This is a genomic window from Staphylococcus felis, from assembly GCF_003012915.1.
Classification (GTDB): Bacteria; Bacillota; Bacilli; order Staphylococcales; family Staphylococcaceae; genus Staphylococcus; species Staphylococcus felis.
The window spans coordinates 1672472-1903157 of sequence record NZ_CP027770.1; the positions used below are offsets into that span (position 1 = coordinate 1672472).

The 230686-nt window shown below is 34.2% G+C and carries 208 protein-coding genes, 1 other RNA gene and 1 riboswitch (2 of these 210 cut by a window edge); of the genes, 146 read left to right on the forward strand and 63 right to left on the reverse strand.

The window, feature by feature from the left end:
- The 12 genes from coaBC to C7J90_RS07880 all read left to right on the forward strand — a co-directional run.
- Positions 1–49: the end of a bifunctional phosphopantothenoylcysteine decarboxylase/phosphopantothenate--cysteine ligase CoaBC gene (gene coaBC, locus C7J90_RS07825; protein ID WP_174688360.1), read on the forward strand. Its footprint begins 1160 nt before the window's first position; 49 of the gene's 1209 nt are visible here — the last part of the coding sequence; the start codon falls outside the window, past its left edge; it ends in the stop codon at positions 47–49.
- Positions 46–2454 (forward strand): primosomal protein N', encoded by a 2409-nt coding sequence (gene priA / locus C7J90_RS07830; RefSeq protein ID WP_103208780.1) that lies wholly within the window; start codon positions 46–48, stop codon positions 2452–2454. Before coaBC ends, priA begins: the two co-directional genes overlap by 4 nt.
- A gap of 664 nt (positions 2455–3118) precedes the next feature.
- The gene (def, locus tag C7J90_RS07835) at positions 3119–3607 is read left to right on the forward strand and encodes a peptide deformylase (RefSeq protein WP_103208800.1); all 489 of its coding nucleotides are present in this window, start codon (positions 3119–3121) and stop codon (positions 3605–3607) included.
- Complete coding sequence (fmt, locus tag C7J90_RS07840) at positions 3600–4532, forward strand: methionyl-tRNA formyltransferase (RefSeq protein WP_103208782.1); 933 nt, start codon at positions 3600–3602, stop codon at positions 4530–4532. Before def ends, fmt begins: the two co-directional genes overlap by 8 nt.
- Positions 4533–5843, forward strand: coding sequence for a 16S rRNA (cytosine(967)-C(5))-methyltransferase RsmB (gene rsmB, locus C7J90_RS07845; RefSeq protein WP_103208784.1), 1311 nt, complete (start codon positions 4533–4535; stop codon positions 5841–5843).
- Positions 5840–6934: a dual-specificity RNA methyltransferase RlmN gene (rlmN, locus tag C7J90_RS07850; protein WP_103208786.1), complete on the forward strand. Its 1095-nt coding sequence runs from the start codon at positions 5840–5842 to the stop codon at positions 6932–6934. The genes rsmB and rlmN overlap by 4 nt, the downstream gene beginning before the upstream one ends.
- 6 nt (positions 6935–6940) lie before the next feature.
- Complete coding sequence (locus C7J90_RS07855; protein ID WP_103208789.1) at positions 6941–7684, forward strand: Stp1/IreP family PP2C-type Ser/Thr phosphatase; 744 nt, start codon at positions 6941–6943, stop codon at positions 7682–7684.
- The gene (gene pknB / locus C7J90_RS07860; RefSeq protein WP_103208791.1) at positions 7681–9723 is read left to right on the forward strand and encodes a Stk1 family PASTA domain-containing Ser/Thr kinase; all 2043 of its coding nucleotides are present in this window, start codon (positions 7681–7683) and stop codon (positions 9721–9723) included. Before C7J90_RS07855 ends, pknB begins: the two co-directional genes overlap by 4 nt.
- A 204-nt stretch (positions 9724–9927) precedes the next feature.
- A complete protein-coding gene (locus C7J90_RS07865; RefSeq protein ID WP_103208793.1) occupies positions 9928–11193 on the forward strand; it encodes a cytochrome P450 in 1266 nt (421 codons plus the stop codon).
- A 479-nt stretch (positions 11194–11672) separates the two neighbouring features.
- Complete coding sequence (gene rsgA, locus C7J90_RS07870) at positions 11673–12548, forward strand: ribosome small subunit-dependent GTPase A (protein ID WP_103208794.1); 876 nt, start codon at positions 11673–11675, stop codon at positions 12546–12548.
- Entirely contained in the window at positions 12549–13199 is a 651-nt protein-coding gene (gene rpe / locus C7J90_RS07875) for a ribulose-phosphate 3-epimerase (RefSeq protein WP_103208796.1), read from the forward strand.
- Between the two features lie 3 nt (positions 13200–13202).
- Positions 13203–13838, forward strand: coding sequence for a thiamine diphosphokinase (locus C7J90_RS07880; protein WP_103208798.1), 636 nt, complete (start codon positions 13203–13205; stop codon positions 13836–13838).
- A 152-nt stretch (positions 13839–13990) separates the two neighbouring features.
- On the opposite strand, the gene C7J90_RS07885 is transcribed toward C7J90_RS07880, so the two are convergent.
- The 3 genes from C7J90_RS07885 to rpmB all read right to left on the reverse strand — a co-directional run bounded on the left by C7J90_RS07885 (position 13991) and on the right by rpmB (position 16171).
- Complete coding sequence (locus tag C7J90_RS07885) at positions 13991–14836, reverse strand: IS3 family transposase (RefSeq protein WP_116093958.1); 846 nt, start codon at positions 14834–14836, stop codon at positions 13991–13993.
- 23 nt (positions 14837–14859) lie between these two features.
- Positions 14860–15402, reverse strand: coding sequence for a helix-turn-helix domain-containing protein (locus C7J90_RS07890; RefSeq protein WP_232618805.1), 543 nt, complete (start codon positions 15400–15402; stop codon positions 14860–14862).
- 580 nt (positions 15403–15982) lie between these two features.
- Positions 15983–16171, reverse strand: a complete 189-nt coding sequence (gene rpmB / locus C7J90_RS07895) for a 50S ribosomal protein L28 (RefSeq protein ID WP_086429264.1) — start codon at positions 16169–16171, stop codon at positions 15983–15985.
- Positions 16172–16518: 347 nt separating this feature from the next.
- Between rpmB and C7J90_RS07900 the strand changes: the two genes are divergently transcribed.
- The 19 genes from C7J90_RS07900 (at position 16519) to rplS (ending at position 36275) form a co-directional block, all read left to right on the forward strand.
- Positions 16519–16893, forward strand: a complete 375-nt coding sequence (locus C7J90_RS07900; RefSeq protein ID WP_103210420.1) for an Asp23/Gls24 family envelope stress response protein — start codon at positions 16519–16521, stop codon at positions 16891–16893.
- Between the two features lie 12 nt (positions 16894–16905).
- Positions 16906–18570, forward strand: a complete 1665-nt coding sequence (fakA, locus tag C7J90_RS07905; protein WP_103210422.1) for a fatty acid kinase catalytic subunit FakA — start codon at positions 16906–16908, stop codon at positions 18568–18570.
- A 224-nt stretch (positions 18571–18794) separates the two neighbouring features.
- On the forward strand, positions 18795–19460 hold the full coding sequence (sdaAB, locus tag C7J90_RS07910) for an L-serine ammonia-lyase, iron-sulfur-dependent subunit beta (RefSeq protein ID WP_103210423.1): 666 nt from the start codon (positions 18795–18797) through the stop codon (positions 19458–19460).
- Positions 19461–19473: 13 nt separating this feature from the next.
- Entirely contained in the window at positions 19474–20343 is an 870-nt protein-coding gene (gene sdaAA, locus C7J90_RS07915; RefSeq protein WP_103210425.1) for an L-serine ammonia-lyase, iron-sulfur-dependent, subunit alpha, read from the forward strand.
- 2 nt (positions 20344–20345) lie between these two features.
- Positions 20346–22391, forward strand: a complete 2046-nt coding sequence (gene recG, locus C7J90_RS07920; protein WP_103210427.1) for an ATP-dependent DNA helicase RecG — start codon at positions 20346–20348, stop codon at positions 22389–22391.
- 479 nt (positions 22392–22870) lie between these two features.
- Positions 22871–23431 carry a transcription factor FapR gene (fapR, locus tag C7J90_RS07925; protein WP_167388995.1) on the forward strand — a complete coding sequence of 187 codons (561 nt, stop codon included), beginning with the start codon at positions 22871–22873 and terminating at the stop codon, positions 23429–23431.
- 1 nt (position 23432) lies between these two features.
- Positions 23433–24419, forward strand: coding sequence for a phosphate acyltransferase PlsX (gene plsX / locus C7J90_RS07930; protein WP_103210430.1), 987 nt, complete (start codon positions 23433–23435; stop codon positions 24417–24419).
- Positions 24412–25338 (forward strand): ACP S-malonyltransferase, encoded by a 927-nt coding sequence (fabD, locus tag C7J90_RS07935; RefSeq protein ID WP_103210432.1) that lies wholly within the window; start codon positions 24412–24414, stop codon positions 25336–25338. The genes plsX and fabD overlap by 8 nt, the downstream gene beginning before the upstream one ends.
- On the forward strand, positions 25331–26068 hold the full coding sequence (fabG, locus tag C7J90_RS07940) for a 3-oxoacyl-[acyl-carrier-protein] reductase (protein WP_103210434.1): 738 nt from the start codon (positions 25331–25333) through the stop codon (positions 26066–26068). The genes fabD and fabG overlap by 8 nt, the downstream gene beginning before the upstream one ends.
- A gap of 265 nt (positions 26069–26333) precedes the next feature.
- On the forward strand, positions 26334–26567 hold the full coding sequence (locus C7J90_RS07945) for an acyl carrier protein (protein ID WP_019165520.1): 234 nt from the start codon (positions 26334–26336) through the stop codon (positions 26565–26567).
- A 248-nt stretch (positions 26568–26815) separates the two neighbouring features.
- Positions 26816–27547 carry a ribonuclease III gene (gene rnc / locus C7J90_RS07950; RefSeq protein ID WP_103210436.1) on the forward strand — a complete coding sequence of 244 codons (732 nt, stop codon included), beginning with the start codon at positions 26816–26818 and terminating at the stop codon, positions 27545–27547.
- A gap of 4 nt (positions 27548–27551) precedes the next feature.
- Complete coding sequence (gene smc / locus C7J90_RS07955) at positions 27552–31115, forward strand: chromosome segregation protein SMC (RefSeq protein ID WP_103210437.1); 3564 nt, start codon at positions 27552–27554, stop codon at positions 31113–31115.
- A 3-nt stretch (positions 31116–31118) separates the two neighbouring features.
- The gene (ftsY, locus tag C7J90_RS07960; RefSeq protein WP_103210439.1) at positions 31119–32327 is read left to right on the forward strand and encodes a signal recognition particle-docking protein FtsY; all 1209 of its coding nucleotides are present in this window, start codon (positions 31119–31121) and stop codon (positions 32325–32327) included.
- Complete coding sequence (locus C7J90_RS07965) at positions 32320–32652, forward strand: putative DNA-binding protein (RefSeq protein ID WP_103210441.1); 333 nt, start codon at positions 32320–32322, stop codon at positions 32650–32652. The genes ftsY and C7J90_RS07965 overlap by 8 nt, the downstream gene beginning before the upstream one ends.
- A 13-nt stretch (positions 32653–32665) precedes the next feature.
- Positions 32666–34030, forward strand: coding sequence for a signal recognition particle protein (gene ffh / locus C7J90_RS07970; protein ID WP_103210442.1), 1365 nt, complete (start codon positions 32666–32668; stop codon positions 34028–34030).
- A gap of 131 nt (positions 34031–34161) precedes the next feature.
- Positions 34162–34437, forward strand: coding sequence for a 30S ribosomal protein S16 (rpsP, locus tag C7J90_RS07975; protein ID WP_103210444.1), 276 nt, complete (start codon positions 34162–34164; stop codon positions 34435–34437).
- A 147-nt stretch (positions 34438–34584) separates the two neighbouring features.
- Positions 34585–35088, forward strand: a complete 504-nt coding sequence (gene rimM, locus C7J90_RS07980; RefSeq protein ID WP_103210446.1) for a ribosome maturation factor RimM — start codon at positions 34585–34587, stop codon at positions 35086–35088.
- Positions 35085–35804 (forward strand): tRNA (guanosine(37)-N1)-methyltransferase TrmD, encoded by a 720-nt coding sequence (gene trmD / locus C7J90_RS07985; RefSeq protein ID WP_103210448.1) that lies wholly within the window; start codon positions 35085–35087, stop codon positions 35802–35804. The genes rimM and trmD overlap by 4 nt, the downstream gene beginning before the upstream one ends.
- Before the next feature lie 120 nt (positions 35805–35924).
- The gene (gene rplS, locus C7J90_RS07990) at positions 35925–36275 is read left to right on the forward strand and encodes a 50S ribosomal protein L19 (protein ID WP_044360991.1); all 351 of its coding nucleotides are present in this window, start codon (positions 35925–35927) and stop codon (positions 36273–36275) included.
- Between the two features lie 452 nt (positions 36276–36727).
- On the opposite strand, the gene C7J90_RS07995 is transcribed toward rplS, so the two are convergent.
- Genes C7J90_RS07995 through C7J90_RS08005 form a run of 3 tightly spaced genes read right to left on the reverse strand, consistent with a single transcriptional unit; the run spans position 36728 to position 42343 of the window.
- Positions 36728–39316 (reverse strand): YfhO family protein, encoded by a 2589-nt coding sequence (locus C7J90_RS07995; protein WP_232618842.1) that lies wholly within the window; start codon positions 39314–39316, stop codon positions 36728–36730.
- Positions 39317–39337: 21 nt separating this feature from the next.
- A complete protein-coding gene (locus C7J90_RS08000; RefSeq protein ID WP_103209435.1) occupies positions 39338–41926 on the reverse strand; it encodes a YfhO family protein in 2589 nt (862 codons plus the stop codon).
- A gap of 33 nt (positions 41927–41959) precedes the next feature.
- On the reverse strand, positions 41960–42343 hold the full coding sequence (locus tag C7J90_RS08005; RefSeq protein ID WP_103209433.1) for a GtrA family protein: 384 nt from the start codon (positions 42341–42343) through the stop codon (positions 41960–41962).
- Between the two features lie 172 nt (positions 42344–42515).
- Here C7J90_RS08005 and ylqF point away from each other — a divergent pair, with 172 nt between their 5' ends.
- The 3 genes from ylqF (at position 42516) to C7J90_RS08020 (ending at position 44551) form a co-directional block, all read left to right on the forward strand.
- Positions 42516–43391 (forward strand): ribosome biogenesis GTPase YlqF, encoded by an 876-nt coding sequence (ylqF, locus tag C7J90_RS08010; protein WP_103209431.1) that lies wholly within the window; start codon positions 42516–42518, stop codon positions 43389–43391.
- Complete coding sequence (locus C7J90_RS08015) at positions 43384–44166, forward strand: ribonuclease HII (RefSeq protein WP_103209429.1); 783 nt, start codon at positions 43384–43386, stop codon at positions 44164–44166. The genes ylqF and C7J90_RS08015 overlap by 8 nt, the downstream gene beginning before the upstream one ends.
- A 115-nt stretch (positions 44167–44281) precedes the next feature.
- Positions 44282–44551, forward strand: coding sequence for a hypothetical protein (locus C7J90_RS08020; RefSeq protein WP_103209428.1), 270 nt, complete (start codon positions 44282–44284; stop codon positions 44549–44551).
- A gap of 125 nt (positions 44552–44676) precedes the next feature.
- Here C7J90_RS08020 and C7J90_RS08025 read toward each other — a convergent pair whose 3' ends face one another.
- Positions 44677–45006, reverse strand: a complete 330-nt coding sequence (locus C7J90_RS08025) for a nucleoside triphosphate pyrophosphohydrolase family protein (protein ID WP_103209426.1) — start codon at positions 45004–45006, stop codon at positions 44677–44679.
- Positions 45007–45189: 183 nt separating this feature from the next.
- On the opposite strand from C7J90_RS08025, the gene sucC reads away from it, so the two are divergent.
- The 41 genes from sucC (at position 45190) to rny (ending at position 94418) form a co-directional block, all read left to right on the forward strand.
- Complete coding sequence (gene sucC, locus C7J90_RS08030; RefSeq protein ID WP_103209425.1) at positions 45190–46356, forward strand: ADP-forming succinate--CoA ligase subunit beta; 1167 nt, start codon at positions 45190–45192, stop codon at positions 46354–46356.
- 21 nt (positions 46357–46377) lie between these two features.
- A complete protein-coding gene (gene sucD, locus C7J90_RS08035; RefSeq protein WP_103209423.1) occupies positions 46378–47283 on the forward strand; it encodes a succinate--CoA ligase subunit alpha in 906 nt (301 codons plus the stop codon).
- A gap of 187 nt (positions 47284–47470) precedes the next feature.
- Positions 47471–48337, forward strand: a complete 867-nt coding sequence (gene dprA, locus C7J90_RS08040) for a DNA-processing protein DprA (protein ID WP_103209421.1) — start codon at positions 47471–47473, stop codon at positions 48335–48337.
- 104 nt (positions 48338–48441) lie between these two features.
- A complete protein-coding gene (topA, locus tag C7J90_RS08045) occupies positions 48442–50511 on the forward strand; it encodes a type I DNA topoisomerase (protein ID WP_103209420.1) in 2070 nt (689 codons plus the stop codon).
- 19 nt (positions 50512–50530) lie between these two features.
- Positions 50531–51838: an FADH(2)-oxidizing methylenetetrahydrofolate--tRNA-(uracil(54)-C(5))-methyltransferase TrmFO gene (gene trmFO / locus C7J90_RS08050; protein ID WP_103209418.1), complete on the forward strand. Its 1308-nt coding sequence runs from the start codon at positions 50531–50533 to the stop codon at positions 51836–51838.
- Between the two features lie 118 nt (positions 51839–51956).
- Positions 51957–52847, forward strand: a complete 891-nt coding sequence (locus tag C7J90_RS08055) for a tyrosine recombinase XerC (RefSeq protein ID WP_167388996.1) — start codon at positions 51957–51959, stop codon at positions 52845–52847.
- Between the two features lie 4 nt (positions 52848–52851).
- Complete coding sequence (gene hslV, locus C7J90_RS08060; RefSeq protein ID WP_103209415.1) at positions 52852–53394, forward strand: ATP-dependent protease subunit HslV; 543 nt, start codon at positions 52852–52854, stop codon at positions 53392–53394.
- Between the two features lie 12 nt (positions 53395–53406).
- Positions 53407–54819 (forward strand): ATP-dependent protease ATPase subunit HslU, encoded by a 1413-nt coding sequence (gene hslU, locus C7J90_RS08065; protein WP_232331973.1) that lies wholly within the window; start codon positions 53407–53409, stop codon positions 54817–54819.
- Between the two features lie 18 nt (positions 54820–54837).
- Complete coding sequence (codY, locus tag C7J90_RS08070) at positions 54838–55614, forward strand: GTP-sensing pleiotropic transcriptional regulator CodY (protein ID WP_103209414.1); 777 nt, start codon at positions 54838–54840, stop codon at positions 55612–55614.
- A 155-nt stretch (positions 55615–55769) separates the two neighbouring features.
- The gene (gene rpsB, locus C7J90_RS08075; RefSeq protein ID WP_103209412.1) at positions 55770–56549 is read left to right on the forward strand and encodes a 30S ribosomal protein S2; all 780 of its coding nucleotides are present in this window, start codon (positions 55770–55772) and stop codon (positions 56547–56549) included.
- A gap of 99 nt (positions 56550–56648) precedes the next feature.
- Positions 56649–57527, forward strand: coding sequence for a translation elongation factor Ts (gene tsf, locus C7J90_RS08080; RefSeq protein ID WP_103209411.1), 879 nt, complete (start codon positions 56649–56651; stop codon positions 57525–57527).
- A 152-nt stretch (positions 57528–57679) separates the two neighbouring features.
- Positions 57680–58402, forward strand: a complete 723-nt coding sequence (gene pyrH, locus C7J90_RS08085) for a UMP kinase (RefSeq protein ID WP_103209409.1) — start codon at positions 57680–57682, stop codon at positions 58400–58402.
- A gap of 17 nt (positions 58403–58419) precedes the next feature.
- Entirely contained in the window at positions 58420–58974 is a 555-nt protein-coding gene (gene frr, locus C7J90_RS08090; RefSeq protein WP_103209407.1) for a ribosome recycling factor, read from the forward strand.
- A 146-nt stretch (positions 58975–59120) separates the two neighbouring features.
- Complete coding sequence (locus C7J90_RS08095) at positions 59121–59882, forward strand: undecaprenyl pyrophosphate synthase (protein ID WP_103209406.1); 762 nt, start codon at positions 59121–59123, stop codon at positions 59880–59882.
- 13 nt (positions 59883–59895) lie between these two features.
- Positions 59896–60678 (forward strand): phosphatidate cytidylyltransferase, encoded by a 783-nt coding sequence (locus C7J90_RS08100; RefSeq protein ID WP_103209404.1) that lies wholly within the window; start codon positions 59896–59898, stop codon positions 60676–60678.
- A gap of 15 nt (positions 60679–60693) precedes the next feature.
- Positions 60694–61833, forward strand: coding sequence for a 1-deoxy-D-xylulose-5-phosphate reductoisomerase (dxr, locus tag C7J90_RS08105; protein WP_103209402.1), 1140 nt, complete (start codon positions 60694–60696; stop codon positions 61831–61833).
- On the forward strand, positions 61834–63114 hold the full coding sequence (gene rseP / locus C7J90_RS08110) for an RIP metalloprotease RseP (protein WP_103209400.1): 1281 nt from the start codon (positions 61834–61836) through the stop codon (positions 63112–63114).
- 19 nt (positions 63115–63133) lie between these two features.
- The gene (locus C7J90_RS08115) at positions 63134–64831 is read left to right on the forward strand and encodes a proline--tRNA ligase (protein WP_103209398.1); all 1698 of its coding nucleotides are present in this window, start codon (positions 63134–63136) and stop codon (positions 64829–64831) included.
- A 205-nt stretch (positions 64832–65036) separates the two neighbouring features.
- Positions 65037–69350, forward strand: coding sequence for a PolC-type DNA polymerase III (locus C7J90_RS08120; RefSeq protein WP_103209396.1), 4314 nt, complete (start codon positions 65037–65039; stop codon positions 69348–69350).
- 166 nt (positions 69351–69516) lie between these two features.
- On the forward strand, positions 69517–69984 hold the full coding sequence (gene rimP, locus C7J90_RS08125; RefSeq protein ID WP_103209438.1) for a ribosome maturation factor RimP: 468 nt from the start codon (positions 69517–69519) through the stop codon (positions 69982–69984).
- 22 nt (positions 69985–70006) lie between these two features.
- Positions 70007–71164 carry a transcription termination factor NusA gene (gene nusA / locus C7J90_RS08130; RefSeq protein ID WP_103209394.1) on the forward strand — a complete coding sequence of 386 codons (1158 nt, stop codon included), beginning with the start codon at positions 70007–70009 and terminating at the stop codon, positions 71162–71164.
- A gap of 11 nt (positions 71165–71175) precedes the next feature.
- A complete protein-coding gene (gene rnpM, locus C7J90_RS08135; protein ID WP_103209392.1) occupies positions 71176–71463 on the forward strand; it encodes an RNase P modulator RnpM in 288 nt (95 codons plus the stop codon).
- Positions 71460–71765, forward strand: coding sequence for a ribosomal L7Ae/L30e/S12e/Gadd45 family protein (locus tag C7J90_RS08140; RefSeq protein ID WP_103209390.1), 306 nt, complete (start codon positions 71460–71462; stop codon positions 71763–71765). The genes rnpM and C7J90_RS08140 overlap by 4 nt, the downstream gene beginning before the upstream one ends.
- A 16-nt stretch (positions 71766–71781) precedes the next feature.
- Positions 71782–73866 carry a translation initiation factor IF-2 gene (infB, locus tag C7J90_RS08145; protein ID WP_103209389.1) on the forward strand — a complete coding sequence of 695 codons (2085 nt, stop codon included), beginning with the start codon at positions 71782–71784 and terminating at the stop codon, positions 73864–73866.
- 331 nt (positions 73867–74197) lie between these two features.
- Positions 74198–74542, forward strand: coding sequence for a 30S ribosome-binding factor RbfA (rbfA, locus tag C7J90_RS08150; RefSeq protein WP_103209387.1), 345 nt, complete (start codon positions 74198–74200; stop codon positions 74540–74542).
- Positions 74543–74625: 83 nt separating this feature from the next.
- Positions 74626–75543, forward strand: coding sequence for a tRNA pseudouridine(55) synthase TruB (gene truB / locus C7J90_RS08155; protein ID WP_103209386.1), 918 nt, complete (start codon positions 74626–74628; stop codon positions 75541–75543).
- Between the two features lie 16 nt (positions 75544–75559).
- Entirely contained in the window at positions 75560–76531 is a 972-nt protein-coding gene (gene ribF, locus C7J90_RS08160; protein WP_103209384.1) for a riboflavin biosynthesis protein RibF, read from the forward strand.
- Positions 76532–76633: 102 nt separating this feature from the next.
- On the forward strand, positions 76634–76903 hold the full coding sequence (gene rpsO / locus C7J90_RS08165) for a 30S ribosomal protein S15 (RefSeq protein ID WP_014614062.1): 270 nt from the start codon (positions 76634–76636) through the stop codon (positions 76901–76903).
- Between the two features lie 144 nt (positions 76904–77047).
- Complete coding sequence (pnp, locus tag C7J90_RS08170) at positions 77048–79141, forward strand: polyribonucleotide nucleotidyltransferase (protein WP_103209383.1); 2094 nt, start codon at positions 77048–77050, stop codon at positions 79139–79141.
- Between the two features lie 585 nt (positions 79142–79726).
- Complete coding sequence (gene rnjB, locus C7J90_RS08175; RefSeq protein ID WP_103209381.1) at positions 79727–81400, forward strand: ribonuclease J2; 1674 nt, start codon at positions 79727–79729, stop codon at positions 81398–81400.
- A gap of 225 nt (positions 81401–81625) precedes the next feature.
- The gene (locus C7J90_RS08180) at positions 81626–84007 is read left to right on the forward strand and encodes a DNA translocase FtsK (protein WP_103209379.1); all 2382 of its coding nucleotides are present in this window, start codon (positions 81626–81628) and stop codon (positions 84005–84007) included.
- A 3-nt stretch (positions 84008–84010) separates the two neighbouring features.
- Positions 84011–84727: a GntR family transcriptional regulator gene (locus tag C7J90_RS08185; protein WP_103209377.1), complete on the forward strand. Its 717-nt coding sequence runs from the start codon at positions 84011–84013 to the stop codon at positions 84725–84727.
- A gap of 25 nt (positions 84728–84752) precedes the next feature.
- Positions 84753–86018 (forward strand): EF-P 5-aminopentanol modification-associated protein YfmF, encoded by a 1266-nt coding sequence (gene yfmF, locus C7J90_RS08190; protein ID WP_232331974.1) that lies wholly within the window; start codon positions 84753–84755, stop codon positions 86016–86018.
- Positions 86011–87294 (forward strand): EF-P 5-aminopentanol modification-associated protein YfmH, encoded by a 1284-nt coding sequence (gene yfmH / locus C7J90_RS08195; RefSeq protein WP_103209375.1) that lies wholly within the window; start codon positions 86011–86013, stop codon positions 87292–87294. The genes yfmF and yfmH overlap by 8 nt, the downstream gene beginning before the upstream one ends.
- Positions 87294–88001, forward strand: a complete 708-nt coding sequence (gene ymfI, locus C7J90_RS08200; RefSeq protein WP_103209373.1) for an elongation factor P 5-aminopentanone reductase — start codon at positions 87294–87296, stop codon at positions 87999–88001. The genes yfmH and ymfI overlap by 1 nt, the downstream gene beginning before the upstream one ends.
- A 52-nt stretch (positions 88002–88053) precedes the next feature.
- Complete coding sequence (locus C7J90_RS08205; RefSeq protein ID WP_103209371.1) at positions 88054–88887, forward strand: DUF3388 domain-containing protein; 834 nt, start codon at positions 88054–88056, stop codon at positions 88885–88887.
- Between the two features lie 15 nt (positions 88888–88902).
- The gene (locus C7J90_RS08210) at positions 88903–89295 is read left to right on the forward strand and encodes a helix-turn-helix domain-containing protein (RefSeq protein ID WP_103209369.1); all 393 of its coding nucleotides are present in this window, start codon (positions 88903–88905) and stop codon (positions 89293–89295) included.
- 39 nt (positions 89296–89334) lie between these two features.
- Positions 89335–89922, forward strand: coding sequence for a CDP-diacylglycerol--glycerol-3-phosphate 3-phosphatidyltransferase (gene pgsA, locus C7J90_RS08215; protein ID WP_103209367.1), 588 nt, complete (start codon positions 89335–89337; stop codon positions 89920–89922).
- A 195-nt stretch (positions 89923–90117) separates the two neighbouring features.
- Positions 90118–91263 (forward strand): CinA family nicotinamide mononucleotide deamidase-related protein, encoded by a 1146-nt coding sequence (locus C7J90_RS08220; protein WP_103209365.1) that lies wholly within the window; start codon positions 90118–90120, stop codon positions 91261–91263.
- 161 nt (positions 91264–91424) lie between these two features.
- Entirely contained in the window at positions 91425–92471 is a 1047-nt protein-coding gene (recA, locus tag C7J90_RS08225) for a recombinase RecA (RefSeq protein ID WP_103209364.1), read from the forward strand.
- Positions 92472–92858: 387 nt separating this feature from the next.
- Positions 92859–94418: a ribonuclease Y gene (gene rny, locus C7J90_RS08230; RefSeq protein WP_103209362.1), complete on the forward strand. Its 1560-nt coding sequence runs from the start codon at positions 92859–92861 to the stop codon at positions 94416–94418.
- A gap of 846 nt (positions 94419–95264) precedes the next feature.
- On the opposite strand, the gene C7J90_RS08235 is transcribed toward rny, so the two are convergent.
- Complete coding sequence (locus C7J90_RS08235) at positions 95265–95489, reverse strand: hypothetical protein (RefSeq protein WP_103209574.1); 225 nt, start codon at positions 95487–95489, stop codon at positions 95265–95267.
- A gap of 239 nt (positions 95490–95728) precedes the next feature.
- Here C7J90_RS08235 and C7J90_RS08240 point away from each other — a divergent pair, with 239 nt between their 5' ends.
- The 19 genes from C7J90_RS08240 (at position 95729) to hfq (ending at position 118411) form a co-directional block, all read left to right on the forward strand.
- Entirely contained in the window at positions 95729–96109 is a 381-nt protein-coding gene (locus C7J90_RS08240; RefSeq protein WP_103209572.1) for an ArsR/SmtB family transcription factor, read from the forward strand.
- Complete coding sequence (locus C7J90_RS08245; protein WP_103209571.1) at positions 96096–98240, forward strand: heavy metal translocating P-type ATPase; 2145 nt, start codon at positions 96096–96098, stop codon at positions 98238–98240. The genes C7J90_RS08240 and C7J90_RS08245 overlap by 14 nt, the downstream gene beginning before the upstream one ends.
- 180 nt (positions 98241–98420) lie before the next feature.
- Positions 98421–99239 (forward strand): TIGR00282 family metallophosphoesterase, encoded by an 819-nt coding sequence (locus C7J90_RS08250; RefSeq protein WP_103209569.1) that lies wholly within the window; start codon positions 98421–98423, stop codon positions 99237–99239.
- 277 nt (positions 99240–99516) lie between these two features.
- The gene (locus C7J90_RS08255) at positions 99517–101277 is read left to right on the forward strand and encodes a 2-oxoacid:acceptor oxidoreductase subunit alpha (RefSeq protein ID WP_103209567.1); all 1761 of its coding nucleotides are present in this window, start codon (positions 99517–99519) and stop codon (positions 101275–101277) included.
- On the forward strand, positions 101278–102144 hold the full coding sequence (locus C7J90_RS08260; protein WP_103209566.1) for a 2-oxoacid:ferredoxin oxidoreductase subunit beta: 867 nt from the start codon (positions 101278–101280) through the stop codon (positions 102142–102144). It begins immediately after the preceding gene.
- A gap of 80 nt (positions 102145–102224) precedes the next feature.
- Positions 102225–102515: a thiamine-binding protein gene (locus C7J90_RS08265; RefSeq protein WP_103209564.1), complete on the forward strand. Its 291-nt coding sequence runs from the start codon at positions 102225–102227 to the stop codon at positions 102513–102515.
- A 114-nt stretch (positions 102516–102629) separates the two neighbouring features.
- Complete coding sequence (gene miaB / locus C7J90_RS08270) at positions 102630–104180, forward strand: tRNA (N6-isopentenyl adenosine(37)-C2)-methylthiotransferase MiaB (RefSeq protein ID WP_103209279.1); 1551 nt, start codon at positions 102630–102632, stop codon at positions 104178–104180.
- Positions 104181–104549 (forward strand): YlbF/YmcA family competence regulator, encoded by a 369-nt coding sequence (locus C7J90_RS08275; RefSeq protein ID WP_103209277.1) that lies wholly within the window; start codon positions 104181–104183, stop codon positions 104547–104549. It abuts the gene before it with no gap.
- A gap of 5 nt (positions 104550–104554) precedes the next feature.
- Positions 104555–105055, forward strand: a complete 501-nt coding sequence (gene thiW, locus C7J90_RS08280) for an energy coupling factor transporter S component ThiW (RefSeq protein ID WP_103209275.1) — start codon at positions 104555–104557, stop codon at positions 105053–105055.
- A 206-nt stretch (positions 105056–105261) separates the two neighbouring features.
- Positions 105262–107832, forward strand: a complete 2571-nt coding sequence (gene mutS / locus C7J90_RS08285) for a DNA mismatch repair protein MutS (RefSeq protein WP_425319624.1) — start codon at positions 105262–105264, stop codon at positions 107830–107832.
- Between the two features lie 12 nt (positions 107833–107844).
- Positions 107845–109767, forward strand: coding sequence for a DNA mismatch repair endonuclease MutL (mutL, locus tag C7J90_RS08290; RefSeq protein WP_103209271.1), 1923 nt, complete (start codon positions 107845–107847; stop codon positions 109765–109767).
- 32 nt (positions 109768–109799) lie between these two features.
- A complete protein-coding gene (locus C7J90_RS08295) occupies positions 109800–110333 on the forward strand; it encodes a glycerol-3-phosphate responsive antiterminator (protein ID WP_103209269.1) in 534 nt (177 codons plus the stop codon).
- Between the two features lie 22 nt (positions 110334–110355).
- Positions 110356–111381, forward strand: a complete 1026-nt coding sequence (locus tag C7J90_RS08300) for a S66 family peptidase (protein ID WP_103209268.1) — start codon at positions 110356–110358, stop codon at positions 111379–111381.
- 247 nt (positions 111382–111628) lie between these two features.
- Positions 111629–112447: an MIP/aquaporin family protein gene (locus tag C7J90_RS08305; RefSeq protein WP_103209266.1), complete on the forward strand. Its 819-nt coding sequence runs from the start codon at positions 111629–111631 to the stop codon at positions 112445–112447.
- Positions 112448–112546: 99 nt separating this feature from the next.
- Positions 112547–114049 (forward strand): glycerol kinase GlpK, encoded by a 1503-nt coding sequence (gene glpK / locus C7J90_RS08310; protein WP_103209264.1) that lies wholly within the window; start codon positions 112547–112549, stop codon positions 114047–114049.
- 126 nt (positions 114050–114175) lie between these two features.
- Positions 114176–115846, forward strand: a complete 1671-nt coding sequence (locus C7J90_RS08315; protein ID WP_103209262.1) for a glycerol-3-phosphate dehydrogenase/oxidase — start codon at positions 114176–114178, stop codon at positions 115844–115846.
- Positions 115847–116309: 463 nt separating this feature from the next.
- Complete coding sequence (locus C7J90_RS08320; RefSeq protein WP_103209261.1) at positions 116310–117245, forward strand: alpha/beta fold hydrolase; 936 nt, start codon at positions 116310–116312, stop codon at positions 117243–117245.
- Positions 117246–117249: 4 nt separating this feature from the next.
- On the forward strand, positions 117250–118197 hold the full coding sequence (gene miaA, locus C7J90_RS08325) for a tRNA (adenosine(37)-N6)-dimethylallyltransferase MiaA (protein ID WP_103209259.1): 948 nt from the start codon (positions 117250–117252) through the stop codon (positions 118195–118197).
- A gap of 1 nt (position 118198) precedes the next feature.
- Positions 118199–118411 (forward strand): RNA chaperone Hfq, encoded by a 213-nt coding sequence (hfq, locus tag C7J90_RS08330; RefSeq protein ID WP_103209257.1) that lies wholly within the window; start codon positions 118199–118201, stop codon positions 118409–118411.
- A gap of 146 nt (positions 118412–118557) precedes the next feature.
- Here hfq and C7J90_RS08335 read toward each other — a convergent pair whose 3' ends face one another.
- On the reverse strand, positions 118558–119031 hold the full coding sequence (locus C7J90_RS08335) for a glutathione peroxidase (protein ID WP_103209255.1): 474 nt from the start codon (positions 119029–119031) through the stop codon (positions 118558–118560).
- 109 nt (positions 119032–119140) lie between these two features.
- Here C7J90_RS08335 and hflX point away from each other — a divergent pair, with 109 nt between their 5' ends.
- From hflX to glnA, 4 genes are all read left to right on the forward strand, one after another.
- Entirely contained in the window at positions 119141–120367 is a 1227-nt protein-coding gene (gene hflX / locus C7J90_RS08340; RefSeq protein ID WP_103209253.1) for a GTPase HflX, read from the forward strand.
- Between the two features lie 18 nt (positions 120368–120385).
- Positions 120386–121630 carry a methionine gamma-lyase family protein gene (locus C7J90_RS08345; RefSeq protein WP_103209251.1) on the forward strand — a complete coding sequence of 415 codons (1245 nt, stop codon included), beginning with the start codon at positions 120386–120388 and terminating at the stop codon, positions 121628–121630.
- Positions 121631–121758: 128 nt separating this feature from the next.
- Positions 121759–122127 (forward strand): MerR family transcriptional regulator, encoded by a 369-nt coding sequence (locus C7J90_RS08350; RefSeq protein ID WP_103209249.1) that lies wholly within the window; start codon positions 121759–121761, stop codon positions 122125–122127.
- A gap of 23 nt (positions 122128–122150) precedes the next feature.
- A complete protein-coding gene (gene glnA, locus C7J90_RS08355) occupies positions 122151–123491 on the forward strand; it encodes a type I glutamate--ammonia ligase (protein WP_103209247.1) in 1341 nt (446 codons plus the stop codon).
- 98 nt (positions 123492–123589) lie between these two features.
- Here glnA and C7J90_RS12245 read toward each other — a convergent pair whose 3' ends face one another.
- On the reverse strand, positions 123590–123814 hold the full coding sequence (locus C7J90_RS12245; RefSeq protein ID WP_103209245.1) for a tyrosine-type recombinase/integrase: 225 nt from the start codon (positions 123812–123814) through the stop codon (positions 123590–123592).
- Positions 123798–124595: a site-specific integrase gene (locus C7J90_RS11985; RefSeq protein WP_103209243.1), complete on the reverse strand. Its 798-nt coding sequence runs from the start codon at positions 124593–124595 to the stop codon at positions 123798–123800. The genes C7J90_RS12245 and C7J90_RS11985 overlap by 17 nt, the downstream gene beginning before the upstream one ends.
- 164 nt (positions 124596–124759) lie before the next feature.
- Between C7J90_RS11985 and C7J90_RS08370 the strand changes: the two genes are divergently transcribed.
- Positions 124760–125356, forward strand: coding sequence for a hypothetical protein (locus C7J90_RS08370; RefSeq protein ID WP_106465132.1), 597 nt, complete (start codon positions 124760–124762; stop codon positions 125354–125356).
- Here C7J90_RS08370 and C7J90_RS08375 read toward each other — a convergent pair whose 3' ends face one another.
- The 3 genes from C7J90_RS08375 to C7J90_RS08385 all read right to left on the reverse strand — a co-directional run bounded on the left by C7J90_RS08375 (position 125357) and on the right by C7J90_RS08385 (position 126512).
- A complete protein-coding gene (locus C7J90_RS08375) occupies positions 125357–125554 on the reverse strand; it encodes a hypothetical protein (RefSeq protein WP_103210386.1) in 198 nt (65 codons plus the stop codon).
- Positions 125555–125607: 53 nt separating this feature from the next.
- Entirely contained in the window at positions 125608–126105 is a 498-nt protein-coding gene (locus tag C7J90_RS08380; RefSeq protein ID WP_103210388.1) for a hypothetical protein, read from the reverse strand.
- Positions 126106–126299: 194 nt separating this feature from the next.
- Positions 126300–126512, reverse strand: coding sequence for a hypothetical protein (locus C7J90_RS08385; RefSeq protein ID WP_103210390.1), 213 nt, complete (start codon positions 126510–126512; stop codon positions 126300–126302).
- Between the two features lie 145 nt (positions 126513–126657).
- Between C7J90_RS08385 and nucI the strand changes: the two genes are divergently transcribed.
- A complete protein-coding gene (gene nucI, locus C7J90_RS08390) occupies positions 126658–127164 on the forward strand; it encodes a thermonuclease NucI (protein ID WP_103210391.1) in 507 nt (168 codons plus the stop codon).
- Positions 127165–127262: 98 nt separating this feature from the next.
- On the opposite strand, the gene C7J90_RS08395 is transcribed toward nucI, so the two are convergent.
- Both C7J90_RS08395 and C7J90_RS08400 read right to left on the reverse strand, forming a co-directional pair.
- Positions 127263–128120, reverse strand: coding sequence for a hypothetical protein (locus C7J90_RS08395; protein WP_106465133.1), 858 nt, complete (start codon positions 128118–128120; stop codon positions 127263–127265).
- 343 nt (positions 128121–128463) lie between these two features.
- The gene (locus C7J90_RS08400; protein ID WP_106465134.1) at positions 128464–128832 is read right to left on the reverse strand and encodes a transcriptional regulator, SarA/Rot family; all 369 of its coding nucleotides are present in this window, start codon (positions 128830–128832) and stop codon (positions 128464–128466) included.
- A 452-nt stretch (positions 128833–129284) separates the two neighbouring features.
- On the opposite strand from C7J90_RS08400, the gene C7J90_RS08405 reads away from it, so the two are divergent.
- The gene (locus C7J90_RS08405; RefSeq protein ID WP_174688361.1) at positions 129285–129863 is read left to right on the forward strand and encodes a hypothetical protein; all 579 of its coding nucleotides are present in this window, start codon (positions 129285–129287) and stop codon (positions 129861–129863) included.
- Between the two features lie 89 nt (positions 129864–129952).
- Here the strand turns inward: C7J90_RS08405 and C7J90_RS08410 are convergent, their stop codons facing one another.
- A complete protein-coding gene (locus tag C7J90_RS08410) occupies positions 129953–131305 on the reverse strand; it encodes an aspartate kinase (protein ID WP_103210005.1) in 1353 nt (450 codons plus the stop codon).
- Positions 131306–131498: 193 nt separating this feature from the next.
- On the opposite strand from C7J90_RS08410, the gene C7J90_RS08415 reads away from it, so the two are divergent.
- The 4 genes from C7J90_RS08415 to C7J90_RS08430 all read left to right on the forward strand — a co-directional run bounded on the left by C7J90_RS08415 (position 131499) and on the right by C7J90_RS08430 (position 135833).
- Positions 131499–132788, forward strand: coding sequence for a homoserine dehydrogenase (locus C7J90_RS08415; protein WP_103210007.1), 1290 nt, complete (start codon positions 131499–131501; stop codon positions 132786–132788).
- Positions 132789–132793: 5 nt separating this feature from the next.
- The gene (gene thrC, locus C7J90_RS08420; protein ID WP_103210009.1) at positions 132794–133858 is read left to right on the forward strand and encodes a threonine synthase; all 1065 of its coding nucleotides are present in this window, start codon (positions 132794–132796) and stop codon (positions 133856–133858) included.
- Positions 133855–134775, forward strand: a complete 921-nt coding sequence (thrB, locus tag C7J90_RS08425) for a homoserine kinase (protein ID WP_103209734.1) — start codon at positions 133855–133857, stop codon at positions 134773–134775. Before thrC ends, thrB begins: the two co-directional genes overlap by 4 nt.
- Positions 134776–135029: 254 nt before the next feature.
- Positions 135030–135833 (forward strand): HAD family hydrolase, encoded by an 804-nt coding sequence (locus C7J90_RS08430; RefSeq protein WP_103209732.1) that lies wholly within the window; start codon positions 135030–135032, stop codon positions 135831–135833.
- A 230-nt stretch (positions 135834–136063) separates the two neighbouring features.
- On the opposite strand, the gene C7J90_RS08435 is transcribed toward C7J90_RS08430, so the two are convergent.
- Entirely contained in the window at positions 136064–136378 is a 315-nt protein-coding gene (locus C7J90_RS08435) for a hypothetical protein (protein ID WP_103209731.1), read from the reverse strand.
- Between the two features lie 339 nt (positions 136379–136717).
- Positions 136718–138169 (reverse strand): amino acid permease, encoded by a 1452-nt coding sequence (locus tag C7J90_RS08440; RefSeq protein ID WP_103209729.1) that lies wholly within the window; start codon positions 138167–138169, stop codon positions 136718–136720.
- A 199-nt stretch (positions 138170–138368) separates the two neighbouring features.
- Here C7J90_RS08440 and C7J90_RS08445 point away from each other — a divergent pair, with 199 nt between their 5' ends.
- A complete protein-coding gene (locus C7J90_RS08445) occupies positions 138369–139868 on the forward strand; it encodes a catalase (protein ID WP_103209727.1) in 1500 nt (499 codons plus the stop codon).
- Between the two features lie 161 nt (positions 139869–140029).
- On the opposite strand, the gene rpmG is transcribed toward C7J90_RS08445, so the two are convergent.
- Positions 140030–140179, reverse strand: coding sequence for a 50S ribosomal protein L33 (rpmG, locus tag C7J90_RS08450; protein WP_014613994.1), 150 nt, complete (start codon positions 140177–140179; stop codon positions 140030–140032).
- Positions 140180–140344: 165 nt separating this feature from the next.
- Between rpmG and rpsN the strand changes: the two genes are divergently transcribed.
- The 3 genes from rpsN to C7J90_RS08465 all read left to right on the forward strand — a co-directional run bounded on the left by rpsN (position 140345) and on the right by C7J90_RS08465 (position 142701).
- Positions 140345–140614: a 30S ribosomal protein S14 gene (gene rpsN, locus C7J90_RS08455; protein ID WP_103209726.1), complete on the forward strand. Its 270-nt coding sequence runs from the start codon at positions 140345–140347 to the stop codon at positions 140612–140614.
- Between the two features lie 86 nt (positions 140615–140700).
- Positions 140701–141678: a GMP reductase gene (gene guaC, locus C7J90_RS08460; RefSeq protein ID WP_103209724.1), complete on the forward strand. Its 978-nt coding sequence runs from the start codon at positions 140701–140703 to the stop codon at positions 141676–141678.
- A gap of 51 nt (positions 141679–141729) precedes the next feature.
- Entirely contained in the window at positions 141730–142701 is a 972-nt protein-coding gene (locus tag C7J90_RS08465) for a CAP domain-containing protein (protein ID WP_332838351.1), read from the forward strand.
- An 87-nt stretch (positions 142702–142788) separates the two neighbouring features.
- Here the strand turns inward: C7J90_RS08465 and lexA are convergent, their stop codons facing one another.
- Entirely contained in the window at positions 142789–143412 is a 624-nt protein-coding gene (lexA, locus tag C7J90_RS08470) for a transcriptional repressor LexA (RefSeq protein WP_103209722.1), read from the reverse strand.
- Between the two features lie 141 nt (positions 143413–143553).
- Between lexA and sosA the strand changes: the two genes are divergently transcribed.
- From sosA to sbcC, 8 genes are all read left to right on the forward strand, one after another.
- Entirely contained in the window at positions 143554–143781 is a 228-nt protein-coding gene (gene sosA / locus C7J90_RS08475) for a DNA damage-induced cell division inhibitor SosA (RefSeq protein ID WP_103209720.1), read from the forward strand.
- A gap of 100 nt (positions 143782–143881) precedes the next feature.
- On the forward strand, positions 143882–144118 hold the full coding sequence (locus tag C7J90_RS08480; RefSeq protein ID WP_103209717.1) for a DUF896 domain-containing protein: 237 nt from the start codon (positions 143882–143884) through the stop codon (positions 144116–144118).
- A gap of 97 nt (positions 144119–144215) precedes the next feature.
- Positions 144216–146201, forward strand: a complete 1986-nt coding sequence (tkt, locus tag C7J90_RS08485; protein ID WP_103209716.1) for a transketolase — start codon at positions 144216–144218, stop codon at positions 146199–146201.
- A gap of 125 nt (positions 146202–146326) precedes the next feature.
- Positions 146327–146566, forward strand: a complete 240-nt coding sequence (locus C7J90_RS08490) for a YneF family protein (protein ID WP_103209714.1) — start codon at positions 146327–146329, stop codon at positions 146564–146566.
- A gap of 244 nt (positions 146567–146810) precedes the next feature.
- Positions 146811–147275, forward strand: a complete 465-nt coding sequence (locus C7J90_RS08495) for a CcdC family protein (protein WP_103209712.1) — start codon at positions 146811–146813, stop codon at positions 147273–147275.
- A 230-nt stretch (positions 147276–147505) separates the two neighbouring features.
- Positions 147506–147964 carry an IS200/IS605 family transposase gene (gene tnpA, locus C7J90_RS08500; RefSeq protein WP_106465116.1) on the forward strand — a complete coding sequence of 153 codons (459 nt, stop codon included), beginning with the start codon at positions 147506–147508 and terminating at the stop codon, positions 147962–147964.
- Between the two features lie 225 nt (positions 147965–148189).
- Entirely contained in the window at positions 148190–149305 is a 1116-nt protein-coding gene (sbcD, locus tag C7J90_RS08505; protein WP_103210788.1) for an exonuclease subunit SbcD, read from the forward strand.
- Positions 149306–152338, forward strand: coding sequence for an exonuclease subunit SbcC (gene sbcC, locus C7J90_RS08510; protein WP_103210786.1), 3033 nt, complete (start codon positions 149306–149308; stop codon positions 152336–152338).
- A 327-nt stretch (positions 152339–152665) separates the two neighbouring features.
- Here the strand turns inward: sbcC and C7J90_RS08515 are convergent, their stop codons facing one another.
- The 3 genes from C7J90_RS08515 to mscL all read right to left on the reverse strand — a co-directional run bounded on the left by C7J90_RS08515 (position 152666) and on the right by mscL (position 154861).
- Entirely contained in the window at positions 152666–153511 is an 846-nt protein-coding gene (locus C7J90_RS08515; protein ID WP_244905075.1) for an IS3 family transposase, read from the reverse strand.
- 23 nt (positions 153512–153534) lie between these two features.
- The gene (locus tag C7J90_RS08520; protein WP_232618807.1) at positions 153535–154077 is read right to left on the reverse strand and encodes a transposase; all 543 of its coding nucleotides are present in this window, start codon (positions 154075–154077) and stop codon (positions 153535–153537) included.
- 421 nt (positions 154078–154498) lie between these two features.
- Positions 154499–154861, reverse strand: a complete 363-nt coding sequence (gene mscL, locus C7J90_RS08525) for a large conductance mechanosensitive channel protein MscL (protein ID WP_103209887.1) — start codon at positions 154859–154861, stop codon at positions 154499–154501.
- A 313-nt stretch (positions 154862–155174) separates the two neighbouring features.
- Between mscL and C7J90_RS08530 the strand changes: the two genes are divergently transcribed.
- The 3 genes from C7J90_RS08530 (at position 155175) to menI (ending at position 160552) form a co-directional block, all read left to right on the forward strand.
- Positions 155175–156809, forward strand: coding sequence for a BCCT family transporter (locus C7J90_RS08530; protein WP_103209942.1), 1635 nt, complete (start codon positions 155175–155177; stop codon positions 156807–156809).
- Between the two features lie 454 nt (positions 156810–157263).
- Positions 157264–159963, forward strand: a complete 2700-nt coding sequence (gene acnA / locus C7J90_RS08535; protein ID WP_103209885.1) for an aconitate hydratase AcnA — start codon at positions 157264–157266, stop codon at positions 159961–159963.
- A gap of 139 nt (positions 159964–160102) precedes the next feature.
- Complete coding sequence (gene menI, locus C7J90_RS08540; RefSeq protein WP_103209884.1) at positions 160103–160552, forward strand: 1,4-dihydroxy-2-naphthoyl-CoA hydrolase MenI; 450 nt, start codon at positions 160103–160105, stop codon at positions 160550–160552.
- Positions 160553–160759: 207 nt separating this feature from the next.
- Here the strand turns inward: menI and C7J90_RS08545 are convergent, their stop codons facing one another.
- Entirely contained in the window at positions 160760–161068 is a 309-nt protein-coding gene (locus C7J90_RS08545; RefSeq protein ID WP_103209882.1) for a HesB/YadR/YfhF family protein, read from the reverse strand.
- A 74-nt stretch (positions 161069–161142) separates the two neighbouring features.
- Positions 161143–161724, reverse strand: coding sequence for a glycerol-3-phosphate 1-O-acyltransferase PlsY (gene plsY, locus C7J90_RS08550; RefSeq protein WP_103209881.1), 582 nt, complete (start codon positions 161722–161724; stop codon positions 161143–161145).
- A 277-nt stretch (positions 161725–162001) separates the two neighbouring features.
- Between plsY and parE the strand changes: the two genes are divergently transcribed.
- The 5 genes from parE to C7J90_RS08575 all read left to right on the forward strand — a co-directional run bounded on the left by parE (position 162002) and on the right by C7J90_RS08575 (position 170488).
- Entirely contained in the window at positions 162002–164002 is a 2001-nt protein-coding gene (parE, locus tag C7J90_RS08555; RefSeq protein ID WP_103209879.1) for a DNA topoisomerase IV subunit B, read from the forward strand.
- Positions 163999–166410 (forward strand): DNA topoisomerase IV subunit A, encoded by a 2412-nt coding sequence (parC, locus tag C7J90_RS08560; protein ID WP_103209878.1) that lies wholly within the window; start codon positions 163999–164001, stop codon positions 166408–166410. The genes parE and parC overlap by 4 nt, the downstream gene beginning before the upstream one ends.
- Before the next feature lie 323 nt (positions 166411–166733).
- Positions 166734–168203 carry a glutamine transporter AlsT gene (gene alsT, locus C7J90_RS08565; protein ID WP_103209876.1) on the forward strand — a complete coding sequence of 490 codons (1470 nt, stop codon included), beginning with the start codon at positions 166734–166736 and terminating at the stop codon, positions 168201–168203.
- 152 nt (positions 168204–168355) lie between these two features.
- Entirely contained in the window at positions 168356–169204 is an 849-nt protein-coding gene (gene glcT / locus C7J90_RS08570; protein WP_103209875.1) for a glucose PTS transporter transcription antiterminator GlcT, read from the forward strand.
- A gap of 75 nt (positions 169205–169279) precedes the next feature.
- Positions 169280–170488, forward strand: coding sequence for an AI-2E family transporter (locus tag C7J90_RS08575; RefSeq protein WP_103209873.1), 1209 nt, complete (start codon positions 169280–169282; stop codon positions 170486–170488).
- Between the two features lie 80 nt (positions 170489–170568).
- Here the strand turns inward: C7J90_RS08575 and msrA (C7J90_RS08580) are convergent, their stop codons facing one another.
- Positions 170569–171093 carry a peptide-methionine (S)-S-oxide reductase MsrA gene (gene msrA, locus C7J90_RS08580; protein WP_103209871.1) on the reverse strand — a complete coding sequence of 175 codons (525 nt, stop codon included), beginning with the start codon at positions 171091–171093 and terminating at the stop codon, positions 170569–170571.
- Positions 171094–171230: 137 nt separating this feature from the next.
- Between msrA (C7J90_RS08580) and C7J90_RS08585 the strand changes: the two genes are divergently transcribed.
- From C7J90_RS08585 to C7J90_RS08595, 3 genes are all read left to right on the forward strand, one after another.
- The gene (locus tag C7J90_RS08585) at positions 171231–172217 is read left to right on the forward strand and encodes an LCP family protein (RefSeq protein WP_103209870.1); all 987 of its coding nucleotides are present in this window, start codon (positions 171231–171233) and stop codon (positions 172215–172217) included.
- Between the two features lie 142 nt (positions 172218–172359).
- Positions 172360–172767 carry a sporulation protein gene (locus C7J90_RS08590; protein WP_103209868.1) on the forward strand — a complete coding sequence of 136 codons (408 nt, stop codon included), beginning with the start codon at positions 172360–172362 and terminating at the stop codon, positions 172765–172767.
- A 148-nt stretch (positions 172768–172915) separates the two neighbouring features.
- A complete protein-coding gene (locus C7J90_RS08595; protein WP_103209866.1) occupies positions 172916–174178 on the forward strand; it encodes a Y-family DNA polymerase in 1263 nt (420 codons plus the stop codon).
- A gap of 77 nt (positions 174179–174255) precedes the next feature.
- On the opposite strand, the gene C7J90_RS08600 is transcribed toward C7J90_RS08595, so the two are convergent.
- Complete coding sequence (locus tag C7J90_RS08600) at positions 174256–175347, reverse strand: prephenate dehydrogenase (RefSeq protein WP_103209865.1); 1092 nt, start codon at positions 175345–175347, stop codon at positions 174256–174258.
- A gap of 366 nt (positions 175348–175713) precedes the next feature.
- Between C7J90_RS08600 and C7J90_RS08605 the strand changes: the two genes are divergently transcribed.
- Together C7J90_RS08605 and C7J90_RS08610 are read left to right on the forward strand one after the other, a co-directional pair.
- Positions 175714–176979 (forward strand): aminoacyltransferase, encoded by a 1266-nt coding sequence (locus tag C7J90_RS08605; RefSeq protein ID WP_103209863.1) that lies wholly within the window; start codon positions 175714–175716, stop codon positions 176977–176979.
- An 18-nt stretch (positions 176980–176997) separates the two neighbouring features.
- On the forward strand, positions 176998–178260 hold the full coding sequence (locus C7J90_RS08610; protein WP_103209862.1) for an aminoacyltransferase: 1263 nt from the start codon (positions 176998–177000) through the stop codon (positions 178258–178260).
- Positions 178261–178704: 444 nt separating this feature from the next.
- Here the strand turns inward: C7J90_RS08610 and C7J90_RS08615 are convergent, their stop codons facing one another.
- Entirely contained in the window at positions 178705–179028 is a 324-nt protein-coding gene (locus C7J90_RS08615) for a hypothetical protein (protein ID WP_103209107.1), read from the reverse strand.
- Between the two features lie 136 nt (positions 179029–179164).
- Between C7J90_RS08615 and pepF the strand changes: the two genes are divergently transcribed.
- Positions 179165–180979, forward strand: a complete 1815-nt coding sequence (gene pepF / locus C7J90_RS08620; RefSeq protein WP_103209105.1) for an oligoendopeptidase F — start codon at positions 179165–179167, stop codon at positions 180977–180979.
- Between the two features lie 109 nt (positions 180980–181088).
- On the opposite strand, the gene C7J90_RS08625 is transcribed toward pepF, so the two are convergent.
- Positions 181089–181988, reverse strand: coding sequence for a CvfB family protein (locus C7J90_RS08625; protein WP_103209104.1), 900 nt, complete (start codon positions 181986–181988; stop codon positions 181089–181091).
- Positions 181989–182160: 172 nt separating this feature from the next.
- On the opposite strand from C7J90_RS08625, the gene C7J90_RS08630 reads away from it, so the two are divergent.
- From C7J90_RS08630 to lysA, 8 genes are all read left to right on the forward strand, one after another.
- Positions 182161–183774 (forward strand): ABC-F family ATP-binding cassette domain-containing protein, encoded by a 1614-nt coding sequence (locus C7J90_RS08630; RefSeq protein ID WP_103209102.1) that lies wholly within the window; start codon positions 182161–182163, stop codon positions 183772–183774.
- 230 nt (positions 183775–184004) lie between these two features.
- Positions 184005–184179: riboswitch (Lysine riboswitch) on the forward strand.
- Between the two features lie 180 nt (positions 184180–184359).
- Positions 184360–185346, forward strand: coding sequence for an aspartate-semialdehyde dehydrogenase (locus C7J90_RS08635; RefSeq protein ID WP_103209100.1), 987 nt, complete (start codon positions 184360–184362; stop codon positions 185344–185346).
- A 3-nt stretch (positions 185347–185349) separates the two neighbouring features.
- Positions 185350–186228 (forward strand): 4-hydroxy-tetrahydrodipicolinate synthase, encoded by an 879-nt coding sequence (dapA, locus tag C7J90_RS08640; protein ID WP_103209099.1) that lies wholly within the window; start codon positions 185350–185352, stop codon positions 186226–186228.
- Entirely contained in the window at positions 186225–186947 is a 723-nt protein-coding gene (dapB, locus tag C7J90_RS08645) for a 4-hydroxy-tetrahydrodipicolinate reductase (protein ID WP_103209097.1), read from the forward strand. Before dapA ends, dapB begins: the two co-directional genes overlap by 4 nt.
- Positions 186948–186963: 16 nt before the next feature.
- Positions 186964–187689 (forward strand): 2,3,4,5-tetrahydropyridine-2,6-dicarboxylate N-acetyltransferase, encoded by a 726-nt coding sequence (gene dapD / locus C7J90_RS08650; RefSeq protein ID WP_103209096.1) that lies wholly within the window; start codon positions 186964–186966, stop codon positions 187687–187689.
- A 92-nt stretch (positions 187690–187781) separates the two neighbouring features.
- Positions 187782–188930, forward strand: a complete 1149-nt coding sequence (locus C7J90_RS08655; RefSeq protein ID WP_103209094.1) for a M20 metallopeptidase family protein — start codon at positions 187782–187784, stop codon at positions 188928–188930.
- A gap of 1 nt (position 188931) precedes the next feature.
- Positions 188932–190005, forward strand: coding sequence for an alanine racemase (locus C7J90_RS08660; protein ID WP_103209093.1), 1074 nt, complete (start codon positions 188932–188934; stop codon positions 190003–190005).
- Positions 190002–191267, forward strand: a complete 1266-nt coding sequence (gene lysA / locus C7J90_RS08665; RefSeq protein ID WP_103209091.1) for a diaminopimelate decarboxylase — start codon at positions 190002–190004, stop codon at positions 191265–191267. Before C7J90_RS08660 ends, lysA begins: the two co-directional genes overlap by 4 nt.
- A 457-nt stretch (positions 191268–191724) precedes the next feature.
- Here lysA and cspA read toward each other — a convergent pair whose 3' ends face one another.
- Positions 191725–191925: a cold shock protein CspA gene (gene cspA, locus C7J90_RS08670; protein WP_103209089.1), complete on the reverse strand. Its 201-nt coding sequence runs from the start codon at positions 191923–191925 to the stop codon at positions 191725–191727.
- Between the two features lie 177 nt (positions 191926–192102).
- Positions 192103–192411 (reverse strand): DUF1033 family protein, encoded by a 309-nt coding sequence (locus C7J90_RS08675; RefSeq protein WP_103209088.1) that lies wholly within the window; start codon positions 192409–192411, stop codon positions 192103–192105.
- 152 nt (positions 192412–192563) lie between these two features.
- On the opposite strand from C7J90_RS08675, the gene C7J90_RS08680 reads away from it, so the two are divergent.
- From C7J90_RS08680 to C7J90_RS08690, 3 genes are read left to right on the forward strand one after another with little or no spacing between them, the layout of a single operon-like run.
- A complete protein-coding gene (locus C7J90_RS08680) occupies positions 192564–192836 on the forward strand; it encodes an acylphosphatase (RefSeq protein ID WP_103209086.1) in 273 nt (90 codons plus the stop codon).
- A 12-nt stretch (positions 192837–192848) separates the two neighbouring features.
- Positions 192849–193487, forward strand: coding sequence for a 5-bromo-4-chloroindolyl phosphate hydrolysis family protein (locus C7J90_RS08685; protein ID WP_103209085.1), 639 nt, complete (start codon positions 192849–192851; stop codon positions 193485–193487).
- The gene (locus tag C7J90_RS08690; protein WP_103209083.1) at positions 193484–194662 is read left to right on the forward strand and encodes a toxic anion resistance protein; all 1179 of its coding nucleotides are present in this window, start codon (positions 193484–193486) and stop codon (positions 194660–194662) included. Before C7J90_RS08685 ends, C7J90_RS08690 begins: the two co-directional genes overlap by 4 nt.
- 96 nt (positions 194663–194758) lie before the next feature.
- Here the strand turns inward: C7J90_RS08690 and brnQ3 are convergent, their stop codons facing one another.
- The 23 genes from brnQ3 to C7J90_RS08805 form a co-directional block, all read right to left on the reverse strand.
- On the reverse strand, positions 194759–196105 hold the full coding sequence (brnQ3, locus tag C7J90_RS08695) for a branched-chain amino acid-like transporter carrier protein BrnQ3 (protein ID WP_103209082.1): 1347 nt from the start codon (positions 196103–196105) through the stop codon (positions 194759–194761).
- A gap of 119 nt (positions 196106–196224) precedes the next feature.
- Positions 196225–198120: a vWA domain-containing protein gene (locus C7J90_RS08700; RefSeq protein ID WP_103209080.1), complete on the reverse strand. Its 1896-nt coding sequence runs from the start codon at positions 198118–198120 to the stop codon at positions 196225–196227.
- A 13-nt stretch (positions 198121–198133) separates the two neighbouring features.
- Positions 198134–198931, reverse strand: a complete 798-nt coding sequence (locus C7J90_RS08705) for an ATP-binding protein (RefSeq protein ID WP_103209078.1) — start codon at positions 198929–198931, stop codon at positions 198134–198136.
- Between the two features lie 88 nt (positions 198932–199019).
- On the reverse strand, positions 199020–199223 hold the full coding sequence (locus C7J90_RS08710) for a DUF6501 family protein (protein ID WP_103209076.1): 204 nt from the start codon (positions 199221–199223) through the stop codon (positions 199020–199022).
- Position 199224: 1 nt separating this feature from the next.
- The gene (locus C7J90_RS08715) at positions 199225–200046 is read right to left on the reverse strand and encodes a VOC family protein (protein ID WP_103209075.1); all 822 of its coding nucleotides are present in this window, start codon (positions 200044–200046) and stop codon (positions 199225–199227) included.
- A 674-nt stretch (positions 200047–200720) separates the two neighbouring features.
- On the reverse strand, positions 200721–201920 hold the full coding sequence (locus tag C7J90_RS08720; RefSeq protein WP_280522916.1) for an IS110 family RNA-guided transposase: 1200 nt from the start codon (positions 201918–201920) through the stop codon (positions 200721–200723).
- A 299-nt stretch (positions 201921–202219) separates the two neighbouring features.
- Entirely contained in the window at positions 202220–203473 is a 1254-nt protein-coding gene (gene sucB / locus C7J90_RS08725) for a dihydrolipoyllysine-residue succinyltransferase (protein WP_103208997.1), read from the reverse strand.
- Between the two features lie 14 nt (positions 203474–203487).
- Entirely contained in the window at positions 203488–206277 is a 2790-nt protein-coding gene (locus C7J90_RS08730) for a 2-oxoglutarate dehydrogenase E1 component (protein WP_103208995.1), read from the reverse strand.
- Between the two features lie 96 nt (positions 206278–206373).
- On the reverse strand, positions 206374–207738 hold the full coding sequence (locus tag C7J90_RS08735) for a HAMP domain-containing sensor histidine kinase (RefSeq protein WP_103208993.1): 1365 nt from the start codon (positions 207736–207738) through the stop codon (positions 206374–206376).
- Complete coding sequence (locus C7J90_RS08740; protein WP_103208991.1) at positions 207735–208409, reverse strand: response regulator transcription factor; 675 nt, start codon at positions 208407–208409, stop codon at positions 207735–207737. Before C7J90_RS08740 ends, C7J90_RS08735 begins: the two co-directional genes overlap by 4 nt.
- A 432-nt stretch (positions 208410–208841) precedes the next feature.
- Positions 208842–209456, reverse strand: coding sequence for a phosphatase PAP2 family protein (locus tag C7J90_RS08745; RefSeq protein ID WP_103208989.1), 615 nt, complete (start codon positions 209454–209456; stop codon positions 208842–208844).
- A 15-nt stretch (positions 209457–209471) separates the two neighbouring features.
- Entirely contained in the window at positions 209472–210542 is a 1071-nt protein-coding gene (locus C7J90_RS08750) for an undecaprenyldiphospho-muramoylpentapeptide beta-N-acetylglucosaminyltransferase (RefSeq protein ID WP_103208987.1), read from the reverse strand.
- A 199-nt stretch (positions 210543–210741) separates the two neighbouring features.
- Positions 210742–212232: a S41 family peptidase gene (locus C7J90_RS08755; protein ID WP_167389013.1), complete on the reverse strand. Its 1491-nt coding sequence runs from the start codon at positions 212230–212232 to the stop codon at positions 210742–210744.
- A 182-nt stretch (positions 212233–212414) separates the two neighbouring features.
- A complete protein-coding gene (locus C7J90_RS08760; protein WP_103208983.1) occupies positions 212415–212636 on the reverse strand; it encodes a YozE family protein in 222 nt (73 codons plus the stop codon).
- Positions 212636–213136, reverse strand: a complete 501-nt coding sequence (locus C7J90_RS08765) for a PTS sugar transporter subunit IIA (protein ID WP_103208982.1) — start codon at positions 213134–213136, stop codon at positions 212636–212638. The genes C7J90_RS08760 and C7J90_RS08765 overlap by 1 nt, the downstream gene beginning before the upstream one ends.
- A 19-nt stretch (positions 213137–213155) precedes the next feature.
- On the reverse strand, positions 213156–213581 hold the full coding sequence (gene msrB, locus C7J90_RS08770) for a peptide-methionine (R)-S-oxide reductase MsrB (protein WP_103208980.1): 426 nt from the start codon (positions 213579–213581) through the stop codon (positions 213156–213158).
- A complete protein-coding gene (msrA, locus tag C7J90_RS08775) occupies positions 213578–214102 on the reverse strand; it encodes a peptide-methionine (S)-S-oxide reductase MsrA (RefSeq protein WP_103208979.1) in 525 nt (174 codons plus the stop codon). Before msrA (C7J90_RS08775) ends, msrB begins: the two co-directional genes overlap by 4 nt.
- Positions 214103–214120: 18 nt before the next feature.
- A complete protein-coding gene (locus C7J90_RS08780; RefSeq protein WP_103208977.1) occupies positions 214121–214972 on the reverse strand; it encodes a DegV family protein in 852 nt (283 codons plus the stop codon).
- 20 nt (positions 214973–214992) lie between these two features.
- Complete coding sequence (locus tag C7J90_RS08785) at positions 214993–215469, reverse strand: dihydrofolate reductase (RefSeq protein ID WP_103208975.1); 477 nt, start codon at positions 215467–215469, stop codon at positions 214993–214995.
- 15 nt (positions 215470–215484) lie between these two features.
- Positions 215485–216438, reverse strand: coding sequence for a thymidylate synthase (locus tag C7J90_RS08790; protein ID WP_103208973.1), 954 nt, complete (start codon positions 216436–216438; stop codon positions 215485–215487).
- A gap of 165 nt (positions 216439–216603) precedes the next feature.
- A complete protein-coding gene (gene brxA, locus C7J90_RS08795) occupies positions 216604–217038 on the reverse strand; it encodes a bacilliredoxin BrxA (RefSeq protein WP_103208971.1) in 435 nt (144 codons plus the stop codon).
- Between the two features lie 31 nt (positions 217039–217069).
- Positions 217070–218182: a virulence factor gene (locus C7J90_RS08800; RefSeq protein ID WP_103208970.1), complete on the reverse strand. Its 1113-nt coding sequence runs from the start codon at positions 218180–218182 to the stop codon at positions 217070–217072.
- A gap of 22 nt (positions 218183–218204) precedes the next feature.
- Positions 218205–218399, reverse strand: a complete 195-nt coding sequence (locus tag C7J90_RS08805; RefSeq protein WP_103208968.1) for a zinc-finger domain-containing protein — start codon at positions 218397–218399, stop codon at positions 218205–218207.
- Positions 218400–218599: 200 nt separating this feature from the next.
- On the opposite strand from C7J90_RS08805, the gene C7J90_RS08810 reads away from it, so the two are divergent.
- Both C7J90_RS08810 and C7J90_RS08815 read left to right on the forward strand, forming a co-directional pair.
- Positions 218600–219301, forward strand: a complete 702-nt coding sequence (locus tag C7J90_RS08810) for a queuosine precursor transporter (RefSeq protein WP_103208966.1) — start codon at positions 218600–218602, stop codon at positions 219299–219301.
- A gap of 38 nt (positions 219302–219339) precedes the next feature.
- A complete protein-coding gene (locus C7J90_RS08815) occupies positions 219340–219738 on the forward strand; it encodes a ribonuclease HI family protein (RefSeq protein WP_103208965.1) in 399 nt (132 codons plus the stop codon).
- Positions 219739–219923: 185 nt separating this feature from the next.
- Here the strand turns inward: C7J90_RS08815 and C7J90_RS08820 are convergent, their stop codons facing one another.
- The 8 genes from C7J90_RS08820 to C7J90_RS08855 form a co-directional block, all read right to left on the reverse strand.
- Positions 219924–220808: a 5'-3' exonuclease gene (locus tag C7J90_RS08820; protein ID WP_106465136.1), complete on the reverse strand. Its 885-nt coding sequence runs from the start codon at positions 220806–220808 to the stop codon at positions 219924–219926.
- Entirely contained in the window at positions 220798–224271 is a 3474-nt protein-coding gene (locus tag C7J90_RS08825; protein WP_103208963.1) for a dynamin family protein, read from the reverse strand. The genes C7J90_RS08820 and C7J90_RS08825 overlap by 11 nt, the downstream gene beginning before the upstream one ends.
- Positions 224272–224485: 214 nt before the next feature.
- Entirely contained in the window at positions 224486–225388 is a 903-nt protein-coding gene (rarD, locus tag C7J90_RS08830) for an EamA family transporter RarD (protein ID WP_103208961.1), read from the reverse strand.
- 60 nt (positions 225389–225448) lie between these two features.
- On the reverse strand, positions 225449–226570 hold the full coding sequence (locus C7J90_RS08835; RefSeq protein ID WP_103208960.1) for a THUMP domain-containing class I SAM-dependent RNA methyltransferase: 1122 nt from the start codon (positions 226568–226570) through the stop codon (positions 225449–225451).
- Positions 226571–226657: 87 nt separating this feature from the next.
- An RNA gene (gene rnpB, locus C7J90_RS08840) (RNase P RNA component class B) lies at positions 226658–227037 on the reverse strand.
- A 41-nt stretch (positions 227038–227078) separates the two neighbouring features.
- Positions 227079–227417 carry a cell division regulator GpsB gene (gene gpsB, locus C7J90_RS08845; RefSeq protein WP_103208958.1) on the reverse strand — a complete coding sequence of 113 codons (339 nt, stop codon included), beginning with the start codon at positions 227415–227417 and terminating at the stop codon, positions 227079–227081.
- Between the two features lie 19 nt (positions 227418–227436).
- Positions 227437–227994: an SLOG family protein gene (locus C7J90_RS08850; protein WP_103208957.1), complete on the reverse strand. Its 558-nt coding sequence runs from the start codon at positions 227992–227994 to the stop codon at positions 227437–227439.
- Positions 227995–228006: 12 nt separating this feature from the next.
- On the reverse strand, positions 228007–228330 hold the full coding sequence (locus C7J90_RS08855) for a DUF1798 family protein (protein WP_103208955.1): 324 nt from the start codon (positions 228328–228330) through the stop codon (positions 228007–228009).
- 261 nt (positions 228331–228591) lie between these two features.
- Here C7J90_RS08855 and recU point away from each other — a divergent pair, with 261 nt between their 5' ends.
- Both recU and C7J90_RS08865 read left to right on the forward strand, forming a co-directional pair.
- Positions 228592–229218, forward strand: coding sequence for a Holliday junction resolvase RecU (recU, locus tag C7J90_RS08860; RefSeq protein ID WP_106465151.1), 627 nt, complete (start codon positions 228592–228594; stop codon positions 229216–229218).
- Positions 229215–230686, forward strand: partial view of a transglycosylase domain-containing protein gene (locus tag C7J90_RS08865; RefSeq protein ID WP_103208953.1) — the 5' portion only. 736 nt of this gene lie beyond the right edge of the window; the window shows 1472 of its 2208 coding nt (coding positions 1–1472); its start codon is at positions 229215–229217; its stop codon lies off the right edge, out of view. Before recU ends, C7J90_RS08865 begins: the two co-directional genes overlap by 4 nt.

Sequence of the window (230686 nt, forward strand, 5' to 3'; positions counted from 1 at the left end):
ACTTGCTTACGAAATATTATCAGCATTAGAAGGAAGTTGGCAAGAATGATTGCACAAGTTATTGTAGATGTGGATTCCAAAAGTGTCGACAAAACTTTCGATTATTTGATACCTGATCAGCTTGAATCAATTATCCAGCCCGGTGTGCGTGTCGTTGTCCCTTTTGGACCTCGTCAAATTCAAGGATATGTAATGTCATGTATTCAAGATGAAGCAGCGGAAGTGGATCGAACACGACTAAAACCAATTTTGGAAGTGAAAGATATTCAACCCGAGCTGACAAAGGAATTGGTAGATTTAAGTGAATGGTACAGTCAAAACTTTGTATCTAAGCGTATATCAATTCTTGAAGTGATGTTACCAAGTGCAATTAAAGCAAAATATCAAAAAGCATTTAAAATAATGGATTCATTACAGATACCCGATGAAGTCCTTCGATTATTTAACCGGGACGGCTATTATTTTTATAAAAAAGCGCAAGAAGACCAACAAATTGAAACGATGATGCACTATTTAAATAAAGGTGCTATTCGAGAAGAGACGCTTTTATCTCAAAATACAAAAAAGAAAACACAAAAGGCAGTAAGAATTGCTCCAGATATCAATCATGATGAATTATTAATGCAATTGGAAAGTAAACCTAAGCAGTATGAGCTTGTTTGTTTTTTGCTAGATGAACAACACCGTGATGTATTTTTAAAAGAACTAATCGATATGTCTTTTTCACCTTCTTCAATTAAAACGCTTGAAAAGTATCAAATCATTGAAAAATACGACGCAATCATTGAACGTGATCCATATGAAGGACGTGTCTTTGAGCAAGAATTGAAACGTCCTCTAACAAGTGAACAACGACAAGCGTATAATGCGATACTGCAATCTGTAAAAAATGAAAATAATGAGACATTTTTAATGCATGGTGTGACTGGTTCTGGGAAGACAGAAGTGTATCTGCATATCATTGAGGACGTATTAAATAAAGGACAAAATGCAATGATGCTCGTACCTGAAATTGCCCTAACACCTCAAATGGTATTGAGATTTAAAGCGCGATTTGGCGATGAGGTGGCAGTACTGCATTCCGCGTTGTCTAAAGGAGAACGTTATGATGAGTGGCAAAAGATTCGAGATGGACGAGCACGTGTGAGTGTAGGTGCACGTTCAAGTATTTTTGCACCGTTTAAAAATCTGGGGATTATTATTATCGATGAAGAACATGAGGCAACGTATAAGCAAGAAGATTACCCGCGATATCATGTTAAGGATATTGCGGAGTGGCGCTGTCAATATCATCAATGTCCACTTATTTTAGGGAGTGCAACACCGAGTTTGGAAAGTTATGCGCGTGCTGAAAAAGGGCTCTATACATTACTATCGATGCCTACACGAGTTAATCAAAGGCCTTTGCCTCAAATCGACGTGTGTGATATGCGAGAAGAGTTAGCAAATGGTAATCGGTCCATGTTTTCTGAAAAACTTTCAGAAGCGATTGAAACGCGTCTCCAAAAAAAGGAACAAATCGTACTATTTCTGAATCGACGTGGCTATGCGTCTTTTATGTTATGTAGGGACTGTGGACACGTACCACAGTGTCCGAATTGTGATATTTCGCTAACTTATCATAAGTCAAGTGACCAATTAAAATGTCATTATTGTGGTTATCAAGAACAAGCACCGATGCGTTGTCCGAATTGTGAAAGTGAACATATTCGTCAAATGGGAACAGGAACACAACGCGTAGAAGAACTATTACAACAACGCTTTCCTGAAGCGCGTATTATCCGGATGGATGTCGATACGACAAGCAAAAAAGGCAGTCACGAAAAATTGTTAAATCAATTTGGAAATGGTGAAGGTGACATTTTATTAGGAACGCAAATGATTGCGAAGGGATTGGATTTTCCAAATATTACTCTTGTTGGTGTCCTTAATGCAGATACTATGCTGAACTTACCTGATTTTCGTTCGAGTGAGAGAACTTTCCAAATACTGACGCAAGTTGCGGGACGTGCAGGGCGTCACGACAAATCAGGGGAAGTCATTATTCAAACGTATAATCCTACGCATTATGCAATAGAGTATGTCAAACAAGCGAATTATATCGATTTTTATCGAAAAGAAATGGCATATCGACAACTGGCAAAATATCCGCCGTATTACTTTTTAATTAGCTTTACAGTTGCGCATCAAAATATGAAAGATGTACTGCAAGCTTCGACGCATATTCATCAGCTATTAATACAACAGTTAAGTGACAAAGCATTAATTCTAGGACCATCACCTGCACCACTCTCTAGAATTAATAATGAGTATCGGTTCCAAGTACTTGTAAAGTTCAAAAGTGAACCAACGCTCATTCAAATTTTAAGGTATCTCGATGATTACTATCATGAACTGTATCATAAAAAGAAATTATCATTAAAGATTGACATCAATCCCTATATGATGATGTAAATAGTTAGATAAAGCGTTGATTATCAGTTTTCACATGTTTTGAGACAATTGATAGAATATCGTTAAGGGCAGAAAAAGGGCAGATGGCTCAATAAGATAGATTTTCCAATTTATCAGTGAGCTGTTTGTCTTTTTTTGATTAAAGGGAAGTACTCAGCTCAATATAACAGTTTTAATTGGCTCTCAGTCAAATTGTACTGGTCGTATTAAATTAAGGCGTTATGCAATAATGGATTGCTTAACTCCTTTTTCGTTGTGTGATCATAAAGTCTTGAACATTAATGCCTCTTTTAATACAACATAAATCAGTAAAATTGAGTTGGTAAAACATGCTTTATAACTTAGGGGTGTGAATAAATATAGCACATTTGATTGATTCCTAAGCCGAGACTTCTGAGGCGCCTAGAAAAGCGAGGCTTTATGGAACAATCAAATAAATGAAATTATTTATACACCAGTCCGATTTACTATAGAACCTTTTAATTTTACTAATATCATTACAACAAAGAGGATTATTGAGCTCCTCTGACATTTTTATCATCAAAAGTAAACTATGAAAGAGGCAAATATGAAGGTCATTTGTTACGATATGAGAAAGGACATCGCATTTTATAAAAATTTAAGTTATAATATAACGATGAATTTTGATGAGGAGCGTTCCGAAATGGCAATTCAAAAAATATTAACACACTACCATCCCACACTACGCCAAAGTGCAAAAGAAGTTAAAGTATTTGATGAACATATTGAAAAAGTGATACAAGATTTAGAAGATACAATGTTTGACGCAGAAGGACAAGCGTTAGCTGCACCACAAATTGGCATATCTGAACAGATTGCTATTGTTGATATGGAGCAAGACGGACTACTTCAACTCATCAATCCATCTGTTGTAAGTGAATCTGAGAAGAAAACGACTGAGTTAGAAGGTTGTTTGAGTGTACCTGGACGATTTGGAGAAGTGACGCGAAGTCAAATGATCAAAGTAAAGAGTTTTGATCTTAAAGGCAATGAAGTTGAGCTCACAGCGTATGATGATATTGCGCGTATGATTTTACATGTGATAGACAATCTTAATGGGATTCTTTTTATTGATGTGATGGATCGTGAAATTTCAGATGCAGAATTGGAGGCGTATTTAGAAGATGAGTAAAATAATTTTTATGGGAACACCTGATTTCTCAACACCAATTTTAGAAATGTTAATTCAAACAGAAGAAGTTGTAGCAGTTGTGACACAACCGGATAGACCTGTTGGGCGAAAACGTAAAATGACACCACCACCTGTTAAGCGTGTCGCTGAAAAACACGGTATCCCTATTTATCAACCAGAAAAACTAGCTGGGTCAGATGAATTAAATGATTTACTAAAAATAGAAAGCGATTTAATTGTGACGGCTGCTTTCGGTCAATTGTTGCCAGAAGTTTTACTTAATGCTCCAAAGCGAGGGGCAATTAATGTTCATGCTTCATTATTGCCGAAATATCGTGGAGGTGCTCCAATTCATCAGGCTATTATTGAGGGCGAAAAAGAAACAGGTGTCACAATTATGTACATGGTTAAAAAGTTGGATGCGGGTGACATCATTTCACAACGTGCTATCCCTATTGAAAGAGAAGATAATGTTGGTACCGTTCACGATAAATTAAGTCAATTAGGGACAGACTTGTTGCAAGAAACATTACCAGCAGTTTTAGCAGGAACAAACGAACGTATACCACAAGATGAGGATAAAGCAACATTCGCTTCTAATATTCAAAGAGAAGATGAACGAATTGATTGGTCTAAAGATGCTGAGACCATTTTCAATCATATTAGAGGCTTATCACCTTGGCCTGTTGCATATACAACATTGGATGAGAAAACAATGAAAGTATACGCCGCACAAATCGTAACTCGCCAAAATGGGCCTGCCGGTCAAATTATTGACGTAACGAAGAACCTTATCATTGTAGGAACAGGTTCAAATGACGCAATTGGATTATCGGAAATTCAACTTTCCGGAAAAAAACGTATGCCAGTAAGCCATTTTTTAAGTGGTGTTCAAGAGTCGCTTGTCGGAAAGGATTTAAAATAGATGGTCAACGTTCGTGAACTTAGCTTCAATACATTAGAAGATATATGGAAAAATGAGGCTTTTAGTAATTTAAAAATCAATGAAGTTTTATCTTTGCATCACTTGTCAAATGTCGATAAAGGGCTCTATACTGAACTCGTATACGGTACAATCAAACGTAAGTTGACACTCGACTTTTATTTAAAACCATTTGTTCAGACAAGGTTAAAAGGATGGGTAAGGCGTTTATTATGGATGAGTATTTATCAGTATGTTTATCTCGATAAAATTCCAACACATGCCATCATACATGAAGCTGTTGAAATAGCTAAAAAAAGAGGCGGAGTACAAGTAGGTAATACAGTAAACGCAATCTTAAGGCAAATGACATCTAAAGCTTTACCCGATATAAGTTCTATTCGAGATACTCATCAGAGATTATCAATTCAATATAGCTTACCGGTATGGATTGTTAAACATTGGCAAACCCATTTTGGTCAAGAGACAACTCAAAAAATAGCGAAACATATGTTAGAACCTGTGATGCAAACAGTACGTGTCAATCAAACGCGTATGACAGTTGAAGAGGCTGTTCGACAACTTCAATTGGAAAAGTTTGATGTTAAGCGTGATGAGGATATCGACGTATGCCTTCACGTGTCAGGCCAGCCGATTATACAATCTCAGTTGTTTCAAGACGGTTTGATCAGCATTCAAGATAAAAGTTCTATGTTTGTTGCTGAATTAATGAACTTACAATTAGGAGATACTGTACTAGATAGTTGTAGTGCACCAGGTGGTAAAGCATGTCACATGGCAGAAATCTTAAATGGTCAAGGACAAGTTCTAGCACAAGACATTCATGATCATAAGATTAAGCTCATTCAACATAATATTGATAAACTACAGTTAAAAAGGATTACAGCAAGGCAACATGATGCAACTCAACCGATAGAAGGCACTTTTGATAAGATACTTGTTGATGCACCTTGTAGTGGCTTAGGTGTACTTAGACATAAACCTGAAATTAAATATACAATGACACCTCAAAAAGTCGATCAATTAGTACAAATACAATTAGAAATTTTGGAAAATGTCTCTAAAAATTTAAAGGCAAATGGGACATTAGTTTATTCAACATGTACAATAGAGCAAATGGAAAATGAAAACGTTATTTATACGTTTTTGAAGCAGCATCCTGAATTTGAATTTGCACCATTTATCGATCCTAAGACAAAAGAGTATGTCAAAACGTTACAAATTTTACCGCAAGACTTTAATTCGGATGGATTTTTTATAACTAGAATAAGACGGAAAGGATTAATTTTATGATTACTGCGGAGAAGAAAAAGAAAAATAAATTTTTACCCGACTTTGAGAAGCAATCTATTTATTCTCTGAGATTTGATGAGATGCAAGATTGGTTGAAATCACAGGGGCAACAAAGTTTTCGAGCGAAGCAAATTTTTGAATGGTTATATGATAAACGTGTTGACCAATTTGATGAGATGACAAATATTTCAAAAGATTTGTGTCAATTATTGAAAGAACATTTTACGATGACAACTTTAAAAACAGTTGTACGCCAAGAGAGTCGCGATGGTACAATTAAGTTTTTATTTGAGCTTCAAGATGGGTATACGATTGAAACGGTATTGATGAGACATGATTACGGTAATTCGGTTTGTGTGACGACACAAGTTGGGTGCCGAATTGGTTGTACGTTTTGTGCCTCAACTTTAGGAGGATTAAAGCGTAATCTTGAATCCGGCGAAATTGTCTCTCAAGTGTTAACTGTACAAAAAGCGCTAGATGAAACAGATGAGCGTGTATCATCTATCGTTATTATGGGGATTGGTGAACCGTTTGAGAATTATGATGAAATGATGGACTTCTTAAAAATTGTGAATCATGATAACAGTTTGAATATAGGTGCCCGTCACATCACTGTTTCAACATCGGGAATTATTCCGCGTATCTATGATTTTGCCGATGAATCTTTACAAATTAATTTTGCTGTCAGTTTACACGCAGCTAACAATGAGATTCGCTCCAAATTGATGCCTATAAACCGTGCATATGATGTTGATAAATTAATTGAAGCAATCGAATATTATCAAAAACAAACAAATAGACGTGTGACGTTTGAATATGGATTATTTGGTGGTGTAAATGATCAACTTGAGCATGCACGTGAGTTAGCGGGATTAATCAAGCATTTAAATTGCCATGTTAACTTAATTCCTGTTAATCACGTACCAGAAAGAAATTATGTCAAAACACCTAAAGATGATATATTTAAGTTTGAAAAAGAGTTAAAACGTTTAGGAATTAATGCTACAATCAGAAGAGAACAAGGTTCAGATATTGATGCTGCATGTGGGCAATTAAGAGCAAAGGAACGACAAGCAGAAACGAGGTAGATCACGATGCTAAAGGCAGAGTTATACACGGATATTGGACATTATCGTGAACAAAATGAAGATGCTGGTGGTATTTTTTACAATCAAACAGATCAACAGTTATTAGTCATTTGCGATGGGATGGGTGGCCACCAAGCAGGAGAGGTGGCAGCCCGCTTTGTGGTTGATGCGATTAAAGAGCGCTTTGAGGCAGAAAATTTAATTGAAGAACATCAAGCTGAGTCATGGTTGAAACGTCTTTTACAATCAATTAACCGTGAGTTATACCTATTAGCTGAAACCAATCAATCCTATCAGGGTATGGGAACAACTTGTGTATGTGCACTTATCTATGATCATCATATGGTAATCGCCAATATTGGTGATTCACGAGCATACCTTATTAATGAAAGACGCTGTGATCAAATAACAATTGATCATACTTTTGTCAATCAATTGGTGATGCTAGGACAAATAACAAAAGAAGAAGCTTACCATCATCCAAGAAGACATATTATTACTAAAGTGATGGGGACAGATAAATTAGTGACCCCTGATATATTCACTAAGCGCACGCACTTTTATCAATACTTACTCTTGAACTCAGATGGACTAACAGATTACGTTAAACCTGAACAAATTCATGATATTCTCATGCACGCCAAAGATTTGAAAAGTGCTGGAGATGCATTGCTCAATGTTGCTCAAAAAGAAGAGGCAAAAGACAATGTTTCATTTATTCTCGCTGAAATCGCAGGTGATCCAGTATGATAGGAAGAATGATTAGTGAAAGATACGAACTGAAACAGTTACTCGGTGGCGGTGGTATGTCTAATGTTTATATGGCATGGGATATTATTTTGAATCGTAAAGTTGCACTGAAAATGATTCACATCCCACCTAATGAAAAACATGAGACGATTAAGCGATTTGAAAGAGAAGTACAGAGTACAACGCTATTAACACATGAAAATATCGTTAATGTGCTAGATGTGGGCGAAGAAGAGGATTGCTTCTTTTTGGTCATGGAATACATAGAAGGTCCAACACTCTCAGATTACATTAAAACGCATGGTCCGCTTCCACCTCAAAAAGCCGTTCAATTTTTTGAACAAATTTTAAAAGGAATTCAACATGCTCATGAAAAAGGGATTGTTCATAGAGATATCAAACCTCAAAATATGATCATTAATCGTGATCAAGTAATTAAAATTGTGGATTTTGGAATTGCTAAAGCGTTAAGTGAAACAGCTATGACACAAACCAATCACGTTGTTGGTACAGTTCAATATTTGTCACCTGAACAAGCGAAAGGTGAAAAAACAGGAGAGCGTTCTGATATTTACTCTCTTGGTATAGTGCTCTATGAAATGTTAATAGGCTCACCACCATTTACTGGTGAAACGCCGGTAAGTATCGCGATTAAACAAATACAAGAAACAGTTCCTAACGTCACGGAAAAGCGAAAAGATGTTCCTCAATCTCTAAGTAATGTCATCTTAAAAGCGACTGAAAAAGATCAGTCTCACCGTTATCGTTCTGTTTCTGAAATGGCACATGATACCTCAACAGCGCTTAATCAAAATCGTGCCAATGAGACAAGGTACTATACCGATGAAAATGCGACCAAAACATTAGCAATTGATAAACAATCAATTGCTAATGCTAAGGCACAACACAAAAAGAATACAAACAAGACTGCACAAATTCCAATTATTCCCACAAAAGAGCGTCAAAATAAGGATATGCATTATCAATCTACACCGACTAAACCTAAACGCTCCTTACGTAAAAAGATATGGTTTTCAATTATCTTTTTACTCTTATTTATAGGTTTATTTGTTTTTATGTTGGCAGCGATGACTGGGAATAAATACAGTCAAGTTCCAAATGTTATTGGACAAAATGAAGAGGACGCCAAAAGTCAAATTGAAAAGCAGCACTTAAAAGTGGGGCAAGTGACAAGTAGTTATAGCGATGACTATGATAAAGGTCGTGTAATCAAATCATCTCCAACGTCAGAAAGTAAAGTGCGACAGAACAGTTCAGTTGATTTAGTCGTTTCGAAAGGTCCACATATTGAAAAAATGCCGAATGTGATTGGATTACCTAAATTAGAAGCTGAAGCGAAATTAAAAGCGTTAGGCATTGAAAAGATTAATTATAATACAGCATATACAGAGAGCAATATCGCAAAAGGGAATATCGAAGCACAAAGTGTCAACCCGAATGAAAATGTTCACGTCACAAAAGATGAAGTTACATTAACAGAGTCTTTAGGGAAACAACAAGTGTATATTGGCGATTATACTAATCAATCATTTGAATCGGTCAAAAACGAGCTTGAAAATGAAGGTATGAGTGTCGTCGTAGAAAAAACGAGAAGTGACAATGATATTCCAAAAGATTACATTATTAATCACACACCTAAGAATAAAGAAGTTGATAAAGGTGAAGAAGTACGCTTTATCGTCTCGACTGGTTCTGACAAAGAAGATCAAAAAGATAAGGAGACACAAGATAAAGCTAACGATAATGAAAGTGACGATGCTTCAGAAGCACCAGATAAGCAGTATCAACATACGATTTCGATTCCGTATTCTGGCAAAGACGAAAAACCTCAAAAGGTAGAGATCTTTATAAAAGATAAAGATAACAACTATTCAAGCCCTTCAGAGACATTTTCAATTACGAAAAATACACAACATGCTGTTAATCTAGTTGTAGAAGATGGAGAGGAAGCATCTTATACAGTCAAAGTTGATGGTAAGACAGTGGCAGACAATACAATTCAATATGATGATTTTTAAATTATTTTAAGCAAGGTGTAAAATCAGTGCCTTCGTTTTACGAAACGTATACAGGCATTTTGGATTTTCACCTTGTTTTTTGATGTAGGTTATATATAGGTATGAGCTATGTAATAAGGTTTGTTTTGAAAGGGATGGGGTGAATAGGTTATAGTTAAATAAAGGATTGAAACATTAATATGAATGAATTTGGGGGCTTACGAAATGAACAAAATACCAAAAGATAAAGGGCTAGACAATACTTTGAAAATAGTAAAAGAGGCATACACATATGTTCCTCGTCGTCTTGAAGCATTTGATACAAATATATTTGAAACAAGAGCATTAGGTATGAAAAAAGTCCTTGTAGTGAGTGGTAAAAAAGCAGCTGAGTTGTTTTATGATAATGAAAAGATATCTCGTAAAGGTGCATTACCTAAGCGTATTGTGAATACTTTGTTTGGTCAGGGCGCCATTCATACTACAGAGGGGAAACAACATGTTGATCGTAAAGCACTATTTATGTCGTTGATGACTACTAAAAATTTAAAATATCTCAGAGAACTAACACGTAATTATTGGTTCGCACATACACAACGTATGGAAGATATGGATGAAGTTAATGTCTATGAAGAAGCAACTTTATTATTAACAAAAATTGGATTTCGCTGGGCAGGATTAAAGCAAACGCACGAAGAAGCAGTACAGAATGCTAAAGATATGGATTTGCTCATTGATTCGTTTAGTGCATTAGGACAATCTCCCGCTGGTTATAAAAAAGCTAAAAAAGCGCGTGAACGTGTCGAAAAATTTTTAGAGCATCAAATTAAAGCGGTACGAGAAGGTGAGCAATATGCAGCACCTAACACAGCGCTTTATGAGTTTGCGCATTGGAAAGATCTAAATGATAAGCCAATGGACTTACATTTATGTGCAGTTGATTTAATGAATGTGGTGCGTCCTTTAGTAGCGGTCAATCGTTTTGTAAGTTATGCTGTCAAAGCCTTAATAGAGTTTGATCAAGAACGTTTAAAGTTACAAGTGACAAAGGATCAAAATTATGCATATAAGTTTGCACAAGAAGTACGTCGAATCTTTCCTTTTGTTCCATTCTTGCCAGGTCGCTTGAAGCAAAATATTGAATTTGACGGTTATTCATTAAAGAAGAACACTTTGATTATTTTAGATGTATTTGGCACAACGCATGATCCGAAATTGTTCGAAAATCCATATCAGTTTAACCCGAACCGTTTTGAAGATTGGGATGGTAGCCCGTTTGATTTGATTCCTCAAGGTGGAGGAGATTTCTATACGAACCACCGATGTGCAGGTGAATGGATGACAGTTATTGTGATGGAAGAAACGATTAATTATTTTGCAAATAAAATAGATTTTAGCGTGCCTACCCAAGATTTATCTGTTAAATTAGATCAATTTCCAGGTAAGGTGACAAGTGGCACAGTCATTCGTAATGTTAGACCTAGACGATAATATATTGATGTTGTACTGGATACCTCAACTTTCGCGACTTAAAAAGGGGTCATCGAAGTTCAATTCTGACTGCTCAACAGAATCCTTGCAGTTTTGTAAAATTTAAGAAGTGATTTTACGTGTGGGTTGCGTTCTGTGCGAAGTCTAAACACAATTTCAATACGCGTATGCATCTCTTTTATAGTAAGTAAGGCCTTTATTTGAGAATGTAAGGCATGTAGAACAATCTTTAAACGCATATACGACCTCACTTAAAGATGTTTTAAATGCAGTGCTGTTGTCTTCATTCCAAGATGAGTAAAGGAAAACTTACTTTAATAGAGGTGCAATTTTTTGTGGAATTATTATTTAATAGGAATGTGGTATTGATGAGATAGGTACAAAGCGTCTATTTGAATGGATTGTTTAATATATATGTTTTATGCATATCATTTTGTTATAATAGGTACGTATCATGACAATAAAAAAGAGGTGTGAGTTTGAAAACAGGTCAAATTATTAGATCTTTAAGTGGCGTATATCGCATTGATGTAGATGGAACAATGTACGACGCTAAACCTAGAGGACTATTTAGAAAAAAGCAAATAACCCCAATCGTCGGTGATATTGTCGATATAGATGTTGAAACATATACATCAGGCTACATTCAACACATACACGAGCGACGTAATGAACTAAAAAGACCGCCAGTCAGTAATATTGATTTATTAGTCATTGTGATGAGCGCGGTAGAACCTGATTTTTCGACGCAGTTATTGGATCGATTTTTAGTGATTGCACATTCTTATGGGTTAACGCCACGTATCGTGATTACCAAGAAAGATTTAATATCTGAATCGAAACATCAAGATATTCAAAATCTATTATCTGTTTATGAACTCATAGGTTATCAAACCCAATTTATTGGGATTGGTGATGATATATCAGAAATCGTCCAGGAATGGGAGCCTGGACTTGCCGTTTTGAGTGGTCAATCAGGTGTTGGGAAGTCCACATTAATTAATCATTATCGTCCAGACCTTCATTTAGAAACAAATGCAATATCGCAATCATTGAATCGAGGGAAACATACGACAAGACATGTTGAATTATTTCAAAGAGAGCACGGCTTTATAGCTGACACGCCAGGATTTAGTGCGTTAGATTTTTCGCATATCGAAAAAGAAGATTTGCGAGATTATTTTTTAGAGATGAGTCAAACTGGCCAAGATTGTAAGTTTAGGAATTGTTATCATATGAATGAGCCTAAATGTGCTGTAAAACAAAAAGTACAAGACAACCAAATTGCTGAATTCCGTTATGAACATTATGTTCAATTATACAATGAAATTTCAAATCGAAAGGTACGATACTAAATGACAGAAGTATATCCCTCATTATTATCAGCAGATTTTTTGAATCTCAACAAAGAATTGGCGCAACTTGAAGCATCGGGTGTAGATGGTTTGCACTTTGATGTTATGGATGGGCAATTTGTACCCAATATTTCAATTGGCTTTCCAATCCTTGAAGCGATTCGACCTCACACGACATTACCGATAGATGTTCATTTAATGATTTCATCTCCAGAGGATTATATCGATATGTTTTGTAAAAAAGGAGCAAACAAGCTCTCTGTTCACATAGAAGCGACACCGCACATTCACCGTGCAATTCAAAAAATAAAAGCGCATGACGTTGAAGCGGGTGTAGTTATTAATCCAGGTACGCCAGTTGATGCTATTGATTCTATTCTACATGATGTTGACTATGTTTTAGTGATGTCTGTTAATCCTGGCTTTGGTGGACAAGTGTTTATCAAGCATACTTTAGAAAAAATTAAACAACTTTCAATCCTTAGACAAAAACATCAGCTTTCATTTAAAATTGAAGTTGATGGTGGTATCAATGCCGATACATCAACTCAAGTGATAGAGGCTGGCGCAGATTGGTTAGTTGCTGGATCATATTTCTTTAGTCAAACGAATTATCAAGAGGCTGTGAATATATTAAAGAGTGGGGAGTAATTCATGAAAAAAAGTATTCATTTGTTATGTAGCCGACGTCAATTACCGAAAAGCATTCTTTCAAGAAAAGTAAATGAAAACTGGGCAGGTGTCGATAGCGGAACAATTGCATTACTTGAAGCGAATATTCAACCCAAATTTGCAGTTGGCGATTTTGACTCCATTTCAGCTCAAGAGCGAGCATGGATTAATGAACGTATAAATATTAATCCGGAACCTGCTGAAAAAGCGGATACGGACCTTGCAATCGCAGTTAATAAAGCAGTTAATATGGGATACCAGACGATAAAAATTTATGGTGCTACTGGTGCGAGATTAGATCATTTCATGGGAGCAATGCAACTTCTTAAGTATCCTCATTATCAATCATTAAAGATTCAGATTATTGATGATAAGAATGTCATTGAATTGTTAACACCAGGTGTATATAAAAAAAGACACAAAAAGATGTATGATTACATCTCTTTTATCCCAACTTCTGATGAGGTGATTTTGTCGTTAAGTGGTTTTAAGTATGATTTGCATCATGAAGTGTTGTGCGAAGGTTCAACGTTAACCATTTCAAACGAATTTGAAAGTCATTATGGGGTCATTGAGGTGCATAAGGGACTAGTTTATCAGATTCGTAGTCGAGATTAAATGTTGACTTAAAGCATGTAGAGAGAAAAATAAACGAAATGATTGATTCGTATTATTTTATAGATTATAGCTTGAAGAGGCTAGGACATCAATCCCAAAATAAATAGCGCTAAGATGATTTTTGTACTGAACCCCAAAAGTTGTACTTTGGTTTAGTATACAATTTCAAAGGTTTGTTTCCTATATTGTGTAGGAGACAAGCCTTTTAATTTTGCTTTAATTCTTGTATTGTTATAAAAATTGATATATTTATGAATTGATTGTTCTAATTCTTGGAATGTTTCAAATGATTGTCCATAATACATTTCTTGCTTTAATAACCCAAAGAAGTTTTCCATTGAGGCATTATCTAAGCAATTGCCTTTTCTAGACATACTTTGAAATACATCATGTTCTTTTAATGACTCAATATAGTTTCTATTTTGATAATGCCATCCTTGATCTGAATGAATTGTCATTCGATAAAAAAGTTGCGGTCTCATTGCTAGTAATTCAGTTAAAGGTTCAATAACAATATCTATAGTAGGACGCTTTGATATACGATAACTTAAGATTTCCAAGTTATATAAGTCCATAAAAGGTGATAAATAGGCCTTTGTTCCATCGCGTAATTTAAATTCTGTAATGTCTGTAACCACTTTTTGATAAGGTCGATCTGTATTAAAACGACGTTTTAATATATTTTTAGCTACTTTACCTATAGTTCCTCTATAAGAATTGTATTTTCTTGTTTTATGCTTAAATTTCGTACATGTTAAATGGTGTTCTTTCATAATTCGTCTTACTTTCTTATGATTGACTGTCATTCCTTTATTAGCCAATGCTTGAGTAACTCGACGATAACCATAAGTATAATCACTTTCTTTACAAATTTGCTTAATAGATTCAACTATATCTATATCTTTTTTAGGTTTTTTGAAACGTTCAAGCCAGTAGTAGTACACGGATTTAGCTATTTCTGTAACTTCAAACAGAAGGCTTAACCCAAATTGATACATTTCATGTAATTCTTTAATGACCTTTACTTTTTCGGATGTTTGCTTCCGTAATGTTGGGTCAAGCGTTGTAACTTTTTTTGATAAGCGATACCTGCTTTCAACATTTCATTTTCATTTCTAAGTCTTTCTAATTCTTCGCGTTCATCTTCTTTTAATGGTAAATGATTATCTGGTTTAACTTTTGTCTGCTTTCTTTTCATTTTAGAAGGACGTCCTCTCTGTTTATTGTCTAAACCGAGAATACCTTCTTCATTAAATTTACGCTGCCAAACGGCTAACATAGCTGGATTAGAAATTTTAAAGTGATTGGCTGTTTCTCGATAAGACAATTTATTTTCTTGTCTAAATCTTAAAACAGATACTTTAAAATCTCTAGTATATTCTTTATTCTGCAATTTTTTATCTAATCCTTTTGGTCCAAATTCCAAATACTGGTTAACCCATCTTTGAAGTATAGAATAATGAGATATACTATATTTTTTAGCTAATTTCTCATATCCTAAACTACTATTTAAATATTCCTGAACTATTTTTAACTTGATTTCAAATTTATAATGTTTACCCATAAAAATGCGTCTTAGCGCTTCTTTTTATGATGTGACTTCGCTTTCAGGAGGAACAACCTCAGGAGTCTCGTCATCAATACTTTGTACGTGATGAAAATCTGTCGTTCTGAGGAATCGTCCATACATATATTTACTGAGTTATTTTACCTCTCAGTCAAATTGGACTGGTTTCATTAAATTAAGGCGTTATGCAATAATGGATTGCTTAACGCCTTTTTCGTTGTGTCATCATAAAGTCTTGAACATTAATGCCTCTTTTAATACGACATAAATCAGTAAAATTGAGTTGGTAAAACATATTTTATAACTTAGGGGTGTGAATAAATATAGTAAATTTGATTGATTCCTAAGCCGAGACTTCTGAGGCGCCTAGAAAAGCGAGGCTTTATGGAACAATCAAATAAATGAAATTATTTATACACCAGTCCGATTTACTATAGAACCGTTATTTTGTCTTAGATGCTTCAAAGTTACATTTAAAATCAAAAAAAGACAAACCTTCTTATTTCAATAAGATTGGTTTGTCTAAAAGTTAAACGAAATCTTCCACATAAAGATTCCGTTTATATCGATAACTGAATTATACACGAGTAACTTTACCTGATTTTAAAGCACGTGCTGAAACCCAAACTTTTTTAGGTTTACCATCAACAAGAATTCTAACTTTTTGTAAGTTAGCATTCCAACGACGCTTAGTCGAGTTTAAAGCGTGTGAACGTCTGTTACCTGTTGAAGCTTTACGTCCTGTTACGAAACATTCTTTACCCATCATCGTACCTCCTTTAAGAAATACAAATACACTTTGCTACTACATACTAACGTAATATACCATAAAGGAGACAGTTGTGCAATGGAAATTTACTGTGATTTTTAGAAATGTCTTTGTGATGACAGTATTTTCTGTTATAATTTACAATTGTGATTATATACTTTAATTGTAGCTATTCTATTCACATCTTAAAAGTGATACGTTGAACAAACATAATATGAGTTTCATTTTGGCACACAGTATTATAAAATATTGTAATATAGTGAAATATGAACAGACTTTAATGAATTTACCAAATAAATACTAACGAAACACGTAGAGACTCATATAGTGAGGAGGCAATTGTGATGACATTGGAAATTACAAATGATTATGGCAGTATTGATATATCAAATGAAGTGATTGCATCTGTAGTTGGAGGAAAGGCTGTTGAATGTTATGGCATCGTGGGTATGGCGTCACGACAACAAGTAAGAGATGGTATTGCAGAAATATTAGGACATGAAAACTATGCTAAAGGCATTGTAGTACGGGAGAACGATGGTATATTAGACGTTGATATGTATATCATTGTTAGTTATGGTGTTAAAATTTCTGAAGTTGCTCAAAATGTTCAGTCTACTGTGAAATATACATTAGAGCACACACTTAAACTTACTGTAAATTCTGTGAATATATTCGTACAAGGTGTACGTTTCAATCATGACAAGAAGGATAAATAGGAGGACGTTTGCATGATTACGAAAATCAACGGTAATTTGTTTGCCGAAATGATTATACAAGGGGCTCAAAATTTATCAAATAATGCAGATATGGTTGATGCATTAAATGTATATCCAGTACCAGATGGCGATACTGGAACAAATATGAACCTTTCAATGACATCAGGAAGAGACGAAGTACAAAACAATCCTTCTAGTCATATTGGTCAATTAGGTAAAGTCTTTTCAAAAGGACTACTTATGGGAGCTCGTGGGAATTCAGGTGTTATTTTATCTCAAATTTTTAGAGGCTTTTCAAAAGCATTAGAAGAATACAGTGAAATAGATGCAAAACAATTTGCACAAAGCTTTGATGCGGGAGTTCAAACGGCATATAAAGCTGTGATGAAGCCTGTTGAAGGGACTATTTTAACAGTAGCTAAAGATGCAGGTAAAGTAGCTGTCGAAAAAGCAGAAGAAACGAATGATTGTTTAGAAATTATGGAAGCAGTTTATGAAGCGGCTCAAAAATCTCTCGATAACACGCCTAATTTATTACCTGTTTTAAAGGAAGTAGGCGTTGTAGATAGTGGGGGTAAAGGTCTGACACTTGTGTATGAAGGTTTCCTTAAAGCGATGAAAGGTGAAACGATAGCAGCGCAAACACCTAAAGTAGACACAGAAACATTATTTAATGATGAACATGACTTTCACGGTGTTATTAATACTGAGGACATCGTATACGGCTATTGTACTGAGATGATGGTACGTTTCCAATCTGATAAAAAACCATTCAACGAAGCGGATTTTAGAGAGGCGATGAGTCAGTTTGGCGATTCTTTATTAGTCATCAGTGATGATGAAATCGTAAAAGTTCATGTGCACACTGAAACACCTGGTAAAGTATTCACATTTGGACAAGAATTCGGGGAACTGATTAAAGTTAAAGCAGAAAATATGCGTGAACAACATCGTGAAGTGTTACGAAAAGAACGTTCTCACCAATCTAAAGGAGAACCTAAAACACAATCAAAGAATGATGTTGAAACAGCTATTATCACCATTTCAATGGGTGAGGGTATATCTGAACTTTTCAAATCAATGGGTGCGACTCATGTCATTAATGGGGGGCAAACCATGAACCCATCAACTGAGGATATTGTCAATGTAATCAATGAGAGTGGTTGCAAACGTGCAATTATTTTACCAAATAATAAGAACATTCAAATGGCGAGTCAACAAGCAACTGAAATAGTAGATATTGAAGCAGTTGTCGTGCCTACGAAGACTGTACCACAAGGTATTGCTGCGATGTTCCATTATGATCAACAAGCGAGTCTTGAAACAAATCATGAAGTGATGACATCTGCACTAGCAGACGTTCAATCAGGTTCAATGACTTATGCAGTTCGAGATACTAAAATAGACGGCATTAATATCGAAAAAGATGCTTTTATGGGACTTGTTGAAGACAAAATAGTAGTAAGCGATCGTGACCCAAATATCGTTCTTCAAAAGACATTAGATACGATGTTAAAGAGTGACAGTGAAATTTTAACAGTGATTGTTGGAGAAGAAGCTGAGCAATCTCAAATTGATTGGATAGAGTCATATGTTGATGAGCATTATGATGAAGTCGAGGTTGAGATTCAAAATGGACATCAACCCATTTATCCATTTTTATTTGCTGTTGAATAGTTGATAACAAAGATGCACAGATGTGTTCTAGTATCATTTAAGGTTTGAATGAAGCTGAGATGATACGAGCATTAAATCTGTGCTTTTTTAATGTAAAAAAGGGTATACCTTAAATAATAAAAATTGATAAATGATAAATTGCAATCATTTTTCATAATATTTATTAAAATTTTATCAATTGCTATAATAGATTTGATGATGTGTTATAAACAAGGGGGAGCAAAATGAAATATAAAAGTGTTTTTGATATTATTGGACCAACGATGGTTGGACCTTCATCGTCACACACGGCAGGAGCTGTGAGGATTGGTCTAGTCGCTAAAGATTTATTTGGCGAAAAGCCAGAGCGTGTAGATATTTATTTATATGGTTCGTTTATGGAAACATATAAAGGCCACGGTACGGATGTTGCACTCGTAGGGGGACTTTTAGGATATGATACGGATGATGACCGAATCGAAAACAGTTTAGAAACAGCGAAAAGTGAAAATATTCGTGTCAACTTTATTGAAATGACTGAAGAACGTGCGCACCCTAATACTGCCATCATTGACATGACTCGTGGCGAAAAGAATATTTCAGTCGAAGGGGTATCAATTGGTGGTGGCAAAATCGAAATTGTCGCTATTAATGGATTTGCTCTTGCGATAAGTGGCAACTATCCGACACTACTCGTTTTCCACCAGGATACGTTTGGGACCATTGGAAAAGTCGCAAATATTATAGGTGATCATGGTATTAATGTTGGTAGTATGCAGGTTTCCCGCAAAGAAAAAGGAGACCAAGCATTGATGACATGTGAGCTCGATGATGATATTTCATCACAAACTCTCGATGAAATTCGGCAAGTGCCTGGTGTTGTAACGGTTTCTTTAATGGGAGATGCATAATGGAGGGGAAGATATGTTTAAAAGTGTAAAGGAATTAATAGCTAAGTGTGAGTCAGAAGATAAAGCGATACATGAAGTCATGTTAGAACAAGAAATGGCTGTAACAGGCTTGTCTAAAGAAAAAGTATACGAATATATGAATCGAAATTTTGAAACAATGGAAAACGCAGTTCATGACGGCATTCAAGGTGTCACTTCAAAAACAGGTTTGACAGGGGGAGATGCCGTATTACTTCAAAAATATATTGAAAGTGGACGAGCCCTTTCTGGATATACGTTACTGGATGCAGTTAGTAAAGCGGTTGCTACAAATGAAGTCAATGCCGCAATGGGAAAAATATGTGCGACACCTACTGCTGGTTCAGCAGGTGTTGTACCTGGTGTTTTATTTTCGCTTAAAAATCAATTACAATTAACACGACAAGATATGTTGAATTTCTTACTTACGGCGGGTGCTTTCGGTTTTGTTGTTGCGAATAATGCATCAATTTCAGGTGCTGCAGGTGGCTGTCAAGCAGAAGTAGGTTCAGCAGCTGCGATGGCTGCGGCAGCTATTGTTGAAGCGGCAGGAGGTACACCTAGGCAATCATCGGAAGCATTTGCTATTTGTATGAAAAACATGTTGGGGTTAGTATGTGACCCGGTTGCCGGTTTAGTAGAGGTTCCTTGTGTCAAAAGGAACGCAGCAGGTGCTTCTAATGCTATCGTTTCTGCAGATATGGCGCTAGCAGGTGTTGAATCGAGGATACCAACAGATGAAGTAATTGAAGCGATGTATAAAATTGGTCAAACAATGCCATCTGCTTTGCGAGAAACTGGACGTGGAGGATTAGCCGGCACGCCAACTGGTCAACGTTTAAAACAACAAATTTTTGGTGATTAAATATGACAAAAATCAGTTTGATTGAAAATCCATACAGCTTAAGTGAATTAAAAGGACTTGGCCCAAAACGTTTAGCGATATTAAATGAAATGAACATTAATACAATTGAAGATTTGATTTTGTACTTACCGACGCGATATGAAGACAATACAATAGTCGATTTGTCTGAAGCAAAAGATGAGGAGGATGTGACAGTAAGAGGCGAAGTTTATACAACGCCAACTGTCGCATTTTTTGGACGCAATCGCTCTAAGTTAACAGTTCACTTGATTGTTAATAATATTGCAGTTAAGGCAGTATTTTTCAACCAACCTTTTTTGAAAAAGAAGATACAGTTACATCAATCAGTCATCATTAAAGGAAAATGGTCTAGACGAAAGCAAGAAATTAAGGGTTCAAAGATGATTTTTAATGACGAACAAATAGACAAAAGTCAGTATACGCCGATTTATCGTGTGAAAGAGGGCATTAAACAAAAGACTTTAAGAGATTTGATACGCCGTGTCATTTCAGATGTCAAGATACGTGAATGGTTGCCAAATGAATTAAGAACCAAATATAAATTGGAAACATTACATGACACTTTACATGCTTTACATCAACCGAAAACGAAAGAAGACTTACTGAAGTCAAGACGTACATTTGCTTTTACAGAATTTTTTATGTTTGAACTACGTATGCAGTGGTTGAACCGTATCGAAAAATCATCTGATGATGCTGTTGAGGTGGAATATGATTTAGAGCAAGTGAAAAAGTTCATCCAACAATTGCCATTCGAATTAACAGATGGCCAAAAACAAAGTGTCAATGAAATATTTAGAGATTTAAAAGCGCCTATTCGAATGCATCGATTGTTGCAAGGAGATGTAGGATCAGGAAAGACGGTAGTCGCAGCGATTTGTATGTATGCATTAAAAACGGCGGGCTATCAATCAGCGTTAATGGTGCCAACGGAAATTCTCGCTGAACAACATGCGAATAATCTGGTTGATTTATTTGGCAATCAAATGAATGTCGCTTTATTGACAGGTTCAGTAAAAGGAAAAAAGCGTGCACTTTTATTAGAACAGTTGGTAAATGGTGACATCGATTGTTTAATTGGTACACATGCGCTTATTCAAGATGATGTTGCATTTCACAATGTTGGACTTGTTATTACAGACGAACAACATCGCTTTGGTGTACAACAGCGTCAGAAGTTAAGGGAAAAAGGAGCACTGTCGAATGTGTTATTTATGACAGCGACACCGATACCTAGAACGCTGGCCATTTCAGTTTTTGGAGAAATGGATGTATCCTCTATTAAAAGTATGCCTAAAGGCCGTAAACCTATTGAAACATATTGGGTCAAACATGAAGGTTACCAAAAGGTTTTGAATCATATGGAAAGTGAATTGGCGAAAGGCCGGCAAGCTTATGTGATATCGCCGCTTATTGAAAGTTCTGAGCATTTAGAAGATGTTCAAAATGTCATCGCACTATTTGAAAACCTTAAATCACAACTTCCAAATAGGCAAATTGGCATTCTTCATGGCAAAATGAGTTCTGATGAAAAAGAACAAGTGATGCACCAATTCAGCACACATCAAATAGATGTCTTGGTGTCGACAACGGTCGTAGAAGTAGGTGTGAACGTGCCTAATGCTACCTTTATGATGATTTATGATGCAGATCGTTTTGGATTGTCTACTTTACATCAATTACGTGGGCGCGTAGGACGAAGTGATCAACAAAGTTATTGTGTGCTGATAGCATCTCCCAAATCAGAAACAGGGATTGAACGAATGACCATCATGACGCAAACAAATGATGGCTTCGAATTAAGCGAGCGTGATTTAGAAATGAGAGGTCCAGGTGATTTTTTTGGTGTTAAACAAAGTGGTTTACCTGACTTTCTTGTCGGCAATTTGGTTGAAGATTATCGAATGTTGGAAGTTGCGCGTGATGAAGCAGCTGAAATGATACAGTCTGGGACATTTTTCACTGATGAATTTAAGAATCTAAGAGCGTTTATAGAGTTGCATATGTTGCATCAAAGCTTTGATTAAGACTGCAAATGATAAAATGACATTTAGAGGCTGGACATCAATCCCAAAATAAATAGTGCTAAGATGATTTTTAATCAAAATGCGTCTTAGCGCTTCCTTTTATGATAAAACTTATATGACTTCGCTTTCCGAGGGGACAGCATCAGGAGTCGCGTCATCAATACATCGTTTATGCATGTCATTATTTCGATATAAGACACTTTCGTATCATTTACTGAAAGGAAAAACTCAAGATTTTTTGTAAATGCTTATGAAAACCTCGAAGATTTTCAAGTACTGAGGTATTTATGTCTCAGCCACTATATTTTCATGATAAATAGGTGATTTTCGAGTGAACGTAACACTGTATCATTAGCTTTTCAATTTGATAGATGGGGGGATAGGATTTGATACACTAAATTGCTTTGAAGATAAAGATGAACATGTTAAAATAACATGGAGTCATTTAAGACTTGGTACTAAATTTGGGTGGCGATGATGTGAAAAAAAGTAAAAATGAAAGACGCGCTTTAATTGAGAAAACAATCCATCAAAATCCGTTTATGACTGATCAAGCACTCAGTGAAATGTTTCACGTCAGTATTCAAACGATTCGTCTTGATCGGAGTCAATTACAAATTCCTGAATTGCGCACGCGAATCAAACAAGTAGCCGAAGAACAATATCAAAATATCAGCGCATTAGAAAATCAAGATATTATTGGAGATATTATCGCATTAGAGCCTAATCGATCGGCGCAGTCCATTTTGACGATTTCACAAAAAGATGTTTTTACGCGTAAACATATTGCGAGAGGGCATATTATTTTTGCTCAAGCCAACTCGCTTTGTGTCGCTATTGTGAATCATGCGTTAGTACTTACAAAAGAAAGTCATATACACTTTGTGAATCCTGTCAAACTAGGTGATCTTGTATCAGCTTATGCCACTGTTGAATATCAAGGAGAAAAGTATTATGAAATAACCGTTGTTTCTTATGTAGGTGATACGAAAGTTTTTGAAGGTCTGTTTAAAATGTATTACATAAGTGAGGATGAATAAGATGGTAAAAATAGCAGTAGATATGATGGGTGGAGATGATGCACCGCAAATCGTTCTAGAAGCTGTAGAAAAAGCAGTTCATGATTTTGAGGATCTTGAAATCATATTATTTGGTGATGAAAATCAATGTCAAATCAATCATCCGCGTGTAACAATACGTCACACGTCTGAAAAAATCACGATGGAAGATGAGCCAGTACGTGCGATTAAACGTAAAAAAGAAAGTTCAATGGTTCAAATGGCAGAAGCTGTAAAAAGTGGTGAAGCAGGTGGCTGTGTCTCTGCTGGGAATACAGGTGCATTAATGTCAGCTGGACTATTTATTGTTGGCCGTTTGCCAGGTGTTTCAAGACCGGCACTCGTCGTGACATTACCAACTGTAAGCGGAAAGGGCGTTGTGTTTTTAGATGTTGGCGCAAATGCTGATGCCAAGGCTGAACATTTGTATCAAAACGCGCTACTCGGTCACATTTATGCTGTGAATTTACGGAATATCAAAAATCCTAGAGTGGCATTACTTAATATTGGAACAGAGGCCCAAAAAGGAAACAGTTTAACTAAAAAGACTTATGAGCTTATGTCTCAAACTGAGCAATTTAACTTTATAGGTAATGTTGAAGCTAAATCAATCATGGAAGACGATGCAGACGTCATTGTAACAGATGGCTATACAGGGAATATGATTTTGAAAAATCTTGAAGGTATTGCAAAATCTGTAGGCAAAATTGTCAAAAATGATTTGTTATCAAGCTTTAAAAATAAAATTGCCGCACTCATTATGAAAAAAGATATTAAAGCATTAGCGAAGCAATTAGATTATTCGGAATATGGTGGTTCAGTCTTATTAGGATTGGATGGCATCGTAGTCAAAGCTCATGGCAGTTCTAACGCTAAAGCATTTTACTCTGCTATTAAGCAAGCTAAAATTGCTGTTGAGACCCAAATTGTTGAAAATATGCGTGAGAAGGTGGGAGAGTTAAATGAGTAAAACAGTGTTAATGTTTCCTGGTCAAGGTGCCCAAAAAGTAGGAATGGGAAACGATTTATATCAAACAAATGAAGCTGCGACTCACATTTTAGAAAAAGCCCAGAAAAATACAGATTTTGATATTCTAGAAACAATGTTTACAGACAAAGATGAAAAACTAGGATTAACAGAAAATACACAGCCAGCGTTATTAACGCACAGTATTGCATTGTATGAAGCGATGGGTCGTCCTCAATCTGATTATACTTTAGGGCATAGTCTTGGGGAATATTCAAGTTTAGTGATGAGCGGAGTACTGCAATTTGAAGATGCTGTCAAAATCGTTCGTCGTCGTGGAGAGTTAATGTCTCAAGCATTTCCAAATGGCGTAGGAAGTATGGCGGCTGTATTAGGCTTAAGTTTAGAAGAAGTGCGCGCCATTTGTGAAAAACTGTCAACGCAAGATGAACGAATTGAACCAGCTAATATTAACTGTCCAGGTCAGATTGTCGTTTCTGGTCACCAGTCATTAATTGATCAGTTTGTGTCAGAAGGGAAGGCCTTAGGGGCTAAACGTGTTTTACCTTTACAAGTATCAGGACCTTTCCATTCTTCAATGATGAAAGTGATTGAAGCTGATTTTGAAGCATATATCAATCAATTTGAATGGCATGATGCCACAGTGCCAGTTGTTCAAAATGTACATGCTCAAGGTGAAACGAACGGAGAAACAATCAAAAAACATATGATTAAACAATTATACTCGCCTGTACAATTTATTGACTCAGTTCAGTATCTGATCAGTCAAGGTGTAGACCACTTTATTGAGATTGGTCCAAACAAAGTATTGTCAGGATTAGTTAAAAAGATAGATAGAAGCGTAAAAATAACTTCGATTCAAACGCTCGAAGATGTAAAGGAATGGTTAGCAAATGAGTAAAGTAGCATTAGTCACAGGAGCCTCTCGTGGGATAGGACGTAGTATTGCATTACAACTTGCAGATGAAGGATATACTGTTGCAGTCAACTATGCAGGTAGCAAAGATAAAGCAGAAGCGGTTGTCAATGAAATTAAAGAAAAAGGTGTTGACGCCGTTGCCATTCAAGCTAACGTTGCAAATGGTGATGAAGTTAAGGCAATGGTAAAAGATGTTGTCAAAACATTCGGTTCACTGGATGTACTTGTCAATAACGCAGGTATCACTAGAGATAACTTATTAATGCGAATGAAAGAGCAAGAGTGGGATGATGTGATTGATACAAACTTAAAAGGTGTCTTCAATTGTATTCAAAAAGTAACCCCTCAAATGTTAAAGCAACGTTCAGGGCGTATCATTAACTTATCAAGTGTTGTCGGTGCTGTTGGGAATCCTGGTCAAATTAACTATGTTGCAACAAAGTCAGGTGTGATAGGTATTACAAAAACAGCTGCTCGTGAGCTTGCTTCCCGTAATATTACAGTAAATGCTGTAGCTCCGGGGTTTATCGTATCGGATATGACAAACGCACTTAGTGATGAGTTAAAAGAAACGATGAAAACACAAATTCCACTTGGTCGTTTCGGTGAAGATAAAGATATTGCAAATACAGTAGCATTTTTAGCTTCAGACAAAGCAGCATATATTACCGGTCAAACGATACATGTTAACGGTGGTATGCATATGGAATAATTGGAATATGACAGTTCCAATTGTCTTATTTTAAAGAAAATGATAACCCGAGATTTAAATGCAGAGTTTTCAACAATGTTTATCGGATATGGGTTGTATTTCTTAAAATAAAATGGCAAAATATAACAGTCAACTATTAAAAATCGTTGTATAAGCGTTGTTTATAGACAAGATGAACGTTACAAAAAGCTATCGTTTTTTATTTGAAGATAGCGTATATGTTGATTTTACAACAGCTTAAATCCTTTAAAGGAGGTGAAAGACTGTGGAAAATTTCGATAAAGTAAAAGATATCATTGTTGATCGTTTAGGTGTTGATGCTGATAAAGTAACTGAAGATGCATCTTTCAAAGATGATTTAGGTGCAGATTCACTTGATATCGCTGAGTTAGTAATGGAATTAGAAGATGAATTCGGTACTGAAATTCCAGACGAAGAAGCTGAAAAAATCAATACAGTTGGAGACGCTGTTAATTACATTAATACACTTGAAAAATAATTGTTTTCATCTGAGTCGATGTTTTCGGCTCAGATTTTTTACTAACTGTGAAGAACAAGGAGAGAGGTGTTAGGATGCCATTCATTGTTTTTCGAAATATCATCTGTTTTAAACATTTTATTTCTCTTTTTTCACATCTTTTTATCCTAATTACATTAAATAAGTGATATGTCTATACATAGATACAAAGAAATATCGGCATATAGGATCAAAATATGAAATGAGCCTATAAATAAGGAGGATTATGAATGACGAAAACGCGCAAACAAGAGCTGATTAATACTTTTCAACAGCAATTTGAACTCAAAATGCAAGAACTGAGTTTATCGTATAATAATATTTCAATTTATCAACAAGCTTTCTCACATTCAAGCTTTATCAATGACTTTAATATGGGGCGTTTAGAACATAACGAACGGCTCGAATTTTTAGGAGATGCAGTATTAGAATTGACGGTATCACGTTTTCTATATGATCAATACCCACACCTACCAGAAGGTGATCTTACGAAAATGCGTGCAAACATAGTATGTGAACCCTCACTTGTAATATTTGCAAATAAAATTCACTTAAACACGCTTATTTTGCTTGGTAAAGGTGAAGAAAAGACGGGCGGGCGAACGCGACCTTCACTTGTGGCTGATGTATTCGAAGCGTTTGTAGGTGCATTATATTTAGATCAAGGTTTAGACGTTGTAAAAACCTTTGCAGAAAGTGTTATATTTCCATTTGTTGAAGATGAACAACTTATGGGAGCAGTTGACTTCAAAACAAAATTTCAAGAATATGTTCACCAGAGATATTTGGGTCAATTGCAGTACCGCATTATTAAAGAAGATGGCCCTGCACATAATAAAAAATTCACATCAGAAGTGCAATTAAATCATGAAGCTATTGCACAAGGGACAGGACGTACAAAAAAAGAATCTGAACAAAAAGCAGCAGAAAAAGCATTTTTAGCACTGACACAAAAGGAGTAAAAACATGGTGAGTTTAAAGTCTATTGATGCATATGGGTTCAAATCATTTGCTGAGCCAACACAAATTCAATTCGATAAAGGTGTCACAGCAATAGTAGGTCCCAATGGAAGCGGTAAAAGTAACATAACTGATGCTATAAAGTGGGTGTTAGGTGAACAGTCTGCACGCACTTTGAGAGGAAATAAAATGGAAGACATCATTTTCTCTGGTGCAAAGCATCGCAATGCACAAAATTTTGCAGAAGTGCAGCTATGTCTAGACAACGAAAAAGGATTGCTCAATATTGATGCAAAAGATGTAATCATTACGCGTCGACTATACCGTAATGGAGACAGTATGTTCTTTATCAATAACGAGCGTCAACGTTTAAAAGATATTACCGAACTTTTCATGGATTCAGGATTAGGTAAAGAGGCATTCAGTATTATTTCTCAAGGACGTGTTGACGAAGTTTTAAATGCTAAACCAACAGATCGTCGTCAAATTATTGAAGAAACGGCCGGCGTTTTAAAATATAAGAAACGTAAAGAAGCTTCTTTAAATAAGTTATCCCACACAGAAGACAATTTATCACGAGTAGAAGATATCCTTTTTGACTTAGAAGGACGTGTCGAACCTTTAAAGGAAGAAGCAGCAATTGCTAAGGAATATTTACAACTTTCTGAAACGTTAAAAGAGAGTGATATTCGTGTCACTGTGCATGATATACAATCTTATCAAAATCAGATTTCTGAACATGATGACGCATTAAACCAATTGAAAAGTGAACAATCTGACATACAAAGCAAGAAATCAAGTATGACAAACACAATTCAAACACATAAAGGGAAACGTTTTGAAATTGATCAGGAGCTTGAAAAACTCAATCATGAGTTAGTAAAGGCTACAGAAAATGTTGAGAAATTAACTGGTCAATATAATTTAATTGAAGAACGTCAAAAAAATCAATCTCAAACATATGCACGTATTGAAGAAGAACAAGAAAGCATACAACTAGAACATGCTTCAATAGTAAAAGAAATACAGCAATCAGAAGAATTGATAATGCAATTAAAAGAAAAGCGTACTCAATTGATTTCAACTATTCAAGAACTTGAAACATTGTTATACCAAGCAGATCATTCCACTGAAGAAGATATAGAAAATTTAAAAGATAGCTATTATCAGCTTATGACAGAGCAATCAGATATTAATAACGATATTCGATTCTTATCAAGAACAATTGAAGAGCATCAAAAGAAACAGTCAAGATTAGATTCTAAATTAAAAGAAGCGTATGAAGCATTACAAGATGCTCAGTCAAATATGAGTAACATTGAAAAGCAAAAATCAGATAAACAAAAGCAACTGGACAGTGTGAATAAAAGAATTAAGCAAACCGAACAAAAGCTAGCATCTATCAAAGCTGAACAAGTGGATTCAGAAGAGAAGTTATACCAAGCATATCGCTATAATGATAAGCTCAAGTCTCGGATTGATGCAATGCAGTCGAGACAAGATGACTTTACTTATTATTATCAAGGCGTTAAAGCAATTCTCAAAGCAAATCAAACCTTAAATGGTATACACGGGGCAGTAGCACAAAAATTAGACGTCCCATCTGAATATACAACAGCAATTGAAACAGCATTAGGTGCAACGATGCAGCACATTATCGTTGATGATGAGGTGTCTGCTAGAAAAGCGATTCAATATTTGAAGTCTAAACAACTTGGTCGAGCGACATTTTTACCGTTGTCAGTAGTACGCTCTAAACAACTTGATGCTTCAATGATACAAAAGGCGAAACAATTCGAAGGATATATCTCAGTGGCTAGTGACCTTGTTCGTTATGAAAAGAACTATCAAGCCATCGTTACAAACTTACTTGGTCGCACAATAGTAGTTGACCATCTTAAGACAGCGAATGAAGTTGCAAAGGCCATTCAATATCAAACACGTATCGTAACATTAGAAGGGGATATCGTTAATCCCGGTGGTTCAATGACAGGCGGGCGTCAACAACAGCGTCAATCCGTATTGAGTCAAAAAGATGAATATCAGCGACTTGTGACTCAATTTGACAACTACACGCAACAAACACAGCAACTCGAGAAGTTCTGTCAACATAAAAAAGAAGAACAAGAAACTTTAAGTAATGAATATTTGAAACTTCAACAGCAACATAATCATCTTAAACAAGCACTACATGATTTGGATTTACAATATGATCGTTTTTATAAAATAGAACAGCGATTAAAGAATGAAAATGAAGAATTTGAGTTTGAAAAAAACGATGGTTATGAAGTTAACAAAAGTCAAGAAACACTCAAAATCAAAGATGAACGAAAAATAGAAATCCAACAAGAACTTGAATCTTTAGAAAAGCAAATCAACCAATTAACCGAACAAAACAAGTTAGACAAAGTTCAATTTAATCAAAAACAAACCGAGCTGCACCAACATCAATCGGATTTAGCGGTGGTTAAAGAAAAATTGTCGACGCAAGTACAAAATTTAAAACGTCATCAAGCTTCCAAAGCACGTCTGATTACACAACAAGATAAACTTAATGACCAATTAAAAGTTATCAATTCAGATGATGTAAATGATGTTTCGACGCTCACATCGATTGAAGAAAATATCAACTTATATCGTGATCAAAAAGAAGAACTACTTGAAAAACAAGATGTATTTCGTCAGGAACGTCAACAGATTGAAGATTTAATTGAATCAAATGAGGAAGCGCTGGAAAGGACACATCAAGCGCTCTTATCTATTGAAAATCGTTATCAAGAAATCAAATCATCACAATCACGTTTAGATGTTTTAATTGATCATAGTTTAAACCACTTAGATGAAAAATATCATATTACGTTTGATTATGCGAAATCGAACTATCCTATTGATACAAGTGAAATAGACGCACTTAGACAGAAGGTGAAACTGACCCAAATGTCTATTGACGAACTAGGTCATGTTAATTTAAATGCAATTGAACAATTTGAAGAAGTTAACGAACGTTATACATTTTTATCTGAGCAGCGACATGATTTACGTGAAGCAAAAGAGACACTTGAACAAATTATTCAAGAAATGGACAAAGAAGTGGTTGAGCGATTCAGTACAACATTTCATGCTATTCAAGAACAATTTGAACATGTATTTAAGACATTGTTTGAAGGTGGTCAAGCGGAATTAACTTTAACAGATAATGATTATCTTACTGCGGGTGTTGATATTAAAGTGCAGCCGCCAGGAAAAAAATTGCAGCATCTCTCTTTACTCAGTGGAGGAGAAAGAGCATTAAGTGCAATCGCGTTATTGTTTGCTATTTTGAAGGTTAGATCTGCGCCATTTGTAATCCTTGATGAGGTGGAAGCGGCTCTTGATGAAGCGAATGTTGTACGTTATGCATCCTATTTAAAACAATTATCACAATCGACACAATTTATTGTGATTACGCATCGAAAAGGGACTATGGAAATGTGTGATAGATTGTATGGTGTGACTATGCAAGAACTAGGCGTTTCAAGATTAGTAAGTGTTAATTTGAATACGATAGATGAAATGTTAAAGGAGGAGTAAAACATGAGTTTCTTTAAACGATTAAAAGATAAATTTGCTAAAAATGACAAAGATCAAGCAGAAGCAATCGAATCACCGGCTCAAGAGAGTGATGTACCTCAAGAAGAGTCAGAACAACAATCAATAGAAGAAACAACACAAAATTCCAAAGACAATTCAATAGATTGGAACAGTCAAGGTGATGATGAATTTGATGATGGTTTAATATCAATTGAAGAATTTGAAGAAATCGAATCGCAAAAGTTAGGCGCTAAATTTAGAGAAGGTTTGGAAAAGTCGAGAGCAAATTTTCAAAATCAATTGAATCATTTATTAGCACATTATCGTAAAGTAGACGAAGATTTCTTTGAGGCACTTGAAGAAATGTTGATTCAAGCTGATGTTGGTTTTAATACAGTTATGGAACTTGTAGATGAGTTGAGAATGGAAGCTAAACGTCGCAATATTACAGAAACAGAAGATTTAAGAGAGGTCATTGTTGAAAAAATCGTTGAAATTTATCATCAAGAAGATGACAAATTAGAGGAAATGAACATAGAAGAAGGTCGACTTAACGTCATTTTAATGGTAGGTGTCAATGGTGTAGGTAAAACAACGACAATTGGTAAATTGGCTCATCGATATCAAGCACAAGGTAAAAAAGTGATGTTAGCTGCGGGGGATACATTCCGTGCAGGTGCCATTGAACAATTAGAAGTATGGGGCGAACGTGTCGGTGTGGAAGTCATTCGTCAAAATGAAGGTTCTGATCCTGCTGCTGTCATGTATGATGCGATAAATGCTGCTAAAAATAAGGGTGCAGATATATTAATATGTGATACAGCGGGACGTCTTCAAAATAAACAGAACTTAATGAATGAGCTTGAAAAAGTCAAACGGGTGATTTCAAGATCAATCCCTGAAGCACCTCATGAAGTATTATTATGTCTTGATGCAACAACGGGTCAAAATGCACTGTCTCAAGCTAAATCATTCAAAGAGGTGACAAACGTTACGGGTATTGTGTTAACCAAATTAGATGGAACGGCTAAAGGTGGTATTGTACTTGCAATTCGTAACGAGCTCCATATCCCTGTCAAATTTGTAGGACTAGGCGAAAAACTTGATGATTTACAACCATTTGATGCAGAAAGTTATGTTTATGGATTATTTGCAGATATGATTGAGCAAAATGTACCAGAAGATGATTCAGAGGCACAAGACAATGCGTGAAAATGATTTAATTAAAACTGTCCGAATGAATTATTTGTTTGATTTTTATCAATCATTATTAACAAACAAGCAGCGTAACTATTTACAACTGTTTTATTTAGAAGATTATGCACTTAGTGAAATTGCTGAGACATTTGATGTGAGTAGACAAGCCGTGTATGATAACATTAGAAGAACTGGCGATTTAGTTGAAGATTACGAAAAGAAGTTGAAACTTTATCATCGTTTTACACGAAGACAAGAAATTTATAGAGATATGAGAAAATATATCGACGAACCAGAAAAGTTAAAACAATATATTCAAGAACTTGAAGAATTAGAATAAGGAGGGTCACTTTATGGCGTTTGAAGGTTTATCCGATCGTTTGCAAGCGACGATGCAAAAAATTAAAGGTAAAGGTAAAGTGACTGAAACTGACATTAAAACAATGATGCGTGAAGTGCGCCTAGCATTACTCGAGGCAGACGTTAACTTTAAAGTTGTTAAAAACTTTGTCAAGACAGTTTCAGATCGTGCATTAGGTTCTGATGTAATGAAATCACTCACACCAGGTCAACAAGTAATCAAAATTGTACAAGAAGAACTTACAGCTTTAATGGGTGGCGATAATGCGTCTATTTCGATGTCTAAAAAACCACCAACAGTTGTGATGATGGTTGGTTTACAAGGTGCTGGTAAAACAACAACTGCAGGAAAACTCGCATTATTGATGCGTAAAAAATACAATAAAAAACCACTTTTAGTCGCGGCGGATATTTATCGTCCTGCAGCGATTAAGCAATTGCAGACCGTTGGAAAACAAATTGATATTCCAGTCTACACAGAAGGAGATCAAGTGAAGCCACAACAAATCGTTGAAAATGCGATTAAGCACGCTAAATCAGAACATCTTGATTTTGTTATCATCGATACTGCTGGTCGATTGCACATTGATGAAACGTTAATGAATGAACTACAAGATGTCAAAGAAATATCTAAGCCAAATGAAATTATGCTTGTAGTTGATGCTATGACAGGTCAAGATGCTGTTAATGTAGCTGAATCATTTGATAATCAACTTGATGTAACAGGTGTCACACTTACTAAATTAGACGGTGATACGCGTGGTGGTGCTGCACTATCCATTCGTGCTGTGACTGAAAAACCAATTAAGTTTATAGGTATGAGTGAAAAGTTGGATGGCTTAGAGCTTTTCCATCCAGAGCGTATGGCATCTCGTATATTAGGCATGGGTGATGTGCTGAGTTTAATTGAAAAAGCACAACAAGATGTAGATGAAGAAAAAGCAAAAGACTTAGAACAAAAGATGCGCACATCTTCATTTACATTAGAAGACTTTTTAGATCAACTTGATCAAGTGAAAAACTTAGGACCACTTGATGATATCATGAAAATGATTCCAGGAATGAATAAAATGAAAGGATTGGATAAGCTTAATATGAGTGAAAAACAAATCGATCATATTAAGGCTATTATTCAATCTATGACACCAGATGAACGTGAAGATCCTGCAAAGTTAAATGTATCACGTAAACGTCGTATTGCGACGGGGTCAGGTCGTTCTTTACAAGAAGTTAATCGCCTATTGAAGCAATTTAATGATATGAAGAAGATGATGAAGCAGTTTACCGGTGGTGGAAAAGGCAAAAAAGGGAAGCAACAACTTCAAAATATGCTAAAAGGGATGAATTTGCCATTTTAACTTAAATTGAGTATGAACAGTTCAAAAAATTTAAATGGTAAAGTATTTTCTCTTTACAAAGCTTTTGATTCCTGTTATTATAATTTCTTGTAGATAACAAAATTAATGTAATCAAAGGAGAGAATTGATAAATGGCAGTTAAAATTCGTTTAACACGCTTAGGTTCAAAAAGAAACCCATTCTACCGTATTGTAGTTGCAGATGCACGTGCGCCACGTGATGGCCGTATCATCGAGCAAATCGGTACTTACAATCCAGCTGCAGTTAATGCACCTGAAGTTAAAATCGATGAAGAATTAGCTTTAAAATGGTTAAAAGATGGTGCGAAACCAACTGATACTGTACACAATATCTTATCACGTCAAGGTATCTTAAAAACATTTGACGAGCAAAAGAAAGCTAAATAATTAGCTTTTTAGCATGTGAAGTATGAAGCGTGTTTATCGTTTTGTATTTCAGCATTTCAAGGGGCTGAGCCAACTAATCGTATGATTGTGACTCAGGCCCTTTTGTCTTATTGTTACAATATTGATAAATAAGGGGCTGTGTTTGAGATGGAAGTAGAAGTAGGCAAAATTGTGAATACGCATGGTATTAAAGGTGAAGTGAAAGTACAGTCTCATTCAGATTTTACAGATATACGTTTTCAACCTGGCGAAGTTTTAGAGGTAGAGCATAAAGGGAGACGTTTAAATTTAACTGTCACATCTCATCGACTACACAAAGGATTACATATGTTGAAATTTGAAGGATACGATAATATTAATGATATCGAACATTTAAAAGGGCATATGTTATATCAAGAGCGTGACCATGAAGAGATTGAATTAGGCGAACATGAATACTACTATTCAGATATTATAGGCTGTACGGTTTTTGTTGAGGACGAGCCAATTGGACGTGTGGTCGAAATTTTTGAAACAGGTGCGAATGATGTTTGGATTGTCAAAGGCGATAAAGAACATCTTATCCCTTATATTGAAGAGGTTGTAAAACAGATTGATATCGAAGGGCACCGTATTGATATTACACCGATGGAAGGATTGCTATCAGAATGAGAATTGATTATCTAACACTTTTCCCAGAAATGTTTGATGGTGTTTTAAATCAGTCTATATTGAAGCGGGCGCGAGAAAAAGGCCTTCTCGATACGAAAGTGATTAATTTTAGAGAATACGCTAATAATAAGCATCATCAAGTTGATGATTATCCATATGGAGGTGGGCAAGGGATGGTACTAAAACCTGAACCTATTTTCAATGCAATGGATACAATCCAAAAGACGGACCAAACGCGTGTCATTCTGATGACGCCACAAGGACAACCTTTTAACCAAAAGTTAGCAGAATCACTTTCAAAGGCAGAACATCTCGTGTTTATTTGTGGGCATTATGAAGGATATGACGAACGCATTCGAACAGAATTAGTAACTGATGAAATATCAGTTGGTGATTATGTTTTAACAGGTGGAGAGCTCCCTGCAATGGTGATGACAGATGCAATTGTGCGTCTTATTCCAGAAGTATTAAGCAACCAAATGTCACATGAAGATGATTCATTCTCAAGTGGATTATTAGAATATCCGCAATATACAAGACCGCGTGAGTTTAAAGGTATGAGTGTTCCTGATGTTTTATTATCAGGTGATCATCAGCGTATTGAGACATGGAGGCACGAGCAATCTTTATTGCGTACATTAAAAAAGCGACCTGATTTATTAGACACATATCCACTGACAGAGGAAGACAAAAAATATATCAAATTACACAAATGATATTGAAATTATAATAAGACTGTGCTAGTATAATCTGAGTGTGGAAACACAAATATCACTATGATCCGCTGCTCTAAAGATTGTCGAAGCATGAACATAGTTTGAAGGAGAGAATAAATAATGACTAATCACAAATTAATCGAAGCAGTAACGCAATCACAATTACGTGATGATATTCCATCATTCCGTCCAGGTGACACTTTACGTGTTCACGTACGTATCGTTGAGGGAACTCGCGAGCGTATTCAGGTTTTCGAAGGTGTTGTTATCAAACGTCGTGGAGGCGGAATTTCAGAAACTTTCACTGTTCGTAAAATTTCTTCTGGTGTAGGTGTAGAGCGTACCTTCCCAGTGCACACACCAAAAATCGAAAAAATCGAAGTTAAACGCCGTGGTAAAGTTCGTCGTGCGAAACTTTATTACTTACGTAGCTTACGTGGTAAAGCAGCACGTATCCAAGAAATTCGTTAATTTTAGGAGAACGTTAAGCTTACACACGCGTATGATTTAATTTTAAAAATGAGATTTTCTAAATAAATGGAGACATCCCTGTTTTAGGTGATGTCTCCATTTATTTTTGTAAAAGCAGCGTGTAGTATTTTATATAGATTTAAATTCAGGCTCTCAGTCAAATTGGACTGGTCGCATTAAATTAAGGCGTTATGCAATAATGGATTGCTTAACGCCTTTTTCGTTGTGTGATCATAAAGTCTTGAACATTAATGCCTCTTTTAATACGGCATAAATCAGTAAAATTGAGTTGGTAAAACATATTTTATAACTTAGGGGTGTGAATAAATATAGCACATTTGATTGATTCCTAAGCCGAGACTTCTGAGGTGCCTAGAAAAGCGAGGCTTTATGGAACAATCAAATAAATGAAATTATTTATACACCAGTCCGATTTACTATAGAACCTAAATTCAAAAGTGATGTTTTCGAATGAATGCACGGTAGATGAATGCACCTAGCAATCCAATCAAAGTGAACCCTAAATATAACCACAAATGTGGAAGTTGATATGTTACGTGAACATTTGATTCCCCTTTATGAACAGGAACCATAGTCATAATGCCATTTACTTTTTCTACGCGTCGTGGTTGATGATCAACATAAGCTTTTAAACCATCTCGATACGGTATAGGCAAGACAAGGTAGCTATTTTCTTTTGGGTTGATTTCAGCAACAAGTGAATGGGAATTTTGTGAGACTTTAACCGGTGTGAGTGCTTTACTTGCATGATTTAGCGTTTGGTAATCTTCACCGTAAATCCCTTTAATGTTGACGCGATAAGTTCCTTTTTTTAATTTAATTTGTAACGTTTCCTCTGATGGGACACGGACTGTTACAGGTGATACAAAACGACGATAGGCATAATCAAGTTTTGTTCGACGTTGATGAAAATCATTTACTTCTAAATAGTGAGCTTGGTTTGGGCTCAAAAGTTCAATATCCATTTCGATATAGAAATCTTTATAACGATTTTGAAGTGTTCTTGGGATTTTAATATCTAATCCTCCATCTTTTTCTAATACGTTTAGCTTGTTATTGATTTGGTGTGCATGTCGTGGTGCAATGGTGGTTTTCGATAATAAATTTGGGTTAGGTTGAAATGTCTGATTTGATGGTATTTGATGAGTCACGATACCTTGTAACATGGCTTGTTCACGATCTAACGGTGATTTGAGTTGATTAGGATAGTAAACTTTGGATGTTAAATGTGCACTTGGATAATCGATAGTATTGACTGAATGATCCCACTCCGTTGAACCTTCTTTAATATGTTGTACGTGTTTCATACCATAAGGTGTTAATGAATCAGGTGTTGATTTAATACGGTCACTTACATTCCACAGCGCATATAAATTAGCGCGATCGCCTAATAATCGATACGTACTATTACTATCATACTCCATATTAATTTGCATTAGTTTGTCATAGTATTGTAATATCTCACCATCGAAAATACTTGAATACAGTGAAAGGCCATTAAAATGATAAATCATACTCGAGTTCACAGCGTATGAGCTCATATAATCAATCCGTTCTAAAGATTCTTGACGATTGACAATAGAATCAATTGCATTTTGAAGATTTGAACTATGATAATCAGCAGCGTGCATATCACTGATTTTTGATTGATATGGTGCGATATTATTATGATGATAATTGATTAATAAAATAAATTGCTGACATATGAAAAGGACTAATACTATGCGTATCATTTTTTTAGATAACGCTCGACCACGATAGATATGAGCACCAATTACAATGAGGATAAGTGCTGAAGCAATCATCCACCACATAGCACCCCGCGACACGGCGACAGTTGCCAAAATGAGTATGAGTATTGGCAATAAGGATAAACGATAATCACGCCAGTTTAGAATTGCTAAATGCTTAAACCATATTGCTACTAGAACGCTTGATGTCAATGCTAAAATATAAATCCATCGTCTTTGTGGAAATGAAAACCCATTAAATAAACTATCAAAATAAGGTGAGAATGAAGCGATTAATAATATCCACGTGAATATTGCAAACATTTTAAAATAATAATATCGATATAGTTTAAAAGAAAAAAGTGCAACTAATACGATACCGCTCAATGTAATATAAAAGCCATTGGTAAATATATGATATTTTTGTGAAAAATCAATAATAGGTGAAATAAAGACATCATTTGAGAGACGATCATTATTTAAAAATGAATGAACGCCCGTCAAAAAACCAAATGAGCTCATACATAAACTAATGATTACAGCTGGAATGAGTAAAAAGAGTTTATTCCAACGACTCACTTTATCTTCAGGGTGTGTCAAAATCATCCTATAAATTAGATAACCTGATAGTGCAATCATTTCATAATAACTAAAATAAAAATTAGAAAAGAGCGTCAGTGTAATAGCAACAATAAATAGACCTATTTGACGCTGTTTAAAAAAGCGTTCCATTCCCCAAATAGACAATGGTAAATAGATTAAAATATCACCAAAAAAAGACCAAGTGAAATTAAAGTAATATAGTACAGTAGAAGTACTAAAAAGTAATGCGCCTAAAAACTGATATTGCCCTCGCAGTTTAAACTCACGAAGCATGCCATAAGAGACTAGAAATACAATGACGCATTTAAGATATGCGATAAATATTTGATTGCCAGGCCAAAATTCAATTTGAGATGGATCTGTATGAAACAGCCATTGACTCAATGCCACAAAAAGAAAATTGAGATACATGACTGGTGAAGTCGCATAATAATACGCTAAGTCAGTAAAGTAGTCACCACCTAAGCCGAAAGAAACATCATATAATGACTGAAATTGTATGAAGTGTTGATATAAAAACATTTGGAAAGGCATCATCTGTTTAAACCCATCACCATTGCCACTATAGATAATGCCTTCATTGAGAAAACGATACAAAACAGGAAGGTATACAATCATACCGACAGCGAGTGCAAGTATTAATATTTTCAACCAATGTCTAATTTTATATTTTCTTTTTTCTTTCAATTTTCTTTCCACTCTTTCATATTATTTATTTTGAAAAATCCAACGCCTAAATAGATAGCCTATAAATGCACTCAGTAGGGAGAGCATTATCATCAAAAAGAAAAAGGGAGGACGATATGAAATTTCAATCGTCTTATCATTTGAATTAACTGGTACCCCGGTCATGAAATAATTTACTTTCTTAACAGGTGCGCTTTTTCCATCAACGGTAGCCTTCATACCATCACGGTAAGGAATGTTGATAACAGCGATGCCTTTTGAATGATCGCGGAGTTGAATATTTATTTTTGAATGAGACTCACGATAAGTATAAAGTTTCCGTTTATCTGCTTGTTTTAAAGTTTGATAGTCTTCGCCATAAAGTCCTTTTAATTCAAATTGATAAGTTCCGCTTGGAGACAAGTTGATTTGAATATCTCCGTTTTGATTAGGTTTTGTTCGATATAAAAGATGATGTTGACCTGTTTTATATTTGGAATCATTGAACAATCTATGGTTTTGGTAACCATTTACGGTGATTGTACTGTTACTATCAGGTGCACCACGTTTTACAAATAGTGTGACGTAAAAATCATCATACTTTTTCTGTAATGGTTTAGGTATGTGTAGTGTTATCCCACTGTTTGTAAACTTTTTGATATGAATGGATTGATGGCCATTCCAATTTGCATTAACAGCTTTCACTTGAGTATATTTGAGCAAGTTTTTGACTGTTTTTTGATATGGACGTCCTTCATGATTCAAAATGACACCATCAATCATAGCATGTTCTCTGTCAATAGGTGTATGTAATTCTCGAACGTCATAATATTGATTTGTGACTCGAACAGCTGGTAACATTTGTTCATTTTCATAGATGCGATATTGACCAGATTTTCGAACCAACTTAAAATAATCAGGCAAGTTATCCTGGTATGCCTTTAGCATTTGGTATCGAACAGATAATAAACTTGCAATGTTTGCACGACCACCAGTTGATTGGTAACGACTTACAGATTCTTCCTTTAGATTAATCATCAGATGGTCATAATATAGATTGATGAGTTCTTGATCAAATATACTTGAATATAAACTTAAGCCTTTGAAGTTTTGGTACATAGGTGTATTGTCTTGTTCGTTAACACGCCAATCAATTCGCTCATCAGTATTTTTACTTTGTTTCATATCATTGACAAGCTCATTTTGAAGTGGTGTATTATAAAGGCTCTTATGAATGTAATCCTGGTTTGCCCGCGACTCATGATCTTCGTGAAAAATTTGGTTTTTTGTAAAGACAGTTGAAACTAAAAGCATAAGTACCGCAATGCTTATGCTATAACAGCTCGTGAAAAGATGATTTGGATGATTTCGAGTATGCTTTAACACAAGAACGACTAATCCAGCAATGAAAACAATAGGAACCCATAATAGCCAAATGACGAAAGTTTTGTACAAAATAGCACTTACGATAATAATGAGCATACTCGGAATCGATGTTAAGGTGTATGTGCGTTTAGTTAGTGACAAAAAATAATGAACATATAAGGCAATCAAACCACTTGTTGAAAATGCGAGTAAATAATGCCATCTTTTTTGAGGAGCTGAAAACCCGTTAAATATATGGTCAACATAAGGCAAAAAGGATGAAATAATAGCCAGGATTGATAATATTGCAAATAGACGAAAATAAAAATAACGATATAACTTGAAAGTCAACAGTGCCTGAACCGTTATGAATAAAACAACAATCAAATAGTTATCAAAAAAGATATTCGTATTATGATTTAGGGATTCAAGCATTGGAATCTCAGAATTAAATGGAATGCGTTTATTATTAAAAAAACTTCTTGCGCCATGAAAAAACATAAATAAACTCATCCCAACACCTAGTATAGCGGCCACCAACAGAGTCCATACAGAGCGAAAGCGTTGAACAATATCGTAGTGATGACGCCAGAGTATTCGAATAGTGAAATAAATCAGTCCTGCTAAAACTTGATAATAAGCAAAATAAAAATTATTGATGAAAGTCAGTGCAGTAACAATCATAAATAAACCTATTTTACCCGATTTTAAATATCTTTCTATACTTAAAAAAAGCAATGGTAATAATATAAAAACATCACTAAAAAAAGGCCAATATACTGTAAAGCGATAATAAATTGGAGAAGTCGCAAATAAAAATGCAAATAACATCGCAGTTACATGATTGAGTTTAAGATATCGGGCATATAGAAATGTTACGATTATAATTAAAGATGATTTAATGATTGAAACCACCAATGCATTGGTCATCCAGAACATCACATCATTGGTTTGAAGCGCATTGAATTGAGCAAATAGCCAAATGAAAGATGCATTGATCATAAATAATATATTTGTACTGAAATAATAGGATAAGTCAGTAAAAAAGTCGCCGCCCAAACCGAAATCGGTAGCATAGAAAAAGGTACCTTCAGACCATTTTCGGTATAAAAACATCTGAATGGGTACCATCTGCTCGATACCATCATTTGGCCCTGTAAACAATACCCCATCTTTAAAAAAACGATATAGTATGTATGCATGACCTAATAATGAGAGGCAAATTGTTGTTAGGGCTAAAACGAATAATCGTTTGAAACGATTCATATTCAATCACTCCACCTTTACATAACAATATACTTAACGATCTTTTAAAATAAATTTCGATAAGAGATAAGTAACTGGAATTGTAAAAACTAGACCGATAAATGGTGCGAAAGTTTCATTAATATGAAGAAACTCGACAAAAACAAAAAGTAATATAAATTGTGTTCCCATATTGACGACTTGAGTTAATGGAAAGGCTAAAAACTTTTTTAATGTAGGTTTGACATGATAAACGAAATAGCACGATAAAAAATAAGAAATGACAAGCGCTATAACAAATCCCACAATATGACTGATTAAGTAATGAACATGTAATAGTTTTAATAAAAGTAAATACACGATATAATAATTGACTGTATTAATTCCGCCGACAATGACAAAGCGGATGATTTCAAAAAAAGTTTTGGAGCTGATCAAAAGATTAACCTACTTTCTTTTTACTAATGATTAAAATCAATGGATAGTTCAGTTGGCTAATAGATAAACTTAGGATAAACTTGAACTAAAAACTACACTCAATATATCACATCATATGGCTAAGTCGTTAATATTTATAGTTTTGATGTGAAATAAGAAAGGTGATTCAAAGATGGTAATACAATGGTACCCTGGCCATATGGCTAAAGCGAAAAGAGAAGTATCAGAACAACTTAAAAAAGTAGACGTTGTGTTTGAACTTGTCGATGCACGGATTCCTTTAAGTTCAAGAAATCCAATGATAGATGAAGTGATTCAACATAAACCGCGTGTTGTTATTTTTAATAAAAAAGACATGTCAAATTTAAAAGAAATGCAAAAATGGTTCGCTTTTTTTAAAGAGAAAGGGGCAGTTTCTGTTGCAGTAGACGCAAAGCATGGTAAAGGGTTGAAACAGGTCGAAAGTGCTGCGATTGAAGCGACAAGGGAAAAGTTTGAGCGTGAAAAAGCAAAAGGACTTAAGCCGAGAGCGATTAGAGCGATGATTGTTGGGATTCCAAATGTAGGTAAATCAACATTAATAAATAAATTGGCTAACCGTACAATTGCACAAACAGGCAATAAACCAGGTGTGACGAAACAACAGCAATGGATTAAAGTAGGTAAATCATTGCAATTACTTGATACACCTGGAATATTATGGCCTAAATTTGAAGACCAAACAATTGGCAAAAAGTTAAGCTTAACTGGAGCTATTAAAGATAGCATTGTTCATTTGGACGAAGTTGCCCTTTACGGCTTATCCTTTTTAATCGAACATGATTACGAAGGACTTATTACACATTACGCAATCAATGTTGAACCTGATGCAGATCCAATTGACTGGTTCGATGCGATTGGCCGTAAAAGAGGATTAATTCAAAAAGGAAATGAAGTGGATTATGAAGCGGTTATCGAACTTATCATCAATGATATTCGAAATGCGAAAATAGGTACATACTGTTTTGATTTATACCATCAGTTTCAGGAGGATAATCATAATGGCTAAAACAGTCAAAATGATTAGAGAAGAACTGTCAAATGTGTTGACACGTAAAGATTTATCTGAGCATCCTTACGCAAACGATTCCAGAAAAGGTGTACAGCAAGCTTTTCGTATAAGACTTAAACAAATCGAACGTCATGAACAATTAGAACAAAATTACATTAAAATGTGTCGGCATGAGGATGATATTTTAAAAAATAATCCAGAAGCACTTATTTGTGGTATTGATGAAGTGGGAAGAGGACCTCTAGCTGGTCCAGTAGTCGCTAGTGCTGTTATTTTAGATCATCATCATCGCTATATCGGTATTAATGACTCAAAACAATTATCGAGTCGAAAGAGAGAAGACATTAGCCAAAACTTAAAAGAAAACGTTAAAGCTTGGAGTATCGGCGTAGCGTCACCAGAAGAAATTGATCAATTAAATATCTATGAGGCTACTAAATTAGCAATGTATCGTGCGATTGCAGAGCTAGAGGTTGAACCGACACACTATTTGATTGATGCAATGACACTAGATAAGTTAGAAGCACCTCAACATTCGATTATTAAAGGAGATGCATCAAGTGTGTCAATAGCGGCTGCAAGCATTATTGCAAAAGTCTATCGAGATACATTAATGAAAGCATATAATCAACAGTATCCAGGTTATGATTTTGCACAAAATGCCGGATATGGAACAGCAAAACATTTAGAAGGATTGGAATTATTAGGGTGTACACCTATTCATCGAAACAGCTTCGAGCCAATTAAATCAAAATATGCGAAAAAGTCATAATAAGGGGTTTTCGATTGTTAAGAATCATTACGTCATACACTAAAATATTTGCAATTCATACTATTTATGTTTAACTATAACTAAACTTCCAAAAAGAAAGGAAAATCAAAAACATATGGATGAAACATTACAAAAGTTATACAAAGTATTAGTTCACTTTGAGGAAAAAGAAGTAGGTATAACTGAAGATGAAGAGAAACTAAATGAAATAAAAAAGAAAATTGAAGAAAATTTAAACGTGTCAATTGAGGAAACATCTCAAATGGATTTAATTCATTTGTTAAAAGATCATGATTTTACTGTTGAGTTTTCTGATGAAGCGCAAAAAGTAATTAGTGTACCGATGGACGATGATACACAAGTTAAATTTCATACGGATAAATAACGTAATTGAAAGGGAAATTATTGAGTGAACCATACACCTCTAACTGTTGAGAAAACTGATATACAGATAGAGGTGTATTATTTTATATAATCAAAAATGAATAATACATGACTATATAAGCCTTTTTAAGTGTCAATTCTTTTTAAGGAATCTTCTGTATTAAATCCATTTGGATAGCGTTTTTGTAGTTTTTCAACATTCTTTTTCGCAATGTCTTCTAAATTAATATTAAAAACTGTCGCACAGGATGCAATATACCATAATACATCACCGAGTTCCTTTTGAACTGCTTCTATATCTAATTCATGTCCATGGTAATAATGTTTTTTGATTAAATCGGCCACTTCACCTGCTTCTCCATTCAATCCTAATGCACTCATTTGGATCAGTTCACTTTGATTACGATTTAAGTCGAGTGTACGTTTAGCCTCATGCTGATAAGTATTAAAATCCATATTTTCACTCCTTTTTATAACTCATATTACACGAATGACATCGATTTATAAAATTTAAACGTATGTTATTAAAAATCGATATACTTTAGTATCAGTAAAAGTATGTGTCTATCTGTTTACAATAGCGCTTACATTTTCTATAATTGAAAATGAACTTAACCTTAAGAAACAGGAGGATGGAGTATGAATATCCATGAGTATCAAGGAAAAGAAATTTTTCGTTCAATGGGCGTAGCAGTTCCAGAAGGGCGTGTAGCTTTCTCAGCTGAAGAAGCTGTAGAAAAAGCAAAAGAATTAGATACAGATGTCTATGTCGTAAAAGCGCAAATTCACGCAGGGGGGCGTGGAAAAGCTGGTGGTGTTAAAATTGCTAAATCTTTATCAGAAGTTGAAACATATGCAAATGAATTACTTGGCAAAGTTTTAGTGACACATCAAACTGGTTCTGAAGGCAAAGAAGTTAAACGATTGTATGTTGAAGAAGGGGCAGATATTCAAAAAGAATATTATGTCGGTTTTGTTATTGACCGTGCAACAGATCGCGTAACGTTAATGGCTTCTGAAGAGGGTGGAACTGAGATTGAAGAAGTAGCAGCAAAAACACCTGAAAAAATCTTCAAAGAAACAATTGATCCAGTTGTTGGTTTAGCACCATACCAAGCAAGACGTATCGCATTTAATATTAACATTCCAAAAGAGTCTGTGAATAAAGCGGTTAAATTCTTAATCTCACTATACAATGTGTTTATTGAAAAAGATTGTTCAATTGTTGAGATTAACCCACTTGTGTTAACTGGTGATGGTAACGTTCTAGCATTGGATTCAAAGATTAATTTCGATGATAATGCGTTATTCCGCCATAAAGATATACTTGCATTACGTGATTTAGATGAAGAAGATCCTAAAGAAATCGAAGCATCTAAATATGATTTGTCATATATTGCTTTAGATGGAAACATTGGATGTATGGTCAATGGTGCTGGCCTTGCAATGGCAACGATGGATACAATCAATCATTTTAATGGAACCCCAGCTAACTTCCTTGACGTGGGTGGCGGTGCTACAAAAGAAAAAGTAACAGAAGCATTCAAAATCATCTTAGGTGATAGTAATGTTAAAGGTATTTTTGTAAATATCTTCGGTGGTATTATGCGTTGTGACGTTATAGCTGAAGGAATTGTAGCAGCTGTTAAAGAAGTCGATTTGACACTACCTTTAGTCGTGCGTTTAGAAGGTACTAATGTCGATCAAGGTAAACAAATTTTAAAAGAATCAGGTTTAGCAATTGAGCCAGCTAGTACAATGGCAGAAGGTGCTCAAAAAATCGTTAAACTTGTTAATGAAGCGTAAGGAAAGGATGGGACAACTAAAATGAGTGTTTTTGTAGATAAGCATACAAAAGTTATCGTTCAAGGGATTACAGGGTCAACTGCCCTTTTTCATACTAAACAAATGTTAGAATATGGTACACAAATCGTTGCAGGTGTAACACCTGGTAAAGGCGGCCAAGTCGTTGAAGGTGTACCTGTTTTCAATACAGTAGAAGAAGCGAAGCAAGAAACAGGCGCAAATGTTTCAGTAATTTACGTACCTGCTCCATTTGCTGCTGATGCTATCTTAGAATGCGCAGATGCAGAACTTGACTTAGCGATTTGTATCACTGAACATATTCCTGTTGTTGATATGGTTAAAGTAAAGCGTTACCTAGAAGGGAAGAAAACGCGTTTAATTGGTCCGAACTGTCCAGGTGTCATTACATCAGATGAAACTAAGATTGGTATTATGCCAGGATATATTCATAAAAAAGGACATGTTGGTGTTGTTTCACGTTCTGGTACACTAACTTATGAAGCGGTACATCAATTGACAGAAGAAGGTATTGGTCAGTCTACAGCAGTTGGAATTGGCGGTGATCCAGTCAACGGTACAAACTTTATTGATGTTTTAAAAGCATTTAATGAAGATGACGAAACAAAAGCTGTTGTAATGATTGGTGAAATTGGTGGTACTGCAGAAGAAGAAGCTGCAGAATGGATCCAGAAAAATATGACAAAACCAGTTGTAGGATTTATTGGGGGACAAACTGCACCTCCAGGTAAACGAATGGGTCATGCGGGTGCTATTATTTCCGGTGGTAAAGGAACTGCTGAAGAAAAAATTAAAACACTCAATCGTTGTGGTGTAAAAACAGCAGCAACACCTTCAGAAATTGGTGTTACTCTAATCGAGGCTGCTAAAGAAGCAGGTATTTATGAGTCATTATTAACTGTCAAATAGCAATAATATTTTAAAATTTTATAAAGAGACCTCTATGCTGAAGTGTTAGATATGATAGATTTTAAGATTATTTCCTTGTTTAGTCATACTACATTTTGAGCATAGAGTTTTTTTAGTATGATACAAATACTTCAATAATATTACTTTGTAACAATGCTCCAAAACATCTCAAGAGGTGATCGTCATCATGCAAAAAATATTTCTATTATTGCTTTATGCTGGGTTCTCAACACATCAGATACAGAAAATCGAAAGGCTTATGCCAAATATGCTTAATCCTCCTTATGCATTTAGCAAGTTCAAAAAAATACGCTCTCTTTTTAATCATAATCCAGCTATACAGAAAAAATTTCAACTGTTAGAACAACTAAATTATGATGTCATTCTAGACGACTTACGTCAAAAAAACATTAAAGTAGTTGACATGACGAGCACTTATTATCCTCATTTGTTGAAAGAAATATTTGATCCCCCCTATGTTCTTTTTTGTAAAGGAAATCTCCAATTATTAAACCATATGAATCAAACGTTGAGTATAGTAGGTGCTCGAATGCACACAGCCTACACAACACAAGCGTTAGAATATCTATTTCCTTATTTTGCAACAAAAAAATTAATTATAGTGTCTGGTTTGGCCAGTGGAACAGATGCATTAGCTCATCAATACGCTTTATCACATCATCTATCGACAATTGGTGTTTTAGCGTTTGGACATGACCATCATTACCCACAAAATACGAAACATTTACGAAAGCAAATTGAAAAAATGAGTTTAACCGTGAGTGAATATCCACCACATACACCACCGTCACGTTACAGGTTTCCAGAACGTAACCGTATTATTAGTGGTGTGTCGAAGGGTGTATTTGTTACCGAGGCGAAAGAAAAAAGTGGGGCGCTTATAACGATTGATCAAGCATTAGAGCAAAATCGTAACGTATATGTTTTGCCAGGAACGATGTTTGACACACATACAAAAGGGAATTTAATGCGAGCAAAAGAAGGTGCAGAAATAGTATTAGGTGCGGCTGATATTTTAAAAGATTACGAATGAAAAATGGTGGCTATTGTGTAAAATTAATGTAAAAGATTGACAAACTTAAAATTAACCGTTTATCATTTATCTTTGTAAACAGAAAAAGCGAGGGGGTAACTCCATTGGCAGATAATCTTGTCATTGTGGAATCGCCTGCAAAAGCTAAGACAATAGAAAAATATTTAGGGAAGAAATATAAAGTCATCGCATCTATGGGGCACGTGAGAGATTTACCACGTAGTCAAATGGGTGTAGATGTAGAACATCAATATGATCCTAAATATATTACGATACGTGGAAAAGGTCCTGTAGTGAAAGAGCTTAAGAGACATGCCAAAAAAGCAAAGCATGTTTTTTTAGCGAGTGACCCTGACCGTGAAGGTGAAGCGATTGCATGGCATTTAGCGAATATTTTAGAATTGGATGAAAAGCAAAAGAACAGAGTTGTCTTTAACGAGATTACAAAGGATGCAGTAAAAGGGAGTTTCAAAACGCCACGGCATATAGAAATGGATCTTGTAGATGCTCAACAAGCCCGTCGTGTACTTGATCGATTAGTGGGATATAATATTTCACCAGTATTATGGAAAAAAGTTAAAAAAGGATTGTCAGCTGGACGAGTGCAATCAGTGGCGCTTCGTCTTGTCATTGACCGAGAAAATGAAATTCGCAACTTTAAACCTGAAGAATATTGGTCAATTGAAGGTGAATTCAGATATGGGAAATCAAAATTTAGTGCCAAGTTTCTCCATTATAAAGGTAAACCATTTAAGCTAAACAATAAAGATGACGTCAAAGTGGTGACAAATGTTTTAGACGGCGACCAGTTTGAAGTGACGAATGTAAATAAAAAAGAAAAAACAAGACGTCCTGCTCAACCTTTTACAACTTCTACTTTACAACAAGAAGCTGCGCGTAAGCTTAATTTTAAAGCAAGAAAAACAATGATGATTGCCCAACAGCTTTATGAAGGTATTGATTTAAAGCGCAAAGGTACAATCGGTTTGATCACTTACATGAGAACGGATTCAACGCGCATATCGAAAGACGCTCAAGAAGAAACAAAACAGTATATCGAAAAAGAGTTTGGCGAATCATATTTATCAAAATCGGTTAGTAAAGGCAAACAAGGTGACCAAGATGCCCATGAAGCAATTCGTCCAACGAGTACACTTCGAACACCATCAGAAATGAAAGACTTTTTATCACGTGATCAATTTAAACTATATAAGTTGATATGGGAACGTTTTGTAGCGAGTCAAATGGCACCAGCTATTTTAGATACAGTAGCAGTTGATTTAACACAAAACGATATTAAATTTAGAGCTAACGGACAAACGATTAAATTTAAAGGCTTTATGACATTATATGTGGAAGCCAATGACGATAAAGCTAAAGAAAAAGAAAATCGTTTACCTAAACTTGAAATAGGTAATAAAGTCACTGCAACTAAGATAGATCCAGCTCAACACTTTACCCAACCACCACCAAGATATACGGAGGCGCGTTTAGTCAAAACGTTAGAAGAACTTAAAATTGGACGACCATCAACATATGCACCTACAATTGACACTATTCAAAAAAGAAACTATGTCAAGATTGATAGTAAACGGTTTGTACCAACTGAATTAGGTGAAATTGTTCATGAGCAAGTTAAAGAATATTTCCCTGAAATCATTGACGTTGATTTCACAGTCAATATGGAAACATTACTTGATAAGATTGCTGAGGGAGATATGGGTTGGAAAAAAGTTGTCGATGACTTTTATAGTAGCTTTAAACAAAATGTCGAACGTGCTGAAGAAGAAATGGAAAAAATTGAAATTAAAGATGAACCTGCAGGAGAAGATTGTGAAGTGTGTGGTCATCCGATGGTTATTAAGATGGGACGTTACGGTAAGTTTATGGCATGTTCCAACTTTCCAGATTGTCGAAATACCAAAGCAATTACGAAACCTATTGGTGTTACTTGCCCGAAATGCCAAAAAGGTGACGTCGTAGAACGAAAATCAAAGAAAAACAGAATATTCTATGGTTGTTCGAACTTCCCGGAATGCGATTTTATTTCTTGGGATAAACCAATTGGAAGAGATTGTCCAAAATGTAATCACTATTTAGCAGAACATAAAAAAGGGCGTTCAACACAAGTGATATGTTCGAATTGTGATTATAAAGAGGCGGTTCAAAAATAAAAAAGTAAAAGGGGAGTCAGTGATGACGACAGTAAATGTGATAGGAGCAGGTTTAGCAGGCTCAGAAGCAGCATATCAATTAGCTGAACGAGGTGTTCATGTTAAATTATATGAGATGCGTCCTGTCAAACAAACACCTGCACATCATACGGACAAATTTGCAGAATTGGTGTGTTCAAATTCATTACGAGGTAATGCGCTTACGAATGCAGTAGGTGTACTAAAAGAAGAAATGAGACGTTTAAATTCTATCGTTATTCAAGCGGCAGATAAAGCGCGTGTTCCAGCTGGAGGCGCTTTAGCTGTTGATCGACATGACTTTTCTGGTTATATTACTGATACACTCAAAAATCACCCTAATATAACAGTCGTCAATGAGGAAATTTCTAAAATTCCTGAAGGGCCGACAATTATAGCGACAGGACCACTCACAACCGAATCATTGACAGAAGAGGTCGTGCATTTAACTGGCAAAGATCAATTATATTTCTATGATGCAGCAGCACCTATTATTGAAAAAGATTCAATAGACATGGACAAAGTGTATTTAAAATCACGATACGATAAAGGTGAAGCAGCGTATCTAAATTGTCCGATGACTGAAGAAGAATTTCATCGTTTTTACAATGCAGCTATGGAAGCTGAAGTTGCACCTATGAATGATTTTGAAAAAGAAAAGTATTTTGAAGGTTGTATGCCGTTTGAAGTGATGGCAAGTCGTGGGCCTAAGACATTGTTATTTGGTCCTATGAAGCCAGTTGGTTTAGAAGATCCTAAAACAGGAAAACGCCCATATGCTGTCGTACAACTTAGACAAGATGATGCAGCAGGAACACTCTACAATATCGTTGGTTTTCAAACGCGATTAAAGTGGGGAGCTCAAAAAGAAGTTATCCGTCTCATACCTGGGTTAGAAAATGTTGATATTGTACGTTATGGTGTGATGCATCGTAATACTTTTATAAATTCACCAGATGTACTGGGTGAAACTTATGAATTTAAGGACAGAGAAAATTTATTTTTTGCAGGTCAAATGACAGGTGTTGAAGGCTATGTAGAGAGTGCGGCAAGCGGTATGGTTGCAGGTATCAATCTCGCACATCGTATGACTGGTAAATCTAATGTCATCTTCCCACGTGAAACGATGATAGGTAGTTTAGCATATTACATTTCTCATGCCACAAATAATAAAAACTTCCAACCTATGAATGCTAATTTTGGATTAGTACCACCATTAGAAAAGCGTATTAAAGATAAAAAAGAGAGATATGAATTGTTAGCTGATAGAGCCTTAACGTATTTAGAGCATTTTAAACAAACGCTTTAAATTAAATAATTAATTGGCAAAATAAGTAAAATTTTGATTACTGAGAAAATTCTATGTGAAATTCATGCAGTTCCCTTCCTCATTATGCTACAATACTAATGATGGAGGGGTTTTTATATTGGAACAAATCCAACTCAAATTTTTAAATACTTTAAAGCGAGAGCGTTTCTTTTCTGAACATACTTTAAAAGCTTATCATGATGATTTAGTACAATTTAACCGTTTTTTAGTTCAAGAACAATTGACTTTGACATCTTTTCAATATCAAGATGCTAGAAATTATCTCCAAATGTTATATGATTTTGGTCTTCAACGTACAACAGTTTCTAGAAAGATTTCGACGTTACGTAGTTTTTATGCCTTTTGGATGGCTCAAGATAATTCAATTACAAATCCTTTTGTACAACTTGTTCATCCAAAAAAAGAAAGCTACTTACCTACTTTTTTCTACTCAGAAGAAATGGAGGCGATGTTTCAAACTGTTCAAAAAGATGCCAAAAAAGGTTTAAGAGATAGCGTCATATTAGAATTACTTTATGCTACTGGGATGCGTGTTTCTGAATTGACGTCTTTAAAAACATCAGATATTAACTTAGAAATGTGTTATTTAAAAGTACTTGGAAAAGGGAATAAAGAACGCATCATCCCTTTTGGGGAATTCTGTAGAAAAAGTATTCAAAAATATCTTGAATCATTTGGTCCTATTCAAAACGTGCACCATCCTTTTTTAATTGTTAATTTAAAAGGGGACCCTATCACAGAACGCGGTGTGCGTTATATATTAAATGACATTGTGAAAAGAACTGTCAATGTTTCAGCAATTCATCCGCATAAGTTACGTCATACTTTTGCGACGCATATGTTGAATGAAGGAGCTGATTTAAGGACAGTTCAAAGTTTATTAGGCCATGTTAATTTATCGACAACGGGCCGCTATACACATGTGACTAATCAACAATTACGTCACGTTTATCTAAATGCACATCCTCGTGCAAAAAAAGGAGAATAAGTTTATGAGTTCATCTATTCATGCAACTACTATTTATGCTGTACGTCATAATGGTGAAGCGGCTATGGCTGGAGATGGTCAAGTCACTTTAGGTGAGCAAGTCATTATGAAACAAACAGCGAAAAAGGTCCGAAAACTATATAATGGACGCGTTGTAGCTGGATTTGCTGGTAGTGTCGCTGATGCATTTACACTTTTTGAAAAGTTTGAAGCGAAGTTACAACAATATAGTGGTAATTTAGAAAGAGCCTCAGTCGAGCTTGCAAAGGAATGGAGAGGAGATAAACAATTACGTCAATTAGAAGCAATGTTGATAGTAATGGATAAGTCTCATATCCTTGTTGTAAGTGGTACGGGTGAAGTTATTGCGCCTGATGATGATTTAATTGCCATTGGTTCAGGTGGCAATTATGCACTTAGTGCTGGACGAGCATTAAAACGACATGCTAAACATATGTCTGCAAGTGAAATGGCATATGAAAGTTTAAAAGTAGCGGCTGACATTTGTGTGTTTACAAATGATCATATTACTGTAGAAGAACTTTAACGGAGGTTTCATATGATTAAGAGTAGTGCTATTCAATTCACACCAAAAGATATCGTAGCAAAATTAGACGAATATATTGTAGGTCAAGATGATGCTAAAAAGAAAGTAGCGATTGCTTTAAGAAACAGATATCGACGTAGTTTGTTAGATGATGAAACGAAGCAAGAAATTGCACCTAAAAATATATTGATGATGGGGCCAACAGGTGTAGGTAAGACAGAAATTGCACGTCGTATGGCTAAAATTGTGGGCGCACCATTTATCAAAGTCGAGGCAACAAAATTCACTGAAGTCGGTTATGTAGGTCGAGACGTAGAGAGTATGGTTAGAGACCTTGTGGATGTAGCGGTACGCTTAGTCAAAGATTCAAAAAAAGACGATGTGAAAGAAGAAGCAACACTAAAAGCAAACGAAAAACTCGTTAAACTACTTGTGCCGAGCATGAAAAAAAGAGCAAATCAAACTAAACAAAATCCATTAGAGTCTTTGTTTGGAGGTGCACTCCCTAATTTTGGTCAGTCAGAAGAAGAAGAGGAAGAGCCACCAACTGAAGAAATTAAAACAAAGCGTTCTGAAATAAAGCGACAATTATTGAATGGTGAATTAGAAGAAGAAAAAGTGAAAATCAAAGTTGAACAAGATCCGGGTGCATTAGGTATGTTAGGGACTCAACAAAATGAACAAATGCAAGAGATGATGAATCAACTGATGCCTAAGAAAAAAGTTCAAAAAGAAGTCCCTGTTAAGACAGCAAGGAAAATTTTAATCGATCATTTTGCTGATGAAATGATTGATCACGAAACAGCGAATCAAGAGGCACTTGAATTAGCAGAACAAATGGGTATTATATTCATTGATGAGATTGATAAAGTGGCTGCTTCAAATCAAAATAGCGGTGGTCAAGATGTTTCACGACAAGGTGTCCAAAGAGATATTTTACCTATTCTTGAAGGTAGCGTGATAAGGACGAAGTATGGTACTGTGAGTACGGAACATATGTTATTTATTGGTGCGGGTGCGTTCCACGTATCAAAACCAAGTGACCTTATCCCAGAACTTCAAGGGCGATTCCCGATTCGCGTTGAACTTGAAAGTCTAACAGTTGATGATTTTGTTCGTATTTTGAAAGAACCTAAGTTATCATTAATTAAACAATATGAATTGTTATTGCAGACAGAACAAGTGACAGTTAATTTCACAGAAGATGCGATACAACGATTAGCAGAAATGGCATATCACGTTAATCAAGAAACTGACAATATTGGTGCAAGAAGACTTCATACTATTTTAGAAAAGATGCTTGAAGACCTTTCATTTGAAGCACCTAACATGCCAAATGCGATAGTCGACATAACACCTCAATATGTCGATGAAAAATTAAAATCAATTTCAATTAATAAAGATTTAAGCGAATTTATCTTATAAGAAAAAAGGAGAAGTGACATGAGCTTATTATCGAAAACTAGAGAATTAAGCAGTTTATTACAAAAACATAAAGGAATCTCGGTCGATTTTAAAGATGTTGCCCAAACAATTAGCAAGGTAACAATCACAAATGTATTTATCGTTTCGCGACGAGGTAAAATTTTAGGTTCCAGCTTAAATGAATTATTAAAAAATGATCGTATCATTCAAATGTTAGAGGACCGTCATATACCTGAAGCCTATACAGATAAGTTAATGCACGTCTATGAAACAACTTCAAATATCAAAATTGAAGATGAACTTTCAGTATTTCCACTTGAAAGCAGAGATTTATTTGAGGATTCAAGAACAACCATTTTTCCAATCATTGGTGGTGGAGAACGCCTTGGCACATTAGTTTTAGGGCGCGTTTCTGAAGATTTTAGTGAAAATGATTTAGTTTTAGGTGAATATGCTGCAACTGTAATCGGAATGGAAATTCTTCGTGAAAAACATTCAGAGATTGAGTCAGAAGCACGTGATAAAGCTGCGATATCTATGGCGATTAACTCATTGTCTTATTCTGAAAAAGAAGCCATTGATCATATATTTGAAGAGCTTGGTGGTACAGAAGGTTTGCTTATCGCATCTAAAGTTGCCGACAGAGTAGGGATTACAAGATCAGTTATTGTGAATGCTTTACGTAAGCTTGAAAGTGCGGGTGTCATTGAGTCGCGTTCGTTAGGGATGAAAGGTACATTTATTAAAGTTAAAAAAGATACGTTTTTAGATGCACTTAAACGCTCAAATGCATAAATATAGTTATTGCATTTGTGTTTAAGCTGTGGTATATTAATATGCGGCTGTGATAAGCCAAAACACACATGTCAACAGAAGTATAAAATGGTGCGATGATTAGTCGTTTTTTATATAAGTTGACGTGGAGGAAAAACCACTAGGAGGATTTAATTATGGCAGTAATTTCAATGAAACAATTACTAGAAGCGGGTGTTCACTTCGGTCATCAAACACGTCGTTGGAACCCAAAAATGAAAAAATACATTTTCACTGAGAGAAACGGTATTTACATTATCGACTTACAAAAAACAGTGAAAAAAGTTGAAGAAGCGTATAACTTTATCAAGCAAGTATCTGAAGAAGGCGGTAAAGTCTTATTCGTAGGTACGAAAAAACAAGCACAAGAATCTGTAAAAGCAGAAGCTGAACGTGCTGGCCACTTCTACGTTAACCAAAGATGGTTAGGTGGTATTTTAACGAACTACAAAACAATCTCAAAACGTATCAAACGTATTTCTGAAATTGAAAAAATGGAAGAAGATGGAACGTTTGACGTATTACCTAAAAAAGAAGTTGTTGAACTTAAAAAAGAATACGACCGTTTAATCAAATTCTTAGGCGGTATTCGTGAAATGAAAACAATGCCTGACGCATTATTCGTTGTTGACCCACGTAAAGAGCGTAATGCGATTGCAGAAGCACACAAATTAAACATTCCAATCGTAGGTATTGTTGATACTAACTGTGATCCGGATGAAATCGATTACGTTATCCCAGCGAATGATGATGCGATTCGTGCAGTTAAATTATTAACTGGTAAAATGGCAGACGCTATTTTAGAAGGCCAACAAGGTGTATCTAACGATGAAGTAGCTGCTGAACAAAACATTGATTTAAATGAAGAAGAATCAGCAGAAGAAACTACTGAAGAAACATCTGTTGAATCTAAATAATAATTTGGATATGAATGAATTGAGGGGATAGGACAATATGATGATGTCCCTACCCCCTTTTTTAAAATATATTATGAAATGATATTGGAGGAATAGTGAATGGCAATTTCAGCTAAACTTGTAAAAGAATTACGTGAAAAAACTGGCGCTGGTATGATGGATTGTAAAAAAGCGTTAGAAGCAACTGATGGAGATATTGATAAAGCAATTGATTACTTACGTGAAAAAGGGATTGCTAAAGCTGCTAAAAAAGCAGATCGTATTGCTGCTGAAGGTATTACACACGTTGAAGTTAAAGGTAACGATGCTGTAATCGTTGAAATCAATTCAGAAACTGACTTCGTTGCTCGTAACGAAGGCTTCCAAGAACTTGTAAAAGAAATTGCTAACCAAATCCTTGACACTAAAGCAGAAACTGTTGAAGCGTTAAATGAAACAACATTGCCTAATGGTAAAAAAGTTTCTGAACATATGACAGAAGCTATCTCAACTATTGGTGAAAAGTTAAGCTTACGTCGTTTCGAAGTTCGTACTAAAACGGATAACGATGCGTTTGGTGCATATTTACACATGGGTGGTCGTATCGCTGTTCTTTCAGTTGTTGAAGGTACAACTGACGAAGAAGCTGCTAAAGATGTAGCAATGCACATCGCTGCAATCAACCCTAAATACGTATCTTCTGAGCAAGTTAGTGAAGAAGAAATTAAGCACGAAAAAGAAGTATTGAAACAACAAGCCCTTAATGAAGGTAAACCAGAAAATATCGTTGAAAAAATGGTAGAAGGCCGTTTACGTAAATATTTACAAGAAATTTGTGCGGTTGATCAAGATTTCGTTAAAAACCCAGATCAAACTGTTCAAGAATTCCTTAAATCTAAAGGCGGTAAATTAGTTGACTTCGTTCGTTACGAAGTGGGCGAAGGTATTGAAAAGCGTGAAGAAAACTTCGCTGATGAAGTAAAAGGACAAATGAAATAATTAACACGGTTTTATTTGAGAAAGAAGACACCTTTCGTGTCCTCCTTTGCATGACTTCAATGCAGTAAATTGAAGCCGTGTATAAGGATGGTACTTATTGTGTCTTCTTTAATTGTATTGTTTTACATATTATGAATAGAGAGGTTAGTATAATGACTGAAACTTCAAAATATAAGCGAGTCGTTTTAAAACTAAGTGGCGAAGCATTAGCAGGAGATAAAGGATTTGGTATTAATCCAATTATTATTAAAAGTATTGCGGAACAGGTTGCTGAAGTCGCTAAAATGGATACAGAGATTGCGGTCATTGTTGGTGGTGGCAATATTTGGCGCGGTAAAACAGGAAGCGATTTAGGTATGGATCGTGGGACGGCTGACTATATGGGAATGTTAGCAACTGTTATGAATGCATTAGCATTGCAAGATAGTCTAGAACAACTTGATTGTGATACGCGTGTCTTGACTTCTATTGAAATGAAACAAGTTGCAGAACCATATATTCGTCGACGTGCAATTCGTCATTTAGAAAAAAAACGTGTTGTTATTTTTGCGGCAGGTATTGGCAATCCTTATTTCTCAACAGATACTACAGCAGCTTTACGTGCAGCTGAAGTTGAAGCAGATGTTATTCTTATGGGTAAAAACAATGTAGACGGTGTTTATTCTGCAGATCCTAAAATTGATCCAACTGCAAAAAAATATGATCGTTTAACATATATCGACTTATTAAAAGAAGGTTTACAAGTAATGGATTCAACAGCCTCTTCATTCTGTATGGACAACAATATTCCGCTTAAAGTATTTTCGATTTTAGAAGAAGGTAACATTAAGCGTGCCGTACAAGGTGAAGATATCGGAACAATTATTACAAAATAATATAGAGGTGACTTAGTATGAATGAAGTAATTCAAGATGCAAAAACGCGTATGAAAAAATCGATTGATAGTTTATCACGTGAGCTTGCTCAAATCAATGCAGGTCGTGCAAACTCAAATTTATTGGCGGGCGTAGAGGTGGATTATTACGGCGCACCTACACCTGTACAACAATTAGCAAGTATTAACGTACCTGAAGCACGTTTACTTGTCATATCTCCATATGATAAAACGTCATTAGGTGATATTGAAAAAGCGATTTTAGCGGCAAATTTAGGCGTTACACCATCAAGTGATGGGGAAGTCATTCGAATTAGCGTGCCAGCTTTAACAGAAGAACGCCGTAAAGAAATCGTTAAACAAGTCAAAAAAGAAGGGGAATCAGCAAAAGTATCAATCCGTAACATACGACGAGATGCAAATGACTCTCTAAAAAAACAAGAAAAAAATGGCGATATTTCTGAAGATGAATTACGCTCTACATCAGATGACGTTCAAAAAGTAACTGACGATGCAATAAAAGATATCGATAAGTTGGTTTCAGATAAAGAAACAGATGTAATGTCTGTGTAAGTGTTCAAAACTGTACCGAATACGACTTTGGTACAGTTTTTTTATTTGTTTATTCAAATGAGGGAACTGAGTATGATAAAATGGTAGATAATTGTATTCTTAAAGGATTATAATATTTGGGAGACGAATAGCTCGGAGGAACATATATGTTTAAGATATTTAAGAGAAAAGAAACCAAAATAAATAATGGAGATGCGCTTAATTTACATAATATACCTGAACATATTGCAATCATAATGGATGGTAATGGACGATGGGCTAAACAACGTAAAATGCCCAGAATTAAAGGTCATTATCAAGGGATGCAGACCATTAAAAAAATCACACGTGCAGCAAGCGAATTAAATATTAAATATTTAACATTGTATGCCTTCTCTACTGAAAATTGGTCAAGACCTAATGAAGAAGTCAATTATATTATGGGATTGCCAGTTAATTTTTTGAATTCTTTTTTACCTGAATTAATCGAAAAAAATGTTCGAGTTGAAACCATTGGATTTACAGAAAAATTACCTCAACAAACGATTGAAGCCATTGAAGAAGCAAAGGCAAAAACTGCTCAAAATGATGGTTTGACATTAATATTTGCTATTAATTACGGCGGTCGTGCTGAGATTATTAATAGTGTCAAGCAACTGACGAAAGATATGCGTCGTGATCCTCATTTTGATGAAGAAGCCATTGATGAAACACTTTTTCAATCGTATTTAATGACTGCTCAATATCCAGATCCAGAATTATTAATTCGAACATCGGGTGAGCAACGTCTCAGTAACTTTTTAATTTGGCAATTGTCTTACAGTGAATTTATTTTTCATGATAAACTATGGCCAGACTTTGAAGAACTAGATTTAGTTGAATGTATAAAAACGTATCAATTACGCCAAAGACGCTTTGGAGGATTGTAGATAGGAGAGAACTATGAAGGTAAGAACAATTACTACTATTGTAGCGCTATTAATATTTTTACCTATATTGCTCATTGGTGGTTCATTATGGATGTATTTCACCTTTATTTTGGCACTTATTGCATTAAAGGAACTACTCAATATGAACCGTATTCAGTTGATTTCCATTCCAGGAATCATTAGTGCTTTCGCATTAATGATTGTAATGTTGCCACAAGACTTAGGGAATTGGGTGCCTATGTTGCAACAAAAATATTTAATTGCAATGAGTTTTATTATTTTGAGCTATACAGTCATGTCTAAAAATAGATTTAGCTTTATGGACTCAGCCTTTTGTCTTATGTCTGTTGCCTATGTTGGTATTGGTTTTATGTATTTTTATGAAACACGCGAAGCAGGATTACATTATATTTTATTTGGATTACTTATCGTGTGGTTAACAGATACGGGAGCATACATATTTGGGAGATTATTTGGTAAGCATAAATTATGGCCAGTGATCAGCCCTAACAAAACGATTGAAGGATTTATTGGAGGGTTATTGTGTAGCCTCATTGTCCCGCTTAGTTTTATGTTTTTTGTTCCTTTTCAGTTCAATTTGATATGGTTGTTAATCATGACATTGGTACTGAGTACGTTCGGTCAACTTGGCGATTTAGTTGAATCTGGTTTTAAACGTCATTTTGGTGTTAAAGATTCAGGAAGGCTTTTACCAGGGCATGGTGGTATTTTAGACAGATTTGATAGTTTTATGTTTGTACTACCTTTAATGAATATTTTCTTAATCCAAATGTAAAGCGAAGTGAGAATATTGAAGAAAAATATAGTGATATTAGGAGCATCAGGCTCAATAGGGACACAAGCGATTGATGTTATAGAAAAACACTCAGATGAATTTAATTTGATAGGTTTTACAGTTGGAAAAAATATTGATTTTGCCATTCAAGTCATAGAAAAGCTAAAACCGCAAATAGTTTCTGTACAAAATGAATCCGATGTGAAACGACTGACTCATTATGACATTCAAGTTGTACATGGAAGAGAAGGGCTGATTGAAGTCGCTACTTTACCAGAGAGTGATATCGTATTAAATTCATTATTAGGGAGTGTAGGCTTAGAGCCAACATTAAAAGCGATTGAAAGTGGAAAAGACATTGCTTTAGCGAATAAAGAAACATTGGTCGTAGCTGGCGAACTTGTCATGTCTTATGCTCAAAAATATAATGTGAATATTTTACCAGTTGATTCAGAGCATGCTGCGATATTTCAATGTCTAAACGGTGAAAGTATTGATAAAGTCAAAAAAGTCATTATTACTGCTAGTGGCGGTTCATTTCGAGATTTAAAACGTGAAGAATTACAAAGCGTGACTGTTGAAGATGCGTTGAATCATCCAAACTGGTCAATGGGACAAAAAATTACGATTGATTCTGCTACAATGATGAATAAAGGTTTTGAAGTGATTGAAGCGAAATGGCTATTTGATTTAGAGGTTGATCAAATTGAAACGATTTTGCATAAAGAGAGTATTATTCATTCAATGGTAGAATTTGTCGATACAAGTGTAATGGCTCAGCTAGGTACACCGGATATGCGTATGCCTATTCAATACGCATTTACTTATCCGACACGTATTAAACATCAGGCACCATCTTTAAATCTTGCCGAAATAGCACAACTTCATTTTCAGCCGATGGATTTCGATAGATACCAATGCCTCAAATTTGCATACGATGCGATTCGGATTGGTGGGACGATGCCTGTAGTCCTAAATGCTGTAAATGAAGTGGCAGTTGCCAAGTTTTTAAACAAAGAAATACGCTTTTTAGATATAGAACGTTTGATTGATGAAGAAATGAAAGCGCACTCGGTTATTCAACATCCAACGTTAGAACAAATATTAGAAATAGATCGTTACTATAAAACTAAAAATTATGAGGTGAAAATATAGATGTTCGTAACAATAATTGCTTTTATTATTGTGTTTGGTCTTCTTGTTTCTGTGCATGAATATGGTCATATGTTCTTTGCTAAAAGAGCAGGAATTATGTGTCCTGAATTTGCAATTGGAATGGGGCCTAAAATATTAAGCTTTCGTAAGAACGAAACACTGTATACGATACGTTTATTGCCTGTGGGTGGATACGTTCGAATGGCTGGTGACGGTTTAGAAGAAGATCCTGTACAACCAGGAATGCATGTTAAAATAAAGCTCAACGATGAAAATGAAGTGACACATATTATTTTAGATGATCAACACAAATTTCAGCAGATTGAAGCAATTGAAGTTAAAAAAGTAGATTTAAAAGATGAATTGTTTATTGAAGGTATTACAGCATATGATGAAGCGCGACATCGTTTTTCCATTGCCCGAAAAGCATTCTTCGTTCAAAACGGAAGCCTCATCCAAATTGCACCGAAAGATCGTCAATTCACATATAAGAAACCTTATCAAAAGTTTTTGACGTTGTTTGCGGGTCCCTTGTTTAACTTTATCTTAGCGTTTGTATTGCTTATTGGACTAGCATATTATCAAGGTGCGCCTACGACAACGATTGATCAAATTGCCCAAAATACACCCGCAGAAAAAATCGGCTTACAAAAAGGGGATACAATCAAAGAAATTAATGGCGAAACAATTAATCGTTTTAGAGATATAGAAGGGGCATTAAATAAGACTAAAGGCAATGAAACTACCATTGTTTATGAAAGAAATGGTAAAATATCTGAGAAGCAATTTTCACCTAAAAAGTTAGAAGTTGAAGTGTCAAAAAACAACAAGCAAACGACATATCAACTTGGTTTTGTGCCTACAAAAGAGAGAACACTGATTCAGCCATTGGTTTTTGGGATTGAAGAAACATTAAGATTTGGAAAATATATTTTTATTGCTGTCGGTGGTATGATTGCAAGTATCTTCACTGGGACATTTAGTTTTGATATGCTTAATGGTCCAGTTGGTATATATAAAAATGTAGATACAGTTGTCAAGACAGGTATTATTAACTTGGTTAATTGGACTGCAATGTTAAGTGTGAATCTAGGGATAATGAACTTGCTACCTATCCCCGCACTAGACGGAGGCCGAATTTTATTTGTGATATATGAGGCGATTTTTAGAAAACCAGCAAACAAAAAAGCTGAAACGGTTATTATTGCAGCAGGTGCTATATTCGTATTAATTGTAATGGTACTTGTAACATGGAATGATATTCAACGTTATTTCTTGTGATTTGAGGGAGGACAATAGAATGAAACAATCAAAGGTTTTTATACCTACTTTAAGAGAGGTGCCTGCAGAAGCAGAAGCAAAAAGTCACCAACTATTACTTAAAGCAGGACTCATCAAACAAAACGCAGCAGGTGTATATAGTTATTTGCCACTTGCTACTCGAGTGATTCAAAAAATTTCTAACATTATTCGTGAAGAGATGGAGCGCATTGAAGCTGTCGAAGTGATTATGCCTGTTCTACAACACTCTGAATTATGGAAAGAGTCGGGTCGTTGGGAAGCATACGGACCTGAATTAATGCGATTAAACGATCGCCATCAAAGAGAATTTGCATTAGGACCGACGCATGAGGAAGTTGTAACAGCGCTCATTCGCGATGAGTTAAGATCATACAAGCAGTTACCGTTGACGTTATTCCAAATACAAACAAAGTTTCGTGACGAAAAACGCCCACGCTTTGGATTATTACGTGGACGTGAATTCATCATGAAAGATGCATATTCATTTCATGCAGATGAAGAGTCATTAATGAAGACGTATAACGACATGTATGATGCTTATTATAAAATATTTAATAGAGTCGGACTTAATGTACGTGCTGTTATGGCGGACTCTGGTGCAATAGGCGGAAGTCACACACATGAATTTCATGCTTTAAGTGCTATTGGCGAAGATACGATTGTATATAGTGACAATAGCGATTATGCTGCAAACATCGAAAAGGCAGAAGTTTTATACACACCTTCAAATCATACACATGAAGAAGAGAAGCCATTAGAAAAAATCGAAACTCCAAATGTTAAAACAGTTCAAGATTTAGCAGCATTTTTAAATGTACCACAGAGCCAAATTATCAAAACAATGATTTTTAACGTTCAAGGTGAATATGTAGTCATTTTAGTACGTGGCGATCATGAAGTGAATGAAGTAAAGGTTAAAGCAATATTTGAAACGGATGATGTTTCATTAGCAACGGAAGAAGATATTCGAAACATACTTGGCGCAAGTTCAGGATCATTAGGTCCTATTACTGATAAAGACATTAAAATTTATGCAGATCATTACGTTCAGGAACTCAATAACTTTGTCGTTGGCGCAAATGAAGATGACTATCATTATATAAATGCGAACGTAAATCGTGATTTTAAAATAGATGGTTATTTCGATTTAAGATTTATTTTAGAAGGCGAGCCATTGGCAGATGGTTCAGGCCAAGCGAAATTTGCTGAAGGTATTGAAGTGGGTCAAGTATTTGTACTAGGTGATAAATATGCAAAACCAATGAAAGCGACTATTTTAAATGATCAAGGTCGTGAGCAAAGTTTAACGATGGGGTGCTATGGAATAGGCGTTTCGAGAACGTTAAGTGCCATTATCGAACAGCATCATGATGATAACGGAATCATATGGCCGCAATCAGTTGCGCCTTACGAATTACATCTTATTACCATTAATCCTAAAAAGGAAGATCAAAGAGAACTTGGAGACAAACTCTATCAAGCACTTCAATCAAAATTTGAAGTATTGTATGATGATCGGAATGAACGTGCAGGAGTCAAATTTAATGATGCTGATTTAATAGGAATCCCTGTACGTGTTGTCGTTGGGAAAAATGCATCGGAAGGTATTGTTGAAGTTAAGCGTCGAGATAATGGCGAGCGTAATGATGTTCATATTGATAATCTTATCGAACACATTAAAAATTTATCCAATTAAACTAAATAAACAATAAAGAGAAGAGGCACATGTTCGTATGAAGTGACTGATTTTAAAATGATGAAAATCTATTTATAAATCAGTCACTTCTATGTTTTATGTCGATGATTTTAGATATGAATAAATAACTACATAGCAAGTGACTAGATAAATTAACGTAAAAGGCATACAATAAATGATGGACTAACTGAAGGTGGTTTTAAATTTGACACTACAAAATCAAGAGAAGTTTAAGATATTACTGAAACAATTAAACATGGTTGATCACTTGGATAGTGATGTAGTTGAGCAAGGTGAATTGACGCGCATTGATGTTTCTAAAAAATTACGCGCTTGGACTTTTCATATTGCGCTACCTCATTTTTTAAAGTACGAAGATTATGCCGTATTTACGCATGCCATGCAAGAGACTTTCAAACATATTGCTAAAGTAGATTGGACTTTCGAGATTAAAGATACATCTCAACAAGATGAATATATATTAAAATACTTCAATGAATGTATTGACCAAACACTTTTATCGCCTAAAGTAAAAGGTCAATTAAAACAAAAGCGTATGATGATGTCTGGCTCCGTAGTGAAGATATTGGTTCAAAATGATGTTGAGCGAGATCACTTTGATAAGTCTTGCAACGGTAGCTTAGTTAAAGCATTACAGAGATGTGGCTTTGATATTCAACGTGTGGTTTTTGAAACAGATGCTACAGGACATGATGATGACCTTGCTTCACTTGAAGCGCATATTCAACAAGAAGATCAGCAAAGCGCAAAAGAAGCTAGTGAAAAAATCGAAAAAATGAAAGAGCAACGTGCAAAACAAGAAGAAAACAATGAGTCAACCGTTGAAAAATGTCAAATAGGTAAAGCGATTCATCCTGAACAAGTGAGACCTATTGAATCAATTATAGAAGAAGAGTTTAAAGTTGCAGTTGAAGGGGTTATTTTTGATATTAATTTGAAAGAACTTAAAAGTGGTCGTCACATTGTCGAATTGAAGGTAACAGATTACACGGATTCATTAGTATTAAAAATGTTTACTCGTAAAAATAAAGATGACCTTGAACATTTCAAAGCATTATCTGAAGGCAAATGGATTAGAGCACAAGGACGTATTGAAGAGGATATGTTTATACGTGATTTAGTCATGATGATGTCAGATATTGAAGAAATTAAGCGATCACCTAAATTAGATAAGGCTGACGAAAAACGTGTAGAATTTCACTTACACACTTCAATGAGTCAAATGGACGGTGTGTCACATATTAGTGAATATGTGGCACAAGCGAAAAAATGGGGCCATGAAGCAATAGCTGTAACAGATCATAACGTAGTCCAAGCATATCCTGATGCGCATGCTGCAGCAGAAAAACATGGCATTAAAATGATATATGGCATGGAAGGAATGCTTGTTGATGATGGTGTACCTATCGCTTACAAACCAACTGATAGGGTGCTAAAAGAAGCGACCTATGTCGTATTTGACGTCGAAACAACTGGGCTTTCGAATCAATATGATAAAATTATTGAGCTTGCTGCAGTTAAAGTCAAAAATGGTGAAATTATAGACAAGTTTGAAAGATTTAGTAATCCTCATGAAAAGTTGACTGAAACAATCAAAAACCTTACACATATTAATGATGATATGTTAAAAGATGCTCCTGAAATTGAGGAAGTCTTAACAGAGTTTAAAGATTGGGTTGGAGATGCCATTTTTGTTGCACATAATGCATCGTTTGATATGGGGTTTATTGATACTGGATATGAACGGCTTGGTTTTGGCGCTTCAACGAATGGTGTTATTGATACACTTGAACTTTCTCGCACGATTAATACAAGTTACGGCAAGCACGGCTTAAATTTTTTGGCCAAAAAATATGGAGTAGAATTAACACAACATCACCGTGCCATATACGATACTGAAGCAACTGCATATATTTTTATTAAAATGTTGGCCCAGTTAAAGGACCTTGGTGTACACAATCATTTAGATATCAATCAAAAGCTATCAAATGAAGATGCATATAAACGAGCACGTCCTCAACATGTCACATTAATTGTTCAAAACCAAACAGGCTTAAAAAACTTATTTAAAATTGTAAGCGAGTCATTGGTAACGTATTATTATAGAACGCCACGTATTCCGCGAACGCTTTTAGATGAATATCGAGAAGGATTATTGGTAGGTACCGCTTGTGATGAAGGTGAAGTGTTTACCGCTGTAATGCAACGTGATCAATCAGAGGTTGAACGTATTGCTAAGTATTATGACTATATTGAAGTACAGCCACCTGCGCTTTATCAAGATTTGTTAGATCGTGAGTTGATACGTGATAATGAAACGCTTGTTGAAATATATGAACGGATATTAGAAGTTGGAAAGACCAATCAAATTCCAGTCATTGCAACGGGAAATGTTCATTATGTACATGAACATGATGCCATAGCGCGTCGTATTCTTATTGCTTCTCAACCCGGGAATCCACTCAACCGTTCGACATTACCCGAGGCTCATTTTAGAACAACAGATGAAATGCTTGATGCTTTTCATTTCTTGGGCGCAGATCGCGCTCATGAAATAGTGGTTGAAAATACTAAGGCACTTGCAGAACGCATTGAAAAAGTGGTCCCTATTAAAGACAAACTATACACACCTAACATGGAGGGAGCTAATGAAGAAATACGTACGTTAAGTTACAACAACGCTAAAAAATTATATGGTGAAGATTTGCCTCAAATTGTAATTGATCGTCTTGAAAAAGAACTCGAGAGTATTATCGGGAACGGGTTCGCAGTTATTTATTTAATTTCTCAACGATTAGTTAAAAAATCTTTAGAGGATGGATACTTAGTTGGGTCACGTGGTTCGGTTGGTTCAAGTTTTGTCGCTACAATGACTGAAATTACAGAAGTGAATCCATTACCACCTCATTACATTTGCCCTAAATGTAAAAAAAGTGAGTTTTTTGATGACGGTTCAGTTGGATCTGGCTTTGATTTACCTGATAAAACGTGCGAATGTGGTACAGAATTGATAAAGGAAGGGCAAGATATTCCTTTTGAAACATTCTTAGGATTTAAAGGTGATAAAGTACCTGATATCGATTTAAACTTTAGTGGTGAGTATCAGCCTCAAGCACATAATTATACGAAAGTACTTTTTGGAGATGAGTACGTGTATCGTGCGGGAACAATTGGTACTGTAGCTGAAAAAACGGCATTCGGTTTTGTTAAAGGATATTTAAATGATCAAGGCATTCATAAACGAGGAGCAGAAGTCGATCGATTAGTAAAGGGATGTACTGGAGTTAAACGAACTACGGGGCAACACCCAGGCGGAATCATTGTAGTTCCAGATTATATGGATATTTATGACTTTACACCCATTCAATATCCAGCTGATGATCAAAGCTCTTCTTGGATGACGACGCATTTTGATTTCCATTCCATACACGATAACGTCTTAAAACTGGATATTCTAGGTCACGATGATCCAACGATGATTCGAATGCTTCAAGATTTATCTGGCATAGACCCTAAAACGATTCCAATTGATGATAAAGAAACAATGGGTATTTTTAGCTCACCTGAAACATTAGGTGTTACTGAAGAGGAAATTTTAGCTAAAACAGGAACATTTGGTGTACCTGAATTTGGAACAGGTTTCGTACGTCAAATGCTTGAAGATACAAAACCAACAACTTTTTCAGAGCTTGTTCAAATTTCAGGGTTATCGCATGGGACTGACGTTTGGTTAGGGAATGCACAAGACCTTGTACGAAGTGGGACATGCACATTATCTAGCTGTATTGGATGTCGTGATGATATTATGGTTTATTTGATGTATGCAGGATTAGAGCCTTCACTTGCATTTAAGATTATGGAATCTGTTCGTAAGGGGAAAGGCTTGAATGAAGAGTGGGAAGCAATTATGAAAGACAATAATGTCCCAGATTGGTATTTAGATTCATGCAAAAAAATTAAATACATGTTCCCAAAAGCTCACGCAGCAGCATACGTCTTAATGGCTGTCAGAATCGCATACTTTAAGGTGCATCATCCATTGTATTATTATGCGAGCTACTTTACAGTACGTGCATCTGACTTTGATTTGTTAACAATGATTAAAGACAAGAATAGTATACGTACAACTGTTAAAGATATGTATGCTCGTTATATGGATTTAGGAAAAAAAGAAAAAGACGTATTAACCGTACTCGAGATTATGAATGAGATGGCACATCGTGGATATCGTATGCAACCAGTCAACTTGGAAAAAAGTGCAGCGTTCGAATTTTTAATTGAAGGTGATACATTGATACCACCATTTATTGCTGTGCCAGGATTGGGTGAAAACGTTGCTAAACGTATTGTCGAAGCACGAGAAGAGGGGCCATTTTTATCCAAAGAAGATTTAAATAAAAAAGCGGGCGTTTCACAAAAAATTATAGATTATTTAGATGAACTGGGATCATTACCAGATATGCCTGACAAAGCACAACTTTCAATATTTGATATGTAAAATGATTGAAAAAGAAATCAAAGTTTGAGTAAGCTTTAAGCATCGTGCAAAGTTGTCGTAAAAATACGAATGTGCTATAATAGATGTGCGTATAAAATAGACTCAAGGAGGAAGAGTGGGTATGACCCGCTCTTTTCTCTTTGTTAATAGTGATAAGGGGGCTCGTATGAGTAAAATTACAGAGCAAGTTGAAACTTTAATTCATCCTGTATTAGATGAACTGAACTATGAACTCGTTGATGTTGAATTCGTGAAAGAAGGCCGTGACCATTATTTACGTGTATCGATTGATAAAGAAGGTGGCGTCGATTTAAATGATTGCACGCTTGCATCAGAGCGCATTAGCGAAGTCATGGATGAACACGATCCAATTACACAAGCATATTACCTTGATGTATCATCACCAGGAGCTGAGCGTCCAATCAAGAAAGAAAAAGATTATTACAATGCTATTAACCAACCTGTATATGTGTCACTTTATGCGCCAATTGAGGGTGACAAAGAGTGGTTGGGACGATTGATTGAAGTATCAGATGAAGAGATTATTATAGAAGTAAAAGACAAAACAAAAGTCAAAACGATTACAATCCCACGCGAAAAAATTGCTAAAGCAAGACATGCAGTCATGCTGTAATGGATGTAAGGAGGAAGATTTAGTGGAAAGCAATGAATTATTATTAGCTACTGAATATTTAGAAAAAGAAAAGAAAATACCGAGAGAAGTTTTAATTGATGCGATTGAAGCAGCATTAATTACAGCTTATAAAAAGAACTACGATAGCGCGCGAAACGTACGTGTTGAATTAAACTTAGACAGCGGCTCATTCCGTGTTATTTCTCGTAAAGAAGTAGTAGAGGAGGTTTTTGATGATCGTGATGAAGTTGACATTTCAACAGCATTAGTGAAAAATCCTGCTTATGAAATTGGAGATATTTATGAGGAAGACGTGACGCCTAAAGATTTTGGGCGTGTAGGGGCTCAAGCAGCCAAACAAGCGGTCATGCAACGTTTACGTGATGCAGAACGAGAGATTTTGTATGAAGAGTTTATCGATAAAGAAGAAGATATCGTGACAGGTATCATTGACCGGGTGGATCATCGATATGTATATGTTAATTTAGGACGAACTGAAGCGGTACTATCTGAAGCAGAACGTAGCCCGAATGAAACATACTTACCAAATGAACGTATTAAAGTGTATGTCAACAAGGTTGAACAAACAACAAAAGGACCTCAGATCTTCGTATCACGTAGTCATCCCGGCTTGTTGAAACGCCTTTTCGAACAAGAAGTACCTGAAATTTTTGAAGGTGCTGTAGAAGTGAAATCAGTTGCACGTGAGGCTGGAGATCGTTCGAAAATAAGTGTATATGCTACGAATGGTGACATCGATGCAGTCGGTGCTTGTGTAGGTGCTAAAGGTGCACGTGTAGAAGCGGTAGTAGAAGAATTGGGTGGCGAAAAAATTGATATCGTTCAATGGAGTGAAGACCCGAAAGAGTTTGTAAGTAATGCATTGAGTCCGTCACAAGTCATTGATGTTATTGTGGATGAAGAAAATCAATCAACAACTGTGATCGTCCCGGACTATCAATTATCATTGGCTATCGGTAAAAGAGGACAAAATGCGCGTTTAGCTGCTAAATTAACAGGATGGAAAATTGATATCAAGTCAGAAAGTGATGCAGCAGCATTAAATATAGGCCAGTCGAACGAAGCAGAAGTTTTAGATAACAGTAAAAATGATATCTTTTCTGATGACTATGAAGAAGCTGAATTAAACAGCGTTTTAGATAATAGCGAGGAAAAATAGGAGGGATTTTGATGAAGAAACGTAAAATTCCTATGAGAAAATGTATCCTTTCGAATGAAATGAAGCCTAAAAAAGAGATGATTCGTGTCGTCCAGAATAAAGAAGGAGACATTTCAGCTGATGCAACTGGCAAGAAGCAAGGTCGTGGCGCATATGTTTCTAAAGATGTGGCATTAGTAGAGAAAGCACAACAAGAGCAAAAGTTAGAACAATTTTTTAAAGCATCACAAGAAACGCTAGCCCCGGTCTACAAGGAAATTATTAGACTTATTTACAGAGAAGAGATACCTACAAAATGAACCATCAATCATTTTTAAATTTTTTAGGTATAGCGATGCGTGCAGGTAAAGTGAAAACAGGGGAAGCAGTTATTTTAACTGAACTTAAAAAAAAGCAACTTAAATTGGTACTAATTGCCAAAGATGCATCAAAAAATACACAACATCAGATGATTAATAAATGTAACACATATCAAATACCATATCGTATCGTATGCGATCGCTTTGAATTAGGAAATGCTCTGGGAAAAAGTGCACGTGTTAATGTAGGTATAACAGATCAGGGATTTGCCAAAAAGCTGATATCAATGATTGATGAATAACGTAAGGAGTGGTTTAATGAGTAAACAAAGAATATATGAATATGCAAAAGGATTAAATATAAAAAGTAAAGAAATTATTGATGAGTTAAAGAAAAATGGTGTAGAAGTGTCGAACCATATGCAAACATTAGAGGACGATCAAATTAAACAATTAGACAAAGTGTTTAAAAAAGAAAACACAGATAATCAAAAACCACAAAAAACTACTCAAACAAATCACAAGAATAAACAACAAAACAAAAAACAAAAAAACAACGCTAACAATCAAAAGAATAATAAGAAGAATCAAAAAGGTAAAAATAATAAGAAACAACAAAAGCAACCTGAACCCAAAACGCCAAAAGAATTACCATCTAAAATCACATATACTGATGGAATTACAGTAGGCGAAGTTGCTGAAAAGATGGGGGTTGACTCATCAGAAATTATTAAAAAATTATTCTTACTTGGAATCATGGCAAATATTAACCAATCACTCGATATCGAAGCACTTGAGCTTATTGCTTCAGATTATGGTATTGAACTGGAAGAAGAAGTTGTCATTGATGATAATGATTTAGATATCTATTTTGAAGATGTTGAAGCAGATGAAGATGCGAAAGAACGTCCAGCAGTTGTGACAATTATGGGGCACGTTGACCACGGTAAAACCACATTATTAGACTCGATACGTAATACGCGAGTAACTGAAGGTGAAGCGGGTGGTATTACACAACATATTGGTGCATATCAAATTGAAAACAAAGGTAAAAAAATCACTTTCTTAGATACACCAGGACATGCGGCATTCACAACAATGCGTGCACGTGGTGCTCAAGTGACTGATATCACAATTTTAGTAGTGGCAGCTGATGATGGTGTTATGCCTCAAACAATTGAAGCAATCAATCATGCAAAAGCAGCAGAAGTACCCATTATCGTTGCGGTAAACAAAATTGACAAGCCAACAGCAAATCCGGACAGAGTTATGCAAGAGTTAGCAGAATATAACTTGATTCCAGAAGACTGGGGTGGCGACACAATCTTTGTACCACTTTCAGCATTAAGCGGTGATGGTATTGATGACTTATTAGAGATGCTCGTACTTGTATCAGAAGTACAAGAACTTAAAGCCAACGCTGACAAAGCAGCAGTAGGTACAGTTATTGAAGCCGAACTAGATAAATCACGTGGACCGGCAGCTTCTTTATTAGTTCAAAATGGGACACTTAATGTTGGAGATGCTTTAGTAGTTGGTAATACACACGGTAAAGTTCGTGCTATGGTCAATGATTTGGGTAAACGTATTAAAACTGCAGGTCCATCAACACCTGTTGAAATCACGGGACTTAATGATGTACCACAAGCAGGAGACCGCTTTGTTGTATTTAAAGATGAGAAAAAAGCACGCCGTATTGGAGGAGCGCGTGAAGAGCAAAATATCATTCAACAACGTCAAGAAAGTAAAAATGTTTCGCTTGATAACTTATTCGAGCAAATGAAACAAGGTGAGATGAAAGATCTTAATGTCATTATTAAAGGTGATGTTCAAGGTTCAGTTGAAGCACTTGCTGCATCTTTAATGAAAATTGATGTTGAAGGTGTAAATGTACGCATTATTCATACAGCTACAGGTGCCATTAATGAATCTGACGTAACGTTAGCGAATGCCTCAAACGGTATTATTATCGGATTTAATGTTCGTCCGGATGCAGGTGCAAAACGTGCAGCTGAAGCAGAAAATGTAGATATGCGTTTACACCGTGTTATTTATAATGTCATTGAAGAAATTGAAGCAGCTATGAAAGGAATGCTTGATCCAGAGTTTGAAGAAAAAGTCATTGGTCAAGCAGAAGTGCGTCAAACATTCAAAGTATCCAAAGTCGGTACAATTGCAGGTTGTTATGTTACTGACGGTAAAATTACGAGAGATTCAGGTGTGCGTGTCATTCGTGATGGTATCGTGCAATTTGAGGGTAATTTAGATACACTTAAGCGTTTCAAAGATGATGCTAAAGAAGTCGCTCAAGGTTACGAATGTGGTATCACGATTGAAAAATACAATGATATCAAGGAAGGCGATATCATTGAGGCGTATGTTATGGTTGAAGTTGAAAGATAAACATTGTTGAAAATATAAAATAATTTTTTTAATGAGGTTGAAATAGGTGTGTCGCCATTTTGAGTAGAGATAGGTCTTTGTAAGAATTGATGAGAGTGTGGCTTATTTACTAATGTAAAAGAAAGCAATTACTAGGTCATCTAAGTTTTGATACTTTTATCTTGTACTCAAACGGATAAGCGCTCTCAATTTCAACCTCTTATTTAATAACTGTTATGATTGTGTCTATGTATGTCTCAATATGTATTTCATTGACGGTCGTTTTGCTGTTCCTATATAATATTATATTGAAGAAATTGCTACGTAGTATGTTGATAAAGAGGTGAAAAACATGAATATGAGAGCTGAACGTGTGGGTGAACAAATGAAGCAAGAGTTGATGGATATCATCAACAATAAATTAAAAGACCCAAGAGTTGGATTTTTAACAATTACTGAGGTTCAACCAACGAACGATTTATCATTAGCAAAAGTTTATTTTACAGTACTAGGCAATGATAAAGAACGCGAAAATACATTCAAAGGGCTTGAGAAAGCAACAGGCTTTTTAAAAACTGAAATTGCACAACGTATGCGCTTAAGAATCGTTCCAGATTTACAATTTGAATATGACGAGTCTATCGATTATGGCAACCGAATTGAAAGACTCATTCAAGACTTACACCGAAAAGATTAACAACCAATATGTAAGGATACGTTTTTATGACCAGAGTATATGTCAAAATAACGTATCCTTCTTTTGTATCGAGGAGTGATGTTATGTATGAAGGCATTTTACCTGTATATAAGTCGAGAGGATTAACAAGTCATGACGTAGTATTTAAATTGAGGAAAATTTTAAAAACGAAAAAGATAGGGCATACTGGTACACTTGATCCGGAAGTAGATGGCGTATTACCTATATGTATTGGGCAAGCGACTAAAGTCAGTGATTATGTTATGGATATGGGGAAAACTTATAAAGCAGAAGTGACTGTTGGTTTCTCAACAACAACAGAAGATCAAACTGGTGATATATTAGAAAGTGCAAATATTATTCCAAATCAATTTACTGAAAGCCAAGTGGACGAGGTACTTAATCGATTCAAAGGGATCATTACGCAAACGCCTCCTATGTATTCCTCTGTTAAAGTAAACGGAAGAAAATTGTATGAATATGCAAGAAATGGTGAAGATGTTGAACGCCCAAAGAGACAAGTGCATATTTTACATATTGAGCGCTTAACTGAGTTACAATTTAATCATAATGTAATGTCTTTTGAAATTGAAGTCAGTTGTGGAAAAGGGACATATATTCGAACGCTTGCTACGGATATAGGGCGTGCTCTAGGGTACCCAGCCCATATGTCAAAATTAACTCGAACGATGAGCGGTGGATTTACCCTAGCACAATCATTATCCATTGAATCCATTCAATCTATGCATATAGAAAACACATTACAACCAAAATTATTTCCACTCGTATATGGACTCAAAGCGCTGCCTCAATTCGAAGTTGGGCGTGAAGATTTAAAAAAACGTATTTTAAATGGACAAAAACTACCTAAAAAATGGATAACAATTCCATTTGAGCGAGAACTCGTCATGTGGGATACTCAAGATAAACGTGTATTAGCCATTTATGAATTGCACCCTGAACGTCATGAGGAGATTAAGCCTAAAAAGGTATTTCATTAAAGGAGATTCAAATATTATGAAAGTGATTGAAATTACCCATCCGATACAAGAAAATCAGTTTATTCATGAAGATATTGCAATTGTATTAGGCTTTTTTGATGGTTTACATTTAGGCCATCAAGCATTATTTCAAAAACTGGATGAAGTGGCAAAACAAAAGAAACTCAAAAAAGCAATCATGACATTTGATCCGCACCCGTCCGTTGTGTTAAATCCGAAACAAAAGCGGACGACGTATTTAACACCATTAGAAGATAAAATTGCTAAATTGAAAGAAAAAGATATTGATTACTGTATTGTTGTCAATTTTTCTTCTCGTTTTGCTGAAGTTTCACCCGAAGCCTTCATTAGAGACTATTTAATAAAAAATCACGCTAAAGCGATTATTGCAGGGTTTGACTTTACATTCGGTAAATACGGTAAAGGGAATATGTCGATGATGAAAGAATATTTCGAAAATGTCGACTGTATTACGGTAGGTAAACAAGATTTGAACGGAGAAAAAATTTCAACGACTGCAATTCGAGCAGCTTTATTATCAGGAAACTTGGCTAAAGCTAATGAAGCGCTAGGGTATCGCTATCAAATTAAAGGAACTGTTGTACAAGGTGAAAAAAGAGGCCGAACAATTGGATTCCCAACAGCTAATATAGAGCCTTCTGATGATTATGTTTTGCCAGCAAAAGGCGTCTATGCAGTCAGTTTGAAAATAGGCGCAAGTGACAAAGTGTATCGTGGTGTATGTAATGTAGGTGTTAAACCCACATTTCATGATGACCTTCCACAAGTTGTCATTGAAGTGAATATCTTTGATTTTGAGGAAAATATATACGGTGAGCGTGTCACAATTGATTGGCACCATTATTTAAGACCAGAGCTTAAATTCGATGGCATAGATCCATTGGTTGCTCAAATGAATCAGGATAAAGAGCGTGCTAAATATTTACTTTCGGTTGATTTTGAAGATGATATAGCTTATAATATTTAAGGTCTAATATTTATTAGAAGTAGGACCTTAGTCTTGGTAGGTTGAAACTCCGACGCCTGACTCAGATTAAGGTATCAAATCATATCAAGGAGGAAATTGATAATGGCAATTTCACAAGAACGTAAAAATGAATTAATTAAAGAATATCGTACACACGAAACAGACACTGGTTCACCAGAAGTTCAAATCGCTGTGTTAACTGCTGAAATTACAGCATTAAACGATCACTTACGCATTCACAAAAAAGACCACCATTCACGTCGTGGTTTATTAAAAATGGTAGGTCGTCGTCGTCACTTATTAAATTACTTACGTGACAAAGATATTCAACGTTACCGTGAGTTAATTAAATCATTAGGTATTCGTCGTTAATTGAAATTAACGTGTTTGTATAAAGAAGAAAGAGGCCAAAGCTTGGTTTCTTTCTTTTTTTACTATTAAACGCGATAGATGTAAGATATAATATTTAGAGAAACAAGCTACGAAATGTTTAAACAGTAGGAGAGGAGATTAATCATGTCTCAAGAAAAAAAGGTATTTAAAACGGAGTGGGCGAACCAACCGTTAACAATAGAAACGGGACAGTTAGCGAAACAAGCTAACGGTGCTGCATTAGTACGTTATGGTGATACAGTTGTACTTTCGACTGCTACTGCCTCTAAAGAACCGAGAGACGGTGACTTTTTCCCGTTAACCGTAAATTATGAAGAAAAAATGTATGCAGCAGGTAAAATTCCAGGTGGATTTAAAAAAAGAGAGGGGCGTCCAGGTGATGATGCGACATTAACGGCACGTTTAATTGACCGTCCTATTCGTCCGTTATTTCCAGATGGTTATCGTCATGATGTGCAAATCATGAATATTGTATTGAGCGCTGATCCAAATTGCTCTCCAGAAATGGCAGCTATGATTGGTTCATCAGTTGCGTTAAGTGTCTCAGATATTCCTTTCCAAGGCCCAATTGCAGGGGTCAATGTTGGATATGTTGACGGACAATATGTGATTAATCCTAATTTAGAGCAAAAAGAAAAATCACGCTTAGATTTAGAGGTTGCTGGACATAAAGATGCTGTGAATATGGTTGAAGCAGGAGCAAGTGAAATTTCTGAAGCTGAAATGTTAGAAGCCATCTTCTTTGGACATGAAGAGATTAAACGTTTATGTGCTTTTCAAGAAGAGATTATTGCGCATTTAAAACCTGAAAAGCAAGAGTTTGTTCCTGTCGAAAAGAACCAATCACTCATTGATGAAGTAACAAACTTAACAGAAGAGAAGCAATTAAAAGCTGCAATACAAACGTTTGATAAAAAAGAACGTGAATATAACATTGAAACGATAAAACAAGATATTTTATCAAAATATGAAAATGAAGATGATGAAGAAAATGAAGCACTATTATCTGAAGTGAGTCAAATTGTAGATAGCTTAGTTAAAGAAGAAGTAAGACGATTAATTGCGGATGAAAAAGTACGTCCAGATGGTCGTAAGCCTGATGAAATTAGACCGTTATCTTCTGAAGTAGGCTTATTACCAAGAACACATGGATCTGGTTTATTCACACGTGGTCAAACACAAGCTTTATCTGTGTTAACGTTAGGTTCTATTTCAGAGTATCAAATTATTGATGGCTTAGGTGAAGAAGAACAAAAACGATTTATGCACCATTATAATTTCCCTAATTTCTCAGTAGGTGAAACAGGGCCTGTACGTGCACCAGGACGTCGTGAAATTGGACACGGTGCACTAGGGGAACGTGCTTTGAAATATATTATTCCAGACGAAAAAACGTTTCCATACACTGTTCGTATCGTAAGTGAAGTACTTGAATCAAACGGTTCATCATCACAAGCATCTATTTGTGGCTCAACACTTGCTTTAATGGATGCAGGTGTGCCAATTAAAGCGCCTGTTGCAGGTATTGCGATGGGATTAGTGACACGTGATGAAAGCTATACGATTTTAACAGATATTCAAGGCATGGAAGATGCTTTAGGTGATATGGACTTCAAAGTGGCAGGTACTAAAGACGGTATTACTGCGATTCAAATGGATATTAAGATTGACGGTCTTACTAGAGAGGTCATAGAAGAGGCGTTAGAACAAGCTAGAGTCGGTCGACTTGCAATATTAGATCATATGCTTGCAACAATTGATCAACCACGTAAAGAATTAAGCGCATATGCGCCGAAAGTTGAAGTTTTGATAATCAAGCCTGAAAAAATTCGCGATGTCATTGGTCCAGGTGGTAAACAAATCAATGAAATTATTGACGCAACGGGTGTTAAGTTAGATATTGAACAAGATGGTACGGTTTATATAGGTTCAACTGAACAAGAAATGATTAACCAAGCACGTCAATGGATTGAAAGTATCGTGCGTGAGGCTGAAGTAGGCCAAGTTTATGACGCAACTGTTAAACGTATTGAAAAATTCGGTGCATTTGTTGAATTGTTCAAAGGTAAAGATGCATTAGTACACATATCTCAAATTGCAAATGAACGAATTCAAAAAGTAGAAGATGTTTTAAAAATTGGAGATACGCTTAAAGTGAAGGTAACTGAAATCGACAAACAAGGTCGTGTTAATGCTTCTCATAAAGTGTTGCTATAAATGAATGGTTACTATACGCAAGGTTGAAAAGCACTTATTATTAAAGTTAATGTTGTAAAGAGACAAATGTACGAGTGCATTTGTCGCTAAAAGGTGGGATATACATCCCAAAATAAATAGTGCTAAGATGATTTTTAATAAAAATGCGTCTTAGCGCTTCTTTTATGATAAAGCTTCGTATGATATGACTTCGCTTTCCTAGGGGACAGCCTCAGTGGCTAGTCTTATTCCCTAAGGAGTTGCCATCAATACATCGTTTATGCATAGCATTAAAGGAAAAACTTCGAGATGTTTCGTAAATTCTTGCGAAAACCTTGAAGTTTTTTCGATTACTAAGATATTTATATCCCATCCCCTTTTTTATAATGATGTCTTGTGAGTAACAGGAAATATTTGAATGATGGTAGTGACGTTATCCAACTGTATGTTAAATTTCTATTTAAAAATGTTTTTACGCTTTCTAATAAAAATCAGAGTATGTTTCAGGCTACTGATGACTTTAATAGTGTACAGACTACATTATTTCAACTATAATAAAACATGAATGTACAATGGACGGGCTATATTTAATTAGGAGGTAAAGTTTTGAATTTAGTAAAAAAGAAAAATAAAAATATTCGTATTATACCACTTGGTGGTGTAGGCGAAATTGCGAAAAATATGTATATTGTTGAAGTCGATGATGAAATGTTTATGTTAGATGCTGGGCTAATGTTCCCTGAAGATGAGATGTTAGGTGTCGATATTGTTATTCCTGATATCCAGTATGTGTTAGAACATAAACACAAAATTAAAGGGATCTTTTTAACACATGGCCATGAGCATGCAATTGGAGCAGTTTCGTACGTGCTTGAACAAATTGATGCACCTGTCTATGGTTCTAAACTGACTATTGGCCTTGTTAAAGAAAGTTTAAAAGCGCGTAAAATCGATAAAAAAATTCGCTATTATGTTGTGAATAATGAATCAGTGATGCGATTTAAAGGTGTAAACGTCACATTCTTTAATACAACGCATAGTATTCCTGATAGTTTAGGCGTATGTATCCATACGTCCTACGGTGCGATTGTGTATACTGGTGAATTTAAGTTTGATCAAAGTTTACACGGGCATTATGCACCTGACTTAAAGAAAATGACAGAAATTGGAGAAGCTAGTGTTTTTGCTCTATTAAGTGATTCGACTGAAGCTGAAAAGCCGGGGTACAATACACCTGAAAATGTTATTGAAAGCCATATGTTTGATGCGTTTACAAAAGTAAGAGGACGATTAATTGTTTCATGTTATGCATCTAACTTTATACGTATTCAACAAGTCTTAAATATTGCGAGCAAGTTAAATCGTAAAGTATCGTTTTTAGGACGTTCATTGGAAAGTTCATTCAATATTGCTCGTAAAATGGGTTACTTCAATATACCTAAAGATTTATTAATTCCAATCACTGAAGTTGAAAATTATCCGAACAATGAGGTTATTATTATTGCGACAGGTACACAGGGTGAGCCTATTGAAGCATTAAGTCAAATGGCAAGACAAAAACATAAAATCATGAATATTCAAAAGGGAGATTCGGTCTTTTTAGCGATAACTGCTTCGGCTAATATGGAAGTGATTATCGGGAATACCTTAAATGAACTTGTCCGTGCAGGAGCACATATACTCCCTAATAATAAAAAGATACACGCCTCAAGCCACGGTTGCATGGAAGAGCTTAAGATGATGCTTAATATTATGAAGCCCGAGTATTTCATCCCTGTCCAAGGAGAGTTTAAAATGCAAATCGCACATGCTAAATTAGCGAGCGAGAGTGGTGTAGCACCTGAAAAGATATTTTTAGCTGAGTCGGGTGATGTCATTAACTTTGATGGTACAGACATGTTATTAAATGAAAAGGTGCATGCAGGTAATGTTTTAATTGATGGTATCGGTGTAGGTGATGTCGGCAACATCGTCTTAAGAGATCGTCATTTATTAGCAGAAGACGGTATCTTCATTGCTGTCGTTACATTAGATCCAAAAAACAAACGTATTGCTGCAGGACCTGAAATTCAATCACGAGGTTTCGTTTATGTACGTGAGAGTGAAGCGTTACTAAAAGAAGCAGAAGAAAAGGTTCGTGAAATTGTAGAAGCGGGATTACAAGAGAAGCGTATCGAATGGTCAGAAATAAAGCAAAATATGCGAGACCAAATTAGTAAATTATTGTTTGAGAGTACAAAACGTCGTCCGATGATTATACCAGTTATATCAGAAATATAAAAAGCAATAAACTGGCTATTGAGGGTGTGGAATAGCAACCATACATTGATTGTTTATCATTTCAATGAAAACATGATATGTTGATGTGTCCACACCTTCATGTTTTGTTTAGTATAGACCATATGGCGATAAACTATGAAACGAATCTTACTCTTTATGATAATGGTTTAAAGGGAAGATTCGCTTTTTTACATATTAAGTTAAGAAAGAAGAAGGTGACAATGAATGCCGAAAGCGAAAAAGCGTAATACGAAAAGTGCACGTGGTAAAAAGCGTTCATCTAATAAGAAGAATAATGAGACTCCATTGCGTTTCGGATTGGCAATCATTTTTGTAGTCCTTTTAATGTTAGGTATTTTTCAATTAGGTATCGTTGGTATTGGAATAGATAGCTTTTTCAATTATTTATTTGGATGGGCACGTTATTTAGTTTATGTCTTATTTATGTTAGCGATTGGATTTCTTGCATATAATGGTAAGTTGCCTAAAACAAGACGATTGACTGGATCAATCTTTTTAGCTATTGCTTTATTATTTGTATTTCAGCTTTACTATTTATTAATGAGTGGAGAGCAGGCTAAACGTGAGCCAGTTTTATCGTATGTATATAAAAGTTATCAACTTTCCTATTTCCCTAATTTTGGAGGGGGATTATTTGGGTATTATTTAGTAGAGTTACTTACACCATTAATCTCAATTGCTGGTGTGGTACTTGTGACTCTTCTTTTATTGATTTCAAGTGTGATACTACTTCAGAAAAAAAGACATCGAGATGTGTCGAAGTCTGTGTTTGAAAAATCGAAAAGCCGAATGTTCAAAGCATATACTTCATATCATACACATAGTGAAAAACGAAAATTGAAGCGCAATGAGAAACGTGAATTAAAAAGACAACAACAAGAGCAACAACCTAAAAATGTATCAGACTTTCCAGAAATACCTATGAATGATGCTGATCATGATGTTTCTGATTTCCCTAATATACCGATTTTCAATTCTAAGGATCATTATGATGCTACATCTCAATCTGAAGCTGAAACAGATACAATTTCAGACCAAAAAATAAAAGCAACACCTTCTGATACCCGACAAACTAAGCGTCCAAGCATCAATGATAACAAGCAAGATCATTCTAAAGTGCCTCAATCTCAAAATGAAGGAACAATTGCTGAAGCAGGCGAAATTGAAAATCAATCATATCAGCTTCCACCATTAACATTACTGAATGATCCTAAAAAGCAAACGACAACTTCAAAAGCTGAAGTTCAACGTAAAGGCAAACTTTTAGAAACAACACTCACTAATTTTGGTGTTAAAGCTAAAGTGACGCAAATCAAAATTGGTCCTGCTGTTACGCAATATGAGGTTCAACCAGCCCAAGGTGTGAAAGTGAGTCGTATTGTTAATTTGCATAGTGATTTAGCTTTGGCTCTAGCAGCTAAAGATATACGTATTGAAGCACCAATACCAGGGAAGTCAGCAGTAGGGATTGAAGTGCCGAATTCAAAGATTTCTTTAGTTACATTGAAAGAAGTATTAGATGAAAAATTCCCTACTCAAAACAAGCTTGAAGTGGCTTTGGGAAGAGATATTTCTGGCGAGCCGATAACTGCTGAATTGAATAAAATGCCACATCTACTCGTAGCTGGGTCGACAGGAAGTGGGAAATCAGTGTGTATCAATGGCATCATTACAAGTATTTTACTTAATGCCAAACCGCATGAAGTCAAATTAATGATGATTGACCCCAAAATGGTTGAACTCAATGTGTACAATGGTATTCCTCACTTACTCACACCTGTAGTTACAAATCCTCACAAAGCATCACAAGCATTAGAAAAAGTTGTAAGTGAAATGGAACGCCGATATGATTTATTCCAGCACTCTGGCACACGCAATATTGAAGGTTATAATGCATTTTTAAAAGTCAAAAATCAAGAATTAGACGAAAAAGAGCCGCTTTTACCTTATATTGTAGTTATTGTGGATGAGTTAGCAGACTTGATGATGGTTGCAGGAAAAGATGTCGAAACAGCGATTACGCGTATTACACAAATGGCACGTGCAGCAGGGATACATCTTATTATAGCTACACAACGTCCGTCTGTAGATGTAATTACAGGATTGATAAAAAATAATATCCCATCAAGAATTGCATTTGCTGTAAGTTCACAAACCGATTCGAGAACGATTATTGATAGTGGTGGTGCAGAGAAATTATTAGGTAAAGGTGATATGCTATTCGTTAAAAACGGAGGATCTTCCAGAACACGTGTACAAGGTGCATTTTTAAGTGATAATGAAGTCCAAAAAGTAGTTGATTATGTAGTACAACAACAAAGAGCCAATTATGTAAAAGAGATGGAGCCTGATGCTCAAACAGATCAATCACAATCTGATAGCGACGATCCTTTATACCATGAAGCATACTTATTTGTTGTTGAAAAACAAAAGGCAAGTACTTCTTTGTTACAAAGACAATTTAGAATAGGCTACAATCGTGCTTCAAGAATTATGGATGATTTAGAAGCAAACCAAGTGATAGGTCCACAAAAAGGAAGTAAACCAAGACAAGTATTAGTTGATTTTAATGAAGGAGAGGTTTAATTCATGTCTGTAAACTTAAATATTAATAAAGTAAAAGACTGGATTCTTAAAGGCATAGAGGCTGAACAAATCAAACCTGGTGAATCTTTACCAGGTTTATTAGAATTAGCCCGAACGTGTGAGGTTTCAATTGATGAGGTTCAAGAAGCGATTCGTGAATTGGTAACTGAACAAATCATCACTGAAAATTTTGAAGAAGGTGCGAGTGTTAAAATACCTCAGCCATTTTTCTATCCTTTAGATGAACTCATGAGCATTGGGAGAATGATTTCTGAAAAAGGTTATAAGCATGGTACAATCTTTTTGAGTTTAGCAGAAGAAGTGGCATCACATGAAGATACCAAATTGATGAACCTCGCTTCCAATACTAAAATAACAGTCATTGAACGTATTCGTACTGCAAATAATAGCCCAGTAGTGTATTGTCTTGATAAAGTAAATGCTAACATTCTTGAACATTTTGGTGGACATGATCAACAGATGTCGATTTTAAAGGCCATTGAGGCAGTGACAGAAAAAGAAATTGCATATGCAGAAACTGAAATTGAATCAATTAGTTATGAGCCGTATATTTCTGAGACACTTAACGCAGATCCGAAAGACGGTTTAATGTTATTAAAGCAAATTCATTATACGAAAGATGGCGCACCTATTTTGTATTCGCTAAATTATTTTAAAAGTAGTCTTGTGAAGTTTCGCACGATTAGAAAACGTCTATAAATATTAAGAATAAGGAGGAGATTATTTGTTAAATCATAAAAATTCAAAAAATAGTAATATACGCGTTTATCAAACAAATAAATTTAAAACAGCAACGATAACGTTTAAGTTTATGGCACCGTTAGACACCCAAACAATGACAAAACGTTCACTACTAAGTAAGTTATTAGTCAGGGCAACAAAGAAATATCCGACTGATAAGTCACTCAATCAATACTTGTCGAAATTATATGGTGCCTATCTAAACAGTTACGTTTCTAAATTCAAGGACAGACATGTGATTACGATCGCCTTAGAAATTGTCAATGAGCGATATCTCCTTGATGATGAACCTTTATTAGAAAAAGGTATAGCACTTTTAAAAGAAGTAATATTGAATCCACTCATAATCAATGAGTCATTTGATGAAACGTACGTTAGGCAAGAAAAAAGTTTATTAAAGAAAAAATTAGCAGCATTAGAAGATAACAAATCGCAAATTGCATTTATACGATTACTTAAACATATGTTTGGAGACCACCCATATCGTTATATGGCAGCAGGGGAACTTAACATGATTGATGATGTAACTGCTTCAGATATTTTTGAAACATATATGTCAATGCTTGAAAATGATTATTGTTCAGTTTACATAGTAGGTAATGTGGATCAGGCTACTGCAACAAAACATATTGAGTCAGAGTTTAATGTTAAACCATTTACATATGAAACTATTCAATTCAAAGAAACTGCGCCGCAACATCAAACGCCAAATGAAATTATAGAAACAGACGATGTTGACCAAGCCAAACTAAATATGGGTTTTCGATTTAATACGTCTATGGGACATCCGGATTTTTATGCACTTGTTGTGTTTAACATGATGTTTGGTGGTGATCCATCATCAGTACTTTTTAATGAAGTGCGTGAACAAAAAAGTTTAGCATATTCTATACATTCTCAAATTGATGGTAAGAATGGGTTTTTATTTGTGACAAGTGGTGTATCGACGAAAGAGTATGTTTTAGCTAAAGATACGATAATTGAAGCATTTGAGAAGTTTAGACAAGGCCAGTTTTCAGATGAACAGTTGAATCTTGCTAAAAAAATTATTTTGTCACACCGTAAAGAAGGTAAAGACAGACCGAAAAGTATTACTGAGATGATGCATAATCAAATTTTAATGACTTTAGATGAACCGTTTGAAACAAAAATTTCAAACGTTTCTAAAAAAGATATCCAAAGAATATGTACTGAAGCAATTATAGATACAACATATATTTTAACAAAGCGTGGTGAAGCGAATGCGTAAAGCACACTATGAGCAAATAGACGAAACAGTATATCAAGCAACGCTAGATAATGGATTAAACGTATTTATTATTCCAAAACGTGATTTTCAAAAAACTTTTGTGACGTATACGACGCAGTTTGGTTCGTTAGACTCTAAATTTAAACCACATCAGTCTGATGATTTTGTAACAGTGCCAGATGGTGTTGCTCATTTTCTAGAGCATAAGCTTTTTGAAAAGGAAGAAGTGGACTTATTTACAGAATTTGCCGAACATGACGCACAGGTTAATGCATTTACAACATTTGACCGTACAAGCTACCTCTTTAGTGCAACAAATCATATTCATGATAATATCATACGTTTATTAAATATGGTTGAGACGCCCTATTTCACGGAAGAATCAGTGGAAAAAGAAAAAGGCATTATCGCTGAAGAAATCAAAATGTATCAAGAACAACCAGGATACCGACTGATGTTTAATACGCTCAAAGGGTTATATCACCAGCATCCTGTTAAAGTAGATATAGCTGGTAGTGTTGAGAGTATTTATGAAATCACGAAAGAGGATTTGTATTTGTGTTACAAAACATTTTATCATCCTTCAAACATGGTACTATTTGTTGTTGGTGATGTTGATCCAACTCAAATATATGAACTCGTAAAGGCCCATGAAGATAAGCGTCAAATTACAGCACAACCAGATATTGTAAGAGATGCTTTAGCAGAGCCTTCGCATATCGAAGAACCCTATATTTCAGAATCAATGACCTTACAATCTTCGCGGCTAATGTTAGGTTTTAAAAATAAATTATATGACCTGACAGATTATCAACGTGTTAAAGAAGATATCGAACTGTCATTCTTTTTTGAAATGATTTATGGTGAAGAAACTGAATTTTATCAAGACTTACTCAATGATGAATTAATCGATGATACATTTAGTTATCAAACTGTTGTAGAGCCTTCGTATAGTTTTTCATTAATGACATCAGCAACTACTGATATTGATCAACTTAAAGCGCGTCTATTAACTGAATTAGACAACAAGCTTGGTCGGTTAAATGATCAAGAAGCATTTGATTTATTAAAGCGTCAGTTTATAGGTGAGTATATTTCAAGTCTTAATGCACCAGAGTATATTGCAAATCAATATACTAAATTTTATTTTGACGGGGTTAGTTTATTTGAATTATTAAATATCGTTGATGAAATCTCATTAGAAAGTTTAAATCAAACGGCACTAAAACGTATAGATTTAAATGAGATGGTAGATAGTCGATTGGAGATGAAATAGTGGCAAAAGCTCTTGTAGTTGGTGGTTCGGGAACGATAGGTCGTGCGATTACGCAGGACCTTCTTTCTTATGGATATGAAGTGATTATAACCTATTATCAAACGCCTATTGAAACATTGCAGACCCTTTATGAAAACCAGCCCGTTCAATTTATCAAAATGGATGCCTCATGTGTTATTGATTTAAATGAAACATTTCAACATATTCAAAATATTGATGTATTAGTTTATGCGAGTGGTAAAAGTCATTTTAGTTTACTTCAAGATGTTAAAGATGATGATATACATGAAGCATATATGATTCATGTCTTTAATTTGATTAAAGTAACACAATATTTTATTTCGCAATTAATGGCAAGTGAAGCGGGTCGTATCATTGTAATTTCATCTATATGGGGTGAGATGGGAGCTAGTATGGAGTCGATTTATTCAACTATGAAGGCGGCGCAAATTGGTTTTGTTAAAGCACTGAGTCAAGAACTTGTTAAAACAAATGTAACGATAAATGCTATTGCGCCTGGTGCTGTAGAAGGGGCAATGACCAATGCTTTAGCTACAGAGGATTACCATACATTATTAGAGGCGTTACCACAAAATAGACTCATACAGCCAAATGAAATTGCACATGTCACACGTTACTTATTATCTAAACAGGCAAAAAGCATTACTGGTACAGTACAAAGGATTAATGGTGGATGGTATTTATAATTTGTTATAATAAATACAAATCTATCATTTGAAACTAAAGGGGTGACGATGGATGATACAAAGGGAAAAAAAAGAGTGGTATTTAGAATATAACATCAATATCAATCGCGAAGGTTTATTAGGTGATGTGTCAAGTTTATTAGGTATGATGGGAATTAATATCGGTGCAATTAATGGTATCGATAAATCGATAAGAGCTTTTATAATCAAGTCAGATAATCATGAAAAAGTCAAACGATTTGAGACATTACTAAAAGAAATTGATGATATTTCATTGCGTGTTTTACGTGAACCTGAACTAAAAGATCGTCTTGCAGTTAGACATGGTCGTTTTGTAAAGCAAGATAAACATAATAAAAAAATTTTTCGTTTTGAACGGGATGATTTAGGATTATTAGTTGATTTTATGGCTGAGATTTTCAAAGAGGATGGCCATAAATTAATTGGCATACGAGGAATGCCACGTGTCGGTAAAACGGAATCAATTGTTGCAGGCAGTGTCTCAGCGCATAAAAAATGGTTGTTTATTAGTTCGACGCTTATTAAACAAACAGTCAGAAGTTCGCTGATTAAGGGAGAATATGATAAAAACCACGTTTATATTATTGACGGAGCAGTTACTGCACGTGAACGAAATCCAAAGCATCAACAACTTGTTAATGAAGTAATGACACTGCCTTCAGTCAAAGTAGTTGAACATCCAGATTTGTTTGTTGAGACGAGTGATTATATTATGGATGATTTTGATTATATTATTGAGTTAAGGGCTGAAGAAAACCAAGAAATTGAATACGATGAGATGAAACAAAAAACGGTAAAAAGTAAAAATAATCTAGATTTCGGTGACCCTTTTGGAGGGTTTGGAGATGGATTTGGATCGTTTTAGAAGGAGTGATGTACTTTGAAGTTAATTGGCGAAGTTTTAAAAGGAAAAAGGGAACGACTAGGAATGACACTTAATGAACTGGAAAAACGTACGCATATTCAAAGGCACGTGCTTATGAGTATCGAAAAAAATGAATTTGAAATATTGAATCATCCTGAATATGTCCGAGGATTTATTAAAAAATATGCACAAGTCGTTAACACAGACAGTCAGCATTTGTTAGAACAACATCAAGAAGAGCTTCCCGCTATTCATAAAAGTGCACAAGAAGCGTTAGTGCAATTGTCAAATCAAAGTACATTAACGAATCAAACTGAAGACAATCAAGCTAAACAATTAAGTTTAATTTTAATTATCTTTTTTGTAGTAACAGCAGTATTTTGGGGGCTACTCACATTTATGTTATAATATAATAATATGTAAAAGATATTGAAAAGAGGAAAAAACATGAATATACCTAATCAAATAACACTATTTCGTGTCATTTTAATTCCACTTTTTATGTTATTTGCATTAGTTGATTTTGGTTTTGGTCAAGTGCAAATATTGGATGGACAATCTGTACGTCTGGAGTTTTTAATCAGTGGTATTATTTTTATAGTAGCTTCATTAAGTGATTTTGTTGATGGATATCTTGCGCGTAAGTGGCAACTGGTTACGAATATGGGGAAATTTCTAGATCCGTTAGCTGATAAGTTATTAGTTTCTGCAGCATTAATTGTTTTAGTAGAACTGCAATTGACAAGTTCAGTTGTTGCAATCATTATTATTGCAAGAGAATTTGCGGTAACTGGTTTAAGACTTTTACAAATTGAACAAGGCTTTGTGAGTGCAGCAGGTCAACTTGGTAAAGTGAAAACAGCTGTTACAATGGTTGCATTAATTTTCATTTTATTAGGGGAACCATTGAGTCAGTGGCTTGGATTGTCATTAGGTCAAATTTTATTATACGTAGGGGTGTTCTTTACTGTTTTATCAGGAATTGAATATTTCTATAAAGGTAAAGACGTATTTTTAAAAGATAAGCAAGCATAGTTTTTGAATATGAAAAGGTTGGGATGAAAGCATTTAGGATTAGAGTAGAACGAAATGATTTAACCATTCAAATCTGATGTTCTATTGTATATCCTGCTTTTGGGAACTATTAAATGGTTTCCCAGAGTATGATTGCTTTATATCCTAACCCTTTTATTTTATGATTTGTCTATTTATTGAAAGTGAGGGACAAATATGGACGTATGTATTATAGCTGTAGGTTCTGAATTATTACTAGGTCAAATTACAAATACAAATGCGCAATATTTATCAAAGAAATTGAATGAAGCGGGGTATCATGTTAAAAAGCACATTGTTGTGGGAGATAACAAAGCGCGCTTAACACAAGTGTCAAAGAATGCGTTAGAGCAATTCGACATAATCATTTACACTGGCGGACTTGGGCCAACAAAAGATGATTTGACGAAACAAACGATTGCCAAAATGTTAAATAAGTCCTTAGTGATGGATTCAGAGGCACTTATTTATATAGAACGCTATTTTAAAGCTCAAGGTAAAGTCATGACACCTAACAATAAGCAACAAGCATTAGTCATTGAAGGTGCACACGTTTTAAAGAATAAAGTAGGAATGGCACCTGGTATATTTGTAGAATATGGAAATAAAGCAATCGTCATGCTACCGGGACCACCTAAAGAGATGAAGCCCATGGTCGATTATGAATTGATGCCTTTATTGTATCAAGAAGACCAAACAATTTATTCAGAGGTGTTAAGGTTTTGTGGTATAGGTGAATCACAAATTGAAACGGAGCTTATAGATTTGATAGAAGCCCAGGACAATCCAACTATCGCCCCGTTAGCAGGTGCACATGAAGTGACAATTCGTTTAACTGCGGATGGAAGAACTGTAGAAGACTGTCAGAGGCTCATTCGTCCCATTAAAGAAGAAATATTAAACCGCGTAGGTCGATACTACTATGGCTTGAATGATATGACTCCAGAGAGAGCTGTAATGAATAGACAAAAGCATAGTATTGCAATTTATGATGGCGTTACACAAGGATTATTATATTCAAGGTTAAAAACGGAAGACATCAATAATCATTTGAAAGGGTATCTTATTGATCATGATATTTATTTAAATCATCAACGTCCTATTCAGCAGCAATTACAATATAGTGTCGCATTAGTACAACAATTATTTAATACGTCTCAAGCGATTACGATTCTCTCAAACGGGAATAATATTCATGTCGGTTTTTTATCTCATGATCAATATTTTGAATGTCAATTTAAAATGAGCGATGAACGCCAATTAAAGCGAGATAGAAGTCAAAATTATGTTCTTATAGAATGGCTAAACTGGCTTAAATCATAAATGAAATAGGTATTAAAATAACTTTTCGGAAGTACGTGTGTTCGATATTTTTAGATTTTGATTTTGTAAAATACGAACAAATATTCGTAAAAAAGTTGTAATTGTCATGAATGTCGTGTATAGTTAAATTAAGTTAAAATCGAATTGTAGGAGGTCCTAGATTGGATAACGAACGTCAAAAAGCATTAGATACAGTAATTAAAAATATGGAAAAATCATTTGGTAAAGGTGCAGTCATGAAACTCGGTGACAATAAAGATAGACGTGTATCAAGTGTATCAAGTGGTTCTGTTACATTAGACCATGCACTCGGTGTTGGTGGCTACCCGAAAGGCCGTATTATAGAGGTGTATGGTCCAGAAAGTTCAGGTAAAACTACGGTTGCATTACATGCCATTGCCGAAGTACAAAAAAATGGTGGGGTGGCTGCATTTATTGATGCAGAACATGCGCTTGACCCAGTGTATGCTGAAGCATTAGGTGTCGACATTAATAATTTATATTTGTCACAACCCGATCATGGTGAACAGGGGCTTGAGATTGCTGAAGCATTTGTACGTAGTGGAGCGGTAGATATCGTTATTGTCGATTCAGTTGCAGCACTTACACCAAAAGCCGAAATTGAAGGTGAAATGGGAGATACGCATGTAGGTTTACAAGCGCGATTAATGTCACAAGCGCTAAGAAAGTTATCAGCAGCTATCTCAAAGTCTAAAACGACAGCCATCTTTATTAACCAAATTCGTGAAAAAGTAGGGGTAATGTTCGGAAATCCGGAGACGACGCCTGGTGGACGAGCTTTAAAATTCTATAGTTCAGTACGTTTAGAAGTACGTCGTGCAGAACAACTTAAGCAAGGTCAAGACATTGTAGGTAACCGTACAAAAATAAAAGTAGTTAAAAACAAAGTGGCACCACCATTCAAAGTAGCTGAAGTTGACATTATGTATGGTAAGGGTATTTCACGTGAAGGTGAACTTATAGATTTAGGTGTACAATATGATATTGTAGATAAGTCTGGTGCTTGGTACTCTTATAACGGTGAACGCATGGGACAAGGTAAAGAAAACGTGAAACAATTTTTAAGTGACAATCCTCAAATTGAAAATGCAATTGATCGTCAATTACGTGAAAAATTAGGTATTTTTGATGGAGATGTAGAAGAGTCCCACCCTTCAGAAGAAGCACAAACATTATTTGACGAGTAATAAATTGTGTTTCAGTAAAATAAAATGTGAAGCAGACAAAGCGTCTCATAATCTAGACGGCTTTGCTGCTTTTTTAATGTCATTAAACTAGAAACATTAGATAACCTTTATCTACTCTTTAAATTTTCAGTAAAGACATTAACATGTGTAACTAAATATTAAAAGATGAAGGGTTTTTACTACTGAAATTGAAAAAATAGAAAAAATACGACAATAAGTTAAGTTATAAATGATTGATGGCAACATTTTAACACATTGCTGTCAGAAACCTTGATTTTTAACCTTTCAAACCGTACAATTGAAGTTGTATGATTCTTATTTAATTCATATAATCATATAAATTGTTATTGATATACAGAAGAAATCCTAGAAAAAGGAGGTGTTTGTGTGAATTTATTAAGCCTCTTACTCATTTTGTTGGGTATTATTCTAGGAGTTGTTGTTGGGTACTTTATCGCCCAAAATTTGATTCATCAAAAGTTAATGCAGGCCAAAAGTACTGCTAGAGATATTATTGAGCAAGCCAATAAAGAAGCAGAAAATCTCAAAAAAGAGAAACTCATAGAAGCAAAAGAAGAAAATCAATTGCTTCGTGAACGTTCAGAAAGTGAACTTAGAGAAAGACGTGGCGAGCTACAAAAACAAGAGTCCCGACTTCTTCAAAGAGAGGAAAACCTTGACCGAAAATCTGATCTGTTAGATAAAAAGGATGAGATTTTAGAAGAAAAGGAATCTAAACTTGAAGAAAGACAACAACAAGTAGATATAAAAGAGAGTAGTGTTCAATCTATAATAATGAAGCACGAACAAGAATTAGAACGCATCTCCGGTCTTACGCAAGAAGAAGCACGTGAGGAACAATTTTCACGTGTTGAAGAAGAATTGTCACAAGATATTGCAGTTTTAGTGAAAGAAAAAGAACGAGAAGCAAAAGAAAAAGTGAACCAAAAAGCAAAAGAACTTTTAGCTACTGTCGTTCAACGTTTTGCTGCTGATCATACGTCTGAATCTACTGTATCAGTCGTTAATTTACCTAATGATGAAATGAAAGGACGTATTATTGGTCGAGAAGGACGCAATATCCGTACCCTCGAAACATTAACAGGTATAGATTTAATCATTGATGATACACCTGAAGCAGTTATTCTTTCTGGGTTTGATCCAGTAAGACGAGAAATTGCAAAAACAGCTTTAATTAATTTAGTTTCGGATGGAAGAATTCATCCAGGACGTATAGAAGATATGGTTGAAAAAGCACGTAAAGAAGTTGATGAAATTATTAGAGAAGCAGGAGAGAATGCAACATTTGAATTAAATATTCATAATATGCATCCTGACTTAGTTAAAATTTTAGGACGTATGCATTATAGAACGAGCTATGGTCAAAATGTTTTAAAACATTCAATTGAGGTTGCATATCTGTCAGGTATGCTTGCTGCAGAATTGAACGAAGATGTCGCGTTGGCTAAACGAGCAGGTTTACTTCATGATATTGGCAAAGCAATTGACCATGAGGTAGAGGGTAGTCACGTTGAAATTGGTGTTGAGCTTGCTCAAAAATACAATGAACCTGAAACAGTGATTAATGCTATTCACTCACATCATGGTGACGTAGAGCCAACTTCAATTATATCTATCCTAGTAGCAGCAGCGGATGCATTATCAGCTGCGCGTCCAGGTGCTCGTAAAGAAACTTTAGAAAACTATATTAAGCGTTTAGAACGTCTTGAAGCAATTTCTGAGAACTACGATGGTGTTGAAAAAGCTTATGCAATTCAAGCAGGTCGAGAAATACGAGTTATCGTATCACCTGATAATATTGATGATTTAAAGGCACATCGTTTAGCTCGAGATATTAAAAATCAAATAGAAGATGAACTACAATATCCTGGTCATATTAAGGTGACAGTTGTTCGTGAGACGAGAGCAATTGAATATGCAAAATAAAAGGTAAAATGATAAGGTTAGAATAAAAAGTTTGAGTCGGACTATGATTAATTCGCTCAGGCGTTTATTCTAACCTTTTTAGGTTTATCAGGTCTATAATAAATCGGACTGGTGTATAAATAATTTCATTTATTTGATTGTTCCATAAAGCCTCGCTTTTCTAGGCGCCTCACCTCAACTCATTTTAAGATTGAACTTACCCAATCTTAAAATGGATTTTCGGTTACGGCAAGATGCCTCAGAAGTCTCGGCTTAGGAATCAATCAAATGTGCTATATTTATTCACACCCTTAAGTTATAAAGTATGTTTTACCAACTCAATTTTACTGATTTATGTTGTATTAAAAGAGGCATTAATGTTCAAGACTTTATGATCACACAACGAAAAAGGAGTTAAGCAATCCATTATTGCATAACGCCTTAATTTAATGCGACCAGTCCAATTTGACTGAGAGCCTAATAAACCGGGTTGGTTGAATGTTGAATCATGCATTTCATCAGTCCGGTTATTTTAATGACTGAACTTTTTCTTTTAATTTAGATAAGGATACGAAAGTGTCTTGTTTTAAGGATAACAGTGAGTTATGACATGCATACACGACGTATTGATGGTGAGACTCCTGAGGCTATCCCCTCGGAAAGCGATGTCATATCATACAAAGTTCTATCATAATATCATAAAATGAAGCGCTAAGATGCATTTTTATTGAAAATCATCTTAGCGCTATTTACTTTGGGTATGATGTCCCAGCCTTATATATCGGAAGAGATTGGATAGCATTTATCACTTTTTATAAGAGAAATTTACTGTACCCAAGCCTCTTTCGATAATTGATATAAATCCACTTAGTTGTTATCGCAAAGTCCCAGTCTAGTATCGCGTATTTCTGAAAGTGACTCAGAAGTATCCATTCTGTGTGAAGCAATATTAGAATAACGTTCTGCAATTCGATATGCATTAATATATAACTCAATACTGTCTTTAGCGATATCCTCAGCTGTTTCCTTTTTGGATGGATTCGCACTTACTACAAGTTCAGCAAATTTTTCCGGATTAATGTTAATAGACATAAATTGAATGACAACTCCTAAATGTTTTATTGATTGAAAATAATTTAAAAGTTTTAAAGTCCTAGAAAGAACATTTAAAACTTATTATTTACAAATACCCTATTGTGAGAATATTAATCTTTTATATAAATAATTCTTTTATAAAAATGATAAATGCTCAAATAAGCACTTGAATAACAAAGTGAAAAGTGTTAAGTTTTATTCAAGTATAAATTTGAATGAAAAGAGGCAATGTTCAAATGCGCAAAAATAATATAGAAGTTTGTGAAACTTTTAGTATCAATTCGAAAGCAGTTAACAATGTAAAAAATGAAATCAAAGCATCAAATATTACTGAAGTAAGTCATATGTTGAAAAGTATTGCTGATGAAAATAGAGCAAAAATGACATATGCTTTGTGTATTCATGAAGAATTGTGTGTATGTGATATCGCTGAAATTCTCAATATTACAGTAGCAAACGCGTCGCATCACTTAAGGCTTTTGTATAAGAACGGAATTGTCACTTTCAGAAAAGACGGGAAACGAGCGTTTTATCGTTTATATGATGAACATATTCGTCAAATTATATTGTTATCAATCGAACATAAGAAAGAAGTTGATTACGATGACAAAGATTAAAGAAGTATTTAAAATCGAAGGCCTGTCATGTGCAAATTGTGCAAATAAGTTTGAGAAAAACGTTAAAAAAATAAAAACTGTGGAAGATGCTGTTGTTAATTTTGGTGCATCTAAAATATATGTTGAGGGGCATGTTACAATAGATGAGTTAGAGCATGCAGGTTCGTTTGAAAACCTTTCTATTAAACCAGAACATCATGTTGATCGTTCGAAGGTGGGCGCTCGTAACCCTTCAGAATTAACATTAGTAGGAAAAATCAAATTATTTTATCATAACTATCAAAAAGTTTGTATAGCGACATTATTGTTGGCTTTAGGTTACTTTTCTTATTTTGGGTTAGGTCAATATCATCTAGTGACACTTCTACTCTATCTTTTCTCAATTTTATTAAGTGGACACCAATTAATCATTCAAGGTTTTAAAAATTTAATCCATTTTGAATTTGATATGCAAGCTTTAATGACTATTGCTGTTATTGGAGGGCTATTAATTGGGCAATGGGGAGAAGTGGCTGTTGTTATCATTTTATTTGCGATAAGTGAGGAATTGGAAGCATATGCTATGTCTAAAGCGCGTAAATCGATGGAATCTTTAATGGAAATCGCACCTCAACAAGCGACGGTCATACGTGGCGATCAGAGATTGAATGTAAATGTAGAAGAGGTTAAAGTCAACGAACTTATTTATATCAAACCCGGTCAAAAAATCCCATTAGATGGTAAGATTAAATTTGGAAGTGCTTTTGTGAACGAAGCAGCTGTCACTGGTGAATCCATGCCTGTTCAAAAAAGTGTGGATGAACACGTTTTTGCAGGAACTTTAAATATGGATGGCCTTTTAAAGGTTCAAGTTTCAAAAATATCAAGTGAGACTACAATTGCTAAAATCATTCAATTAGTCGAGAAAGCACAAGTTGAAAAAGCACCACAACAACAATTTATTGAAAAATTTGCTAAATATTATACACCGCTTATTATGTTGATTGCATTAACTGTTGCCATCATGCCGCCTCTCTTTTTTAATGGAAGCTGGGTTGATTGGATTTATCAAGGCCTTTCTGTATTAGTAGTGGGGTGTCCTTGTGCCCTTGTTATTGCGACACCGATTTCAATTGTTTCAAGTATAGGAAATGCTGCTAAAAATGGTGTGCTGATTAAAGGTGGTGTACACCTTGAACAATTAAGCAAAATTCGAGCGATTGCTTTTGACAAAACAGGAACACTGACATTAGGGCAACCTGAAGTAAAGCATTTTGAATACTTAGGCCAGTCTGAAGATCAATATTCACATCTGAGTAATATTGCTTCGATAGAAAATGAATCGCAACATCCTGTAGCAAAAGCACTGTATGATTATTTGACTAAACATTTTAATATGAATATAACAGCAGCACATGCGATTCAATCTATTAATGGTCGTGGTATAAGAGGATTTAATGAAAAAAATAGTTATACGATTGGACATCCACCTTTGTTCGAGAATATAGATAGTCAAATATTAAATCGTATAAGAGAGCTCGAAAACCAAGGTATGACTGTTGTTTTAGCTGCTTGCAATCAAGATGTTTTTGCGTTGTTTGGCATACAAGATCAAGTACGTGAGCAATCGGAAAATACAATATCAGAACTCAAAAAATTAGGCATTCAAAATTTAATTATGCTTACAGGAGATAATGAGTCAAGTGCGAAATCAGTAGGAGATCGATTAGGATTGACGAAAATCAAAGCATCACTATTACCAGAAGACAAACTAAATTTTATTCAAAATTTAGAAAGAAATCATACATCGGTTGCAATGATAGGTGATGGTGTCAATGATGCACCGGCATTAGCTCGAGCTTCTGTTGGCGTTTCAATGGGGGCAGCTAGTACAGATGTGGCTATAGAAACGGCAGATATCGCATTGATGGGTGATGACATATCAAAACTACCTTACGCATACAAATTAAGTCGTTCGACTATGAATGTCGTTAAAACGAATATTATTTTTGCAATTGCTATAAAAGTAATCGCATTATTACTTGTTATTCCGGGATGGTTAACCTTATGGATTGCTATATTCTCAGATATGGGAGCAACACTGATTGTCGCATTAAATGCGATTCGATTACTGTATGTTAAATCAAGCTAATTAATCGCAACTGTTGTTTCATGAAAATGTGAGCTTTTTTAATTGTTTTAGTGCCGGTTTTACATTTAGTGATGATAACCTCAATGATTGACATCATTATTCAAAAAGATACAATGTATTAAAGAACGTCTAGTTTAATTAAGACATAACGACTAGGCATTAGAGAGGACGTAACTGAATATGAGAATTTTATTTATAGGGGATATCGTAGGAAAAGTAGGACGTGAAGCCATAACTGAAATACTACCTAAACTTAAACAACGCTATCGACCGACAGTGACAATCGTCAACGCTGAAAATGCAGCACATGGAAAAGGAATAACAGAAAAAATATATAAGCAGTTATTAAGAGAAGGTGTTGATTTCATTACTATGGGTAATCATACATATGGTCAACGTCAAATTTACGAATTCATTCAAGATGCTAAACGTATGGTAAGGCCAGCAAATTTTCCGGAAGAAGCACCCGGTATAGGTATGCGTATGATTAATCTTAATGATAAAAAACTAGCGATTATTAATTTGCAAGGACGTAGTTTTATGCCTGTTATAGATGATCCATTCAAAAAAGCGGATCAATTGATTCAAGAAGCTCAAAAAGAAACCAACTATATTTTTGTGGATTTTCATGCTGAGACTACATCTGAAAAGAATGCAATGGGTTGGTATCTAGATGGTAGAGTAAGTGCTGTAGTTGGAACACATACACATATACAGACAGCGGATGAACGTATTTTAAACCAAGGAACCGCGTATATTACTGATGTGGGAATGACAGGATATTACGATGGGATTTTAGGAATTAATCGTGATGAGGTCATTACACGTTTTATCACAAGTTTGCCTCAAAGGCACGTTGTACCAGATGAAGGTAGAAGTGTTTTATCAGGCGTAGTTATTGATCTTAAGGAAGATGGAAGTGCTAAGCAAATTGAACGTATTTTAATTAATGATGATCATCCTTTTGAATCGTTTGGATCAAATGCATTTAAAATTTAAATGCAACGTTTCATCTTAAATATATTAACAATAGTGGCTGACTAAAGGTAAAAGAATGATGTATCTGGTTGGTCACTTTTTAATATTAAAAAATACCATTTTTCTAAGCAGTTGTATCATCATTGTTAGCTGTTTAGTCAAAACAAAGCTTATTCAAACGATGATTTTGATATCGTCCATTAGTATGAATTTTGTTATAACCCATTAGATTTTGAGGAAAATCATGGGTTATTTTGTTATGATATTGAGTGAATTAAACGTGTAGGAGGCTAAATCTATGAAATCTCAAGTATCATGGAAAGTCGGTGGGCAACAAGGCGAAGGAATTGAATCAACTGGTGAAATCTTCGCTACTGCTATGAACCGAAAAGGATACTATTTATACGGTTATCGTCATTTTTCAAGCCGTATCAAAGGTGGCCATACTAACAATAAAATCCGTGTATCGACAACGCCTGTCCATGCTATAAGTGATGATTTAGATATACTTGTGGCATTTGATCAAGAAACGATCGAATTGAATTATCACGAAATGCGTGAAGATAGTGTGATTTTAGCTGATAGTAAAGCAAAGCCAGAAAAACCAGAAGACTGTAAAGCGCAACTTGTGAGTGTGCCATTTACTGAAATTGCTAAGGAATTAGGCACAGCACTGATGAAAAATATGGTTGCAATTGGTGCAACAGCGGCATTGATGGATTTAAATACTGAAACATTTAAAATGTTAATTGCTAATATGTTTGAAAAGAAAGGTCAAAAAGTGGTTGACTTAAATATTCAAGCATTAGAAGAAGGGTACCAATCAATGCAATCACAAAGTTCAGACATACAAGGTGATTTTGAACTTGAAGAAGGAAGTGGCTCACCACACCTTTATATGATTGGAAATGATGCTATTGGATTAGGTGCTATTGCTGGCGGTTCAAGATTTATGGCTGCTTATCCTATTACACCGGCTTCAGAAATAATGGAATATATGATTGATAACTTACCTAAAGTAGGTGGAACAGTTATCCAAACAGAAGATGAAATTGCTGCAGCGACGATGGCAATTGGATCAAATTACGCAGGGGTGCGTGCGTTTACTGCTTCTGCTGGACCGGGATTATCGCTAATGATGGAAGCAATTGGATTATCAGGCATGACAGAGACGCCACTTGTCATTATGAATACACAGCGTGGAGGTCCATCAACAGGTCTACCAACAAAGCAAGAGCAATCAGACTTGATGCAAATGATTTATGGGACACATGGTGACATTCCTAAAATAGTAGTTGCACCGACTGATGCGGAGGATGCCTTCTACTTAACAATCGAAGCTTTTAACTTGGCTGAAGAATATCAATGCCCAGTCATCATTTTAAGTGATTTACAACTTTCTTTAGGTAAGCAAACGGTTAAGCAACTAGATTATAGTAAAATTGAAATTAAGCGAGGCGCTACAATCACTGAAGACATTGAACGTGATCCAGATGATAAAAATTATTTCAAGCGTTATGCTTTAACTGAGACAGGTGTCTCACCAAGACCTATTCCTGGTGTCAAAGGTGGCATACATCATGTGACAGGGGTTGAGCATAATGAAGAAGGTAAACCGAGTGAGAATGCTGAAAATCGTCACAACCAAATGAACAAGCGTATGCGCAAAACAGAACGCTTATTAATTGAACAACCTGTAGAAGGCGAATTAAAACATGAGCAAGCGGATATATTATATCTCGGTTTTATCTCAACGAAAGGTGCCATTCAAGAAGGTGTAGAACGATTAGAAAATAAAGGACATAAAGTCAATCATTTACAAATTCGTCAACTTCATCCTTTCCCAAGTCAACTGATTCAAGATGCAGTAGATCAAGCACAAAAAGTAGTCGTAGTAGAGCATAATTACCAAGGACAGCTTGCAAATATTATCAAAATGAATGTGAATTTAGCCGATAAACTTGTTAATCAAGTCAAATACGACGGCACACCATTTTTACCGTTTGAAATAGAAGAAAAAGGTCATGAGATATTAAAAACGTTAAAGGAGAGAGTGTAATTGGCTACATTTAAAGATTTTAGAAATAGTGTCAAACCGAACTGGTGCCCAGGTTGTGGCGACTTTTCAGTTCAAGCAGCTATACAAAAAGCAGCAGCAAATGTTGGACTTGAGCCGGAAGATGTCGCTTTAATTACAGGAATTGGTTGCTCTGGACGACTTTCTGGTTACGTAAACTCTTACGGTGTGCACTCAATTCATGGACGTGCGTTGCCTTTAGCACAAGGTGTCAAGATGGCCAATCGTGATCTAACGGTTATCGCTTCAGGGGGAGATGGAGATGGTTATGCCATTGGTATGGGGCATACCATTCATGCCCTACGCAGAAATATGAACATAACGTATATCGTCATGGATAACCAAATATACGGACTAACTAAAGGTCAAACCTCTCCATCTTCTGCGCCAGGATTTATTACGAAAACAACGCCTAAAGGTAGCATTGAACAAAATGTAGCGCCTTTAGAATTAGCGTTGTCATCAGGTGCAACATTTGTGGCGCAAGGCTTTTCAAGTGATATCAAGGCGCTCACAAAAATGATTGAAGATGCTATTAATCATGATGGTTTTTCATTTGTGAATGTATTTTCACCATGTGTAACTTATAATAAGGTAAATACGTATGATTGGTTCAAAGAGAACTTAACAAGCATTGATGATATTGAAGATTATGATCAAACCAATAAACAAAAAGCGATGCAAACAGTACTTGAATATGAATCGTTATTAAAAGGGATCATTTATCAAGATACCACAACACCTTCATATGAATCACAAATAAGCGAATTAGGTGAAACACCACTAGCACATCAAGATATCAAGTTAGATCAAGCACAATTCGAGTCGCTTACAAAACAATTTGTCTAATATTCAGAGGGCTTATTTTCAGTTATACTATAATTGAAAATAAGCTTTTTATATTTTGTAATACATTGGAGGGATAAATGATGATCGATACATTAATGAGCATTCAAATCATACCTGAAACACCCAATGGAGAAGATGTCATTCCGTATGTAGATGAAGCGATTTCGATTATTGGACAGTCAGGGCTCAATTATAGAGTAGGTCCATTGGAAACAACGGTTGAAGGAGAAATGAGTGAATTATTAATATTAATTCAAAAGTTAAATGAGCGAATGGTTGAATTAGAAGTGCCAAGTGTTATCAGTCAAGTTAAATTCTATCATGTTCCAGAAGGGATTAGCATTGAAACATTGACTTATAAATATGATTAAATTTGAAATATAAAACTTTAAATTCACACCAACCATTGAATTTCGCTTCTTTGCACTTTTGTACATTTTTTAATATAATGAACTAATGATATATGGGCAGAAAGGGTTTTGTATGTGAATGAAGAACAAAGAAAAGCTGGGACGATAGATGTTTTAGCTAATCGTAAAGATAAAGATGAAAAAGATTATAGTAAATATTTTGATTTTGAACACGTTTATCAGCCCCCAAGTCTAAAAGAAGCCAAAAAACGTGGTAAAGAAACTGTTGAATACAATAGAGATTTTCAAATAGACGAAAAATATCGTGGTATGGGAAAAGGTCGTACATTTTTAATTAAAACATATGGATGTCAGATGAATGCACATGATACAGAAGTCATGGCAGGTATTTTTACTGCATTAGGATACACACCAACAGAAGACATCAATGTTGCTGATGTTATCTTATTAAATACATGTGCGATTCGAGAAAATGCTGAAAATAAAGTTTTTGGTGAAATCGGTAATCTCAAACACATTAAACAAGAACGCCCTGATTGTTTAATAGGTGTTTGTGGATGTATGTCACAAGAAGAATCAGTTGTCAACAAAATTTTAAAGTCTTATCAAAATGTTGATATGATTTTTGGAACGCATAATATTCACCGTTTGCCACAAATTTTAGAAGAAGCATATTTATCAAAAGCAATGGTCGTCGAAGTTTGGTCTAAAGAAGGAGACGTCATTGAGAATTTACCAAAAGTACGAGACGGTCAAATCAAAGCATGGGTTAATATTATGTACGGTTGTGATAAATTTTGTACATACTGTATCGTACCGTTTACACGTGGTAAAGAGCGTAGTCGTCGCCCACAAGATATTATTGATGAAGTACGTGAACTTGCACGAAAAGGTTACCAAGAAATCACATTGTTAGGACAGAATGTTAACGCTTATGGTAAAGACTTAGAAGACATTGAGTACGGTTTAGGAGATTTATTAGAAGATATCTCAAAAATTGATATTCCACGCGTTCGATTTACGACGAGTCATCCATGGGACTTTACAGACAGAATGATTGAAGTCATTGCAAATGGCGGAAATATTGTGCCGCATATTCACTTGCCAGTACAATCAGGTAACAATCAAGTACTTAAAATTATGGGGCGTAAATATTCTCGTGAAAGTTACCTAGATCTTGTTTCTCGCATTAAAGCGGCTATACCTGATGTTGCACTGACAACTGATATTATTGTAGGCTATCCGAATGAAACAGAAGAACAATTTGAAGAAACACTCTCATTATATGAAGAAGTCGGATTTGAACATGCTTATACTTACATTTATTCTCAACGTGACGGCACACCAGCTGCTAAAATGAAAGATAATGTACCTACAAAAGTGAAAAAAGAACGCCTTCAACGTTTGAACCAATTAGTAGCACAGTATTCTTCTGAAGCATTAAAGGCTTATGAAGGTGAAACAGTACGTGTGTTATGTGAAGGTGCTAGTAAAAAAGACGATGAGGTACTTGCGGGGTATACTGAAAAGAATAAATTAGTTAATTTCCGTGCACCGCATGAAGTGATTGGTCAAATTGTCGATGTAAAGATTACTGAAGCGAAACAATTCTCGTTAAATGGTGAGTTTGTTGGCGTTAGTGAATCATTAATGGTGACAAAATAAATGACTTATACACGTGAAGATATTTTGAGTGCGACATCTAAATTAGCAAAGCATATACAAGATTTGGATACTGTCAAAACATATCAGAGAATTGAAGAACAAATTCATCAAAATAAAAAAATATCAAACTATATGAATACACTCAAACAATCACAAAAGCAATCGGTCAATTTTCAAAATTATAATAAACCCAATGCTTATAAGCGTTCTGAAGCAACAATTGAGACAATCCGAAATCAAATTGATGATATTCCTATCGTGACACAGTTTCGTAAATCACAGGAAGAAACAAATGATTTCTTGCAATTGGTAATAGAAACTATGTCCAAAAGACTTCAGGAAAATATTCGTGTTGAAGAGAAGGAGTGATAATGATGAATAGACGTAAATTAACATTGACGGCTTTATTTATTGCGTTTAACGTTGTTTTAAGTACGGTTATTATCATTCCTTTTGGACCCGTCAAAGCGGCGCCAGTTCAACATTTTATCAATGTTTTAAGTATTGTATTATTAGGACCGTGGTTCGGACTTGCTCAGGCTTTTTTATCCTCATTCATTCGCGTGATGTTCGGAACAGGATCAATATTTGCATTTCCAGGGAGCATGATTGGCGTATTAGTCGGGAGCTTGTTCTATTATGTCAACAGACATTTATTTGTTGCGGCAATCGGTGAAGTTGTTGGTACAGGTATCATTGGGAGTTTGGTATGTATCCCTATCGCTTGGTTATTACAACTGAATGATTTTTTAATCAAGCCGTTAATGACCGTATTTATCGTTTCAAGTTTTATAGGTGCTACAGTAAGCTATTTGTTACTTATTTTGCTCAAAAAGCGTGGCATCATTGATAGAATCAATTCAAAAACAAAGTGATTCTTAACATATTAGACGGGGCTGAAAGTTTTCATGTTTTATGACGCTTTCAGCCTTTATTTATACATATACTAAAAAGCTTTCATTTTCTAAGTATACAATGTTATAAGCAACCATTCGTTGTAACTTAGAAATTTTGTTAAAATAGATACATTCAAAAAGAGAATGAGAAGGATTGTGAGAAAATGTCAAATGTAACGCCAATGATGAAACAATATCTCAATATTAAAGCATGTCATGAAGATGCTTTATTGTTTTTTAGATTAGGAGATTTTTATGAATTATTTTTTGATGATGCCATCACCGCTTCTCGTGTTTTAGAAATTACTTTGACTAAGCGAGATGCTAAGAAAGAAAAACCTATTCCAATGGCAGGAGTGCCATATCATTCTGCTGATCGATACATTGAAACATTAATTCAAAATGGCTATAAAGTAGCGATATGCGAACAAATGGAAGACCCTAGACAGGTCAAAGGTATGGTTAAAAGGGAAGTTGTACGTATTGTGACACCTGGCACAGTCATGGATAAAGGCGGTGTAGATGATAGTCAAAACAACTATATTTTAAGTTTTATTCAAGATGATACATATGCATTAAGTTATTGTGATATATCTACTGGTGAACTTAAAGTCACGCATTTTGATGATGAAAGCACCTTAATCAATGAAATAACAACAATCAAACCAAATGAAATTGTTGTGAATCAACCACTAACTGACTCCCTAAAGCGCCAACTCAATATGATAACGGAAACAATAACTGTAAAATCTGACATCTCGAATGAAAGTTATTCAGTCAATGCTGTCTCAGATTCATTAATGTATCGAGCAGTTCAAATTTTATTAGATTATGTTTTTGAAACACAAAAAAGAGACTTATCTCATATTGAAAAGGTTCAAGTATATGAAGCGTTAAACTATATGAAGATGGATTTTTATGCCAAACGTAATCTTGAATTAACTGAAAGTATCAGGTTAAAGTCAAAAAAAGGCACATTACTTTGGTTAATGGATCAAACGAAAACACCTATGGGTGCAAGACGTCTGAAACAGTGGATAGATCGTCCTCTAATTCAACAATCAGAAATCACAAAGCGTCACGATGCGGTAGATCAATTTTTGCAGTATTTTATTGAACGAGATACATTAAGAGATTATTTAACAGAAGTTTATGATATCGAACGTCTTGTTGGTCGTGTGAGCTACGGTAATGTGAATGCCAAAGACTTAGTGCAACTTAAACATTCGATTGCACAGATACCATCTATCAAATCATTGCTCCAATCGATTGCACACGATGCTATCGCGCATTTTAACGCGCTAGAACCATTGGATGACTTATTAGATGTTTTGCAAAATAGTCTCGTTGATGAACCCCCACTGTCTGTTAAGGAAGGTGGATTATTCAAATCAGGATTTAATCAAAAACTCGATGAATATTTAGATGCCTCAAAAAATGGGAAACAGTGGCTCGCTGAATTACAAGCTAAAGAACGAGAAAGAACGGGAATTAAATCTTTAAAAATTAGCTTTAACAAAGTTTTTGGTTACTACATTGAAATCACAAGAGCCAATCTAGCCCAATTTGATGCAGATGCTTATGGATATGAACGAAAACAAACATTATCCAATTCTGAACGTTTTATTACGGATGAGTTAAAAGAGAAAGAGGCTATCATTTTAGGTGCTGAAGATAACGCTATTGAATTAGAATATCAATTGTTCACTGAATTGCGAGAGTACGTCAAAACATTCACAGTAAGGTTACAAAAACAGGCAAAAATGATATCAGAGCTAGATTGCTTACAAAGTTTTGCTGAAATTGCACAACGATATAATTATGTACGTCCTTTATTTAGTCAAGATAAAACGCTAGAGCTCATTGATTCACGTCATCCAGTCGTTGAGAGAGTAATGGATTACAATGATTATGTACCAAACGATTGCCATTTAAATGAAAATACGTCTATATATTTAATTACAGGGCCTAATATGTCCGGTAAATCAACATACATGAGACAAGTGGCAATTATTAGTATTATGGCTCAAATGGGAGCTTTCGTACCTTGTCAATCAGCGACATTACCCATTTTTGATCAAATTTTCACACGTATCGGTGCTGCGGATGATCTCGTATCTGGAAAAAGTACATTTATGGTTGAAATGCTTGAAGCTCAAAAGGCGCTTAAATATGCTACGCAGGATAGTTTAATTATATTTGATGAGATTGGACGCGGTACATCGACGTATGATGGATTGGCATTAGCACAAGCGATGATTGAATATGTCGCGAGTACTTCACAAGCGAAAACGCTGTTCTCAACACACTATCATGAGTTGACTGAACTTGAACAGTCAGTGGATACACTTAAAAATGTTCATGTTGCTGCGGATGAACATCAAGGCGAACTTATCTTTTTGCATAAAGTGAAAGAAGGAGCAGTCGCGCATAGTTATGGGATTCAAGTTGCAAAGTTAGCAGATTTACCAGATGAAGTCATTGAAAGGGCACAAGTGATACTCAATGATTTTGAAATGAATCACGGCACACAACCTACATCAAACCCTATGAGTAACGCGCCATCAGAAAAAGTAATCAGTACTTCAGATCCATTCTCTAAAGCGAACGACTTTGAACAAACAACATTAGATTTATTTAGTCATGATGTCAAACAGAGTGAGATTGAAATTGAAATTAAGCATATGAATCTTTCTCAAATGACACCAATTGAAGCCTTAGTTAAGCTAAGTGAACTACAAAAAAGATTACAATAGAAGGTGATGACAGTGGGAAAAATCAGAGAATTAAAAACGTCATTAGCAAATAAGATTGCAGCAGGTGAAGTGGTTGAGCGTCCAAGTTCAGTTGTAAAAGAATTGCTGGAAAACAGTATTGACGCTGGAGCAACAGAAATTAACATCGAAACCTATGAATCGGGTGTCCGTTCTATTCGAATTGTAGATAACGGCTCTGGCATATTAAAAGAAGATTTAGGTCTCGTATTTCATCGTCATGCTACGAGTAAATTAAAAGAAGATGAAGATTTGTTTCATATTCGCACATTAGGCTTTCGTGGTGAAGCATTGGCAAGTATCGCATCAGTCGCCAAAGTGACATTGCAAACATCTCCAGACGGCATTAATGGATATGAAGTGTACGCTGAAAATGGTGAAATTTTGTCAGAGAAACCAGCTAAAGCGAGACAAGGGACTGATATCAAAGTAGAGTCATTATTTTATAATACGCCTGCACGCTTAAAATACATCAAAAGTTTATATACAGAGTTAGGTAAAATTACGGATATTGTAAATAGAATGGCTATGAGTCATCCACACATTCGTATATCCTTAACAAATGACGATAAAGGTATTTTGCGTACAAACGGCTCTGGACGAACGAATGAAGTGATGGCTGAAATTTATGGTATGAAAGTTGCTAAGGATTTAGTTCATATAAAAGGTGATACAAGTGACTATCATATCGAAGGTTTCGTCGCTAAGCCTGAACATACGCGTAGTAATCGCCATTATATTTCACTGTTTATCAATGGTCGCTATATTAAAAACTTTCTTTTAAATAAGGCTGTTGTTGAAGGATATCATACATTGTTAATGATTGGGCGATTCCCTATTGTATATTTAAATATTGAAATGGATCCCATATTAGTCGATGTTAATGTACATCCAACTAAGTTAGAAGTGCGTTTATCAAAAGAGGATCAGCTTTATCAGCTCATTGTTGAAAAAATCAGAGAGGCTTTTAAAGATAAGGTGCTCATTCCTCAAAATGACTTCAAAAATAAATATCAGCCACAAAAAGTACTCGAACAATTTGAGCAACAAAAGATGCGTTTTGATGCACAACAACGTCAAGAACAGCAAGATCCTGTTTCGGATAGTCATAGCGTTCAATCAGCTCAAGTAAATGAACCATCGCATCATTACACTTCAAATGATGACAGTGTTACTAATACCACAGCCGATAATGCATATGTAGACGCTCAACGTGAAATATTAGAGGAAATGTCTAATGATAGTATTGACGCGTCAGTTCTATCAGAGAACGCGATAGATCAACAAGCCTCCTTGTCTGAAGAAGTCACAGAGACAAATACAACAGCTCAACGTCGTATACCTTATATGGAAGTGGTAGGTCAAGTACATGGGACGTATATTGTCGCTCAAAATGAAGAGGGGATGTACCTTATTGATCAACATGCCGCGCAAGAAAGAATAAAATATGAATACTTTAGAGATAAAATAGGAGAAGTGGAAAACGAAAATCAAAGTTTATTAATCCCTTTAACTTTTAATTTCTCTAAAGATGAATATTATATTATCGAACAATATAAAGAGGAACTCAGCAAAGCAGGTATTTTTCTAGAACCATTTGGTGCACATGACTATATAGTCAGCAGTTATCCAGTCTGGTTTCCGAAAGAGGAAGTTGAAGAAATTATTAAAGACTTAATTGAATATGTACTTGAACATAAAAAGGTAAATATCGCTAAGTTTAGAGAAGAAGCAGCCATCATGATGAGTTGTAAAAAGTCTATTAAAGCCAACCATTATTTAAAGCATCACGAAATGGCTGATTTAATTAATCAACTCAGTAAAATGTCAGATCCATTCACTTGTCCTCATGGAAGACCTATCATTATTAACTTTACCAATTATGAAATTGAACGTTTGTTTAAACGTATCCAATAGTCAAAGCGCTATTATTTTAAAAGGAGATTAAAATGAAACCGTACATTTTACCAGCGATTCGTTCAATGAAAGATTTAGAAAAGCTCACTAAAACTGATTATGAAACTTGTGTTTTGTTGGATACGCACATAGGTCATTTAAGGTCAATGATGCATTTTATGAAACAAAATCAATTGCAGCCCTTTGTCCATATCGATTTGATTAAAGGAATGAGCCATGATGAGTTTGCAGCAGAATATATTATTCAGACATATAAACCTAAAGGTGTCGTATCAACTAAAACAAAAATCATCAAAAAAGCCAAAGCGTTAGGTGTGATTACAATCTTTAGGGTATTTATTATAGACAGCCATGCACTTGAACGAAGTATCGAATTGATTGAACGTATTCAACCAGACTATGTTGAAGTATTACCTGGTATTGCAGATAAAGTAATCCACCAGATTCATGCTAAAACAGGGGTATCTGTCATTGCAGGGGGATTAATTGAAACTGCTGAAGAAGTACAACATGCCATTGACAATGGCGCAACGTATATTACAACAAGCGTGCGTCAATTGTGGTAAATATTTGAGGGAGGTGACTAAAATGAATTTGCCTTTGCACTTAAAACAAGGAGACCTTATTGCCATTGTTGCTCCGTCATCGGGATTAGCCGGTGAAAAAGATGTGAGATGGCGTTCGAAGATTGGGATTAATAATTTAAAAAAGTTAGGATATCGCGTAAAAGTGATGCCTAATGCATTAAAAGATAAAGAATGGAATTACCATCATCCTAAGGCGCGTGCTAGAGAACTTACAGACGCTTTCTTAGATCCAGAAGTCAAAGCTATATTATGTACAATTGGTGGCAATGAATCAGCGCGTATTATACCATATCTGAATGAGACAACAATTCGAGAAAACCCCAAAATTTTTATAGGCTATTCCGATATCACTGCACTTCATCTTTATTTCAATACCCTTGGACTTGTCACATTTTATGGACCTGCTTTATTAACTGATTTTGCTGAGAATGTAGCGCTTGATCGATATACACTTGATTATTTGTTTCGATTAATAGGTGATGTTCGTGCATTGGGATATATTGAGACATCACCATACACCCGTCGTTTTGGACTGAGATGGGAAGAATCTTTAAAAGATATAGAACGTGAAAAAACGCTCAATTCAAATTACGTTTTGATACAAGGTAATCAACCCGCATCAGGGCCTCTTATTGGGGGATGTTTTGAATCATTGGACAAGTTACGAGGAACACCTTATTTTCCAGATATCAACGAATTTAATGATAAGATACTTTTTATTGAAACGTCAGAAGTAATTACAGAGCCATGGTCTTTTGAGGAAACAATGCGTTCATTTGGTTATATGGGCATTTTTCATAGAATAAACGGCATGGTTATAGGACGACCACAAAATGGAACGTATCAAAGAGAATATCATATGAGTATTGTGAAAATTTTAAAGGAATTTGACTTAGAGACTATGCCGGTTATCGGTAACGCCAGTTTTGGACATAATGAGCCCAAATGTACATTACCGTATGGGATTAAAGCTAAAATTTCAATAGCACCAGTAGCCCTTTATATTGAAGAACCTGCAGTAAAATAAAAGTGATATTTATAATATGGCATAATCATAAGTTCTATTTAGAATATGAGTCAGTTTGATAAAATAAAAAAGTAATTAATGAAAACGTTTTTTGAAATGAAGGTAATATATTGACAACGTTTTCAGTCGAGTGTAATATAAAAAACAAGTTAATAGTAGACGAGAGAATGGGAGACTTCTACACGTATTATTTTTCGAATTTTAATGCGTTTATGGGGTCTCTTTTTTACTAAAGGGAGGAATGTTAATGAATGTCTATTTAGCTGAATTTTTTGGTACTGCGCTTTTATTGCTTATGGGTGGTGGCGTTGTAGCAAATGTAAATTTGAAGAAAACATATGCCAATGGTGCTGATTGGATTGTAATAGCAATCGGTTGGGGATTGGCTGTTACACTAGGTGTGTATGCTGTAGGACAATTTTCAGGCGCGCATTTAAATCCGGCAGTTACATTTTCATTTGCGATCAATGGTGATTTTCCATGGAATCAAGTTCCTGGTTATATTATTGCGCAAATATTAGGTGGTATTGTGGGTGGTGTACTCACATGGCTCATGTACTTACCACATTGGCGTGAAACTGAAGATAAAGGTGCTAAATTAGCTATTTTTTCTACTGGACCGGCACTCAAAAACTATACTGCAAACTTTATCTCTGAAATTATCGGAACAGCTGTATTAACGGCAGGTTTATTATTTATTGGTTCAAATAAATTTACTGATGGACTTAATCCACTCATAGTAGGTGCTTTAATTGTTGCTATTGGTTTAAGTTTAGGTGGGACAACGGGTTATGCTATCAACCCTGCTCGTGATTTAGGTCCACGTATCGCACATGCTATTTTACCTATTCCGGGTAAAGGACCAAGCGGATGGTCATATGCTATAGTGCCTATTTTAGGTCCTCTGGTAGGTGGTATGATTGGTACAGTTCTATATCGTCTTGTTTTTAAAGGGACATTCGATATTTGGACAATTGCAACTATTATTGTAACGATTTTAACGTTACTGTTTGGTATGATAATGAACCGAAAATCAAAAAACGGGGATATTGCAAAAATCTTTTAATGTGATAAATGAAAAAAGATTAATCGATATACATTATGGGTAGAGTTAAGCACTATTTAAGAAACGAGACAACAAGGAATTGAGAGGAGAATTTTAATTATGGGAAAATACATTTTATCTATTGACCAAGGTACAACAAGTTCCAGAGCCATTTTATTTAATGAAGATGGAACAATAGAAGGTGTGGCTCAACGTGAATTTCAACAATATTTTCCAAAAGCAGGTTGGGTAGAGCATGATGCAAATGAAATTTGGACATCAGTTTTATCAGTAATCGCTTCAGTTTTAAATGAAAATAATGTATCAGCGTCTCAAATTGCAGGGATTGGTATTACAAACCAACGTGAAACAACTGTATTATGGGATAAAAACACAGGGCGTCCAATTTACCATGCAATTGTTTGGCAGTCACGACAAACGCAACAAATTTGCGACGCATTAAAAGCAGCAGGACATGAAAAAACGTTCCACCAAAAAACAGGTTTATTATTAGATCCATATTTTGCAGGTACAAAAGTAAAGTGGATTTTAGATGAAGTGGAAGGCGCGCGTGAAAAAGCTGAAAAAGGAGATATCCTTTTCGGTACTATTGATTCATGGCTCGTATGGAAATTATCAGGCGGAAAAGCGCATATTACTGATTATAGTAATGCTAGCCGTACGTTGATGTACAATATTCATGATCTTGAATGGGACAAAGAATTACTAGAGTTATTAGATGTACCTGAAGCAATCTTGCCAGAAGTAAGACCATCAAGTGAAATATACTGTCATACTGTAGACTATCACTTCTTTGGTCAAGAGGTACCTATTGCTGGTGTTGCCGGAGACCAACAAGCAGCATTGTTTGGTCAAGCATGCTTTGAACGTGGAGACGTGAAAAACACATATGGTACAGGTGGATTTATGTTAATGAATACAGGTGAGGAAGCTGTAACTTCTGAAAATGGTTTATTAACGACAATTGCCTATGGTATTGATGGCAAAGTACTTTATGCATTAGAAGGTTCTATTTTTGTATCGGGTTCAGCTATTCAGTGGTTACGTGATGGCATGCGTATGATTAACTCAGCGCCGCAATCAGAAGACTATGCTAAAAGAGTGGACTCAACTGAAGGTGTCTATGTAGTGCCAGCATTTGTAGGATTAGGAACACCTTATTGGGACTCTGATGCAAGAGGAGCAATATTTGGCTTAACACGTGGTACAGAAAAAGAGCATTTTATTCGAGCGACTTTAGAGTCTTTATGTTATCAAACGCGTGATGTATTAGAAGCAATGGAACAAGATTCAGGTATTAAAGTTAACAATTTACGTGTAGATGGTGGAGCAGTTAAAAACAACTTCTTAATGCAGTTTCAAGCAGATTTAGTTGATATCACTGTAGAACGCCCAGAAATTAATGAAACGACAGCGTTAGGTGCTGCATATTTAGCAGGTATCGCAATTGGTTTCTGGAAAGATAAATCAGACATCCAGAAAAATTGGAAGTTAGAAAAGTCATTTGACCCAGATATGACGGATGACGAAAGAACTAAATTATACAAAGGCTGGAAAAAGGCAGTAGAAGCAACACAAGTTTTCAAGTTAGACGAAGCATAAGTGGTGTGGTATACTGAAATTAAGTTAATAAAACCACTCGAGATCATGGGAGACTTGTTCATACCAACTTTTATAAGTTTGTGGGCGTAGTCTCTCATTTTTTAATATTAGGAGGCTGATGATTGAATGAGTTTATCAACTTTAAAACGTAATTCAGTAAAAGAAAAAATGCAACAAGGTGAATATGATGTTGTGATTGTCGGAGGCGGTATTACTGGGGCGGGTATCGCACTTGATGCATCTGCACGTGGCATGAAAGTTGCTTTAGTGGAAATGCAAGACTTTGCACAAGGAACAAGTTCACGTTCGACTAAACTTGTGCACGGTGGTTTACGTTACTTGAAACAATTTCAAGTAGGTGTTGTGGCTGAAACAGGTAAAGAACGTGCTATCGTATATGAAAATGGACCACATGTTACGACACCAGAATGGATGTTACTACCAATGCACAAAGGTGGAACGTTTGGCAAGTTCTCTACATCAATCGGTTTAGCAATGTATGACCGACTTGCAGGTGTCAAAAAATCTGAACGTAAAAAAATGTTAAGTAAAAAAGAAACAACTGCAAAAGAACCACTTGTAAAACAAGACGGATTAAAAGGTGGCGGTTACTATGTAGAATACCGTACTGATGATGCACGTTTAACGATTGAAGTCATGAAAAAAGCAGCTGATCAAGGTGCAGATATTATCAATTATGCAAAAGTCACTAACTTTTTATACGATGGTAAATCAAAAGTCAACGGTGTCTCTGTTATTGATCGCTTAGGTAATGAGCAATTCGAAATCCGTGCTAAAAAAGTCATCAATGCTTCAGGCCCATGGGTAGATGAAGTGCGCAGTGCAGATTATTCTAAAAATAACAAGCAATTACGTTTAACTAAAGGGGTTCATGTCGTTATTGATCAATCTAAATTCCCGTTACGACAAGCAGTCTATTTTGATACTAAAGATGATGGTCGTATGATTTTTGCTATACCAAGAGAAGGTAAAGCATATGTTGGAACGACAGATACATTTTATAATAATGAAAAATCAACACCATTAGTAAACCAAGAAGATCGTGATTATCTTATTGACGCAATTAATTATATGTTCCCGACTGTCAATGTTACAGATAGTGATATTGAGTCTACTTGGGCTGGTGTTCGTCCATTAATCCTTGAAGAGGGAAAAGATCCATCTGAAATCTCAAGAAAAGATGAAGTTTGGGAAGGAAAATCAGGTCTACTTACTATTGCAGGTGGTAAGTTAACAGGTTATCGTCATATGGCGTTAGAAATTGTAAACTTAGTAGAAAAACGTTTAAAACAAGAATACAAACTTAAATTTAAAGAAGTTGACACTAAACATATCCCAATTTCTGGTGGTGATGTAGGCGGTAGCGCAAACTTCGAAAACTTTGTAAATCAAAAAGTGAAAGAAGCAAAATCATTAAATATTGATGAGAAATTAGCACATTATTTAGCTAATCGTTATGGTTCAAACGTAGACAAATTATTTGAAATAGCACAAGCTGCTAAACATCAAAATACTGGATTGCCAACAGACGTATACATTGAGCTCGTATATGGCGTTCAAAATGAATTAGTCATTAAACCTACTGATTTCTTTATTAGACGAACAGGTGCCCTTTATTTTGATATTGATTATGTGTTGAAATATAAAGACACAGTTTCTGAAGTACTGGCTGATTTGATTGGCTATGATGAGCATACGAAAGATGCTTATAAAGCAGAACTTGAAAAAGCAATTCAAGAAGCTAGACATGGGCAACATCAACCAGCAGAAGCATAAAAGTAAAGTTAAACGATAGTCTATAAAAGAATCTGATATATATCAGTAATTGAAAAACTTCGAGGTTTTCGGTAAGTATTTACGAAAAATCTCGAAGTTTTTCCTTTAGCTAGATGATTAATTAAATGATACGAAAAGGTCTTATTTTTTTATGTATAATAGTAACATGCATAAATGAAGTTATATCATACTAAGTTTTATCAAAAAAGGAAGCGCTAGACGCATTTTTATTAAAAATCATCTTAGCGCTATTTATTTTGGGATTGATGCCTTAGTCTCTTTTTATCCTCAAAGGTGCCTATATGTTGTTTTTAATTGCTCAACTGTTAATGTAAAGGAGTAATGAATTGAAATGGTATCCTAACTGTTAAATATATTGCTTAACTGTTAATGAATTGTATGTGTGTAGATTACTGACATGTGGTAAAGTTAAATTAAATTGTTTCAAGGAAGGTGTGTCGCAATGGGAAAGAGTGAAATCGTGAAAATGGCTGTATCAGATGGAACAATGCTTGAAACGCGTGTTAATCAAGCACATTATGAAGCAGTAGGAATTATACATATTTTTCACGGTATGGCAGAACATATGGATCGTTATGATCAGCTTGCGGAAGCACTGGTCAATCAAGGTTATCATGTGGTACGTCACAATCATAGAGGGCATGGTAAAGAAATTGATACAATACGTGGTCACTTTGACTCGATTGTTCAAGTCGTTCAAGATGCCTATGAAATTCAAGACACTTATCATTCTCAACTGGGTAAGCATTTACCTTATATCATTTTAGGGCATTCAATGGGGTCAATCATTGCACGACATTATTTGCAAAGGCATTCTGATAAAGTAGAAGGTGTTATTTTATCAGGCACAGGCATATACCCAATTTGGAAAGGTTATCCTACATTATTTTTACTTAAAATAATCACGTTATTATTTGGTAAAAAGCGTAAACTCAAATGGCTAAATCAATTGATGATTGGGCAGTTTAATAAGTCTTTTAAACCGCTACGTACACAAAGTGATTGGATTAGTTCTGTTGAAGAACAAGTTGATGCATACGTCAATGATCCATATTCTGGGTTTCTCGTGTCTAATCAACTTATCTATACAGTCACGCAATCAATGATACAAACAGCACGTATCCAAAATATCAAATCTATTCATCCAAGTGTGCCGATTTTGTTAGTAGCAGGTAAAGAAGACGCTTTTGGTCATAATGGAAAAGGAGTACGTCAGCTCGGTCAAAAATTCAAGCAAGGTGGTATTCATCATATCACAGTGCAACTATACGCATATAAAAGACATGAAATTTTATTTGAAAAAGATTATGAGTATGTATGGAAACATATGTTAGACTGGATAAGTCGTCAAATTATAACAAAAAATAAAAGTGAGTGATTGTGTGAAAGGAAATAAACCTTTTTTAGTCGTCATTGTAGGACCTACAGCTAGTGGTAAAACAGAATTAAGTATTGAATTGGCAAAGCAAGTTGATGGTGAGATTATAAGCGGAGATTCTATGCAAGTATATAGAAATATGGATATAGGAACAGCTAAAATTACATCAGAAGAGATGGAAGGGATTCCTCATCATCTTATAGATATATTAGAGCCAGATGTATCTTTTTCTGCCTATGATTTTCAACGACGTGCAAAAGTTTTAATTGATGAGATTACATCTAGAGGCAAAGTACCTATTATTGTAGGAGGTACAGGCTTATACATTCAATCTGTCATTTATGATTATGCATTTGAAAAAGAGCAAATATCAAAAGAACACGAAGCTAGAGTTGCACAACAAATGGAGAAGTTTGAACGATATTCAAATCTTGAACTTCACCAATATTTAAGAACATTTGATCCACAATCAAGTGATGACATACATCCAAATAACCGTCAGCGAGTCTTGAGAGCGATTGAATACTATTTAAAGACAAAAAAAATTTTAAGTAATCGAAAGAAAAGTACCCAATTGACTGAAAATTATGATACATTATTAATAGGGATAGAAATGTCGCGCGATACATTGTATGACAGAATAAATAATCGCGTTGATATTATGTTGTCTCAAGGTTTATTGAATGAAGTGCAACAACTTATTGAATTAGGTTATGAAACGTGTCAAAGTATGCAAGCTATTGGTTACAAAGAACTTGTTCCCGTTGTAAATGGTGAAATGGAGCTTGATGTTGCTATCGAAAAACTCAAGCAAAATTCACGTCGTTATGCTAAACGCCAATTGACGTGGTTTAAAAATCAACTTAATGTTCATTGGTTAGATAGAGAGAAGATGTCACTTGCTTCAATGCTATCTGAGCTCACAACCCGAATAAATAAAAGGAGCAATTAAAATGGTTGAGAATCATAACATTCAAGACAAATACTTAGAAAACTTTAAAAATGAGGAGAAAGAAATCACAGTATTTTTAACGAATGGATTTCAATTAAGAGGAAAAATAGAAGATTACGACAACATTGTTATTGACTTTTTTTCACAAGGAAAACATCATTTAATTTACAAACATGCGATTAGTACTTTCTTAGAAGGAACATCAAACTCTTAAAAAATGATGTATTAAAAAGTTGAAAATAACACCAAATACTTTTTCCAATTCAAATGGGTTGGTATATCATTGTTGTAACGAACTAAATCCTAATTAGTCAAAAACAGTACGTACTTTAAAATCTTAAGTGCGTACTGTTTTATTAATTAGAGCAATGCTTCGATTTTATTGCTGATACTTGAAGGTGATTTTTGAGGTGCAAACCGTTTTACGATATGTCCTTCACGATCAACTAAAAATTTAGTAAAATTCCATTTAATTTGATGTCCTAACATGCCTGTTTGATGTTCTTTTAAGTACTGAAATAATGGATGTGCATTATCACCATTAACATCGATTTTTTGATGCATTGGAAATGTTACACCATAGTTGAGTTTACAGTTTGTTTCAGCTTCTAGTCCTGTACCGGGCTCTTGTTTTCCAAATTGATTACAAGGAAAGCCTAAGATGGTAAATCCTTGATCGTGATAAGATTCATATAATGCTTGTAAATCTTCAAATTGTGGCGTGAAGCCACACTCACTAGCAGTATTCACAATTAATAATACTTGACCTTTATAATCAGATAACGGATAGGTCGTTCCGTCAGCTTTAGTAACCTCGATATCATATAAATGCATGTTATTCACCTCTTTAATACCACTATATCATATTGAAATGTATTAGTCTCAAATGATAACGTATGATAAAATACGGTGAGATACGTATATAAAGTAGCGTGGTGAAAATATGAAAAAAGAATTACATACGACAAAGGAGCAACGAGAAAGAGCGGTTCTTGTTGGTGTAGACTTACTTCAATCTGACTATGATTTTACAAGCACTATGAGCGAATTAGAATCGTTAGCACAAACATGTCGATTAGAAGTGCTCGGTGTCTTTCAACAAAATAAAAACCAATTTGATCAAAAATATTATGTAGGTAAAGGAAAGTTACAAGAGATTAAAGATTTTGTCGACTTCAATGAGATTGATGTTTTAATCGCAAATGATGAATTGACGACAGCACAATCTAAAAATTTAAATGCCTCATTAGGGATTAAGGTTATTGATCGAACACAGCTCATTCTTGAAATATTTGCAATGCGTGCACAAAGTAAAGAAGGCCAGCTTCAAGTAGAATTTGCACAACTTGATTACTTATTGCCGAGGTTAATGGGACATGGTAAAAGCTTGTCACGCCTAGGTGGTGGGATTGGTACAAGAGGACCTGGTGAAACCAAACTTGAAACAGATAGACGTCATATAAGAACGCGGATGAATGAAATTAAGCGAAAGCTCAAAAATGTAAGTGCACATAGAGAACGTTACCGTCAACATCGAGAGCACAACCAAGTTTTTCAAATTGCTATGATAGGTTATACAAATGCTGGAAAATCTTCATGGTTTAATCAATTAACTGATGCAAAAACATACGAAAAAGATCAACTCTTTGCCACTTTAGATCCTAAAACACGTAAACTAAAACTAAGTGGAGGATTTGAATTAATTATTTCAGATACAGTCGGTTTTATACAAAAATTACCAACTACATTAATAGAAGCATTTAAATCAACGTTAGAAGAGGCCAAACAAGCTGACTTACTTTTACACGTGGTTGATGCGAGTAACGAGGAATATAAAACGCAATATGATACAGTTAATCAAATTGTAAAAGAGTTGAACATGGATAACATTCCACAAGTTGTTATCTTTAATAAGAGAGATCTTAGTTCACAAAGTGCACCCTTCACTAATGTCCCATCAGTGTTCGTGTCATCGCGAGTAGATAGTGATAGAGATATTGTGAAGCAACTCTTATTTGAACAAATCAAAAAGCAACTCAAGTATTACGAAACGACACTTCAAAGTGACGAATCGAATCAATTGTATCATTTGAAGCAAAATACATTAATTGAAACGTTAGAATTCAATGAAAACGATGAAACGTATGTCATTAAAGGGTATCAAAAATAAATAGAAAGAAGCAGATGAATGGAACAGTTACAGCAATTAATCGACGAAGTAGAACAAACATTAGACCCATATTTTAAAGAAATTGAAAAACGCGCATTTGAAAACCAAGCTCGTGTACTAGATGCATTTCATAAAGTCAAAATTACAGAGGCTGATTTAGTAGGATCAACTGGATATGGCTATGATGACTTTGGACGAGACCATTTAGAAGCAGTTTACGCTGCGACATTCAAAGCTGAAGATGCATTAGTAAGATCGCAGATAATTTCAGGAACACATGCTATCACAGTGGCATTACAAAGTCTTTTAAAACCCGGGGATACATTATTATACGTTACAGGGAGTCCATACGACACCTTACTAGAGGTAATAGGGGTCAATGGTAATGGGATTGAAAGTTTAAAAGAATACGGTATTCATTATCGTGATGTGTCGCTTAAAGAAGGGCATATTGATACTGATGGCGTGCTCCAAGCAATAGATGAGTCAACAAAGGTAATCGCCATTCAACGTTCAAAAGGATATGATCAAAGACCTTCAATTTCGATAAGCGAAATAGAATTATTTATTAGGGAAATCAAAAGTAAATATCCAAATGTCATTATTTTTGTAGATAATTGTTATGGAGAGTTTGTTGAAACACGTGAACCCATTGAAGTAGGGGCAGATGTCATAGCAGGATCATTAATTAAAAATCCTGGAGGCGGACTGGCTAAAATGGGTGGATATATCGCAGGACGTCAAGATCTAATTGAACGTTGTGGTTATCGTTTGACAGCACCAGGTATTGGAAAAGAAGCAGGAGCATCGCTAAATACATTACAAGAAATGTATCAAGGATTCTTTTTAAGCCCTCATGTTGTAAGTCAGAGTTTAAAAGGGGCACTGTTTACCAGTTTATTACTAGAACGACTCAATATGCAGACTTCACCAAAATATGATGAGCCGAGAACAGATTTAATACAAACAGTTTCATTTGATACCAAGGAACAAATGATTGACTTTTGTCAAAGTATACAACATGCTTCACCGATTAATGCACATTTTAGTCCACAACCGAGTTATATGCCAGGGTATGAAGATGATGTGATTATGGCTGCGGGTACATTTATACAAGGTTCGTCCATTGAGTTATCTGCAGATGGCCCCATTCGTCCACCGTATGAGGCTTACATTCAAGGTGGTTTAACGTATGAGCATGTTAAAATCGCTGTGATACGAGCAGTTGAAAAATTAATTGATCAAGGACTCGTCCAATTATAGTTAAAAGGACTGAATAGTGGACCTGACATGGCTTTTGATCTCATGTCAGGTTTTCTTACATATTTTTGAAATGTCATTTGAGATATGCTATTTTATGTATAAGTTCTAAAGTCAAGGAGATGTAGGAGATGGATAACGATAAAATTCGACGTAACATGCCTGTATTTCCAATGAGTGTTGTTAGCAAGTTATCAGAACTTACACCAAGACAAATTCGTTACTATGAAACACATAAATTGATAACACCAGCTAGAACGGAAGGCAACAAAAGATTGTTTTCCTTAAATGACTTAGAGAACTTACTTTCAATTAAACATCTTCTTGAAAAGGGATTTAATATGAAAGGCATTAAACAGATTATGATAAAAGATGAAACGAAAGCATTTAACGATGAAGCAACGCAATTAAGAAAACAGATGTTAGTTGATACGACTCAGAAACCTCAACATGAATCGATACCTTTGAATCGTGGAGACTTATCACGTTTTTTTAAATAATTAAATACTGGGGGATTTATCTCATGCCAAAACAAAAGTTCAATAAAGACGATATTAGACGCTTTGCTAAAGAAGAAAATGTAAGATACCTTCGTTTACAGTTTTCTGATATTTTAGGAACAATCAAAAATGTTGAAGTACCAGTAAGCCAACTTGAAAAAGTATTAGATAATGAAATGATGTTTGACGGATCATCAATTGAAGGATTTGTGCGTATTGAAGAGTCAGATATGTACTTATATCCTGACCTAGATACTTGGGTTATCTTTCCATGGACAGCAGGACAAGGTAAAGTTGCCCGTTTAATTTGTGATGTCTATACGACAGATCATGAACCATTTAAAGGTGATCCACGTAGTAACTTAAAACGTGTGTTAAAGAAGATGGAAGATATGGGTTACACTGATTTTAACCTTGGACCAGAACCGGAATTTTTCCTATTCAAGTTAGACGAAAAAGGCGAGCCAACAATGGAGCTTAACGACCACGGTGGTTACTTTGATTTAGCGCCTACAGATTTAGGTGAAAATTGTCGTCGAGATATCGTACTAGAATTAGAGGATATGGGCTTTGATATTGAAGCGTCACACCATGAAGTTGCACCAGGTCAGCATGAGATTGACTTTAAGTATGCAGATGCTATTACAGCATGTGATAATATCCAAACGTTCAAATTAGTAGTTAAAACAATTGCACGTAAACATAACTTACATGCAACATTTATGCCAAAACCATTATTTGGTGTGAACGGAAGCGGTATGCACTTTAACGTTTCATTATTTAAAGGAAAAGAAAATGCTTTTTATGATGAAAACGGTGAAATGCAATTAACAAAAGATGCATATCATTTTATCGCGGGTTGTATGAAAAATGCCCGTGGCTACACAGCAGTATGTAATCCACTCGTTAACTCATACAAACGATTAGTTCCAGGATATGAGGCACCAAGCTATATTGCATGGAGTGGTAAAAACCGCTCACCATTAGTACGTGTCCCAACATCACGCGGTTTATCTACTCGAGTTGAAATTCGTTCGGTTGATCCAGCAGCCAACCCTTACATGGCATTAGCAGCAATTTTAGAAGCCGGATTAGACGGTATCAAAAATAAAATAGAAGTACCAAAACCAGTCAATCAAAACATTTATGAAATGAATCGTGAAGAGCGTGAGGCAGTTGGTATTGAGGATCTACCATCTACTTTATACACAGCATTAAAAGCAATGCGCGAGAACCCAACAATTAAATCTGCTTTAGGTGACCATATCTATAATCAATTTATTAATTCGAAATCAATCGAATGGGATTACTACCGCACGCAAGTGTCGAAATGGGAAATTGAGCAGTATATGAAACAGTATTAATACTTAAACCCTTGAAGCTATGCGCTTTGAGGGTTTTTGTTATTGTATCAATTTGAGACCACTATGCTTAAAAGTAGCGTTTTGGTCTCAGTTAGGTGCTAAAAAATATTCGAACCCTTAATAAAGTTTTCGAAATTCTCTTTTGCTTTATGGTTCATTTTTTCGGTCACATGACTATAAACTTGTTCAGTGACTGCCATCGTTTTATGTCCGAGTCGTTCTTGAATGACTTTCATAGGGACATTACTTTCTAATAAAAGAGTCGCATGTGTATGCCTTAATTTGTGAATGCTCAGCTTGTTTTCTTTACCTAATAGTAACATGCATCATAGTATTATGTGTTGTACTGCGTGGAAGCGGGTCGCCAAATGCATTACAGAATATGAAATCATGATTTTCATTATAAACATCTTCATTAACGATTCGATTCGCATTTTGAAGATATATCAATTTAGTCAATTCTTTCGCTAAATCATCAGTAATATATATCGTTCTATGCTCTTTGTTTTTCGTTGTATTCCATCTGTCATGCTTTTGATCATAAGACTTTGTGATAGATAGCGTTTTATCTTTATTGTTGTAGTCAGACCATTGCAGCGCATTCGCTTCACCAACTCTTATTCCAGTTTCAATCATTGTTCTAAACATATAGCATTGATGAATGTCTCTTTTCTTAACCATCTCTAAAAATGGTTTGATTTGTTCTTTGGGTAAGTATTGCGCTTTTTGGGGTTCACTTAAATCTTTGTGTTTAAGTTCTATACCATCACACGGATTAAAATAAATTAAGCGATCGTACACAGCTCTTTGTAACGCTCGTTTTAAAAATGAATGTGATTTTTTGATAGGTATGTTGCCATAAAAGTTCATTACACGCTTTTTAGAAAATTTTTCAATCTCAATAGTACTTTGACTTAACTTATCATTGCGCCATGTTTTCAAATAGTATTCTAACCATTCATCAAGTAGGTAATTTTTATTCTCTTGCATACCTTTGTTTAATGCATTTTCAATTTCGATAGCAGCACGCTTTGCCTCCGCTTTTGTTTTAAACCCGCTTTTACTTATATATTTTTTGTTCTTTTGATCATCAATATAATGCACTTTAAAACTCTTTTTTCAAAAGATGCCATTTTATCCATTCCTCCTCAAAAAAAGTAAAAAAATAATAAGGGTACGGTGAGGTACCCGTGATTTATAAATATTGGTTATTATTAATTAATATATTGATAAATACATGTTATAATTAAAAGAAAGTAGGTGAAGATTTGGAAATAATTTTATTATTGTGTAGTTCAGGTGTTGCAGGGTTATTTACTTATATTTATTTAGATTATTTAGCATTGTTCGATACTGAAAAGTTAGAAACTAAAAAGATGTTTTCTATAATGTTTTCATTGATTAGTATTGGCGTTTTCATATTAATAAAATCAGTTATATCAATATGGGTTTCTAATGAAATAATTTCGATTATTTTGGCATTAATAATTGCATCTTTAGTTATAATTTGCATTTTAAATAAATTCATCTATGTTAAAGCTATTAATTTTTTTAGAGTAATGATGAATAGCTCCAGAAAAAGCATGAATTTAAATCCTTTAACTTTTCAACATTCGATAGATAATATTTTATCTGTGGAAGACTATGTTTATTATATAGAATGTTATAAAGATGAATATGTTAATGTACCATCAATGTATGGATTACTAAAACATCATCAAATAGATGAAAATCAAGATGTTAGTTTTGTAATTTCTACTACTAAAAAATTTGATAATAAAGTGTTAAATCAATCTCAAAAGTATTATGTTTATCATAAATCGAATTCTAGCAACTTCTATAAAATATATGCTTTTAAAAAGTAGTCACTTTCTATTTTTCTTGTAATCATCTCCAAACATTTGCTCCAATCGACTTTCGGATGGCAAAATGTGTTCTTGATTGTGATTTCTATAATTTTTCTTTAATGGCTCGTTACTTCGCTTTTCAAAGTTGCCACCACCAGCTCCAACCCTATCGGACTGTTTTGGTGGTGTATTTTGCTTTTTATTATCTTTATCCATTAAATTTCCTCCAATCTCTCATTAAAAAGGGTAGGTGTGCTAACCTTAGTATATTATTGATTATCATTATTTATAATTTCAGAAACTCTATCATTGTATTCTTCTTGTGGTAGGCCATGAAAATCTTTTTGTATAGTAAGTTCCTCAATTTGTCTTTGAGCCTGTTCAGACATCCCTTCAGTACTAAAATCAGTGGGAGGCATACTATTTAAATCAACGCTTTGTTTTTCGTTTTGTTGAACTTGGGTGTTTTGCTGAGGAACGTAATTTTGTGATGTTTGTTGTTGTGGTGGTTGATACTCATTATTTTGTGTTTGTTGTTGCGGTATCTCAACTGTTTGCTCTTGTGAATTAGGTTGTTCGTCTGATTGTTGCTGCGGTTGGTTTACAACTTTTTTACGCTCTTGTTTTTCTTTCTCCTTCTCTTTATCGTTTTTCTTTGTTTTGGATTCTGTCTTTTTTTTAGGTTCTTCTTTATTCACTTCCTCATCATTACCACATGCTGATAGAATAACTGTACTTGCTAATAAAACTCCAAATAGTTTTTTCATAATATTTATCCTCCTAAATATTTATATATAATCAATGACTCGAACTAAACTCTCCTTCACATTTTATTGATAAACTGCATCTTATAATATTTAATACTCTATAGTCCGAAACTTTATAAAACCTTAAAAAAACAGCAAGTTCATAAAAGTATGAGGACTTGCTTAGGTTATAAAGATGGGTTATTAATGTACGATTACTTATCGTGTTTATCCTTTTGATCATATGAGGTGCGATCATTTTGTTTTAATACAACTTGAATGATAAATCCTCCAAGTATTCCTAATAATACACCTATAAAAGCGCCAGCGATAAGTGGCAAGTGAAATACAGTTTGTAGGATGAAACCTATTATAATCGCAAAAATAATGATTAAAATTGATAATCGATTTTCTTTTAATGATTTCATGATTTATCAACTCCTAACAAACATATTATATCATTAAATGTAATATTTTAAATCAACACTTTAACTTGTTATTGACTATTGTTCTATTGACCTCTAATGTAAAATTTATTATGATGTATCAGTAAAATGATAAAAAGGTGAGCCAATGAAAAGATTTACTACTGTTGTTATAGTTCTGACTGTAGCGTTAATCGTATTGATATTTCAATATATTAACGGTAATGGTCCATTTAAAGTTGATGATCAAGTCATTGAAGAAGAAACATTTTTAGTCAAAAGAGTGATTGATGGAGATACCATTGTCATTGATAAAAATGGAGAAGATGAGAAAGTTCGTTTAATTGGTGTCGATACTCCAGAAACTGTAAAGCCGAATACGCCTGTGCAACCGTATGGAAAAGCAGCATCAGATTACACCAAGAAACATTTAACGAACCAACACGTTAGATTAGAATATGATCGTGAGGAAAAGGATCGTTATGGTCGTACACTAGCATATGTTTGGCTAGGAAATGACATGTTTAATGTGATGTTGGCAGAAGAAGGTTTAGCACGTGCCAAATTTTACCCGCCAAATGATAAATATCGAATTTTAATAGAACAAGCACAAAAAAAAGCACAAAAACAGCAACTCAATATTTGGGAGCGTTAATTGTAGAATATAGTAAGAAAAAAGATGATAAAAATAAAGCGACAACTTCTCTAATTGTTTTGAGATTTTGTCGCTTTTAATATATTGGTAACTTGCTATCACTCATGTTTTAAAAATGAATTGACAATATAAGTTATATTTTGGCTCGAAAAGTTTGAACGAGACGTTTTAATTAAATGATGAATCGCAGTGTTTAATGCATTTTTATTTCTGCAAATGGATACGTTTTCATCAGACTGAACATCACCTACAATGAGTTGAGTATTCTCCTGGATGCAATATATATAACTTTTAGTAGTCATTGCAATATCCAAAGAGGATTCAAAATAGTCGTTTAAATACGTAATAGATTTCTTAGATATCATCCATGGATCATACTTATCAAATTGAAATTGAATACCATTTTGGGTTACTTTTTCACTAAAGGTATAAGGAGTGGTCATATTTGTGTTGAATTGAGCATGGTAACGATTAGCTAAGTATTGAGCGATGGTTTTATCTACATCATCTTCTGTTTTAAAGGAGCGCCCTCCGTTAAAATGTAAAAAGGTTTTATTTCTTAAAGTTTTGATATCTATTAAAACAATTCCAATATTAGTTACAATAATGTAATCAAAATAATGAATATATGCGTATAAACTATTTTTTTTAGCGATTTGACTTGTAGCGATAATATGATATTCTTTAAGGTCTGAATCAAGCTTATAAGCATCTAAAATATCTATTAATTGTTGTTTAACTTTTCTTAAGTTGAAATGATATTCAGGATGATCATTGGGATGATTGGGCGAAGTCAATTGATGTTCATGTTGAATTCTAGATATTTTATTAATAAGCTGAGAGTGTGTATACTTCGCTACATCTAATCTATTATGATAATATTTTATTCTAATAATAAAAAGAATTAGTATTAACGTAAAAACTGAAATTAATATCAATAACAAAGTTGTAGTCAAGTGAGTCCCTCCCTTATACAAGTATGCAAAAATTAGATTTATATATCAATTTTTGTGATTTTAAATTAAGTACTTAACTGTTATAAAAATATTGGCTATTCAATATATACGTTTCCATTATATGGCAAAGTATTTATAAATCAACAAATATTATTTAAATAAAAATATATTTAGTGGCATATACTCATGGATAATGTTTTAATGAAAAGGGAAATAATATATTCTTATTTAAAAATATATATGATGTTCGATGAAAAAGTGAGAATATACAATGTTTATAAACGAAGGGAATAAAGAGGCAAGGCGGTTACATAATCCCCTAGCCCCTATGAGCATTAAGATATTAATTTGAGCCTAAAACATTTTTTTGAATGGAATCAAAGCTTTTAAGCAATTCAGCCATATTTTTTTCTTGTTCGTCATCAATAGTGATGAATACTTTTCGCTCATCTTCAGTTGATCGTTCTTTGCCAATAATATTTTTTTCAGTTAATGTAGTTAATGATTTATGTATTTCCATTAGACTGAAATCAATCGATTGCTTAACTTTATGTAACGAGATGCGTCGACTATTTGTACTCTTAAGATGATATAAAAATAAAATGTCATTGAGCTTGAGGCTATGTTGTTTTTTTAATTCGCTAATGATTTTTTTTCTATTAGATTCATAATAGAAAATAGATTCTACGTTCAGTACCTGTTTATTATCCATATTTTCACTCCTTGTCGCTTTTTTTGTATACCACATCCATATTATATTAAATTTTTTATACTTTTGAAAGTGAAATTCTTAGAGTGGTACAAAAACAGTAAATTAATTTTAAAAATTCTAAACAAATCGAATATCATATGTAAAATTTTAACCCATTCTTAAACAGATGGCAATAAAAAATAAATATAATAAAATTAAAATAGAATTATAGTTGGATATTACTTATGAGAATTTTGATGTATATTTACATTCGATATGTATAGTAACCTTATAATATTGGTGCATTTTATAATTAGCTAGTAATTATTATAGCGGAATAGTTATTAAGAAAACATTAATATTTCTATAGTTAAATTTATCATAATTTTAGCTTTGAATGAATTGAAAAAAAGAAGAATATAAACTATAATACCAATATATGTAAGCGTTTTCTGAAATAAGGAGGTGATTGTGTGGATAAAAAACAAGTGTGTGAAAATATTGAATTTCTAGTAGATACATTGATTGAAAACGTACCGGATTACTTTAAATTTCATGGTGAAACTGCGACAGAATTATTTTTAAATGATAATTTGAAAATAGATACACCGATTGATATTTGTGTGAATAGACGCCATATTGCCGAATTATTAGGAGTTATTCCAAAAAAATATGAAATTACTATGATTTATCAAAATGGTCGGAATCAACAATTAGAGTACATAAAGTTAAGTCAAGTTCATTCGCTTCAAGTCAAAAAAGAGGATGTACTTTTATTAAACATTGTTATTTATGATGTTGATAAAGATAATTGGTTGTTCAGGCTTAATCATGATATTCGTTTGCCAGAAAAACAAATCTACTTTCATTCAATAAAATGGGGTGTTGATTATATCAAGCCAGAGATTGTTTTGATGTATGCTTTAAAGAAACCTTTAAACCCTAAGAATATTGAGTTTTATAGGCATTTGATTGATAAAATGAGTTATTTTCAATATGTAATATTAAAAACAGTAGTTGGTGAAGAAAGTTTAAATAAAATCATAAAATAAAAGTGGGGTTGAGACATTATAATTTGGCGATCCGGGGAATTAATTGAGCGGTTCCCAAAGCAAGATTTTGTCCCTACCTCACTTTTTAATTATTCTGCATAACAATGACTATAACAAGCTTTAACGGCCTTTTTTGCATCTGCATTCGAAATTCCAAACATCATTGAGATTTCAGAAGACCCTTGATTTATCATTTTTAAGTTGATATGTGCATTTGCTAAAGCATCTGTTATTTTATTTGCAGTTCCAACTACTGCACTCATACCTTCACCGACAATCATCAAAATAGCCAAGTCATGTTCGACATTTAATTCATCAATTTTACAATCTCTTCTAATTGCTTCTAACACGGCTTGTTCTTTTCCTTTTATTTGTGAACTTCTCATTATAATACTTATATTATCAATACCTGATGGCATATGATCAAAAGAAATATTATAATCTGCAAGTATTTTTAAGATTTTAAGTGTAAATCCGACTTGGCGATTCATCAAATATTTTTTGATATTAATACTTGTGAAGCCTTCATCACAACTTATACCCGTAATCACTTTTCTTGTATCAATCTGACGGTCGTGTACTATAAATGTTCCTGGGTCACTTGGTCGGTTAGTATTTTTAATGACAACAGGAATACGATCGTGATATAGGGGTTGAAGTGCTTCATCATGAAAGACACCAAAGCCTGCATATGATAATTCTCTCATTTCGCGATAAGTAATCTCATCGATAATTTCAGGTTGATTAATAACAGTCGGATTAGCTCGATATATACCTGAAACATCAGTGAAGTTCTCATATAAATCGGCATGAACACCACGAGCAATAATTGCACCTGTAATATCAGACCCACCGCGGGGAAATGTTACAATATGATTATCTTCTGAAAAACCAAAAAAGCCTGGTATGATTAATTTTTGATTGTATTCTGTTAAGTGATAAATCTTTTCATAGCTTGATTCTAATATTTGAGCATTACCAGGTTCATTGCTGACAATTAATCCTGCATCTTTAGGGGAGAGGTATTGTGTTGGAATGCCTTGTTTTTGATTGTAAGCCGCAATAATTTGGGCATTAAAATTCTCCCCTGATGATTTCAATGCATCGAGTAAACGTTCAGGTTGATCTTTTAACGTTTCAATAAGATGTTCTAATGTTCTGTCAATTTCTCCTAAAATATGATCATCCATATCGAGACCTTTTACAATATCATGAAAGCGGGATACAATTTCTAACTTTTTATTTTTATAATCTAAATGATTGATTACTTTTTCATAGAGACGTATTAATAGATCGGTTGTCTTTATGTCTTTATCATGACGTTTACCAGGCGCAGATACAATGATGATACGCCTGTCTTTGTCGCTATTAACAATATCTAATACTTTTTTGATTTGAGATGCAGTAGATACCGAACTACCACCAAATTTTGAAACTTTCATAAATTATGACAACCTTTCTGTAAATGGAATATAGCTATTCAGTTTTAACTGAAAAGATGGTAAGATAGAATCATCTTTTCTAAATTTTTTGAACTTTACAAACTTTGTGAATGAATTTATACTAAACCATATTTATATAGAATTCAATATGAGTTTCAATATTTTTAATAGATTTAATCGGAGGGATAGAACTATGAAAGCACTCAATGTTGCATTATTGGGATTAGGTACTGTAGGTTCGGGAGTAGTTAAAATTATAGAAGAGAACCATCAGCAAATTAAAGATACGATTCAAAAAGATATACAAATTAAACATATTCTAGTTAGAGATAAGACAAAAAAAAGACCGTTGAATATTTCAAAGTATCAATTGACAGAGGACATTGATGATATTTTAAACGATGATGATGTTGATATTGTAATCGAAGTGATGGGAGGAATTGAACCTACCGTAGATTGGCTAAAATCTGCCTTATCCCAAAAGAAACATGTCATTACCGCTAATAAAGATCTTTTAGCAGTGCATTTAAGAGTTCTCGAAAATCTAGCTCAAAAAAATGAGGTAGCTCTTAAATATGAAGCGAGTGTGGCTGGGGGTATTCCAATTGTTAACGCTATTAATAATGGTCTGAATGCTAATAACATTAGTGAGTTTATGGGTATCTTTAATGGCACATCTAATTTTATTTTAACTAAAATGAGTGAAGAGAAAACATCATATGAGTCTGCATTACAAGAAGCTCAAGATTTAGGATTTGCTGAAGCGGATCCTACAGATGATGTTGAAGGAATCGATGCAGCAAGAAAAGTTGTTATTACATCGTATTTATCGTTTAATCAAGTTATCAAATTAAATGATGTTAAAACGAAAGGGATTAGCACTGTTACAATTGAAGACATAGAAGCTGCTAATGCTTTAGGATATAAAATTAAATTAATTGGTAAAGGCTCATATCAAAAGAGTCAAGTTCAGGCGTCTGTACAACCTACACTTATTTCAAAACAACATCAATTAGCAGCTGTAGAGAATGAATATAATGCAATTTACGTTGTAGGGGATGCTGTTGGTGAAACAATGTTTTATGGAAAAGGTGCTGGAAGTTTAGCAACTGGTTCAGCGGTTGTAAGTGACTTGCTAAACGTATCATTGCAATTTGAATCTAATCTACACACATTGCCACCTCATTTTGAGTTGAAAACTGAAGAAACAAAGGAAATGATGGATGATCAAGAAGTGGTTTCAATTCAAGAAAAGGAAAGTTTTTATATCGTTATAAATCATGAAAGTAGTTCAAATAAACAGATTGAAGCAGATTTGAAAAAAGCTTTACCATTTCATAAGTCGATTCAATTTCATGAAATAAAGAATGGACAATATGCAGTAGTAGTACAAGGCGTTGATCATAGAGAATCTCTAGAAACACATTTAGCAGCCTTAGATGATATTAAAGTACAAAAAATTTATCCAGTTGAAGGGGTTTAAATGATATGAAGTTATGGAAAGGTTTAGTTGAGGAATATCAAAAATATTTACCAGTTAGTCAAGATACGCCTAATGTATCTTTAAATGAAGGACATACGCCACTTATTTATTGTCCAACTATGTCTAAAAAGCTTGGCATTGAATTATATGTAAAATACGAAGGTGCTAACCCAACAGGTTCTTTTAAAGACAGAGGAATGGTAATGGCAGTTACTAAGGCTAAAGAAGAGGGTAAAAAGATTGTCATTTGTGCTTCAACAGGCAATACGTCCGCTTCAGCAGCTGCTTATGCTGCTCGTGCAGGGATGAAAGCAATTGTTGTGATTCCAGAAGGTAAGATTGCTTTAGGAAAACTGTCACAAGCCGTTATGTACGGCGCTGAAATTGTTTCAATTGAAGGGAACTTTGATGAAGCGTTAGAGATTGTTAAAGAAGTAGCTAAAGAAGGTGAAATTGAACTTGTCAACTCTGTGAATCCTTATCGCATCGAAGGTCAAAAGACGGGGGCTTTCGAAGTTGTTGAACAACTTGATGGGGAAGCGCCAGATGTTTTAGCGATTCCGGTTGGTAACGCAGGTAATATTACTGCTTATTGGAAAGGGTTTGAAGAATATCATGAGCAACATCAAAGTGGATTACCTCAAATGTTTGGATTTCAAGCGGAAGGGGCTTCACCTATTGTCCAAAATAAAATAGTGAAAAATCCTGAAACGATTGCAACAGCAATAAGAATTGGAAATCCTGCTAGCTGGACAAAAGCAGTAAATGCCATTGAAGCATCTAAAGGGCTAATTGATGCAGTTTCAGACGAAGAAATACTTGAAGCATATCAATTAATGACATCAAATGAAGGGATTTTTAGTGAACCAGCGAGTAACGCATCAATTGCTGGATTGATTAAATTGCATAAGTCGGGTCAACTCAAACAAGGTCAAAAAGTTGTAGCAGTATTGACTGGTAATGGTTTAAAAGATCCGGACACAGCTATCAGTATATTAAAAAATCCTATTCAAGCGTTACCTAATAATAAAGAAAGTATTATTAAATATATTAAGGATGCATTGAAATGACAAAAGCAAATTTAAATTTAAAAGTGCCGGCATCTACAGCCAATTTAGGATGTGGTTTTGATTCGATTGGGATGGCGTTGAATAAGTTTTTATATTTGAAAATTGAACTGTCTTCATCATCAAGATGGCACTTCAAACACGAAGGAGCGAATTTACAAAATTTACCTACTGACGAGTCTCATTATATTTATCAAATTGCTCAAAGTGTTGCTCAAAAATATCAAGTTAAATTACCTGCATTAAACGTGCAAATGTATAGTGAAATTCCAATGGCTAGGGGACTAGGATCATCAGCTTCAGCCTTGGTTGCTGGGCTTTATATTGCAAATTATTTTGGCGATATTGAATTGTCTAAATATGAATTGCTCCAACTTGCAACAGAATTCGAAGGGCATCCAGATAACGTAGCACCAACTATTTACGGTGGCTTAGTGGTGGGCTATCACGATTATGATAATAATCAAACTGATATTGCACACATCGAAGTGCCTGATGTAGACTTTATTATTACCGTGCCACGCTACGAACTGGAAACTGAAAAGTCAAGAAGTGTGTTACCCGAGACGATAAGCCATAAAGATGCTGTAAAATATAGTGCGATAAGTAACACGATGATTAGTGCACTGATTCAACACAATTATGAATTAGCAGGTAAAATGATGGAAAAAGATGGTTTGCATGAACCTTATAGGCAACATCTGATTCGAGATTTTGATGATGTTAAACGGATTGCACATCATCACGGTGCATACGCTACTGTTTTGTCTGGGGCTGGACCCACTATGATGACTATGATTAAAAAAGAAAATAGTGGTGCATTAGTTCGAGCATTAAGAAAAGAAATACAACAGTGTCATTCTGAACTGATTACTATTAATAAGGTAGGCGTCGAAATCAGTGCAAATCACTATTTTTAGAAGAGGCAAGGTATACAAATAGCTTTCTTCATAAGTATACATATTGACCTTTAAAAAATAGTGAGTAGATCTTGTTAATAATTAAACGTATAGCTGAATCCAGGTTGTAAAAGGTGATTAAACTATCGTCTGCAATCTGTATTCAGCTTTTGCTATTTTTAAAGCTTGACTGATATTAGAATTAAAACATTCTTTATGTTTTGATAATAGTTTAGATTAGGATATGATTAAGACAACGTGAAAGGAGATAAGATATGAAACCAGATTTAATCATTATGGATATGGACGACACATTAATGACATCAAATAATGAAATGTCCAAAGTTACAAAAGAATATCTGCTTAGTATTCAAAGGGCAGGCTATCGTATTGCACTAGCTTCAGGTAGGCCAACAGAAGGAATGATTCAAACGGCAAAAAATTTGGAAATGGATGTAAATCAAAGTTATATAATGAGTTATAATGGTGCTCAAACAATTGATTTGTCAAATAATACAGTTGTTTCAAGTCAGATGATTGATAAGAGTGCTTTTGATGAAATAATTGACTTTTGTCGTGACAATCAATTATTTGCTTTAACATATCATGATGGGCATATCGTTTATGAAGGTTCACATGAATATATGAATATTGAGTCTGAGCTCACAGGCTTGCCAATGAAAAAGGTTGATGATTTAAAAACATATATCCAAGGGCCTGTCCCTAAAGCAATGGGCGTCGATTATGAGACGCATATCAGTGAGTTAATGGCTCATATGTCAGAAGGCTTTAATGAAAAAATAGATGCGACAACGAGTAAACCTTACTTTTTAGAATTTATGTGTAAAGGCGTATCAAAAGGAGCAGCGATTCAAGATTTAGCTGAACGATTGAATTTAGATACGCGTAATATGATTGCATTCGGGGATAGTCGAAATGATATAGAGATGTTTAAACAAGTGGGGACAGCTGTCGCAATGGATAATGCATCAGATAGTGTAAAAGAATACGCCACAATGGTGACAAAATCGCATGATGAAGATGGGATTCCTTATGCACTTAAACAATTACTGGACTAAATATAAATTAAGCTGTTTAGAAATCATTTGAAATGATAGAACATATTCATGAGCCAAATTAACTGATACCCAAAATACGAACAAAAATTTAGATCTTAAGATGTGATTATAACACTGTCTTAAGATCTAATGCGTTTGGCCAGAATGAATGACTAGGCATACAAGCATAATAAAAATTCATGCTATCAAAATGTATAAATATGTTTTGATTTACTTTTATTAATTCCAAATTATTTTGCTGTATGTGTCCATTCGTGGCTACCACGATGACGTTTAATATGAGCATATATTTGATCAGCTGCGTAATCTAAGTTAGTGTAAACCGTGATAGAAAATGCAGATTGGTTTGGTTCAAATTCAGTTTCTAAGTACAGTTCTTTTAAATGCTGGTATAAATGATGCATTTGTTCTCGTGTTAAGCTATTATACTCTCTAAGTGTTCGTTTAAGAATTTGACCAGCGTTATTTTCAAATGATTGTACTACAATTACAAAACGCTCATCTTCTTTTAAAACATCATCAAAAAGATTGATTTGTCCAACCATACAAAGCCCACCTTTGTGTTAGGATTAAGTTAATTATACATGATTTAAGATGTTGAATAAAAGGGCATTTGAGATTTATTTATTTAAAAGCGCAATCGTTTTTTACATGACTATTGCAATCCGCTTTTGAGCTATTAAAGTGATGTTTTAATATATTCTAATTCTAGCTTTTAATTTCCTTCATTTTTATTTTAGTTTTAAATTTCCGATTAGTAAATGAAAGTCATTTTGTATTTAAAAATAAAATCGTTAAGTTCAATAATAAAAGTCCTCAAAATATGCATTAAAAGGATACATATTTTGAGGACAAATTGTATTCATGATTAACCACTTTAAAAATTATGATTTGAATCTCTGATATTCTGTTAAGTCAATGTCTTGAAGCGGTATGATTCGTGTTTTCTTCACAAGTTTATGAATGACATAAACAGCTATTAATATTAGGATTGGAAGAAAGTTTTGAGCTAATTTAGGGACATCAAAGTGCACAATTGCGCCAGCTGAACTACCAAATATTAAAAACAGTATAGTTACGATAACTAATATAGGCCCCAGTGGGAATAACGGTGCTTTATATGGAAGCAATGAATCAATAGCTTTATTTTGAACTTTAATAGCGCGACGCATTCTATATTGTGACCATACACTTGAACCCCAAACAAATGTAATGAGGGCACCGATAATATTGAGCAAGCCCATTACACTCTCAGGTTTGAAGTTTGCATATAATGTAACGGCTGTAATTAATACAAAAGTCGTTAGTAAAGCGTTGAATGGTAACTTTGTTCTGTGATTAATGTGCCCTAAAAATTTAGGTGCTTGTTGTTGTTGGCTGAGTGAATACAACATTCGGCTTGTTGTGAAAATCCCTGAATTTGCAGCTGATAAAAGTGATGTCAAGATGACTGCATTAATAACTGATGCTGCAAAAGCAATTCCAATCTTATCAAATACAATTGTAAATGGACTTTGTGTAATTGAACCTGATTCATTTAGCAATGTCGGATCGTTATAAGCGATAATCCCAGAGATGACTGCGATTGAACAAACATAAAAAATCAAAATTCTCCAAAAGACTTGCTTGATTGCTTTGGGCATAGATTGACTAGGATTGTCTGATTCTCCAGCTGCTACCGCAACGACTTCAGTTCCACCAACTGAGAATCCAGCAATCAATAGGACACTGACAAATCCTGATAAACCACCAACAAATGGGGCATCACCTATTGTATAATTTTTAAAACCATAGTATTCTCCGCCTAATATTCCGAAAATCATTAAAAATGTCAAAATAATAAAGATAATGATTGTCGCGACTTTAATAAGGGATAACCAGAACTCTGCTTCTCCAAATATTTTAACTGTAAATACATTTAGTAAAAAGATGATACTTAAAAATATAAGGCTCCACACTAATGGTGAAAAAAATGAGAAGAAATCCCAATATGTAATGACGTTAGAAGCAACTATGATATCGACACTCGTGACTAACGACCATATTGTCCAATATAGCCATCCCATTGTAAATCCTAATGATGGGTCTACAAAGCGGGTTGCATAACTACTGAATGATCCCGATACAGGATAGAAAGTAGCCATTTCACCAATTGAACTCATTAAAAAGTAAAGCATTACACCAATCATAAGATAAGCTAGAATGGCACCGCCAGGACCAGCTTGAGCTATTACGCCACCAGTTGCAATAAAAAGTCCCGTACCTATGGCACCTCCAATTGCAATCATACTAATGTGTCTTGATTCAAGGCCTCGACTTAAATTTTTTTCCTCCATGGGTATTCTCCTCTCAAATGAGATAATTATCTATTTTACTTTGTTCCTTTAAAGGTTTCAATAGTAAATGATAATTTGTCAGATAATTTTGTAAAAAAATAGAAAATTGAATCAAACTGCTTTATTCTCTTTTAAAATCGGTTATACTAAAAGAGTATTCTAATTTAGAATAATTTTAAAATAGAAAGAAGGTTTTAAAATGGAACGTAAAAATGCATCTAAGCTAACGGGATTATTTGGCCATCCAGTTAGTGATAGAGAAAATTCAATGACTGCAGGACCTAGAGGACCATTACTTATGCAAGACTGGTATTTTTTAGAGCAAATGGCTCACTTTGATCGAGAAGTCATTCCTGAGAGACGTATGCATGCAAAGGGCTCTGGAGCGTTTGGTACTTTTACAGTAACGAATGATATTACACAATATACTTCAGCCAAAATCTTTTCAGAAGTTGGTAAACAAACTGAAATGTTTGCTCGCTTTTCAACAGTAGCAGGAGAGCGTGGAGCAGCAGATGCAGAACGTGATATTCGTGGGTTTGCATTGAAGTTTTACACAGAGGAAGGTAACTGGGATTTAGTTGGTAATAATACACCAGTGTTCTTCTTTAGAGACCCTAAATTATTTGCAAGCTTAAACCATGCTGTAAAACGTGATCCGCGTACAAACATGCGTAGCGCACAAAATAATTGGGATTTTTGGACTTCTTTACCAGAGGCATTGCATCAAGTAACAATTTTAATGTCTGATAGAGGTATTCCTAAAGGTTTTAGACATATGCATGGCTTCGGTTCTCATACGTATGGAATGATCAATAAAGACAATGAACGTGTATGGGTTAAATTTCATTTTAGAACACAACAAGGTATTGAGAATTTTTCACCTGAAGAAGCAGAGCAAGTGATTGCTAAGGACAGAGAATCGTCACAAAGAGATTTATTTAATGCCATTGAATCTGGAGATTTTCCGAAATGGAAAATGTATATTCAGGTGATGACCGAAGAGCAGGCCAAAAATCATAAAGATAATCCATTTGATTTGACAAAAGTATGGTATAAATCGGAATATCCTTTAATTGAGGTGGGTGAGTTTGAGCTTAATCGAAATCCAGATAATTATTTTATGGATGTAGAACAAGCTGCATTTGCACCTACAAATATTATTCCTGGTTTAGATTTTTCACCAGATAAAATGCTACAAGGTCGCTTATTTTCTTATGGAGATGCACAACGTTATAGATTAGGTGTCAATCACTGGCAAATTCCGGTTAACCAACCTAAAGGTGTAGGGGTTGAGAATATTTGCCCATTTAGCCGTGATGGTCAAATGCGCATTTTAGACAATAACCAAGGGGGGCAAACACACTATTATCCAAATAGTTACGGGGCTCATGAAGATCAACCAGAATATAAACGACCACCATTAGAGCTTAACGGCTCAGCATATGAGCATAATTTTAGAGAAGATGACGATAATTACTTTGAACAACCAGGTAAGTTATTCCGTTTACAATCTCCAGAAGCGCAAGAGCGTATTTTTGCAAATACTGCGAATGAAATGGAAGGTACAACTGATGAAGTGAAAGAACGTCACATTCGTCATTGTTATCAAGCTGATCCTGAATATGGTAAAGGTGTCGCAAAAGCTTTAGGAATGGAAGCGAGATTAGACGCCATTATTTCGAGTATTCAAAAATAAAAATTAAGAAAAAGCAACTTGGTTAAATGTGAAGGTCAAGTTGCTTTTTACATCAATAGATCTTATATAAATAAATCAAAAATAAAAAGCAATGTTTCGATAATTAGAAACATTGCACATGTCGTATTATTGAAGCTATTAGAAGAAATAGGCTTTACACTTTATTTAGTTTCTCTATGAAGTGTGTGTTTATTTAATCTTGGACAATACTTCATCATTTCAATACGTTCTGGATTAGTTCGTTTATTTTTAGTCGTAATGTAGTTACGATCTCCACATTCTGTGCATGCTAAAGTAACGTTAACGCGCATGATAGTCCCTCCTTAAACAAAATAGAATTATTACGTTTTAATATTCTACCATGACTTTTAGGATTTGCCAATATTTAAAATAAGTCAATAATTTATACTTGATTACGAACAAGTATTTATGTTACTCTTTAAAACGAAATTATTACGATTTAGGAGTGAAAATAAATGGCAAAAAAATCAAAAATTGCTAAAGAACAAAAACGTGAAGAGATGGTAGCGAAATATGCTGAGTTACGTCGCGAACTTAAAAAGAAAGGTGACTATGAAGCATTAAAGAAATTACCAAGAGATGCTTCACCGACACGTTTAACTAGAAGATGTAAGGTAACAGGGCGTCCTCGTGGTGTCATGAGAAAGTTCGAAATGTCACGTATTGCATTTAGAGAGCATGCCCATAAAGGACAAATTCCAGGTGTTAAAAAAGCCAGCTGGTAAAACTTTTCCCCCTTACTTCTTTTATTTACTTTACAGATAAAAGATAGTATATTATCTAAGTAATAATTTAATAGGGGGAAAACCTTTTGAAAATATTTGATTACGAAGACATACAGTTAATACCTAATAAAAGTGTCGTTAAGAGTCGTTCTGAAATTGATACATCAATTCAATTTGGACCTAGAAGGTTTAAATTACCAGTTGTACCAGCTAATATGCAAACAGTTATGAATGAAGATTTAGCTGAATGGTTTGCTCAAAATGAATATTTTTATATTATGCATCGCTTTGATGAAGCAGCACGTATTCCTTTTATAAAAAAAATGCATGAAAAGAATCTATTTGCTTCGATTTCTGTCGGAGTAAAAGATGGTGAATTTGATTTTATAAATCAGCTTAAGTCTCTAAATCTAACGCCAGAATATATAACAATTGATATTGCACACGGTCATTCAGATCAAGTGATTGACATGATTAAGCATATCAAAGCGCATTTGCCAGACGTATTTTTAATAGCTGGAAATGTTGGGACTCCTGAGGGCGTAAGAGAGCTAGAAAATGCAGGTGCGGACGCCACTAAAGTTGGAATAGGTCCTGGCCGTGTATGTATAACAAAAATAAAAACAGGTTTTGGTACAGGTGGATGGCAATTAGCTGCTATTAATCACTGTAGCAAAGCAGCACGTAAGCCAATTATTGCTGATGGTGGAATTCGTACGCACGGAGATATTGCGAAATCTGTACGTTTTGGCGCTTCAATGGTAATGATAGGCTCATTGTTTGCCGCACATGAGGAATCACCAGGTGAAACAGTGGAAATCGAGGGTAAGAAGTATAAAGAATACTTCGGAAGTGCTTCTGAATACCAAAAAGGCGAACGTAAAAACGTTGAAGGTAAAAAAATGTTTGTTGAGCATAAAGGCTCGCTTAAAGATACTTTAATCGAAATGCAAGAAGATTTACAAAGTTCTATTTCATATGCAGGCGGTAAAGATGTTGATGCATTAAGAAAAGTCGATTATGTCATTGTTAGAAATTCTATATTCAATGGCGACAGAGATTGATAGGATGTGTGAATCATTAAAAAATTTACGTTATTTTTACTGATAGGCTTATTGATAATCATTGTTTTTCCAGTGCAACAAAACACATTATTTGATCATATCGCAACACCAGTCCATACCAAAATTGATTCCATTGTTGAAGGGAAAACAAACCCAACTGAATTGAAAACGCCTGAAAATCAGATGTTTTCAATTAGAAATGTACAAATGAATATGTCTAAAGACCAAGTAGAATCTAATCTAGGTAAACCTGAAGATACCATTGGTAATGAATACGGCACAGATTGGTATATTTATCATAACCAATTTCACGATTATGTTATGATTGCATATGTTGATGGTAAAGTGCATGGATTATATACTAATCAAAATATTATAACTTCTAAAGAGGGTATAAAATATAACTCTCCAAAAGATTTTGTTCGAGAAAAATTAGGGAAACCTATTGAACAAATTAAAAAAGGAAATACAATATATCGTCAAAAAAGTGATGAATACGATGTGTTTGATATCGACCGTATTTATACTACAGTCTTTTATGATAAGCATGAGAATAATCAGTTAACAGGTATTTTGCAGGTTAGCCATACATTAGAAAACCGCTTGAATGCTAGATATGCAGCGCCTTCTGATTATTTACAGAAAAGTTATGAATTAGAAGATTTTTACTTAGTGAATGCAGCTAGAGTTCAAAAGGGACTAAAGCCGTTAAAACATTCTGATGAACTCACTAATACAGCGCGTAAGCATAGTACGGATATGGCTAAAAATCATTACTTTGATCATAATAATCCTCAAGGTCAAACACCTTTTGATAGACTTAAAGAAGAGGGTATTAACTACAATGTAGCTGCTGAAAATTTAGCTTATGGTCAAGTGAGTGGTGTATTTGCACACCATGGCTTGATGAACTCAATAGGACATAGAAAAAATATTTTAAATAAAAATGTGAATCGTCTTGGTGTTGGTGTTGATTTTAATTCAGAACAACAACCGTATTGGACTGAGAATTATACAAACTAAAAAAGCAAGGTAAAGATAATAAAGGGTCGAATGAATGGAGCATATGCTCTATTCATTCGACCCTTTTTGAAGGAGTGAATATTAATTTTAAAATTCTCTAAATAAACCGATGACTTTACCTAATACACTAACATGATTCAGATAAATAGGTTCTAAGCTACTATTTTCTGGCTGAAGTCGATATCGATTTTTTTCTTTATAGAACCTTTTAATTGTTGCCTCTTCTTCTTCTGTCATAGCTACTATAATATCGCCATTTTCAGCAAAAGATTGACTTCGGACAATTACTCTATCCCCATCTAAGATACCAGCTTCAATCATACTATCTCCAACAACATTCAATATGAAGATTTGGCCATTATGTGTAGATGTAAAGTGTTCAGGTAAAGGATAGTATTCTTCTACATTTTCTACAGCAGTAATAGGGGTTCCAGCTGTAACTTTCCCAATTACGGGGACGTATATTGTCTCTTCCATATTAAGTGGTTCGCCCATTACATCATTAACGATTTCAATTGCACGTGGTTTCGTAGGATCTCTACGAATGTATCCCTTTTCTTCAAGTCTAGATAAGTGGCCATGTACAGTAGAGCTTGAAGCAAGGCCTACTGCTTCTCCAATTTCTCGTACGCTAGGTGGGTATCCTTTTGATTGTACAATTTGTTTTATATAATTAAAGATTTCACTCTGTCTTTTTGTAAGTTCTTTCATATTTTGCACTCCCTCTATAGGTTTGTATTTATTATATCATATAATACGAACGTCAACAAACATTTGTTCGTTTTTATATTGACATAGAACGAACGTTCTGTTAGGGTGTATATACAAACAAATGTTCTAGGAGTGTTGTAAATGGTTAGTATTAAAATGTCAGAAATATATGTTTATATTGGTGTCTTTATCTTCTCTTTAGCGCTATTTTTTACTTTTTTAGTGTTAGCGAATCAAACTCAAGATTCAGAACAAGTGTACGAAATGACAGATCATCAACTAAATGATAAATATGTAATAGAACAAGTTCCACACGAACATGAACGGATGGATGCTCAGACTATGATGACAACTACAGTCAATCACTAAAGATATAGATATAGTGTGCGCAGCGTAGAAGTTGAAGCGTTTGGTTTTATTTGCTTTTTCTGGTATATTTTGATAAGAAAAGTAGACGGAGGGAGCCAACATGTTAAGTCAAGAAAAATTAACGCGCATTAATGAATTAGCGAAAAAGAAAAAACAAGAGGGGCTTACAGATTTAGAAGCGAAAGAACAGTCTAAGTTGAGAAGTGAATATTTAGAAACATTTCGCAAAAGTTTCAAAGATCAAATTGAAAACACTAAAGTAATTGATCCTGAAGGTAATGATGTAACGCCTGATAAATTAAAAGAGGTTCAACGTCGCAACCATAAGCGTAGTTAATCTTAATAAATAATAATGTATTGGTTTTCTAAGAAGCTTTACAGTTTATTATCGGTTATAATAGTAATGTAAAGTTGTTAAGAAAGGAAGTCGTAAAATGTTTGACAATAAAGATATAAAAGCAGTAAATACCATTCGTGGATTAAGTATTGATGCAATTGAAAAAGCAAATTCTGGGCACCCTGGTTTACCGATGGGGGCAGCTCCAATGGCTTATACATTATGGACACGTCATTTGAATTTTAATCCGAATTCACATGAATATTTTAACAGAGATCGTTTCGTTTTATCAGCAGGTCATGGTTCAGCATTATTATATAGTTTATTACATGTATCAGGTAGCTTAGAAATGGAAGAGCTTAAGCAATTTAGACAATGGGATTCCAAAACACCAGGTCACCCTGAGTACAAGCATACTAAAGGGGTTGAAATTACAACAGGGCCTTTAGGACAAGGTTTTGCAATGTCAGTAGGTATGGCAATGGCAGAAAAACATCTTGCTGCTAAATTTAATAAAAATATTTCGGTTGTAGATCACTACACATACGTTTTAGCTTCAGATGGTGATTTAATGGAAGGAATTTCACATGAAGCTGCTTCTTTAGCCGGACATTTAAAACTAGACAAATTAATTACGTTATATGACTCTAATGACATCTCTCTTGATGGTGAAACGAACAAATCATTTTCAGAAGATATTAAGGCTCGATTTGAGTCATATGGATGGAATCATATTTTAGTTAAAGATGGTAATGATTTGGAAGAAATAGACAAGGCAATTACAACAGCTAAGTCACAATCAGGTCCTACAATTATCGAAGTGAAAACAATCATAGGTTACGGTTCTCCAAATAAGGCAAATAGCAATACTTCTCATGGGTCACCACTTGGAGAAGAAGAGCGTAATTTAACATTTGAAAATTATCAACTAGATGCTTCTAAACGTTTCCATGTTGAAGATGAAGTGTATCAGATTTTTAAAGATACTATGTTACAACGCGCAGATCAAAATGAAGCAGAATGGAAATCAAATTTAGAAGAATACTCAAAACAATATCCAGAATTAGCAGAAGAGTTTAAAACGGCAATTGCTGGAGAACTACCAACTCATTATGAAAAGGAATTACCTAAATACGATCTTGATCATAAAGCAGCGTCACGTGCTGACTCTGGAGATATCATTCAAGCTATTAATCAATCAGTCCCATCATTTTTTGGTGGATCAGCTGACTTAGCTTCATCTAATAAATCAAATGTAAAAGATGCCAAGGATTTCTCAGCAGAAGATGGTAGTGGTAAAAATGTTTGGTTTGGTGTTCGTGAATTTGCAATGGCAGCTGCGGTAAATGGTATGGCTGCACACGGAGGGCTTCATCCTTATGCTGCAACATTCTTTGTTTTCAGTGATTACTTAAAACCAGCTTTACGTCTTGCAGCAATTATGGGTCTGCGCTCATCATTTATCTTTACTCATGATTCAATCGCTGTAGGTGAGGATGGTCCAACGCATGAGCCAATTGAACAATTGGCTGGTTTGCGAGCAATTCCAAACTTAAATGTGATTCGTCCAGCAGATGGAAATGAAACACGAGTTGCTTGGAAAGTGGCATTAGAATCTAACGGAACACCAACAGCGCTCGTTTTGACTAGACAAGGTTTACCTGTTCTAGATGTTTCTGAGGATACTGTAGAAGAAGGTGTTCGAAAAGGGGCATATGTAGTCTACGAAACATCAAAAGAACCAGAATATGTATTACTTGCAACAGGTTCAGAAGTAAGTTTAATGGTAGATGTTGCTAAGTCATTAGAAGATGAAGGTAAAGGTGTGCGCGTTGTTTCAATGCCGAATTGGAATGCATTCGAAGCACAATCACAAGAATATAAAGACTCAATTTTATTACCAGATGTAGATAAGCGTGTAGCAGCTGAAATGGCAGCAACTTTAGGTTGGCATAAATATGTGGGCATGAATGGTTTGGTGATTGGTATTGATCGTTACGGTGCAAGTGCTCCTGGTGATTTAGTTGTTAAAGAATATGGATTTACTAAAGAAAATATTTTAGAACAAATTAAAAATATGTAATTATTTATGGTGCCGAGTCTCATTATTGATAGAGGCTCGGTTTTTGTAGTTAAGGTTTAATATTTCACTAAGTCCTACCTTGAAATAGTATGATAATTTTAGTAAAATGCTAGAGGATATAGAAAGTGGGTGAAACGATGGCAACATGGTTAGTAATATTATTAATAATTGTTGCACTCATCATTGGACTTGTCGGTGGTTTCTTCTTAGCACGTAAGTATATGATGGATTATTTGAAGAAAAATCCTCCAATCAATGAAGAGATGTTACGAATGATGATGATGCAAATGGGTCAAAAACCATCACAAAAGAAAATTAATCAAATGATGACAATGATGAATAAAAATATGGATAAAAAAATATAATATCCATGACGTCAGTCATATCAAGGAGTTTGGGATTTGTTGAACAATTCCAAACTCTTTTGCTTTTAATATAGGTGACAAATTGGTAACAAAAGATTGTCGTGTTAGTCTTCGTCAGTACTTTCTAAAATCTTCTTTATTTCGGTTTCAGTGTTCGAATATAAGTAGTAGTTGTACATTACTCTAAATTTGATAATGTGGTATACTTATCTGTATTATTGAAAGATAATGGAGGAAGCTTCAATTGACATATTTAGTTTTTTCAATCCTAATCGCATTCGTGATGGGGGCAGGTGTTATCGTCGTTAGAATGAAGGCTCAAAAGTATCCTGTTAATGAGAAAAAAATTATATTACCGCCATTCTTTATGGCAACAGGTGCGCTCATGTATATCTTTCCTTATTTTAGGCTAACAGGATCTGAAATAATAGAATCCATTGTTATAGGTATTTTATTTTCGAGTGTACTGATTATGACTTCTCACTTTGAAGTGAAAGATTCAGATATATATTTGAAGAAGTCTAAGGCTTTTCCAATAGTGCTTATTAGTTTACTTGTAATACGTACTATATTGAAAGTATTTATCGGAAGCTCTATAGATGCTGGAGAGCTTGCGGGCATGTTCTTCTTATTAGCGTTTAGTATGTTAGTCCCATGGAGAGTTGCCATGTTATTAAGATATAAAAAAATTAAAAATAGCTTAATGTAAAATTGAGCTACTGCAATTATCAATTTAAATACTAAGATACAGAAGCTGAGGCGCCATAAAGAGTCTCAGCTTTTATATTAATGACTTCAGTCAGTTGAGCACGTAAAACGTGCGAAACAATAAACCACCTGCTATGCGGGTGGGCAACAAAAGTTATACTAAAAAAATCCCTGCTTAGCGTTATAATTAAGGTGTTCAAGCCAAATTAATAACGAAAGTAGGGATTTTTTATGGCTAATAAAGCCAAGAGTTTAGCACATACAAAATGGATGTGTAAATACCACATTGTATTTACTCCAAAGTATAGAAGAAAAATCATATACAATCAATACAGACCATCAATTATTGAAATTATAAAGTTATTGTGCAAATACAAAGGTGTGGAGATTATAGAAGGACATATGATGCCAGATCATGCACATCTATTAGTGAGCATCCCACCCAAAATAAGCGTTTCAAGCTTTATGGGGTATTTAAAAGGTAAAAGCGCTTTGATGATATTTGATAGACATGCAAATTTGAAATACAAATTTGGAAATCGTCACTTTTGGGCAGAAGGGTATTATGTAAGTACAGTTGGATTAAATGAAGCCACGATAAAAAAATATATACAGAATCAAGAAAAACACGATAAAGCGATTGATAAGTTGAGCGTAAGAGAATATGAAGACCCTTTTAAGGGTTATTGAAGTTAGTCAAAAGCCTCTTTAGAGGCTAGCTAAAGAGACAATGGCATTTTGGCTTGAGCATGAAATGAAAAAGCCAGCGCCTTTAGACGCTAGCCGGTAAAGCGGGCTTATAGCCCAAGAGCAAACCACCCGTTTTACGGGTGGTCCTGATTACATAGAAAGTACTTGTGAATTTCAGATAGATGTTTTAAAATAAATAAGAACAAACGTTCGGGAGTGATGATATTGAAAATTATACATACTGCTGATTGGCATCTAGGTAAAATCTTAAATGGACATTCCTTTTTAGAAGATCAAAAAGTAGTACTTAAACAATTTTTAGACGATGTTCAACAAGAAAAACCCAATTTAATCATTATAGCTGGTGACATTTATGATACATCTTATCCTAATAAGGAAACGGTCACTTTAATGGAAGAAACTATTTCAAAATTAAATTTGCAATTCAATGTGCCAATAATTATTATTAGTGGAAATCATGACAGTAAAAGAAGACTAAGCTATGGTGCGTCATGGTTTATGCAAAACAATTTATTCATTCGAACTGAGCTTGAGGATTTTTTTAAACCGATTCAATTCAATGACTTTCATTTTTACACATTACCTTTTTTTACAATTTCTGAAGTTAAATCATTTTTTTCAAAGGAAATCGGCTCGTATGAGGAAGCTGTTCGCTTGTTAATAGAACATTTAAAATCTCAAATGGATATGAGTAAAACAAACGTTCTTATCGGTCATTTTACTGTATACGGTGCTCCTAAAAGTGATTCAGAAAGAGAGATAACTATAGGTACTATTGAATCAGTGGAACCTAGTATTCTAGAAGAATTTGACTTAGTTCTGCTTGGCCATATTCATCATCCTTTTACTTTAAGTGCTGACCATATTTTTTATAGCGGGTCGATTTTACAATATTCTTTTTCAGAAACTAAACAAGTTAAAGGATATCGTATTTTTAATTTGAAAAACAAAGCGTATTCTCAGCAATTTAAAATGTTAGAACCTAGACATGAACTTGAAGTGATTGAGGGCCGTTATACAGATATTATTAATGGTGAATTTGCTAGAAAAAGTAACGACAGTTATTTTCATTTTAAGCTTATGGAACTATCCCAAATAACAGAGCCGATGCAAAAATTAAAACAAGCGTATCCTAATACTTTAGCATTGACACCTTACGCTATTGAGACTCAAGATAGCATCCAAAAAGTTCAAAATATAAAAAAACTAAAAACATCAGAAATAGTAGAGGATTTCTATGAGAAAATGATGGACACACCACTTTCGAATGTTCAAAAGTCAAATTTGAACCAAATTTTGAATGATATGGAGGAAAATTAAATGAGACCTTTGTTATTGCATTTACAAAATTTTGGTCCTTTTTTAGATGAAACAATTGATTTTACAAATATTAAATTAAATCAATTGTTTCTAATTAGTGGTAAAACGGGTTCTGGTAAAACAATGATTTTTGATAGTATTGTTTATGCTTTGTATGGTCGTGCATCAACTGAAAAAAGGGAAGTGAAACATTTACGAAGTCACTTTGCGAATCCAAATGAGCCATTGACTGTAACGTTTGAGTTTGAAATTCAAAATGAAAGATACAAAGTGATACGCAAAGCTTCGTTTCTTAAGGAAGGTAATAAAAATGAAACGAAGCCACAGTTGGATATTTATCATTTTGAAAACGGTGCTTTTCAACTTAAGGAGAGTAAAGTGAGTTCTGGAGAAAAGTATCTTTTAGAATTATTAGGGCTCAAGCAACATCAATTTCGACAACTTTTTATATTACCTCAAGGTGAATTTAAAACATTTCTATTTTCTAATAGTTCAGAGAAACAGACGATATTGAGAACACTTTTTAATACACAATTGTATGACCAGCTAAAAAATCAACTTACAGATCAAACTGAAATAACTAAAAAAGAAATCGAACGTCAACACATGAAGCTTGAAAGTTTGTGGCAAGAGCTTTATACATTAGATGATGAAGCATTAACTGAAATTCAACAGCAGCCTACACAACAATATGAATTAATATTAAAGTATCTTCCTAAATTTTCTGAATTAGGTCTAAAAAAAATTCAAGAGCTTCGCCAAGAAAAAGAAAAGTTAACAGAAACGTATAATCAATTGAAGCAAGATATATTAAGACAGGAAAAGCGTCAAGAGAGTGTTCATAGATATAATGACCTTAAATTAAAGTTGCAACAATTAAAAGAGCAAGAAAAAACAATGACTTTGTACGAAAAGAAACTCGAGTTAATTCAAAAAAGTAAATTAGCCCTTCGTATATATGAAGAGTTAGAACATACACAAAAAATATTATTTGAAAAAGAAGAACAATTAGAGTATCTACAAAAAAACATTAAAGAAACTGAACATATTTTAAATCAAAATAAAGAAAAATATGACGAACATATGAATCAAAAATCACAGTATGAACGCTATAGCCAGTTTTGTGATCAAACACAGCACTATTATCGAAACATAGAATCGTTTAAAACGAAATTTGAAGCGTCGGTTCTTGTTGCGTCACAAATTAATCAAATTGATCAAAAAATAGAAAAACAACAGAGTAAAGTAGAACAACTTTATGAGCAAAAGGGCAATCAAGATCCAGACTACAACTATATTAATCAATTACATGAAAAGTTTTATGAGTCTCAATCTGTACTTAAAGATTTAAAAGAATCACAGAAGAAGTATGAAAAAAGAGAAGCACTTGAATATCAATGTAAACAAAATGAAGGTCGATTAAAGCAAATTCGTGATGAGATTGAACATTGTAATCATGAATATAATGAACTAAGTGAAACGGATACTACTATTTTAACGCATGAGGAAACAATTATTGCTTTACGACAATCATTGCATGACGGGGCTTCTTGCCCAGTTTGTGGTACTACTGTCAGTGATGAGCTTCAAGGTAAAACTTTAGAAGATTTGAAATCACAGTATGACTATAATAAAAAGATAAAGAAAAAGCGAGAACAACTCGTTGAGAAAGCGATTCAAACTGAGTCGCAGTTGGAAATGATGCATGATCAAATTGAAGAATTAAAGCATGTTTCAGATAATGCTGAACATATTAATCAGTTGGAAGAGTCTATATTAGATATAAATCAAAGTATAAAAAATGCACAACAAAAAGCTGAAAAAATAGAACAATTAAATCAAAAATTAAAAGAAATGGAACAATCAATTGTCGATTTACAAAATGAAAAAATGATAAAAGAGCAAGAGTTACACCATATACAAGATGCTGTAAATCAATTCCAAACGAACACAGGATGTAAGGAAATCGAATCATTTATTCAAATTTATCAAAAGTATGAAACATATGTACAGTCTTTCAGTACGAAAAAAGAGAAATTGGAAAATGACATTAACGAAAATAAGCAACATTTTAAGCAGACTTCATATCAATTAGATGTTAATCAGTCTCAAATTAAAGATGACACTAAAAGGAAAATTCAATTAGAAACAGAACTACATGATGAGCTTGAGCATTTAAATATCAATCACATTAATGAGATAAAGGAGATTAAGGTAGAGAGCCAAAATGAAGAACATTATCAAGTAGCAGTTGATCAATTTAAGCAATCTTTACATGTCATTTCAACCCAATTAGAAGATGAAAAGTGTATTTTTAATGCAATTGAGCCTGTTGATTTAATGACATTGAATGATTCTGCAAATCAATTACAACATAGAATAGATGAAAAGCAAAAACAATATAATGAGATAAACTTTCAAAATAAGAACAACCAAAAAGTTGTCCAAAAGATAGAAGATTTAATAGATCAGTTAAAGGAAACTTTATCTAATCAAATTGAAATTGTAACGTTAGCTGATGTAATCTCAGGAAAAAATAATCACAATTTAACATTAGAAAATTACGTGTTAATTTATTATTTAGAACTGATTTTAATTGAGGCAAATAAACATTTTCGAAATATGACCGGACAACGATATGAACTGATCAGAAAGAAACGAAAAGGACGTGGATTTAGTGGACTAGAACTTGAAGTATTTGACTATTATTCAAATCAATCGCGTCACATTGCTTCATTGTCTGGAGGCGAAACTTTCCAAGCATCACTAGCATTAGCATTAGGTCTAAGCGAAATAGTTCAAAGAGAGCAAGGTGGGGTTTCTCTTGATTCAATGTTTATAGATGAAGGATTTGGAACTCTGGATCAAGAAACCCTTGAAACCGCTATTAATACATTAGTTCAGTTGCAGTCTAGTGGAAGGTTAGTTGGAATTATCTCACACGTCTCAGAGTTAAAAAATCGGATGCCTGTTATTTTGGAAGTTAAATCAAAGAACTATGAAAGCTATACACAAATTAATTTTAATGATTAATGACAAATAAAACAGGCTGGGACATAAATATCTCAGTAATCGAAAAGCTTCGAGGTTTTCGTAAAAATTTACGAAAAATCTCGAAGTGTTTTCCTTTATTAAAGGATACGAAAGTGTCTTTTTTTAAAGTGTTTTAATGTAAAATTACACGTATATCACATCGTATTGTTGGCGAGACGCCTGAGGGAATAGGATGAGCGTCGAGACCGCGGCTCGACCCATCCTCCTAAAAAATGCGAGCCAAACAATACGAATTATTGATAAAAGAAAAGCATAGAGGTGATTCTGAATCATGAATGTACTGAACCCCAAAAGTTGTACTTTGGTTTAGTATACGATTTCAAAGGTTTGTTTCCTATATTGTGTAGGAGACAAGCCTTTTAATTTTGCTTTAATTCTTGTATTGTTATAAAAATTGATATATTTATGAATTGATTGTTCTAATTCTTGGAATGTTTCAAATGATTGTCCATAATACATTTCTTGTTTTAATAACCCAAAGAAGTTTTCCATTGAGGCATTATCTAAGCAATTGCCTTTTCTAGACATACTTTGAAATAGATCATGTTCTTTTAATGACTCAATATAGTTTCTATTTTGATAATGCCATCCTTGATCTGAATGAATTGTCATTCGATAAAAAAGTTGCGGTCTCATTGCTAGTAATTCAGTTAAAGGTTCAATAACAATATCTATAGTAGGACGCTTTGATATACGATAACTTAAGATTTCCAAGTTATATAAGTCCATAAAAGGTGATAAATAGGCCTTTGTTCCATCGCGTAATTTAAATTCTGTAATGTCTGTAACCACTTTTTGATAAGGTCGATCTGTATTAAAACGACGTTTTAATATATTTTTAGCTACTTTACCTATAGTTCCTCTATAAGAATTGTATTTTCTTGTTTTATGCTTAAATTTCGTACATGTTAAATGGTGTTCTTTCATAATTCGTCTTACTTTCTTATGATTGACTGTCATTCCTTTATTAGCCAATGCTTGAGTAACTCGACGATAACCATAAGTATAATCACTTTCTTTACAAATTTGCTTAATAGATTCAACTATATCTATATCTTTTTTAGGTTTTTTGAAACGTTCAAGCCAGTAGTAGTACACGGATTTAGCTATTTCTGTAACTTCAAACAGAAGGCTTAACCCAAATTGATACATTTCATGTAATTCTTTAATGACCTTTACTTTTTCGGATGTTTGCTTCCGTAATGTTGGGTCAAGCGTTGTAACTTTTTTTGATAAGCGATACCTGCTTTCAACATTTCATTTTCATTTCTAAGTCTTTCTAATTCTTCGCGTTCATCTTCTTTTAATGGTAAATGATTATCTGGTTTAACTTTTGTCTGCTTTCTTTTCATTTTAGAAGGACGTCCTCTCTGTTTATTGTCTAAACCGAGAATACCTTCTTCATTAAATTTACGCTGCCAAACGGCTAACATAGCTGGATTAGAAATTTTAAAGTGATTGGCTGTTTCTCGATAAGACAATTTATTTTCTTGTCTAAATCTTAAAACAGATACTTTAAAATCTCTAGTATATTCTTTATTCTGCAATTTTTTATCTAATCCTTTTGGTCCAAATTCCAAATACTGGTTAACCCATCTTTGAAGTATAGAATAATGAGATAGACTATATTTTTTAGCTAATCTCTCATATCCTAAACTACTATTTAAATATTCCTGAACTATTTTTAACTTGATTTCAAATTTATAATGTTTACCCATAAAAATGCACCCCATAAAGTTAGATTTTTTAGTCCAACTTTTGGGGTGCACATCAGAATCATCTCTACGCTATTATTTTCATTATTTGGCTCTCAGTCAAATTGGACTGGTCACATTAAATTAAGGCGTTATGCAATAATGGATTGTTTAACGCCTTTTTCGTTGTGTGATCATAAAGTCTTGAACATTAATGCCTCTTTTAATACGACATAAATCAGTAAAATTGAGTTGGTAAAACATACTTTATAATTTAGGGGTGTGAATAAATATAGCACATTTGATTGATTCCTAAGCCGAGACTTCTGAGGCGCCTAGAAAAGCGAGGCTTTATGGAACAATCAAATAAATGAAATTATTTATACACCAGTCCGATTTACTATAGAACCATTATTTTGGGATTTATGTTCTAGACGCTTTTAAATTATGATTTATTTTGTTGGCGTAATAAATCGCGAATTTCAGTTAATAAGACAGTGTTTTCTTCAATTTCTTCTTCGACTTCTGAAGGTTTAACAATAGTGTTAGCAATCTTTACAAAAATAAATAAAGCAAATGCGATAATAATAAAGTCGATGACTGATTGAATAAAAATACCGTATTTAATACCAAACATAGACCAATTCTCAGCAAAATCAACTTCGCCAAATAATAGACCAATTAAAGGCATGATGATATTTTCAACTAAAGATGTAACAATTTTATTAAATGCAGCCCCCATAACTACGGCAATAGCTAAATCTAATACATTTCCTTTTAATGCGAACGCTTTAAATTCTTGAAACATAGCAATTCTCCTTATAAATATAAATTGATAAATGAATAAAAAAAGTATACCCTAAAAACGTTTTGTTTACAATCGTAAAATATATATAATTATATGTTATATTTTGTAAACTTAAAAACTAAAAAATATTGAAGGTTATAAAAGTTTAAAGCGTTTTAATTGATGGCATTCGTTTGGTGCATTGATTAAGTGCTTATATTTTGTTATCGTATATATGTTAATAGTGCTTTTAATTGACATTCACAAAAGTTTGCGTTGTAAATTAAAAGTACTTAATTAAAAATGAATAGAGGAAAGGGAGTATGTTATGACTATGAATACTTCAACTCCAGAACCAAATGGTAAGAAGTTTTCGCCTGTTTTTATTATTAGTGCAATTATAGTTGCGATTATTGTGGCAATTGGGGTGTTTATCCCTACACAATTTGGCGACTTTACAAATGAAATTAAGTTATGGATTACCGATAATTTAGGATGGTACTATCTCATTTTAACAACAATCATAGTATTTTTCTGTGTATTCTTAATTTTTAGTCCGATTGGAAAGTTAAAACTGGGGAGACCGAATGACAAGCCGGAATTTAATACTATTTCATGGTTTGCAATGTTATTTAGTGCAGGAATGGGGATTGGTTTAGTATTCTATGGAGCAGCGGAGCCACTTTCTCATTTTGCAGCGCCACCAAATGCTGATCCTAAAACAACGGAGGCATTTACTGAATCATTACGTTCCACATTTTTCCACTGGGGCTTTCATGCATGGGCAGTATATGGTGTCGTAGCATTGGCTTTAGCGTATTCCCAATTTAGAAAGGGAGAACCTGGACTAATCTCTAAGACCTTACGCCCTATTTTAGGAGATTATGTTGATGGTATCATTGGTACAATCATTGATGTGTTAGCTGTGTTTGCTACAGTTATTGGTGTAGCAGTTTCTCTAGGTATGGGTGCGCTTCAAATAGCAGGTGGATTAGAATATCTATTTGGGATACCAAATACAATTGTGACACAAGCTGTAATCATCATTGTTGTGACGATATTGTTTATTATGAGCGCTTGGTCTGGATTAAGTAAAGGTATCCAATATTTAAGTAATACAAATATTGGTCTAGGTACAATATTGCTCATTGCGGGATTAATTGCTGGTCCTACAGTACTTATTTTAGACATGTTTACAACTTCAACGGGTAGCTTATTAAATTCATTCCTATTTAATAGTTTTGATGCTGCAGCTACAAATCCAAGTAAACGTCAATGGATGACGGATTGGACGCTTTACTATTGGGGTTGGTGGTTAAGTTGGAGTCCATTTGTTGGTGTGTTTATTGCACGTGTTTCTAGAGGTAGATCAATTCGTGAATTTATTTCAGGTGTTTTATTAGTACCTGTAATTGTGAGTTTCTTATGGTTTAGTGTGTTTGGTGTTTTAGGTATTGAAACTGCTAAAAAGCATCAAAAGATTTTTGAAATGTCTTCAGAAACACAATTGTTTGGTGTATTCCATCAATTGCCAATGGGTATGGTTTTATCCATCATTGCGTTATTACTTATTGCATCATTTTTCATTACATCAGCAGATTCGGCAACGTTCGTTTTAGGTATGCAAACAACAAGGGGTTCTCTCAATCCAAGTTCGTTAATTAAGGTCACTTGGGGAATTGCACAATCTCTTATTGCATTCGTATTGTTATTATCAGGCGGTGGAGATAGTGCTGCAGGTTTAAATGCATTGCAAAGCGCGGCTATTATTAGTGCTTTACCGTTCTCATTTATTGTTATAATGATGATGATTAGTTTCTACAAGGATGCTAACCAAGAGCGTAAGTTTTTAGGATTAACACTAACACCTAATAAACACCGTCTCAAAGAATATGTTGCGAATTCACAACAAGATTATGAAGATGAACTTATTTCAAAGCGTAAAGCTTTACGTGAACAGGAAAAATAATTAGTTTTAATATAAATGCATTCAGAAGAGTCTGGGGTATCAATCCTAAAATAATAGCGTAGAGATGGTTCAATGATTGAATCACCTCTACGCTTTTCCTTTATCAATAATTCGTATGCCCTCAGGAGTCTCGCCAACAATACGACGTGATATACATGTAATTTTACATTGAAATACTTTTTGAAAAAAGCCACTTTCGTATCATTGAATGAATCATCTTATTTTAAGAAAACTTCGAGATATTTATGTCCCAGCCTGTTATTCATTGAAAATGATTCTCAACTAATAAAATATACTTATTACACTCACTCTTAGTGATAACTTTTTTTTATAGTAACTAATTATAAATGCGAAACTTCAAAAAGGGTCTTTTCCTTCTTATTCAGTTGTATTCATATCATCTTAATTATACAATTAAATAAACGGCATATAAATATATCAGGGGGGATATTTAATGGCTTCTAATTTAAAAGAACAATCTAAAAAGTCATTTCAAGTTAATGGTAAAGAATTAACGTATTATGATTTAAATACGTTAGAAGAACAAGGTTTAACTCAAGTAAGTCGTTTGCCATATTCAATTCGTGTACTATTAGAATCGGTTTTGCGTCAAGAAGATGGTCATGTTATTACAGATGAACATATCAAAGCGTTATCGACTTTTGGAAAAGAGAATGAAAAAGGTGAAGTGCCATTTAAGCCGTCACGTGTCATTCTCCAAGATTTTACAGGTGTTCCAGCTGTTGTTGACTTAGCATCATTACGTAAAGCAATGGATGATGTTGGTGGAGATTTATCTAAAATTAATCCTGAAGTACCTGTTGATTTAGTTATTGACCACTCTGTTCAAGTTGATAGTTATGCTAATACAGATGCTTTAGAAAATAACATGAAGTTAGAGTTTGAGCGTAACTATGAGCGTTATCAATTTTTAAACTGGGCTACAAAAGCATTTGATAATTATAATGCTGTACCGCCAGCAACAGGTATCGTTCACCAAGTTAACTTAGAGTATTTAGCAAATGTAGTTCACGTTCGTGAAGAAAATGGGGAGAATGTTGCATTTCCTGATACATTAGTAGGTACTGACTCTCATACGACAATGATTAATGGACTAGGCGTATTAGGTTGGGGTGTCGGCGGTATTGAAGCTGAAGCCGGAATGCTCGGACAACCTTCTTATTTCCCAATTCCTGAGGTTATAGGTGTTCGCTTAACAAATGAACTTCCTCAAGGTGCGACTGCTACTGACTTGGCTTTACGTGTTACAGAATTATTACGTAAAAAGGGTGTAGTAGGGAAATTTGTTGAGTTCTACGGTCCAGGTGTAGATAAGTTGCCATTAGCAGATCGTGCAACTATCGCAAATATGGCTCCTGAGTACGGTGCGACGTGTGGTTTCTTCCCAGTGGATGATGAAACTTTAAAATATTTACGTTTAACAGGTCGTACGGATGATCATATTGAAATAGTTGAAAAATACTTAAAAGAAAATCATTTATTCTTCGATGTTTCTGAAGAACCTAATTATACGGATGTCGTTGATTTAGATTTATCAACTGTTGAAGCTTCTTTATCAGGACCAAAACGACCTCAAGACTTAATATTCTTAAGTGATATGAAAAAAGAATTTGAAAAGTCTGTCACAGCACCAGCCGGTAACCAAGGTCACGGTTTAAGTAAAGATGAATTTGATAAAAAAGCAACTATTCAATTTAAAGATGGTTCAACAACTGAAATGAAAACAGGAGATATTGCAATAGCTGCAATTACTTCATGTACAAATACATCTAACCCATACGTTATGTTAGGGGCAGGTTTATTAGCTAAAAATGCAGTTGAAAAAGGATTGAAAGTACCTGAATATGTCAAAACATCATTAGCGCCAGGGTCTAAAGTTGTAACAGGCTATCTACGCGATGCAGGCTTACAGTCGTATTTAGATCAATTAGGATTTAACTTAGTAGGTTATGGATGTACGACATGTATTGGTAACTCTGGTCCTTTACTTGAGGAGATTGAATCAGCAATCGCTGAAGAAGATTTACTTGTTACATCTGTATTATCAGGTAACAGAAACTTTGAAGGACGTATCCATCCTTTAGTGAAAGCGAACTATCTTGCATCACCACAACTTGTTGTAGCTTATGCTTTAGCTGGTACAGTTGATATTGACCTTCAAAATGAATCATTAGGTAAAGGTAAAGATGGTGAAGACGTCTACCTTAAAGACATCTGGCCTACAATTAAAGAAGTGGCAGATACTGTAGAAAGTACAGTAACGCCAGAACTATTCAAAGAAGAATATAAGAGTGTTTATGATAATAATGAGCTTTGGAATCAAATTGACACGACTGAACAACCTTTATACAACTTTGATCCTAAATCAACATATATTCAAAACCCTACATTCTTCCAAGGTTTATCTAAAGAGCCTGAATCTATTAAGCCTTTAAGTGATTTACGTGTAATGGGTAAATTTGGAGATTCTGTCACAACTGACCACATTTCTCCTGCTGGTGCAATTGGTAAAGATACACCGGCTGGTAAATACTTATTAGATAACGGGGTTTCACCGCGTGATTTTAACTCATACGGATCTCGTCGTGGTAACCATGAAGTCATGGTACGTGGTACATTTGCAAATATTCGTATCAAAAACCAATTAGCGCCAGGTACAGAAGGCGGATTTACAACATACTGGCCTACTGGTGAAGTAATGCCTATCTTTGATGCGGCTATGAAATATAAGCAAGACGGTACTGGTTTAGTTGTGTTAGCTGGTCATGATTATGGAATGGGCTCTTCTCGTGACTGGGCTGCTAAAGGGACTAACTTGTTAGGTGTCAAAACAGTTATTGCACAAAGTTATGAACGTATCCATCGCTCAAACCTTGTAATGATGGGTGTGTTGCCATTACAATTTTTAGAAGGTGAATCGGCTGATACACTTGGTTTAGAGGGTAAAGAGAACATTTCAGTTGATATTAATGAAAATATTAAGCCGGGTGAAAGAGTTAAAGTTACAGCTACTAAAGAAGATGGTTCTACGATTTCATTTGAAGCGAAAGCAAGATTTGATTCAAATGTTGAAATTGATTATTATCGTCATGGTGGTATTTTACAATTAGTATTACGCAAAAAATTAGCTTAAAATCAAGCGTATACTTTTCATAATAGTTAATGTTTAGGGTAAGATATGAAGTGGAGTCGGGTGTGGTTTCACTTCTGTCTTACTCTTCTTTTTTTGATGGAAAAACGAATTTATAAAGTTCGAGAAAGAGGGCAAAATCATGATTTATTCATTAACTGAAATTGAAGCTAGATATCAAGAAACAGACCAGATGGGGGTCATTTATCATGGAAATTATGCAACGTGGTTCGAAGTTGCACGAACAGATTACATACGTAAGCTAGGACTTAATTATGCTGAAATGGAGCAAGTTGGCGTTGTTTCGCCAGTCGTTTCGCTCAATATTCAGTATAAAAAAAGTGTGACCTATCCTGAAAAAGTAAAGGTTAAAACGTGGGTATCAAAGTTTTCAAAATTACGTTCCCGTTATAAATATGAAATATATAACGAAAAAGATGAAATTGTAACGACTGGTTATACAGATAACGTTATTGTCACAAAAGAAAATAATAAGCCAGTTCGTTTAGATAAAGCATTTCCAAATTGGTATGAAATTTATCATAGTGTAAATGAGCGCAATGAGAATCAAGAAGATATGGAGATTAAATAAAAGGTCGACAAACTTATAAATAAAAGAGTTTGATATATATGAGTAATCGAAAAAATTCGAGGTTTTCTGTAAAAATTCACGAAAAAATCTCAAAGTTTTTCCTTATTGAATAAAAGTAAACGCTAAGACGCATTTTTATTAAAAATCATCTTAGCGTTATTTATTTTGGGATTTATGTCCCCAGCATGTGCTTCTATCTATCATTTTTTATGAAGCTGTTTGGGTCTCAGCTTGATATATTATTTCATCATTATGAATGTCTATTTGTAAGGTATGATCATCAAAATACCATACATCTTTTTCAGCAACAACTAACCTTAAGCCATCCAAAATTTCTTCGTAACCAATTTCATCAATATCACGTTCAAATTCAACATTAAATGCTGGACTGAATCCTTGTTTAAGTTGAAATTCACCACCGTAACGTACGTAAAATTGTAATACTTTTTGTTCTTCTGGTAAATCCAACTCATCTTTAAACCATTGTATCGCATTATCTGTAAGTTCTATTTTCATATATAAACTCCTCTCAAACGATAGATATTTGCTTCTATTGTAAAGTGTTTGGACAAGAATTTAAACTTTTGTGATTACATCCATTTAATTTTAGGTTCTGTTCCTTTGATAATACGCTTAATATTACTTGTATGACGAAAAATCAATAAACCAGCAACAATAAAGCTTACAATTAATAAAACATAATCTTGAACAAAAAAAGAACCGATGCAACAACAAATTGCAGCTATGATACTTGATAATGAAACATATTTTGATAAATATAAAATAACAAAGAAAATCGTAATCAAGATTAAAAATAAAAGTGGATTAACCCCTAGTAATACCCCTGCACTTGTTGCGACTGCTTTTCCACCTTTAAATTTGAGGTAGATTGGATATACATGGCCAATGATAGCAAAAATACCAATGAGTAAACCGTGCATTTCGATATGGAATAGCATTGGCAAAAATACGACGATAAACCCTTTAAATATATCTAAAAAAGTGACGACAAAGCCTGCTGGTTTTCCTAATACTCTGAAACTATTTGTAGCCCCCGTATTGCCGCTTCCATGCTCTCTAATGTCAATATTAAAAAAGATTTTTCCTATTAAAACACCGCTTGGAATAGAGCCGATTAAATAACTGATAATGATGAGAACCAATACCATCATATGTTTTCACATCCTTTTAGTACCTACTCACATTTTAACACAATTGAATGTGATATGTATTGCGAAATTATGCGTGCTTATTAAAATATATAATAACAACGATGACAAATGAGTAGATTGACGATACTCATTTTGATTGAAACATTGAAGAAAGAAAAAAATTTAAAAGTAGATTATGAATCATTTTGTATTTGTACTTGCATTTTTGCAGTTTTTATATAAGAATATCTATTGTATAGTTTTAAAAACGAACGTATGTTTGTAGGAGGGGAATTACGTGTCAGCAACAATTAATAACAACTACTCGGATGACTCGATTCAAGTTTTAGAAGGTCTAGAAGCTGTAAGAAAAAGACCGGGTATGTATATAGGTTCTACAGATAAACGTGGCTTGCATCATTTGGTCTATGAAGTGGTCGATAATTCTGTAGATGAAATTTTAAATGGTTATGGTAATGAAATAAGCGTAACGATTAATAAAGATGAAAGTATTACAATTGCTGATAATGGACGTGGGATGCCGACTGGAATGCATCAATCCGGTAAACCTACAGTTGAAGTCATTTTTACCGTTCTACATGCTGGTGGAAAGTTTGGACAAGGTGGCTATAAAACATCAGGTGGACTTCATGGGGTTGGTGCATCTGTAGTGAATGCTTTGAGCGAATGGCTAACAGTTGAGATTCATAGAGAAGGTTATAAATTTGAACAAAAGTTTGCTCATGGTGGCATACCACAAACAAAATTAGTTAAAAAAGGCAAAACACGTAACCGTGGTACAATTGTTACATTTAAACCTGATTCAAAAATATTCAAAAGTACAACACAGTTTAACTTTGATATATTAAGTGAACGCCTACAAGAATCAGCCTTTTTATTGAAAAATTTAAAAATTACTTTAGAAGACAAGCGTGTGAATAAAGAGCGTACGGAAGTTTATCATTACGAAGAAGGAATTAAAGCTTTTGTTCATTATGTTAATGAAGGCAAAGAAGTACTTCACGATGTTGCGCTATTTCAAGGAGAATCAAACGGTATTGAAGTAGATGTTTCCTTTCAATACAATGATCAATACTCTGAAAGCATTATGAGTTTTGTCAATAATGTCCGTACTAAAGACGGTGGTACACACGAGGTTGGATTTAAAACAGCAATGACACGTGTTTTTAATGATTATGCTAGACGTATTGGTGAATTAAAAACGAAAGACAAAAATTTAGAAGGTAATGATATACGTGAAGGTCTTACTGCTATTATTTCAGTCCGTATTCCAGAGCAGTTGCTTCAGTTTGAAGGACAAACTAAATCTAAACTAGGTACACCTGAAGCAAGAAGTGCGGTTGAATCTGTAGTTGCTGAAAAGTTGCCTTTTTATCTTGAAGAAAAAGGGCAACTATCTAAAGCGTTGGTTAAAAAAGCTGTAAAAGCGCAACAAGCACGAGAAGCAGCTAGAAAAGCACGAGAAGATGCGCGAACAGGTAAAAAAAATAAGCGCAAAGATACTTTATTATCCGGTAAGCTTACACCAGCACAAAGCAAAAATACTGCCAAAAATGAGCTTTATTTAGTTGAGGGTGATTCTGCCGGTGGATCTGCTAAATTAGGTCGTGACAGAAAATTTCAAGCTATTTTACCGTTAAGAGGTAAAGTAATTAATACTGAAAAAGCAAAGCTAGAAGATATATTTAAAAATGAAGAGATTAACACGATTATCCATACAATTGGCGCCGGTGTCGGGAATGATTTTAAAATTGAAGATAGTAATTATAACCGTGTTATTATCATGACTGATGCAGATACTGATGGTGCTCATATTCAAGTGTTGTTACTGACATTCTTTTTCAAATATATGAGACCCCTTGTTTCTGAAGGACGTGTGTTTATTGCTTTACCACCACTTTATAAATTAGAAAAAGGCAAAGGTAAGCAAAAAAAGATTGAATATGCCTGGACTGATGAAGAGTTAGAGCAGTTGCAAAAGAAACTGGGTAAAGGTTTTTCTCTTCAAAGGTACAAAGGTCTTGGTGAGATGAACCCTGATCAATTATGGGAAACAACGATGAACCCGGATACGAGAACATTAATACGCGTTCAGATAGAAGATGAGGTGCGTTCTTCAAAGCGTGTATCAACACTTATGGGAGATAAAGTAGCACCGCGTCGTGAGTGGATAGAACGACATGTACAATTTGGGATGCAAGAAGACCAAAGTATTTTAGAAAGTGATGAGATTCAAATTCTCAGTGAAGATGTAATGGAAGAGGAGGATGTAGAATGAGTGAAATCATCCAAAATTTACCATTAGAAGATGTTTTAGGTGATCGATTTGGACGATATAGCAAATATATTATTCAAGAGCGTGCTTTACCTGATGTACGAGATGGACTAAAACCGGTACAGCGCCGTATTTTATTTTCGATGTATTCAAGTGGCAATACGTTCGATAAAAGCTTCCGTAAAAGTGCTAAAACTGTCGGTGATGTAATTGGTCAGCTTCATCCTCATGGAGACTCATCGGTTTATGATGCAATGGTGAGGTTAAGCCAAGATTGGAAGTTACGTCATGTTTTGGTAGAGATGCATGGAAACAATGGTAGTATTGATAATGATCCACCAGCTGCTATGCGTTATACAGAGGCAAAGCTGAGTTTAGTGTCTGAACAATTATTGCGTGATTTAAATAAAAATACTGTAGATTATGTTCCTAACTATGATGATACAGAAATGGAGCCTATGGTGTTACCTGCGCGTTTTCCGAATTTACTTGTCAATGGTTCTACCGGAATATCTGCAGGTTATGCTACAGATATTCCACCGCACAATCTTGCGGAGGTTATTACTGCAACTTTAAAATATATAGATAACCCTGACTTATCAGTGAAACAGCTGATGAAATATGTTAAAGGACCTGATTTTCCAACTGGCGGTATTGTACAAGGGATAGATGGCATTCAAAAGGCATATGAGTCTGGAAAAGGTAAAGTTGTTATTCGAGCTAAAGCTGATGAAGAGTCATTAAGAAATGGACGTAAGCAGATTATAGTTACTGAAATTCCATATGAAGTTAATAAAAGTAACCTTGTTAAAAAAATAGATGAACTGAGAGCTGATAAAAAAGTTGACGGTATTGTTGAAGTGCGTGATGAAACAGATAGAAGCGGATTGCGAATAGCAATCGAAGTGAAAAAAGATGTTAATACAACATCTATCTTAAATTTCTTATATAAAAACACCGATTTACAAGTGGCATATAACTTTAATATGGTCGCCATTAGTGAAGGACGTCCTAAATTAATGGGTATAAAAGCAATTCTTGATAGTTATGTGAATCATCAAATAGAAGTTGTCTCAAGACGGACTCAATATGATCTCGCAAATGCTGAAGAACGTATGCATATTGTTGAAGGTTTAATGAAAGCATTATCAGTCCTTGATGAAGTGATCGCTATTATCCGTAATTCTAAAAATAAGCGAGATGCTAAGGACAATTTGGTAGCTGAGTTTAATTTCACTGATGCACAGGCTGAGGCAATAGTAATGTTACAACTTTATCGCTTGACGAATACTGACATTGTTGCATTACAAGATGAACACAATGAGTTAAAAACTAAAATCGATGGATTACGCCATATTTTAGACAACCACCAAGCATTATTAGACGTCATTAAAGATGAGTTGCATGAAATTAAAAAACAGTTCAAATCACCAAGATTGTCAGTTATCGAAGCCAATATTACTGAAATCAAAATTGATAAAGAGGTTATTGTCCCAAGTGAGACAGTCATGCTAAGTTTAACGTATGATGGCTATATTAAACGGACATCTTTAAGAAGTTATAATGCAAGTGGGGAAGAGGACATTGGTTTAAAAGATAATGACTATGTGCTTAAGATTTTAGAAGTCAATACACAAGATACTGCACTCGTTTTTACGAATAAGGGGCGCTATCTATACATTCCAGTGCATAAACTAGCAGATATTAAATGGAAAGATTTAGGACAACACGTATCCCAAATCGTTCCAATCGATGAAGATGAACAGGTGCTAAGTTGTTTTGTACTCAGCCAATTTACAGACAAAGAAGTGATTGTGACAACGACGCGTAACGGTATGATTAAAAAAAGTGTGTTAGCAAACTTTAAATCAACACGTATTAATAAACCGCTTGTCGCTATGAAATTAAAGCAAGGTGATGAAGTTGTATCAGTTGTTAAATTAAACGCAGATGATGAATCTTCACTGATTACATTATTAACACATACTGGTATGTCTCTTACGTATCCACAATCTGAACTGCCTGATACAGGGTTACGTGCTATGGGCGTAAAAGCAATTAATCTAAAAGATCAAGATTGTGTTGTTATGGCTGGTACGATACAGCCAACTGATACAATTCTTATCGCTACACAAAGAGGAGCTTTAAAGCGTATTAGTTATCAAGTGCTACAAATTGCGAAACGTGCTCAAAGAGGCATCACTTTACTAAAAGAATTAAAAAAACAGCCGCATCGTATTGTAGATGCTAAAATATGTCGCCAAGATGATACTAAATATCGCATTACATCAGAGCAAAATAGTCATGAAGGACAAATTAAAGAGATACATTTATCTGAACAATACACAAATGGTAGTTTTGTAGTAGATACACAAACATTTGGTGATATACAGCAGCTACATGTATATTAATTCAATTTGAAATTTAAATAAGTATACTAAGAGACGAGATATAAACTATGATTGAGTTATATGCTCGTCTTTTTTGAGTGAGGCTTAGTCTGTTTGTACTAAAAAATTAATGAATATTGCATCAAAATGTACGTTTTCAAGCTAATTGTGTAGTGCACATGAGTTGAAAACAATCATTTGAACTTACTTTGTTTAATCAAATTGAAAGCGGTTTTTAGATATAAATAAAAAATAAATAGTCATCATAGGCCAACAATGATAGAATAAAGCTAGTTGTTTGAAAAATAGAAATAAGCAAAATTTAAAAGTAAAGAGGGATTAATGTGAGAGATTTTGATAGTTTAATTCCGGAGTGGTTTAAGACGTTCATACAGGTGGGGAATGATTTAATATGGTCTCAGTATTTAATAGGTTTACTATTAACAGCTGGCTTTTTCTTTACCATCAGTTCAAAGTTTGTCCAAATTAGATGGATACCTGAAATGTTTAGAGCACTAACTGAAAAACCGGAAACATTAGACTCAGGTGAGAAGGGGATTTCACCATTTCAAGCGTTTGCGATTAGTGCGGGCTCACGTGTTGGAACAGGGAATATTGCAGGGGTAGCCACAGCAATAGTATTAGGAGGCCCTGGTGCTGTTTTTTGGATGTGGGTTATCGCAATTATTGGTGCAGCAAGTGCTTTTATTGAAGCGACTCTAGCACAAGTATATAAAGTACACGATAAAGAAGGCGGATTCCGTGGGGGTCCAGCGTACTATATGACAAAAGGATTAAATCAACGTTGGTTAGGAATTGTGTTTGCTGTATTGATTACTATTACGTTTGCTTTTGTGTTTAATACTGTGCAATCAAACACAATTGCTGAATCTTTAAATACACAATATCAAGTTAGCCCTGTTATAACTGGAATCGTTTTAGCAGTTATTACCGGAATTGTTATATTTGGCGGTGTACGTAGTATCGCTAAATTATCATCAGCTATTGTACCTATTATGGCGATTATTTATATTGTTATGGTTTTAGGTATTTTATTGTTCCATTTTGATCAAATCATTCCAATGATTACAACAATTATTAAAAGTGCGTTTGGTTTTGAACAAGCGACTGGAGGGGCAGTCGGATTCGCAGTTTTACAAGGGATAAAGCGAGGACTTTTCTCGAATGAAGCAGGGATGGGGTCAGCTCCTAATGCAGCAGCAACTGCCGCAGTGTCACATCCTGTTAAGCAAGGTTTAATCCAATCATTAGGCGTTTTCTTTGATACGATTTTAGTATGTACAGCAACGGCAATCATGATTTTATTATATTCTGGGTTAGAGTTTGGTGAAAACGCAGCGCAAGGTGTAGCTGTTACACAAACGGCTTTAAATGAGCATTTAGGTAGTGCAGGTGGTATATTCTTAAGTGTTGCGATTACATTGTTTGCATTTTCATCTGTTATTGGAAATTATTACTATGGTCAAGCTAATATTGAATTCTTATCTAAAAATAAAGGTATTTTATTTGTTTTTCGTTGTTTAGTTGTTGTACTTGTATTTGTAGGTGCTGTGATTAAAACAGAAACAGTATGGAGTACAGCTGATGTATTTATGGGATTAATGGCAATCGTTAACATTGTTGCAATTATCGGGTTATCCAATATTGCATTTGCTGTTATGAAAGATTATCAACGTCAACGTAAGGAAGGCAAGCGCCCGATTTTCCGTCCAGAAAACCTTGAAATTAATTTGTTTGGTATTGAATGTTGGGGAGAACAATCTCAAAATAAGAAAGAATATGATCAACATTAAGAAGTATAGTATTAAGGCTGGAGCAATTTATTGTTCTGGCTTTCTTTTTTGAAAAGAAGTGTATCATTGAATAGAATTTGAAAACTTATAGCTTTCTTTATGTTGAAAAAATCTATATAATCTGTTAAGAAAGATTTAGAGGAGTAGATAACATGAATTCATACACAATTAAGAAAGTCCTCAATAATAACGTATTAATTTGTCAGCATCAAAATGATGAAGTTGTGGTCATCGGTAAAGGCTTAGGTTTTAAAATGAAACCGGGGATGACAATAGATAATCCAGAAACCATTGAAAAAGTATTTACGTTACAAAATAAATCTGATCAAGATCATTATAAAATGTTAATAAAGCAAATAGATGAACATGTACTAAGAGTTGTGATTGATTCGGTTCAAATGATTTTATCATATTTTGATTTAAATAATAAAGAGTCTTTTATTGTTGCTTTAACAGATCATTTAATCTTTGCTTTTAAACGGCTTCAAAACAATCAACTTATTACAAATCCTTTTTTAAGTGAAACAAAATATAGTTATCCAGAGGCTTATAAGATTGCAAAGCGAGTTGTAGCTCGTATTAATTTAGAATTAGACGTTGATTTTCCTGAAGATGAAGTAGGATTTATTGCGCTTCATATTGCGTCACAAATTGATGATGTCAACATACAAGACACTCAAAAAGTTGCACAATTAATCAAGAATATAGTCACTTTGATTGAGCATGATTTAAATGTCAACGTCTCGACTAGTTCAATTCAGTACCAACGTTTTGTAAGACATATTCATTTTTTATTACAGCGTCTAAGAAAAGATGAACATTCTACAATTGATTTGAATTTCGAAAACCTTCTGAAAGCACAGTATCCACTTTGTTATAATGTAGCTGTGAAAACGAGTCAAATGGTTCAATCTCAAATTAATAGTCAGTTGTATAGTGCAGAAATCGCATATTTAACTTTACACATTTATCATTTGTCGCTTGTTTCCAAAAGTGAATAAGTTGTGTGGACAAGCTATTATTTGAAAATGAACTAGGTATGAGGATAGTTATAAATTAAAGGTGTGGTGAAGCGAATGACAGAAAAAGAAACACATACAAAAGCAAATTCTAAGAACTTAGATATTAGTGAAAGTCGTTTTATGAAGTTTTTTGGGGGAAAAGATTTAATATTTACTTTATTGATATTTATTTTGATCGGTATTGTTATTTTTATCTTTGATCGCGTATCATACATTTTTCAACCTTTTATTATTATTTTTAATACAATTGTAGCGCCGGTTGTTGTTGCACTTATTTTGTATTATTTATTTAATCCAATCATCAATTTTATGGAGCGTTATAACATCAAAAGGGTTTGGGGAATTGTCATTTTATTTTTAGTGATAGTTGGATTAATCACACTTGCTGTTAATTTATTAATCCCTGTTGTCTCAATTCAATTCCAGCGTTTATTGAATAATTTCCCAAATTATTTAAATAGAGTAACATTATTTTTTAATCATATTACACATATTCCACTGTTATCTGATTATTATGCACAGGTTGAAAATGCTATACATGGCTTACAAGATAAACTACCATCATTCGCTGATACTTTTAGCTCGAAGTTACGTACCTTTGCAGAAACACTGGTTAATATTACGGTTGTTATTGTAACGGTGCCGTTTGTACTATTTTTTATGTTGAAAGATGGCTTTCGCTTTAAGGAAGCAACGATTAAGGTGACGCCACCCAAGTTCCGTAAAGATGTTCATGATTTACTTGATCGAATGAGTGAGCAAGTTGGATCCTATATTCAAGGACAAATTATTGTTTCATTTTGTATTGGTTTTCTTTTATTAATTGGGTATTCCATTATTGGATTAGATTATGCATTGATATTAGCTAGTATTGCAGCTGTTACAAGTGTTGTGCCTTACTTAGGGCCTACAATTGCGATATCGCCAGCCATTATTATCGCTTTAATCACATCTCCGTTTATGTTAATCAAATTAATTATTGTTTGGACATTAGTTCAGTTTATAGAAGGCCACTTTATTTCGCCAAATATTATGGGTAAAACATTACGTATACATCCCTTAACGATTATTTTTGTCTTATTATGTGCAGGCAATTTATTAGGCATTGTAGGTGTTATTTTAGGTATTCCAACGTACGCTATTTTAAAAGTTCTAGTGTCTCATTTATTCATGTTATTTAAACGACGTTACAACAAATTTTATTCAGATGAATACGGTTCATATGAAATTATTGAAAATAATAACGATGAAAAGATGTTATAAAAAAGTAAACTAAAAGCAGAATGTTAAGTGATAAATATAACATTCTGCTTGATTACGTTTTGGTGAAATAAGTTACATAGTTATTTGTCTTTATAGGCATGTTGTTTAGCGTATTGTTGACGTTCTTTTTCTTGTTGTTCGAAGCGCTGAGGATTTTTTAAATAAAAATCTTGATGGTATGTTTCAGCAGCAAAAAATGTTGTGGCAGGTAATATTTGAGTAGCAACCCCTTTATCATGGTAAAGGGTGTTTTCTAATGATTTAATATAGTCTTCAGCTACTTGTCTTTGATCGTCATTCGTATAGAAAATAGCTGTACGATATTGACTTCCGCGATCTTGGTACTGACCGTGCTCATCAGTAGGGTCAATAACAGAAAAGAATATTTCTAACAGTTTTTGGTACGAAAATAGTGCGACGTCATACTGGATTTCAACAGTTTCAAAGTGACCTGTTTTTCCAGTTTTCACCTGTTCATATGTAGGATGATCTACGTGGCCTCCCATATAGCCAGAGACTACTTTTTCGATTCCATCATATTGATCAAATGGTTTTGTCATGCACCAAAAGCATCCGCCAGCAAAATAAGCAGTATTGATATTCATAGAAACGTTCCTTTCTTTTAAGACATTAGTCTGATTATTTCAGTTTTCGCTTGATTTTTAAAAAATTTTTATATAACGTTAATATGTATTTATTATATTACATAGATACCCAATTTTGAAGATATAAGGTTGATAAGATGGCAGACAATAATTTTGAAACAAGAAAAAAGACGATACCACGTGAAACTCTAAAGCGCAGAAAAAAAAGAAAGTTACGTAAATTCCCTTTTATATTATTAGCGGTAATTCTTATTTTAATACTTATCATCGTATATAGTCTTTCTAACTATCAATCAGGTTTAGAAGTGGCTAAACAAAATAATCAAGCACCGAAGTTATATAAATTTAATGGTGCAACTAAGAATGATGGTAAAGCAACAGTGCTAATATTAGGGGCAGACCGAGAAGATGGTGGCGTGTCACGTACGGATTCAATTATGGTTGCTCAGTACGATTATATTCATAAAGATATGAAAGTAATCTCTGTTATGCGTGATATTTATGCGGATATACCAGGTTATAATAGTTATAAGATTAATTCAGCTTTTTCACTCGGGGGTCCTGAACTTTTAAGAAAAACTTTAAAAGAAAATTTAGGTATAACTCCAGAGTATTATGCGATTCTAGATTTTAAAGGTTTTGAAGCGATGATCGATGAGTTAGCACCTAATGGTATCCCGATTGATGTAGAAAAAGATATGTCAGAAAAGATAGGTGTATCACTTAAAAAAGGGAAACATCGTTTGAATGGTAAAGAACTGCTAGGCTATGCCCGTTTTCGTAATGACGAAGAGGGTGATTTTGGTCGAGTGAGACGTCAGCAGCAAGTGATTTCAGCATTAAAGCAAGAGCTTGTGAATCCGACTTCTATTTTCAAGGCACCAAAGCTTGCAGGTATTATGCGCGGATATGTTAGTACAGATATGCCAGATTCTACAATTTATCAAACAGGATTAAATTTTGTTGTACGAGGCGATAAAGACATTAAAACATTAAGTGTACCAGTGAAGGGCAGTTATGAAAATATAACAACAAATGATGGTGCCTCTGCACTAGGTATTGATAAAGAAGCGAATAAAAAGCGCATTGAAGCATTTTTAGAAACTAAGTCAAAATCAAAATAGTCTCCTATATAAATAAATAATCGAACGTGTAATGCATTAAAAACTTATTAATTTACGTTTATTGGACGTATCAGGAGTTGCATTATATTACTTGAAGCATATATGATAGTGATAAATTCAAATTTTAAATGGAGGCTATGCGATGGGTTTTGAGAATATTATTACTTCATTAGGTATTAATGGTATGAAAGTATTTATTCGTTTAGATAAAAAATCATATCATATTGCAGATGAGATTACAGGAAGTATTATTTTAAAGGCTGGACAAAGTAGTCAAAAGGTAACACATATTGAATTGAAAATCATTGAAAAATATGAAAATGACGATGAGACGAGTGAGTTCACACGTCTTGAAAATGAATTAGAGCGATTTGTAATCAATGATAAATTTTCAATTAATATGGATGAAACTAAAAAAATTGATTTTAATTTCAAGCCAGAGCAGCTTAACTTTAAATGCAATGACAGTAATGTTTATTTGCACACACATGTATATATTGATTTAGGTATTGATGAAGAAACAGAAGCAATTATTCCTTACACACGATAATGAACAATATAAGCGAGAAACCCATTCATATGAATAGGTTTCTCGTTTTTTTACAACTAAAAGAGAACGTATATTCTTTATTGCCTTGAATATAGAACGTGTGTTCTGTATAATGAGATATATCTGGAAGAAGAGTTAGGTGAAAAAGATGTACAATTATCATTTATTAGAAGATAGAGATATTTTATGTATTGATCAAAAAAGTTTTTTTGCAAGTGTGTCATGTGTTGAAAAAGGGTTTAATCCAATGGAGACAAAATTAGCTGTAGTAGCAGATACGAAAAGACAAGGATCGGTCGTTTTAGCAGCTACCCCAGCTCTTAAAAAATTAGGAATCAAAACAGGATCAAGATTATTCGAAATTCCACATCGTAAAGATATATACATTATTAACCCAAGTATGCGTAGATATTTAGAAGTAGCTCTTAAAATTTCAAAAATTGTGCTACGCTATGTATCACCTAAGGATTTATATCAGTATAGTATCGATGAGTTTTTTATGGATGTCACAGATAGCTATTTTCATTTTAATACAACGCTGCACGCTTTTTGTGACCGTCTAATTAAAGAGATTTTAGAGGAAACAGGCATACACTGTGCGATAGGGATAGGATCGAACATGTTATTGAGTAAGATAGCACTTGATAATGAAGCTAAAATTCAGTCGAATGGTTTAGCAGAATGGCGTTATAGTGATGTCCCTACTAAAGTTTGGTCTATTCAACCATTATCGAATTTTTGGGGTATTAGCAAGCGGACAGAGGAGAAGTTAAATAAGCGTGGTATTTTTAAGATTGGTCAACTTGCCCAATATCCGTGTAGTCTTTTAAAGAGAGAGTTAGGAGTTATTGGTGTAGACTTACATTTGCATGCTAACGGCATTGATCAAAGTAAAATGAATGAGCAATATCAAACATGCACCCCTTCATTATGCAAAAGTCAAATATTAATGCGTGATTACACCTATAATGAATGTAAAGTGGTCATGCAAGAGTTGATTGAAGAGGTGGCGAGTCGCTTGAGAGCCCGTAAAAAACTTGCGAAAACGATCTCTTTTTCTTTTGGCTATAAAGATGGACAAGTTGTAAGCAAACAATACACGTTACAAAGTGGTACAAATTTAGATAAAGATATTTTTAATGCTATTGAACGTTTAGCAGATCGTCTTTGTGATCATCATGCTTTATATCGAACGCTAAGTGTTTCATTAACACAGTTTACGTCTGAAAATCAGCATCAACTCAATTTATTTGTAGATGAATTTCAACGTCAGCGTGAAGAAGCATTAGCTAAAACTATTGATGAGTTGAAAAAGAAGTACGGCAACGGGATTGTATCCAAAGCAATTTCTTATACCGAATCGGGGACTAAAAATAGTAGATTAGGATTAATGGCAGGGCATAAAATGTAAAGGGTTATTATGCTAGTTCGACTAATAAAGGGCTTGAATACAAAGGTGTCAAGCGCTTTATTAGTTGAAAGTTAGATTTAAGAAATATACGTATCAAAATCATCTAGTGCCTTGATAGCTGCATCTCTATCTGAAGCGGTTTTAAAACTTACAATTAAGGCGCCGTAAATATCTTCACGTACTTCTAAAATCCTTAAGTTTCTAATAGAAATATGATGAGAACTTAAAATATGAGTAACTTCTGCCACCATACCTGCTTTATCGGGAATATCGACATATAAGTCAAATGAACTTAACATCGCACCTTGATGGCGCAAGGGTAATGTGTCTCGGTAAGTTTTAGCCTCTTCAAAAAACTGAAACATCTCTGTTTGAAGATTTGATTCTAATATATTAATTGTAGATGTGAGTTGGTGTTGCATCTCTTTTAAAATATTAAGGATATTGTCTTTATTTTCAAAAGAAATATCTTTCCACATGTGAGGATTACTACTTGCGATACGTGTGATGTCTCGAAAGCCTCCCGCTGATAGTTCTTTAATTAAAGCGCAATTAATGCTATGTTTTGCATTTAATTGAACTAGACTAGATGCTATGATATGAGGAACATGACTTACAATACTTGTAATATAATCATGTTCATGAGCAGTTAAAGTAATCAATTTTGCTTTCGTCCTCTTAAGTAAACTCAGGATAGTTTGATGAGCTTGCTCGTTTTGAGGTGAATGATATACCAAAATATAAAATGCATTTTCAAATAAATGTTTTTTGGAATTTAGGACACCAGACTTATGACTACCAGCCATTGGATGACCGCCAACTAAATGAATATCATGATTTAATAAATGTTTTTCAAAAGATTGGATAGAGATTTTAGTACTACCTGTATCTGTAACAATGAGGCCAGGTTTTGTGTTTAATGTTGATAAGTTCTTTAAATATTTGACAGTTGTTTGAACAGGAGTGGCGTATATCACAATATCTGCTTGCGCAATGCCTTCTTCATAATTCGACACTTTTTCATCAACAATTCCAATAGAGTATGCGCGTTGTAACTGAACATCATTTGCATCAAAAGCAGTGATTTTCATGTCAGTATGATAATATTTGAGATTACTTGCTAAACTTCCGCCGATTAATCCCATTCCAACAATAAATATATTTTTCATAGTAGCATCACCAATTGTTATAATTTTCAGATATCTTACCATTTTAAAGCACTATAGTGCAACTGTTAAACATAGAAATAACAATAACTATAATTCTAGTTTGATTTGAGCTATTTACTACAGACATCATCAATTTAAATATGATATAATCGACTATCGTCATATTGGCTTATTCAAAATGAATAAGTTAAAATATAAGAGAGAGAAGGGCGGACGCTTAGAACGTGATTAATCTGTCCCAAATCAAGTTATAGTTTTGAATAAGTTAAATGTGCAATAACAATCATAAAAACACTAAAAAATAGAAGTTTATTTGAAGTTAATACTTATTAAATAGAGATATAAAAGAGAACTAGGAGAAATAATATGAAGTTTACCAATTTAACGACAGCTGAATTTGAAGCCTTTACCGATAATATGCCATATAGTCATTTCACACAAATGGTAGGGAATTATGAATTGAAAATTTCTGAAGGTGTAGAAACGCATTTAGTAGGCATTAAAGATAAAGAAAATAATGTGCTTGCAGCATGTTTACTGACAGCTGTTCCAGTAATGAAAGTATTTAAGTATTTTTATTCAAACCGCGGACCGGTTATTGACTTTGAAAATAAGGAGCTTGTACATTTCTTTTTTAACGAACTAGAAAAGTATATTAAAAAATACAACGCACTATTTTTACGTATCGACCCTTATTTACCGTTGTTAATGCGCAATCATGATGGTGAAGTGATTGAAAAGTATGAGAATGACTGGATTTTTGATAAACTTCAAGATCTTGGATATGAGCATGAAGGGTTTATCACAGGATTTGATACTGTACGTCAAATCCGATTTCATTCAGTCTTAGATCTAACGGATAAAACGGCCAAAGATGTTCTAAATGAAATGGATGGTTTGAGAAAGCGTAATACCAAAAAAGTACAGAAAAACGGTGTGAAAGTTCGCTTTTTATCAGAAAATGAACTGTATATATTCCGTGACTTTATGAGAGATACGACAGAAACAAAAGAATTTGTCGATAGGGACGACGATTTCTACTATAATCGCTTTAAGCACTATAAAGATCGTGTACTTGTTCCATTAGCATATATTAATTTCCCTGAATATATAGAAGAATTAAAAATGGAAGAGAAAGAACTTAATAAAGAAATCGTTAAAGCTGAAAAAGATATTGCAAAACGTCCAGAAAATAAAAAAGCTCATAATAAAAAGAAAAATTTAAGTCAACAATTAGAAGCGAATCACGATAAGATAAAAGAAGCACAGGCTCTGCAAAATAAGCACGGTGATGAACTACCAATTTCGGCAGGTTTCTTCATCATTAATCCGTTTGAAGTGGTCTATTATGCTGGGGGAACAGCGAATGAGTTTAGGCATTTTGCTGGAAGCTATGCCATTCAATGGGAAATGATACAGTATGCTATTAATCACAACATACCGAGATACAACTTTTATGGTGTAAGTGGAGATTTTTCTGAAAGTGCAGAAGATGCGGGTGTTATCAAGTTTAAAAAAGGTTATAATGCAGATGTAATAGAATATGTAGGAGATTTTATAAAGCCGATTAACAAACCGGCATATGCAATCTACTCAAAATTAAAACATCTTAAAGAACGTTTTAATAAATAGAGAAGGGGATTTATTGCTATGAAGTTTACAGAATTAACAGTAGAGGAGTACGATCAATTTGTGCAAAGCCCTGCTCTTGAAAGTCATTATTTTCAAGTCAAAGAAAATATAGCAACACGGGAGGCAGACGGTTTTCAAGTTGTACTATTAGGTGTAAAAGATGAAAATAATCATATCATAGCTGCGAGTTTATTTTCTAAAATTCCGACGATGGGAAGCTATGTGTATTATTCAAACCGTGGTCCAGTCATGGACTATAACGATTTAGGATTAGTGGATTATTATTTAAAAGAGCTTACGACGTATTTACATAAAAATAAATGTCTTTATGTCAAAATGGACCCATATTGGTTATATAATGTTTACGATAAAGACATTAATCCAATAACAAACCAAATGCCAAATGATCAAGTCGTACAACTATTTAAATCTCATGGCTATAAGCATCATGGATTCACTACACAATACGATGCTTCAAGTCAAGTTCGCTGGATGGGAGTTTTAGATTTAAAAGATGAAACACCTCAATCCATTAAGAAAGCTTTTGATAGTCAACGTAAGCGTAATATAAATAAAGCACAAAACTTCGGGGTTAAAATTAAATTTTTAAACTATGATGAAATTGATCAATTTCTTGAATTATATCGAGAAACTGAAGAACGTACAGGATTTACGTCTAAAACAGACGAATACTTTAAAAATTTTGTACAACATTATGGGTCGAAAGTACTTATACCTATGGCATACATTGATTTAGATGAATACATTGTGTCATTGCAAGGTAGTTTAAATGATAAAGAAAATAGACGCGATCAAATGATGTCTAATGAGAATAAGTCAGATAAGCAATTGAAAAAAATTGCCGAATTAGATAAACAAATTGAACACGAGCAAAAAGAATTACTTAAGTCTAGCGAATTACGTAAAACAGACGGTTCAATCCTAAATTTAGCAGCAGGAGTATTTTTTGCAAATGCATACGAAATCAATTATTTTTCAGGTGGTTCTAGCCAAAAGTACAATCACTTTATGGGACCTTATGCGATGCACTGGTACATGATTAATTACTGTTTTGAACATGGATATGAGCGATATAATTTTTACGGGTTGTCAGGTGACTTTACAGAGCAAAGTGAAGATTATGGCGTATATCGCTTTAAACGTGGGTTTAATGTCCAAATTGAAGAACTCGTTGGTGACTTTTATAAACCAGTTAATAAACTTAAATATTTTGCATTTAACTTGGCGAATTCGATACGAACTAAAATTAAAAACAAATAGTTAAAATAAAAACAAGCAAAAATCAGTACATTTTGCTTGTTTTTATTTCGGAGTATAAAGAACCGTATTTATGTTATGTAAACTTTATATGTATATATGCTTTCTTAAAACCTAATTTATTTAAGGGATGTATTGTAGGCGTAATTGACCATACAAGCGTCATTACGGTTTACATAGAATCAATTCCTAGTAAATATGGATTATGATTACATTTATATACTCATATAATGCATAAGGTCATAGAAATTGTGATAAGTCTATATAGGTTGAGTTAAGGCTATAAATTGTACGAATAATTAAACAGGAAATACTTTTTCGATTTTAGTTTACATAATATATATTATAGGAAGTTGTGTATTCATAAATAACATTACTACACTTCCCCTAAGGCTTATATGAACTTATTACAATATAAGAGCCAACTTCTAAAGCTGGCTCTTTACGTTATGGATGATGTCTTTTTTCAAATTCAGCACGTTCTTTTTGATGCTTTTTTAGCTGACGTTTTTTTCGCCAATTTCTTGTGAAAAACCATAATAACGCACTAATCATCAAGCTTAAAATTGCTACAAATGCAGCATAACCTAGTAATGGTTCGTATGTGATGTCATAGAAGTTAGGCATTAAAAATGCGAGTATCCCTAATACAATAAAACTTACAATAGCTGGAAAGAACCATTTATTCAGAATTAAGCAACAAAATAGAGTGAGTACTAGCATTGCTAATATTGAAATCCATAGGTAATTTGGGAAGTCAAGTATAGACATATATGCCCTCCTTTTAATTGTTTACCTATTATTATACTTATTTTAATTGCTTTTGTATGCAATTAAAGTGAAATTTTTAGAAGATTAAATAAAGTGTTGTATAATAGAAGATAATTATAAAAAAGGAGGAATCGTTATGTCCCAAAAATTACCTTATAGATCAGATGTACCTCTAAATGAGACATGGGATTTATCAGATTTATACAAAACATCAGAAGAATATGAGCTAGCGATACGACGTCTTCCAGAGCAAGCTCAACAATTTAAAACGCAATACGAAGGCCAGCTTAATGATTTAGCTACAATTGAAAACGCACTTAAAGCTTATAGTGAGATTCTAGTAGACTTGGATCGTGCTGCTAATTATTCTGCCCTACAACTGACTGTTGAAACGACAGATGCTGAGAGGCAGCGTCTAGATGCACTATTGACATCAAATTATGGCGATGTGATGAGTCGGTTATCGTTTGTTGAGACCGAATTACTCTCGTTGGATAATGATTTGTTGCAACAAGCTATTGATAGTTTAGACTATCCTTATTATTTACAATGCTTAAAGAAACGAAAAAAGTATCAATTACATCCAAAAGCTGAGGAAACTTTAGCTAATATGTCTCAAGCGTTAGGTGCTCCAAGTCATATATATGGTATTACTAAAATGCTAGATATTGATTTCGGTGTTTTTGAAGTAGATGGTCAACAGTTTAATATGGACTATACAACCTTTGAAGGTATTTATGAGGATCATGAGAATACTTCAGTACGCCGAGAAAGTTTCAGGCATTTCAGTGAAACAATACGAAAATACCAACATACAACAGCTGCTTTATATAATAGTCACGTTCAAAATGAAAAATTGGAAGCTGATTTAAGAGGCTATGATTCAGTGATTGACTTTTTATTAGAAGAGCAAGATGTTACCCCAGATATGTATCATCGACAAATCGATATCATTATGTCTGATTTAGCGCCTATTATGCGACGTTACGCTAAAGTAGTACAACGGGCGAATCATTTAGATGAAATGAAATTTGAAGATTTAAAAATTTCAGTTGATCCTACATTTGAACCGACAATTACAATTGAAGAATCGAAAAAATATATTTATGGTGCATTATCAGTGTTAGGTGATGAATATTCAAGTATGCTTGATGACGCTTATCGACATAGATGGATAGATTTCCCTCAAAACAAAGGCAAAGAAACAGGTGCATACTGTGCCAGTCCTTACGCTTCCCACAGTTATATATTTATTTCGTGGACTGGTAAGATGACCGAAGCCTTTGTGCTTGCTCATGAGTTAGGTCATGCTGGACATTTTACATTAGCACAAAAACATCAAAACTTTTTACAGTCGGAAGCGTCAATGTATTTTGTTGAGGCCCCTTCTACGATGAATGAAATGTTAATGTTAGATTACTTACTGAAACAGAGCAGTGATATCAAATTCAAGCGTTGGGCAATTGGTTCAATCATTGCGCGTACGTACTATCATAATATGGTAACGCATCTTTTAGAAGCAGCTTATCAAAGAGAGGTTTATTATCGAGTGGATAAGGGAGAATCTTTAACAGCCCCTATTTTAAATGAAATTAAAAAGGAAGTCATCACATCATTTTGGGGTGATGATATTCATATTTCAAAAGGTGCTGAACTTACTTGGATGCGCCAACCTCATTATTATATGGGTCTTTATCCTTATACTTATTCAGCTGGACTAACAATCGGAACAATTATGGCACAGCGTATCAAAAATGAAGGTCAAGTTGCGATTGACGAATGGCTTGAAATATTAAAAGCCGGTGGAAGTTTATCACCAATCGAATTAGTTAAAATTGCAAACATTGATTTAACAACTGAACAGCCTTTAAAGCAAACAATTGCATATATCAATGACCTTGTAACAGAATTAGAAAAACTGACAAATCAAATAGAACAAGAAAATTTATAAAAAGTAAAAGGATTCTCGCTCAAGCCTTAACATTCAAAATTTAAAGCACATTTTGAAATCATTAAGCTTTGTCGAGAATCCTGTATTTAAATAAAATCGGCATTAATGGCTATTCTTTAATGCGTGACCAGCCTTTTCGTGTTAACGTGATTTTTCCTGTTTCGATATTAATAATACGCTTTTTGTAAAGATGTCCAATTGCGCGTTTAAATGCCCCTTTACTCATGTTAAAGACTTCTTTGATTGCGTCAGGACTTGATTTATCCCAAAATGGCAATTCTCCGTCATATTCGACGAGCAAGTTAAAGATTGTCTCTCCATCTTCATCTAGACGTTCGTGTGCTAATGGTAAGAAAGACCCATTTAATTCTCCTTTATCATTGTGTCCAATGATTCGTACCTCTAAATCTTCACCCAATCTAGGTTCTGCTTTTCGTTCAGATTCATGTACAAATATTTTATAACCATCTTTTGACAATAAAAATGTACCCACTCTTAACAACCGGTATGGTCGCGCTTTAATGATTTGGTTATGCAAATGTTCATCATGAATAGGTGTGTACATTTGTTGGACAGTTGTCTCAGAAGCAAGTCTAGCAAACATGTGACGCTCACGATCTATTCGCAATGTACATAATACGTAGTCCCCTTTTTGTGGCCAAAGCGACTTGATTTTAGGTAAGTCTTCCCATGGAATGACAACCTCTCTCGGTAACCCCACATCTAATCGAGCACCATCACGGTCTGTGCTTAAAACGCGTACAAAATCATAGCGTCCTACTGTAATGTCTGGCATGTTTTGTGTGGCGAATAAATCACCTGAACGGTTAGGATAAATAAAAAAGCTATATGACTCCCCTATTTCAAGCTCATCTTCTTCGCTTACCTCAGATTGATTCAGTTTAACAGTTTCGTGATTCGGCCCTTTTAGAATATATGTAGATCCTTCAAGAGCGACTACTTCTAAAAATTCTATAGTCCCTATTATTTCATTTTCTTTAAAAGACATAACGTTCTCCTCTTTAATTAAGTTCATTACTATTATAGCACGATGAACTGTGTAAGCCTAATTGATTCGTGTGAACTGGATATGATTGTAATATACTGAGTAGACGTCGAAAGTCCAACCATTATATGATATAATGCATCCATTAGTATATAACGAATAAAGGAGAAAATAGATGTTACAAGTTACAGATGTTAGTTTACGCTTTGGAGATCGTAAGTTATTTGAAGACGTAAATATTAAGTTTACACCAGGAAATTGTTATGGTTTGATTGGTGCAAATGGTGCAGGAAAGTCTACATTTTTAAAAATATTATCAGGTGAAATAGATTCTCAAACGGGGCATGTTTCTCTTGGAAAAGATGAACGTTTGGCAGTCTTAAAGCAAGATCATTTTGCATATGAAGATGAGCGTGTTTTAGATGTTGTGATCAAAGGTCATGAACGTTTGTTTGAAGTTATGAAGGAAAAAGATGAAATCTATATGAAGCCAGATTTCAATGATGAAGATGGTATCCGAGCTGCAGAGCTTGAAGGTGAATTTGCAGAGATGAATGGATGGAATGCTGAATCAGATGCAGCTACGTTGTTATCTGGTTTAGGTATTAGTACGGATTTACATGATAAAAAAATGTCTGAACTCGAAAATAATCAAAAAGTGAAAGTATTGTTAGCGCAAAGTTTATTTGGTGATCCGGATGTATTACTTTTAGATGAGCCTACAAACGGTCTAGATATTCAAGCTATTAGCTGGTTGGAAGATTTTTTAATCAACTTTGAGAATACTGTTATTGTTGTATCACATGACCGACACTTCTTGAATAATGTTTGTACGCACATTGCAGATTTGGATTTTGGTAAAATTAAAGTTTACGTTGGAAATTATGATTTTTGGTATCAATCGAGTCAGCTTGCTCAAAAAATGGCACAAGAGCAAAACAAAAAGAAAGAAGAGAAAATTAAAGAATTACAAGATTTCATTGCACGATTCTCTGCTAATGCATCTAAATCTAAGCAAGCTACAAGTCGTAAAAAACAACTTGAAAAAATTGAACTTGATGATATTCAACCATCATCACGACGTTATCCTTACGTTAAATTTACACCAGAACGTGAAATTGGGAATGATTTATTATTCGTGAATAATCTGTCAAAAACTATTGATGGTGAAAAAGTTCTCGATAACATTTCATTTACAATGAACCCAAATGATAAAGCTGTTTTAATTGGTCAAAGTGAAATTGCTAAATCAACATTACTCAAAATATTAGCCGGTGAATTAGAACCAGATGAGGGATCGGTTAAATGGGGTGTTACGACCTCTCAATCTTACTTCCCTAAAGATAACTCGGAGTATTTTGAGCATGTCAACATGAATCTTGTAGATTGGTTGCGTCAATATGCTCCAGAAGATGAACAAACTGAGACATTTTTACGAGGCTTTTTAGGCCGTATGTTGTTTAGCGGTGAAGAAGTAAAGAAAAAAGCAAGTGTGCTGTCAGGTGGAGAAAAAGTACGTTGTATGTTAAGTAAAATGATGTTGTCTAGTGCGAACGTACTTTTATTAGATGAACCTACCAATCACCTCGATTTAGAAAGTATTACATCGGTTAATGAGGGCTTAAAAGCATTCAAAGGCTCAATCATTTTCACATCGCATGATTTTGAATTTATTAATACAATTGCAAATCGTGTCATTGATTTAGATGTTGAAGGCGGTCTGTCAAAAGAAATGCCTTATGATGTCTATTTAGAAGAAAAAGGAATACTTAAATCATCAAAAGCATAATAATGTGATTAAATAAATTGAATTAAAAAAGTTAGGGCTAGATATTGTCTGTTTTATCATGAAATGACTGATTGACGATACAAGTCCTAACTTTTTATGTCATTTCTCACCTACTTTTCCGTTTAACTGTAGTGATAATATGTAAAATTATCAGTAAATTTTAAAATTTTGCATTTTTGTGTTTACATCACTTAACAAGCTATGTATAATACTATGCATAACCAATTCAATAGTGTTGATGAGGCGCATCAATCATAATTAGGTAGATTCAGCTGTCTGCAAACAGAATTTACTGAAAGGGTGAGATGCCGAAATAAATAGGCGTTGCAGCACCTATTTATTGGACTCTGGGTTAAGAGCTAAGAGTCTGTCATTATTGCAAAATAATGGAGTGCATCACTTGTAAATTAATCTCACAAGTTCGCACGCCGAGCTTGTTTTTTTATACTATTGAATCATACTAATTTCGAAATGGTTGTTTTGTATAATATATGTTTTTAGAAGGAATATTTTCTGAATAATACGAAAATATTTACTTTTAAAGATTCATGATACTTAATATCACAAAAAATGGAGTGAATGAATATGGTCAAATTAGCAGTTGTTGGAGCTACTGGTTTAGTAGGAACAAAAATATTAGAAACATTAAATCGTAAAAAGATAAATTTTGATGAACTGACACTCTTTTCATCAAAACGTTCAGCAGGTCAAGAAGTAAACTTTCAAAATAAGACTTACATTGTACAAGAGCTAACAGAAGCATCTGCATCTCAAAAATTTGATTTTGTATTAATGAGTGCAGGAGGTCAAACAAGTGCAGACTTTGCCCCTATTTTTGAAAAGCACGGTGCCATTGTAGTTGATAACTCGAGTCAATGGAGAATGTCAGATGATATTGATTTAATTGTACCTGAAGTAAATACTCCAACATTTAATAGAGGGATTATTGCTAATCCTAACTGCTCGACTATCCAATCAGTAGTCCCTTTAAAATTATTACAAGAACGATATGGATTAAAGCGTGTGGCCTATACTACATATCAAGCTGTTTCTGGTTCAGGTATTCAAGGTAAAAAGGATTTAGAAGATGGTGCCGTTGGTGCAGAGCCAAAAGCGTATCCTCATCCTATCTATAATAATGTGTTACCCCATATCGATGTATTTTTAGAAGACGGATATACAAAAGAAGAACGCAAAATGATTGATGAAACACGAAAAATTCTTGATGAACCTCATCTAAATGTAACAGCTACATGTGTACGTGTTCCTGTGCAAGATAGCCACAGTGTTCATATTAATGTGTCACTTGACCACCCTACTACAGTTAAAGACATTCAAAATTTATTTGATCAAGATGAACGTGTAGTTTTAGTTGATAGACCCGAAAATAATGAGTACCCTCTTGCGATTCATTCTACAGGGAAAGATGAAGTATTTGTAGGCCGCATTCGTAAAGATAACTCGCTTGAAAATACATTTCACATATGGGTGACATCAGATAATTTACTTAAAGGAGCCGCGTTAAATACAGTTCAAATTTTAGAACAAGTTTTGAATTTGAAAGGAGAATAAATTATGTCACATTTGTTTGAAGGTACTGGTGTTGCTTTAATCACGCCATTTACAAATGGAAAAGTAGACTATGATGCAATACGAAGACAAGTTGACTTTCTTATTGAACGTCAGATTCAAGCGCTAGTTGTTAATGGAACTACAGCAGAAAATCCTAGCTTAACAGAGGACGAAAGGAATCAAATATTGAGAACAGTCATCGATGCGAATCAATCTAGAGTCCCTGTCATTGTAGGTACGGGTACGAATAATACCTTAAATTCACTGAAAGCTTCTTTGACAGCTAAATCTCTTGGTGCAGATGCGATTATGTTGATTACACCTTACTATCTAAAAACAAATCAACGCGGATTGATTCAACATTTTGAAACAATCGCAAATGAGACACAATTACCAGTTATTTTATACAATGTGCCTTCTAGAACAAATTCAACGATTGAACCTAAAACAGTCGAACATCTGAGTCGAAATCCGTACATTGTAGGATTAAAAGATGCGACAAATGATTTTGAATATTTAAAAGAAGTACAGTCATTAGTCGATACGAATCACTTTGCAATTTATAGTGGGAACGACGAAAATATAGTAGATTTTTACGCTAGTGGAGGTCATGGTGTCATATCAGTAGTCGCTAATGTAATACCGCAACCATTTCAAGATATTTATATAAATAAAGAAAATAGATCAAAGCGTTTTGAACCGATTGCCTATTTATTAAAAGCGCTAAGCATCGATATAAATCCAATTCCTATTAAGTATTTAGCATCATTAGAAGGTTTTGGAGCATATGAAGTGAGATTGCCATTAGTCACACTTACGAATGATGAACAAAGAGAATTAAAGAAAGCATATCAACAATTTAAAGTAGGTGTTAAAATATGAAAATTCTGTTGATTGGGTATGGTGCAATGAACCAACGTGTTGCAAGACTTGCTGAAGAAAATGGCCATTCAATCGTTGGAGTCATCTTGAAAAACAAAGATAAAGAAGTCCCCTACCCTATTTTTAACAAAATAAGTGAAGTGACTGATGCAGATGTAGCTATCGATTTTTCTCATCCAGATTTATTATTACCTTTACTAGAGGATTCATTCCAGTTGCCATTAGTCATTGCGACTACTGGACAAAAAGAAAAAATAACTGAACGCTTAAAAGCACTTAGTTCAGACATGCCTATCTTTTTTAGCGCCAATATGAGTTATGGTGTTCATGTATTATCCAAATTGCTTGAAACAGCCGTACCACTACTCAATGATTTTGATATTGAACTAACAGAAGCCCATCACAATCAAAAAGTAGATGCACCGAGTGGAACATTAGTTAAATTATACGACGCTATTAAAGAGCTACGTCAAAATGTGTATCCTAATTATAATAGAAGTGACCAAGACGCAAAGCGTAAACAAAATGAAATTGGAATTCATACGCTTCGTGGCGGCACTATTGTCGGAGAACATCATATACTATTTGCAGGTATAGATGAAACGATTACACTTACACATTCAGCGCAATCTAAAGATATATTTGCAAACGGTGCAATTAAGGTAGCGAAGCAATTAATCCATTATCAGTCAGGGTATTATACTTTTGACAACATATAAAAGGAGCGATTCAATTATGGTTAAAAGTTTTACAGCAGAGGAAATTATTCAATATATTAGTGATGCTAAAAAGAGCACACCTTTAAAAGTATATATAAACGGAGAGTTTAGTGAGATTCAATTTCCGAGCTCGTTTAATGTATTTGGTTCAGATAACTCAAAAGTGATATTTTGTGAAGCATCAGAATGGAAAGCATTTTATGAAGAAAATCAAATGCTTATCAAAGATTTGGAAATAGAGATGGATAGACGTAATTCAGCAATACCTTTAAAAGATATTATGAATACAAACGCAAGAATTGAACCAGGTGCATTTATCCGTGAGCATGCAACAATTGGTGACGGAGCTGTTGTTATGATGGGGGCTACAATTAATATAGGAGCAGTAGTCGGTGAAGGCACAATGGTTGACATGAATGCAACATTAGGTGGTCGTGCAACAACTGGTAAAAATGTACACGTGGGCGCTGGAGCAGTGTTAGCGGGCGTTATTGAGCCCCCTAGTGCGGAGCCAGTTGTTATTGAAGACAACGTATTAATTGGAGCGAATGCAGTTATCTTAGAAGGTGTACGTGTTGGTAAAGGGGCAATAGTTGCTGCAGGTGCAGTTGTAACTCAAAATGTACCTGCTGGAGCAGTTGTTGCAGGAACTCCCGCTAAAGTGATAAAAAATGCAAGTGATGTAGAAAATTCGAAAAGAGAAATAGTTGCTGCACTACGAACTTTAGATCAATCATCATAATGGATGGACTTTAACTTTAGGTGGGAGAAGGTATATATTTTGATGATGTATCCCCTTCTCACTGCCTTTTTATATTAAATTGAGGTGAAAATATGAGCGAACTCGAATTTGTTATTCAACATCGGCGTTATTTACACGAACATCCAGAATTAAGTTTAGAAGAATTTCAAACAACGCAATACATTAAAGGCTTTTTAGATGAGATGAATATTGATTATGAATGCCCTCTTGCCACAGGGTTAGTTGCGTATTTAGATGGTAATTCTAATGAAACAATTGCTTTTCGTGCAGATATTGATGCTTTACCTATTCATGAAGAAAATGACATTCATTATCGAAGTCAAGTTGAGAATAAAATGCATGCATGTGGCCATGATGGACATACTGTGGCATTGATGCTATTTGCGAAACGCTGTAAACAATTACAAATTCAAAATCAACTTCCACATAATGTGATTCTTATTTTCCAACCAGCTGAAGAATCTGGTGGCGGTGCAAATTTACTAATACAGTCAGGTGTATTTGACCCATATGAAATTGGAGCAATATATGGTATACATATCATGCCTTTTGAAAATGAAGGACATTATATTGTGAAAGATCATGAAATTACTGCAAGTGCGACAGAATATCGTTTTTATTTAAATGGACAGTCAAGCCATGTCGCTAATAAAGAGCAAGGTTATTCAGCTGGTCAAGGTCTGCAACATTTACTGATACAATTATCACAAATACAACAGTATCATCTAAATGGCTTGAAACATAATATTGTACATATTGGAAGGTTTAATGCAGGTGAAGCAATTAATACTGTGCCGAGTCAAGGATATTTAGAAGGTACAATACGTACATATGATTTAAATGACTTGCACATGATTCAAAATCAAATGCAAAAAATAGCTTTAAGTATTGAACAATTATTTAATGTTAAATGTGATGTCAAATTTGCAGAGGGTTATCCTCCTACTGTTAATGATCCCACTTTGAAAAAATATGTTTTAGATAGCATTCGTTTCAATCATCAGCAAATTATAGAACAAGAATTACCCTACCTATTTGGAGAAGATTTTAGTTTTTATCGTCAAATAGCGCCATCGTATTTTGTTTTTGTAGGTGTAAAAAATGAAGAAAAACAATTCGTATCAGGTTTACACACGCCTACATTAAACTTTGATGAAAAGATTTTAATTGATGTTGCAAACTATTACGAACGGTTACTTTTTAATTATAAAGAGGTGTAATATGGTAGCTACTTGGCAAGTTGATACAACGATTTTTCAGAAGAATATTCGACAAGTTGTGGGAAATCAAAAAATAATGGCTGTTGTAAAAAATAACGCATATAATTATGGCCTTGAATTTGCTGTTCGACAATTTTTAGAAGCGGGTATCGAAGCGTTTAGCACGACTTCACTTGATGAAGCTATAAAAGTCAAAAGAATAGCCCCAAATGCGGTTGTATTTTTAATGAATGCAACGACTCATTTCGAAAAACTGAGACAATATGGGATACACATGACTTTGCCTTCTTTATTGTTCTATCATCGTTATAGCGACGAACTATATGATATTCATGTTCATATAGAATATGAGAATCTGTTGCATCGTTCAGGTTTTAAGTCTCTTGATGAAATAAAACAAGTTCTTAATGAACACAGTGACAATCAAAATTCTAAAATGAAAATTACTGGATTGTGGACACATTTTGGTTATGCTGATGAATTTGAATGTTCCGAGTATGAAACCGAGCGTTACGATTGGTTGAACATTGTGGAATCACTATATGAGGAAGGATATCGATTTGAAATGATTCATTCACAAAATAGCGCAAGTTACTTTAGAGAAGGACACTTACTTGAAAGGCATACTCATGCGCGTGTAGGTATAGCTTTATATGGTTCTCGTCCCTACTCTAATTTAGAAAGAGATGCTATTTCTCAGTCACTTGTTTTAAAAGCCAACGTAATACAAGTCAGAACAGTTCATAAAGGTGAACATTGCGGTTATAGTTTTGCTTATACGGCAGTACAAAATAATACAAAATTAGCGGTAGTTGATATTGGATATGGAGATGGTATTTTGCGAAGTCGCTCAAAGCATGAAGTGATGATTAACGAGCGAATCTACCCTATTCGAGCACTAATGATGAGTCATATGTTTGTAGAAGTTGATGAATATGTGTCACCAGGTGATGAAGTCATCATTTATAATGAGACGCTTCGAATTGATGATTACACATTCAAAGGGGTCGGCGCAAATTCTGAACAACTCAGTGCATTAAATCTCGATTCATTAAAAAAGGAGTATTTATCATGACAGTACAATATAATCAATACGGTGAATTAACGATGCAGGACACAAATTTAAAGTTGCTAGCTCAAAGTTTTGGAACACCCACAATCGTTTATGACGAGAAACAAATCAGAACACAAATGAGACGTTATCATGAGGCATTTCGAAAAAGTGATGTCGACTATGAGTTATCATATGCCTCTAAAGCTTTTACATGCATACAAATGGTCAAGTTGGCAAAGGAAGAAAATTTTGATTTAGACGTAGTGTCTATGGGAGAGCTATATACAGCGCTAGAGGCTGGGTTTGATCCTAAACGAATTCATTTTCATGGCAATAATAAAACGAGAGATGAAATTCAATATGCATTAGATCATGACATTGGCTATTTTGTGATAGATGCTTTAGATGAAGTTGATTTGATTGATAGCTATGCTTCTCAAAAAGTAGATGTTTTATTAAGAGTTAATCCTGGTGTTGAAGCACATACGCATGAATTCATTCAAACTGGCCAAGAAAAGAGTAAATTTGGACTCTCTATCAAATATGGCTTGGCTGAAAAAGCGGTATCACAAATACAAAAATCGAAGTATTTAAATTTGAAGGGTATCCATTTTCATATAGGATCACAAATTGAAGATACAAAAGGTATGATTGAAACTGCAAAGATTGTCTTAACTTGGCTAAAAGAAAAGAATATTGCAATTGAATTATTAAATCTAGGTGGTGGATTCAGTGTTAAATATACAGAAAATGATCAACCATTTAACATTGAAAAAGGCATACCTGAAATAATAGAAAGTATAAAATCGACTTGTCACACACTTGAGTATCCCCTACCTAAACTGAGTGTTGAGCCTGGACGTTCGATTGTTGCAGAAGCAGGTATAACATTATATGAAGTAGGAACAATTAAAGAAATTCCTTCAGTTAATAAGTATGTATCAATTGATGGTGGTATGAGTGATCATATACGTACATCTTTATATGATGCAAAATATCAAGCTTTACTCGTTAATCGTAACGATAAAGTTGATGAAACGGTAACCATTGCTGGGAAGTTATGCGAATCTGGAGATATCATTATACATGAAGCGCAATGCCCTTCTACAATTCAACGAGGAGATTATATCGCTATTTTAACAACAGGCGCTTATCATTATAGTATGGCATCTAATTACAATCAAATGCAGAAGCCTGCAGTTTATTTTGTACAAAATGGCAAAGCCCGTGAGGTTATCAAGCGTCAAAGTTTACGTCAATTAATCATTAATGATATCAAATAGGCTCTCAGTTAAATTGGATTGGTCGCATTAAATTAAGGAGTTACGCAATAATGGATTGCTTAACTCCTTTTTCGTTGTGTGATCATAAAGTCTTGAACATTAATACCTCTTTTAATACAACATAAATCAGTAAAATTGAGTTGGTAAAACATATTTTATAACTTAGGGGTGCGAATAAACACAGCAAATTTGATTGTTTCCTAAGCCGAGACTTATGAGGCATCTTGCCGTAACCGAAAATCCATTTTAAGATTGGGTAAGTTCAATCTTAAAATGAGTTGAGGTGAGGCGCCTAGAAAAGTGAGGCTTTATGGAACAATCAAATAAATGAAATTATTTATACACCAGTCCGATTTACTATAGAACCATCAAATAACGGTCGATATGATTTGAATGAAATAAAAAAAACAGTGAATCACCATTCACTGTTTTTTTTAGTCAACATTGCATCTATTTATTATAGTTTAACAACGTTTGCAGCTTGAGGACCGCGGTCGCCTTCAACTACTTCAAATTCAACTGATTGACCTTCTTCTAATGATTTGTATCCTTCTTGGTTAATAGCTGAGAAGTGTACGAATACATCGTTTTCTCCTTCAACTTCGATAAAACCAAAACCTTTTTCAGCGTTAAACCATTTTACTGTACTTTGTTTCATAATCTGTGAAACCTCCAAGACTAAAATTCAATATGCAATTATTCGCATATTACAAAAAATACTAATTCACACTTCATAAAAGCTAAATATTCTTTGCAATATGGAATAATACAATTGCTTATATCCTATTATAATGTAACCACTTTCTATTTGCAATACAGAAATTAAAATTTTCAATTAGTCAATGACTGGCAGATTATAAAAAATTTGTTCATTTTCTAATGTAATATAACTATAAAAAATTTGTAAATTTTCATCACAATGCTCACAAAAATTCAAATCACAATTATTATAAAACGCATAGATATTGTATTTGCCTAAAATATAATTATCATAAAAATTCATTGAGCGCTTGATAATTTGAGTATAAGCGTCTATAAATGCTTGATAAGAATCATAATGCTGCTCCTCAACAATATGTTCAGTCCAGTCATCAAATAGCCACCAGCCTTCATAATCAGCTCGTATTTTAACTAACTTCCACATTATAAAGCCTCCAAATAATGTATCAATAATCTTCAAGGTAATCGTTTTAGAAATAAAAATCAAGTTAAAAACCTCATAGTCTATATTATACTACTCAATTATTAGAGTTTTAAAGCGAAAGTCCGTATAATTAAAAGTAAGAGGTGGTTATATTGAAACAATATGTAATAAAAGTATATGGGCGTGTGCAAGGCGTGGGTTTTCGTTATTTTACGGAACGCATTGCTAAACAGTATCGCATTGTAGGAACAGTTGCGAATGTTAATGATTATGTAGAAGTACATGCTCAAGGCGATGTAGATGAGTTAAAATCATTTATTAAATCGGTTACAAACGGTGCTTCCCCAGCTTCATCGGTGTCAAGTTATACAATTGATGAAGAGGCAGTGAATCATACATTTAAAAATTTTAGAGCTATATCTTAAAGGACGATTATGATGAGATATAATCTATCACGCATTTTTGGTACTTTAGTTGGAATACCAGTGTCTTTGATTGTTTTTACAACTAGTATTTTCACAATAGATGTATGGTTAATATTTGATGTCTTAATCGGGATTGGCGGATTTGTGTTGAGTTATATCCCAACACAAAGATTAACATCACGTGCATATCTCCAAGAAATGAATCTTACCCGAAAAGATTATCGTTATATTCAACATCAAATCATGATGGCTCAGGGGAAAACAAAGCGTATACTTAAATCATTTATAAAAATACGATCCATTCAAGATTTTAGACTGATTAATGATATATATCGACTAGCGCGTACTATAAATCAATCAGTTAAACATAGACCGTTTCATTTTTTTAATATCGAAAGCTTTTATTATTCTCATATTGATCATGCATTAAATTTGATAGAAAGCTACACACGTCTTTCTAAAATGCCTTTGAAGTCAAAAGATGAACGTCAAACACTTCAACAAACGAGATTGACATTAGAGGAAGTACGTAGAACACTTATTGCTGATTTAAAACAAATCAATGCTTCAGATTATGAGCAATTAGATACTGAAATGAAACTGAATCAAATATACAAACAGAGGCGTTCGAGAAAGGAGTCAGATAAATGAGTGAAAAATCAAACGTTCAATCCTCTCACCCATTAGATGACTATTTTAATAGTATTGAGAGCTCAGAACTAAATCATAACGAAAACTATGGGACTGATGAGAATATTAATCAAAAGCCTCAATTTTCTCAGCAAGATATAGATAAAATCAATACATTAGCGCAGCAAATTAAACCGTTAGATCATGATAGTTTATTAAATTATGGTGCAAAAGCCCAGTCGCATCTCTCCCATTTTTCTCATCAAATGTTAGATGAGATACAATCTAAAGATACAGGCCCAATTGGAGAAACATTGGATGCGCTTATGAAAAAATTAAAGGAAGTTAATCCTGATGAGTTAACACAAAAAAACGATCATTTTTTAAAGAAAATTTTTAAGAGATCTAAAAATTCAATGCAACACTTATTTTCCCGAATGCAATCTGTCAGTGCACAGGTAGATCGTATATCTATTACTTTAGATAAAAATAAGACCTTATTGTCTAAAGACATTCATATGCTTGATGAACTATACAATCAAAACAAAGATTACTATGATGTCATCACTATTTATATTGCAGCTGCAGAACAGAAAAAAGAGGAAATAGAAAAGGTTTTGTTACCTGAATTAAGAGATAAAGCAAGGCAATCAGACAATCAAATGGCTGTTCAAGATGTTGCAGATATGGAACAATTCAACGATAGATTAGACAAAAGAATATATGATTTAAAATTATCACGTCAAATCACGTTACAAACGGCACCTCAAATACGCATGATTCAAAATATTAATCAGGCATTAGTCGAAAAAATTCAAAGTTCTATCCTAACTAGTATTCCATTATGGAAGAATCAGATGGCAATCACCTTGACATTGCAACGTCAAAATAAAGTAGCACAAACACAAAAACAAGTAACTGATACAACAAATGAAATTTTATTAAGAAATTCAGAATTGTTAAAGCAAAATGCACGTATGACTGCTGAAGAAAATGAGCGTGGTATTGTGGATATTGAAACATTAAAAACAACACAAGATAATATTATTCAAACTATTGAAGAGACATTACAAATTCAAGCAGATGGGAAGCAAAAACGTTTAGAAGCTGAAAAAACTTTGCAAGATTTAGAAGGAGACTTAAGAAAACGTCTAAATGTAGCGGAAAATCAGCGTGATAGTGCTTTTGACAAATAATAAAGTTCAGTTGAATAGTAAAAGTGGCAAAATATTTTATTTGAATCCCCTTTCTATCGATAAAATAGGGTTTCAAAGATATCTTGCCACCTTTTTTTATTCTTTTTCGTATACGATGATGCTAGATTTTTTAGTTATATTACTAATAACAAATGTAATGATAAACACAATGATGGCAATTGGGAACCATTCAAGTGAATAAGCATGTAATGGTAATTGATTTAAGAAATGTATTTCAACCCAACCATTGCTGTTAATTACAGATAAAATGGATTCGATTGTAATAACACCTACCGTCACTTGTTGTACAACACGTCTAGTAGGAATAAAACGCGCTACTAAAATCATTAACACGGTCGTGATTGCAATTGGATAAATAATTGACAATACTGGAATTGATAGTTTGATAACTGCATTTAATCCGAGATTAGATAGTACTAAACTGATAACTGTGAAAATAATAACATAAGCTTTGTATGAGACTTTTGGTAAAATACTGTTGAAATATTCACTTACTGATACGATAAGTCCACATGCTGTTGTAAGACAAGCTAATGCAACGATAATACCAAGTAAATATTTACCCAATGATCCAAATCCTGTATTAGCCATTGTAACCAATAAATATGTACCAATGTTTTGGTTTTGATCAACAAGCTGTTTCATCGTATCTTCAGAAATAATCATATGATTACCTATAAATCCAAGAGAAATATAGATAAACGCTAAAGCAGCTGCAGCAATAACACCAGCCATTGCAGTTTGTTTGAAAATCTCATTTGCGTGCTTAATGCCTGTAGCTTTAACTGCATTTACGACTATCATCGAGAATGCGATAGCAGCAATAGCATCCATTGTTAAATAACCTTCTGTGAATCCTTTTGAGAAACCAGATAAGTTACTTGAAAACACTTCAGGATCTGCAACGTTTTTTGCATTTCCACTAAAGTCTACAAACCCTTTGATAATCATAGCTAAAATCGTTACAAGAAGTAATGGTGTCAAAATAGCCCCTATACGATCAACAATTTTACCTGGGTTTAAACATAAATATAAGACAATAATGAAATAAACAATAGTAAAAATAAACAACCAAAGCGGGTTGCCTGAATTGATAATCGGAGTGATTGTCATTTCGAATGATGTTGATGCAGTCCTTGGAATAGCAAATAAAGGACCAATAGTTAAATAAATTGCTAATAGGAAAACAACTGAAAATACAGGATGAATTTTGTTAATAGCGCCTATATACCCCTGTTTATCTAATGCACCAACTACTACTGCTAAAAGTGGTAAACCTATCCCTGTTATTACAAATGCAATAATAGCTGGCCAAAAATATTCACCACTTGATAAACCTAAGTTCGGTGGGAAAATTAAGTTACCTGCCCCAAAGAAAATTGCAAATAACATAAAGCCAATAAATATAGTATTTTTGTTCATAAACCTTCTCCTTAAATTCCTTGCTAGTAAACATGATTTATTCTATCACAGATAAAATTAGAAGTCTATAAGATTTCTGAAAATTTGAAAATTGTATAGCCATTTTGCGCGTTAGTTTACTAAAATGATTTGAGTAATAACTTTTTCAACAATGGGGAAAGTAAACTTGGAAGATGTGATACACCTTCAACAAAAATAGCGTACTGCCCATAAATATTATGAACAGTTTGTTCGATAGATTCCGTAATCGGTTCTTGACTTAAGAAGACATTGAAAATTTCGATACCTAGCTTACGTGATGCTTCGACAGCTTCGTAAGTATCCAGTATACCATCTTGGCTATAGTTGAATGCTGACGGTTCACCGTCCGAAAAAACTATTAGAAATTTTTGTGTTTCGGAGCGTTTAAGTAATCGATCACTTGCCACACGGATTGCAACACCATCACGATTATCATCTTGTGGTGTTAAAGACATGATGCGTGGTGCCTCGCCATGATATATCGAACGATGGTAAGTCATAATTTCTTCAATAATATTGGGTTGATATGTTTCATCTGTTTCAAAAGCGTCCTCACTAAATGCTAGGATTTCATGCTTAACATTTAACGCTTTTAACGTTTCATGAAAGAGTACTACACCTTTAATAGTTTCTGCCATTTTGTCATGCATACTGGCAGATACATCAATAAGCAATGTAAATGTAGCATCAAATGTTTGGCTTAAATCAGCTTTTTTATAAAATAACTTATATTGATCGTCAATAAACCAATTGATGAGATTTTTTTGAAGTCGACCTTTTGTTAAGTTCGTACGTATATCTTGATATTCTCGATCTATCGTCTTTTTGATAATTTGAATTAAATCTTTGGTTTCAAATTGAACATCTGCTTTGACTTGTTGATAGCTTTCAAAATGCTGTGGGGTAATCTCAGGTGTATGCCATTGAATATCGACATATTGGTTGATGCCATTTAATAAAAGTGTAGGCGTTGAAATGCCTGAGAATCCGCCTTCTTCGTTATCTTTAACATCATTACTGAGTCCTTTCCCCTTTTTAGCCATCATATCAGTCATATCGTCAGAAGCGTCTCCTTCACGTGCGGTATCATTATCGGAAATGACTTCACTATTTTCGCCTTCGTGTAGTTCAGTTTCTAAGTAAGCGCCACCAGCCGTTTCACTATCGCTAGATTTAGATGCAACATTTTCCGAATGTGTATCTTCATCAGATTCATCAGTTTGACCATCTACATTCGCAGCGTCCATACGTTTAATATCATCAAGTGTCATATCGGATAATGCTGTATAAACATGACGTGGTATATGATAGTATTCGTTTAACATGTCTTCTTGTAATATATGATCAACTTGAAACATAATACGTTGAACTAAAAACAGAGTGTCTTCGCTAGAGGTAAGATTAAATGAATCAGGTAAATATTGATAAATTAAATGTAATTTATCATTTACACTAGCGTGTATCATAGGAACATCATAAAAATTTTCTGTTAAAAATGACTTTTCAAGATTAAGGAAAAATAATTCCGTAAATAAAGTTTTGGTTTGATAAACTTTTATTTGCGTTTCACAATATTGAAGTCGTGTCCTTTTTCTAAGATTAACCATTGCTCTAGCTTTCGGGCGATCTGAGGTGATGAGATTTAAGATGCGCATTTCTTCTATCATTTTGAAAAGTTGAAAATATAGTTTAGGGTGTGAAAACGCTTCAGAATTAGATAGCACTTCATTAACTATCTGTGGATCCATATTAAAATAACTATAAGTTGCTAATAGGACATCCGTTTTAAGTCCGGTGTGTTCAATGCGTTCGGGTCGATGCGCCCAAAATGAACTACATATCAACTCATTATCAATCGCATCATAATAAGGGAATTTGTGGATTTTTACATTAACATCTTTGTTTTTTAATAATAAACGTGCTAAATCTTGAAGCATCATCACTTTCATAGCATCAAGTTGTTCATCATTAAACATTATAAAACGCTCACTCATAAATAATCATCCTTTAAAAATTAAGTTCAACGGCATTGAGAATGGCTTGTTGTTCACGTTCGTCTTCTAATTTATCAATAATTGTACGTTTGATAGCCCTTTCGATAGGCATGACAGTAGCTAAGTCACTCATATCAATCAGAGCGCGAATACTTGCAGCTTCTTCTGAAAGTTGTCCTTGTTGTGTCATAGTACGTAAGTCAGCATTGAATTGAATGATTTGTGAAATCAGTTGTTCATCTTGCAATAAACTTTGTGCTTTAATTACGTCACTTAATATGTCCCCATCAATATATTCTACATTGATTACTACAAATCTATTTTTAAGTGCTTCATTCATTGGTAAAGTACCAACATAGCCTTCATTAATTGCTGCAATTACTTTGAAACTAGAAGCAGCTTTAATGACTTCCCCTGTAAAAGGATTTGTTAATTGGCGTCTGTAATCTAAAACACCGTTTAAAATAGGCAGTGTTTCAGGTTTAGCCATATTTATTTCATCAATATATAAAATATGTCCTTTTTTCATCGCTTGAATAACAGGCCCATCTATAAAAACAATTTCTTGTTGTCCACTGTCTGAAGTTTGTATCGTTTTAAAACCGAGTAAGCTTTCAGCGTCTAAATCAACAGAACAATTTACTTGATGCATTGGCAAATTAACATCAGCACTTAATGTTTCTGCTAATTTTGTTTTACCAGAGCCTGTGGGTCCTTTGAGTAAAATATTTTTATTTAAATCAAACATTTTTTTAGCATCTTCATAAACCGTTTTGTCAGAGTTAATATAATGAGTGTTAAGTTGTTGCATTTTTAAATCACCTTTCTGTTTAAACATGAAAAAGACGTGGATATATCATATCCCCGCTTTTTTTCAATGTGTATTCATTTGTTAAATATTAAATTTCTTCAAAATAAGTTTTATAATATCCACCGACATGCCCTGAGTTATCAATTATTTGATAATACTCTTCTGTTTCATTTACTACAGGATATGTTTTACCGATAGTAAGCATATCTTTGACAGTAAATTTACTAGCATCTGTATGCACGACTTTTACGTGTTTAATAGCCGGTTTTTCTTTCCATGTTTCATGTAACATATTAATCATCCTTTTTCATATCTAAAGTTAATAAAAATGATATTCCACTTGTATCACTAACACGTACTGTTTTAGTGTTTTTCTGTGTATTTTGGAGCATTTGATAAGGGATATCATGCTGTTTTAACTGTGCTATTGCATTTTGAAATTCATCTATATTTGTAGCAGTAAACTCAAGTTGCTCAATTATACCATATTCTGATAATTGTATGGGGGTCTTCGCTTGATATAGATGCACTTCGGAACCAAGTCCTCCTTGTCCTCTTTGAAGTACAGTGACAGTTTGGTTCTCATGATTTTGATATTCAGCATATAACTCAAAATTAAAGATTTTAGTTAGTAAAGTTATTGTAATCAAAACTTCATTTGTTCTTACTATTACAGGACCTAGCCCTTGAACTTGATGAAGCGGATTGACAGAGCTGCTATCATCAGGCGTACCTAATTGCACACCGCTATTATGCTCATTTGAATAAATATCAACCCTTTGTGTATGATGATCATGAATATAAAAATGTGCATGACCGTTCATTTTAGTTATTTCTGAAAATGTGATATCATTTTGCTCGAATATATCTTTGTATTCCTGTAGTCCTTGATCTGACGGTGTTCTTAAACCGATAGATTCAAAATGCGATTGATTAGGTGTCAAAGATCTAGGAATTTTAACAAATTGTAAGCGTGTGCCAGGATTTAATGAAACATCACCAAATTGAACAGTGGTGTCACGTTTAACATAACGCATACCAATGATATTATGAAATAAATGAATGGTTTTGTCTATATTTTCAGTTCCTAATGTAACACTACGAATACCTGTCATAACAAAATACTCCCCCTGAAATTTACTAACCTAATATGGTTTTAGTATAAATCATATTTAAGTTGCATAATTGAAGCATACTTATAAAATGAACTTGCTAACAGAGCATATAGTAAATCATGACTATTGTCATTTCCAAGTCATGTCATATCGATATTGAGGATATAATGTTAGTGTATCATATCTTAGAAAAATAATGCTTAAAAACTGTTGTACTTAGTAAACTGTCTACAAGATTTTATGGCGCTTATCGATAGTTTAAAAAGGATGGGCCATCATTCTTAGTAATTGAAAAATCTCGAAGTTTTCTTATAATGAGATGATTCATTCAATGATATGAAAGTGTCTTTTTTTAAAGTGTTTTAATGTAAAATTATATGTATATCACGTAGTATTGTTGGCGAGACTTCTGAGGGAATAGGATGAGCGTCTAGACCGGGGCTCGACCCATCCCCTAGGAAATGCGAGCCAAACAATACGAATTATTGATAAAAGAAAAGCATAGAGATGATTCATGATTGAACCATCTCTACACTATTATTTTGGGATTGATGTCCCAAATTCTTTCCTACGATTAGTCAAGTCTTTATGTTTAAAATAAGCATTACTAAATTAGCCCGTTCAATTTAATTTTTTTGAATAAGGTGTTACACTGTATTTGATTGTACGGTTGGCTAATGTGGGGACATTTGATAATCGTACAATTTCTGATTCATTACTAAATAATGAATCGTTTTTAAGAGACGATTAATACAAGCGATGACGGCAGTCTTGTGAGCTTTCTCATGAGGCTGCTTTCTTAGCTTATAGTAATAATCGACGACATGATTGTCATAATGATGCTGCCCTCTTATTATATTCATAACCACCCAAAATAATAATCTTCTTGCTTTTTTATTGCCACGCTTATTAATTGTGTCTCTACTTTGCGTACTACCTGATTGATATCGTTTGATATCGATGCCTACAAATGCATTTAATTGTTTATTCGATTTAAATCGCGTAATATCTCCAAGTTCTCCAATAATCATAGCTGCAGATAGTTTTCCAATGCCTGGTATTGAATGAATATGTTCAAAACAATCAAGTTGTTGCGCTAATTGAATCATGTCTTCATCTAATTGTTTAAGATGTTGTATAGATTGTTTTAATTGTCTAATTAACAACCGTGCTTTTTCTACAAGGAATGAATGTCTATCGACATTCGGATAGCTTTCCCGAGCAATGTTAACCAATTGGTGTGCGTGATTTTCAGCTTTATTCATAGATAGACCTTTATCAGTCGAATTGAATATATAAGAAATAAGGGTATCAATATCCATATTTCTCACCATATCTGGATGAGTAAATCGTTCTGCGATGTTAAGTGCAATGATAGAATATCGACTACTAAATAATTTTTCTAAACCAGGAAAAGTTTGATGAAGCTGTTCAACAATTTCAAATTTAAGCCGATTTTGTTTATTTTCAATTTCCAGATGAAAACGTACACGCTCTCGCAACTCAAAGAAGATAGCTTCATACATAGGTAAGGTTTCCATTCCTTTTAAAGTAGGTGCTAATTGCGCAAGTTTATGTGCGTCTGACTTATCAGTTTTCCATGATCTTAAAGAACTTGTTCTGAATTTAGCTTCTAACGGGTTCATCTCAATATAATTAATTTGATTTACGCGACAAAATCGAGTCATACCTCTTGAATAAATACCAGTAGATTCAAAAATGATTTGTAGGTGGTCTAAATCATTCAAATACTTTAATAAATAATTATAACCATTTTTATTATTTTGAATGGTAAATTCTCTTTGAAATTGATCGTTATGATAATGAGCTACGACACTACTTCTTTTACTAATATCAACACCTAAGTAATTGATAAATATAGCCTCCTTTAAAGAATTGAGAAGCTTTGAACTTTACTTAGCCTTTTTCATCTCATTTTCCTATACACGGTTTCAAGAACCCAACATACTTCAATCGAATTTCAAAAGGAGAGTAAAGCTGATCAGTTTAAATTGCGGATTCAAAGATCCAAGGGACTGCTCGATCTACTTCTCTCTACAACTATAAAAAATAGCTGTGAAGAAATCTATCGTCATAAATTTCTTCACAGCTAATCTTAGTATGTTTATTATATGATGTGATATATTGTACAAATGCTTATTTGATTATGGTATTAAGATTCTAATAATAAATCTTCAGGGTTTTCAATTAATTCTTTGATTGTTTTTAAGAATCCAACTGCTTCTTTACCGTCAATAATTCGATGATCGTAGCTTAATGCAATATACATCATAGGACGATTTTCAATGGTATCTTTATCAACAGCGATAGGTCTAGTGATAATTGAGTGCATACCTAAAATTGCAGCTTGGTTACCATTAATAATTGGTGTTGACATCATAGAGCCAAAAATACCGCCATTCGTAATCGTGAATGAACCATTCATCATGTCATCAAGTGTCAGTTTATTATCGCGAGCTTTAGCAGCTAAGTCAGCAATTTCTTGTTCAATTTCAGCAAAATTTTTCTTGTCACAATCGCGAACATTTGGAACGAGTAAACCGCCTGGTGTTGAAACGGCAACACCAATATCATAAAACTGTTTTGTAACCATGTATTCGCCATCAATCTCTGCGTTAACTTCAGGATACTTTTTCAAAGCAGCAACAGCGGCTTTAGTGAAGAATGACATAAAACCGAGTTTAGTGCCGTTATGATTTTCCATAAATTGTTCTTTTTTACGTTTACGTAAGTTCATAACATTAGTCATGTCAACTTCATTGAAAGTTGTTAACATCGCTGTATTATTGCTTACTTCAAGTAATTTTTTAGCGGCAGTTTTCTTTCTACGACTCATTTTTTCACGAATAACAGGTTTAGATGGATGTGCTTGTTGTTGTGGTTGTGATTTTTGAGATGATTGTTCTGAATTAGAATTTTTCTTTTGTGCCCCTTTTTCTACATCTTCTTTACGTACGACATCGTTTGCTTTACTAGCCACATCGCTCAAATCAATACCTTTTTCACGAGCAGCACGACGCGCAGATGGTGTTGCATTGATACGTTCATTTGAAGTTTGAGATGACGATTGTTTGTCGGATTGATTTTCAGCTTTTTCTTCCTTATCTTCTGTTTCATTTTGTTTAGATGCTTGATCTGAGTCTTTAGTTTGAGATTGTTCAGCTGAAGCGCCACCTTCACCGACTACTGCAATTGCTTGACCTACTTCAACCGTATCTCCTTCTTCTGCTAATAGTTCTTGAATAGTTCCGGCTTCTTCAGAAACGACTTCAACATTAACTTTGTCAGTTTCTAACTCTAAAATTGCTTCACCTTTATCTACAGTATCCCCCACTTGTTTTAACCACTCTGCAATAGTACCTTCTGTGATAGATTCTGCTAATTCTGGAACTTTAACCTCTGCCATTTTTAAATTGCCCCCTATATATTTAAGCTGTTTTCAATAATGATATTTTGAACCAGTTTGTGTATTTCGCCATCACCTTCAGATGGTGCAGCACGACGCTTTCTGCCGTGATAAACTAACGTATACTTATCTCCAACTATGCGATTTAAGATAGGATATACAAAATTCCAAGAGCCTTGGTTTTGTGGCTCTTCTTGTACCCAAGCGACAGTTTCTAAGTTAGGTAATGTACTTAAAACATCTAATATCTCACTCTCTGGGAACGGATATAATCTCTCTACCGCGATTAATAAAATTTCAGAATTGGATTCTTCTTGTAGTTTTTCTTTTAAGTCAATAAACATTTTTCCAGATGCTAAAATGACTTTTTTAATTTTTGATGTATCATGTGATTCAATTAAAATCGGCTCAAATTTACCGGATGTAAATTCTTTAATTGGCTTAGCCACTGTTTTATTTCTTAATAGTCCTTTTGGTGACATTAAAACAAGTGGACGCATTGCTTTAGTACCTAAACTTGCTGCTTGTGCACGTAATAAATGGAAATAGTTACTCGAGCTTGATAAATTACAAACTGTCATATTATTTTCAGATGCAAGCTGTAAAAAACGCTCTAGACGTGCAGATGAATGTTCTGGTCCTTGTCCTTCAAATGCATGTGGTAAAAAGAACGTAAGACCTGAGTGTTCACCCCATTTTGCATTACCGGAGAATATAAAGTTATCAAAATACATTTGTGCCATATTTGAAAAGTCTCCGAATTGAGCTTCCCAAATATTGAATGATTCTGGATGTTCAACATTATATCCATATTCGAAACCAACGACAGCAGCTTCAGAAAGTGGTGAATTATGAATATCAAATGTTGCTTTTTGATCAGGTACGTTTTGCAACGGGATATAAGTTTCGCCATTTTCTTGATCGTGTAAAACTGCGTGTCTATGGCTAAAAGTACCTCTTTCAGAATCTTGACCAGTCATGCGTATAGGTGTACCTTCTTGCATAACAGTAGCAAATGCTAACTGCTCAGCATGTGCCCAGTCTACTAATCCTTTTTCATCATCAAATGGGTTACGTCGCTGTTCTAAAATGCGATTTAATTTTTTTAATACATTGAACTGATCTGGATAAGTCAACATAGCATCATTGATTTTTTTGAGTCGTTCAAAAGATAACTCGGAGTCATTACTTGAAATAGGTTCTGAAATTTCTTCAGGAATATCCATATCAGTGTTATCCATTTTATCATTTTTATCAATACGATCATGTGCTTTGCGCATTTCTTTTTGCACATTTTCGATGATGTTTTCCATTTCAGTTTTATCGATAATCCCTTCGTCAACAAGCTTTTCTCCATAGATGTACTCGACTGTACTATGCTTTTTGATTTCTTTGTACGGGATAGGATTTGTAAGAGTAGGTTCGTCCATTTCATTGTGGCCAAAACGGCGATACCCTACTAAATCGATGACAACATCTTTATGGAAAGTTTTTCTGAATTCCATAGCAATATCTATTGCTTCAATAGTTGCTTCGATATTATCAGCATTGACATGCATAATTGGTACATCATACCCTTTTGCAACATCTGTAGCGTATGTTGTTGAACGGCCATCTTCAGGATCCGTTGTAAAACCGATGCGGTTGTTCGTAATAATATGCATTGTACCGCCAGTATTAAAGCCATCTAAATTACCCAAATTCATTGTTTCAAAGTTGACACCTTGCCCAGGATACGCAGCATCACCATGAACAATGATTGGCATACCATTATTATATTCAGTGGACACTTGGCCAGGTTGTTGAGTGTTATCTTGAGTGGCGCGTGTTCGTCCAGTTACGACTGGCGCTACAACTTCTAGATGACTCGGGTTGTTAGCTAGTGTGATTGTCTGATCGATTCCGTGATCGCTAATTTTTTTAGAGCCACCTAAATGATACTTAACATCACCTGTCCAACCAGAAGTTAGCGATAGGCTACCGTCTTCAGGAATGAATTTCATAGGATCTGTATGCATAAATTCAGATAGCATCATTTCATAAGGCTTTCTTAATATGTGAGTTAATACATTAAGGCGTCCACGGTGCGCCATACCGATTTGAATATTTGTAATTTCTTCCTCAGCAGCACGTTTAATTGTATGAGCAATCATAGGCACTAAAGCGTCTACACCTTCGATTGAAAAACGCTTTGCACCAACAAAATTTTTGTGGAGATACTTTTCAAAGCCTTCCACATGCGCCAATTGTTTAAATAAATTAACTTTTTCTTCTTTGTTTAAGTTTGCTTTATATGGTGTTTCAATGCGTCTTTTTAGCCATACACGTTCTTTATTATTATTAATGTGTGTATATTCAAATGCAATTGGGCCTTTATAACGTTTTTCCATTCTTAAAATTGCTTCATATGCGTTGTCATAAATATCTTTAAAATGATCAGAAACAATTTCTGCAGATATACCTTCGAGCGTTTGCTTATCTAAATTAAAATCGCCAATTTCTAACTTAGGTACATTTTTTCTTTCCGGTCTATTTACAGGATAAATGTCAGCTTGTAAATGCCCATATTGTCTAATATTATCAATCAACCTCATAACACGCTTGATTGTGCTATCCCCCGAACTTGATTGACTCGTTTGAGATGTGACACTAGGTTCACCATCTTTAATTGTACTAAAGAGTACTTGTAAATCTTCAGTAACTGAACTTGGATCCTCTAGAAATTGATCATATAGTTCTAGCATTAATCCTAAATTGGCTCCGAAGTTTACAGGCGCCTCTGTCACCTGTTTATCGTTCTTCATAATCCACCCTCCACAGAAAAAAGTTAAAACGCTTACAGTTCAATGATAGCATTAAATTGTGAACATTTAAAGGCAAAAAGACAGTTCAGTTGCTTCCTAAATTTCATTAAATGTAATTGTAAATGTTGTGAATTGACCCAATTCACTTTTTACAGAAATATGGCCGTTGTAATGATTTACAATTTTTTGGGCAATTGATAGTCCTAAGCCGTTGCCGCCTTGTTGACGTGACCTTGATTTGTCTACGCGATAAAAACGGTTGAATATATGTGCTTGGTCTTTGATAGGTATGCCCATTCCGTAATCTGTTATGCAAATCATGAGTCTATTATTAATTAAACGAGTTTCAATGATGATTTTTTTATTGATTTTGTCATATTTTATCGCGTTGTCTATAAAAATAAGCAATATTTGCTCAAGATGAAAGGAGTTGATGTTTAGAAAAATTTTCTCTTGATTAGTTTTAAAATTGAATTGATAATCCTTATGCAATTTTTGCAAAGCTTTAATGCGATTTTTTATCTCATCATTAACATCTACTTGTTCTATTATATTTTCATATAAACGTACATCATCTTTAGTTAGCATTAATAATTCTTCTACAAGCTTCGTTATACGATTAATTTCTTCTATAGAAATATTCAGTGATTCTTCAAGGACGAGGGGATCTTTTTTACCCCATCGTTGTATTAAATTTAAATGACCTTGAATAATTTGCAACGGTGTTCGTAATTCATGAGAAGCATCTTCAACAAATTGTCGCTGTTGATTAAAGGAATCTTCAAGTTTAATCATCATATTATTGAAAGTATCGATAAGGGCATCTGTTTCATCATAATTTGTTTGAATATGTAACTTTTCTTGAAAGCCATCGCGCCTAATTTGAGTCATTTTTTCGGTAATAATATTCAAAGGTTTTGTTACTTGTGATGAAAAAATATAGCTTATCATTGCTGTTACAAATAAAGCTATTAAACCAAAAATTAAAGCTAAATAAGTAATAAAATTTAATAAATCTTCATAAACATCAAGTGAATGGACGATGACGACATAACCGCTGAAATAATCGGTATCTACTGGACTAAAGACAACTACATAAGAATTATTTTGTGAATTTATGATTTTAATATTGCGAATATGATATTTTTTAAAAGGTGGACTATATTCAATATTAGTTGTATTTGAATTTTCTACGAGTTGATGCCCATTTTGATTGAATATAATCACTTTTTGATAACTATCCGTTACGGAATTATATTCAATTGCACTGATATCATTGAATGGCTTAGTGTCTAATAAATTCAATACATCATCTAAGCTGTTTTCAGCTTTCGTCAATTCATTTTGCTTAAGCAAGCTGCTGATGGCATATATGATGAGTAAACAAAAAATAAAAATAATTAAAAATGTGATGATAGTTGTGACCAAAGTCCACTTTGTTTTTAAAGTTGATTGTTTCATTGCCTTATCACATACCCAACACCACGAACGGTTTCGATTAATTTCTGTTTGTTGTATGCTTTTAATTTGTTTCGTAAGTATCGGATATACACATCCACTACATTTGTTTCAACTACTGATTCATATCCCCATACATGATCTAAAATTTGTTCACGATGTAGGACATGGTTTTTGTTTTCTGCTAATAAAAGAAGCAAGTCGAATTCTGTTTTAGTTAATTCCAACTTTTCATTATTACAAGTAACATTAAAAGCGTCTTTGTCAATGGTTAATCCATCTATATTAATGATATTAGATTGGGTGATTTGGTTAGATGAGCGACGTATTCTTGCACGCATTCTTGCGAGTAGTTCCTCAATTTCAAAAGGTTTAACGATATAATCATCAGCACCATAATCTAGACCTGTAACTTTATCGTAAATCTCACCTTTTGCTGTGATAATAATGATAGGTGTACTTTTATGTTTTCGAATTCTTTTACATACTTCAAGGCCATCCATTTCGGGGAGCATTAAATCTAACAAAATTAAATCATAATCTTGTTGTAAGGCTTTATGTAATCCTGATTGACCATCATATTGTATATCAACCTCATAATTTTCATGTTTTAATTCCAGTTCAATAAAACGAGCTAAGTTTTGTTCATCCTCTACTATTAATACTTTTACCATGTTGTCACCTCACTATAATCATATTTCAACTTAAGAAATAAAAAAAGTAAAATAAATTCTCATTTTTTAATTGACAATCATTCTCAATAAGGTATAATGTAATTGAAAATGATTATCAATACTAACGACCCCCCACTACAATTCGTTCTTTGATTTAATCATTTTCAAATAAATATCCCCTTTTATATGCCCGTAAAAATATACGTTGATTTTTTAACGTTTATGAGTGAGTTTATATGTAACATTGTTTATTTCTCACTATTACAATGGTATCTATTCTAAAAATTTTAGAGTAGATACTTATTGTTTACAGCCGTAATGAAGCCCAAGGTACAAAGGTATCTTGGGCTTCTCTCTATATATAAGATGTTGTTAGTGGTGTTTACGTAGGTAGTTGCGTTATGCCACACTTTGGAATAATAAAAAGTTACTTTATAGCTGTAATGGTTTTCTAAGTATGAGCTGTGACAATATAATACAAAAGACACCGCCGACGATGCCTGCCAATATATCAGTTGGGTAGTGCACGCCTAAATAAACACGGGACGTAGAAATTAACACAATTAACATTGCGCATAAAGCAATGATGAAAGATTTGGATTTCCCTTTTAGGACTCGATGACAAATATAAATTAGGCTACCAAAAAAAGCAGTAGATCCCATAGCGTGTCCACTCGGGAAACTAAAACCTGATATATCAATTAATCTTAACAATGTAGGGCGTTCTCTATCAAAAATATTTTTTAAAATTGGATTTGAAACACCTGACAAAATCATAGTTAACGCAAAGAATAGTGCTTCAACTTTATATCGATATAGCATCAATAATGCTACTGTTAATAATGATAACGTCATCATTGCCCAAACTTCACCAATTTGAGTAGCACCAAAGAAGATGGAAGTTGATATGAAACTTTCAGAAGAATATATAAAAGTATATACTTCATTGTCAATCCATTTTCCAATGCGTGACTCATGAAATAAAGCTATTGTAGAAAAGATTAAAGTAAAAATAATTAATAATGAGATTCTTTTCCAGTGATTCAAAAGTCTAAATCCTCCCTAGTTCAATGCATCTTTTAAAATCTTTTCAAGTAGTGCATCTTTTGTATAACTTTCATTAAACGACATCATTTTTTCTAAATACTGCTCTCGATTTTGGCTTAACATGCTAATAGAGTCATTTAATGTATCTGCGTTGAGTTCAGATTCATCTAACATTATAGAGTATCCTTGTGCTTCAAAAAATTTGGCGTTGTCAATTTGATCTCCTCTTGATTGGTCTAGGCCTAAAGGGATTAGTAACATAGGTATACGCAATGTTAAAAACTCATAAATGGCATTAGATCCTGCTCTAGAAATAACAAAGTCTGTAATAGCTAACAAATCAGTGAGCTCCTCTTTAACAAACTCATATTGTACATATCCTTCTTTTTGGATAGCATTTTCTTTAAGCCCTTTACCGGTCAAATGAATAACTTGGTATTTTGAGAGTAATGTATCTAGGTTCTTACGAATAGCTTGGTTTATTTTTGAGCTACCCATACTTCCACCCATCACTAATAAAGTCTTTTTATGGGGAGAAAGTTTTGTTAATTGGTAGCCTCTTTCAGCATTCCCATTTTTTAAATCATCACGTACGATTGCACCTATAAAATCAGCTTTTGTACTAGGCACGTATTTAAGTGTTTCTTCAAAGGTCGTGTAAAGTTTTTTGGCAAACTTCAAAGCGATTTTGTTTGCTAAACCAGGAGTTAAATCAGATTCATGTATAATTGTAGGAATGTTTAATGACTTAGCTGCTAATACTACTGGAACTGAAACAAATCCCCCTTTAGAAAAAACAATATCTGGCTTTTCCCGTTTTAAAATCTTACGAGCATCAACTATCCCTTTTAAAACTTTAAAAATGTCTTTAATATTTTCAAATGATAGATAACGACGTAATTTACCACTTGAAATGACATAATAAGGTGTATGTGGGAGTTGAGAAGTAATCATGTCACGTTCAATCCCAGTTTTAGATCCGATATAAAACGTTTGATGCCCCTTTGCTTCAGCTGTAGGAATTAAGCTTAAATTGACTGATACATGGCCTACAGTGCCACCACCAGTGAATGCTATTTTTACCATAATAATCCTCTCTATTCTCATATTGTAGTTGAGGCGGGACTTTGTAACGCTTGTTACTGGAAACCTAATAAACGGTACGCTAGGTACTGACATCTAGACGACGCATCTTAAATCTTTCAAGCTTTTGTCCCAACCTCTTATGAAGATCTCAAAATAAATCTTTATTAAATGTTTTGATTAAGTGTATGAATCATGTTAATTAAGATTTTAGTTTTTGAATCATTTTGTCTAGCACTGAATCTTCTTTTGATGACTTTTGAACCAACTGTTCGATAAAGGCACGATTGGTTTCACTATCAAATTCTCCATTTACAGGAATGTTGTTTTGTTTTTGAAATGAAATCACAGCTTGCTCTAAAGATTCATCATAATAATTGTTCAAGTTGTTTATATCATAGTTCAGGGCTTTGAGTCCAATTTTAATTGATCGAACATTAACATTATCGTCTCCTAATTTAAAAACTTGGTCATTTGGGATTTCTTTAATATCTTCATAAGCTGCGCCCTTAATTTGTACATCAGGTGCAATCCCTTTATTATGAATATAGTGATGATGTGGTGTAAGCCATTTCATTTCAGTGAACTTCAATAGGGAACCATCACTAAACTCACGTGTAGTTTGCACGATTCCTTTACCAAAAGACGTTTCGCCATAAATTTGAGCTATCTTATGATCTTTTAATGCACCTGCAAAAACCTCCGAAGCACTGGCTGATCCTTTGTTAAGTAATATCGATACATTAACTTGGTCTATATTTTTAAGGGGCGCATTAGAGGTGCGAATTTTCTCATTCTGACCATCTTTTTCCAATTGGACTACGACTTGGTCTTTTTCTAGGAATATATTAGCCATCTTTACAGCTTCATCTAACAGGCCACCTGGATTGTTTCTTAAATCAAGAATGATGTGCTTAGAGCCTTTTTGTAAAGCATCTTGAATAGCCAGTTTAAGTTCTCCAGAAGTACCTTGTTGAAATTTACTAATTTTAAAGACATCTACACCTTGGTGCTTTTCATGTTTAACACTTTCTACATGAACAGTGTCTCGTTTAATACTAAACGTTTTTTGATCGTTGTTTCGTTGAATAGTTAACTGAACTTCTGAGCCTTTTTTACCACGTACTTTTGGAATAATGGCACTTAGTTTTTGCCCTTTAATAGATTTGTTATCAATTTTAACTAGTTCATCTTTAGGTTTTAGTCCTGCTTTTTCAGCGGGTGAGTCTTTTAAAGGTGTAGCTATATAAATTTTATCCCCTTTTTGTTCCATTTCTGCACCAATGCCGACGAAATCACCTGAAATATTTTCATTAAAAGAATCTGTTTCTTCCTTAGTTAAGTATTCAGTGTAAGGGTCATGTAAACTATTTGTCATCCCTTTAATGGCTTGGTTAACCAGGTCATCTTTATCTTGCTTTTTATAATAATCATTGGCTATAAGTTCATAAACCTTTGAGAGTTTTTGTGAATTAGCCTGTACTTGATTTTGCTGATTATACTGAATGTAAAGGTAAAAAAGACTGCTTGTTACCAATAAGGTCAGTATAATTGTAATAAATATACTTATAATAAAATGACGTAACGTTATGTAATGGGTTTTCTTTTCATCTGACTGAGATGATTGATCTGGATTCAAATGAATTGTCCCCTTTCTGGAATAGAGTGAAAAAGAAGCAAGATTGAATTCCATTGAAATGTCAGAATTCATGATCTTGCTTCTATATCAAGAATGGCGTTGAGATATGATCACTTAATATTTCTCTTTTTTAATTTAAACAAATTATATAAAACAAGACACGTGTTTATAAATGTAGAAATTGACTCATATAGATTATGGGCAAAATTGTAAAATGGTATTTTTTCGACAGTATGTTAAAATTGAAGCCATTCTTGATACTCTTCAAATAAATCATCAAAAACTGTCATTGGTATTGTATAGTTACCATGTGTTTCAATATGTTCTGAAAGTACATTGAAAGACGTTTCATACTTTGGGAAAGAAAGATCATCATAAATTAATTCGGCAAGGTGACCTTTCTCATCAGAACGCCCCCTGACTGTTAGTGCAAATTGATAGAAAGAAGCGTCTTTCATTATGATAACTTCACATCTATCACTTTAGATTCGCCTCTTTTCAGTGATTCAGAATCAAGGACTTCGATAGATTCTGTACTATCTGTATTTGTAATAATAACAGGTGAAATAGTAGATTTGGCATTTTGATTAATAAAGTCAATATCAAATTGAACTAACTTATCACCAACAGAGACACGATCGCCGCTACTTACAAACATTTCGAAACCTTCACCATTTAATTGAACGGTATCAATACCAATGTGAACAAGTACTTCTAGACCATTATCAGTTTTAAGACCGATTGCATGTTTTGTTGGGAAAACATTGTCTACAATACCTTCAACGGGTGAGACAACTAATCCCTCAGTAGGTTGAATGCCGAAACCTTCACCCATCATTTTTTGAGCAAATACAGGGTCTGGAATATCTTCAATTTTGACATATTGACCAGTTATGGGCGAAAAGATATTGACGTCTTTACTCATGTTTTTATGATTACCAAATAATTTTTTAAACATTTTGTTCTCTCCTTATATGTTAATCAAATAGCTTGATGACATCGCCATAGCCTAACTCTTCAAGTTTATCATAAGGAATAAATTGAATTGCTGCCGAATTAATGCAGTAACGTAATCCACCGCGTTCTTTTGGTCCATCGTTAAACACATGACCTAGATGACTGTTACTATCTTCTGATCGTACTTCTGTTCTAATCATTCCAAATGATTTATCTACTAGTTGAATAATGTCTTGATCATCTATTGCTTTAGAGAAACTTGGCCATCCGCAATTTGATTCGAATTTATCTTCTGATGTAAATAAAGGCTTGCCGGAAATTTTATCGACATATATACCTTTTTCATAATGATTCCAATATTCATTGTCGAAGGGTGGTTCTGTACCATCTTGTTGTGTCACCAGATACTCTAAATCTGTTAATTCACTTTTATTTTTTTTGATCATGATTGAGTCCCCCAGTGGTTTTCGATAAATGCTTTACGTCCTGAGCCTTTTTGATACTGTTCATAATGCATTGGGTTCTTTTTATAATAATCTTGATGATAGTCTTCTGCCGGATAAAAATTCCGATAAGGCTCAACCGGTGTCACGATAGGCTTATCAAAAATATTTTGAGCATTTAATGACTGTATTTTTTGTTCTGCGACATCTTTTTGATTGTCATCATGATAAAAAATCACAGGTCTGTAACTTTCGCCTCTATCAAAAAATTGACCATTTTTGTCAGTAGGATCGAATGTTTTAAAGTAGATATCAAGGATAGAGCCAAAGGAAATGACTGAATCATCATATTCTATTTGAACAGCTTCCACATGCCCTGTTGTATTTGAGCATACTTCCTCATAAGTAGGATTTTCGGTATGTCCTCCACTATATCCAGAAGTAATTTTTTTAATACCATCATAGCTTGTAAATGGTTTGACCAAGCACCAAAAACAACCACCTGCCAGTGTTGCATATGCCATAAAGTCACCTCCACGCGTTTAAATATGAGTTGAATTTTTGAGAACAACTAATCCGATTGCACCGGTACCAGTATGTGTAGAAATAACCGGTGTTGTACTACTTTCGTCAAAATGTTGAATATTAAATGTATCATCTAGCTTTTCTTTAATTTTTTCTAGAAAACTAGGCGCATTCGCATGAGATATTCCAACTGATTCGACAGTATCATTACCAATAAATGGTGAAAGTTCATTAACAATATGTTTGATACATGCTCCTTGTGTTCTTGCATTATGAATCATTTCAAGATTTCCATCAACTAACTCACCAATCGGTTTGATTTTGATTAAATTTCCAATGATTCCTTTTGTTTTGCTAATACGGCCACCTTTAACGAGTTGATCAAGTTGTCCGATAATCACAAAAAGCTTAATGTTTTTTTGTAATTTTGCAATTTTATTTATGATTTCTTCAGTGGATAAACCAGCTTCAACCCAATTGATTAAATACTTAAGTTGATAACCTAGGCCGTGTGAAATTGATTTAGAATCAATAACAGTAATCTTACCGTCGACCATTTGACTGGCTTGGAGCGCAGTTTGGTATGTGCCACTTAAGCCTGAAGATAAATGAATACTGATAATTTCATATCCTTGTTTTGCAAGTGATTCATATTTTTCTACGAATTTCCCTATAGGAGGTTGGCTCGTTTTTAAATCATTTGTGTCGTCTTCTAAATAATTGACGAATGATTCAGAAGATATATCCTTTTGATCTTCATACGTCTTGCCATTAATTGTAACACTTAATGGTATAACGTGGACGTGATGTGCTTCTAAAAAAGACGAATCTAAATCCGATGTAGAATCTGTAACTATAATTTTTTGCATTTATCATGTACCTCCAAAGTTTACTTTCTTACTAAGTGTAAAAAAGTATGCGCATATTTGTTTTTCTCATCTACAACCCCTTCTATGGCTGACTCGACTGTCCAGTCATCAAAGCGATAAGGTGGGAAAAATGTATCGACTTGAAATTGATCTTCAATCACGGTGATATACATGTCATCAACTTGATCTATCAATACTTCAAATAGTGTTTGACCACCAAATATAAAGACATGACCGTCTAGTTGTTTGATTTCGTCAATATGATGTATGACTTCTACACCTTCTGGATGAAAGTCTTTATTTCGAGTCAGTACTACATTTCGCCGATTAGGTAAAGGTTTACCTATTGATTCATATGTTGCACGTCCCATGACCAGTGTATGACCAGTTGTTAGATTTTTGACGTGTTTCAAATCGTTTGGTAAGTGCCATGGTAATTGATTTTGATATCCAATACCTCTATTTTGGTCGTGAGCGACTAAAATTGATAGTGTCATATGAAACATCTCCTTTTAAACTGCAATTGGTGCTTTGATAGACGGATGGGATTGATAATTCTTGATTTCTAAATCTTCATATTCAATATCAAAAATAGAACGGTTTGAATGAATGATGAGTTCAGGAGCACTATAACTTGTTCGCTTTAGTTGTGTTTGTATAGCGTCAATATGATTGCTATAGATATGTGCATCTCCTATTGTATGAACAAATTCTCCCACTTCATAACCACACTCTCTCGCTATGAGATGCGTTAATAAAGCGTAACTAGCAATGTTAAAAGGCACTCCTAGAAAAACATCGGCGCTTCTTTGATAGAGTTGGCAACTTAATTGATGATCTTCAACATAAAATTGAAATAATGTGTGACATGGTGGTAAAGCCATCGAGTCTATTTCAGCAGGATTCCAAGCACTTATAATATGACGTCTTGAGTTCGGATTATTTTTAAGTTGCTCGATTACATTTTTTAATTGGTCAATTACTTCACCATTTGGGCCTATCCAATTACGCCATTGTTTGCCATATACATTACCTAAGTCACCAAATTTAGCCATGAAAGCATCATCATTTAAAATTTTAGATTTGAATGATTCCATTTCGGCTTTATAAACATCTCTAAATGCTGAATCCGTTTGTGCTCTATGTCCAAAGTTCGTCATGTCAGGGCCGTTATATGATGAACTATTAATATAATTTTCAAAAGCCCATTCATTCCAAATGTTATTATTATATTGTAATAAATATCTTAAATTTGTATCGCCTCGAATAAACCAAATGAGTTCTGTGGCTATAAGCTTAAAAGAGACTTTTTTGGTTGTTAGTAATGGAAATCCCTTTGATAAGTCAAAGCGCATTTGGTGGCCAAACTTTGATATTGTTCCTGTAGCTGTACGATCGTCACGAGTATTTCCGACCTCTAATATTTCCTTGCATAAGTCATGATAAGTAGAATCAAATGAATTCATGACAATCACCTCTTTCTCTTAATATATATAATAGACGATTTTAAAGTAATTTAAAAATAAAAAACGAAAAGCGAGAAAATGAAATTAAATTAACAATAAAAATTCATTTTCTCGCTATAATTAATTCTATTCAAAACACTGTATATTAAGTCAATATGCTATTAATTAACAATGTGTATCGAAAGCATCTTTTAAATCCATTGCGATATCGTTAATGTCACGACCTTCAATATGTTCTCGAGGCATAAAGTGGACTAAATTAGTACCTTTAAATAGTGCAAAAGATGGACTTGAAGGAACTTGTTGTATATATTCTCTCATTTTTTCTGTAGCAGCTTTGTCTTGCCCAGCAAACACAGTGACTTTGTTCGAAGGTTTACGGTCATTTTGCTCGGCAACTGCAACTGCAGCTGGACGTGCCAAACCTGCAGCGCAACCACAAGTTGAATTGATGACTACAAAGGTAGTGTCATCCTGATTTACTTGCTCCATATAATTTGTGACTGCATCGTCAGATTCTAGACTTTCAAAACCATTCCCTGTTAATTCACTGCGCATTTGTGCAGCAAGCTCTTTCATATAAGCGTCGTATGCATTCATTCAAAAAACTCCTTATTCAAAAATATTGATTTTATTGGTTTCGATTGGCGATTTGCTTCCAAACCGAACCTAGTGCTTTTTCTCCATTTTCAATTCGTTCGATTGCCATTTGTACTTGTAACTTCACTTCATAGGCTGGATCATTTTGGTGTTGTTTTAGTGTGTTGAGTTGCTCGGTACTACCTTCATCAAAAATAAACATGGCTGCGCGCCAACGTACAATTTTTTGAGGGTCTGATAACGCTTTTTCCATTTCTGGCAAAGCATCTTTAAATCCTAGGTCACTAATGCAATCCCCAGCTGTTCGTCTAACTGCTGGACTCTTATCATTTAACCCTTTGTATAAATAGGGTAGCGTCTCTCTATCTTCAACCATACCAAGTAGTACAATAGCTTCTCGTCTGATGGGAACTTTCTCATCAGTTAAAGCCCAGTCTAATAATTTGTAATCTTCTTTTGTAGGTGTTGGAAATTGCTTCAACATATTCAATCTCATTTTCCAATCTTTAGCCGATTGATATTGTGACAACGATACATGTTCATATGTTTTAATTGGTGCAGAAGTATCGGATTCTAGGGCTTGTTCGACTAAGCTTTCCAAGGTGTCATTAGGATACATTGCATTGATTTCATCTTCAACATCCTTTAAAATGTCGTCCATTTCACCATATCGTACACCTAAATCTACCCATTTTCTTAAAAATATAACATTATCATCAGGTTTTTGGACTTTTAACATTGCATTTACAAAGCGATCCTCTAATTGCAATCGCGATTCATCAAGTGATGACATTAATTTGATTTGGTAAGGGATTTGTTTAAATGTTAAGACTTGAACTTGAACTTCCCCGAAATGTTCATTTGATGCGTGCTGTGTCATGTCTAATGCTTTTCCATTTAATGACGCAGTGATTTTAGGAAGTAATTGTTCCCAATCAGCTCTCGGTTTCTTATCAACTGCAATAAAATCCATGACGTGAAAAATAGATTTAACCCCTTCTATATTTAAAATCGTATTGATATAGTTTGGATTAGCATCTTTAATCTCTGAATAGGTTTGAGACTTATTGTCTTCACGTGTTTTTGAAAGGACGATTTTCATCGTATTTGGACTAGGTGTAGGTTCTACTTTGATAACTTCCATAGGTAGCCTCCTGTGTCGGTGTTTACTGTAATTCATTTCCTAGTTGTTGAATTTGTTTGCCAATTGAACATTCACTAATACAAAAGTGATGAGCTTTAGTTTTACTTTTCTCTTTTCGTAAGTGTGTTTTGATAAGACATTGATTACAGTATTGATTCATTAACTTATCAATTGATTGAATGGCTTGTCTTTTCGAGTCAGTTAACACCTCACTCATCCTCTCATTAAGTATAGTACACTATATGTCTAAACAATAGTAACACGATTTAAATAGACAATGAAGTGTTTAACTCATACTTAGCGTGTATCTAAAATAAAAGATTGAAAAATAAAGGCATTTCCTTTATGATGATTGAGTTATCATCTGAAGCGGTTTCTAAACACCCGCGTAATCAAAATTTAGGAGGAATTAAATTGATGTATAATGAGTTATTAGGATTAGGTGCCTTTATAGGTACTTTTTTACTAATGGTTTTAATGTTTCGTTTTTTTGGTAAGGAAGGTCTTTATGCTTGGGTAGCGATGGGGACTATTATCGCAAATATACAAGTACTTAAAACTGTAGATATTTTTACAATTTCTGCAACATTAGGTAATGTCATGTTTGCATCAATATATTTAGCTACAGATATCCTTAATGATATTTATGGTAGAAAAGTTGCCAAAAAAGCTGTATGGCTCGGTTTTTCTTCTACTTTAATTATGATTATTGTTATGCAGATATCGTTAGCGTTTAAACCGAGTGATGCTGATATAGCACAAACGGCTTTACAGTCTATTTTTGGTGTGGTTCCGAGAATTGCATTTGCCTCGATTTTGGCATACATTATCGGTCAACATATTGATGTGTTTATATTTAGTACTATTCGTAAAATTTTTAGTTCTGATCGCACATTTTATATCAGAGCATATGGTAGCACTGCGTTGAGTTCAATTATTGATACTGCGTTATTCGTGTTAATTGCATTTTATGGCGGTCCACTACCAAATAGTGTTATTTTAGAAATTTTTATTACAACTTATTTATTAAAACTTCTTGCTACAATTCTTAATGTCCCATTTGGTTATTGGGCTAAATCGATGTATCGTCGCGAAAAGGTTCATGATCATGTGCAGTAATTGTTTTTTAATTTAAAAATTGGAATGAGATGAAAAATATGGCAAAGATATATTTAGACGCAGCTTCAAAAGGGAATCCTGGGTTAAGTGCATATGGAATCACGATCGTTGAAGACGGTTACCGTAAAACATATTCAGGTGCATTAGGCGAAATGGATAATCACAGTGCTGAATGGGAAACATTATTATTGGCACTTGAAAAAGCAAAAGCGCTAAATGTTCAAAATGCATTAATTCATACTGATTCAAAACTGATAGAAGAAGCGATTCAACGTGGATTTATAAGAAACCCCAAATTTAAAGGTTACTTAGAAAAATATCAAAAATTAGCAGAAGAGGCATTTGTAGTTTGTTTTGTGAAATGGATTCCACGATCACAAAATAAAGAAGCGAATGCCCTTGCACAACAAACTTTATATCAATTGACTAAAGAATAGTCAATTAAAAATGTGTTTCGTGTTAAAGTGTCACTCAATCGAAAAAACCATTTCGATATGACGTATTCCTTAAAAATGAATACCTATCGAAATGGTTTTTTATATGAGTGTTAGCTTAATTACAATTATTTAGACGTTACCAAGATAATGTGACTTTTTGATAAAAAAGCATTTATCATCAAATATTATAGTAATTTTTCGATAAATTTTCTTGATACATGAAGCTCATAATCGTGGCATGTTTGTAGTATGGAATGTTTGTCTATACGATATGCCATTTTGTTATAGATGTCTTCAAACTCTAAAGGCACATGACTATGAATTTTGGCGAGAGATTGAGATACTTTTAATGATTCAATATTATTTTTGATTTTGAGCTGTTGACTCGCTGTCAATTCATTTAAATGTTCGAGCACTCCTTCGACACTATGATATTGACGCACTAATTTAATAGCGGTTTTTTCACCAATTCCTTTGACGCCCGGATAACCATCTGCAGTATCCCCCATAAATGCTTTTACATCTATGAGTTGAATAGGATTTAAATGATATTCATCTACAAATCTTTTTTGATCATAAATATGATATTCTGTGAATCCTTTTTTAATTAAACAAACTTTGACATTGTGATTTACACATTGTAGTAAATCTCTATCGCCCGTTATAATGTAGATTTCATGGTTTTGGTACTGGGCAAAATGATTTGCTAAAGTGCCAATCACATCATCTGCTTCAAAATGATTGATACCAATATTACAGAATTGTAGTACTTCTGAAATATGCTTAACCTGAGTGAATTGAGGTTTTAATTCTTCGGGTGGTTCTGGACGATTGCTTTTATAGGATGCAAATGTTTCATTGCGAAATGTGAATGTTCCCATATCCCAACAGACCGCAACATGAGAAGGTTTGATTTGTTTTAATGCACTGAAAATGTGTCTAACAAAACCTTGTGTCCCATTGGTTGGGATACCTTCAGAATTTCTCATAAAGTTTTGATGTATGCTAGATGCATAGAAGTGACGAAACAACATCGCCATTCCGTCGACTAATAATATTCTATTCGACATTTTTATCTCCTTTGAATGATGTAATGTGTGTTAAGGTTGGTAGAATGGATTTGAGTTTTTGAATGAACGCATCATCTAATTCAAATGTTAAAATGCTTTGTATATCTTCTTGTGTTGCATCTTCAAGTTGATTTAATATCAAGACGGACTGGTCTTTGAACTCATTTAATATCGATTCTAGTGCATGTTTTAAATCGTTTAGGCGTGGTCCTAAAAGCGTTAATGTACTTACTTTAATCGATTCATGTATTTCCTTTTGATAATGTGATTGTAAAATTCGCTTCTTTGTCAAGGATTTTGGAAGTTGACGAATCAGCGACTCTAAGTCAATTTTCAATAACATTTGGTCAATTTCTGAAATGTCAAACTGAATATCAGGTTGAATGATTACGTGGTGTTGATGTAATTGTTTTAGCGTTGGAATAAGTTTGCTCTCTAATTCTTGCTGATAAATACGTTTGATTCGCTCGACAATTAAAGACTGTTCTAAATATAGTTTTTGGTGAATTTGATCTAAATACATTTTTGAAGCAGCTTGCTTTTCATATTTGAAATCATCTGTATTTGTCATTTGGCTGTTAAAAACTGACTTTATGTCATCTAATAATTGAATTTTTAACCGTTCATTTAAATGATAAATTTGGGTGTCAATTTCATTTGATACTTTTTGATAAGTTGCATCAATGATTTGCTGTTGATTAAAGACACTTGGTAGTGCCAATTGTTGTAATGCCTGTTTATGGTTTTCTGTTTCTTGAGCATTTGTTTCATAATCTTGAATCATTTTAAAGTATGCTTGTTGAATGTATTCTATTTGATGTACGATATTTCTTTCTAAGATTTGTTTAGATTCTACATGAGCAAAGTGCTGTATACTGTCAGTCAATTGTTCAATTCCTTTATCATGGTGAGTCAATGCGTTTCGACTTGAAACGGCAAAGATTTCCGGTGACATTTGTACTTCGCTTAATGCCTGTTCGACATATTGAATGACAGCTTTTTTGTCATTATCAGATTCCGCTAAATCAGTAGCATTTATAACCATTTTGAATGCTTGTTGTTCGAGTAATTGGTTCATATCTTTCATATGTTGAATAAACATTTTATCATTGTCTGTAAATGAATGATTAAAGTAGCTGACATATATAATTAAGTCGGATGTAGTCAATATTTTTTCAGTTTCATGTGTATGTCGCTGGTTATTGGAATGTAGACCTAATGAATCAATTATGATTTTGTTTTTTAGCCAGTCTATCGGTAATTGTATATGGACAGTATCGACAAACGTAGCATATTCATCTTCGGCACTCCATTTTTGAATGTCGGCATTTGAAATGGAGTGTTGTATTCCTTTTTCAATTAATTGCTCGTATAATTGATAGTTTTTTTCAATCGCCTCTATAAAAGCTAATCGATTTTTATCAATTTGTAACTTCAATTGGGACGTATTAAAAGACAAAAATTGCGTAATCGTTTCAAATTGCAACCCAATCATATCAGTCACACTATTAATTTCTTCTAAAAGTGCCTCTTTAGTCTTGAATGTTACACTATTCTGATTGCCATATGAAATTTCCGTTGTTGCGGCAGTTGTTGGGTTTGGCGAACTGATTAAATACGGAGCGCCTAAAAGTGCGTTGATTAAACTACTCTTGCCTGCACTAAATGTACCAAACACACCGATTTTTATAATTTGACGATCCATACGATCTAGTGAATGCTCAATATTTTTAATAGTATTTTGAAATAAAGGTACATCTCTTAAATCTTTGAGTGCTGAGACAACTTTAGATTTCGAAAACGCTGACTCTATTTTAGTAAAGGTTTTGGTTGATGAAGTATTTTCTTCTTCTATCTTAACTTTGCCTTGAGGTTTATACTCGATTCGATGTCGATCAATTAATTGATCTAATGAGTCATCCATATGGATATAGTAATGTTTATAGTTTCTTGTTTCTAAAGATCGTTTGAGATTTCCTAATTCAATATAGCGCTGATATAGTTTTTCAATGTCACTATGAGATGCAGTGTTTTCTTCCGCGTGTACCTTTTCTAGTATATCATCATCAAGCTTTTCAAAATGCTTCAAGATTGCATGACGAATGCTTTTCATTAAATCATCTGAAAATGTAAGGACATATTGGTTGCTGATATTGATTTGTGTTTGATTTAAGTCTATTACTAAAGATGTTGGTAACTCAAAATGTTGATTTAATATACGCTGATTTAATTTTGAATCTGTACTGAATCGAGTTAAAAAAGACATATCATCTTGCATTGGTTTAAATATATTTTGAACTACTTTACTTTGTAATTTGGTCATGAGCTGTTCAAGACGATTTTGTCTCTCTGCTTCAGTCTTTTTCTTTTTGTTTAAAAAGCTACCTACTTTAAAGTCCTTAGTCGTACTTTCGAGGTAATAACGAATGTGTTCCCTCATATCATGAGTCATAATATATGCGTTATCTATAATCGATTTTCTTTTTTCAGTTAGATAATGTTTTAATGCTTGTTTATCATTGAGTAATTGGGCTTCTTCACTAACCGCTTCATTTTGTTGATATGTACTATATGCTTGTTCAAATTCTTGAGCTTCAATATTTAACTGATCAAGTATTATATCCATTTCGTCATCCAAATATTGGGATTGCTTAGATGTGATTAATTGTGTAATACGTTTAACATAGCTTTCAATTGCTTCTCTCTTATTGTCTTGTTCATGAATAAAAGATTTAAGTGAGTCAAGTTGATTATGAACATCATCATACTTTGAAACAAAAAAAGTTTTTAAAATGTCAATGTCCCAGTCTATTATTGATTTTTGGACACGAGATTTAAACATTTCAAAACTGAGCTCATCATTTTTATGTTTATCTATTTGATTAATGATGAAAACAACTGGAATATTAGACTGATTTAAACGTTTCATAAATTGAAAATTAAGCGATGATTGAACATGATTATAGTCTACAGTATAAAATACGATGTTACTTGTATAGAGAAAACTTTCTGTACTTATACTATGTGATTTTACATTTGAGTCTACCCCCGGAGTATCTTGGAAAGTGAGACCGTCATGATAAAGGTTTGATTTAAAACGTATATCAATTGATTCGACGTGGTAATTTTCACGATTCATTTGTTTGACTGCATCATAATTCTCGAGTACGGAATATTTTTGTCCCTCTAAGTTTGCTGTAATACCTTCTTCATTTGAAACAGAAACTAAAGCAGTATTACTTGTTGTTGGAACGGGAGAACTTGGTAAAATATCGCGTTCAATTAAATTGTTGATAAGTGTGGATTTGCCAGCAGAAAAATGGCCTACAAACGTAAGCGTATAATGATTCAAATATACTTTTTTAATAATTTGGTTAATCATTGTAACTAGTGATTGATGGTCAGATTTTTCAACTTCTTTTTTTAGTTTATATAAGATGTCCAATTCATTTTGATTTATCATTGATAATTCCCCTTGTGCATAGTATATCTTTTAATTGTATTATATTTATCACAAAGGTCAAAGTCTATATTCGTAGGCCAGTAAAATGTCAAACATTATGAAGCGTTTTAAAAGGTCTGTCTTATGGAGATGAGTTAGCCGAAGAGAAGGGGTGGGTTTGGACATAGCACACCTTGCTCTGAAAGCATTGATGCCTCCTTTTGTCCAAACCACCTTACTCAATTTGAGGTTGCTTTTTTATTTTAATGACTTGGGAAATGATATAGATAATAATGCCAGTCCAAATAAAGCAAAAAGTTATAAATTGATCTATATTAAATGGTTCTTTGAAAACAATGATGCCTAAAATAAAGATAATGGTTGGGCCTATGTACTGAATGAACCCCATAAGCGACAACGGTATTCTTACAGCCCCTGCTGAAAATGCAAGCAAAGGGAGAACTGTAACAGCACCTGAAAATAATAACCAAAATGAAGACATGTTCCAACCTATACTCAATCCGAATTGATGGTAAATATAGAACAGATAACCAATCGCAGCGGGTGCAGTAACTATATTTTCAATTGTAATGCTACTGATTGCACTTAAAGGAACTAATTTTTTCAGTAATCCATAAAAACCAAACGTTAAAGCCAATATGAGTGATACAAATGGTACTTCCCCTACTTTAATTGTCATATAAAGTACACCTATTGCAGCTGAGGCAATTGCGCACCATTCGAGACGGCTAAATCTTTCTTTGAAAAAAATCATAGCTAACAAGATGCTGACTAATGGATTAATATAGTATCCGAGACTAGTTTGAAGCACATAACCGGATTCAATTGCATATATAAATGTTCCCCAGTTAATCGTTACAATATATCCAGCTATAACAATAATGAATAATTTTTTAGGGTATCGAACTAAAAATCGAATATCATGCAGCAATTGATTGGTTTGTTTTAAAAGCGGTACAAGTATAATCATAAATAGTAAAGAGAGTATGATCCGTACCATTAAAGTTTCAATCGCATTAATCCCGTGAATTAGTGCCCAATATAGAGGCAAAGTTCCCCACATGAAATATGCGATAAATGCAAACAATATCCCTTTTTTAAACGCTTGTTGATTCATTACTTCCCCCCTTTTACTTTTTAGGTTTAATCATGTTGATACATGATATACACTGATAATTTATTGTTTTGCCCAATATTGATAATAAGTTGTTTCGATATATCCGTTAAATAGTTTTCGGCGTTTAGTAGCCTTTTGATTAACAAGATATTCAAATTCTTTATGGCTTGTCATGATATAAAGTGATAATTTAGGATTGCGCTTTAATAGTGTGCCTAAATAACGATACATTTCTTCAACTTCATCACGATCTCCAATTCTTTCGCCGTACGGTGGATTTCCGATTAAGCCAATAGGTCCATCATATTCAATCGTTAAAGTATTAATATCTTTAACTTCAAATTGAATAATATCACCAACACCTACTTCATCAGCATTTCGTTGTGCGATGTCTATCATTTGTGGGTCTATATCAGATGCATAAATAGTGATATCTTTATCATAATCTGCCTGCGCATCGGCTTCAGCTCGTAGTCGTTCATATAAGCCGTCTGGCATAAAGTCCCATTGTTCTGATATAAAAGAACGATTGAAGCCAGGTGCGATGTTTTGAGCAATTAAACATGCTTCAATTGCAATAGTGCCCGACCCACAAAAAGGGTCAATTAACGGTGTATCGCCTGTCCAATTTGCAAGCTTTACTAAACTGGCTGCTAGAGTTTCTTTAATTGGAGCCTCACCTTGTGCAAGTCGATAACCACGTTTGTTTAAACCTGAACCTGACGTATCAATTGTAAGTAAAGCTTTATCTTTTAAAATATTGACTTCAATCGGGTATTTTACACCAGACTCGTCTAACCATCCTTGAACTTGATGAGTTTGCTTTAATTTTTCTACTATTGCTTTTTTCGTAATAGCTTGGACGTCTGGAACACTATGTAACTTAGATTTTAAACTACGTCCTTGCACAGGAAATGCACCATCAGCTGGAATAAACTGTTCCCAAGGTAATGCTTTTACCTTTTCAAAAAGATCGTCAAAGGTATGTACTTCAAATTCTCCCACCACTAATTTAACGCGATCAGCTGTACGAAGCCACAGATTAGATAAAGCAATCGCTTCCACATCGCCATGATAATATATTCGGCCATTTTCAACACGTGTCTCATAACCTAAATCTCTAATTTCTTTTGCTACAATCGATTCTAGCCCCATCGGACAGACTGCCAATAGTTGATACATATATGCCCCTCCTTATAGTATACATATTATTATTCACTAAAATGAAAGGCTGAGACGGTATGTCCCAGCCTAAACTAGTTGTGATATTTCTGTAAGCCATGTTCTGTTCCTTTGTACTCATAACGTGTACTAGTTGCACTGGTACTTAGGTGGTAATCATCTGTCTGGAAAGTAAATCTACTTTCCCTCATCTGTACGTTCATTTCCATCAGACGAGTGCTCCTACCGAATTTGGATTGCTCACTCGAGGGGTTTACCGCGTTCCACCTTTATTATTTCTAATAAAGCTACGTCACTGTGGCACTTTACAATTACTTAAACCATATCTTATGACTTAGGTTTTTTCACTGCCGTCAATCATTGATTGCCTTGACTTATTGTTTCATCAAGCACGAACACTACAATCATCTCAGATTGTGTGAGCATGGACTTTCCTCTATATTAAAATATAGCGATCACCCAAAATATCACTTAAAAATTATATCATTTCCCCATACAAAAGCAATGATTATTTGCCAAACACTGCTTTTTCTAAGTTAGATATACGTTTAAGAATATCGACGTTATTATTACTTTGATTCACACTTTGGTTTGAAAAAGATTTAGGATCTTGTGATCGTCCTGATGCTACTCTAATTCTCAAATCTTCTACTTCTTTTCTAAGCTTATTATTTTCTTCAGATAGTTTGATGACTTCATTATTTAAGTCTGCCATCTTTTGATAATCAGCAATAATATCATCTAAAAAGGCATCCACCTCTTCTGGACGATATCCTCTAAACATAGTCTTTTCAAAGTCTTTTTCATAAATATCTTTTGCGGATAACTTTAACGAAACATCTGACATGCATTCCACCTCATTTGATTTATATTTCTTTTGACCATTGTAAATCATTGATAAAGCTTGTAATTTCGTCAAACGTCACAATATCACAAGTATAATTTGTTTTTTCAGCAAAATCAACTAACTTCCGTTTAAAGAACTTAGGACTCGCTTCTTGCTCCTCATCATAAATTAGAATTGTTAAATCTGTATGATCTAACATAAACTGGTCTGCTTGCTGAAACTGATATGGTCCATCATAGGGTTGTTGATAAATGCTATTTTGGTAATCGCAATGTTCCACAATTGTTTGATATTGCAATTGATTATGCTCATTCCATTTTGAAAAATGGTCTAAAAACGGTGTAATTATGCCTAACTTTAAGTCAGGGTATTCCTTTTTTAATTCAATCACACATTCAGCTGCCCACAATTCAATACCTATTTGTCCTTGTATTAAAACCCATTCAAGTCCTTCGTCGATATAGTGGCTTAACTTTTGGGTTATAAATTGCTTTAAAAATGTCACTTCTTTTGCATCATTATTAAAAATACCAAGTTCGTATGACTTATAACCTGTAATGTAAAGCGATTTAATCATTTCAATTCCTTTCTATCGCAACATTTGAATATGGTGTTGCACAGTTTTATATTGATTCATAAATATTTTTAAGCTTGTTTTGGGATAGTGGCAAGTTATTGATAGGTCTTCAATCAATTGTATGAGGTTGTTGAAATGTTTTTGATTAAAGTATTGAATACCAAGAACTTCATGTTCATAACGTTTGAATTCACTCATATGATGATCAACACGTTGAACAAATGGTTTGATTTCATTATCAAAATCGAATTGATAGCCATTTCTTGCAAGTGTATAGCGTTCTTTAATTAATAATAAATCTTGATTAAGGTTAGAAACCATTTGTTGTAATATCATATTCCATCCCTACTTTCGATTTAAACTCGGTTATGTGTATTCAAAAAACATATATTGATATATCAGTGCTAGATGATTTAATGGTAACGGATATTATTTATCTATGTTACAATTATAACAGTTTATAGAAGTTTTGATGATTAGATTCATCATTTTCTTAAACCATGTTGGAATAGAGCAATGAATTTATTAATGTTAAACAATTGGTATAGACTCATCTACTCTATTCACCCATTTTTAGAATTGAATGTAGGTGTTATCATGAATTATCCGAATGGCAAATCTTATAGAAAGAATCAGACTCAAGTCGGAAGTTTAAAAAGTAAGTACTCGTCTAAAATAAAATATGGTGGACGAGGCATGTCACTAGAAAAGGACATTGAACAAGCAAACCAATTTTATTTAAAAAGTCACATTGCAGTGATACACAAAAAACCAACGCCCGTCCAGATTGTTCATGTGGATTATCCAGAACGTAGCAAAGCTGTTATCAAAGAAGCTTACTTTAGAACACCTTCAACAACAGACTATAACGGAATTTACAAAGGATATCATTTGGATTTTGAAGCGAAAGAAACAAAAAATAAAACGTCATTCCCTCTTCAAAATCTTCATGAGCACCAAGTTAAACATATGCAACATATAGCTCAACATGGTGGCATTGCGTTTTTAATCATACGATTTAAAACACAAGATAAAGTATATCTTTTACCTTTTAAAGACTTTCTTCCATTTTGGATGAGATTTTTAAAAAATGAAAAAAAGTCAATAACTGTTGAAGAAATTCAAGAAAATGGGTACTATATTCCTTATCAGTATCAACCAAGATTAGACTATCTAAAAGCAGTTGATAAGTTGATATTAGATGAAAGTGAGGACCGCGTATGACGCAAAAGAAAGGGACTTCAAATGCTTCAACTAAGAAGTCTAATAAAAAAAAGAATAAAAATATTAAGCGTACGATCATTAAAGTCATCAGTTTTGTTGTTTTAGCTTTTGTAATTCTTGCATTATTATGTGTTTTACTTTTTGCTTATTATGCTTGGAAAGCCCCTGCATTTAATGAATCTAAACTACAAGATCCAAGTCCGGCAAGGATTTATGATAAAGATGATCAACTCGTCAAGACGCTTGATAATGGAGCAAGACGGGAGCATGTTGATTTAGATAAAGTGCCTGACACTATGAAAAATGCTGTTTTGGCAACAGAAGATAATCGATTTTATGATCATGGCGCACTTGATTATAAACGGTTGTTTGGTGCTGTGATTAAAAACGTAACAGGTGGCTTTGGTTCACAAGGTGCATCAACTTTAACACAACAAGTTGTCAAACGTACCTTCTTAACCGATCAAAAATCAATCGAGCGTAAAGCGCAAGAAGCATACTTGTCTTACCGTTTAGAACAAGAGTATTCTAAAGATGAAATTTTTGAAATGTATTTGAATAAAATATATTATTCTGATGGTGTATATGGAATTAAAGCAGCAGCTAAATATTATTTTGATAAAGATTTAGATGAATTAAATCTTGCAGAATCTGCTTATCTGGCAGGCTTGCCTCAAGTGCCTAATACTTATAATATATACGATCATCCAGAAGAAGCTGAAAAGCGTAAAGACACTGTATTATATTTAATGGCTTATCACAATCGAATTAGCGAAAAAGAAAAAGAAGAAGCGCAAAACACACCAATTACAACGAATCTAGTTGAACGTACAAATGAAGAACGACAAATTAAGCCTGATGATAGTACAGCGCAGTATGATTCTTATGTGAATTTTATTAAACAAGAGTTAATGAATAATCCAGAATTTAAAGGTAAAAATTTATCTGATGTTTTAAACAGTGGTATTAAAATTTATACGAATATGGATAGAAACATTCAAGATGCCTTACAAAGTCGAATTGACAATGGTGGATACTATAAGAATGATGATCAATTAGTAGGATCTACAATTGTTGATAGTGAAACTGGCGGTTTAGTCGCTATTTCTGGCGGCCGAAATTATAAAGATGTCGTTGAACGAAATCAAGCAACTGATGTTCACCCTACTGGTTCGACATTGAAGCCATTCTTAGCATACGGCCCTGCTATAGACAATATGCAATGGGCTACGAATCATTCAATTCAAGATGAATCGGCATACTCTATAGATGGTGGTGTTTTCCATAACTATGATCAACAGAGTCATGGTGTTGTTTCGATATATGATGCATTACGTCAAAGTTTCAACATCCCAGCGCTAAAAACATGGCAACAAGTTAAAGAACAAGCTGGCAATAATGCACCGACTGATTTTGCTAAAAAAGTCGGACTTGAATATGAAAATCCAAATATTGGACCATCTGATGT

Coding starts and splice junctions, on each gene's coding strand:
- msrB (WP_103208980.1), bottom strand. CDS start 213,581: ATGATCAAAAAAAATAAAAGTGAATTAACAGATTTAGAGTATCTGGTG.
- recG (WP_103210427.1), top strand. CDS start 20,346: ATGACAAAAATCAGTTTGATTGAAAATCCATACAGCTTAAGTGAATTA.
- C7J90_RS08235 (WP_103209574.1), bottom strand. CDS start 95,489: ATGTCTATTAACATTAATCCGGAAAAATTTGCTGAACTTGTAGTAAGT.
- sbcC (WP_103210786.1), top strand. CDS start 149,306: ATGAGACCTTTGTTATTGCATTTACAAAATTTTGGTCCTTTTTTAGAT.
- C7J90_RS08335 (WP_103209255.1), bottom strand. CDS start 119,031: ATGCATTTATATGATATCGAGGTTACTAAAGCTGACGGAACGACCTAT.
- mutS (WP_425319624.1), top strand. CDS start 105,262: ATGAAACAATATCTCAATATTAAAGCATGTCATGAAGATGCTTTATTG.
- C7J90_RS08595 (WP_103209866.1), top strand. CDS start 172,916: ATGTACAATTATCATTTATTAGAAGATAGAGATATTTTATGTATTGAT.
- C7J90_RS12245 (WP_103209245.1), bottom strand. CDS start 123,814: ATGTTACTATTAGGTAAAGAAAACAAGCTGAGCATTCACAAATTAAGG.
- rnc (WP_103210436.1), top strand. CDS start 26,816: ATGACGAAAACGCGCAAACAAGAGCTGATTAATACTTTTCAACAGCAA.
- msrA (WP_103208979.1), bottom strand. CDS start 214,102: ATGGCATATGCAACACTGGCAGGTGGTTGTTTTTGGTGCTTGGTCAAA.
- C7J90_RS08115 (WP_103209398.1), top strand. CDS start 63,134: ATGAAACAATCAAAGGTTTTTATACCTACTTTAAGAGAGGTGCCTGCA.
- C7J90_RS08430 (WP_103209732.1), top strand. CDS start 135,030: ATGAAACCAGATTTAATCATTATGGATATGGACGACACATTAATGACA.
- C7J90_RS08765 (WP_103208982.1), bottom strand. CDS start 213,136: ATGTTTAAAAAATTATTTGGTAATCATAAAAACATGAGTAAAGACGTC.
- ftsY (WP_103210439.1), top strand. CDS start 31,119: ATGAGTTTCTTTAAACGATTAAAAGATAAATTTGCTAAAAATGACAAA.
- sucB (WP_103208997.1), bottom strand. CDS start 203,473: ATGGCAGAGGTTAAAGTTCCAGAATTAGCAGAATCTATCACAGAAGGT.
- C7J90_RS08025 (WP_103209426.1), bottom strand. CDS start 45,006: ATGGATTTTAATACTTATCAGCATGAGGCTAAACGTACACTCGACTTA.
- hslV (WP_103209415.1), top strand. CDS start 52,852: ATGAGTTCATCTATTCATGCAACTACTATTTATGCTGTACGTCATAAT.
- C7J90_RS08610 (WP_103209862.1), top strand. CDS start 176,998: ATGAAGTTTACAGAATTAACAGTAGAGGAGTACGATCAATTTGTGCAA.
- C7J90_RS08590 (WP_103209868.1), top strand. CDS start 172,360: ATGGGTTTTGAGAATATTATTACTTCATTAGGTATTAATGGTATGAAA.
- C7J90_RS08705 (WP_103209078.1), bottom strand. CDS start 198,931: ATGCAACAACTTAACACTCATTATATTAACTCTGACAAAACGGTTTAT.
- C7J90_RS08545 (WP_103209882.1), bottom strand. CDS start 161,068: ATGAAAATAGAACTTACAGATAATGCGATACAATGGTTTAAAGATGAG.
- pnp (WP_103209383.1), top strand. CDS start 77,048: ATGTCTCAAGAAAAAAAGGTATTTAAAACGGAGTGGGCGAACCAACCG.
- rpsP (WP_103210444.1), top strand. CDS start 34,162: ATGGCAGTTAAAATTCGTTTAACACGCTTAGGTTCAAAAAGAAACCCA.
- ribF (WP_103209384.1), top strand. CDS start 75,560: ATGAAAGTGATTGAAATTACCCATCCGATACAAGAAAATCAGTTTATT.
- C7J90_RS08600 (WP_103209865.1), bottom strand. CDS start 175,347: ATGAAAAATATATTTATTGTTGGAATGGGATTAATCGGCGGAAGTTTA.
- infB (WP_103209389.1), top strand. CDS start 71,782: ATGAGTAAACAAAGAATATATGAATATGCAAAAGGATTAAATATAAAA.
- C7J90_RS08810 (WP_103208966.1), top strand. CDS start 218,600: ATGTATAATGAGTTATTAGGATTAGGTGCCTTTATAGGTACTTTTTTA.
- C7J90_RS08805 (WP_103208968.1), bottom strand. CDS start 218,399: ATGAGTGAGGTGTTAACTGACTCGAAAAGACAAGCCATTCAATCAATT.
- C7J90_RS08730 (WP_103208995.1), bottom strand. CDS start 206,277: ATGAAGAACGATAAACAGGTGACAGAGGCGCCTGTAAACTTCGGAGCC.
- C7J90_RS08180 (WP_103209379.1), top strand. CDS start 81,626: ATGCCGAAAGCGAAAAAGCGTAATACGAAAAGTGCACGTGGTAAAAAG.
- C7J90_RS08585 (WP_103209870.1), top strand. CDS start 171,231: ATGGCAGACAATAATTTTGAAACAAGAAAAAAGACGATACCACGTGAA.
- lysA (WP_103209091.1), top strand. CDS start 190,002: ATGACAGTACAATATAATCAATACGGTGAATTAACGATGCAGGACACA.
- glnA (WP_103209247.1), top strand. CDS start 122,151: ATGCCAAAACAAAAGTTCAATAAAGACGATATTAGACGCTTTGCTAAA.
- rbfA (WP_103209387.1), top strand. CDS start 74,198: ATGAATATGAGAGCTGAACGTGTGGGTGAACAAATGAAGCAAGAGTTG.
- C7J90_RS08350 (WP_103209249.1), top strand. CDS start 121,759: ATGGATAACGATAAAATTCGACGTAACATGCCTGTATTTCCAATGAGT.
- C7J90_RS08740 (WP_103208991.1), bottom strand. CDS start 208,409: ATGGTAAAAGTATTAATAGTAGAGGATGAACAAAACTTAGCTCGTTTT.
- C7J90_RS08140 (WP_103209390.1), top strand. CDS start 71,460: ATGAACCATCAATCATTTTTAAATTTTTTAGGTATAGCGATGCGTGCA.
- hfq (WP_103209257.1), top strand. CDS start 118,199: ATGGTTGAGAATCATAACATTCAAGACAAATACTTAGAAAACTTTAAA.
- C7J90_RS08440 (WP_103209729.1), bottom strand. CDS start 138,169: ATGGAGGAAAAAAATTTAAGTCGAGGCCTTGAATCAAGACACATTAGT.
- hflX (WP_103209253.1), top strand. CDS start 119,141: ATGAAAAAAGAATTACATACGACAAAGGAGCAACGAGAAAGAGCGGTT.
- ffh (WP_103210442.1), top strand. CDS start 32,666: ATGGCGTTTGAAGGTTTATCCGATCGTTTGCAAGCGACGATGCAAAAA.
- recU (WP_106465151.1), top strand. CDS start 228,592: ATGAATTATCCGAATGGCAAATCTTATAGAAAGAATCAGACTCAAGTC.
- plsY (WP_103209881.1), bottom strand. CDS start 161,724: ATGATGGTATTGGTTCTCATCATTATCAGTTATTTAATCGGCTCTATT.
- C7J90_RS08755 (WP_167389013.1), bottom strand. CDS start 212,232: ATGGAATTCAATCTTGCTTCTTTTTCACTCTATTCCAGAAAGGGGACA.
- glcT (WP_103209875.1), top strand. CDS start 168,356: ATGAATTCATACACAATTAAGAAAGTCCTCAATAATAACGTATTAATT.
- C7J90_RS08660 (WP_103209093.1), top strand. CDS start 188,932: ATGGTAGCTACTTGGCAAGTTGATACAACGATTTTTCAGAAGAATATT.
- parC (WP_103209878.1), top strand. CDS start 163,999: ATGAGTGAAATCATCCAAAATTTACCATTAGAAGATGTTTTAGGTGAT.
- rpsO (WP_014614062.1), top strand. CDS start 76,634: ATGGCAATTTCACAAGAACGTAAAAATGAATTAATTAAAGAATATCGT.
- C7J90_RS08240 (WP_103209572.1), top strand. CDS start 95,729: ATGCGCAAAAATAATATAGAAGTTTGTGAAACTTTTAGTATCAATTCG.
- sdaAA (WP_103210425.1), top strand. CDS start 19,474: ATGTTTAAAAGTGTAAAGGAATTAATAGCTAAGTGTGAGTCAGAAGAT.
- ylqF (WP_103209431.1), top strand. CDS start 42,516: ATGGTAATACAATGGTACCCTGGCCATATGGCTAAAGCGAAAAGAGAA.
- C7J90_RS07885 (WP_116093958.1), bottom strand. CDS start 14,836: ATGTATCAATTTGGGTTAAGCCTTCTGTTTGAAGTTACAGAAATAGCT.
- trmD (WP_103210448.1), top strand. CDS start 35,085: ATGAGAATTGATTATCTAACACTTTTCCCAGAAATGTTTGATGGTGTT.
- C7J90_RS08320 (WP_103209261.1), top strand. CDS start 116,310: ATGGGAAAGAGTGAAATCGTGAAAATGGCTGTATCAGATGGAACAATG.
- C7J90_RS08675 (WP_103209088.1), bottom strand. CDS start 192,411: ATGTGGAAGTTAGTTAAAATACGAGCTGATTATGAAGGCTGGTGGCTA.
- fabD (WP_103210432.1), top strand. CDS start 24,412: ATGAGTAAAACAGTGTTAATGTTTCCTGGTCAAGGTGCCCAAAAAGTA.
- fabG (WP_103210434.1), top strand. CDS start 25,331: ATGAGTAAAGTAGCATTAGTCACAGGAGCCTCTCGTGGGATAGGACGT.
- menI (WP_103209884.1), top strand. CDS start 160,103: ATGATTTATTCATTAACTGAAATTGAAGCTAGATATCAAGAAACAGAC.
- C7J90_RS08415 (WP_103210007.1), top strand. CDS start 131,499: ATGAAAGCACTCAATGTTGCATTATTGGGATTAGGTACTGTAGGTTCG.
- rpmB (WP_086429264.1), bottom strand. CDS start 16,171: ATGGGTAAAGAATGTTTCGTAACAGGACGTAAAGCTTCAACAGGTAAC.
- rlmN (WP_103208786.1), top strand. CDS start 5,840: ATGATTACTGCGGAGAAGAAAAAGAAAAATAAATTTTTACCCGACTTT.
- C7J90_RS08820 (WP_106465136.1), bottom strand. CDS start 220,808: ATGTCGAATAGAATATTATTAGTCGACGGAATGGCGATGTTGTTTCGT.
- pknB (WP_103208791.1), top strand. CDS start 7,681: ATGATAGGAAGAATGATTAGTGAAAGATACGAACTGAAACAGTTACTC.
- rpsB (WP_103209412.1), top strand. CDS start 55,770: ATGGCAGTAATTTCAATGAAACAATTACTAGAAGCGGGTGTTCACTTC.
- C7J90_RS08315 (WP_103209262.1), top strand. CDS start 114,176: ATGAGTTTATCAACTTTAAAACGTAATTCAGTAAAAGAAAAAATGCAA.
- C7J90_RS08220 (WP_103209365.1), top strand. CDS start 90,118: ATGGACGTATGTATTATAGCTGTAGGTTCTGAATTATTACTAGGTCAA.
- frr (WP_103209407.1), top strand. CDS start 58,420: ATGAATGAAGTAATTCAAGATGCAAAAACGCGTATGAAAAAATCGATT.
- def (WP_103208800.1), top strand. CDS start 3,119: ATGGCAATTCAAAAAATATTAACACACTACCATCCCACACTACGCCAA.
- pyrH (WP_103209409.1), top strand. CDS start 57,680: ATGACTGAAACTTCAAAATATAAGCGAGTCGTTTTAAAACTAAGTGGC.
- C7J90_RS08615 (WP_103209107.1), bottom strand. CDS start 179,028: ATGTCTATACTTGACTTCCCAAATTACCTATGGATTTCAATATTAGCA.
- sosA (WP_103209720.1), top strand. CDS start 143,554: ATGGTTAGTATTAAAATGTCAGAAATATATGTTTATATTGGTGTCTTT.
- C7J90_RS08790 (WP_103208973.1), bottom strand. CDS start 216,438: ATGAATTCATTTGATTCTACTTATCATGACTTATGCAAGGAAATATTA.
- C7J90_RS08250 (WP_103209569.1), top strand. CDS start 98,421: ATGAGAATTTTATTTATAGGGGATATCGTAGGAAAAGTAGGACGTGAA.
- tsf (WP_103209411.1), top strand. CDS start 56,649: ATGGCAATTTCAGCTAAACTTGTAAAAGAATTACGTGAAAAAACTGGC.
- sucD (WP_103209423.1), top strand. CDS start 46,378: ATGAGTGTTTTTGTAGATAAGCATACAAAAGTTATCGTTCAAGGGATT.
- dapA (WP_103209099.1), top strand. CDS start 185,350: ATGTCACATTTGTTTGAAGGTACTGGTGTTGCTTTAATCACGCCATTT.
- C7J90_RS08815 (WP_103208965.1), top strand. CDS start 219,340: ATGGCAAAGATATATTTAGACGCAGCTTCAAAAGGGAATCCTGGGTTA.
- C7J90_RS08295 (WP_103209269.1), top strand. CDS start 109,800: ATGAAACCGTACATTTTACCAGCGATTCGTTCAATGAAAGATTTAGAA.
- glpK (WP_103209264.1), top strand. CDS start 112,547: ATGGGAAAATACATTTTATCTATTGACCAAGGTACAACAAGTTCCAGA.
- fmt (WP_103208782.1), top strand. CDS start 3,600: ATGAGTAAAATAATTTTTATGGGAACACCTGATTTCTCAACACCAATT.
- C7J90_RS08855 (WP_103208955.1), bottom strand. CDS start 228,330: ATGATATTACAACAAATGGTTTCTAACCTTAATCAAGATTTATTATTA.
- C7J90_RS08435 (WP_103209731.1), bottom strand. CDS start 136,378: ATGGTTGGACAAATCAATCTTTTTGATGATGTTTTAAAAGAAGATGAG.
- nucI (WP_103210391.1), top strand. CDS start 126,658: ATGAAAAGATTTACTACTGTTGTTATAGTTCTGACTGTAGCGTTAATC.
- C7J90_RS07865 (WP_103208793.1), top strand. CDS start 9,928: ATGAACAAAATACCAAAAGATAAAGGGCTAGACAATACTTTGAAAATA.
- rsmB (WP_103208784.1), top strand. CDS start 4,533: ATGGTCAACGTTCGTGAACTTAGCTTCAATACATTAGAAGATATATGG.
- C7J90_RS07890 (WP_232618805.1), bottom strand. CDS start 15,402: ATGGGTAAACATTATAAATTTGAAATCAAGTTAAAAATAGTTCAGGAA.
- C7J90_RS08575 (WP_103209873.1), top strand. CDS start 169,280: ATGACAGAAAAAGAAACACATACAAAAGCAAATTCTAAGAACTTAGAT.
- rpsN (WP_103209726.1), top strand. CDS start 140,345: ATGGCAAAAAAATCAAAAATTGCTAAAGAACAAAAACGTGAAGAGATG.
- lexA (WP_103209722.1), bottom strand. CDS start 143,412: ATGAAAGAACTTACAAAAAGACAGAGTGAAATCTTTAATTATATAAAA.
- C7J90_RS08835 (WP_103208960.1), bottom strand. CDS start 226,570: ATGTATCAACTATTGGCAGTCTGTCCGATGGGGCTAGAATCGATTGTA.
- C7J90_RS08345 (WP_103209251.1), top strand. CDS start 120,386: ATGGAACAGTTACAGCAATTAATCGACGAAGTAGAACAAACATTAGAC.
- C7J90_RS08825 (WP_103208963.1), bottom strand. CDS start 224,271: ATGATAAATCAAAATGAATTGGACATCTTATATAAACTAAAAAAAGAA.
- C7J90_RS08800 (WP_103208970.1), bottom strand. CDS start 218,182: ATGGAAGTTATCAAAGTAGAACCTACACCTAGTCCAAATACGATGAAA.
- C7J90_RS08445 (WP_103209727.1), top strand. CDS start 138,369: ATGGAACGTAAAAATGCATCTAAGCTAACGGGATTATTTGGCCATCCA.
- dapD (WP_103209096.1), top strand. CDS start 186,964: ATGGTTAAAAGTTTTACAGCAGAGGAAATTATTCAATATATTAGTGAT.
- C7J90_RS07880 (WP_103208798.1), top strand. CDS start 13,203: ATGAAAAAAAGTATTCATTTGTTATGTAGCCGACGTCAATTACCGAAA.
- C7J90_RS07855 (WP_103208789.1), top strand. CDS start 6,941: ATGCTAAAGGCAGAGTTATACACGGATATTGGACATTATCGTGAACAA.
- C7J90_RS08205 (WP_103209371.1), top strand. CDS start 88,054: ATGATACAAAGGGAAAAAAAAGAGTGGTATTTAGAATATAACATCAAT.
- C7J90_RS08265 (WP_103209564.1), top strand. CDS start 102,225: ATGATCGATACATTAATGAGCATTCAAATCATACCTGAAACACCCAAT.
- C7J90_RS08690 (WP_103209083.1), top strand. CDS start 193,484: ATGAGTGAAAAATCAAACGTTCAATCCTCTCACCCATTAGATGACTAT.
- sdaAB (WP_103210423.1), top strand. CDS start 18,795: ATGAAATATAAAAGTGTTTTTGATATTATTGGACCAACGATGGTTGGA.
- C7J90_RS08530 (WP_103209942.1), top strand. CDS start 155,175: ATGAATACTTCAACTCCAGAACCAAATGGTAAGAAGTTTTCGCCTGTT.
- fakA (WP_103210422.1), top strand. CDS start 16,906: ATGATTACGAAAATCAACGGTAATTTGTTTGCCGAAATGATTATACAA.
- C7J90_RS08275 (WP_103209277.1), top strand. CDS start 104,181: ATGACTTATACACGTGAAGATATTTTGAGTGCGACATCTAAATTAGCA.
- C7J90_RS08305 (WP_103209266.1), top strand. CDS start 111,629: ATGAATGTCTATTTAGCTGAATTTTTTGGTACTGCGCTTTTATTGCTT.
- rimM (WP_103210446.1), top strand. CDS start 34,585: ATGGAAGTAGAAGTAGGCAAAATTGTGAATACGCATGGTATTAAAGGT.
- mscL (WP_103209887.1), bottom strand. CDS start 154,861: ATGTTTCAAGAATTTAAAGCGTTCGCATTAAAAGGAAATGTATTAGAT.
- pepF (WP_103209105.1), top strand. CDS start 179,165: ATGTCCCAAAAATTACCTTATAGATCAGATGTACCTCTAAATGAGACA.
- C7J90_RS08785 (WP_103208975.1), bottom strand. CDS start 215,469: ATGACACTATCAATTTTAGTCGCTCACGACCAAAATAGAGGTATTGGA.
- C7J90_RS08095 (WP_103209406.1), top strand. CDS start 59,121: ATGTTTAAGATATTTAAGAGAAAAGAAACCAAAATAAATAATGGAGAT.
- tkt (WP_103209716.1), top strand. CDS start 144,216: ATGTTTGACAATAAAGATATAAAAGCAGTAAATACCATTCGTGGATTA.
- rimP (WP_103209438.1), top strand. CDS start 69,517: ATGAGTAAAATTACAGAGCAAGTTGAAACTTTAATTCATCCTGTATTA.
- rpe (WP_103208796.1), top strand. CDS start 12,549: ATGACAGAAGTATATCCCTCATTATTATCAGCAGATTTTTTGAATCTC.
- C7J90_RS07965 (WP_103210441.1), top strand. CDS start 32,320: ATGCGTGAAAATGATTTAATTAAAACTGTCCGAATGAATTATTTGTTT.
- dprA (WP_103209421.1), top strand. CDS start 47,471: ATGCAAAAAATATTTCTATTATTGCTTTATGCTGGGTTCTCAACACAT.
- C7J90_RS08515 (WP_244905075.1), bottom strand. CDS start 153,511: ATGTATCAATTTGGGTTAAGCCTTCTGTTTGAAGTTACAGAAATAGCT.
- brxA (WP_103208971.1), bottom strand. CDS start 217,038: ATGAATGCATACGACGCTTATATGAAAGAGCTTGCTGCACAAATGCGC.
- C7J90_RS08020 (WP_103209428.1), top strand. CDS start 44,282: ATGGATGAAACATTACAAAAGTTATACAAAGTATTAGTTCACTTTGAG.
- acnA (WP_103209885.1), top strand. CDS start 157,264: ATGGCTTCTAATTTAAAAGAACAATCTAAAAAGTCATTTCAAGTTAAT.
- C7J90_RS08625 (WP_103209104.1), bottom strand. CDS start 181,988: ATGTCTTTTAAAGAAAATGAAATAATAGGGACTATAGAATTTTTAGAA.
- dapB (WP_103209097.1), top strand. CDS start 186,225: ATGAAAATTCTGTTGATTGGGTATGGTGCAATGAACCAACGTGTTGCA.
- C7J90_RS08655 (WP_103209094.1), top strand. CDS start 187,782: ATGAGCGAACTCGAATTTGTTATTCAACATCGGCGTTATTTACACGAA.
- rarD (WP_103208961.1), bottom strand. CDS start 225,388: ATGAATCAACAAGCGTTTAAAAAAGGGATATTGTTTGCATTTATCGCA.
- C7J90_RS08375 (WP_103210386.1), bottom strand. CDS start 125,554: ATGGATAAAGATAATAAAAAGCAAAATACACCACCAAAACAGTCCGAT.
- C7J90_RS08480 (WP_103209717.1), top strand. CDS start 143,882: ATGTTAAGTCAAGAAAAATTAACGCGCATTAATGAATTAGCGAAAAAG.
- C7J90_RS08185 (WP_103209377.1), top strand. CDS start 84,011: ATGTCTGTAAACTTAAATATTAATAAAGTAAAAGACTGGATTCTTAAA.
- thiW (WP_103209275.1), top strand. CDS start 104,555: ATGAATAGACGTAAATTAACATTGACGGCTTTATTTATTGCGTTTAAC.
- C7J90_RS08520 (WP_232618807.1), bottom strand. CDS start 154,077: ATGGGTAAACATTATAAATTTGAAATCAAGTTAAAAATAGTTCAGGAA.
- C7J90_RS08385 (WP_103210390.1), bottom strand. CDS start 126,512: ATGAAATCATTAAAAGAAAATCGATTATCAATTTTAATCATTATTTTT.
- priA (WP_103208780.1), top strand. CDS start 46: ATGATTGCACAAGTTATTGTAGATGTGGATTCCAAAAGTGTCGACAAA.
- cspA (WP_103209089.1), bottom strand. CDS start 191,925: ATGAAACAAAGTACAGTAAAATGGTTTAACGCTGAAAAAGGTTTTGGT.
- sucC (WP_103209425.1), top strand. CDS start 45,190: ATGAATATCCATGAGTATCAAGGAAAAGAAATTTTTCGTTCAATGGGC.
- C7J90_RS08850 (WP_103208957.1), bottom strand. CDS start 227,994: ATGATTAAATCGCTTTACATTACAGGTTATAAGTCATACGAACTTGGT.
- C7J90_RS08760 (WP_103208983.1), bottom strand. CDS start 212,636: ATGAAAGACGCTTCTTTCTATCAATTTGCACTAACAGTCAGGGGGCGT.
- C7J90_RS08380 (WP_103210388.1), bottom strand. CDS start 126,105: ATGAAAAAACTATTTGGAGTTTTATTAGCAAGTACAGTTATTCTATCA.
- C7J90_RS08300 (WP_103209268.1), top strand. CDS start 110,356: ATGAATTTGCCTTTGCACTTAAAACAAGGAGACCTTATTGCCATTGTT.
- rseP (WP_103209400.1), top strand. CDS start 61,834: ATGTTCGTAACAATAATTGCTTTTATTATTGTGTTTGGTCTTCTTGTT.
- C7J90_RS07900 (WP_103210420.1), top strand. CDS start 16,519: ATGACATTGGAAATTACAAATGATTATGGCAGTATTGATATATCAAAT.
- tnpA (WP_106465116.1), top strand. CDS start 147,506: ATGGCTAATAAAGCCAAGAGTTTAGCACATACAAAATGGATGTGTAAA.
- plsX (WP_103210430.1), top strand. CDS start 23,433: ATGGTAAAAATAGCAGTAGATATGATGGGTGGAGATGATGCACCGCAA.
- pgsA (WP_103209367.1), top strand. CDS start 89,335: ATGAATATACCTAATCAAATAACACTATTTCGTGTCATTTTAATTCCA.
- codY (WP_103209414.1), top strand. CDS start 54,838: ATGAGCTTATTATCGAAAACTAGAGAATTAAGCAGTTTATTACAAAAA.
- C7J90_RS08410 (WP_103210005.1), bottom strand. CDS start 131,305: ATGAAAGTTTCAAAATTTGGTGGTAGTTCGGTATCTACTGCATCTCAA.
- C7J90_RS08100 (WP_103209404.1), top strand. CDS start 59,896: ATGAAGGTAAGAACAATTACTACTATTGTAGCGCTATTAATATTTTTA.
- C7J90_RS08605 (WP_103209863.1), top strand. CDS start 175,714: ATGAAGTTTACCAATTTAACGACAGCTGAATTTGAAGCCTTTACCGAT.
- smc (WP_103210437.1), top strand. CDS start 27,552: ATGGTGAGTTTAAAGTCTATTGATGCATATGGGTTCAAATCATTTGCT.
- rplS (WP_044360991.1), top strand. CDS start 35,925: ATGACTAATCACAAATTAATCGAAGCAGTAACGCAATCACAATTACGT.
- C7J90_RS08000 (WP_103209435.1), bottom strand. CDS start 41,926: ATGAATCGTTTCAAACGATTATTCGTTTTAGCCCTAACAACAATTTGC.
- msrA (WP_103209871.1), bottom strand. CDS start 171,093: ATGAATATCAATACTGCTTATTTTGCTGGCGGATGCTTTTGGTGCATG.
- yfmH (WP_103209375.1), top strand. CDS start 86,011: ATGCGTAAAGCACACTATGAGCAAATAGACGAAACAGTATATCAAGCA.
- C7J90_RS08700 (WP_103209080.1), bottom strand. CDS start 198,120: ATGAGTGAGCGTTTTATAATGTTTAATGATGAACAACTTGATGCTATG.
- brnQ3 (WP_103209082.1), bottom strand. CDS start 196,105: ATGAACAAAAATACTATATTTATTGGCTTTATGTTATTTGCAATTTTC.
- C7J90_RS08630 (WP_103209102.1), top strand. CDS start 182,161: ATGTTACAAGTTACAGATGTTAGTTTACGCTTTGGAGATCGTAAGTTA.
- C7J90_RS08685 (WP_103209085.1), top strand. CDS start 192,849: ATGAGATATAATCTATCACGCATTTTTGGTACTTTAGTTGGAATACCA.
- gpsB (WP_103208958.1), bottom strand. CDS start 227,417: ATGTCAGATGTTTCGTTAAAGTTATCCGCAAAAGATATTTATGAAAAA.
- C7J90_RS08710 (WP_103209076.1), bottom strand. CDS start 199,223: ATGTTACATGAAACATGGAAAGAAAAACCGGCTATTAAACACGTAAAA.
- C7J90_RS08635 (WP_103209100.1), top strand. CDS start 184,360: ATGGTCAAATTAGCAGTTGTTGGAGCTACTGGTTTAGTAGGAACAAAA.
- C7J90_RS08255 (WP_103209567.1), top strand. CDS start 99,517: ATGAAATCTCAAGTATCATGGAAAGTCGGTGGGCAACAAGGCGAAGGA.
- C7J90_RS08400 (WP_106465134.1), bottom strand. CDS start 128,832: ATGGATAATAAACAGGTACTGAACGTAGAATCTATTTTCTATTATGAA.
- rpmG (WP_014613994.1), bottom strand. CDS start 140,179: ATGCGCGTTAACGTTACTTTAGCATGCACAGAATGTGGAGATCGTAAC.
- C7J90_RS08735 (WP_103208993.1), bottom strand. CDS start 207,738: ATGAAACAATCAACTTTAAAAACAAAGTGGACTTTGGTCACAACTATC.
- thrC (WP_103210009.1), top strand. CDS start 132,794: ATGAAGTTATGGAAAGGTTTAGTTGAGGAATATCAAAAATATTTACCA.
- rnpM (WP_103209392.1), top strand. CDS start 71,176: ATGAAGAAACGTAAAATTCCTATGAGAAAATGTATCCTTTCGAATGAA.
- C7J90_RS08780 (WP_103208977.1), bottom strand. CDS start 214,972: ATGCAAAAAATTATAGTTACAGATTCTACATCGGATTTAGATTCGTCT.
- C7J90_RS08015 (WP_103209429.1), top strand. CDS start 43,384: ATGGCTAAAACAGTCAAAATGATTAGAGAAGAACTGTCAAATGTGTTG.
- C7J90_RS08245 (WP_103209571.1), top strand. CDS start 96,096: ATGACAAAGATTAAAGAAGTATTTAAAATCGAAGGCCTGTCATGTGCA.
- thrB (WP_103209734.1), top strand. CDS start 133,855: ATGACAAAAGCAAATTTAAATTTAAAAGTGCCGGCATCTACAGCCAAT.
- C7J90_RS08715 (WP_103209075.1), bottom strand. CDS start 200,046: ATGACAGGTATTCGTAGTGTTACATTAGGAACTGAAAATATAGACAAA.
- truB (WP_103209386.1), top strand. CDS start 74,626: ATGTATGAAGGCATTTTACCTGTATATAAGTCGAGAGGATTAACAAGT.
- C7J90_RS08750 (WP_103208987.1), bottom strand. CDS start 210,542: ATGGTAAAAATAGCATTCACTGGTGGTGGCACTGTAGGCCATGTATCA.
- hslU (WP_232331973.1), top strand. CDS start 53,407: ATGATTAAGAGTAGTGCTATTCAATTCACACCAAAAGATATCGTAGCA.